Origin of the sequence: Pseudidiomarina tainanensis (assembly GCF_900115255.1) — a bacterium.
Classification (GTDB): domain Bacteria; phylum Pseudomonadota; class Gammaproteobacteria; order Enterobacterales; family Alteromonadaceae; genus Pseudidiomarina; species Pseudidiomarina tainanensis.
On the sequence record NZ_FOYU01000001.1, the window covers coordinates 230,294 to 460,979 of the forward strand.

A 230,686-nucleotide genomic window follows, 5' to 3' on the forward strand; every position below is an offset into this window, starting at 1 on the left:
TATCGCAAATGTTGAGCGTGAAAACGCAGATGTTGCTCGATGAAACTGGCGATAAAGTAGTAGCTGTGATCATATCCTTGATGACGTTCAATTTGTGCTGTGATTCCGGTTTTTTGAATCGCTGCATCTAGATCATCAGGACGTAATTGTTCAGCTAAAAAGTTATCCGCTTCACCTTGAGATACCAACATTGGTGGTGCACTCTTTAACTTAAGTAACAGCTCGGTTGCGTCATATTCGAGCCATTCAGAGCGATCATCACCGAGGTAGCCGCTAAATGCTTTATGTCCCCATGGGCATGCTGTTGGATGACAAATGGGTGCAAATGCGGACACACTAGCGTACAGGTTCTGATTGCGCAGTGCCATGACGAGCGCACCATGTCCGCCCATGGAATGGCCGCTGATACTGCGGTTGTGATTGAGCGGTAAATGTTGCTCAACGAGTTCGCGCAATTCGGTCACCACATAGTCGTACATGTGGTAATGCTTCGCCCAGGGTTGTTGCGTTGCATTGACATAAAATCCTGCGCCAAGGCCGAAGTCATAGGCTTGTTCCGAATCATCAGGAACATCGTCGCCACGCGGACTTGTATCCGGAATAATGAGCGCAATACCGAGTTCAGCAGCGATGCGTTGAGCGCCCGCTTTACTGCTAAAGTTTTCGTCGGTACAGGTTAATCCAGAAAGCCAATAAAGCGCCGGAACCGATTGATGTTCTGCTTGTGGCGGAAGATAAACACTAAACTGCATGGTGCAGTTTAGTGTTGTTGATTGATGTTCAAAGCGAATTTGACGGCCGCCAAATGCTTTCGTTTCGCTAACTTTATTTATCATAGTGAATCACCGAGCGAATCGACTTACCCTCATGCATCAAATCAAATGCTTTATTGATATCTTCTAGACCCATGGTATGGGTGATAAAGGTACTTAGTTCAAACTCACCATTTAAGTAGCGTTGCACATAGTCAGGTAATTGGCTGCGACCTTTAACTCCACCAAATGCGCTACCACGCCAAACGCGGCCCGTTACCAATTGGAATGGTCGTGTTGAAATTTCTTCACCGGCACCAGCAACGCCGATAATCACTGACTCGCCCCAGCCTTTGTGACAGCACTCTAGAGCTGAGCGCATCACTTTCACATTACCAATACATTCAAATGAGAAATCGACACCGCCGTCCGTCATTTCTACAATGACTTCTTGAATTGGTTTATCGTAATCATTTGGATTAATGCAATCAGTAGCACCAAGTTTCTTTGCGATATCAAATTTTGACTCGTTAATATCAATCACAATAATCCGGCTTGCTTTGGCCATCACCGCACCAATAATCACCGATAAGCCAATACCACCTAAGCCGAATACGGCAACGGTGTCACCTGGTTGAACTTTGGCGGTGTTCATTACGGCGCCCATTCCTGTGGTGACGCCACAGCCTAGTAAACAAACTTCTTCAAGAGGCGCTTCTTTACTGACTTTTGCCAGCGCAATTTCTGGCACAACGGTGTACTCTGAAAACGTTGACGTGCCCATGTAGTGGTAAATTGGCTTACCGTCTTTGGAGAAACGGGTGGTGCCATCTGGCATCAAACCTTTACCTTGCGTCGTGCGAATAGCTTGGCACAGGTTCGTTTTGCCTGATTTACAAAATTTACACTCACCGCACTCTGGGGTGTACAAAGGAATAACATGATCACCTACTTCAACTGAAGTAACACCTTCGCCCACTGCTTCAACAATACCGCCACCTTCGTGACCTAGAATAGCTGGGAATACGCCCTCTGGGTCAGCGCCTGATAGTGTGTAGGCATCGGTATGACAAACACCGGTGGCAACGATACGCACAAGAACTTCACCTTTTTGTGGTGGCATTAAATCAACTTCTTCAATTGAAAGTGGTTCGCCTGGAGCCCAAGCAACAGCCGCACGAGTCTTGATCATTTCCATAGTTACATCCCTTATGGTTTAAAGTTGAGTGATTAGTGTAACCGCTACGGAAAAAAATTGGAAAAAGCTCAAAAAAAAAGGCCGCTCCGAAGAGCGGCCAACACTTACATGCAGAATGAAGTTACTACAGCGCGTTACCGTCGCTATCCAGCATGGTAACTTCGCCAAGGTTCAATGAACGAACTTGCTCAGCGATTTGGCTCGCATCACCAACAATAACCCAAGTTAAGGCGTCAGTGTCGATGAGTGTGCGCGCATTACTTTGTACGTCTTCGACTGTAATTGCGTTCACTCGTTCACCGTAATTTTCCAACCACGCCATGTCTTTACCTTTATCCAAGGTATCAACAATCGCACGTAACAGCGCACCTTTAGTTTCATAGGCACCTGGTAACTTAGCGGTTTTGTTCATTTGAACTTTTTCAAGCTCTTCCGCTGTTGCTGGTTTACTTGTTTGATACTGGTTCAATTCTTTCAAAATTTCTTGAATTGATTCTTTGGTTTTGTCTGTTTGCACAGGCGCCAAAGTGAAGAATAAACCGGCTTCATCGTATGCAGACCAAATGGTACGTGAACCGTAAGACCAACCTTTGTCTTCACGAAGGTTCATGTTGACGCGACTGGTGAAGCTACCACCCAAAATAGTATTGGCAACGTCGAGCACTTCAGCATTCGGCGTATCATCTGCAGGTGCTAAATGACCGGCAAAGATTGTCGATTGCGGGGTGCCCGGCTGATCAATAATGTACACGCGCGGTTTCGTTTGCATCGCTACATCAGTGAATTGCTTGGTAGGCTTCGCTGTTGCTGGAGCTTCCCAATCGGCAAGTGCACTTTCAAGTAGCGGCTTAATTTCGGCTTCAGTTGTTGCGCCAACAATCACCAGACGTGCATTGTCAGGACGTAGCCAGGTATTACGGTAGTTAATCAAGTCATCACGATTTAAAGATGTGATAGATTGCTCAGTACCTGAACCTGTTAACGGCACGCCATAAGCATGGTTATCGCCGAAAATCAGGCCTGGGAGAATACGTAAGGCTTGGCTGTTCGGGCTCGCTTTTTCACGCTTAATGTTTTCTAACCAGTTAGCACGCTTACGCTCAATTTCATCTTCGCTAAAAGACGCATTTTCTAGAATATCTGCAAGAATGTTCAAACTTGGCTCTAAGTTAGTTACCAAGCTATCCATAGAAACGCTTGAGGTATCAATGCTTGCGCCGGTGTAAAGGTTGGTACCGAGGGTTTCGAGTTCCTTCGCAATTTCTTGTGAGGTACGTGATTCAGTACCTTCGCGTAACATACTCATCGCGAAGCTAGCAGTACCAACTTTGTTACCGAAATCTGATGCATAGCCGCTATCAAAGGTTAACGACATTTGGACTGTCGGCACGTCATGACGTTCAGCTAATGCAACTTCCAAACCATTTGATAAGGTAAAGGTTGTTACTTCAGGCAGTTCAAGTTCTGGTAAATCACCAACCTCTGGTAATTTGGAGCGGTCAGCCTGAGCTTCAGCGGTGGTGAATTTAGGTTGTGGTACAACGTTCAGTACGAACGCACCATCGGTTAACCAACGTTTTGCAGCGGCTTGAATATCTGCTGGTGTCGCGTTACGAAGCTGTTCCATTTCCTTATTAAAGAACCCAGGGTTGCCATGATAAACTTCGCCTGCAGCTAACAAGTCTGATTTACCACCGAAGCCGCCGATACGCTCTGCACCGCGAACAAAGTTAGCAACGTCTGAGAATTTCACTCGAGCTAGCTCTTCAGCGGTTGGACCTTCAGCGATAATTTTTGCAAGTTCTTCGTCGATAATTGCTTCAATTCGCTCAAGCTCAACACCTGGTTTGGCGTCTGCGATAACGAAGAACTGACCGGCTAAAATACGCTCATACTGGAAGCCAGAGACCATGCTAGCGATTTGTTCTTCGTGAACTAAGCGCTGATACAAACGCGAGTTCTTTCCACTGGCTAAAATGCTGGTTAGCAAATTCAAATAAGTAGAATCTACGGTACCCATTTCAGCGGTATTCCAAAGCTTGTAGACACGTGCGGCTGGCACGTTATCTTCCATTGTTGCACGTTTGGTACCGGTGCTTTTTGCAATCCAGCTATCCAATTTTTGTAATGGCTTACCTGGTGCAATGTGACCAAAGTACTTTTGCATTTTTTCTTTTGCAGTAGCAACGTCGATATCACCGGCTAAAACTACAACGGCATTCGCTGCGCCATAGTAGTCGTTAAACCACTGATGAACGTCGTCTAAAGATGCTGCATTCAAATCTTCCATTGAACCGATAACTGACCACGAATATGGGTGGCCTTCAGGGAAGGTCTGCTCAGCTAAGAAACCAAACACGCGGCCGTACGGTTGCGCTTCGCCTTGACGTTTTTCGTTCTGAACAACGCCGCGTTGCTCGTCTAATTTCTCTTGAGTTACGGCACCTAACAAATGACCCATACGGTCAGATTCCATCCACAACGCCATATCGAGGGCAGGAGTAGGGACGTTTTGGAAGTAGTTAGTACGGTCATTGTTGGTGGTACCGTTCATGTCGGTAGCGCCGGCACGTTCAAATGGACCAAAATACTCATCATCGTAGTTTTCAGTACCGTTGAACATTAAGTGCTCGAACAAGTGTGCAAAACCAGTTTGGCCTACTTTTTCATCCTTCGAACCAACGGCATACCAAACGTTGACAGCAACGATAGGGGCTTTGCGATCTTCATGAACAACGACGCGAAGGCCATTATCAAGCGTGAAGCTTTCGTAATTGATATCAACAGCTGGAAACTGTTGTGCTGCAGCAACTTGTTTGGTTGATGATTGCTCTGCTGTCGTCTGACAACCAGTAAGCAAGACTGACGCAACGGCAACTGCCGTTAGGGTTTGACGAAATAACATAGTAATGTTCCCGTTTTTTATGACGTTATGAAATTGTAAGTAATGGCATCATACCGAAGCTTACGGACAGGGAACACGAATTGATCGTGTCAAAATGTAACAAAATCAGTCGAACTGTCACAATGCTTCCATTTGGAAGCCTTATCGACGATAATTGCCGGCTGTTGTCGGGCAAATGAAAGAAGTTACGCGTGGGAAAAACAACCATCATCGCCATTGCTGGCGCTTCCGCATCAGGGAAAAGTCTATTCGCTTCAACTGTTTATCAAGAGCTTGTTGCTGAGCTCGGAGGGCAGGGTATCGCGATATTGGCCGAAGATGCGTATTATCGTGACCAAAGCCACTTGAGCTTTGAGCAGCGTCAATTAACGAATTACGATCACCCATCGGCTTTTGAGCATGAGTTGTTAGTGCAACACCTCGAACAGCTTCGCGAGGGTGATTCAGTTGCGATGCCGCAATACAGTTATAAAACCCACACGCGATTGCCAGAGACAATTAAAATTAATCCAGGGAAGGTCATTATGGTTGAAGGTATTCTTCTGCTCAACGACCCAAACCTGCGTAAATTATTCGATATTTCAGTATTTATGGACACGCCGTTAGACGTCTGTTTACTGCGCCGAATGATTCGCGATGTTGAAGAACGTGGTCGTACTATTCAATCTGTCGCTGAGCAATATCAAGAGACAGTGCGTCCGGCCTTCTTTGAGTTTATTTTGCCGTCCAAGCAGTTTGCCGATTTGGTGGTCACTCGTGGTGGCCAAAATGAGATTGCAATAGACTTGATAAAATCTAAAATTCGTCAATTATTGGCGGAATAACAAAAACAAAAAACGGCTTTTATACTATGAATAGTTTTCTTGGCATTGCCATTATCTTATTGGTTGCTTACGCATTCTCATCACACCGTAAACATATTCGCTGGCGTACAGTAGGTGGTGCGTTCGCCTTCCAAGTCGCACTCGGTGCCTTCGTTTTATATGTTCCATTCGGGCAAGATGTTCTGTTTGCAGTAGCTTCTGGCGTCGCCAAAGTCATCGCCTTTACCAATGCCGGCATCCAGTTTATGTTCGGCGGCCTCGCATCTGCAGATTTCGGTTTTGTTTTTGCTATTCAAGTGCTTAGCGTTATCGTTTTCTTCTCGTCATTAATTTCTGTGCTTTATTATCTTGGCATTATGAAATGGATTATCCGCATTTTAGGCGGCACCTTGCAGAGAATTATTGGCAGTAGCCGACCTGAGTCGATGTCGGCTGCAGCAAACGTTTTTGTAGGGCAAACCGAAGCGCCAATGATGGTGCGTCCGTTTATTGCTAGCATGACCCGCTCGGAATTATTTGCTGTCATGGTGGGTGGTATGGCGTCAGTATCGGGCTCAGTACTGGCGGGTTATGCCGGGGTTGGAGTTGAACTGAAATATTTAATCGCAGCGAGTTTCATGGCGGCACCAGCAGGTTTGCTGATGGCGAAAATGATTATTCCTGAAACTGAAAAGCCGCGTGAAGATATCGAGAATATTATCTCTGGCAAAACCGGTGATGCGAGTGATAGCGTTGAAGTTGAAGACCGCTCAGTTAACGTTATTGATGCTGCGGCAGCGGGTGCATCGAGCGGTGTGCAATTGGCTATTAACGTTGGCGCCATGTTGATTGCATTTGTCGCCTTAATTGCGCTGATTAATGGTTTATTTGGCTGGGTTGGTGGCTGGTTTGGCTACCCAGATTTGTCGTTGCAGCAATTATTTGGTTATGTTTTTCAGCCTGTTGCTTATGTCCTTGGCGTAAGCTGGGATGAAGCGCAACTAGCGGGTAGCTTTATCGGACAAAAATTGGTGATTAATGAATTCGTGGCCTACTTGGATTTCGTTAATTACAAAGACCAATTGAGCATGCACAGCCAAGTGATAATCACCTTCGTACTGTGCGGCTTTGCCAACTTTTCATCGATTGCGATTCTTCTCGGTGGGTTAGGCGGGATGGCGCCAAGTCGCCGTCATGACATCGCGCGTTTAGGTATCAAAGCATTGTTAGCGGCAACGCTCGCGAACATGATGAGTGCGGCGATTGCTGGTTTCTTCTTTTCGCTCGGGTAATCTAGATTAGTTAGCTAGCAAAAAGGCGCCAAACCGGCGCCTTTTTTGTTATTTGCGATCGTGCTTGCGCACCACACCTTCTTGCATGGTTGATGCAACCAAGGAGCCATCGCGAGTATAGATTTGACCTCGAACTAAACCCCGTGCGCCGGTAGCAACCGGGCTATCGATGGCATATAGCAACCAATCGTCCATACGAAAATCTTTATGGAACCACATCGAGTGGTCAATCGTCGCCATTTGAATATTCGGTTGTGCAAAGCTATAGCCATGAGGCTGCAGTGCTGTCGGTAAAAAATTGAAGTCTGATGCGTACGCTAATAAATATTTATGTACTCGTGAATCGTCAGGCATGGGGCCATTTGCTCGTAGCCAAACATAGCGTCGAGGCTCATCAATGCTTGGTTTGAATGGATTGTTGGCCGTCACAAAGCGCATCTCAATTGGTTTTTCTGAGATAAACTTGTTGCGGATAACTTCAGGTATAAGCTCGGCATGTTCACGATAAATATCGATATCGGAAACCAGTCCTTCCGGGCCGGGCACATCCGGCATCGTGTCTTGATGCTCAAAACCAGGCTCTTCAATTTGAAATGACGCCGTCATGTAAAAAATGGGCTTACCATATTGGATGGCCTGCACACGCCGAGTGGAAAAGCTTTTACCATCACGGATATTTTCGACATCGTAAATAATCGGTTTATGAGCATCGCCGGGGCGTAAAAAGTAGGTATGGAGTGAGTGAACTTTGCGATCTTCAGGCAAGGTTTCTTTGGCTGCCGAGAGCGCTTGACCGATAACTTGACCACCAAATACTGCACCAAAGCCTAAGTCTTGACTTTGACCGCGATAAATACCTTGCTCAATTGTTTCTAATTTCAATAAGTTAAGAAGATCATCCAATACTTGGCTCATTCGTATTCCTTTAACAATAAACAACTGGTCTAATCAGTTTATTATACGGGCTCAATATTGTGGAACAAGCACTCACTTGTCGTCGGCCGCCACTTTAATGCGGTTATCTGTCATTAATTTTGCTTGATACATCGCATTATCGGCTTTTAGTAGCAGTTGCTCAAGTTCACGGCCACAATCTTTTGAAAGTGCGATACCGATACTAATCCCGACGTTAAATGGTTGGCCTGCATTAACTTCTATTGGATTTTGAAAGGCATGGACGATTTTTTCTGCGATATGCTTGGCATCAGTAACCGATTGAATGCGCTCAAGAAGCACCACAAATTCGTCGCCGCCGATGCGCGCGACCATGTCGTTTGTGCGTAAACTTTCGGTGATGCGCTGCGCCGCGACTTTTAAAACTCGATCGCCAATAGCGTGACCGAACGAGTCGTTAATTTCTTTAAACTTATTAAGGTCGAGATAAAGGAGTGCAACCTCACTACGACGTTGCAAAACCTGCAACGCCCGCTGGTAAAAGTAGGCTCGATTCGGTAATTCCGTAAGCGGATCATAAAGCGCCTGCTGTTCGAGTCGTTGCAAAAGCTGTAAACGTTCACTCTCTGCTTGGCGTTGCTCGGTGACGTCACGAGCAACGGCGATACGAAAGTCGTCTTCTTTTGAATAACGTGCCGACCATAGTATGTGAGCAACATCACCATTTTTGCGAATATACCGATTTTCGACGTTAATTTTCGCAATCCCTTGCATGATCTCGGCGACCACAGCCCGAGTTTTGTCATGATCTTCAGGATGCATAAATTTAAACATCGAGTGACCAATCATTTCCTCCGGCTTATAGCCAAACACACGCTCGCCACCGCCACTCACGTATATAAACTCACCATTGGAATTCACCACGCATATAGCGTCAAGTAACAGGTCGAGATACTGTCCAAGGGCTTTGAACTGTGCGAGTTTGGGATGCGGCATTGTGTTGTTAATTCCATTCGGAGTTATCTTTCATTTATAGCATGCTCTGCGGTGAAGCAAAATAACTGGCGACTTACGCGCATCAATATTTATCAATGTAACGCATATTCAATACGTTAGCTGGTTGATCTTTGTGTTCATTGTACCCATAGTGAATATAGATAAACGCTATGGCTGAACCACAGATTTGTGTCTAAGCTTAAGGGATGCATCGTTTAAAGAAGGAGTAAGCCATGTCGAGCAACGACAGCTTGAAAACGTTAAGTACGTTAGAAGTAAACGGTAAGACCTATCATTATCACAGTTTGCCGAAAGCGGCAGAAAAGCTCGCCAACATTGCCGATGTCAAGAAATTACCGACATCCATGAAAGTCTTGTTAGAAAACTTATTACGCAATGAAGATGGTGATACGGTTACCTCTGAAGACATTGAAGCTATTGCAAAATGGTTAGATAAACGCAGTTCCGACCGCGAAATTCAGTATCGTCCGGCGCGTGTATTGATGCAAGATTTCACTGGCGTGCCAGCGGTTGTTGATCTCGCCGCCATGCGTGATGCTGTTGCTAAGGCAGGACAAGATCCAGACCAAATTAATCCATTGTCGGCTGTCGATCTGGTCATCGACCACTCGGTAATGGTTGATAAATATGCGTCTGCAGAAGCTTTTAAAGAAAACGTCCGGATTGAAATGGAACGCAATTTTGAGCGTTACCAATTTTTGCGTTGGGGCCAGAATGCCTTTGAAAACTTCCGTGTGGTTCCGCCGGGAACAGGTATTTGTCACCAAGTAAATTTGGAGTATTTAGCCAAGGTTGCGTGGACCAAAGAGCAAGATGGCAAAACGTACGTGATGCCCGATACCTTGGTCGGCACAGATTCACACACCACAATGATCAACGGTCTTGGTGTGCTTGGCTGGGGCGTGGGTGGTATCGAAGCGGAAGCTGCGATGCTCGGACAACCCGTTTCCATGTTGATTCCTGAGGTAGTTGGGTTCCGCATGACCGGTAAGCTTCCAGAAGGGGTCACCGCGACTGACTTGGTTTTAACCGTCACCCAAATGCTACGCAAGCACGGTGTGGTCGGCAAGTTTGTTGAATTTTACGGTCCAGGCTTAGATCACTTGCCACTCGCGGATCGTGCAACGATTGGTAATATGGCGCCGGAATACGGCGCTACCTGCGGATTTTTCCCAGTTGATCAAGAAACCTTACGCTATCTCGAATTATCTGGTCGTGATGACGATACCATTGCCTTGGTTGAAGCCTATGCGAAAGCTCAAGGCATGTGGCGCGAGTCTGGCCAAGAGCCAGTATTTACCGATTCACTAGAACTGGATCTAAGTACTGTTGAAGCGTCGTTGGCAGGGCCGAAACGTCCACAAGATCGCGTCGGTATGCCGCAACTGGGTTCAGCATTTGACCTATTTTTAGAAACCAACGGTCAGTCTGGTGAAACTGATAAATCTATTCCGGTGAAAGGTAAGGATTACAGCTTATCGCACGGTGATGTGGTGATTGCCGCGATTACGTCGTGCACAAACACCTCAAACCCAAGTGTGATGATGGCGGCAGGTTTAGTCGCGAAGAAAGCTTTGGAAAAAGGTATTCAACGTAAGCCATGGGTGAAGTCATCGCTTGCACCAGGGTCAAAAGTTGTGACCGATTATCTCGCCAAAGCCGGATTAACAGAATATTTAGACAAGCTTGGCTTTAACCTTGTCGGTTACGGTTGTACCACCTGTATCGGCAACTCGGGACCATTACCCGATGAGATTACCGATGCCATTCGTGAAGGTAACTTGACAGTTTCGTCGGTACTCTCGGGTAACCGTAACTTCGAAGGGCGTATTCACCAAGATGTGAAAGCAAACTGGCTGGCTTCACCGCCGTTGGTTGTGGCTTATGCACTTGCGGGCACAACTCGCATTGATTTAAGTAGCGACCCAATTGCTGAAGATAGCTCGGGTAATCCGGTTTATCTTAAAGATATCTGGCCAAGTAGTGCCGAAATTGCTGAAGCTGTACGTTTGGTTGATGGCGAAATGTTTAGCAAAGAATATGGCGAAGTATTTAAAGGTGATGACGAGTGGCGCGCCATTCCAATTGGTGAGGGTAAAACCTACAATTGGAGCGATGATTCGACTTATGTAAAAAATCCGCCGTACTTTGTCGGCATCGATAAACCTTTGGCGCCTCTTGCTGATGTGAAAGATGCAAGTGTGCTGGCGGTGTTCGCTGACTCCATCACGACGGACCATATTTCACCCGCAGGCTCAATTAAGCCGGACTCACCAGCAGGTAAATACTTGCAAGAAAACGGTGTGGCAGTGAAGGATTTCAACTCATATGGTTCGCGACGCGGTAACCATGAAGTAATGATGCGCGGTACTTTTGCCAATATCCGTATCAAGAACCAAATGCTCGATGGTGTCGAAGGTGGCTTTACTCGCCATGTTCCAAGCGGTAAGCAGATGCCGATCTACGATGCAGCCATGCAATATCAACAAGAGGGCACGCCTCTGGTAGTGCTGGCAGGTAAAGAGTATGGTACTGGCTCAAGTCGTGATTGGGCGGCAAAAGGTACTACTTTGCTTGGCGTGAAAGCCGTTATTGCTGAGAGTTTCGAGCGTATTCACCGCTCTAACTTGGTTGGTATGGGCGTGTTGCCGCTGCAATTTGTGGACGGTGAGGGCGTTCAAGCTCACGGTTTGACTGGCGATGAACAAATCAGCATCGTTGGTATAAACGATGATTTGAAACCAGGTCAAATGTTACAAGTGAAAGCGAAAAAAGCGGATGGCTCCAGCGTTGAGTTTCAGGTGAAATGCCGCATCGACACCGGTAATGAACTGCAGTACTACCGAAGTGGCGGCATCTTACATTACGTGTTGAGGCAAATGCTGGCTGCTTAAATCGTTAAAGCACGACCGCCATCGACTTTGATGGATTCGCCGGTGATAAACGGGTTGTCGCGTAAAAACCGCACCGCATTTATCATCGGCTCTAATCCACCTTCAAGGTTAAGTGGTGTTTCAGCGAGTACTTTTTGACGATGCTGACTATCGTGCTCTGGCAAAAATAATATTGGCCCTGGCTGGATGGCGTTTACGCGCACAGCTGGGGCCAATTTTTTTGCGAATGCTTGGGTCAAACTTGCCAAGCCAGCTTTAGCCGCACAGTACGCGACGTAATCTGTCGACGGGCTATCAACGTAAATATCGGTAATATTAATCACACTGCCTTCGGCATCGCGCAGCTGGTGTTGTAAGTTATTAATCAGTAGATAGGGGGCTGCCGTGTGAACGTTTAACACTGCCTCTAAATTAGCATCGCTTTCATCAACGCGTGCGTTATCGAAAAAGCAAGAAGCGTTATTCACTAATAGGTGTAATTTCGCACAATGCTGTTGGACAGCATGAATCAATTGGTGAACCTCGTTTAACTGCGCTAAGTTTGCTTGCAAACCAATTGCGCCGCGTTGTTCAAGCTCTTCTATACCATCCTTTGACGTATTGTAATGAGCTAGTACTTGATAGCCCTCGTCTATCAACGCATGTGCCAAAGCTAAGCCAAAACGACGACCAGCACCGGTCACAAGTGCATATTTTTTAGCGTTATCCATATCATGCCCCTTGGGTTTGAATAAGTTGGTCGGCAATTGGTTTTAGACTTTGCACAACATCGTCAAGATAGGTTGGCACCTCTTGCCAAACATCATCAACGCTGAGTTCACCGAGAATATCGATATCCATAGGACGGTCTTTTTTACTACTCATTGGATCGCTGCGGTCCCGACCCAGGCTTATTTCAATCGCATTAAAACGAGACTTTAACGCGTCGCTATCAAGCGGCGAAACAAGCAGAAATAGAGCGTTGAGGAAGTCATTGTCGCTGTGCATATTGACGGGTTGGGTATAAATAGCACGCGAGTAATAAGCTTTACCGAGTTCTGAAATTAACTCACGAGCTGCCGCAAAGTTGTTCTCTGGGGCAATGTTCGCGCCCATGCTACATAAATAAATCGGATGCATATCTTTCCCTAAACGACAATTGTTGTGAGCATACCCTAAGTTGAAATGATTTTCCTCACTTGGTAGCCTAGGAACAAAGGGCTACAGGAAGGAATTGTGCCAGACCGCGCAAGGTTCGTTATACACATTGCATTGTTGTTACTCATCACGCTGCTTGCGCGACCCGCTTCTGCCTACGTTTTATCCCCAAACGTTGTTCAATCCAATACTGCTGTGCCGCAACTCTCTGCACCGGCTCAAAGCCGCGAAGGTTACTTTGTATTGCGTCTGTCAGAAGCCCCCACACAAAATCTCATGGTCGAATATTCAACCGATGAAAGCTTTCAGAAAGTTGAGCGACGCTATCCTTGGTTTGGCGATTTTCAAAGTATGACACTCACCGGATTCGGGGATGGTAATCATTATTTCCGTCTTATAACGGGCAGTAATGAAACAGCCGCAGGCTCCGAACAACACACTCAGCTAAGTAACGTGGTGCTGGTTCAGGTGGATCACTACAGCTTGACACATGCGCTGATATTATTCGGCTTTGGTGGTGTGCTGTTTGTCATTCTGGTGGTCATTATTTTGCAGCAACACCGACGGAGCCAGGAGCATGACTGAAACAACAGACTTTGCGTTAGACAGCTCTTTAGGGCTCAGCTTAGTTGTTATCTTTGGGCTGTTGTGGATAGTCTTTGGCTGGTATTTAGGCCGTTCAAACAAGACCCACGAAGACTTTGCTCTGGCGGGTCGTAACGTAGGCTTTGCGCTTGCTGCTGCGACCGCAATGGCAACCTGGGTAACCAGTAACACGACACTTGTTGCCCCACAACTGACCTATCAATTCGGTATTTGGGGCATGGTTGGCTATTCGTTTGCGGCGCTCGGATTGATTTTATTTGCCCCACTTGCCGCCCGCATTAAACGACTAATGCCTCACGGCTATACATCAGGAGACTTCATCCGGTTGCGCTTTGGACGAGGTGCATGGTGGGTCTTCATGGTCATCTCCGTGGTGTATGCATTTGGTTGGCTGGTCAGTCTTGGCATGGCAGGCGGTATTTTACTCGAAGCACTTAGTGGTCTCGATTATCACATTGGTATGACAGCGATTTTGATTATATGCGTGGGATATACTCTTTTTGGTGGATTACGCGCCGTTATTGCGACCGATTTTATTCAAGCATTAATCATCATTATAGGTGTCGTCGCCATTGCATGGTTCCTGATTGATACCGTGAGCCTTGAGAGCATTCATACTGAGCTAACCCTGAATCATCCGCGTTTACTCGATTTGATGTTTCCAGCGGCCATAATGTTCTTATTCAACAATATATTTTTTGGTCTTGGTGAAATTTTTCATTCGAATGTCTGGTGGTCGCGAGCGTTAGCATTTAAAGGAAAGGTCGCCTTTCGAGCATTTTTACTCGGTGGATTGCTGTGGTTGCCGATTCCTATTGTGACTGGATTTATCGCCTTAGCAGCACCGCAACTCGGAATATTTCCGCCAAGCGCAGACATGGTGGGCCCCATGGTTGCCGCAGAAGTACTCGGTAAGATGGGTGCTGTCGTCGTATTTATTGTGGTTTTTTCTGCGTTAGCGTCTAGTCTTGATTCATTACTTGCGGCGACATCTGATCTTGTGACTCGTGATTTTTATCACAAGAAATTACGACCGCAAGCAACCGACCAACAATTATTTAAGTTCAATCGTTACTGTATTGCCGGTATCGGCTTGTTAACGTGGTTATTGTGTTTACCACAGGTAGCCACGTTAGGCGCACTGTTGAATTTTGCCGGTGCTTTTGTCGCCAGTACGATTTTCCCAATCGTATTAGGGCTTTATCAGAAAAGATTAGCGGGCAAATTCGCTGCCGCAGCCATGGCAAGTGGGACTTTGCTGGGGCTGGTGAGTTATTTCGTCATCGGTTTCTATGTTGCCGCGCTAACCGCCTGCGCGGTATCTGCTGTGGTTTGCGCAATTGGATTACTGCGCTCGAAACATGATTTCGATTGGGAACAATTACAGGAGTCGTCGTGATGCTCGGTTTAACCGGATTTAGCGCACTGGTGATGATTTGTCTGGTTTTTGCTGCCATGGCGCCGCTGATCTTAGTCGCGCTGTGGTTAAAAGATTTCATTTCTAAACAACTTTGGTAACACACTATGAATGTGAACGATGTCTCATTTGAACGTGAGCGGCCTGATGTTTATGGCGATGCACACCCGAAAGCGTTACTTCGGGCAATTCAAGAAGAAGGTGACTATTTAGTTAAGTTAGCGAATCAACATATTGTGTCGGGTGATCAATTTGACCAAGACACCATGAAACAGTTGTTTCGTCTGGCGGCTAAAATTGAGAGTAATCCGAAGCGATTCAGCTCGCCGCTACAAAATAAAATATTAATTAGTGCGTTTTACGAACCAAGTACGCGTACGCGACTCTCATTTGAGAGCGCATGGCATCGCTTAGGCGGCGATATTATGTCGATTACCGATCGTTCAACAACCGGCATAGCAAAAGGCGAGTGCTTGGCCGATGTCGCTGAAATGTTTAATAACTACGGCGATTGCGTGGTATTGCGAGATAACAATGAAAGCTCGCTATTTGAAATGATGGATTCCCTGCGTATTCCAATCATTAATGCGGGTAACGGCGTTGATGAACATCCGACGCAAGCGCTAGCTGATATGTATGCCATTTTTAAATGGCGTCCGCAGCTTATTGATGCTGAGAACAAAACAAAGATTCGCATTGGCGTTATCGGGGTGCCGAATAAGATGCGCACGGTGCGCAGCTTTTTAAAGTGTCTATCGGTATTTCCGCATGCTGTCGATGAACTGGTGATCATTCATGATGAAGCAAGTTCAGCGCAGTTGTTTGGTGCTGGTCAACGTGAAGAACTCGAAGCCCGTGGAATTAAAATCGCCACGACAACCGAATTAGATGACGTGTTACCGAGCTTAGATGTGGTGTATATCAATGCCATCTCTTGGGAAGGCGACACCTTTAATACCTATGGTAGTGCCTTTCACTTAACCGCTAATTCACCACTCAAAGAAGATGCCATTATTTTGCATCCTCTTGCACGTGGTGAAGAGTTATCAACCGATCTCGATCACACTGCGCACAACTGGTACTTCAGTCAGGCGCGTGGTGCGGTATTTTTACGCATGGCCCTTTTGACATGCATGGTAGAACGTGCTGAGCGTGTCATAGACGTCGTATAAAAGAGGACCGAGTAAGTATGTGTGGAATAGCAGGAATATTTAATCGTGATGCCAATCAAGCGCCCGATGCGCAGACCTTGGTGAATATGGCGGCCATCATGCACCATCGTGGCCCCGATGGCTTTGGTTATCAGATTCTCGATAACACAGGCGTTGGCTTTAGCCATGCGCGGTTATCGATTATCGATTTAAACGAAGATCGTGCGCGGCAACCATTCGTGAGTGATAGCGGTGAACTGTTATTGGCTCACAACGGTGAATTTTATGATTTTAAACGTATTCGCGCCGATTTAACGGCACAAGGTGCTCGCTTTCGTAGCAAAAGTGATTCAGAAATCGTTTTGCATCTATTCGCTCGCGAAGGTCTCGACGAGACACTAACGCACCTGCGCGGTGAGTTTGCTTTTGGTTTATATGATCGTAACGAAGATGCGATGTATCTGGTGCGCGATCGGTTTGGAATTAAGCCGCTGTATTACACAGAAACTTCTGACGGTGTGGTATTTGGTTCAGAACTCAAAGTGTTGTTTGCTCACCCAGCAGTAAAACGAGAGTTCTCGAGTGAAGGGCTCTATCATCAGTTGATTCAGGTTATGGTACCCGGTACGACAGCTTTTGCAGGTGTGAAACAAGTGGCACCAGGCCATGTGGTTAAAGTTACGCGACGTAACGGTAAGCTTGAGCTCAGCGAAAGCAAGTATTGGGATGTCAATTTTCCACTGGCGCAAGACTATCCTGGCGACGATGTTGATGAGCAAGAATATATCGATGGTGTTCGCAAGCATTTGTTGGAAGCGGTTCAGCATCGTTTAACCGCTGATGTGCCGGTCGGTTGTTATCTATCCGGGGGGATTGATTCGTGTGCCATCTTGGGGCTTTCGGCTGCCGCTACCCAAACCTCAGTTAAAGCATTTACGATTGGTTTTGACTCCGATGATTATGATGAAACGCCGATTGCTCAAGAAATGGCGGAAGCAACCGGTGCCGATCACCATATTATGCGACTCAAAGCAGATGATCTTTATGATCATTTTGTGAAAACCATTTGGCATACGGAGCGTACGATTTACAACACGCTGGGCGTAGCTAAGTACCTCATGAGCCAACAGGTGAACGAAGTAGGGTACAAGGTAGTACTCACCGGCGAAGGCTCCGATGAACTATTTGCTGGTTACCCAGCGTTTCGTAAAGACATGTTTTTGCATGGTTTAGACCATTTACCGGACAGTGAGCGCAAAGCTTGGCAAGAGTTGTTAGAAAAGAACAATAAGCTGTTCAAAGGTGCCATGTTAGCGCGTGAGGAATTTGTTAGCGCAGCGTTTAACGCCAAAATGGGCTTTACGCCGAGTTGCGTGCAACCGTGGCTTTCATGTGGTGACGTTGCATTGCCATTGATTGCTGCTGAGCGCCGCCAAAATCTAGAAAATTACGATGCCGGTAAAGCGATTGCTGAAACGTTAGACGAGACGATGCTGAAGGGCCGCCATCCGCTTGACCGTGCACAATATGTATGGATAAAAACCATGCTCGAAGGGCAAATTCTAACGTGGGGGGGGGACCGCGTTGATATGGCGAATTCGATGGAAGCACGCCCTGCGTTTTTAGATCATCATTTAGCAGAGTATGCGTTTACGGTGCCGCCACACCTGCGTATTAAAGGTAATAAAGAAAAGTATGTGTTGCGCGAGGCAATGAAAGGTCTATTGCCCGAAACGTTGTATAAGCGTGAAAAGTTCGCATTTATGGCACCACCAGCACATACCGACCCGAAAAAATGGCAAGCGGTACTTAAGCTTGCTGAACAGTTCTTATCTGAAGAAGCGATAAAAGAGGCTGGATTACTCGACTTTGCTGAGGTTCAACGCACGTTTGAACGGCATGAATCAGATGAGGTACCGATTGATGAGAAAGTGCAGCTTGATGCGGTGATTAACCATATGCTGGGCGTGCAAATTCTCCATCATCATTTTGTTAAAGCCGACGTGCCGAAGCTAGCGCAACAGCGCGCTAACGAATTGGGCTGGTGCGCTTAACGCACCAGCCTCAATAAGGCTTTGGCGATATCGGTATTGTCAATGTAGCCACGGAAGGCTTCAGCACCTGGACCACTCGCCATGACAGGCACATCAACTGCGGTATGGCCTGAAGTAGTCCAACCGGTACGGGTGTGTTCGCTGATAATCTGAACCAAAACCTGATGGACAGATTTGAGTTTATCTCGACCTTTTAAGCTCTCATCAATGGTTACAGATTCAAGCTGTTGCCATTGAGCGTCTGATAACGGCAGATTTAGTACTGGCGTTAAATAATCTCGCCACTCTGATTTTGGACGTTTGACCAATTCCGTCGCCATAACTTCTAGTGATTTTTGAATACCCATGACTTTTTCTGAATACCACGCATATTCGCCACCTTGGCCTAGCGTTAAACCACCAGTTGAATGGTCTGCGGTAATGACCAGTAAAGTATTGGGGTTCTCACTCATATAATTGCGAACAACCTCGACAGCAGCAGCGAAATCAGTCATTTCGTGTACTGCACAGGCGATATCGTTGGCATGGCCACACCAATCAATCATGCTACCTTCAACCATTAAAGCAAATGGCTTACCCGTGGTTGCAGAGCGCTGTTCAAGTAAACGCAGTGCATGCGTAGTCATTTCGGCAAGACGCCCAGGTCGATCATCAATGGCAAACGGCAGCGCTTTGTCGGCGAGTAACCCCAAAACCGGAGCATTTGAAACGTTGTTGAGTTGCTCGATTGTTGTGACGACTTGCAGACCTTGTTGTTCAAGCTGCGGTAACCAATTTTTCTCTTCGCGTTGGAAGTAGCTGTGTCCGCCACCCAATAAAACATCAAAACTCCAGCCGCCGTTAGTTACCTGCTGAGCATATGAATCGGCGATTTCATTGTATAAGTTACGCGACGGATGGTGCGTGAAAAAGCTCGCTGGCGTGGCATGGTTTACTTGTACCGTGGCAACAGCACCAGTCGACCAACCGTTCTCACGTGCTAATTCCATCAAGGTTTGTTTCGGATTTTTGTCCACATCAATACCAATGGCACCGTTATAGCTTTTAACACCAGTGGCTAGCGCTGTAGCGCCAGCAGCTGAATCAGTGACCCAGGTATCGTCATCAGGGTAGGTGGTTGCTGCGCCGACAAGAAGATCATCAAAGGGTGTTGGAGCGAGTTTCCCTGCACCGCGTTCGCTCATGGCGTAACGATAAGCAGAAATGAATTCAAAGCCCATACCATCGCCAATCATAAAAATGATATTGGGTGCTTGCTGATTGGAAGTATGGGTATCTGTCGTTGAATTGTTTGTTGTGCTCGAACAGCTAGCTAATACCAACGCTGTCGCTGCAGTCACTGCAAATAGAGCTCTTGAAGCCATGACCTTTATCCTACATCGGTTTAATTTCGGGTGAGTTTAACACGAACGCATGACAACAAAATGACGAATCAGTCTAATTGACAGGTTTGATCGGTTACTTTCCAAACAACCGGTTCCCAGTAACCATCATTAAAGCGTTGATAGCGCTTGTCACGAATAAATTTTGCGGCAATATGATAGGTTTTGTTTGGCTCAATAGTCAGTTCAAGCACTTTCTCTGGTGCACTACCACCACCGCGGCGCAACGATGGCTCATCAATAAGCTCATGAATGCCGATTTGATACTTATTCAACGCTAATTTGAACGACGGATTCTTAATGCGAACATTGTCTCCATCAATCGTATTAATAAATGCGGGGTATAGATCTGCTGTGACAGGTGGGGTAAAAAATACACTGATACGGCCGCACGCTTTTTCGTTAGACTTCGTTGTCATTAAGCCCGTGTGTGAGCCTTCTTCGAGTGTATTATTTACTTCGAGTCGCCAACCTGGAATAACCGTTGCGCGAGCAACACCTTTCAGCTCAAGTGCTTGTTGTTGGCGCAATACACCTACAGAAAATGCCTGATTATGCTCAAGCGATGCCAAAGTGGTCAGGGCTTTATCTAGGTTTTGTGGATCAACTGGCTGTTGATTAATGTGTTGAATGACATCACCGACTTGTAATGTCATTGTTGCAGCAACACTGCCTTTGCGAACACTTACTACTTCAGCTTTTTCATTCATAATTGCGCCCCACTCGAAGTAGCTGCGCGCTGGTTCTTCAAGAATAACCTGCTGTTTTGAACCTTGTGCCTTGCTTGCTGCAATTGCCGCTGCACGAGCGTAATCACGCGCTTGTTGTTCTTGTGCAACAACTGACGTGCACAGCACACTGGTGATGAGAAACGTAGCAATTGATTTAACCATGGTTACTTCTCCTAGTTGGTCAGCGCTTGGTGTTGTTGCCACAATTGCGCTAATTCAACTTCTGATGCGCCCTGCAAGTATGCTTGTTGGATACGTCGTTCTAGCGCATCTAAACGATAATTAGACGCCAGTAACATCGGTTGTGAACTGTCAGTCGGTACTCGTGAGTCATCAACAACGCTGCTGTCATCCACCGTCGGTACTGGCAAAAAGGACAACCACCATGTAATACCAATTGTCATCACTAAAGCCGCAGCACTCAGCCACATTGGTTTGATCTGTGTTTTTAAGCGATGTGGCGATTGATTCTGCTGCGGTGCGTAAAAAGTAATGTCGACATGTTCCGCTTCAGCGGCAACATATTGCTGCCACTTTTGTTGCAGTTGTTGCTCTTGCTTAGTGGTCATGAAGTACCTCGTTATTAGTCAAAAAATCGTGAAGCTTAGCTAGTGCGCGCTGATATCGTTTACGCACTGTTGCGGCTTGCTCATCAAGTAGTTCAGCAATTTCTTCGTGGTTATAACCTTCACCTAGGTAGAGCCATACCGTGAGACGCTCTTGATTGTTGAGCTGCGCAATGAGTGTTTCAATGTCACGCAATTGAATCAGCCAATCGGCTTGTGTGGACCATTGCTCGCTTTCAATTGTATCTTCTTGAAAGGTATCGCTAACGGGTGGTTGAGCTCGAAAGTAGCTCAACGCTGTACGTATAGTGAGTTGCTTTAACCATCCACCAAAAGCGCGGTAATTGCGAACCTGATGAAGTTTCGAAAAAGCTTGTAAAAAGGCATCTTGGGCAAGATCTCGAGCAAGATCACGATCATGACACAAACCAATTAAGGTTCGGAGCACTGCATTTTTATAGCGCTCGAAAATAATCTTTTGCGCACGTAATTGTCCGCTAGCCGCAGCAGCGAGTGTCATCTCATCGGTAACTTGACCAAATCCAGAGTTTTCCTTACTCACTATCACGGCCTTTGTTGCATCAGTTCGAGTACTAAGATGCAACAAAAGCGCAGGATGTGACAAGTTTTGATCAATTTAATTGTTAGAATTGAATGTCGGCAAAAACAGGGTCGTGATCAGACGCGCGATATGGCAGCGGGGCATACCACTGTTCATTTATCTCGGCATTGTTATATTGCAATAGCGTGGGTTCATCAGCATTGATTGACCATATAGCTTGGTTCACCACGCGAGCCGTTAACTGACTCGACACTAGTAAATGATCCAAGCTACCTGCCTGCGCATCATACACATAACTGTAAGCATACGGATTAAACGCATCAATTCGGTTGTAATAACCGCGCTTGAGAAGGGTTTGAATTGGATCTTCTTGTGCATAGGCATTGAAATCACCCATCAATACGCGCAACGGGAACCGCTTTAAATCATTGTGGTTATCCATGAAGTCAGCTAAAAGGTTCGCAGATTGAACGCGAGCCTCATTCCAACAAGCTTGCCCATCGTTTTGATTGGCGTTGGGGTTGCTACTGTCTTTTGGACAGCCACCTTTAGATTTGAAGTGATTGACAGCTACCACCAAGTTTTCAACTGTGTTTTGTGGCGAAAAGCGTTGAATAAGAGGTAATCGACTGCGCTCGCCAAATGGCGCTTGCGTAATGGTTAAGGGGTCGCCTTGTGGCGTCACTTTATCACTGCGGTAAATCAGACCATTGGTGATGTCATCGGTACCAAAGCGACCTGAGGCCGCTTGAATAAAACGCCAAGGTTGTCCGGTCACTTGACTCAGTGCATTTGTCAGTTCAACGATAGCACTGTGTTTGTCATAACCATCGTTTTCAAGTTCTAGCAGGCCAATAATATCAGCATTTAACTGGCTCAATGCCGCTACGATTTTGGCGTGCTGACGCTGAAACTCAGCTTGAGTTTTCGCGCCACGCTCAGTTGGAAACTGTTTGTTTTTCCCTTCACCATTAAAGTAATTTAAGACGTTGAAGGCTGCTACTCGCACGGTATTTGTCGCCGGCGACTCAGGTGCCGCAGGGCGCGGGTTGCTGTGAATCACTTCGACAGTTGAGGTCGGTTGCAAGCGGTAGCTATCGCGAAAGTTACTCAGAATGCCTTGAATCGGCGCAAGCTTATCGCCGCTACGCACAGTGTTCGTTGCGGTAATCGTTTGGATAGGTTGTGCTGGCGCCTTTGGGTTAGGCGCCAAGTTGTCGTCAATAACGAGCCTCGCCAAAGCATTGGCAGTCGCTTGTGCCTGCGCTTCGGCTCCTGGTTGTACGTGTTGAGTGGGGGTAAACAAACGCTCGTGAGCAACATCAAATTGACCGTGACGTAGTAATTGATAATGACCGTTGATAATGAGATTTTGCGCAATGCTAACAGGCATCCCCTCTAGCGCTTCAAAATTTCCAAGCGTTTCGACAGGAAGAGTCAATGGCGTGGGTTTAACTGCATAGCCCGAGTCGCAGACAGCGACATGAGCAATGTCGTTTAATTGCGTTAAATTATTGGATTCTTCAACCGTTCCAGTGAGGTAAACCAAGTCGCCTTGTTTCAGCTCTGGCACATTCTGTTGATGCTGAATAAAAAGACCTTCTGAAGTCAGACTGTTGTTATCTTGATCATCCTCATGACTTACAATAAAAAAGCCGCCCAATTGATCCGAGTTTTGCCACTTGGCAGTCACAATGCCTCGCGTCGTCTCTTGCTGGCCAAGCAATGGCGATTCAAAACTTGCCCCCTGAATTGCGTGAATAGGGGTAATGTCACTAGAACAAATTTCTGGCTGCGAAACTTGGGCGCAACTCGCTAGTAATAACAGCGAAAAACTAGTCAGACTAATGCGAGCGATATTTTTTTTGTTCATAGGTTCCTACTTCAAGTACGTCGGCAGCATCGAGTTTTTCTGCATCCATCATCGCAGCAATACGCTGCATTCCTGCCACGAGTTGTGATTGTTCCCAATCAGCTAAGGATTGAAATTTGTGAATAAAATCTTCTTGCAATGGGCGTGGTGCCTCGGCAAGACGCTGTTTGCCATTAGTAGTCAATGACAAGACTACACGTCGGCGATCTTCGGTACTGCGCTCGCGATGGATAAGCTCACGGTGCTCGAGCCGGTCGATAACATTACTGACTGTTGCTGGACTTAACGTGATATTTTGTGCAACTGAGCTTGCAGTGATGCCATCTGGAGCAGCCGCAATCTCTCTTAGAATTAATAATTGTGGTGCCGTTAAGCCAGTGCGTTTATTCAGTTGCTTGGAGTACAAGTCTGTTGCGCGAATGACTTTTCTCAGCGCCAGCAGCAATTCTTCGTACTTTTCCATAGCATTTCCTGTGCTTTCATTTGATGACTTTGTTAGCGACGAGCGGATAAATCAGTACGTCTAATCTGCACCACTAAACCTAAGTTCGGATGGTCAAAGTAATGTGTTTCGTGGCTAATGACCCGACGTAATTGATCAAGCCGATAGCTACGTAAAAATCGTGAATTTGAACGATTGGTCTGTAACGCTTGCTCAACTTGTGCGGCTAACTCACGTTGATTAAACTGCACTTGTTGTGGACTGCGCAACTCAAGATCGCTATCAATGTGCAAATAGTTACCGACTAAGTAGATATGTAGCGTACCGTCAAGCTCCCACACTGGCTCTGCACGTTGTGAGCGCTCGCGATCGGGAAGTAACGGTGGTGGATTCGGTGTGCCGTGATCGCGATAACTTAATTTAATTTGTTGCTGATTAATTTGAGATAACAACAATTCTAGCTCTTCGAATAGCTGAGGTTGCTGCTCTGTGTCAATGGCGGCGGTTTCAACCAGGCTAAAGGGCGGTTGTTCATAGCCGCTTGGTAGAAATTCATTACCGAAGTTACGGCCGCCGAAAAGCCGCACAGTATAGCCTTCGCTACGTGAGAAGACGGGTGTGCGATAGGTCACATGTAAAAGTGGTGTGCCGACGTTACGTCGTACCAACTGCTCGCGAAAATCATTAAATAAATGAGTTTCTGCTGGCATCAAGTAAGGCCCTTGACTGGTGAGCATATCCCCACCAAGACCATCAATCACCTGTTGCGGCGCTTGCGCGAAGCCGCTGAGAATTCGACTAGGCTGGTACCATGGCGTCGCAAACGGATCTACTTCGTCAGCTTGTGCACAAAACACCGGACGCATCGAAATGCTCTCTTCATCATTTGGACACAGTGGGAGATCGTTCAGTAACGCAAAAAAGTTTGGGGCGTAATAACCTGAAAGTGGATCGTGGCGTGCATCAACTTGTCGGGGCGCATGCCACGGGAATGCCTCCGCATCGCTATTTGGTGCTTGCTTAAATGCCAACACTTCAACTTCAAACCAACGCCAATCGGCCGGCGTCTCTTGCGCAATGGCAACCGGCGTTGAGCTAAGTCCAAGTGTAATTAGAGCGGTGCGCAACCAAACAGTCATAGTTATCCTCGAGCAAATTCGTCTAGTAGTGACTCTACCAGTTTCAACCGTGCTTGAGTATCTTCAATTTTACGAAGAATACGTAAACGCGTTGGCCCTTCCAACCGATATTCTTGTGGCTGTTGTTGAATCAACTGGATGAGAATTTGTGGTGAAACTTTTGTATCAGCAGCAAACTCCACATTGATTCCGTTCGGACCACCATCAATTTTACGAATACCGAGCTGTTGTGCACGACTTCGTAGTTCGGCCACACGAACGAGGTTTTTAACGGCATCGGGTAGTAGGCCAAATCGGTCAATCAACTCCACTTGTACTTCGTGTAAAGCTTGCAGATTGTCACTGCTGGCAATCCGCTTGTATAGGCTCAAACGGGTATTTACATCGGCGATGTAGGTTTCAGGTAACAGTGCTGGTACACGTAAATCGATTTCTGTCTGTGCTTGCAACAACTGGTCGAGCGCAGGTTGCTTCCCATCGCGTAAGGCTTTAACGGCTTGCTCGAGCATCTCCATATACAGCGTAAAACCAATGGTTTCAATTTGTCCGCTTTGTTCATCGCCGAGCAATTCACCGGCGCCGCGAATTTCTAAATCGTGTGTTGCCAACATAAAACCAGCACCCAAATCTTCAAGTTGCGAAATTGCTTCCAAGCGCTTTAGTGCATCCTTGGTCATGCGCTTCGGATGCGGTGTTAACAAATAGGCGTAAGCTTGATGATGAGAACGGCCAACACGCCCGCGTAGTTGATGCATTTGCGCAAGCCCTAAATGATCGGCTCTGTCCATGATAATTGTGTTTGCAGTGGGCACGTCGATACCGGTTTCGACGATGGTTGTACACACCAGAACGTTATAGCGCTGATGATAGAAATCCGACATGATTCGCTCGAGCTCACGTTCACGCATTTGACCATGTGCAACTGTAATACGAGCTTCCGGTACCAATTGAGCTAACGTTTCAGCGGTTTTTTCAATGGTTTCGACATTGTTATGCAGGAAATAGACTTGCCCACCGCGTAAAATTTCCCGTAACACAGCTTCACGAATCGTCGGTTCATCATACTCGCGGACAAAGGTTTTTACTGCTAAACGCTTGGCCGGCGGTGTTGCAATAATTGATAAATCGCGAACCCCGTGCATGGCCATATTAAGTGTACGTGGGATGGGGGTTGCCGTTAATGTCAGAATATCGACGTCGGCGCGCAGGCGTTTGATCGCCTCTTTCTGGCGAACGCCAAAGCGGTGTTCCTCATCGACAATCAGCAAGCCGAGATCGTGAAATTTGACATCGCTGCTGAGTAATTTATGGGTGCCGATCACCATATCGACTTTGCCTTCAGCAAGGTCTTCGAGAACTTTCTGAGTTTGCTTTGCGGTTTTGAAGCGAGATAAGACTTCCACGCGAATCGGCCAATCAGCAAAACGGTCTTTAAAGTTTTCGTAGTGTTGCTGCGCTAACAACGTGGTCGGTACCAAGACTGCCACTTGCTTATTGTCATTCACGGCAACAAAAGCGGCGCGCATGGCGACTTCGGTTTTACCAAAACCGACATCACCGCAAACTAAACGGTCCATCGCTCGTGGTGCTTGCATGTCGGCCAGAACGCCCGCAATTGCAGCCAATTGGTCATCGGTTTCTTCAAACGGGAAACTACCTGCAAACCGTTGATATTCATCCTGATCGAGTTTAAATGGATATCCCGGTTTTGCTTCGCGTCGCGCATACACATCCAATAACTCAGCGGCAACATCGCGAATTTTCTCGGCGGCTTTACGTTTTGCCTTTTCCCACTGGTCATTACCAAGCTTATGCAACGGCGCAGAAGCCTCTTCACCACCACTGTAACGACTAAGCACGTGCAATGCTGCCACCGGCACGTACAGTTTGCTGTTGTTAGCATATTCAATCGTGACAAATTCGGTGGTGACACCACCGGTATCCAGCGTTTGCAAACCTTGGTAACGTCCGACACCGTGATCGATATGCACAACCGGCTGACCGATGCGTAACTCGGCTAAATTTCGCACCATGTTTTCGGCACTGACCGTTGCCTTTTGGTCGCGGCGTCGGCGTTGCGCTATGCGTTGTCCAAGTAATTCGGTCTCGGTAATGACAAGTATCTGTTCGGTATCAAGAACAAACGAGTTTGCAACAGGGCTGACACTGATGGCGTACTTCGCGTCACTTTCGACGAACTCATGAAATTGCTCGATCTCATCTAGACCGAGTTGCAATGGCGCAAGCAATTCCCGCAGGGTTTCACGTCGACCAGCCGACTCAACAAGGAAAATCGCACGTTGCTGTGTCGCTTGTTTTAAGCGAATGCTTAATTTCTCAAGTGGGTTTTTGAGTTGGTGGTTCACCGCAATTTCGCCAATTGGCGACGTTTTAAATGTTTTTGGCCCCGGTTGTGGTTTGTCACCCGGTACCAAGGCACGAATGCGCGGCATCGCTTTGAATGCCCCATGAATTTGGTCGACAGTCAGAAACAATTGCTGTGGTGTCAATAGTGGGCGCAATGGGTCATAGCGACGCTGTTCATAGCGTTGATTAATATCGTGCCAAAGGTGCTCTAAGCTACCCTGTAAGTCACCAAATGTGACCAATAGGGTGTTATCCGGTAAGTAATCAAAGATGCTGGCAGTATGCTCAAAAAATAGTGGTAAATAATATTCAACACCTCCCGGGAACTGTTGATTCGAGACTTGCATATACACCGAATCGCGAGCGTTCGAAGCGTCAAATTGGTCGCGATATTGCGCGCGAAATAACTCGATAGCACTTGGATTAGTTGGAAATTCGTGTGCCGGTAATAAGTCAATCGCATCAATTTCGCCAGCTGACAGTTGTGTATCCGGATCAAATAGCCGAATCGAATCTACTTCATCATCAAAGAAGTCGATACGATAGGGTTGACTGCTTCCCATCGGGAACAAATCGAGTAACGAGCCGCGCACACAAAACTCGCCATGCTCCATCACTTGCGCGACATGTCGATAACCTGCGCGTTCTAAGCGTTGGCGTAATCCATGGATATCAAGTTTTTGTCCTTTGTTAACTTGTACCGCTTGCCCAGCAACGTAGTCAGTCGGGGCAATTCGATGCATCAGCGTATTTAACGAGACGATTAATGCGCCTCGCTGCATGTCGGGTAGCTGCGCTAATACACTGAGTCGTTCAGAAATAATATCTTGATGTGGCGAAAAGCTATCATATGGCAGGGTTTCCCAGTCTGGAAATACCATTACTTGCTCACGCCAAGTGGATGCGAAATACTGAACTTCTTGCTCTAAACGATGAGCCTGTGGCGCATCGGGTGTGACCACCAATACAGGGCCATCGTGTTGCTCAATAAGTTGCCCGAGCGCAAGCGCGATGCTACTTCCAGCAAGGTTTTGCCAAGTAATGTCTTGCCGCGCTGAGGATGGTTTCGGTGGCTTAAATGCAGACGCTGTGGTCATGAGTTGTGCGTTTCTCTACTGCTAAAAACAAATTGCTTAGGAGTATACCGTAACTTGACGCTTGGATCAGTGCCGAGTTTTCTTTATGCTTGCTGCGCAAAGTTATTTAGGAATCAACATGTTTAAGCCTGCAGCCTTTTTTCTAGGATTACGATACAGTCGCGCACGCCACGGTAACCGTTTTACGCGGTTCATCAATCGATTTGCGTTAGCGGGTATTTTAATTGGTGTGGCTGCGTTAATTATCGTTAGCTCGGTAATGAATGGTTTCGAACAGCAACTTAAACAACGCATTTTGGGTGTTGTACCGCAACTTACGGTGGCTGAAACGAGTAATCAAATGGTGAGTGACTGGCAACAGCTTGCTCAGCATATTCCGCCGTTAAATGAGCAGATTGGAGTGGTTCCGCAAGTCAGCAGTGCGGGTGTTGTGCAAAGCAGCGGACAACTTCGACCAGTGATAATCCAAGGGTTATTTCCTGATGTTACGGATGCCGATGTGCAATGGCAGCCGCTGCGCGAGCATTTGGTATACGGCAATATCTCCGCACTAACACCTGGTAGCTATCACGTGATCATAGGCCAGGCGTTGGCACAACAGCTGGATGTGTGGCCTGGTGACACAATTCGAGTGATTGCGGCAGCAGGCGGCGTCTATACACCGCTTGGTTTAATGCCGGCACAACGTCAGTTTAAGGTCGCAGCGATTGTCGCAATGCAATCTGAAGCAGATAGTCATTTGCTGGTCATGCATGGGGTTGATGCCGCACGTTTATTGAGGCTACCCCCTAACCATGTTTCTGCGTTACGCTTCTATTTCGCCGACCCATTCGCAGCACTTGGAGCTGAACAAGAGATTCAAGAGATACTTGGCGATACGGTGACAACGCAAACGTGGCGCGAGCAATACGGTGAATTATTCGATGCTGTGAGTATGGAAAAACGTATGGTTGGGTTGATGCTAAGCCTCATCATTGCCGTTGCTGCATTCAACGTGGTGTCGGCTTTAATGATGGTGATTCAAGACAAACGTTCGGATATTGCGATTTTACAGACCATGGGATTGAGACGTAGCCATTTGTACATCATGTTCATGGTGCAAGGCGCCACCAGTGGTGTTATCGGTAGTGTGATCGGTTTGTTACTCGGTATTGGAGTTGCTGCGAACCTCAACGAGTTAATGGCGCTACTACAAATTGATTTAAGCTTCACCGGGCAAGCAGGGCTTCCGGTGTTAATGGAGGCAACGCAGATTAGTTTAATCGTTGTTGCCGCTATGGTGCTAACTCTATTAGCAACACTTTATCCAGCTTGGCGAGCGAGCCAAGTACTACCAGCACAGGCATTGCGCTATGAATAATAATCAAGAAGGATTGTCCGCCATGTTGATGGAATGCCGCCAGTTGTCTCGTGTTTACCAAGACGGTGATCGCCAGTTACAGGTGTTAAAGGACGTTAATATTGCCATTCATCCGGGCGAAATGTTGGCGATTGTTGGTAGTTCAGGATCAGGTAAAAGTACGTTATTACATTGTCTGGGAGGTTTGGATAAACCAACTGCAGGCGAAGTTCTGTTTGCTGGGCGCGCTATTCAAGATTGGTCGGCGAATCAACTTGCCGATTGGCGCAACAAAGAACTTGGTTTTATCTACCAGTTTCACCATTTGTTGCCTGAGTTTACCGCACTTGAAAACGTTGCCATGCCACAGCTTATCGCTGGAGTAGCAACCGGTGATGCCAAAATAAGAGCCGAACAGTTATTAACCCGTGTTGGGCTGGCTGAGCGCTTACAACACCGTCCAGCGGAATTATCGGGTGGGGAGCGTCAGCGGGTGGCAATTGCAAGAGCATTAGCAAATTCACCTCGCCTAGTACTTGCTGATGAGCCGACTGGTAATCTAGATGATACGACCGCTGAACAAGTCTTTGAGTTGTTATTAGAACTTAATCAAGAGCTTGATACGGCCTTTGTGATTGTTACCCATGACAATGCCTTGGCCGCTAAACTGCCGCGAACTCTCTCATTGCATCATGGTGTTTTAGACCACAAGGAGTTAATCGCATGATGCAACGTCTGCACCTGACGTGGCAATTGGCACGGCGATTTCGCAAGCGCCGTGAGCGCAGTGGTTTTGTCTCATTTATTTCAGCCTCATCGACCCTCGGAATCGCCCTGGGTTGCATGGTTTTTATTGCTGGTTTGAGCGTGATGAATGGCTTTGAGAAGGTTTTGCAAGATCGCTTTCTAAGTCTGATTCCGCATGTTGAATTCACGGCTGTAAATGAACGCCTTGCCAATGAGCAACAGATCATCGATGTGGGTTTAGCGCACCCAGGTGTCATTAGCGCAAAACCAGTGATTCGAACGCAAGGTATGGTGCAGCAAGGGGCCCAGTTTACTGGTGTGCAAGTACAGGGCATTGATACCAATCAAGTGCAAGCGATTCAAGAATATATGTCGAAAGACGTATGGCAAGCATTGCGCACGGAGCCAAATGCTGTGGTGCTTGGGAGTGAGTTGGCAGAGAAGTTAAACGTCACATCCGGCGATACGGTGATATTACTCGTGGCACAAAATGCCAATTTCCGTGAGCCCAAGCGTATTCGATTAAACGTGCAGGGAACATTTGAATTTGGCGGACAAGTGGATCATCAATTTGCTTATGTTTCGCTTACAACCGCGCGCGAAATGGTTGGTATTGAGAGCGGCGCAACAGCGGTTGAGATGACACTTGCCGATGTCATGCAGGCGCAACAAGTGGCCAATGAGATAGGTTACAGTATTAAAGACTATGTGTACTTAGATCATTGGATGCGTTCGCAGGGGCACTTGTATCGCGATATTCAACTTGTTCGTATGGTCATGTATTTAGTGTTGATTCTTGTTCTAGCGGTTGCTTGCTTTAACATTATTTCGACGCTAATTATGACCGTACAGGAGAAGCAGCGGCACATCGGCATTCTGCGCACCATGGGGCTACGCGGTAAGCAGGTGATGCAAGTGTTTGTTTGGCAAGGCTTGCAAAATGGTCTTATCGGAACGGTATTAGGCACCATTGCCGGAGTGATTTTAACGTTAGTACTGCCTGATTTGATGAGTTGGTTGCAGTGGTTAAGTGGTGAAAGTCTATTAGCCAGCGATGTTTATTTTATTAATCAGATTCCAGTGCATCTACAATTAGCTGACGTGGTGTTAGTTGCGGTTGTTGCTTTATTAATGAGTACGTTGGCTACCTTATATCCAGCTTGGCGTGCCGCGAAACTCGAAATTGTTCAAGCCATTAGTCATTAGCATCATGTTTAGCGCGTTGCTTTGCTTTTTCCAGCATTTTTTGCGCGCGCTGACGCCATGCACTGACAACAGACTGGCGCCAAAGTAAGCTAATTGTGAAATAACCAACCACACTACTGACCACTGCCATAATCAAGCAACCCAATAAAAACGCGGGGCCGATAGTGGCAATACTTTGTGCTAACCAATGCCAGGACAGCTCAAAGGTAAAGGCCTGTGCCGGTTCACCAATGATCCAGTTGCCTAATAGATAACAAAAATAGAAGAGGACTGGCATAGTGATCGGGTTAGAGACCCAAACTAACGCCACTGAAAGGGGGAGATTGACTCGAAATGGGATTGCAGCCGCAGCGGCTAGCACCATTTGAAATGGCACTGGAATAAATGCAAAAAATAGGCCGACTGCGAATCCACCAGCGGCAGATCTGCGATTAAGATGCCATAAATTGGCATCGTGCAACAACTTGCCGAAGACTTTTAGGCTTTTGCTGTTTCTCACAGTTTCATGCTTGGGCATGATGCGCTGAATAAACTTGCGTGGCATCTCTAATCCGTCTTCATTTTGACTGAAATTATTTGCAAAACAGGTACAACGTCCATGGATAGGTGGTTGTGCGCAGCGCTTGTTGGCTTTGCTGTGACCTTTACTTTTAGCAAGCCGATGCCGATTTCACAATGGTTACTGCTTGCTACTTTAGTCGCGATATGCGCTTGGCGTAGCGCTTTTATTCGACGCTATGCCGTCGTACTTGGGTGTGTATTGTGCGGTATAGGGTGGGGTAGTGGCAATGCTTATTTGCATCAAATGACGCTTATTTCTGATGAGAATTTCGGGACAACCTCAACTTTACTGATGAAGGTCACAGAAATCACCCAAGTTAAACCTGATTTTTGGCGTGTACAGGGCAAAGTGACCAGTATTAACCGTAACATCTTGGCACGTCCGGCAACTGTCCGATTAAGTTGGTACGAGCCACCGCAGCAAATGATACCGCCACAGGCGGGAACGACTTGGCAATTTCAAGCACGACTTAAAGCTGCGCAAGGTGTGCGTAATGATGGAGGCTTTCTTTATCATCGTTACCTTGTTGGACAGCAAATTCATGCACTTGGCAGTATCCGTAGCGGCGCTTATGTAGTGGGGCAAGCGAATTACCGACAGCGTGTGTCTAATCGATTGGCGGAATTTGCAGATGAATTGCAACAGTTTGGGATTCTTCAGGCACTAACACTCGGTGAGCGACAAGCGTTAACTGCGGAGCAATGGCGAATTTATCAGCGTACGGGCCTTGCTCATTTAATCGCTATTTCTGGTTTGCATCTGACACTTGTCGCGGCCGGGGTGCTGTGGATAGCACGTCATGTTTTGCGCTACCGAGCGCGTAGTCGTCAACGTCGAGAAATCAATAATAGCTGGCTGTGGGCAACGTTTATTGCGCTGAGTATAACATGTTGTTACGCCGCTTTGGCTGGCTTTGCCACGGCAACGGTGCGAGCATTTGTCATGTTTGCGGTGGTCATTCTCCATAAATATTATGCGTTACACACACCGCCAAGTCGGGTGTTGTTACGAGCTGTTTTCGTCGTGCTCATAGCGCATCCGTTGGCGCCGTTGCAAAGTGGGTTTTGGCTATCAGTAGTAGCGGTTGCGACAATTTTATGGATGCATTGGCGTTGGCCGATTATTCGCGGGCGCTGGCGAGGGCTACGCGCACTTTGGCGACTTGAATTGACGTTAACGTTAGCAATGTGGCCGTTGACTGCATTATGGTTTGATGGCTTACCCGTTCTAGCGCCGCTAACCAATCTTGTGGTGGTGCCGATGGTTACATTTTGGGTTCTCCCATTGAGCTTGATTAGCCTCGTTCTCGTTATACTTGGTGCCTCGACAAGTGCGCTGTGGCTATTCACCCTTGCCGAAGTACCTCTGAATACACTTGAACCGCTATTGCGATATCTTGCGGATGCCCCGTGGCAGTGGCTGTCAGCATCGCTAACCGGCGCCGCTAGTAATCTCCTTTGGTTATTGTTGGCATGGTTTTTTCCATGGCGTTGGTGGTGGAAGGTAGCGAGTACAGCGTTGTTTTGTTTCGTGCTTTTGGTATCTGACGAATTGCATCAGCAAGATACACAGATTCAATTTCACGTTCTTGATGTCGACCAGGGTAGTGCCATGGTGATTGCCCATGCCGATGAGGCGATTATCATTGATACTGGTGCGAATTGGGAATTAGGCGGAAACATGGCGGAGCGCGTTATTTTGCCTTTTTTAAAACATCATCAGCTCACCCCGGTTCTCGGCTTTGTAAGTCATACCGATAATGACCATCAAGGAGGCGTTGCAGCACTTACTGACCAATTTCCGCGCATGCGTTGGTTTGGTAGTGGCCATGGTTTGCCATGTGTTGCTGGGCAAACAGGAACATGGAAGCAAATTTCATGGCAAGTTTTATATCCGCGCCGCGTAACTAATAACGACCATAATGACGACTCATGCGTACTAAAATTTATGATCAACGGGACTTCAATATTGATTCCCGGCGATATCACCAAACGTGGTGAGAGAGCTTTGTTGGCGCATGTTGCGCCTATTCGAGCAGATGTTTTAGTGCTAGCTCACCACGGTAGTAATAGTTCGAGCGAAGGTTATTTTTTACAGGCAGTAGGGCCTAAGCTAGCAATCGCAAGTCGCGGCAGGAATAATGCCTACGGAATGGTCGCCGAGTCGGTAAAGCAGCGGCTTAGCCAACTCAATATTCCGCTACTAGATACCGCCATTGGTGGACAAATTTCAATGACTTTTACGCCGCAGCAGTGGTGGGTAGAACAACCTTGGACGGGCGCGAATCGAGCATGGTTTGACGCGGATAACTAGCCAGCCACCGGTGAAAGCGGTTAGAATGCGGATATTGTTGAACTTTATAAGAATTGCATGAGCGCTGAAAATATTCTTGAAAACATGACCGAAGCCCAGAAGAAACGGACGTTTCGACGCTTGTTGAGCTATATAAAGCCCTATCGCGCGGCCTTTATTTTCTCGGTTATTGCCATGATCGGCTATGCCGCTGTCGATACTTTTTTCTTTTCTCAAATTGAAACCCTCATTGATGAAGGTTTAACGGAACAAGATTCAAAAATCCTGATTTACGGCGCGATTTTTGTGCCATTGGTGTTTGTCGCGCGAGGCACGTTCAATTTTATTTCAACCTATCTGCTTAATTGGGTTGGCTTTCGCGTGATTACCACACTGCGACAGCAATTATTTGATCATATGATGAAGTTGCCAGTGTCGTTTCACGACCGTCATTCTACCGGCGATTTACTATCAAAAATTACCTACACCACACAGCAAGTAGCAGAGGCGAGCTCGCGCGCGATATTAATTTTGATTCGTGAAGGTGCTTTTGTGATTGGCTTGCTGAGCCTGATGTTTTACATCAGCTGGCAGTTATCTCTGGTATTTCTGGTTGTCGGGCCGCTTATCGCAAAAGTTGTGTCAGTGGTATCAAAGCGCTTTCGCCAGGTATCACGCCGCATTCAAACGGCTATGGGGAATGTCACAACCACCGCTGAGCAAATGCTCAATGGTCATAAAGTGGTGGTGATGTACGAGGGACAGAAACGCGAGTCTAAGCGCTTTCAAGACATCAACAATGTCACGCGCAATCAGAATATGAAGTTGATTAATGCGCAGACGGTGAGTACGTCGGTGATTCAGCTTATCGCATCATTTAGCTTGTCGATGGTGCTGGTACTGGCGAGTTATCCTGAGATGTTGGAACAACTTTCGGCCGGTGCATTCACCACGCTGCTAACCTCAATGATTATGTTACTGCGTCCGTTAAAGCAGCTGACCACCGTTAATAGCGACTTCCAGCGCGGTATTGCTGCAGCGCAAAGCATTTTTGAAGTATTGGATGAAAAAGCTGAACCGAATGCCGGCACCCATGTGGTTGAACGTGCCCAAGGTCATATTCGATTCGAGAATGTCACCTTTACCTACGATGAAGCGGAATCGCCGGCACTCGATAAAGTTAGTTTTGATGTGCAGCCGGGTAAAACCTTGGCTTTAGTGGGACGCTCGGGTAGCGGTAAGTCAACGATTTCGAATTTGTTGACGCGGTTTTATGCACCTCAAAGTGGCAATATTTATCTCGACGACGTGGATATTTACGACTACAAACTCAAATGCTTGCGTCGTCAGTTTGCATTGGTTTCGCAACATGTCACCTTATTTAATGACACTATCGCTAATAATATCGCTTATGGCGCGCGTGGCGATGTTTCCGCAGAACGTATTCGCGAAGTGGCCGAGCAAGCGTTCATCACCGAGTTTACTGACAACTTGCCATTAGGGCTGAATACCATGGTGGGAGAGAACGGGGTGATGCTCTCGGGGGGGCAGCGCCAACGTATTGCGATTGCCCGGGCTCTTTTGCGGGATGCGCCAATTCTGATTCTCGATGAAGCGACGTCCGCACTGGATACCGAATCAGAACGACATATTCAAAAAGCCCTGAGCCGATTACAGCAAAATCGCACCTCGATTGTGATTGCCCACCGTCTTTCAACGATTGAAAGCGCGGATGAAATCTTAGTGATGGAGGAGGGCAAGGTGTTGGAGCGTGGCGATCATCAGACCTTGCTCGATAAGCAGGGTGCATACTATCAATTGTATAGCTTGCAGTTTAGCGGGGGCGAATAGCCATGTTTTGGCAGCGGGCTTGGTATCGTGCGGGCCTCCATCCATTGTTGCTATTACTGTTGCCGTTACACCTGTTATTTGTTGGGTTAAGTACCGTACGGCGCTGGATGTTTAACAAGGGCTTGCTTGGGATCTACCGAGCGCCGGTACCGGTTATCGTCGTTGGCAATATCAGCGTTGGTGGCACCGGCAAAACTCCCGTCACAGAAGCTCTCGTGCAATGGCTTAAACAGCAGGGTTATGAGCCTGCGATTATCTCTCGCGGCTATGGAGCCAAAGGACCATTCCCGCAATTAGTTACTGCCTCGTCATTAGCATCTAAAGTTGGTGATGAACCGCGTTTACTTGCTACTCGAACTGAAGTGCCGTTGGCTGTTGGGCCGAATCGACAACAGGCCATCGAGCTACTGTTACAAGCTTTTCCGGCAACCAATATTATAATTAGCGATGATGGTTTGCAGCATTACCGATTGGCGCGGGATATCGAAATTGCTGTGATTGATGGTAGTCGCGGTCTCGGTAACGGGTGGCGTTTACCCCTCGGGCCTTTGCGTGAATCGAAACAACGCCTGCAGCAAGTCGATATTGTTGCGCAAAACGGTGACACAGAAAAAAAATTGGGGTGGGTGTTTCGTCTGCAGCCGCAAGGCTGGAAGCGTGTAAAAGATTCACAGGATGTGCCAGCACCTGCCGGCGAATGCGTCGCGATAGCAGGTATTGGTAACCCGCAACGATTTTTTGCAACGCTGAGGCAGCAACCGGTGGTACTTAAGCAATGCATTGAGTTTGCTGACCACCATCCGTTTTCAATTGCAGATTTTACGCAATTTGATAAGACACTTAATGTACTGATGACGGAAAAAGATGCGGCAAAATGCCAGTTATTTGCCCGTGATAACTGGCTATATTTGCCAGTTTCAGCAGAATTTGAACAAGGGTTTTGGCTGCAGTTAGAGCAGCGTTTACAAGAGATAGCACCCAAGGAGTGAGTATGGCGGTTGATGAAAAGACATTGGCTATTTTGGCGTGTCCTTTATGCAAGGGAAAGTTGATTTGGGTTGCCGCAAAAAGTGAGTTGGTGTGTCGTGGAGACCGACTTGCGTACCCAGTCCGAAACGACATACCAATGCTATTAAGTCATGAAGCTCGCGAACTGAGTCGCGACGAACTGGAGCAGTTACCATCATGAGTTTTACTGTCATAATTCCAGCGCGTTACGCCTCATCGCGCTTGCCGGGTAAGCCGCTGGCCATGATCGGCAACAAAACCATGATTCAACGGGTTTATGAGCGCGCCGCTGCAGCTGGTGCCGCAGAAGTCATTGTGGCGACCGATGATCAGCGTATTATTGATGCAGTGGAAGCTTTTGGTGGACGCGCCATGATGACTGCATCACACCATAATTCGGGAACTGAGCGAATCGCTGAAGTTATCGATTATTTAGCGATAGCTGATGATCAAGTGGTGGTGAATGTGCAGGGTGACGAACCCTTTATTCCGCCGGAAATTATTCGCCAAGTAGCGGATAATCTCGCCAACCAAAAAATTGCGCAAATGGCCACGTTGGCTGTACCAATTGCTTCGCTGGAAGAGGTACAGAGTCCACATGCGGTGAAAGTCGTGACCGATGTGAATGGGTATGCGCTGTATTTTAGTCGCGCACCGATTCCATATGAACGCGACGGCTTAACGCAAAATCGTTTAGGCGAACTTGCAGACTACCGTCGTCACATTGGCATCTACGCGTATCGCGCTGGTTTCGTCTGGCGCTACGTTGAGTGGGAACCGAGTCCGTTAGAGCAAATCGAATCTTTAGAGCAATTGCGCGTACTTTGGTACGGCGAACGCATTCATGTGGCTGAAGCGATTGCCTTACCGCCGGCTGGCATTGATACGCCAGCCGACTTAGCTCGTGCTAACCAGGTAGTAACTGATTAACTTTTGCTTGTGCGTGCTGGCATAAACGTTGCCAGCGCGCCCGCATGCCAATCAGGCGAGCGTAAGCATAAGGTACAAGAAATAAACTGGTTATGGTTGAGAACACCAAACCGCCAATAATCGCAATGGCCATTGGCGCATAAGGCGGGCCATCGCCACCTATTTGGGTGGTGCCAAAAGCCAGTGGTAACAAGCCTAACACGGTAGTTGAAACGGTCATCAAGATCGGGCGTAAACGACTCACGCTACCCTCAATAATCGCATCTTTTAACGATGCACCGGTATCAAGCAAATGATTGATACGGTCGACCAAAACAATACCGTTATTAACCACAATCCCCATCAAAATCAGGATGCCAATCATCGCCATCACGGAAATTGACTGACCGGTGATGAGCAACGCCCAAAATACACCGACAATTGAGAATAATAGTGAGGTGATAACCGCCGTCGGCAGTAATAGCGATTCGAATAATGCGGCCATGACAATATAGATTAATGCTACCGCAAGTAACGTGTTTACGAGCATGACGCTTTCGTTTTCACGCTGCCGTTCAAAGCTGCCATCGAGACTCCACAAGTAGCCTTGTGGAAGTTGCAACTGCTCTAACGCAGCGGTAATTTTGTCACGCGCTTCGTTCGTTGTGAGCTCATTCAAATTCGCATCAATATTCAATGACGTGCGTCGGTCGGTGCGTCGAATCTGACCTAATCGAGGTTGCTTCACTAAACTGGCAATGTCTTGTAAGGCAATAATCTTTTGGCCCACCTGCAAAATAGGTAGGTTATAGAGGGCAGGTAACGAGTTTTCGAGTTCTTTATCAAACGCGACACGCAGATCTATCTCACCATTTGGGTCACCACGATAAGAACGCAGGCGCTGGCCTCGTAAGGCTGTAGCTACGGTCTTAGCTACGTCAGCTGAACTGAGTCCAAGGTTGTGAACGCGTTCGCGATCGATGGTGATGACGAGTTCAAATTGACCAGTTTCTAGTTCGGTTTGAACATCGGTAAGTCCTTCTATTGCACTTAACTTGGGTACAACGTCGGCAGCTAAGCGTTGCAGCACCTCAGTTGACTGTCCACTTAAGGTCACTCGAACACCATCTCGGCCACCGCCAAAACCAAACTTCGGATCGCTACGCAATAATTTAGGCATGTCTTTACGAATACGCTCCATGAGGTCAGCCAGTTTTTCGTCTCGGTTTTCTTTTAATAACAAAGTCGAAATGGCGTAGTCGGGCGTGTAATAACTGTATACCGCATTGATATCGAAACTATCTTTGTTGGCATACAGATAAGTCTCAAGCTGAGTTACTTCGTCTTCAACTTCGGCAAGACTGTATTGCGTGTGCAAATTGTAGTTAATAAACAAGCGGTCATTGAAGCCTTGTGGACCTTCATCGCCGCTTACCGCAGCAAATGGAATCACGATACTTGCGAGCAACAATATGGCAAAGAAGCCTGTCCAAATTGGATGATGCCAGCTCCACTCCAGTGCTTTGCGATAGCGGCGCGGTGGCTTTTGTGGCTTCACTTTGTTATTGCTGAAACGGCGAAGTTTAGTGATCAGTAACGGTACCAGCGTTTGTGACAACAACAACGATGCCAACAGCGATAAACAGATTGCGATAGCCGTGTGCTCTAAAAAGATAGTGATATCGGTTTTTTTACCAAAAATATTCGGCAAAAAGACAATTGCTGTCGTTAAGGTACCGGCGACAACAGCCAGTGACACTTGCCCGACACCCTCTACCGTTGCTTGCTCTGCAGCTGCACCTTGTTCGCGCTCGTGCTGAATACTTTCGGTAATTACCACCGCATTATCAACCAACATGCCCACCGCTAACATTAATCCCATCAGCGAGAGTACATTCAGCGAGTAGCCCAGAAAATACATACCGCCAAGTGCAATACAGATAGCGATAGGAACACTCAAAACCACCACTAACGTAGTAGTAAGGTTGCGAAGAAACGCATAGAGCACTAGAAACGATAGAAACGCACCCAGCAAACCAGCACTGACCAAATCACTCAACGATGTTGTTACGCCTTTGGCGGTGTCATCCATCACGAACAAATTAATCCCGTTAAATTGCGGATCTTGTTTGATTTCGTCGATGAGTTTCATTACGCGAGCGGAGACATCAACGAGGTTAGCGTTTGACTCTTTGAATACTTCCATGCCGATAGCATAACTTTGATCAAGATGGCGGCCATCAACTTTGCGGGGCATTTCCCGACCTATCTCGGCGATATCTCGCAGCTTTAAACCCGGGCGAATAGGGAAGTTGCCAATCTCGTACTCGCTTTGGAATTCACCAACAGGGTTAACAAGAATTCGCTCATGCTCATTCTCAATAAAGCCTGCGGTCAGTGAGAAATTAGCGCGCTGCAACGCAGCAGTTATTTCTGCTGGGGACAATTGATGAGCTAACAGCGACGCCTGATTGAGTCGAATGACAATTTGCTGTGGCTCGACGCCGTATAACGTGACGCGAGAGACACCATCGACGCGTTCAATCGGCTTACGCAGACTTCGGTCCAATAAGTCATAGGCATTGGTTAAATCTCGTTGGCTACTAATGCGCAATTGAAATACCGGCATGTCTTCCGTATTAAATTGAAATACTACGACACGGTCGACATCGTCTGGTAATAAATGCTTGATGGCATCTACCTTTTCTCGCGCTTCAATGCTTTTGGTTCGAATGTCTTGGCCCCATTCAAACTGCAAGAGTACTTGTGCATTATCTGATGTTGACGTTGAGCGCATCCGACTCACATTACTCAGCGTCGCTAGGGCTTCCTCAAGTGGCCGAGTGATTAATCGTTCGACTTCTGCCGGGGTGGAATTAGGGTAGGCGACCTGAACCACAACTTCGGGAATCTCTATTCCTGGAAACTTCTCAAGCGGTAACAATCTTGAGCTGATAGCGCCAAGCAACAGCATGGATAAGAAAATCATACAGGTGGTCACTGGACGACGAAGCGCCCAGCGAGCCAGAGCTGATCCTATTTGCGCAGCATTCATACCTGTGCCTCCTTGCTTTTGGCATTGCGATCAACCAGCAGATACAAGCAAGGGATGAATAACAGCGTGAGTAACGTTGAGAACAACAGACCTGCGATGACACTGATCGCCATCGGCGCTCGAATTTCAGCACCTTCACCGAGGCCAATTGCCAGTGGCAACAAACCTAACACGGTCGTTAGCATGGTCATGAGGATTGGACGCAAACGTTGCTGTGCAGCGGTATAAACTGCCTGATACCGATCGACACCTTCGGCTCGTAATTGGTTGATGCGATCGACGAGTACAATGGCATTATTCACCACAATACCAGCCAACATAATGAGCCCGATAAAAACGATAATACTGAGCTCAGTGCCTACTAAATACAGTCCTAAAACCGAACCAGCGCCGGCTAGCGGAACAGTGAACAAGATAAATAGCGGATGTAACAGCGATTCAAACTGTGAGGCCATTACCAAGTAGACCAAAAACACCGCCAACACGAGAGCGAACTGTAATGACGTGAATGATCGCTGCATATCTTCATTTTGACCAGCGACACGGGCAGTCACAGTCGGCGGTAATGGTGTTGCCTCGAGTAATTGCTCAGCGTTATTAACGGCACTACCGAGGTCACCAAAGTTTAAATTTGCTTCAACTAAAGCTGTGCGTTGCTGGCCGATACGGGTAATTTCGCTGGGGCCGACCACAGGAACGACTTCCGCCACTGCTTGCAACGTGATTTCTCGATTTGCACCAGGGTTGATGATGACTTGCTCTAGGTCACGCAATGAATTGCGATCGGTGGACTGGCTGCGAACAAGAATATCTATTTTACGGTCATCTAAACTAAATTGGCTTGCGACGCGTCCGCCAATTTTGGTCGCTAGTAGCTCCGATACTTCAGCACTAGTCAGCCCATATTGGCTGAGTTTCGCGTGGTCAAAATAGACGGCAAGCTCTGGTTGTCCGTCCGTCATATTCACGCGGATATCGGTGAATTGCGGGTGTTGCTCGAGAGTTGCACCGAATTGTTGTGCTGCTTGTTGTAACAAGTCGAGATCATAACCAACAAACTCAATCGTAATTGGGCTCGCAAAGCTGAATAGCTCCGGCGTACCAAACTTGGCCATCACCCCAGGCATGGCTTGCACTTGCTGGCGTAACTGGTCTTGCACGCGTGCTGTCGCGACAGCGTCTTGTTCATTCATGACGACGTTGAGTCGACCCCATTGATTACCACTTTGTCCCGGCGCTGCATTTAGTAAGCTACCGGTACCTGCGATAGTGTAGTAGCGAGCAACTGAGTCGTTTAGCTCTTCAGAATTAGCAATGACTTGCCCTAGTTGAGCTAAAACAGCATCAGTTTCATAAATCGTTGCGCCTGGTTGTAGTTCCACTTCCACATAAAACTCACCCTGCGCCATGCTCGGTAATAAGGCAACCGGTAATCGCGGTAATAGGGTATAGCATGCGGCTGCGCTAAGCAGAATAACACTTAAGGTAATACCAGCACGCTTGAGTGCAAGGTTTAGCAAACTTTGATAGCTGGTTTCTAACGTCGAATACATCGCATTAAAAAGTTTTAATACGGGGGTTGTAAGCAGCGTAAATAGCTTGGCGAATAGGCGCGTAATGCCAACGAAGATGCTGATCAGCAAGAATGGGATCCAACGAAACACGAGGTAAATTGGTGTTTTTACCCAAAACCGCCATCCTGTTGCGTACTCAAACGGTGCTACGGCAGCGGCATTGCCTTGGCGCTGACGACTCGATAACATCGGGATAAGCGTTAGTGCAACGATAAGCGACGCAGCAAGTGAAAAGGTGACGGTTAACGCTTGGTCGCGAAAGAGTTGCCCCGCAATACCTTCAACAAAAACGAGCGGGAAAAACACGGCCATCGTGGTTAAGGTGGAGGCGACGATAGCTCCAGCAACTTCGCGAGTACCAGTTTCTGCAGCTGTTTCGACGTCAGACGTTTGTTGATGGCGGGCAATATTTTCAAGTACCACGATGGCGCTATCAACCAGCATACCCACCGCGAGCGCAATACCACCCAACGACATCATGTTCAGCGATACTTGATAACCATAAAGTAGATTAAAGGTCGCAATAATCGAGATGGGAATCGCTAAACTAATGACTATGGTCGGCCAGACGCGTTGCAAAAATAGATAGATAATCACCATAGCGAGGAGACCACCGACTATGGCTGCATCGCGAACTTCGGCAATTGCCGCGCTGATAAACACCGCTTGGTCATAGATTGGTTTAATCGCATATTGTTCCGGCAGTAGTTTGGCTTCTTTCAGTTGCTGCAAATGCGACTGAATAGCTTTTGAAACCTGCACAGTATTGGCATCGCCTTCTTTGTAAAGCGATACTTCGACGGCTTCCATGCCGCCAACACGACTAATTGCATCGCGTTCTTTGTAACTGTTTTCAATGACCGCAATGTCTTTTAGTAAAATTGGACGGTTATTGCGGGTGGTTAGATAAATTGAACGAATATCATCAAGATCTTTAAATTGATTAAGGGTGCGAACCAAATATTCTGCGTGATCCGCTTCAATACGACCGCCTGATAAGTTGATATTCTCTTCGCGCAGCCGCTGTGTGATTAAGGTCATTGGAATCTGCAATGCGGCAGCTTGGCGCTCGTTAACAAGAACTTGTATCTCATCTTCGAGACCGCCACCGAGACGCACTGAGGCGACGCCTTCAATACTCTCTAGTTGACGTTTTAAATCTTCTTCAGCATAGGTGCGTAATTGTTTTAGTGCGGAAATCGATTGCTCATTGTTGGTTAAGCTTAACGCTAATCGATAAACCGGTTCTTCGCTTGGGTTAAAACGTAGTAAAACGGGTTTATCCAAATCGAGTGGTAACTCAACCCAGTCGAGTTTCTCGCGTACATCAAGGCTAGCCATTTCCATGTCCGTGCCCCAACTAAATTCAAGTAGAACATCACTTTGACCAGCGCGCGAAATTGATTCGATACGACGAATTCCTTTCACTGTACCGAGTGTTTCTTCAATGGGTTTACTCACTAGCTGCTCAACTTCACCTGGCGCGCCGCCAGGATAGTCGGTGCGCACAGTTAAAGTTGGGTAGGCTAAATCGGGTAGGAGAGTCACCGGAATTCGACCCAGTGAAACAAAGCCGAATAACATCACGGCGAGCGTCAGCATTGCAATGGTGACGGGGCGTTTGACCGCAAGTTTAACAATACTCATGATTGTTGCTCGCTCCGAATCACTTCAACTAAAGCGGCATCTTTTAGATTAGCTTGGCCGCTAACGACAATCGCATCACCAATTTGTAAGCCGTGCGTGATTTCGAGATGGGTTTCATCTTCAAAACCAATCTTTACGTCAACTTTGTGTGCGATTCCGTCGGCATCCACGGTAAACACACTGTGTTGATTATCGAGACTTTGCACAGCATAACGCGGCACGGTCACGGTATTTTGACGGGTTGCATAATTCAGATTCACGTGTGCAAACATGCCTGGTTTAAGCTGGTTATCTTGATTGTCAACGTGCAAAACCGCTTTAAATGTGCCTGATTGAGTGTCCACAACCGGACTGATTCGAGCCACGGTGGCGGTAACTGTTTGATTATTCAAAGCCGTTAATTGCATTTGTGCGGTTTGTCCAACTTTAACGCGTTGTAGTTCGCGCTCAGGCAAGTAGACATTACTTTGCAAAACATCTGATGCCACAATGTGGAAGAGCTTTTGCTGTTCATACTGACGTACAAGATTGCCAGGTTTAACGTAGCGATACGCAACGTAGCCACTGATTGGCGCGCGGATTTCAGTTTCGGCAAGATTTAGTGCTGCCATGTCGTATTTAGCTTGCAGCATATCTGCTTGAAAACGTAATTTATCGTAGGCATCGGCACTAATCATTTCGCGTTCGGCCATGTCTTTCACACGTTTTAATTCTTGCTTGATGGAATTTAACTCGGCGTTTGCTTGCGCTACTTGAATGCGATATTCATCGTCGCGCATGTGGGCAAGAATTTGGCCGGCTTTTACGTAATCGCCTTCTTCGACCAAGATTTCCTCGATAATACCGGTCGCCTTGCTCGTCACATCCGCTTCATCACGTGCTTCTAGGGTTGCCGTTGTCTTGAAACTTGAAGTGATCTCACCCGCTTTAACGGTTTGGGTAGCGACTGGAATACGGGCGACTTGAGCTTGCTCTTGCGCCGCTGTTGTTTCGTCATTCGCTCCAGCATCGCTGCAAGCCGCAGTACTGAGGGCCAGAAGTGATGTGAGAGTTAAAACGGCAAAGCGATTGATGTACGTGTTCATTTTCTTATCCCGATTTAGTTCGTTAATCGTTATGGGTTATTCGTTATTCGTAGCTCCGGGTTCTGCGCCGGCGCCTGTCTGTTAAGACTTGGTATCGATATACATGCATAGAACGTGCCAATAATTAAGGTGATGTATTAAAAAGTTGGTTAACCCTTTGTTTTAAAGGCGTTCTAAGAAGGTGTTGGTGTTTTAGATGAGGCGTAACATGGAATGGTTTACGGGCAAGAGAAATAAAAAAAGCACTCCGAAGAGTGCTTTTCACTAACAAGTGGTGAATTTCACCGATTGCTTAGCGCTTGAGTGGCTTAAAATCGCGCTTCGCTTCGCCAGTGTATAACTGACGCGGACGACCAATCTTCTGATTTTCTTCGCCCATCATTTCATGCCAGTGTGAAATCCAGCCAACGGTACGTGATAATGCGAAGATTACTGTGAACATATTGGTTGGAATGCCGATTGCTTTCAAGATAATACCTGAATAGAAATCAACGTTCGGATACAGTTTCTTCTCAACGAAGTAAGGGTCTTCAAGCGCAATGCGCTCAAGCTCCATCGCGACATCTAACAACGGATCGTTGATGTTGAGCTCTTTCAAAACTTCGTGAGCACTTTCGCGCATCACTGTTGCACGTGGGTCGAAGTTTTTATAAACACGGTGACCAAAGCCCATGAGACGGAACGGATCGTTCTTGTCTTTTGCTTTATCAATGTATTTAGGAATGTTTTCGACACTGCCGATTTCTTTCAACATACGCAAACACGCTTCGTTTGCGCCGCCGTGAGCAGGCCCCCACAGTGATGCAACACCTGCTGCAATACACGCATATGGGTTAGCGCCAGAAGAACCAGCCAGACGAACAGTTGAAGTTGATGCGTTTTGTTCGTGGTCTGCATGCAATGTGAAGATACGGTCCATCGCCTTCGCGATAGTCGGACTAATTTTGTAGTCTTCTGCTGGCACTGAGAACATCATGTTCAGGAAGTTCTCTGAATAGCTTAAATCGTTGCGTGGATAGACGAATGGCTGACCAATACTGAATTTGTATGCCATGGCAGCAATCGTTGGCATTTTCGCAATTAAGCGATAAGCGCTACGTAAACGTTGCTTTTCGTCATGAATATCCAAATCGTCGTGATAAAACGATGACAGGGCACCGGTTACTGCACACAGCATCGCCATTGGATGCGCATCGCGACGGAAGCCGTTAAAGAAGTTGTGCAAACCTTGATGAACCATCGTGTGCTTGGTAATGGTTTGCTTAAATTTTGCATACTCTTCTTCGTTCGGTGCTTCACCGTGTAGCAGCATATAACATACTTCGAGATAATCCGCTTGAGTCGCAAGCTGATCAATTGGATATCCGCGATGCAGAAGAATGCCGTTTTCACCGTCGATGTAGGTGATTTTTGATTCACACGAACCGGTTGCTAAAAAGCCTGGGTCGAAGGTGAAAAAACCATGTTTGCCGAGAGTACGCACGTCAATTACATCATAGCCGGCTGTACCAGATAGAACTGGCAATTCAATGGATTGGCCGTCAATCTGCAGGGTGGCTTTACGATCAGCCATAAGGAAATCTCCTTGTTTAAGTCTGCTTCATCACTAAAAGGGCGATAGAATTTACTTGATCTTAACCGTGAATGTCAATTCAAACGACCGTTTAAACCGAATAAATCTGCTGATTCAGGTCAAGTAAAAGCCCGGAAATTTGAGCGAAAGCTCCAATACTGGGTGCTAGTTTAACACGCCATTGTTACGCTACAATGTGACAGTCGGATGACAATCACCTGAAAAAAAATTGAGCCTGAACGTTATACGCCGATCTGCGAAGCGGTTGTATGCGACTAAGGTAGAATTGTCATCGAGTGCTGGATTTTATTGGCTTGATCTATTGATAAATAATTTACGTTTTTAAGCGAAAGACGTCGCTAAGGAATTGTAATTCATAAGCATGGCTTATATACTTTGGCGGCGATCTCACAGGGTCCTCTCTACCATTTCTACGGGACGAGGATGTTTGAAGTTCCGAGCATGTTAACAATGCTTTTCGTAAAGGCACAACAATCGTGAAAAAACAAAGACCTGTAAATTTAGACTTAAACACTATCAGCTTCCCGGCTGCAGCCATTAGTTCCATTCTCCATCGTATCTCTGGCGTGATTATGCTGGTGGGCGTTGGTTTTCTGGTTTGGGCTTTGGCAACCTCACTTCAATCCGCAGAAGGTTTTGACATGGTGCACGGTTTACTGACCGGCTTCATTGCCAAGTTTATCGCTTGGGGCATCATGACCGCGTTGGGTTATCACTTACTTGCTGGCGTTCGCCACATGTTCATGGACATGGGCTATTTTGAAGAACTCGATTCTGGTCGAGTGAGCGCACAGATCGTTTTCGTGTTAGCTATCGTACTTTCAGTACTAGCAGGAGTTTGGTTATGGTAAAAGCAGCTTCAACATTCGGCCGCACCGGTAGCCATGATTTCATCTTGCTCCGTGCGTCAGCCATCATCATGGCGTTGTACACCATCTTCATGGTGAGCTTCCTAGTTTCAGCAGAAGCGATTACGTACGCTACTTGGACCAATTTATTCGCGCACTTGGGTATGAAGATCTTCACCATGTTAGCGCTAACTGCCGTATTGATTCACGGTTGGATTGGTATCTTCCAAGTGTTGACTGACTACGTTAAAAACACGGGCTTACGAGCTTTTCTTCAATACGCAGTATGTGTCGCATTAATCGTATACTGGTTAGCCGGTTTATTGGTTGTGTGGCCAGTGGAGGGTGTCTAAGTGAGCGTACAAACACTCGAATTTGATGCCGTAGTAATCGGCGCTGGCGGCGCAGGTATGCGCGCTGCCTTACAAATTTCGCAATCAGGCATGACTTGTGCCTTGATGTCGAAAGTATTTCCAACTCGTTCTCACACAGTTTCTGCCCAAGGCGGTATCACCGTAGCGCTAGGTAACGCGCACGAAGATAACTGGCAATGGCACATGTTTGATACCGTAAAAGGTTCAGATTACATCGGTGACCAAGACGCCATCGAATATATGTGTAAGACGGGTCCTGAAGCTATTCTAGAGCTTGAAAATATGGGCTTGCCATTCTCACGTTTTGAGAACGGTAAAGTTTATCAACGTCCGTTTGGTGGCCAATCAAAAGAATTCGGTGGCGAACAAGCAGCACGTACTGCTGCAGCAGCTGACCGTACAGGCCATGCGTTGTTGCACTTGTTGTATCAACAGAACGTGAAAAATAAAACTACCGTTTTCTCTGAGTGGTATGCATTAGATTTAGTCAAAAATGACGAGGGTGCGATTGTTGGTGTGACTACACTGAACATCGAAACCGGCGAAATTTTTTACGTCAAAGCTAAAGCCGTTGTGCTAGCGACGGGTGGTGCAGGGCGTATCTATGCATCGACCACGAACGCGCACATCAATACCGGTGACGGTGTTGGTATGGCACTGCGAGCTGGTGTACCAGTTCAAGATATGGAAATGTGGCAGTTCCACCCAACCGGTATCGCCGGAGCGGGTACCTTGGTAACTGAAGGTTGCCGTGGTGAAGGTGGTTACCTCTTGAATAAAGATGGTGAGCGCTTCATGGAACGCTATGCACCAAATGCTAAAGACTTGGCTTCGCGTGACGTTGTTGCACGTTCAATGATGACCGAAATTCGTGAAGGTCGTGGCTGCGATGGTCCACTTGGTCCGCACTTGAAGCTGAAGCTCGACCATTTAGGCCGTGATGTTTTAGAAAGTCGCTTACCTGGCGTTTGTGATCTAGCGAAAACCTTTGCGCACGTCGACCCAGCTGAAGAGCCAATTCCGGTTATCCCAACCTGTCACTATATGATGGGTGGTATTCCCACTGACGTAAACGGTCAGGCGTTACAGATCGATGAGAACGGTAACGCAACGCCAATTCATGGCTTATTTGCTTGTGGTGAAATCGCTTGCGTATCAGTACACGGCGCTAACCGCTTAGGTGGTAACTCGTTGCTAGACTTGGTGGTATTTGGTCGTGCGACTGGTCTGCATCTTGCTGACGCGATGAAATCACTTGGTGATGCGAAAGAAGCATCAGAAGAGCAAGTTGAAGCCGCACTGGCACGTGTTCGTCGTTGGGAAAACAACAAAGATGGCGAAGACCCAGTACAAATTAAGAAAGACTTGCAGAAGTGTATGCAGCTGAATTTCTCGGTATTCCGTGAAGGTAAAGCGATGGCTGAAGGTCTAGAAGAGCTGAAGAAAATCCGTGAACGTTTGCAGAATGCACGTTTGGATGACACCAGTAAAGAATTTAACACGCAGCGTATTGAATGCTTAGAGTTAGATAACTTGATGGAAACAGCTTATTCAACAGCAGTTGCTGCAAACTTCCGTACTGAAAGCCGTGGTGCTCACAGCCGTGCCGACTATCCAGATCGTGATGACGAAAACTGGTTAGTGCACACAGTATATCGTCCACAGGACGAGTCGATTGTGAAGCGCGAAGTGAATATGCAGCCAAAACTGCGTGAAGCATTCCCGCCGAAAGCGCGGACTTACTAAGGTTAGGTGACAACGATGAAGAAGTTGAATATTTCAGTTTATCGTTACAACCCAGACGTTGATAACGCACCATACATGAAAGAGTACACCATTGAGGTGGAGAAAAACCGTGACATGATGGTGCTCGACTTGCTGTTGTTGTTGAAAGAGCAAGATCCAACGTTGGCGTTCCGTCGCTCATGCCGTGAAGGTGTGTGTGGTTCTGACGGTCTGAACATGAACGGCAAGAACGGCCTCGCATGTATCACGCCATTGTCAGCGCTTAAAGGCGGTGACAAGAAGATTGTGATTCGTCCATTACCAGGTCTTCCGGTTATCCGTGACTTGATTGTCGACATGAGTCAGTTCTATACGCAGTACGAAAAAATCAAACCGTATCTGATTAACGATGACAAAACCCCACCTGCGCGTGAGCGTTTGCAATCGGTAGAAGATCGGGCGAAGTTGGATGGTTTGTACGAATGTATTTTATGTGCATGCTGCTCAACGTCATGTCCTTCGTTTTGGTGGAACCCAGACAAATTTATTGGACCAGCAGGTTTGTTAAACGCCTATCGCTTCTTGATTGATAGCCGTGATACGGCGACAGAAGAGCGTTTAAACGACCTTGATGATGCGTTCAGCGTATTCCGTTGTCACGGTATCATGAACTGCGTCAACGTGTGTCCAAAAGGGCTCAACCCAACGAAGGCTATTGGTAACATCAAATCCATGCTATTGAATCGCGCAATTTAATTTAATTGCGCAGATTTGCTATAGTAGTGGCCGAGCTGTATCGAAATAGCCATCCAGCTTGGGTGGCTATTTTTTTATAAAACGAGTGTGAAGGAACAGCGATGCAAGATGGCGTAATGCAGGCCTGGCTAGAATCCTCCCACCTGGCTGGTGGTAATATGGCCTATGTCGAGGAGTTGTTCGAGTTGTATCTCGACGATCCGACGGCGGTTAGTGATGAGTGGCGCAAATTCTTTGATCAATTGCCGCGTGAAGGCGCAGGTGTTGATACAAAGCATAGTGCGGTTCGTGAACAATTCCGTTCGCTTGCGAAAAATAAGCTCAAGCAAGCCGGCACGGTGACAGCGGGCGCTCCCGATCAGAAGCAAGTTAAAGTCTTGCAGTTGATCAACGCTTATCGTTTCCGCGGTCATCAGCACGCGAACCTTGATCCACTCGATTTATGGAAGCAAGAGTCAGTTGCAGACCTAGCGCTAGAACACCACGATCTATCGAAAGATGATTTCGATAAAGAATTTAACGTGGGTTCGTTAGCTGTTGGTCAAGAGACCATGAAGCTGGGCGAAATCTATGAGGTCTTAAACAATATCTACTGTGGCTCAATTGGTGCCGAGTACATGCATATTGTCTCGACTGAAGAGAAACGCTGGATTCAGCAACGTCTTGAAGGCGTTCGTGGTCGTCCAGAGTTTGCTAAAGAGCAGCAACAACGCATTCTAAAAGAGCTTGTCGCAGCCGATGGCCTCGAGAAATATCTCGGCTCAAAATTCCCGGGTGCGAAACGCTTCTCACTAGAAGGTGGCGATAGCCTCATTCCAATGCTGAAAGCGCTGATCAGCCGCGCTGGTGAGCAAGGCAGTAAAGAAGTCGTTATTGGTATGGCACACCGTGGCCGTTTGAACGTGCTCGTAAACGTTCTCGGTAAAAAGCCACAAGATTTGTTTGATGAATTTGCTGGTAAGCATTCGAATAACAAGGGCTCAGGTGATGTGAAGTATCACTCGGGCTTCTCGTCTGATTTTGCAACACCAGGTGGCGATGTTCACCTTGCCTTGGCATTTAACCCTTCACACCTTGAAATCGTTAACCCAGTGGTTATGGGCTCAGTGCGAGCGCGTATGGATCGTTTGGGTGATAAAACGGGTGCGAAAGTATTACCAATAACCATTCACGGGGATTCGGCGATTGCGGGTCAAGGTATCGTGCAAGAAACCTTCAACATGTCGCAAACTCGTGCGTATCAAGTGGGTGGTTCAATTCGTATCGTGGTGAACAACCAAGTTGGCTTTACCACGTCAAAACGTGAAGATACTCGTTCAACGCAATATTGTACTGATATTGCAAAAATGGTTCAGGCTCCGATTTTCCATGTGAATGCCGATGACCCAGAAGCCGTTGTGTTTGTGACTCAGCTTGCGCTTGACTTCCGTAACACGTTTAAACGTGATGTGATGATTGACTTGGTTTGTTATCGTCGTCACGGTCATAACGAAGCAGACGAGCCAAGTGCAACACAGCCAGTGATGTATACGAAGGTGAAAAAGCATCCTGTTGCTCGCGCTATCTATGCAGAGCGTCTTGAAAAGTCTGGCGTTATTAATGGCGATACGAGTGAAAGTCTGGTTAGCGATTATCGTGATGCGCTGGATAAAGGCGAAATTGTCGTCGACGAATGGCGTGAAATGAAGAGCCACTCATCAGATTGGTCTCCGTATATAGGCCAAGAATGGGATGTTGAATACGACGCGAAAATGAGTAAGCAACAAGTTGAAAAGCTTGGTAAAGCGATGAGCACTGTGCCGAAAGAGCATAAGTTGCATTCGCGCGTGCAGAAAGTTTACGAAGAACGCATGAAAATGGCGAAAGGTGAAAAACCAGCTGACTGGGGCTTTGCCGAGAATCTTGCGTATGCAAGTTTAGTTGACGAAGGCGTGCATATTCGTCTAACTGGTCAAGACAGCGGTCGTGGTACGTTCTTCCATCGTCATGCGGTATTGCATAATCAAAAAGATGCAAGCACCTACATGCCACTGAACAATATTCGTGACGGCCAAGGCCAAATTGAAATTTATGACTCAGTACTATCAGAGGCAGCCGTAGTTGCTTTTGAATACGGCTACGCAACCGCAGAGCCAAAATCAATGGTGATGTGGGAAGCGCAGTTTGGTGATTTCGCCAACGGAGCACAGGTCGTTATTGACCAGTTCTTGAGCTCAGGTGAGCAGAAGTGGGGTCGTTTGTGTGGTCTGACGTTGTTGCTGCCACACGGCTATGAAGGTCAAGGCCCGGAGCACAGCTCGGCGCGTCTTGAGCGCTTCTTACAGTTGTCTGCAGACCATAACTGGTCAGTGTGCGTACCTACTACACCAGCTCAGGTGTTTCATATGATTCGTCGCCAGCATTTACGTCCGGTTCGCCGTCCGTTGATTGTGATGACGCCAAAATCATTGCTTCGTCATCCGTTAGCGGTATCTGAGTTAGATGAATTAACAACAGGTGTTTTCCAGAATGCGATTGGTGAAATCGATTCTTTGACACCGAAAAAAGTAAAACGCGTGGTAATCTGTTCGGGTAAAGTCTACTTCGATTTACTCCAAGAGCGCCGCAAGCGTGAGCAAGAAGACGTTGCAATTATTCGTATCGAACAATTGTATCCGTTCCCTGCTGAAGAAGTCGCTGAAATCATGAAAGATTATCAGCATGTGAAAGATTTTGTTTGGTGTCAGGAAGAACCGCAAAACCAAGGTGCTTGGTATAGCAGTCAGCACAACTTCCGTGCGGCAATTCCGAAGGGCGCAGAATTAACTTACGCAGGTCGCGAAGCTTCGGCTGCACCAGCAGTAGGTTATTTGTCTGAGCATAACAAACAGCAACAAAAATTAGTCGATGACGCGCTAACCATTAAATAGGTGACAATTGACCATGGCTATTGATATTAAAGTTCCACAACTCCCTGAATCTGTTGCTGACGCAACAGTTGCTACTTGGCACGTGAAGCCAGGTGACAAAGTATCGCGCGATCAGAATCTGGTCGATATCGAAACCGACAAAGTGGTGTTGGAAGTGGTTGCACCTGCTGATGGCGTAATCGGTGAAATCATTGCTGAAGAAGGCGCTACTGTTGGTGCTGAAGAAGTTATTGGTAAGCTTGAAGAAGGTGACGGCGCAGCAGCTGAAAAATCTGAAACCAAGGCCGATGACAAAAAAGCAGAGAAAAAAGCGGATAAGCCAGCTGAGAAGAAAGCTTCTGGTTCAGGCGAAAAGCTTGAAGTTAAAGTTCCTCAGTTACCGGAATCTGTCGCTGACGCAACGATTGCGACTTGGCACGTGAAAGCAGGTGAAGCCGTGACTCGCGACCAAAACTTGGTCGATATCGAAACGGATAAAGTTGTTCTTGAAGTTGTTGCTCCGGCAGACGGTGTGTTAGCTGAGATTAAGCAAGAAGAAGGCGCAACTGTTGGTGCTGATGACGTCATCGGCATTGTTGAAGCCGGTGCTTCAGCAGATTCAAGTGATTCAGCCAAAGAATCTTCAAATGCTAGTAAAGAAGAATCTGCTGATGACGGTGATAGCGAAGTTGCAGGCCCTGCGGTACGCCGTATGTTGGCTGAAAATAACCTGAAAGTGTCTGACGTCAAAGGCACTGGTAAAGGTGGCCGTGTCACGAAAGAAGATGTTGAGAAGCATCTGAAAGACGGTGCGTCGAAGAAATCTGAGCCGGCTAAGACTGCTAGTGCTCCCGCACCAGTAGCTGGTGACCGTGACCAGAAACGTGTGCCAATGACTCGTTTACGTAAAACAATTGCGAAGCGTTTGCTTGAAGCGAAAAACGCAACTGCAATGTTGACGACTTTTAACGAAGTGAACATGAAGCCAATCATGGACTTGCGTTCGAAGTACAAAGACGAATTCGAAAAACGTCATGATACACGTTTAGGTTTCATGGGCTTTTACGTGAAAGCTGTAACCGAAGCGCTCAAGCGTTTCCCTGAAGTGAACGCGTCAATTGACGGCGACGATATTGTTTACCACAACTACTTTGATATCAGTATCGCAGTGTCAACGCCACGTGGTCTGGTAACGCCGGTATTACGTGACACCGATAAGATGAGCATTGCAGAAATCGAAAATGGTATTCGTGACCTCGCAATCAAAGGTCGTGATGGCAAGTTGACTATGGAAGATATGCAAGGCGGAAACTTCACCATTACCAACGGTGGTGTATTCGGTTCACTGTTGTCGACGCCAATTCTCAACCCACCGCAAAGCGCAATCTTGGGCATGCACAAAATTCAAGATCGCCCGATGGCGGTTGACGGTAAAGTGGAAATTTTACCGATGATGTATTTGGCATTGTCTTATGACCACCGCATCATTGACGGTAAAGAATCTGTTGGTTTCTTAGTGACCATCAAAGATTTGTTAGAAGATCCACAGCGTTTGTTGTTGGACCTATAACATAATACACAGCCGCTGTGTTGCAATTGCATGTCAATTCGAACAGCGGCTGTATTTTTTCCGCGCGAAACTGTAAAATACGCGCGAATTTTCGGGTAAGCAGCATGACGCTGCTTTTGTTGTTCAAACGAATCGGAAGATCATCATGAACTTGCATGAGTATCAGGCTAAACAACTCTTCAAAGAGTTTGGTTTGCCAGTATCTGAAGGCTTTGCAGTAGACACTGCAGACGAAGCCGTTGAAGCTGCCAAAAAAATCGGCGGTGATCGTTGGGTTGTTAAAGCTCAAGTACACGCAGGCGGCCGCGGTAAAGCCGGCGGTGTTAAATTAGTATCTAGCCTTGACGAAGTGCACGCATTTGCGAGCAACTGGTTAGGTAAAAACTTAGTGACTTACCAAACAGACGCAAACGGTCAGCCGGTTGCTAAAATCTTGGTAGAGAGCTTGACTGATATCGCTTCAGAACTGTACTTAGGCGCAGTTGTTGACCGTGCGACACGTAAAATCGTGTTCATGGCGTCAACCGAAGGTGGTGTTGAAATCGAGAAAGTTGCTGAAGAAACGCCAGAAAAAATCTTGAAAGCGGTGATTGACCCAACTGTTGGCGCACAGCCATACCAAGGTCGTGAGCTTGGCTTCAAATTAGGCCTAAACCCAGAGCAAGTGAAGCAGTTCACTAAAATCTTCTTGGGCCTAGCAAAAATGTTCGAGCAGTATGATTTCGCTTTGTTGGAAATCAACCCGTTGGTTATCACTGAGCAAGGCAATCTGCACTGCTTAGACGGTAAAATCAATATCGACAGCAACGCACTGTATCGTCAGCCTAAAATCCGCGAAATGCACGACCCGTCACAAGAAGACGAGCGCGAAGCACAAGCGGCTAAGTGGGAACTGAACTACGTTGCCCTAGACGGTAACATCGGTTGTATGGTTAACGGTGCTGGTTTGGCAATGGGTACCATGGACATCGTTAAGCTTGCTGGTGGCCAACCTGCAAACTTCTTGGATGTTGGTGGCGGCGCAACCAAAGAGCGCGTAACCGAAGCATTCAAAATTATCCTGTCTGATAGCGCTGTTAAAGCCGTATTGGTTAACATTTTCGGCGGTATCGTTCGTTGTGACATGATTGCTGAAGGCATCATGGGCGCAGTTGAAGAAGTTGGCGTGAAAGTTCCAGTTGTTGTTCGTCTTGAAGGTAACAACGCAGAACTAGGTCGTCAAAAATTAGCAGAAAGTGGCCTGAACATCATCGCAGCAGAGAGCTTGTCTGATGCTGCTGATAAAGTGGTTGCTGCGGCAGGAGGTCAATAATGTCTATCTTGATCGATAAAAACACCAAAGTTATCTGCCAGGGTTTCACTGGTGGTCAGGGTACTTTCCACTCTGAGCAAGCAATTGCTTACGGTACGCAAATGGTTGGCGGTGTAACTCCAGGTAAAGGCGGTCAAACGCACCTTGGTTTACCAGTGTTCAATACTGTACGTGAAGCGGTAGAAGCAACTGGTGCAACAGCATCTGTTATCTATGTACCAGCACCATTCTGTAAAGATTCAATTATTGAAGCTGCAGACGCAGGTATCGAGCTGATCGTTTGTATCACTGAAGGTATCCCAACACTGGATATGCTTTACGTGAAAGAATACTTGACGCACAAAGGCGTGCGTATGATTGGTCCTAACTGCCCAGGCGTTATCACTCCTGATCAGTGTAAGATCGGCATCATGCCTGGCCATATCCACAAGGCCGGTAAAGTAGGTATCGTATCGCGCTCTGGTACGTTGACTTATGAAGCAGTGAAGCAAACGACTGACGAAGGTTTCGGTCAATCGACCTGTGTTGGTATCGGTGGTGACCCAATTCCTGGTTCAAACTTCATCGATATTCTTGAAATGTTCGAGAAAGATCCTGCGACTGAAGCAATCGTTATGATTGGTGAGATTGGCGGTACTGCAGAAGAAGAAGCTGCGGAATACATCAAGCACAATGTTACTAAGCCAGTTGTTTCTTACATTGCTGGTGTTACTGCTCCTCCAGGTAAGCGCATGGGACATGCTGGTGCAATTATCTCTGGTGGTAAAGGTACTGCAGACGAAAAATTCGCTGCGCTTGAAGCTGCTGGTGTTAAAACCGTACGTAGCTTGGCCGACATCGGTAAAGCATTGCGCGAAAAAACTGGTTGGTAATTACTTCCAGTTCAGTCATGCTAAAAGCCGCTCAATTGAGCGGCTTTTTTGTTTTTAACAATCGACTTTGAAAATTGAGCGCAAACAATGAAAACAACCATGCTCTTTCTTGTTGCCCTGCTAGCATTTGCGGGTAACTCGATTATTGCTCGTTACGCTTTGCTAGATAATAGTATTGATCCCGCATCATTTATTTGGTTACGCATTGTTAGTGGTGCGCTAGCGCTATGGTTGCTGGTAGCAATTGTAGACCGATCATCATCTGCTAAGGCGTTGCAAACAAGAAAGGGTAATTGGTGGGGCGCACTAACCTTGTCGATATACGCAATTGCATTTTCGTTCGCTTATGTCGTGCTTGAAACAGGTTTTGGCGCATTAGTTTTATTTGCCGCAGTACAGTTATCAATGTTTGGTATTAATCTCGTACAGGGCGCCTCTGTGCGCGTTCGAGAGTGGCTGGGCAGTGCCATTGCGTTTGCTGGGCTGGCTTACTTAGTAGCACCGAGTTTGCAACTGCCGGAATCATGGTTATCGGTAGTGCTAATGATTATTGCTGGCACTGCGTGGGGTTTTTATTCAATTCATGGTCGCGGCAGTGCCACCCCATTAATCGATACAACCTATAACTTTAATCGCGCGATAGTCGTGGTTACCGTTGCCTTGATGTGGTTTCTACCCGATCTACATGTGACAAGCAAAGGTGTCGGACTTGCACTGTTGTCTGGTGCGGTGACGTCGGGTTTAGGCTATGCCGTTTGGTATTTGGTGCTACCACGTCTTCATGTGAGCACTGCAGCAATCGGGCAGCTGAGTGTTCCGCTAATCGCAACGGTTGGTGGAATTATCGTCGCCGATGAGACGATTACATCAAGACTTTTAATTGCCGCATTATTAATTATTGGCGGCATTCTCATTAACGTCCTTAAATTCCGCACTTGAAGCTTTACCTAATGATATAAGAGCGCCGTTAAATATTAAAAAATGGGTATTATTTTTATAAAATTGTAATATATGAATTTATTGTCTAAGATAAATCCATAACAAATGTGGTGTGATTGTTATTAACCCTGTTGTTAATGGGGAACGCCTCATGAAAAAAATAATATTAATTTGTGCGCTAATTCTTGCTATTTGGAATTACTTCGAAGAACAAAAACCTACGCCGGAAAACCGCAGTGGGCTCTTGAGCTATTTTGTACAGTCGGTAAAAGGTACGGTGGTTCAAAAGAAACCTGAGTTTCACTGTGATGGTCGCGTATATTGTGCGCAAATGAAATCTCGCGCAGAAGCTGAGTTCTTTTTAGAGTTCTGCCCAGGCACTTATCTAGATGACAATAATAATGGTATTCCGTGTGAAAACGATTCACGTTTTTGAATGCATCAAGTAGCTCAAGGAACTCGCTAAATAATGCTCGTTGCCCTGAAAAATATCATTCTTAAGCACTGGCGTGGCGATTATTCCCTTGGCTTCGCTTACTGGATTATTGGCGTCGGGCTGACGGTTGCGGTGTCGATTGGTGTCGCAATAACCAATGAGTTTGTCAGTTCCTATGCCGTAAGCTCAAGCCTGTTTGGGTCAATTCTGGTTCTTCTTTGCAGTCTCATTGTGCCGCTAACCATTTGGCAGCTCGTGGGAATTTGGCGTTCGGCAAAATACCATACTTCAGAAGGCGGTCGACTGCTTTGGGCTAATACAGCCAAAGTCATGGTGGTTCTTGCAGCTATCCGCGCTGTATTAGATTTCACCGCAATCGGGATCCCGCAGTTTAAAGAGGGGGTCGATTTAATGTCGAATGGCGATATGGTTGGGGATTTTGAGTTGCGAGTGCTGAATCAAGGCACCGAACTCGAACTCATTGGAAGCATGCCGTTTGGTACCACTGAGAGTGTTCGTGAAGTTGTGAAGCAGTATCCGTCGGTACAGGTCATTCATTTAAATTCAAAAGGTGGCCGAGTCAGTGAAGCGGTCAAGTTATACGAGTTTATTCAACAGCAACAATTCGATACCTATGTGGCGAGTGAATGCTCAAGTGCTTGTACGTTGGCATTCATGGGCGGGAATAAACGTTATTTAAGCAAACGGGGCATCTTGGGATTCCATAGCGCTTCGCTACCTACCCAGTCGAGTGAAAACCTCGCTCAATTAAATGATGAATTTAAACGTATTTATCGTCGCCATGGGGTTTCTGAGCAATTTATTCGTCATGCGGTTGGGGTGGATGGCGCGAGTATGTGGTATCCCGGACACATCGAGTTGATAGCATCGCGAGTTGTTGATGAGATTGTTGAGAGCGAACGATTTGCAAGTAGTAATGCGACGCCACAACTACAGAAATCGTGGCAACCTGAACATTTGCAGCAAGCGCCGGATGATGCATTAGTTAGATATTGGCAAAGCGTGGTGGATAATCTTAATTATTTAAACTTCACTAATTCACAGCAATGCGTTCAGTATTTATTTCCAGAATGGTTTGATTCTGCCTTAGCGTTGGAAACCGTATTACCTACAAATTTATACGCAACCCATCGTCGCGCTATTGAGCAGGTTATTGAAACCACTGATTTACAAGCCGATTATAAAGCGGTGTTTGGCAGTACGCCGGTGTTAGCGAATAATATGTTAGACAATATCTCGCGCGATAATCCGAATTATCGAAACATTATCGCTGATTCAGAGTCGTATCGCGCACAACCCAAACTGCTGTGTACCGCATGGATAACCTTGTATGAATCAGCATTACGACAAGAAACGATTGCTCAGCAAGCCGCCGTGCTTCGTTACTTGGCATACGACGAGTAATGGAGAAGTAAAAAAAAGCGCACCAAGGGTGGTGCGCTAATCACGACCAATCGGGGGAGGTCGTCGAACCGTCACTCAAATCTTAATTACAGTTCCGCTACCGCTTCTTCAGCAGCTGCTAATGCTTGTTGGCGGGGCTCGTCGCCTAAGTTAACACCCTCTGCACGAACCACGTGCACATCGGTAATACCAATGAAAGCTAATGCATTGCGTAGATAGCTCTCTTGATGGTCAAGTGCCGCCGCGTCGCCTTTGCTGTAGATACCGCCACGACCAGAGGCAATATATGCCGTTTTGCCCTTGAGCAGACCTTCAGGACCTTGCTCGGTATATTTGAAGGTGACACCGGCTTTCAATACGCGATCCAACCACGCTTTCAATTGCGTCGGAATCGTAAAGTTATACATCGGGGCACCAATCACTAACACATCGGCGGCCTGCAATTCGGCAATCAATTCGTCACTCAGCGGGTTTTCAGTTGCCAGTAATGTTTCGGCATCCAAATGTGGAATCGGATTCAAGACGACATCGCGATGGACGACTTCTGCTGGTTGTTGTGCTGTTAGATGCGTCACGATATCGCGACTAATTTTACGGCTAACAGATTGCTCAACAAAAATACCTGAATCAATATGTAAAATTTTCATAGAAACCTCTCTAATCATGTGCGCTGTGGTTTTTATTCAATGACGCTAGTTTAATGATGTTCCATTTATGATGGTAGTTAGCTATATTGGGAATTATCGTTCCATAAATGGAACACTTGCTTGGGGCAGCAATACAATGGCGATACCTGATTTAACGAACTACCTTATTTTTGCGCGCGTAGTGGCAACTGGCAGTATTAGTGCCGGCGCACGCGAGCTCAATATGCCGAAATCAACAGTCAGCCGGCGCCTTACTGAATTGGAAGAGGAACAGGGCGTTCGACTATTACACCGCAGCACGCGAGGTCTCAAGTTAACGGAGATTGGCCAAGCATTTTTGGTACATTGCGAAACACTCGTGGCGGCAGCTGAAGCAGCCCAGCAAGTGACACAGATGGTGCAAGAAACACCGCGCGGTGAAATCCATGTCAGCTCACCCTATGCCATCAGCCAAAGTATGTTAGTTACGCTATTGCCTGAGTTTTTAGCATTGTATCCAGAAGTTCGTATTAATCTGATGGTAACTAATCGGCCAGTTAACCTGATCGATGAAGGAGTTGATGTGGCATTGCGAGTACGCCCATTCATAGAGGATTCGTCACTTATTGCAAGGCCTCTTGCCGATTCCCCGAGTACACTGTTTCGTAGCCCTAATCGCGGTGATGTTGCGCGCATCGATAAACCATTGCGGCATCCTCTTGACCTTGTTCATTATCCGCATTTGAGTTTGCACTATACCAGTGGCCGTTATCGTTATGATTTAACCGCTCAAAGTGGCGAGAAGTTGACTGTCAGTTTCCGCCCGCGGCTAATTACTGATGACATGATTGTACTGCGCGAAGCAGCTATTGAAGGGTTGGGTATTGTGTCATTACCGAACTATTTAGGTGAACAAGCGGTGCAAGATGGCTTGCTTGAGCCGATATTGCCGGACTGGTCACTACCAGTGGGCATCATGCACATGGTTTATCCATACCGACGCGGACTATTACCAGCTGTACGCGTATTTATTGATTTTCTGGCAGAGCGGCTACCGGCTACGGCACAACGATCATTAAACACGACATAAAGACTTTTAATTTTTCGCTGACTCACTACAATCATTCAAACAGTCGTTTAAATAATAATGAATTTTCTGGACAGCAGGGTAGCCCTATGGACTTTACGCCAAGCAAAAAGACTCTTGAGTATCGCAAGCGTTTGATAGCGTTTATGCAAGAGCATATAGAACCCATCGAAGCCAATTATCATAAAGAAAATCGTCGCCTTAACCCTGATTCAAACTGGCGCCATTGGCAGGTGGCGCCAATCGTTAGGGAATTAAAAGCGAAAGCTAAGCAAGCAGGATTGTGGAACCTATTTCTACCTGATGAAAAATTAGGCGCTGGATTAACTACGCTTGAGTACGCACCCTTGGCCGAAGTTATGGGACACAGTCTATTAGCTCCCGAAGTTTTCAACTGCAACGCGCCTGATACCGGCAATATGGAAGTGCTCTATCACTTCGGTAGCGAAGCACAACAGCAACGGTGGTTAACCCCCTTGTTGAACGGCGAAATTCGTTCCGTATTTTGCATGACCGAACCTGATGTGGCCTCGTCAGATGCGACCAATATGCAGGCGAGTATTGTGGCTGATGGCGATGATGTGGTTATCAACGGTCGCAAATGGTGGTCTACCGGACTTGGACATCCACAGGCTAAATTTGCCATTGTCATGGGTTTAACCGATGCGGATGCGCCAAAGCATCAACGACATTCAATGATATTGGTGCCATTGGATAGCGCCGGGGTAACCGTTGAGCGTATGTTGCCGGCATTTGGTGAGTACGACGCACCCTATGGTCACGGTGAAGTGCTGTTTGATAATGTGCGGGTACCTAAAGAAAACGTGATTGGTGAACTTGGCGATGGCTTCAAGATTGCGCAAGGGCGACTTGGGCCGGGTCGTATTCACCACTGCATGCGTGCGTTAGGAGCAGCAGAGAAAGCGTTACAGTTGTTTATTCGGCGTGGACAGGAGCGCATTGGCTTTGGCAAGCCGCTGTTACAGTTAAATGGCAATCTCGAGCGCGTTGCAGATATGCGCATCGCGATCGATCAAGCTCGGCTATTAACCTTTTATGCCGCATGGAAGATTGATCAAGTTGGCGCCATGAAAGCACTCGCAGAGATTTCTGCGATAAAAGTGGCTGCGCCAAATGTACTCCAGCAGGTTGTTGACGAGGCCATACAAATTTATGGTGGCGCCGGCATGAGCCACGATACACCGTTAACCGCGTTATTCGCGATGGCACGTGCGTTGCGTATTGCTGATGGTCCCGATGCTGTGCATCGAACAACTATCGCTAAAGTTGAATTAGCGAAATATCGGGAGGCGTAGGTGCATAGCGATAAACTTGAAGACCAAGCCAGCGCCGTACGTAGCGGTGAAGAATTACCTGAAACAGTATTAGCTGACTGGTTACGTATGCAACTACCAGACTTGTCCGGTGAGATGCGAGTCACTCAATACAGTGGTGGCGCATCAAACTGGACGTATCGTTTGCAGTTCGATAATGCCGATTTGATTCTGCGCCGCCCACCGGCAGGTACAAAAGCAAAATCTGCTCACAATATGGGGCGTGAATATCGGCTTCAAAAAGCATTAAAACCAGTGTTTTCTTATGTTCCTGAGGTGCGTTTGTACACCGACGACAATAGCATTATAGGGGATGAGTTTTACGTCATGGACCGCGTTGCTGGCATCATTCCGCGCAAAAATATGCCACGGGATCTGGAGCTGAACGAAGCACAAACTCGCCAACTTTGTTTGAACGCGCTAGACGTTCTCATTGAATTGCATCAAGTCGACATAAACGCCGCTGGGTTGAGTGATTTGGCAAAAGGCGCTGGTTATACCGAACGTCAGGTTCGCGGTTGGAGCGAGCGTTACACCAAAGCAAAAACGTGGAATGTCCCCTCGGGCAAAAAGATTATGCATTGGCTGAATGCGAATATGCCAACGCATGAAACGATTTGTATGACACACAATGATTTTCGCTTCGATAATTTAGTGTTAGATACGAGTGACCCCACCAAGATTATTGGCGTACTTGATTGGGAGCTGGCCACTTTAGGTAATCCACTCATGGATCTTGGCAATAGTTTAGCTTACTGGATTCAGGCTGATGACGATCGAATTGCGCGTTCAACTAGACGCCAACCCACACATTTGCCGGGCATGCTAACACGCCAACAAGTAATTGAATATTACTGTGAAAAAATGGGTGTTAATGTCAAAGATTTTCGCTTTTATGAAGTGTTTGGTTTGTTTCGACTTAGCGTGATTGCACAACAAATTTATTTTCGTTACCACCACAAACAAACACGCAATCCAGCGTTCAAAAACTTCTGGTTCTTAGTGCATTACTTGCATTGGCGAGCTCGTAAACTGATAAAACAAGGATAATTAATGCGCAAAACAATTTTGATAACCGGTGCTAGCTCAGGTTTGGGTGAGGGGATGGCGCGTGAGTTTGCCAAGTATGGCCGTAATTTGGCTTTGTGCGCACGGCGTACTGAACGGCTTGATGCCTTAAAGCAAGAACTAGAGAAAGCCTACCCAGAAATTAAGGTTAGTGTGAAGGCTTTAGATGTGAACCAGCACGATGATGTGTTTGCGGTGTTTAAAGCCTTCAAAGAAGAGTTTGGCAGTATAGACCGAGTGATCGTTAATGCTGGAATGGGCAAGGGTGCATCACTTGGCACAGGGTATTTTTATGCGAATGTGCAAACCGCTCAAACCAATTTTGTTGCCGCTCTGGCCCAGTGTGAAGCTGCGCTTGAAATTTTCCGCGAGCAAAATAGTGGTCACTTGGTCACTATTAGTTCTATTAGTGCGCTACGCGGTATGCCGCGCGCAATGACTGTTTATGCGGCAACAAAGGCTGGATTGCTGGCACTTACAGAAGGTATCCGAGCCGATTTAATCAAGTCACGCTCGCCAATAAAAGTCAGTGCCATTCTTCCGGGTTATATTCGCTCAGAGATTAACGAGAAAGTTAAAAATACGCCATTTATGATTGATACTGAAACCGGTTGCCGGAAGCTCGTACAAGCAATTGAGAAAGAACCTGTGCAAGCTTATGTGCCAACTTGGCCGTGGGCATTTATCGGCTTCTTGATGAAGCGCTTACCACTGAAATGGGTGATGAAGCTTGGTTAAAGCGGACACTCTTTTTCTTCACGTTGAGTCGTGACGCTGATGGTTGCAGGTCGACCGTTGGCGTCATTGTAAATCACCGAGGCTTTCGCAATATTGAGATCGCCGCGGCTGTGACCGTGGTGGATAATCAATTCACCTTGGCGTTGCCACGATACTGTTAAACATGGCCCTTGCTCGGCTGTCGCAATACGTAGCCACTCATTAACTTTTGGTTCATAGAGCCATACTTCGAAGCTTTGCCAGTTGTTATTTGTACTGCCACGCTGACACTCATAGACATGAATTTCGGCGGCGCTATCGGTAGTTGTAATTAGCTGTAACGACTGGCAATTTGCAACCACAGGTGGATCCGGTTCAAACACCGTCAGTTTATAAATGAGAACCGCCGTAAACAACACCGCAAGTGTGATTCCCGCAGCGAGAAACCATAGTCCGAGTCGACGTGTGGCTCTACTGACAAAACGAACGAGTCCCATGACTAACCTTTTTTGGCATGATAATGTTCAACCGTACCAAACCGCTCATGCTTGGCGTCCCAATCTTGCTGTGCTTGCTCGACTCGTTGCTGTGAGGCACTGACAAAGTTCCACCACATTTTTACCGGTTGCTCAAATGTCTCACCACCCAATAAAAGCACTTGAGTGTCTGCCGCAAACTCGAGAACAAGTTTCTGACGATTACTGCCAAGGCTCAATAATTGATGCGTGCGCACGGTTTTATCGAGTGTTTCGAGTTGCCCGCTAATCACATACAGTCCGTACTCAAAGTCACGCTCTAGGTGCAGCTCAATGGCCGTTGTGCGCGGTGTTTGCAACAGCATTGCGATACTTGGGCTAAAGCTTAAAGCAGGACTATTCCAACGGCGTTGTGACGTTGCGTAACTACCGCAAATTAGCGTTGCGGTACAATCGCCCAGACTAAACTTTGGAACTTCTTGATAATGGTCAAAACGCGGTTCGGTTTGCTCATGTTCAGGTGGTAGCGCACGCCATAACTGCAAGCCGTGTAGCGGTTGGTCTGGATCATGGTCGGCGACTTCTGCGTGGGTAATGCCGCGACCTGCTGTCATTAAGTTCAGTTGACCACGGCGTAGTGGTTGTTCGTAGCCTAAACTATCTTGGTGTAATAGTTGTCCGGATAGCAACCAAGTGATGGTTTGCAGACCAATATGCGGGTGTGGTGGCACATCGAATTGGCGGTAGTTGGTAGGTGCAACGGGGCCGAAATGATCAAGAAAGCACCATGGTCCAAGCATTCGAATAGCTTTTTGCGGCAAAATCCGGTGCACGGCCAAATAGGGCGTTAATTGACGTTGTACCGATGCATAAATTGTTGCGTCATGTTGCAAGTGCTCGGATTCGCATGTTTCAAGTTGCGTTTCTTGTGCGGCTCGGGTCATAGCTGCCTCGTGGCTGATGTTAGTATTCCCATAAAAACTAGCATAAAAATCTCTCACGGCAGTATGGCACTCGCCCCGACAATAGTCGAATATAATGATTGAAGCCTTTCACGATGCTGAAGATTTAAGTAAGGTGTAGGTTCAAATAAGGAGATTGCGATGATTTATCCTCTCATCATAGCGGTTGTAGGTTTTGCTGCCATGCTCAGCGGTATTTGGGAGCAAACCTTAAGTACCATCATTGTCGGTATCATCATGCAATTAGTCGGTTGGATATGGTTCTTCTTAGTTTGGCGAAAAGAAAAACAAAAAGGGCAAACATAAGCTTATGAAAACAACTACTACAACACGAATTAGCGCACTCGCAATTATCGTTCTTGGTATACTGCTTGCAGTACTAGCACCAGCCGGAGAGGCAACGTCAAGTTACCGTCAATTAGGCGTTGTATTATTAGTGATTGGTGTGGTGTGGTTACTTCGCCAAAAACGGCCAGAACCTGCTACCGAAGAACGAGTAGAGCCTTATCAGCGGCCTGTTTTAAAGTGGTACCAATCACCTATTTTGTGGGTTCCGGTAGTTGCTGCAGTTATTGCAATCTTGTCCTGGATATTCATCTAGACCAACTGATATAGGAAAAAATGATGTCATTAACCACGCGATTAGTGATTTTAGCAGGCTTGGTAGGTCTGATGTTTTATAATGCCAGTGAACAACAATTGTGGGCCGCAATTATTGATTGGCAATTGGGGTGGTATAAATTAGGGGTGCCGATTGCGTGGGGGATTATTCTTGGCGCATTAGTGAATTTGTTAGGCGGTACCGTGCTATTGAAGTGGCTCGAGCCAATTACTTTGGTAGCAGCCTCACTGATTACACTCGGATTAACCGGCGCCGCAGCTGTGTACGGTGCTCACCAAATTGGTGGGTTAACCTTAGCACCATTATTTATTACCAGTGTCGGTGTCGGCGTGTATCTATTTGCCTATAGTTATGCGCGGTTTACTGGCGCGCGCAGTCAAAAGTCAGAGGATTCGGTTGATAAGCAGTGATAATCAAACTTAATTGTGACATGGGAGAAAGTTTTGCCGCATGGCAGATGGGCGATGATGATGCGGTTATGCCGCATATTGATATGGCCAATATTGCTTGTGGGTTTCATGCTGGTGGGCCAGCCATTATGGCGCAAACCATTCAACTGGCGCTTCAACATCAGGTCGAAATAGGAGCGCATCCAGCTTACCCTGACTTGGCCGGTTTCGGCCGTCGGACATTGCATTTTCCGCCAGCTGAACTAAAGGCGATATTGCATTATCAAATTGGCGCCATGCGCGCTTTGTGTAATCAAGCGGGCGCCGATTTGAGTTACGTCAAGCCGCACGGCGCTTTGTATAATGACATGCAACGCGATCAAGAACTGTTTGAACTGGTTTGTCGTGTGGTTGCTGAACAAAACCAGATGTATCCCGAGCAACCATCGTTATATTTATTAACACTGGCTACAGCGAATAACTCAATCCAGCAACGTATTGCGGAGCAAACGCAAGTGACCCTTTGTTTCGAAGCATTTGCAGATAGACGCTACGAAGCCGATGGGACCTTGCGATCGCGCCAATATTCAGACGCTGTGCTAACGGATCGCAATGCGATTTTGGCGCAAGCACGTGCGTTTGCGAACGGCGAGCCAATCATAGCCAGCGATGGTTCGCAGCTGCAGCTTGTCCCACAAACACTATGTGTGCATGGCGACAACGCTGAATCTATCGCAACTGTCGTTGCCATTCGTCAAGCCTTGAATGGCGTCTAGTATGCAGGTTTCGATAGAAGTTGCCGGTATTGATTCGGCCATGGTCGTTTTTGAACCTAAAGTTAATAAGCAATTGAATCACCAGGTTCATATTTTGCGCGATATGATCATTCGGGCACAGCCAAGCTGGTTGATCGATGTTGTCGCTGCTTACCATAGTTTAATGATTGTTTATGATATCCAAACGACTGATTTTGATCGCGTAGAGCAGTGGCTCAAGAACCAGTTGAATCAATTACAACAGCATAAAGTTGATGGGCATCAGGCTAACATTCACGAGTTTTTTGTGTGTTTCGATGCTGAGTTTGCGTTGGATATGGAACGTGTATGCGAACACTCTTGCTTGAGTTCAAGCGAAGTTATCGAGCGTTACAGCGCAGAAACGTATCATGTTTATACCATTGGTTTTGCTCCCGGATTTGCCTATCTTGGTGATGTTCCAGAGCCCTTGCAGGTGCCGCGCGTTGACACACCGCGTACCAAAGTGCCAGCGGGTAGTGTTGCCATTGCTAATCAACAAACCGCAATTTATCCACGTACTTCACCTGGCGGTTGGAATATTATCGGTCGCGTAGCAGGCTGGCGCACGCAGTCAGGGTTACAATTACGAGCCGGTGACCAAATTCGCTTTATCGCTGTCTCGAAACAACGCTTTATTGAGATAGAAGCAACTGCCAACGTACGTTTTGAGGGTTCTGCGGGTTCTACAGAGGGGCAGTCATGAGCGGTCGTAGTCAATACGCAGCCCTTCGCATCGAACAGCCCGGGCTACTGACAACCTTGCAGGATTGGGGTCGATTTGGGCATTTATCGCAGGGAATCACGCACGGCGGGCCAATCGATGAGCGTGCATTTCTATGGGCGAACAAGCTATTAGGTAATAAAGCAACAGCCGCACAATTAGAGGTCACACTGGGTGGTTTGAGCGTCACTGCGTTATCTGACAGCTTTTGGGTGGTCTGCGGTGCACCGGTGCGGCTGACTAAAAACCAACAACCGATATCAACGTGGGAAGTCTTTTCGGTACAAGCCGGTGATACAGTGCGTATCGATGCACCAGAGCGAGGCTTGCGTAGCTATCTTGCGGTAGCAGGGGGACTTAAGGCCACACCAAGCTTTGGCTCAGTGGCCACGGTGATGCGCGATGGATTGGGAGGCTTGCACGGTGACGGTTTACCATTGCGTGGCGGAGATGAATTAAATGCCGGCGCATACAATGCCAGTGGTGTGGTTCCGTTTCGACGTCCTCAGCATCAATTCGTACCACGTATTTCGAGTACGTCAGAGTTATGTTTACCTATTATTGCAACAGCGCAATATGAGCAGTTTGAGGCGCGAGCTCGGCAACTCCTGGTGCAACAAACCATGCAGGTAACCGCCAAACAAGATCGTATGGGAGTGAGACTGCAGGCGTCGGAGCCGATTTTATGGGCGCAGCCACAGATTATCTCAGAGCCACTGCCGCTTGGCACTATTCAAATTCCGCCGGATGGGCAGCCTATCATCATGTTAAACGACTGCCAAACACTGGGTGGCTACCCGAAAATTGGTGTGGTGAGTTGGTCAGGCCGGATGGCTCTAGCACAGGCAACGGCCGGCACATCACTGCGTTTTCAACTCATCTCGTTGGCACAGGCTCAAGCTGAGGTAAAACAGGCTTATCGTTTCTTTAACCTCACTCTATAGGTCTTGCGTAGGTGTCGATAAACTGCGATCATAACGCTCATTTTTTTGAATTAGCATCGGAGTAGAATAATTCATGGCCGCAGATATGGCAGCAAACGCGCCCCGCAGTAATTTTATCCGCCAAATTATTGACCAAGATCTGGCTTCAGGGAAGCATCAGAGCGTCCACACGCGTTTCCCACCAGAGCCGAATGGTTTCCTTCACATTGGTCATGCTAAATCGATCGTGTTGAACTTTGGCATTGCGGAAGATTATCAGGGCAGCTGTAACCTGCGCTTTGACGATACTAATCCACTGAAAGAAAAAGTGGATTACGTCAATTCTATTCAGGCCGATGTGCAATGGCTCGGTTATACCTGGGAAGGTAAGCCACGCTATTCATCAGACTATTTTGACCGTTTACATGGCTACGCAATTGAACTGATTGAAAAAGGCTTAGCGTACTGTGATTTTTCGTCGCAGGAGCAAATGCGAGAAATGCGCGGTACCTTGAAAGAGCCAGGTACCAATAGCCCGTATCGCGACACTGCCGTTGACGACAATCTGAAGATTTTTGCCGATATGACCGCCGGTAAATATCAAGAAGGCGAAGTGTGTTTGCGCGCCAAAATTGATATGAGCTCGCCATTTATGTGTATGCGCGATCCGGTAATTTATCGGGTGCGTTTTGCCCATCACCACCAAACTGGTGACAAGTGGTGCGTTTATCCAATGTACGATTTTACCCATTGTATTTCGGATGCAATCGAAGGTATTACACACTCATTATGTACACTGGAGTTCCAAGATAATCGCCGTTTGTATGATTGGGTATTGGACAACATCAGTATTGATTGTCACCCACAGCAAATCGAGTTTTCGCGCTTAAATCTGCAATACACGGTGATGAGTAAGCGTAAGCTGAACTTACTGGTGGAAGAGGGTAAGGTAAGCGGCTGGGACGATCCACGCATGCCAACCATTGCCGGCATGCGCCGTCGTGGTTATACACCAGGCTCGATTCGCGAGTTCTGTCATCGCATCGGGGTTACCAAAATGGATAACCAAGTTGAGATGAGCATGCTCGAAGCCTGTATTCGTGACGAATTAAACCAAAATGCACCACGTGCGATGGCGGTGATTGATCCGGTTCGTTTGGTCATTGAAAACTACCCAGAAACTCACGAAGAACAACTGAATGCGCCAAATCACCCGAATGATGAAAGTATGGGGACGCGTCAGGTTCCGTTTGCACGTGAAATTCTAATTGAGCGCGAAGATTTTCGTGAAGAGGCGAACAAGAAATATAAGCGTCTGGTATTAGGAAAAGAAGTTCGTTTGCGTAACGCTTACGTAATTAAAGCAGAGCGCGTAGAAAAGGACGCCGAAGGCAATATTACGACCATTTATTGCACATATGATCCAGACACCTTGGGTCAAGATCCTGCGGATGGTCGTAAAGTGAAAGGGGTGATTCATTGGGTAGCTGCCGCTCACGCACTGCCGTGCGAATTCCGCTTGTATGATCGTTTGTTCCAAGTGCCAAACCCTGGTGCGGAAGAAGACTTTTTTAGCACCTTAAACCCAGAGTCGTTGGTGGTAAAACACGGCTTTGTTGAGCCTAGTTTGGCTGTTGCTAGTGCTGAGCAAGCTTACCAGTTTGAACGTATTGGCTATTTTTGTGCTGACAGTAAAGATAGCGAAGAAGGCAAGCTAGTATTCAACCAAACGGTTGGTTTACGCGATACTTGGAGCGATAGCGAATAAATTGCTGCCCAATAGATAACGCAAAAACGAAAAACGCGACAAGATGTCGCGTTTTTTATGTCAATCTGATGGCTGGCTTAATTAGTCCATATCAGCGTTTTGATTGTTCACACATGTGTCTGGTGCTTTGCACTCACCATATAGATATAAACTGTGATTGGTTAGCTTAATATTATTAGCTTCAGCAACTTGCAGCTGACGTTGCTCAATCACGTCGTCCTCGAATTCGAAGACATGACCACAAGTTAAACACACCAAATGGTCGTGATGATCTTTCGCGCTCAACTCAAACACTGAGCGGCCACCTTCAAAGTGGTGACGACTTACAATACCGGCATCGTCAAATTGATTGAGCACACGGTAAACCGTGGCCAAGCCAATTTCTTCGTTTTTCTCGAGTAATATCTTATACACATCTTCAGCGCTAATGTGCTGATTATTTGGATCTTTTAAAATCTCTAAGATTTTGACTCGGGGAGACGTGACCTTAAGGCCAGCTTTTTTTAATTGTAATTCGTCTTTGTTGCTCATGATTTCTTCGCTACTCGAGTTCGATTCGCTAATAATGCTTAGCCCAATTGATCTAAGCCCATTTCGTCACGAATTTGTGCACACCATTTTTGCACGCGCTCTTTCGTGAGCTCAGGTTGACGGTCTTCGTCAATGCCTAAACCGACAAAGTGATCATCATCAACTAATGCCCGCGATGCTTCAAATTCATAACCATCTGTTGCCCAGTGACCAATGATGATGCCGCCGCGAGCCTCCACGATATCACGAATAGTACCCATCGCATCTAAAAAGTATTCAGCGTAGTCTTCTTGATCACCACAGCCAAAGATCGCGATCAGCTTGTTGTTGAAGTCAATTTCTTCCAATTCAGGGAAAAAATCGTCCCAATCACACTGGGCTTCACCGTAATACCAAGTTGGAATGCCAAACATGAGCAAATCGTATGATGCGATGTCTTCTTTGCTTGATTTTGCGATATCAAAAACATCGATCAAGTTTTTGCCCAATTCTTTTTGGATCATTTGCGCAACAGCTTCAGTGTTTCCAGTGTCGCTACCGAAAAATATACCTACACTTGCCATAGAGTCTTACTACCTGCTGTAAAAATTAAAGACCTGCTTCCCAGAATGCTTGAATAATGCCTTTCGCAATAAAGCCAGCGCACCCTAAAAATAATACCAACCAAACAAACCAACGACCAAATTTTGGCACATCACCTTTTTTCAGAACATCTTGAATAGCTAATCCAATGAGTACAAACAAAAACGCAATGGCGAAATTAGTACCTAAGGTTTCAATCAATTCATAATGTTCTGACAGCATAACAGTAACACCTGATTCTTGGTTATTTGGATCATTTCAAAAAGAACGCAGAGTATAGCACGAACGCCACTTAGGTGCGAGAATGATTCTCAATAAACGCCCGTACCAGCCGATTGAAAATGCGTGGTTTTTCTGCGTGTAACCAATGTCCAGTACCCTCTATTATTTTCACTTCAACCTGACTAAAGCGAGCCTTAATTTCGTCGGCATGGTCATTCATTAAGTAGTTGGAATCACCGCCTTTAATAAACAAAATTGGGCCATCATAGCTACCATCACGCACAGCACCTGAAATTTCTTCATAGCAGCTATCTAATGTCTCGAGATTAATGCGCCAGTGATAACCATTGTCGTCGCGTCGTAAATTTTTTAACAAGAACTGACGTACGCCTTTGGTATCGATATGCTGGGCGAGTTGCTTGTCGGCATCAGTACGACTATTTACTTGGTTCAGATCGAGTGCTTTCAAAGCTTCGAGTATATGTCGATGCTTTGGGTCATAAGCAACGGGAGAAATATCTGCGGCAATGACGCTTCGCACGCGTTCTGGGTAGGTCAGTGCAAATTCCATAGCGATTTTACCACCCATCGAGTGACCAACGATATGCGCCGAATCAATCTTGAGTTCGTCGAGCGTTGCGGCTAGGTCCTTTGCCATATCCGCATAGTTCATATGGTCGCTGTGAAAAGAGTCGCCATGATTTCGGGCATCAACCAGAATGACCTGATAGTCTTCGCTTAAATCGCGACCGAGGCCTTTTAGATTGTCTAAATCGCCGAATAGACCGTGAAGTAAAACCACGGGTTCGCCGCTACCTATCACTTCATAATTAAGAATCTGTGCTGTGCTCATGTTGAATTCCTGTACCCTAGCCGATGCTTGGGTATAATAGCGTGCAGAAGACGTGCCTTAAAGCACCATCCATAATTAATATAGCTAACGAGAAGCGATCGGGTAATGACCAAACGCATTGAAATTGATGATGAATTATACCGCTATATTGCCAGCCATACTCAACATATTGGCGAGAGCGCATCGGCAATCTTACGTCGTTTACTTGGCCTAGGCCCAGCTGAGCAGGTAACCGGACAACCGGTTATTGCCATGCCCGAAGTCGATGACGCAGCTGCAGTAGCAGCGGATAATAGCGAAGGCCTAGGCCGACGCACCATTTTTGATGTGATGACGCGCGCCGATCTGGCTGGTCAACGGAGTATTGTCGCTCGTTTTTTATATATCTTGAGCATGCTTTATAAATGCCATAGCAAAAAGTTTGATGCGGTGTTGCAGATTAGTGGCCGTGATCGGCAGTATTTTGCAAAAACTGAGGCAGAACTCGAGGCCTCGGGAACGAGTACGAATCCCAAACAAATTCCGGATGCCCCTTATTATGTGGTAACCAACAATAACACCACGCGTAAGAAATCAATGCTAACCCAAGTTGCACTCGAATTGGGTTACTCACAGGAACATGCAGAAAAAATTAGGGACTTTTTATAATGGCTTTGCATCCTCGCGCCGGACAACCGGCAGCAGCTGAAGATTTAACCAATATTGCCCAACTGGTTAGTGCCTATTTTGTTAACGAAGTTGACCCACGAAACCCACAACAGCAAGTTAAATTTGGTACCTCAGGGCACCGCGGTTGCGCACTCACTAGTTCATTTAATGAAGCTCACATTCTCGCAATAAGCCAGGCTTTAGTTGCTTATCGCGAAGAGCAGGGTATTACCGGACCTTTGTTACTTGGTCGCGATACTCATGCATTGTCAGAAGCAGCGTACATGACTGCACTAGAAGTATTTATTGGTAATGGTATTGAAGTACATATTCAAACGGATGATGGTTACACGCCAACACCAGTGATTAGCCACGCGATTTTGCGATACAACCGTGGGCGTAGCAAAGATTTATGTGATGGGGTGGTGATTACTCCATCGCATAACCCACCAACCGATGGCGGTTTTAAATACAACCCGCCGCATGGTGGGCCTGCTGATACAGATGCTACTAAAACCATCGAAAAATATGCCAACGCGTTGTTATCTTCGGAGTTGATGGGCGTGAACGCTGTTTCTTATGCAGAAGCACGTGCAAGTAAAAAGTTGAAGCAAGTAGACTGGCGTAAAAACTATATTGAGAGTTTGCATGAAGTGATTGATATGCAAGCCATTGTGGACGCAAAATTGCGAATTGGTGTTGATGCGATGGGTGGTGCAGGTGCCGCTTATTGGGCTCTCATTGCTGAGCACTATGGCCTAAATATCGAGGTTCATCATGCCGACGTCGATGCGAGCTTCCGCTTTATGAGCCTAGATAAGGACGGCAAAATCCGTATGGATTGCTCATCGCCCTATGCCATGGCCAGCTTACTTAAGCTTAAAGACCAATACGATATTGCTGTGGGTAATGACCCAGATTATGACCGCCATGGGATTGTCACGCCAACACACGGTTTGATGAATCCAAATCACTATCTTGCCGTTGCTATTGATTATTTGTGCAAGCACCGTAACTGGAAACCTGAGCTCGCTATCGGAAAAACGCTCGTCTCAAGCGCTATGATTGATCGTGTTGTGGCGCAGAATCAGCGTGAGTTGCGAGAAATGCCAGTTGGTTTCAAATGGTTTGCCCAAGAGCTATTCGCAGAAACAACGGCCTTTGGCGGTGAAGAAAGCGCTGGTGCCAGTTTTCTTGACCGCGAGGGGCGAGCATGGTCAACCGATAAAGATGGCATTATCTTAGCCTTGTTGGCGGCAGAAATTTGCGCCGTTACCGGGAAAAACCCGAGTCAATATTATGATGGACTCTGCGCCGAACATGGTACGGCGTATTACAAACGTATTGATGTGGCGTCATCGGCTGAGATGAATGCTGGTTTTAGCGGTATTCGTGCCTACAAGCTCAAGGTAGCTGAGTTGGCTGGTGATGAAGTCATGGCTATCACCACCAAAGCTCCGGCAAATGATGCATTAATTGGTGGAGTTAAAGTGACCACTGCAAATGGTTGGTTTGCAGCTCGACCATCGGGTACCGAACCAGTTTATAAAATTTATTGTGAGAGTTTTGTCAGTGCCGAGCACTTAGATGCCCTGGCTGAACAAGCTCAGCAACTCGTCACCAGTTGGGTGCAAGCCTAAACGCTTGCACCACCGGAAGGGCGCTGATCATCTTGTGATTCAGCGTCTAACTGGGCTTCCTGATACTCTTCATCCAACAGTTCTTGCTCATTCGCTAACGTTGTTAAAAGCTCATCAGATGTTTGTGTGGGTGCCAACATTGCATACGCGCTATGCGATTGATCGCCAGCTTTCGCTCGTTTGGTAACGCGATATAACGAGTAACCGCAAACAATACTGGTGAGTACCATGATTAATAAGAAGAAGTAATTCACTGCGCCAAATTGCATGAGGGCGGCGACCGAAGGGGCGCCGATAATCGAACCGATACCACCGACTTTGATGATAGCGCCAGTTGCGCCAACCATCTGGTCCTTTTCAAGAAAATCATTGGTATGTGCCATACCGAGAGAATAAAGCGGTAACGCGCACGCGCCAAAGAGGCCAACGCATAAGTAAATGAGCCAAGCGACCGATGCATCTAGTTGCGATAAGATAAACGCCATGATGGCCGCCGTACCTGCACAGAACGACATGACGATGCGTCGATCGATACGATCTGAGAGCAGACCGATTGGCGCTTGGGCAAGCATGCCGCCGAGTATAAAAGACGCCATAAATAGTGATACTTGCGCCACTGATAAGCCAATGTAGGTGGCATACATTGGCCCGATACCGTAAAACATTGCATAACATGCTTGCATGATGAAAGCATTCACCATTCCGAGCGGCACTACTTTTAGTAGGCTACTGATAGCAACTTTGCGCGGTTCATGCGTTGTTGGTTCAACGGTAACGGAGATTAAAATTGGAATGAGCGACAAGTTAATTAACAACGCAACCAACGCAAAGGCAATAAACCCAGCTGGGTCGGTGATACCAAGAATGAGCTGGCCAGCGACTAATCCACCATAAATCAGCACCAAGTAAACAGAAAGCAAGGTGCCGCGATTCTTGTTATCGGCCATAGTGTTCAGCCAACTTTCAACGATCACGAAGATAGCTGAAATCGCAAAGCCAGTTAGAAAGCGCATGACAAACCATACGATAGGGTCAATCCATATTGCTTGAATGAGGATAGAGGCTGCCGCTAGCGCAGCAAGGCCGCCAAAGGCTCGAATATATCCCACTCGACGAATATCTTTGGGGGCGCGCGTGGTACCGAACAAGAAGCCAATAAAATAGGCTGACATGATGATACCGGTGGTGAGGGTACCGAAGTTTTCAATCGTGGCGCGTAAACTCAACAATGTACTGGTCATGCCGGTGCAAATACCAATAAGCGTAATACTTGTCAGTAAAGAGCTTATAGCGCGCAATTGTTGCTTAAGCATGAGACGATCCTTGAGTTTGTCACGATGAATTTATTGAGCGAGTTTATCACGTTGGTAAATTTTCGGAAACGTCAAGAGGTTATCCACAGCTTGTTACTTGCGAGCAAGCATAGGGCTGTTTATGATGAGCACAAGATGTTGTGATGAGGTAGCTATGCGAACCCTAAAAATCGCTGTAATTGGATTATTTATAATCGCTCTTAATTTGCTCGCGCCTTTGCAAACAGGGCATGCAGCCGTTGAAGTGAAACAGCTTTATCAAGCTCGTGTGGCAGTAACCAGCCAAGCCACCAGCGAACGTAATGAAGCATTGCGCACAGCTTTAACAAACACGCTGTTGAAAGTTTCTGGCGACGATGCAGTTCTAGAGCATGAATCTGTGCAATTAGCATTGCAAAATGTGCGTAATTTTGTGGTTCAGTATGGTTATCAACAAGCTGCTGACGAACTGTTATTGTGGGTGCAGTTTGACCAACCTCAGATTGACCGGGTCATTCAACAAGCGGATTCTGGTGTTTGGAGTAGTCGTCGCCCAGAATTATTGTTTTGGGTAGTTGCTGAGGATGAAAACTTACAACGGCAAATTCTGGGGGGCGGTGAAGACTGGCCGGTCATCAATGAATTACGAAAAGCTGCGCAAACACGTGGCTTACCGGTGAAATTGCCGTTGCTAGATTTAAATGACTCCATGAGTATTTCAGTGGTTGATTTGTGGGCTCGTTTTGAAGATAGGATTACGTTTGCAAGCAGTCGATATGATGCTGATGGGGTGGTTGTCGCACGACTATATCAAGCCGATAGTGCAATAACGAGCGATGAATGGATGCTGGATTGGACATTGGAACTCGGCGGAATGCGCTGGCGCGGCGAAGTGAGTGCCATGCAACCTGAGTTACTTGGCGGTATGTTAGTAGCTGACGTCACACAACAATTGTCGCAGCGGTTTCGAATCGGTACTAATGCAGACATGGCAGGAACTTGGCGGATAAAGGTAAATGATTTGAGCCAGTTTATGGATGTATTACGGGCTGAAAAGTTACTTCTCGAGTTGCCGTCAGTGAATCGTGTCCAACTTATGCAGTATGGCGAGCACGAAGCTGAATTTGAGTTGTATATTCAAACCGACCCGGCACAAATTATGCAGGCGATTGATTTGAGTCGCACGTTCATTCCGATCAATCCAGAACGTCGGTCTGAGTTCGAAATGCCAGTTTATCGCTGGAGTCAGTCTTGAGTGCAATAGCGCAATTACCTTTAGCCGTTCAACTTCCCGATGACGAAACGTTTGCGACCTTTGTGCGAGGCGCGAACCAGGAGTTAATCCAGGTATTACAGCAGCTTCCTGATGGTTTAACTTATCTTTGGGGCGCCGAAGGCGTGGGTAAAACGCACCTCCTACATGCTTTGTGTGCGAATACTGAAGAAGCAGTAATGTACGTACCGCTGGCTGAATTACATGACCAAGTGCAGCCACAGATTTTACAGGGTCTTGAGCATTATTCTTTGATTTGCTTAGACGACATTGATGCCATCAGTGCCAATGAAAATTGGTGTTTTGAGCTATTTGCGTTGCTAAACCGGGTGAAGGATGCTGGGCGGGGTTGTATTGTCATCACCGCAAAACATGCACCGAGTCACTTACAGGTAGCAATAGCTGATGTCCATTCGCGTTTGCAGTGGGGATTGAGTATGCACGTTCATGCGCTCACCGATGAAGACAAGGCGCGAGCTTTGCAAGTTCGCGCAAAAGCGCTGGGTTTACATTTAGCTGACGACGCAGCCCAGTTTATGGTGCAACGACTTGGGCGAAATATGCGAAGTTTATTGGTATGTTTAGCCCGATTAGATCGGGCATCCATAGCAGCGAAACGGCGTTTAACCATTCCTTTTATCAAGGACGTTCTCGCTATTTAGAGCTATCTTTTAGCTTCTTTAAGCCTAAGCCTAAAGCCTTACCTTGACGTCGCGCATACCAAGTGCACCCGACAAAAGCCGCGCTGGTTAGCACGAGCTCAGCGATAGCGAAGCCTCTTTGTTCTGGCGCGACATAGAGCATGGTAAGACTATGCAGAAAGTACCACATTAAAATGAAATTCGCCCAAGCATAGGTGTATGGTTTACCTCTCAGCATACCTGGTAATGCGAATAGCAACGGCACTATCCAGAGTCCAATCCGAAATACCACACTAAACTCGCTGTCACGTTGACACCAAACTTGCCAGATAATCATTAAGGCGAGTAAACCGAGATAGCTTGCCAGTGCAAGAAATCGAATTTGTCGAGTTTTTTCATCTAGGATCATAGCGTACCTTGCTCTCGTGCTGTTTTTAAAGCTTCTGCAACGACTGTGACGCGTTTACCAAGAGCGACCGCTGCTTGATATTCGTGATCAGTTAATTGCTTGCCATGGCCATGTTCAACGTGACTTGCGCCATAGGGCGATGCCCCTGAGACGGTTTGTTGAATGGCTGGTTCGGTATATGGAATGCCGCACAGTACCATGCCGTGGTGAAGGAGTGGCACGCCCATCGCGAGAAGAGTTGATTCTTGACCGCTGTGCATACTGCTTCCAGAGGTAAACACTGCCGCGGGTTTACCTTCGAGTTCACCTTTAAGCCAACTGATGCTGGTTTGTTCCCAAAACTGTTGTAATGCACTTGCCATGTGGCCGAAGCGCACTGGGCTGCCGAGTATTAACCCGTCACATTGCTTTAATTCATCTTTATTAATCGTTAGATCGCGCTGGCTGGCTGGGTCACCAGCGCCAGTTACCGTGCGCAACAGCGGCTCGCCGCCAGCTTTCAAGATCCCCTCAGCAAGGGCATCCGCCAATGCTTGGGTTGCACCGTGACGACTGTAATAAAGAATAATAATGTTGACACTCATGCAGGTAATATCTCAAGCACTGCTTCTGGAGGACGGCCTAAACGCGCTTGATTGCCCACCACCACAATCGGGCGTTCAATCAGTTTTGGGTGTTCGGCCATTGCCTGAATCAATTTTGATTCGTCGTGTTGATTGGCCAAATCGAGCGCTTTATACGTATCTTCTTTTGAGCGCATCAATTCACGCGCTGAAATAAAACCGAGTTGTTGTATCAAGGTTTGTATTTCTGTCACACTAGGTGGTGTTTTTAGATACTCAACAATCTGCGGTTCAATATGATGTTGTTCGAGTAATTGTAGGGTTTGGCGGCTCTTTGAGCAGCGTGGGTTGTGATAAATCGTTACCTGTGCCATTGCTGTGAATCCTCGATTAAATAATGCTTTAGCTTAAGGGAAACTCTATGCGTTGTCGATTTTTGCCAGCAGTGACGTTGGCTTCATTAGTTTTTTTAAGCGGCTGTCAGCCGGCCGCAGATTTTTCCACTGATACTGATGGTAGCTATAGCTGGCAACAGCTTGAAGGTGGTTATGTGGTCGTGAATTATTTTGCTGAATGGTGCGCGCCATGCTTGCGGGAATTGCCCGAACTCAATGAGTTTCATGAACTTTACGGCGATCAGGTGAAATTACTTGGCGTGAGTTTTGATGGGCTAAATAACGAAGAGTTAGCGGCATTGCGGGCTGAATATAATATTCAGTTTCCATTAATTCAAAATGAACCGTTGCCGATGTTGCCATTTGCTCAACCCAACGCCTTACCGGCAACGTATATCGTGACCCCGAGTGGGGAAATCAAAGGGCCGCTATTAGGTGAGCAAACCCTGGAAACTTTGGCGAAAGCAACGGATTTGGAAGTGCCGCCGGGGCATTAGTTTTATGAACTAAGCTTCTGCAACAACTGCTTTTGTTCCATGAGCTGCTCAATGCGAGCCTGCAAGCGTCGCTTTTCAATCTCTAGACCGCTTTGTTTGTGCGCTTTATGCAAGTGATCAATGGCTTGATCAAAGGCGCCATATAAAGCGGCCAGTTCAGCTTGGGTTTCATGCATTGAACTGCTGTTACCATTTAACCGGTAAGCAGTAGCTAATAAGTCGAGTGCTAATACATTATTTTCGTGACGCTGCAGGAATTCGCGAAGCAAAGCGATAGCTAAGTCATATTGTTTAGCTTCTACGGCCACATTGGCGAAGTTGAGCGTAATCGTTTGTTCATTTGGTTGCCGCATATAGGCATTTTCAAGCGTTTTCAACGCATCATCATTACGATTTTGAGCCAACAAAATATCGCTTTGAACATCGATAAAAAATGTGTTCATTGGGTCCCGTTTCAGAAGCGGGGCTAACACGTCTTCAGCTTCTTGGGCTCTACGGTTATCCAACAACACAATCGCCAACGCGTAAGTTGCCGCTGTTTTAATGTGCTCAGAAGGCGCAGACTCTATTTGGCGACGGAGTTCGGCCTCGCTAAACTGCCTTAAGTGACGAGCTTGAATTCGATATTTTGCTAACAAAAATGCTTGTGCGTCACGAACTTCGGGGCGCCGCATTGATTCAGCTCGGGCTCGCATATCGGCAAGTCGATTCTCGCTGTATGGGTGCGTTAATAAAATTTCTGGTGGACGCGATGTATAGCGATATTTTTCACTCAAACGACCAAAGAAATCCGGCGAACCCATCGGGTCAAAACCAGAATTAACTAAAATGGACAAACCAACGCGGTCCGCTTCTTGCTCAAATTGGCGGGTATAATTAATTTGCATTTGCTGCGATACGCCCATGGTGCCGGTCAATGCGGCCATACCAAGTTGCGGATTGATGACCGCTAGAATGACCGACCCTAACATGGCTGCCATTGTAGTTGGTGAGGCGTTGGACATGCGTTCCATATTACGAACGATATGGCGTTGAGAAACGTGGGCAATTTCGTGTGCCAAAACGGCAGCTAGTTCACTCTCGGTTTGAGCCTCAGAAATTAATCCTGTATGAACACCAATATAGCCACCAAAGAAGGCGAAGGCGTTAATGTCTTTTTGGTTTACCCAAAAGAAGCTAAACGGGAACCGAACGCCATCTGCTTCTCTTACCATTCGTGAACCAAGGTCACGTAAGTATTCATCGAGGACAGGGTCACCGACCAATGGTGCTTGTGCGCGCAACTGCCGCATGTACATATCGCCGTAGATACGTTCACGATCGATAGTCATGACCGAAGCACCAGCAGTACCGATTTCGGGTAAGCGATCTTGTGCCTGCGTGCTGTTCGCACTCAATGCGATTATAAGTCCAAGCGAGACTGCTGTGATGGTTGCAATATACTGCTTCATTTAATACGCCTAATTAACCTGCTGCTTCGAGTATAAAATTGTGAAAAGGTTCCCGTTTTCAGCATGCAGCTCTGTTACTCTGGTACGTTCAAAGCTATGATGTGGTATCTATGGGTGGCATGCAATATCTTTACCCGAAATTTTGGAGCTGCAGCAAATGTTTGATTACTTAAAGCAATGGTACAACCGCAAGTTTTCAGATCCTGATGCGGTGACCTTGTTTTTACTGTTATTGACTACGTTTGCGCTGATTATTTTGTTCAGCGATATCTTAGCGCCGATTTTGGTGGCGCTGGTACTCGCCTATTTATTGGAGTGGCCAGTACAACGTTTAGAGCGAGCGGGGATGCCGCGACTGAGTGCGGTGGGTATCGTGTTTTTAAGTTTTGTCGCGCTGAACGTCGTGTTATTGCTGTTCCTCGCTCCAGTTATTTGGCAACAATCCGTTGCATTAATTGGCGAATTGCCGCAAATGTTTGGGCAAGTTAAGGTCCTTCTTAACCGGCTGCCCGAAATGTTTCCTGAATATATTAGTCAAGCCAATATAAATACGTTTATCGAGACAACAACGTCACGCGCTCTATTGTTTGGTGAAACGATATTGGGCGAATCTTTATCACGAATTGTCGGCATCATGGCGTTGCTAATTTATCTGATTGTGGTGCCGTTGCTCGTGTTCTTTATGTTGAAAGATAAGCATCAATTATTGCGCCACGTAAGTCGTATTTTACCGAGCAACCGTCGACTCATCGCTCAGGTAAGCGATGAAATGAACATGCAGATTATGAATTATATTCGTGGTAAGGCAGTCGAAGTTGTTGTCGTTGGGGTGTTTACCTATTTGTGCTTTGCCTTTTTTGACTTGCGGTATGCGGTATTGCTCGCGGTACTGGTCGGCTTCTCAGTATTGATTCCTTACATTGGCGCTGCTGTTGTGACATTGCCCGTATTTTTGGTTGCACTGTTTCAATTTGGTTGGACCGGAATGTTTGCTTGGGTCATGATTGTATATCTCATTATCCAAGCGCTGGATGGTAACTTACTCGTGCCATTGCTGTTCTCAGAAGTGGTGAACTTAAATCCGGTCTATATTATTGCGGCAGTGCTGGTGTTTGGTGGGCTCTGGGGTTTTTGGGGCGTATTTTTTGCAATTCCATTGGCAAGCTTGGTAAAAGCAGTGATTACTGCGTTATCTTCCAAGCCAGAGCCAACGGAATTAAGTCATGACAAAGCTTAAGCGTCGGCTAAATAATCCAATACGACTTGATGATGATCTTTCGTTTTGAAGTTATCAAAAACGTGAGCAATCTGGCCGTCTTGATTAATTAAAAAGCTAATACGATGCAAACCATCATATTCACGACCCATGAACTTTTTCAGGCCCCAGACGCCAAAAGCTTCAGCGACTTGGTGGTCGACGTCGCTAAGCAGCGTGAAGTTAAGCTGATCGCGTTCGGTGAATTTAGCGAGCCGTTTCGGTTCATCGGTGCTGATACCGACAACTTGCACATTGTGCTCTTGAAGTTGTTGTTGATGGTCACGAAGTTGTTGGGCTTGCACCGTACAACCTGGCGTCATCGCTTTCGGGTAAAAATAAACAAGAACACGACCTTGCTTGAGTAGGTCAGCAAGTGCTACGGACTGCTCATTCGCATCAAGTAAGGTAAATTGAGGTGCTTTATCGCCTGCTTTTAAAGTATTCATAATCGCTCCGTTCCATCGCGTGTGAATATTTATATACGAGGCAAACATGATAAAAGATGCATGGGATTGAAGCAAAGCCTGTGCCAGCCTTGTCATTAGCCAGCGGTAAAAGTACCATGAGCTACACATAAAATATTGGGGGCAATATGCTAACAGGTAGTATCGTCGCGCTCGTGACGCCGTTTACTCAGCAAGGTAACGTTGATTTTAACGCTCTTGAAGGGCTCGTTAACTGGCACTGTGAAGCGGGAACTGACGCGATTGTGGCGATGGGAACAACGGGTGAGTCTGCCACCATGAGCCACGAAGAACACATTATGGTGGTTGCTGCGGTGGCGGAAATTGCGGATGGCCGTATTTCGGTGATTGCAGGTAATGGTTCGAACGCGACGGCTGAAGCAGTCATGTTGACCGAACGTATGAGTAGTTTCCCAATCCAAGGCTTCTTAAACGTTAACCCATATTATAATAAACCCTCACAACGGGGCTTATTGGCGCATTATAAAGCATGTGCTGAAGCTTCAGATTTACCGCAATTGTTATATAACGTGCCGGGGCGCACAGCCTCTGACATACTGCCAGAACAAGTTGCTGAGCTGGCACAAATTCCCAATATTGTGGGTATTAAAGAGGCCACAGGTGATATTACGCGGGTCGAACAACTGCGCAAACTTTGCGGTGAAGATTTTATTTTGTTAAGCGGTGATGACCCAACTGGTTGTGAATTCATGCTACTTGGTGGTCAAGGCGTGATTAGCGTTACCGCCAATATTGCCCCAGAAAAAATGAAAGCGATGGTAGTCGCAGCAACGGCAGGCGATGCCGCCACAGCAAAGGCAATTGATGCTGAATTGGCGAGTCTTCATGAAATGCTATTTGTTCAAGCAAACCCGATTCCAGTGAAGTGGGCACTCGCACAAATGGGTAAATTAGACGCGAATTACCGCTTACCTATGACCGAGCCGGAACTTCCGCAGCAACAACATATCGAACAAACATTAAAACAAGCAGGTTTAATCTAAAGCGGAGTAATAATGAGAGTTAATTTATTGGTACTAGCAGGGGCTGCCACTGTACTTGCTAGTGCATGTACGTTTACCCCAAAACAACAAGCTGAAGGCAAGTTTGAGTACACTGACCTGACTGCCGAGAGTGCTATTCAACCTGCACCGAATAAGCAATTACCAGAGCCAACCAATCGTTATACGGTGCCGGATGTGCAAGGTTCAGGGCCCATCGGTACAGCAGTGCCGATTTTAGCCCCGAAACTAGTTTGGCCAGTCGCCGACGGCAGTCGAGTTGAAGAGGCTGAAGATCAAGTTCGCGTGTATTTTGATGAACTCGATGGCATGTCTGATATTGAACAATATGTATGGCAGGGGGCATTACAAGCTTTGCGAATGCGCAATATTGCAGTAACTGAGCAAGTTGACCGAAAGCTTATTCAAACCGATTGGGTTACTGAAACTTTTGTTTACGGTGAAGATGAAGAAGAAGTAAACATTCGTCGCCGCTTCGAGCTCAAGTTCGACACCGCCGAGCATGGCCGAACAACTGCAGTAAGTAGTGCTGTTGTTGAACGAGACTTGAGCGCGGTCGATACCGTTGAAATTGAAAATAGTTATCTTCAGTTCCGTGACCGTGATGCCGCCACGTCGGTGTTAAATATGGTTGTGAGTGAAATTGCAATGACCCAACAAACTGGCGTTGCTGACCTTGATGATGAAGGTGCCGTGCTTGTTGACATGGGCTTTGATGAAGATGGCTATGCAAGTTTCATCATGGGTGCGAGCTTCAGCTATACATGGGCGCTAATGCAGGATGTTTTGCCTGAGCTAGGCTTTGAAGTTGATGACTTTAACCGTGAAAATGGCCGTTATTATGTCACTTATGAATTTGAGGAATCGTTCTGGGGTGGTAGCTCTGAAGGTAAATTAGACTTATCTGAAGGGGCTTATGAAGTGAAGGTAACCGGTGATGCAAAACGCACTTCAATTACTATCTTCCGTGATAGAACACCACTAAGTGCTGATGAGGTGATGCAAATTTTTGCACCATTTGCTGCTGAAATTCGCACCCAAAGTGGCATATAATATCGCCAATTTAAATCGCTAACTGTTCGGAGATATAGCTGCTCATGGAAAAACGTACTGAATTATATCGGGGTAAGGCCAAAACCGTATTTACGACGGACAACCCCGAGCGGTTAATTCTTCAGTTCCGCAACGACACCTCAGCCTTTGATGGTGAGAAAGTTGAGCAGCTGGATCGCAAAGGTATGGTGAATAACAAGTTTAACAACTTCATCATGGCAAAACTTGAAGCGTCAGGTATTCCTACGCAGTTAGATAAAGTACTGAGCGATACGGAAACGCTGGTTAAAAAGCTAGCGATGATTCCAGTTGAATGTGTCATTCGTAACTACGCCGCAGGTTCGTTAGTGCGCCGTTTAGGTGTCACTGAAGGTCAAGAATTGAATCCACCGACATTCGAGCAATTTTTGAAAAATGATGCGCTACATGATCCGATGATCAACGAATCATTAGCAATCAGCTTCGGTTGGGCAACTGCTGAACAACTAGCACAAATGAAAGAACTAACGTTCAAAGTAAACGACGTTCTGAAAAAGCTATTCGACGATGCTGGTATGCTCTTGGTTGATTTTAAACTCGAGTTTGGTGTGGACGGCGACGGTAACATTGTTTTGGGCGACGAATTTAGCCCAGATGGTTGCCGCTTATGGGATAAAGAAACCCGTAAAAAGTTAGATAAAGACCGTTTCCGTCAAGGTTTGGGCGGCGTTGTTGAAGCCTACGAAGAAGTCGCGGCGCGCTTGGGCGTTCCGCTTTAATCATCGCGCCAATCATCGTCCTCTAAGTCATCTTGATGCCGTTGCTGTTTATCTTTCAGCGACGGCATTTTTATATGAGCTGTGTGTTTGAGCAACATTAAATTACCCACGATAATGCCCACGGCAAGTAAAATCATTAACCAAACCATATGTCACCTGAAGTGATATCTGCATTGCAGATGCTGTCAATATAACGGTGTTTAATTTCGGCCAACTGTTCCATGACGTAATCGCTTCCTGCTACCTCATGACGAATGAGAACTTCAGCTAACTGATTTACGTTTACTTCGGCGTGTGCCTGATTCGCTAAATGTTGGTGACTTAAATGCCATGGTTCCACTGCGACGCCACCTTGATAGCGTGCATACGGGAAGAAAAAACCGAAGTCGCGAGCATGTTTTAGCAACCATTGATGTAATGCATAACAAGGTCCGGTCTCTTGATACTCGGAAGGGATGAGTTGGAGTTGACGTTCGCCACTGCTAAATGGGGTCGGGTCATAAATGTCAAAATCGGTACCCCAATGATGGCGAGATGCGCCTGGCAATGCCGACCAAGTCAGTATTGCTTCAATTTTTTCCCCAATTGATAGCTGTGTCGAATCGAGTTGCTCGCCGCGATCGTTATAAAGCGGTGCTTCACCGTTAAATTTACGGTTCCAAATCTGCCGCTGGCGCTCGAAATCGCGAAATGCAGAAGCAATTGCTATATTGATTCCATCATTCAGCGCTGCAGAACGCATCGCGATATAGGCCTGGGCGACAGGCTCTTGCAATCGCACACCGTTGCGCTCACCTGAAACGTGACTGGTGTGACTGTCGTGAATGCCGTAGAGCTGCTCAATAGTTAGCATAAGAGGTTCTCAAGGATTTTTTCATACACGCGGGTCAAGGTTTCTAAATCGTCTTCTGCAACGCATTCATTGACTTTATGTATGGTTGCATTGACTGGGCCTAACTCGATAACTTGAGCCCCAGTTGGCGCAATAAAGCGACCATCTGAGGTCCCTCCAGCAGTTGATAACTCAGGAAGTCGACCGGTAAACTCAGCAATCGCCTTTACTGTCGCATCAACCAACTCGCCAGAATCCGTTAAAAACGGCTCGCCATTTAACTTCCAAGTCAACGAGTAGTCAAGTTCATGCTGTTCGACAATATCGATGACACGTTGTTTCAGTTGCTCGGAGGTCGATTCAGTGCTGAAGCGGAAGTTAAACTGTACATGCATTTCGCCGGGGATGACGTTACCAGCTCCGGTGCCTGCATGAATATTTGAAACCTGAAAGCTCGTCGGTGGAAATGAACTATTGCCATTATCCCAATGCGATTGCGCTAATGCTGCAAGAGCAGGGGCCGCCAAATGAATCGGATTCTCCGCTAAATGCGGGTAAGCAACATGGCCTTGAATACCAAAAACGGTTAAGTCGCCCGTTAAACTGCCGCGCCGACCGTTTTTAACGACATCACCGAGTTCTGCGGTACTTGACGGCTCTCCGACTAAGCACCAAGTTATTTTTTCCTCACGAGCCTCCAACGTTTCAATCACTTTTGGAGTGCCGTTGATAAATGGGCCTTCCTCGTCGCTGGTGATTAAAAACGCAATACTGCCTTGATGATCTGGGTGGTTAGCTACGAACCGCTCCGTTGCAACGACCATAGCAGCTAAGCTACCTTTCATGTCAGCGGCACCGCGGCCATAGATATAACCATCTTTTCGAGTGGCTGAAAACGGCGGGTAAACCCACGCGTGTTCTGCTCCTGCCGGCACCACATCCGTATGACCAGCGAAACAAAAAACCGGGCCTTCAGAGCCGCGACGTGCCCATAGATTCGTTGTGTCCTCGAATACCATCGACTCAAGTTGAAATCCGAGCCGCGCTAAACGTTCGCCAATCAATTCTTGGCAGCCTTCATCATTCGGCGTGACCGATGCGCGTTTAATTAGTTCACACGTTAGTGCAATAGTATCCACTACGCTTGCTCCAAGGCAGCTTGCCACTGTTTATCATTAAAGCCCGCACATAAAGTGCCATGACAATCTAGAAGTGGTCGCTTCATCAAGGTGGGGTGTTGTTGTAATAATTTGATAGCATCGGCATTGCTGGCAATATGCTGTTGCGCTGCACTAAGTTCGCGCCACGCTGTACTGCGCTTATTAATTACTTTTTCGACACCCAACTGTTCAAGCCACGCCTGAATAATAGTTGGTTGAACCGGTTCAGCACGGACATCATGAAAATCAAATGGTACAGACTGTTGTTCCAGCCATTTGCGCGCCTTGCGAACGGTATCGCAATTGGGAATACCATAAACTTTTATACTCATTAGCTGATTATCTCTCGCGGTTGTTACATCTGTAACTGCATTGTGACAAAGCCGCTGTGAATTCTCCACAATTTATGTGGATAACTCTGTGAGTTAGCTGCATTGAAGTTTGTAAGTGTATGAATATTAAGGTATTGACGTGGTGATTGAATTCCGTACAGTTAGCGTGAAAAGAAACTGGATATTAGCTATTGGATATTAGATATTAGAAAGGAAACTTCGAATGACGATTAACGATTAACGCTCTTATGAATTTATTTAAGTTACTGAAAGATGGTCAACACTACGCCAGCATTTGGCCTCGCCATGCAGTTGTTGCGGCGATGACCGAAACTCGTGTCGTGCCGGCGGTACAATTTGCAGCACGCTGGATGCCAGCGCTTGCGGTGATAAACCTGGCTGTACAGTGGCAGTGGCAAGGACAATTATTGGTTCCACAGGCGTTAGTCACTTCATTGTTTTTATTATCGTTACCGTTTCAAGGATGGTATTGGCTTGGGCGGCGCGCTAATACGAAATTAGATCCGCGTTTGCGGCATTGGTATGGTGATTTGGCGAAAAAGCTGAAAGTGCAACCGCATGCGCAACCCACGTATATGCACTTAGCTAAAATCTTAAGAAAAGCATTGCAAGAATTGCCGCCTGACGAACATTAATCGACGCCTGGCGGCAAGCATTCTTTAGATTGAGAACGAGCTCCATATCGGAGCATGGTCTGAAGGTTTTTCGATACCGCGCAATTCATAATCGATGCCGACATCGTTACAAACCGCGGCTAGTTTTTGTGTCGCTAAAATCAGGTCGATGCGCAGGCCGCGATTATCATCAAAGCCGCGTGAGCGATAATCAAACCAGCTATATTGATCGGTCACGTCTGGGTTTATTTGACGATAAGTATCAATTAAGCCCCAATCCAGTAGGGTATTCAGCCAAACGCGTTCTTCTGGTAAAAAGCTACATTTGCCGGTGCGCAACCAACGCTTGGCGTTATCTTCACCAATGCCGATGTCGCAGTCTTGATGCGAGATGTTCATGTCTCCCATGACAATCACAGCTTGTTCGCTATCTAATTCATTGTTCAAGTAAGCCATTAAATCACTATAGAACTTTTCTTTGGCTGGAAACTTTAACGGATGGTCACGACTTTCCCCTTGCGGAAAGTAACCATTTAATACCCGCACGCGCTCACCGTTATCAGTTATGTAGTCACCCATAATCATTCGGCGTTGCGCCTCTTCGCCATCGTTGGGGAAGCCGAAAGTTGGATTTTCCAACGGCTTTTTACTTAGCAGTGCAACCCCATAATGGCCTTTTTGACCATGATAAATTACGTGATAACCCAGTGCTTCAACATCTGCGAGAGGAAATTGTTCATCGTGAACTTTAGTTTCTTGTAGTCCAATGACATCTGGTTGGTGCTTTTGAATGAGCGCTTCGAGCTGATGTAAGCGAGCGCGAATACCATTAATGTTGAATGAAATGACTTTCATTTTTTCTCTCTTGTCTTCATTTGGAACAATATTAACAACGAAAGTTAGGCCAGAGCGGCAAGCATATCAGATTGCCACAATCGAGGCGACAATAGCTGTTTCATACCTGCTTTTTCGATATACTCAGGTCTTATAAAACGTTGTACGAAAAAGGAATACAGACATCATGACCACCGATTGGTTAACCATTAAAGCGGGACGCGACGCTTGGTTGCAGATTCAAGATAACGGCCTTAAAGCCGATGATATCGGCTTATTGCTAGGTGCCTCTGGTGGTCCGAAGTGGTTTGTATTACAGGGGATTGATCGCTATTTATTTGGTGAGTTTTTCCAACAACGGTCAAAGCCTCTCGACATGTTGGGCACGTCGGCAGGGGCATGGCGCTTTGCCAGTCTTGGGCAAACCGATCCGATTGCCGCGAGTGACTTGTTTTGCCAACTTTACCGGCAGCAGACTTATAGTGAAAAGCCTGATGTTCGTGAAATCACTGATGAAGCGATTAAGCTACTTCATGAGTATGTACCCGATGCTGCGGTGAATGATATTTTGCAACAGTCGCAATATCGACATCACTGGATAGTGACGCGTTGCCGCGGTTTTAGTGGCACTAATGGTCGCCGACAAATTGCTGGCTTACTGGGCTCGGCCGCGGCCAATGCGATTAGTCGAAAGCACCTTGGTCGATTTTATGATCGCGTCATCATGCATCATCCGCTATCAACTGTCGAATTTGCTCAGAAATGGCAGGATATTCCAACCTTTACGGTACCGCTTAGCACTGAAAACTTTAAGCAGGCGTTATTGGCGACAGGATCAATTCCAATGGTACTTGAAGGTGTAAAAGATATTCATGGTGCCCCACCAGGGATGTATCGTGATGGTGGGATTACCGACTATCACTTTGATCTTGATCTCAGTGCGGTCGATGGTTTGGTGCTATATCCGCATTTTTATCACCAAGTTGTTCCTGGATGGTTTGATAAAAGTTTGAAATGGCGTCGAACTCAAGGCAAACAGTGGCCGAATGTGATCCTAATGTCACCATCACCCGAATTCATTGCATCGTTACCGTACGGTAAGATTCCAGATCGAACTGATTTTGCGAAATTGAGTGTTGAAGAGCGGTTTAAATATTGGCAGCAGGCTGTTGAACACGGACATCGTATGGCCGATCAACTGCGCGAGTGGATTGAGTCAGGTAAAATTCGCCAAAAAATACAGTTGTGGACTTAAGCTCGTCAAATAAGATATCGACGCTTAGTTATATCAATGGAGTAGCAACAATGCGTTATCAAGGTAGTCCAAAGTTTAGTCATGCCCAGACCGATAAAATTGGTGTGCTTATTACCAATTTAGGCACCCCAGATGAGCCAACGACGCCGGCGTTACGTCGCTATTTGCGTGAGTTTTTGTCCGACCCAAGAGTAGTTGAAGTACCACGATTGCTGTGGTGGTTGATACTTAACGGTATTATTTTACGAATTCGTCCGCGGCGTTCGGCAGCGGCCTACAAAACAGTATGGACCGAACGGGGTTCACCGTTAATGTTCCATACGCAAGACCAGCAGCAGGCATTACAGCAAAAGCTCGCAGAGCGATACGGGGACGACGTTGTGGTGGAATATGCCATGCGCTATGGCAACCCGTCGATTGCCTCTGGATTACAAAGGCTCTTTGATGCTGGCGCTCGTAAACTGGTTGTATTACCACTTTATCCGCAGTATTCAGCGGCCACCACGGGGTCTACGTTCGATGCGGTTAGCCATGATTTTTCACGCCGCCGTTGGTTACCTGACTTTCGTTTTGTTGGACATTATCACGACGAACCAAAGTATATTGCTGCCGTTGTTGCCAGTATTCAAAAGTTTTGGGAAACCCATGGTAAACCAGAAAAGCTGATTTTGAGCTATCACGGGGTACCGTTGAGATACTTGCATGAAGGTGACCCGTATCATTGTGAATGCCATAAAACCTCGCGGTTAATCGCTGAGCAACTTGGGCTTGAAAAGCACGAATATATGACCACTTTTCAGTCACGTTTCGGTCGTGAAGAGTGGCTACAACCGTATACAGATGCTACTTTAAAAGCATTACCAGAACAGGGTATTAAACGCATTCACGTGGTTTGTCCTGGTTTTAGCGCAGACTGTTTAGAAACTATTGAAGAAATTGGCGAAGAAAACCGCGAGTATTTCATGGAAGCGGGTGGTAAGGAGTATGCCTACATTCCTGCGTTAAATGCAGAACCCGCGCATATTGATGCGCTAGCGGAAATCGTTGAGAAGCAGTTACACGGCTGGCAGTTAACGCACGATGAAGCGCAACGCGCTGAACGTGCTAAGCAACTGGAGGTGAAGCATGAATGAGCAAAAAGATACAGTCGATGCTGACCAGAATGAAAACCAGAGCCATGTCAAAACCGAAGAAGAGCACGAGCGTGAGCGCGTTTTTCAAATTTCGGCAAATCGCGGTCGCTCGCGACACAAACTGCGCTATGTAGAGAGCTCAGTTAGTGATACCGGCGACTGTCGTTTGTGTGTTGGTGCGTTGAGTCCAGAACAGGAAGAAAACGATAAATCATGACCGAGGCGCCAGCTGGTCGATTCGCCGCAGCGATAAGTCCGTTATTAGCCAAGCATCCAAATCAAAGTGGCGTATTACCGCTGGTTAAAGCTCGCGAAGCATTTGCGGCTCGGGTGGTATTAGCTCGCCACGCACAATTTTCCCTAGATATTCAATATTATATTTGGCGCAACGACCGCACTGGAACCTTATTATTTGAGGCGCTTCATGAAGCCGCTGATCGTGGCGTCAAAGTGCGTCTGCTGCTTGATGATCACAATACAGCTGGACTAGATGCGGTACTCATTGGTCTGCAGAGCCATCCAAATATTGAAGTTCGCCTGTATAACCCACTGAAATTACGCCGCCCCAGATTCTTAAATTATCTATTCGATTTTATGCGGGTGAACCGCCGCATGCACAACAAGGCCTTTATTGCAGATCAGCAGATATTAATAAGCGGTGGTCGCAATATTGGCGATGAATATTTCGCCGCGCATGATGATGTCGTGTTTGCTGATCTTGATGCGGTGATGGTGGGGCCGGTTGTGCAACAAGCTCAGCAAGAGTTTGAGAAATATTGGGGGAGCGTTTCAGCCGTGCCTTTGGCGCACTTGTTTGCCCTTGCTAAACCACAAAGTTTATCCTCATTAGAGCGACGTGCGAGCGTTATTGAAGCTGATCCAAATGCTCGACAATACATCGATGCCATCAAAGCATTACCTTTTGTACAAGACTTTTTAACCCAGAAGCTTGAGTTTGTATGGGCGCATGTCAGTTTGATGTCAGATAGTCCAACCAAGACGCTTGGTTTGGCTAAGCAGCAGCACTTGCTCGCGTTTCAGCTTCAACAGGCTATCGGTCATCCCAAGCAATGTGTACGATTGGTTTCACCTTATTTTGTACCAACCAAAACCGGTGTAGAGCAACTGAGTCAATTAGCTGCCGATGGCGTTGATATTACGATATTAACCAATGCCCTAGAAGCGACAGACGTAGCCGTTGTGCATGCCGGGTATGCGAAGTGGCGTAAAGCACTAATTTCGGCTGGAATAAAATTGTATGAAGTGCAAAAGGTATCGCCGTTGGCGCGCAAACAAGAGCGTAAACTCAGGCGTCAGCGCTTGAAGGGGAAAGAGCGTTTTGGTAGTTCCGCATCGAGTTTGCATGCGAAAACCTTTAGTGTTGATCAAGAGCGGGTCTTTTTGGGCTCGTTCAACTTTGATCCGCGCTCGATTGCACTCAACACCGAACTAGGGTTTATTATTCATAGCCCTGCGCTGGCAGAAAAAATTGATAAAGCTTTTCGTGATACGGTACCTAATTATGCGTATCGCGTTGATCTTGATGATCAAGGTAAGCTGTTTTGGGAAGAACGACTAGGGCCACGTGTTACCCGCTATAACAACGAGCCTGGAGTATCGTGGTGGCGACGCTTAGGTATGAGAACTTTGGCGTTATTACCAATCGATTGGTTATTGTAAGAGTGACAAGTGATTCACTTGGCATATGAGTTAGCAAACAGGAGTCGTCTATGCATTTAACCTTTCTTGGTGGTTGTGAAACGGTTACTGGTTCAAAGTATTTACTTGAAACAGACACCACTCGCGTGTTGGTCGACTGTGGTATGTACCAAGGCTACAAGTGGCTACGTCGTCGTAATTGGCAACCATTACCAATGGGTATTCAAGATGTTGATGCGATAGTGTTGACACATGCTCACCTTGATCATTCTGGGTTTATTCCGGTGCTGTACAAACATGGCTATCGTGGCCCCGTATTCACCCACCATGCAACCGCAAGATTATGCGGATTACTCTGGCCGGATAGTGGCAAAATTCAAGAAGAAGACGCAAAGTTTTATGGTCGCCATAAATTGAGTCGACATGAGAATCCTGAACCTCTGTATGACGAAGCAACGGCTGAGGCAGCATTGAATTTACTTCAGCCAATTGATTTTAAACAACAGTTTGCGGTGGGGGACATTGAATTTTCGTTGCATCCGATGGGACATATTCTTGGCGCTGCCAGCATTGTAGCTGAGCATCAAGGTAAACGTATCGGCTTTAGCGGAGATATCGGTCGTCCACATGATATTTTAATGAAAGCGCCCGAGCCGATGCCACCGGTTGATATTCTATTAGTCGAATCAACCTATGGTGATCGTCGTCACGAAACCGGTGACCCATGGCAACAACTTGCCGATGTGGTGAATGAGACGGCTGCCAGCGGTGGAGTGCTGCTGATTCCAAGTTTTGCAGTTGGTCGTGCACAATTATTGCAACACATGTTGGTGACTTTAATGGCAGAACGCAAAATACCGCGCATGCCAATATTTCTAGATAGTCCAATGGCAATAAAAGCGTCAGATATTTATGGCGACTTTCATCAATTTCATCGGTTAACAGCAGCGCAATGCCAAGCCGCAGAGCAACAGATCATTTATACGCCTCATGTTGAAGATTCCAAGGCTATCGCGAAACAAACTGGACCGCATATCATTATTGCTGGCAGCGGCATGGCCACTGGTGGACGTATATTGCACCATTTCAAACATTGGTTGGCTGATCATCGAGCGACGGTACTGTTTTCGGGGCACCAAGCAGGTGGAACGCGTGGTGCAAAAATGGAGCAGGGCGTAGAGCGCATTAAAGTTCACGGCGAGTGGCTGCAGGTAAAAGCAAGAATTCGCCGACTTGATGGGTTGTCTGGTCACGCAGATTATGAGGAAATTGGTGATTGGTTACACAGCTCGCCACTACCGCCGGATTTGCAAGTGTACTTGGTTCACGGCGAACCTGATTCTTTAGAGGCCATGTCCGATTATCTCAAACAAACGACGTCTTATGACGTGAATATTGCCGATTATATGGGTGTTATTCATTTTTAAATGAACAACACCCATGTGAACTAAACCAACAGGACCACAACGGCGGTGGTAATCACCGCCATAATCACGTTTAACACCATACCTTCGCGCACCATCATTTTGATAGTGAGACGCTCTGATGCAAATACAATGGAGTTTGGTGGTGTCGCTACGGGTAAGCAGAAGGCGCAACTGCAAGCAATAGCAGCAGGTATCATGAGTAACTCAGGTGGTAGATTTAACGCCCCGGCAGCCGCTGCCAACACTGGCATTAATAACGTCGCCGTAGCGGTGTTTGAGGTAACTTCGGTAAGAAAACTGACCGAAATGGCAAGTAAAAACACCAATAACCAAGTCGGTACGCCCGTAAAGCCAATCAAGCTATCGCCAATAATTTGACTTAAGCCACTGCTAACGAAGCCTTGCGCTAATGCAATACCACCAGCGAATAGCAACAATATGCCCCAAGGAATCGACACAGCATCGCGCCATTCCAGTAACGGCACGCCTTCTTTATCGTGCCAAATGAACAATGCCAGAACGCCCATGAATGCCACAGTTGCATCTCCCATGCCGCCTAGCCCTAGTGTTTCAGTCCAACCACCAAACGGTGCAGTTCGAGTCATCCATAAAATAATCACAACACCAAAAATTAACAGCACACGTTTTTCGGCACTTCGCATGGGGCCACTTTCGGCAATCACGAGATGAGCCGAAGATGTTAAGCCGCGGGTTAACCACCACGCCATGACTGGAATGCCAATAATGACCAACGGTAAACCGATTTGCATCCAACGCATAAAGCCGAAACTTGTTCCCGTGTAACTCTCATAAACCGATGCGAAAATTAGATTCGGTGGTGTGCCGATCAGGGTCGCGATACCGCCAACTGAGGCAGAGTAGGCGAGCCCCAGTAGCAGCGCGCGCTGAAATTTGTGGTCAGGACTCGCGTCGGCTAGCGCGAGTGCGACCGGTAACAAAGCAAGCACGGCTGCGGTATTTGAGATCCACATCGATAAAAAAGCAGTAGCTATCATAAAGGCAAAAATCATGCGGCGGGCACTGCGGTTACCGAATTTACGCACTAAACCTAGTGCGATTCGTTTGTGTACACCGCTTAATTCAACAGCTTTGGCGAGCATAAACGCTGCCATAAACAACAAAATAATTGGATTACCAAGCGCCGCCGATACTTCGTTTACGTTGGCTATTCCGCCAAGAGGTAACAATACGAATGGCAGTAATGAAGTAACCGGTAGCGACACGGTTTCAGTAATCCACCACCACGCAACCCACACCGTGGTTGCCAGTGTCCATGCTGCGGCACTTGGCATGTCGAACATAAAATGTGTGAGTGAATAGGACAACACTGCGGCAGCAGGTCCTGCAATACGATGCAACATAGAGAATAGCGCTCCAGAGATTTTCAAAATAGGCTATCAGAGTTGTGGCAAATTTGAAATTTTTCCTCTGAACGCATAGGGTTAAATAACAAAAGCAAAAGGAGTTAGTGCGCATGTCTACGAAAAAGGCGAAATGGAACTCTGCAATTTTAGTACCGGTATTTGTACCAGCTGTAGCCGTTATTGCATTGTTAGTGATTGGTACGTTGAGTAGCCCAGAACTTGCCGGAGAACTTTTTAGCGACGTCTTAGCATGGATAACCACCGATTTCGGTTGGTTCTACATGTTAGCGGTTGCGATCTTTCTGGTATTTATTGTGGTGGTCGCAATATCGAAATGGGGGCGCATTAAGTTAGGCCCTGACCACGCTGAGCCCGAATACAGCTTTCCAGCTTGGTTCGCGATGTTATTTTCTGCTGGTTACGGTATCGCATTACTGTTTTTTGGGGTGGCTGAGCCGGTGCTTCATTATGCAAGCCCGCCTGTTGGCGCTGCGCAAACGGTTGATTCTGCCAAACAAGCGATGCAGATTGCCTATTTCCACTGGGGTTTCCACATTTGGGCTATTTATGGCTTAGTAGGTCTCGTGCTTGCCTATTTCTCGTTTCGACATGGTTTGCCATTGTCGATGCGCTCAACACTCTATCCAATGATTGGTGAGAAAATTCACGGCCCAGCAGGACACGCCGTTGATACCTTTGCCATTTTGGGAACAATGTTCGGTATCGCAACCACGCTCGGATTATCAGTCATTCAAATCAACGCTGGATTGAATTATCTATGGCCGGAAATTCCAATCAGTACTGCGGTGCAGCTTATCGCTATTACCGTCATCACCGTCTTTGCGATTATGTCAGTAGTAGCCGGCTTGGATAAGGGCGTGAAGCGCCTGTCATACGTCAACATGGTGTTGGTGCTATTTATTTTGCTGTTTGTGTTTTTTGCCGGACCGACGGTACATATTCTCGAGACATACTTACAGAACACCGGTTCTTATCTGAACAATATTGTGGAGCGGACTTTTAATCTTCAAGCTTATTCACGCAGTGACTGGATTGGCAATTGGACGCTCTTTATATTTGGATGGACAATCGCATGGGCGCCGTTTGTCGGGCTCTTTATTGCGAAAATTAGTCGTGGCCGCACGATTCGCCAGTTCGTGTTTGGCGTGATGTTTGTGCCGACCATGTTTACCTTTTTCTGGTTTAGTGTGTTTGGTGATACCGCTCTCAATATGATTATGAACGAGGGCTACACAACACTCATTAGCGAAGTTCAAAACGACGAAGCCATTGCGCTGTTTAAGCTTTATGAGCGCCTGCCATGGACGAATATCCTGTCGTTTGCGACTGTTATTTTAATCGTAACGTTTTTCGTGACCTCATCTGACTCTGGCTCATTGGTCATAGATTCTCTCGCTTCCGGTGGCATTGCTGAAACGCCAGTTTGGCAACGCGTTTTTTGGGCAAGTGCAGAGGGCGTTGTAGCGGGCGTATTATTATTAGCCGGCGGTCTTGGTGCACTGCAAACCGCATCAATAGCTAGTGCCTTACCATTCGCGGTGATCATATTAATTGCTGCCTTTGGTATGTGGCGCGCGCTGGTTATTGAGGGGCACCAATATGCAAGTTTAAAAACAGCCATGCGTACGCATCGACGCGGTGTTCATGCAGGTCCTACATATTGGAAAAAGCGTTTAGCCGGAGTTGTTGATTTTCCACGCCAAACCGAAGTACGTGAATTTGTTGAGCACACGGTTATGGAGTGTCTTGGCGATGTCGCGAGAGAGCTTGGCGATAAACAATGGGTGACCGAGACTTCATTCGATGCCGATCACGTACGCGCTATTTTGACGATTCGTCGCCAAGATGAAGTCGATTTTAGCTACGAAGTGCGTATGCGCGCATACCAGCGTCCGCAGTTTGCTATGTCAGATAAACGAGACAAACGAGAAACAGAATATTATCGTGCTGAGGTGTTTTTGCGCCAAGGTGGGCAAGCTTATGACTTATATGGATATGAGCCGAATGACATTATCAATGACGTGATCAATCAGTTCGAGAACTATTTGCAGTTTATGCATATCTCTCCGGGAAGTCTGCCGTGGGATCTCGAACAGCATGACGATGACCTGAAATAGTTAAATCAGGTCACTGTTCTGCAGAAAAATTAATAAATCGGTCAGTGGCATTGGGCGGGCAAAGTAATAGCCTTGCCCATAGCCACAGCCAAATTGTTTTAAGATGGCAATCTGCTCTTTTGTTTCAACACCTTCAGCTATCACTTCAAGGCCTACCTGAGAGGCCATATTGATGATGCCTTGCGTAATAACCTGATCGCTTAAAGAATGGTCGAGCTCTTTAATGAATGCGCGGTCAATTTTCAGCTTGGTCACCGGTAAGGTTTTCAAGTAACTGAGCCCAGAAAACCCAGTACCAAAGTCATCAATTGCAACACGAACGCCACGCTCACGTAAACGCTCGAGTACATTAATTGCATTATCGGTATTTTCCATCAGAATGCTTTCCGTGAGTTCCAGCTCGAGCATATCTGGTGGTGTTTGCGTGTCGTTTAAAACCTTCTCAATTTGCTCAAAAAAGTTGGCGCGATGGAACTGTAATGCCGATAAGTTCACAGCTACTCGCTGAACACCGGCCTGCTGAAGCTTATGCAAATCCGTACAAGCTTGCTTCAAGGCCCATGCGCCGGCAGGAATAATTTGCCCTGTGGCTTCCGCCAGCGGAATGAACTCAACTGGTGAAATGGCTGTGCCATCGTTCAATGTCCAGCGCATCAGTGCCTCTACCGAGACAATTTTGCCTGTACTGAAGTCAATAATAGGCTGGTAATACAATTGCAAGGCTTCGTTATCAATCGCTTGTTGTAACTGACTTCGCAGAATAATGTCAGAAGCGGACATCGATTTACGCTGTTTATTATAAAACTGCCAGTGATTTCGCCCTTGTTGTTTTGCCTGAGACATGGCGACATCGGCTTGTTGAATCAAACTTAGCGCGTCTTTATCAGTCGATTTATAAACGGTAACACCGATACTTGCCGTCAGATATATTTTTTGTTTACCGACGGTGTAGGGCTCATCGATAAAGTTCATTATTTCAGCTACAACAGCTTCAAGCTGAGCCATCGAATGGCAACGATTGGTTGCCAACACAAATTCATCACCACCGAAGCGAGCCAGAATATCGGGCTGTTTGACGTGATGTTGCAATCGTGCAGCAACTTGCTGCAGAATTTCATCACCAACTTGCAAGCCAAGACTATCATTCACTGGCTTAAATCCATCTAAGTCGATAAATAACACAGCCAATATCTGTTCCGATGGTTTTCTCTGTTGTTGGTGAACGAATTGAGTTAAGCAGCTCTCGAACGCGGCGCGATTATACAGGCCGGTTAGTCCGTCATGTCGAGCTTGATAATTCAGTTGTTCTTCTTGTTCTTTTATTTGGGTAATGTCGCGGCCGATACCGAACGTACCTAATACTTTGCCACCGATAATGATCGGCAAATTAGTGATATCAAAAATTTTTCTTAGTTTGTTTTGATACGTAATGACTTCAGCCTCATAGCGTTGGCTTTGCCCGGTTTGAATAATTTCAGTGAATATCGGAAGAATTCGAGCAAACTCATTGTCGTCTAGAAATGCATTGAAATGCATATTGAGTAGTTGTTCTCGACTCACTTCAACTTGTTGGCAAAACGCGTCATTTACATGGGTAAATTTACCCTCACAGTCGAGCGAGAAAACTGGATCTGGATGCTGACTAAATAAGCTACGATAACGTTGCTCATTGACGGTGAGTTCTTGGCGTTGTTTGCGCAAATGTTTTTGAGTGAGCGCAATTCTACTGCTGTGATGACGAAGTGCTCGGTTTTGTTCGAACATCAGCACAAATGCAAGACTAAATAACAATCCTAAACTGACAATAGCCGTACGCATATTGGCGGCATAGGAAAGGTCTTTAAAGTCATATAACGTTGCGTGGAGTTTTAATTCAGGCCCAAAAGGTATCGATAGAATGGTGGAGGCGAGCGCGAGCTCATTTTCATGAGTGTGTTTATCTGCTTCGAAGCTACGTTCGGCCTGATCAGAGAGTCTGGTATAGACCTTAATACTTTCGTTCGTGAGCCGCGTAGCAGGGTTCATCATTTGGTTTAAGTTGAATACCGCTAATAAATAGCGCATATCATCAACAACATCGGCAATCGGTAAAATCATCAAGGCGACAGCAGGGGACTCAGCCTGCATAAACTGTAGTTCAGGAATTATGAAATTAATTTCAACATGATGTTCAACTAACCAATGCTGTACTTCGGGGATTGCCATAACCTCTAAACTGGGCATATGACTATCCGGACGATCCTCCGTCCACAACGTACGTTTATTCGAATCAAGCGCAGATAAACTCAATAAGTGAGGAATATCGCGAAGATATGCCTGCACGTCAGACCGGCGATCAAATTGAAATCCGTTGCCAGCCGCTTTTTCCCACCGTTCGGTCATCCGTTGCATTAACTGCACATTCACCATTGCCATGGTGGTGCGAGCATTCGCTAAGCGCACAACTTCGCGTTCAGCTTGTTGTTGAATTTCTTTTAGGCTGGAATAGCCCATGAAATACCAAGCTGCGCTGGTGAAGCAAACTGCGACAAAACCAATCGCCATGGCCTGTTTACCCGGCAATGATGAACTAAAACGCTCTTGCCGCGACAGTAAGTTGTAGCCGACACCGATAAACAGCAAGAGTACGGCAGCTACGCTGGTGATATCGGGATGAGGCCCGAGCAACATAAAACCATTTGGGTCAACATGTAGGACTAACATGATTGCTGCGGCAATTGTTACCACAGTTGACGTCACGCGCATCCAAATGCGTTGTACGGGGTGCTTCGGGTTCATCCCCAGCATGACGCCAAGGACTATGAACAGAAGTATCATGGGTGAATACAGCGCGGCTTCGTATTCAGCAAGCCAAGACATAAACAAAATGTCATGTAGGCTGGTGTTCACTAATAAACTATGAAGAGCAGCAAGGATAATAATGCCAGCTCCGAACCATTGGATGAATCGACGTTTGAAGAGTAAGCCTGCGGTGGCAAGGCTGATCGCGATGCAGATCAGTGAGGAATTATTCGACAACATGCGTTCAAACAAGCTTTGCGGCTCGACGATCGCATTCATGACGAGGCCGAGCGCACCAATTGTGAAGGTCGCTACGAGGGTTGTGAATAATGTTGCCGAAACAACAAATGGATTGATCCGAATTTTCGACAAAGGACTTCGTGCCTTAAATTTTTTGATTAATTATTATGAAGTCACTATATGAAAGAATTAATCGTACCGTCAACAGGCTTTCATCTGCATGAATAGACGGTGTTGCCCTGGTCCCATAAAATCGTTGATTTGTTTGATTTTTTCGAAACCTAGCTGATGATACAAATGAACCGCACCATGGTTATTCGGTGAAACCGTGAGTGCTATTTTGGAAAATGAATTGGGCTGATTGCCAACGTTTGTAAGTAATGCCTTCATTAATTTCGACCCTACGCCTTCACCACGCGCCGATTCAGCGACTAATAGCGACATGACCCACAATGAATTGTCGGCACCTGGAGCTGCTAAGACATAACCGACGATGACATCATCCCTTGCGGCGATAAGCAGCCACTGCGGCCATTGCGCAAGCGCTTGGTAGAATAACGGGGCGGGATAGCCCTCGTCAGCATATGTACTGCTTTCGAGGGCAGCTAATGACTCAATATCGGCGGCAATGGCCGGGCGAATATGAATGGTCATTATTGTGTGAATTGCACACTAAAGGTAACAGGTACGCTGTAATCGATGCGCGATAGACCAGCAATTTCACGCAGTTTATCGACACCGGCAACGAGACTAAAAGCTTTTGTATCAATAATCACAGGTTGCGTGGTCGTTGCTAAAAAGCGATCGGTAGCAAGACGAGTTAATTGCAGATAAGCACTTAACGTTTCACTCTCACCGGCGATGTACACATCAAGTTCAACGGCAAGCGGTACCGATTCGCCCACAGCCATGGCCATTAACACATCATCTTCCAATGTTGCGGTTGCGGTCACGACAGAATACTCGCTGGATTGGAATACATGTTCGAGCATGCGTTCGTTGCGAATTGGAATTTGCGTGTCGAGGCTTACGACAGGTATTTCGATGCTGACGCGGTTGTCGTTCCATGTCCCCTGTAAATCGGTAAACCGATGCGTTTCAGCCACATGATTATTTTTTACAGAGACAAAATTGAGAACGGAGTTGTCGCTGTCGAGTTGCCATGTGTCGGCATTGACCGAAGTGGTAAATAATGCGGCTGTACACATGCTTGCAAACAAAATATTTTTAATAGACATACAGTTACTCCTCCTGTTGGGCTATAAAAGATAGCATATACATCATTTTTACTCGAGATGCAGACGGAATATTTACGAAACTGGTGTAAGATATCCGTCATAAAAAATAAAAACTAATTAGGTATGTTATGTATACGGATACATTGACAAATTTGTTTAACGAATTTCAGTTTTCGGAACAATTATTGCGGCCGGTTATCGCCACCTTGATACTGGTGACAGCGATAGTCATTATCCGTGCGATCTTGTCAAAATTCATTCGTAAGAGCGTTCGCTCGACCGATTTGCGCCGTCGTTGGTTTGTTCAAACTCGTAATGCGTTATTACTACTCATGGTTGTCGGGCTGATGCTCATTTGGGCCGAAGAACTACGTACGCTCGCATTAGGAATTGTTGCCATCGCCGTAGCTTTTGTGGTGGCGACCAAAGAGCTCATTATGTGTTTGACCGGGAGCTTAGTAAAATCGGGCGGTAGCGCTTTTAGCATTGGCGATAGAATTCAAATCAAAGATTTTCGCGGTGATGTGATTGACCAAAATTTGTTAACGACAACTATTTTAGAGGTAGGGCCGGGCAAATTTTCGCATCAGCGTACGGGACGTATGATAGCCATTCCAAACTCGTTGTTTGTCTCTGAGCCGGTCGTGAACGAGAGTTACACGCATGATTTTGTGCTGCATGTTTTTACCGTACCGTTTAAACGCGAAGATAATTGGCATGCGGCACAGCAAGCGCTGCTTGAATCTGCTAATCGCCATTGTGCCGACTATGTTGAGCAAGCTCGACGGTATATGCAACGCATGAGTGATCACCGTGGCATTGATGTTCCATCAGCTGATCCACGTGTAACCATCTCGGTTCCAGCGGCAGGCGAAATTCACCTTATCGTTCGGTTCCCATGCAAGTCCGGAATGCGTAGCTTCATGGAACAATCTATTCTCAATGATGTGTTTCAGCACAATGACTTTACTCCGAGCACCAAGCAACTCAAATCGGAAGTACCGACGCAGTAGGGATCCCTCCACCAGATAAATCAAGCGAATTAGCGAATGTTATATTGCCTTTCGCTGCAGAGCTTTCTATTCTATTCAAAGTCAATCGACATATTTAAATGTTTTTTAAATGTTATCTATCTCCCGATAGATACTTCAGGGAAAGGTGGTCAGGAAGGGATTCCTTTTATATGAGTTGCATGTGAAGGGGTAGGTTTGAACACCATTCGTTGTGTTATTTTAAGTGGCAGCTGCTGTTTAATGGCAGGATGCAGTGATCTTAGTCCTTCATGTGATGCGGCGTTAGCGAAACGCGAAATCCGTCAGTTTGTTATGACCCAATTGCCTGGACACGTTGAGTTTAAATCGATGGGGATCACCACATTGCGAACCAACTTCGCAACTGGCGAAGTGTTGTGTTCAGCGAAGGTGACCTTACAAGATGCTTATTTGAATAACGAAGTGAGTCGTGCAGTCGGGTATACCGTAAAATATGATAAACAACACCAATTTAAGATTACGGTGTTCTAACATGTTTAAATGCTTGATTGAACTCATTTACAGAAACGGGGCGGCCGAATAAATAACCTTGATAGATGTAACAACCCAATTGGGTTAAAAATTGACGTTGTTCAGGTTCTTCAACACCCTCAGCAATGACCGAGAGTTTTAAGCTTTGTGCCAATTGTATGATGGCCTGAACAATCGTCGCTGTTGATTTCTGATGAAGCATATCGCGTACGAACTGCACATCAATCTTGAGTGTCTCAAATGGTAATTCCGCCAAATATAAGAGTGACGAGTAACCCGTACCGAAATCATCGATAGCGAATTGCACGCCAAATTTTGTAAGCTGACGCATTTTTTCTGCGACAATTTCAATATCATGCAGCATCAGGCTCTCTGTGATCTCAAGTTTGAGACGCGATGCATCAATGGCATTACGTTGTAATGCTTGATTGAGTTTGTCGACAAAATCAGGCTGTTGAAATTGTCGACCACTGACATTAATGGCGAGTGTGATGGATGCTGTCTCTGGGGATTTGCTCCAGGATTGTAAAATCACGCAGGCTTGTTGAATAATCCAATCACCGATTTCGATGATTAGACCTGACTCTTCAGCGATTGGAATGAATTCAGCCGGGGAGACCCAACCTTGTTCGGGATGATGCCAACGCAACAAAGCTTCAGCGCCGACGATGTCCTCATGCTGATTTACCTGAGGTTGCACGAACAGCTGCAACTCATTCCGTGTCAGAGCACTGCGTAAATCTTTTTCGAGCTTCGCTCGTTGCTTTGCTTGTTCAGCCATGTTTGCATGGAAAACCTCAACACCACTGTGATGATGATTCAACTTCGCATACGCCAAGGCTAAGCCGGCCTCGCCAAGAATAGAGTCGGGTAAACTCTGTTTGTCGAAACGGGTGATTCCAACGGATACTGTGAGCAGATGAGTAAAATGCCCCAACTTGTATGGTTGCTCAAGTCGCGACTGGATGGCTTTGATGAGTGCGAATGTCTCAACTTTTGAACGATGATCATCAGCGTGCATCGAGCACGGTAGCACGACAGCAAATTCATTTCCGGCTAAGCGAGCAATGAAAGTTTTTTTATCGGTCAATTGACTCAAATGTTGCTGTAATCGATCGGCGACTTCTTGCAATACCAAATCACCATTACTTGCTCCAAAGTTATTGTTAAGCGCTTTGAACTTGTCGAGATCGAAAATTGCTAGCGCATACGTGGCATGATCAATGGTTTCTAATTGCTCAATCAGCATTTGCCGATTGGCCAGACCGGTTAAACTATCGCGTGTTGCGAGATTATGAATGATTGAACGCGCTTCTTTTTGCGATTTAGCTTGGGCGTACAAACGTTTATCGACAAAGGTACCAAATACAGCAACTAGAATGGCGACGACCGCGCAAATTCCAATGAAATAAGCGAGCCAATGGTCGTGCTGATGTTGACCATTGACGTCAACAACACCATAAAATCGTGCTGCAAACATCGCAGTGTAATGCATCCCGCTAATTGCGAGAGCGATTAAGGCGGCAGATACGATGCGACTTAACAAACGCGATACGGGCGTTTTTCGTGACCAGCGATTCATCACTCGGTATGCCAGCATGGCAATGACACCAAGGCCCAACGCGACCGCTATTGAAACAACAAACCATCCCTGATCATAAAGTAACGTGCCATTAAACTGCATTGCCGCCATGCCAACATAATGCATAGTGCCAATGCCTAACCCCAAAACCATACCGGCAACCACTGTTAATGAAAGTGGTGCCGTATAAGGGGCTTTTTCAGCAACTTGCGTTTTCAGCGCAAACCAATTGGCGATAATTGCTGGAATGACCGACAACAAAGTTAAGTCGACCTGATGAGAAATTTCTAACGGTATTTCGAATGCCAGCATGCCAATAAAATGCATACTCCAAACAGCCAAGCCAGCAATCACGGCGCTGACAATGAGCCACACATGACGAAAGGTGGTTTGTTTGTAAGAACCAGCGCGAGTCAGTGTTAATAAAGACGTGTAGGCGCCGAGCAGGGCAACAGCATAAGATAAAAAGACGAGAAATAAATTATGACGGCCGAAAATAATAGGTTGTGTCGCCTGCCCAAAATCGAAGAATAATTCCATATTTTTCTTGTTGCTCTTTTTATTATCGATTTCTCGTAGGTATTGTCGTTTGTATCAACATACTACGGGAAAATATAGCAGACCGTTCAAAAAAATAAATTGTCGACAATAAGTTTTGTGTTCCACTTGGAATTGGCTGTTAATGAGCGTATCATTCGTTCAACTCATAAAATATGTCGACAATCATGACCGATTCACCACAAAGTCCATTATGGCGCTCGCCTGTCACTTCATCCGATCGACTCTTACTCGAGATGCAGCGGACGATAGTTGAAGGCGAAATAGCATCAGGCAGTAAGATTAGCGAGCCAGAATTGGCGCGTAAATTCAACGTGAGTCGAGCCCCATTGCGCGAAGCCATGGCGCGACTTGAGCGCTGTCACTTGATCGAACGTATCCCGAACGCTGGTGCACGCGTGGTGAAATTATCTACGGAAGGGTTACGTGCGTTGTATCAAATTCGGGAGGAACTCGAAGGGCTCGCATGTCGACTCGCGGCAGAAAATATGGATGAGCAAGAAATTGAACAGTTACGCGGTTTGCTTGACCAACATTTAAACACTCAGCGGGTTCGCGAAGGCGAAAGCTACTATCAAGAAGCCGGCGATTTAGATTTTCATTACCGCATCATTATCGGCAGTAAAAATCCATATTTGATTAATATGCTGTGCGATGAGCTCTATTTTCTTGTGCGTATGTACCGCGTGCAGTTGGGGATGAATGGCCCGCGTGTTTCACGTGCCTTTGATGAGCATAAAGCTATTATTAACGCCATTGCCAATCGCGATGGCGAGTTGGCGGATCTTTTGATGCGTCGTCACATTGCCGCCTCGCGCGGCAACATCGAATTGAAACTGCAACAATTGGGGAAGTAACATGACACAAACTCACAGTGCGGGCGCAAAATTCCGCCAAGCGATTACCGACAATAAACCATTACAAATTGTTGGTACCATTAATGCGTATACGGCAATGATGGCGGAGCGTGTTGGCCACCAAGCGCTATACTTGTCGGGTGCAGGCGTTGCCAACGCATCGTTTGGCTTGCCAGATTTAGGCATGACGTCACTGAACGACGTGTGCGAAGATATTCGCCGTATTACGGGCGCAACCGATGTGCCGCTACTAGTGGATGCAGACACCGGCTGGGGCGGGGCGTTCAATATTGCTCGTACCGTTAAAGAAATGACGCGTGCTGGCGCTGCAGGCTTCCATATTGAGGACCAAGTTGCGCAGAAACGCTGTGGACACCGTCCGAACAAAGAAATTGTCTCGCAGGCAGAAATGGTTGATCGCGTAAAAGCAGCCGTTGATGCGCGTATTGACGATCAATTCTTCATTATGGCGCGTACCGATGCCTTCCAACAAGAAGGTTTGGAGGCTGCTATTGAACGTGCACAAGCGTGTGTGGAAGCTGGCGCTGATGCTATTTTTGCTGAAGCGGTCCATACGCTTGAGCACTACCAAGCGTTCACCAAGGCGCTAGATGTACCAGTACTTGCGAATATTACCGAGTTTGGTGCCACGCCATTATTTAGCAAAGACGAATTAGCGGAAGTTGGCATCGAGTTAGTGTTGTATCCGCTGAGCGCTTTCCGTGCCATGAATAAAGCAGCACTCAATGTCTACGAGAGTATTTTGGCAAACGGCCATCAGAAAGATGTTGTCGATAGCATGCAAACGCGCGCGGAGTTGTATGACTTCTTAAATTATCATGCGTTCGAAGACAAGCTCGATCAGTTATTCAAAAAATAAAAACCAAAGCGCTATTAGATAATAGATATTGGATATTAGAAAACACGGGACACTAATATCTAATATCCAATTGCTAATATCGCCTTAGATTTTCAAAATAAGGAGTGAGAGATGGTTGATAAGAAATTGACGGGCGCGGGTTTGCGCGGACAAGTAGCAGGCGAAACAGCACTATGTACCGTTGGCAAAAGCGGTTCAGGCCTAACCTATTATGGCTATGACATTAAAGAATTAGCTGACAAAGTGAGCTTTGAAGAAGTGGCTTACTTACTATCACAGGGCGAGTTGCCAACCAAAGAACAACTGGCTGAATACAAAGCTCGCCTGAAGAAGCAGCGTGGCTTGCCACAAGAGCTTAAAGATGTGCTTGAGCGTATTCCAGCTGACGCACACCCGATGGATGTTATGCGCACTGGTTGTTCATTCTTAGGTAACATTGAGCCAGAAGAAGACTTCAACCAAGCGGACGCAAAGATTGAGCGCATGTTGGCGGCTTTCCCAAGCATTTTGCTGTACTGGTATCGTTTTAGCCATGAAGGCAAGCGTATTGAAACGCAAACAGATGACGATTCAATTGGCGCGCATTTCTTGCACTTATTACATGACAAGGCGCCGTCGAAACTGCACACCGACGTGATGAATACCTCATTGATTCTGTATGCAGAACACGAGTTTAATGCATCAACCTTCACAGCACGTGTTTGTGCGTCAACCTTGTCAGATATTTTCTCATGTGTCACAGGCGCCATTGGTTCACTGCGTGGCCCATTGCATGGTGGTGCGAACGAAGCAGCCATGGAATTGATTGAGAACATGAAAGACGCTGACGATGCTGAAAAGACTCTGATGGGCATGCTTGAGCGTAAAGAAAAGATTATGGGCTTTGGTCACGCCATTTATCGTGAGTTCGACCCACGTAACGACATCATCAAAGAATGGTCTGAGAAACTCTCGAAAGAGTTTGGTGACAGCCGTTTGTACGATGTATCGGTTCGTTGTGAAGAAGTCATGTGGCGCGAGAAAAAATTATTCCCGAACGCTGACTTTTTCCACGCTTCGGCTTATCACTACATGGGCATTCCAACGAAGTTATTCACGCCAATTTTCGTTATGTCACGCGTAACCGGCTGGACTGCGCACGTGAAAGAGCAACGCGCGAATAACCGTATTATTCGTCCGAGTGCCGACTATACTGGCCCAGCGCCACGTCCAGTATCTGCTTTGGAAGACCGCTAAGCAGATGAAAAAGAGGCACTTCGGTGCCTCTTTTTGGCTTTCCGAATGAAAACACTGATGTTAATGAAGGGGCATAGCCATGAATACCGAATTTCGTAAACCGCTCCCGGGCACTACGCTACAGTATTACGATACACGTGCCGCGGTAGAAGCGATTAAGCCAGGCGCTTATGACGGCCTGCCATACACCTCAAAAATTTTAGCTGAACAGTTAGTGCGTCGCTGCAATCCGGAAGATTTGACAGCTTGTTTAACGCAAATTGTTGAGCGCAAACGCGATTTAGACTTTCCATGGTACCCAGCTCGCGTCGTTTGTCATGACATTCTTGGTCAAACAGCATTAGTTGATTTGGCTGGTTTACGTGATGCCATTGCTGCGAAAGGCGGCGACCCGGCCAAAGTAAACCCAGTAGTGCCAACTCAGTTGATTGTGGACCACTCGTTAGCGGTTGAGCATGCAGGCTTTGAAAAAGATGCATTTGAGAAGAACCGTGAAATTGAAGACCGTCGTAACGACGACCGTTTCCATTTCATCAATTGGACCAAGACTGCATTCAAAAACGTGGATGTGATTCCGCCGGGTAACGGCATCATGCATCAAATCAACCTCGAGAAAATGTCTCCGGTGGTGCAAGTACGTGACAACGTCGCATTCCCTGATACCTGTGTAGGTACCGATAGTCATACCCCAATGGTTGATGCGCTGGGCGTTATCTCTGTCGGTGTTGGCGGTTTGGAAGCTGAAAGCGTGATGCTTGGCCGCGCCTCATATATGCGTCTGCCAGATATTATTGGTGTTGAATTAACTGGTAAATTAAAACCGGGCATAACCGGTACTGATTTAGTCCTAGCGATTACGCATTTCTTGCGTAAAGAGCGCGTGGTCGGTGCTTATTTAGAGTTTTATGGTGAGGGCGCCGATGCTCTATCAGTTGGTGACCGTGCAACGATTTCAAATATGACACCAGAATACGGCGCAACCGCGGCGATGTTCTATATTGATTCGCAAACCACGGATTACCTGAAACTCACAGGTCGCGATGACAAACAAGTTGAGCTTGTTGAGAAATTTGCGAAGCACACCGGGTTGTGGGCTGACAGCATGAAAGGTGCTCAATATGAGCGCGTATTGACGTTTGATTTGTCAAAAGTTGAACGTAACTTAGCTGGACCTTCAAATCCGCACGCGTTATTACCAGCGGCTGAACTGAGCTCGCGAGGCATTGCAAAGCATATTGAGCAACCAGAGAACGGTCTCATGCCAGACGGTGCAGTGATCATTGCAGCTATCACCAGCTGTACTAACACCAGTAACCCGCGCAACATGATTGCAGCTGGTTTGATTGCCCGTAACGCGAATAAACTCGGTTTAACCCGTAAGCCGTGGGTGAAAACCTCGCTGGCGCCGGGCTCGAAGACGGTGAAAATGTATCTTGAAGATGCCAATTTGCTACCTGAGCTAGAAAATTTGGGCTTTGGTGTGGTTGGTTTTGCGTGTACCACCTGTAACGGGATGAGTGGCGCGTTAGACCCGAAAATCCAGAAAGAAATTATTGAACGTGATCTGTTCTCGACGGCAGTACTCTCGGGTAACCGTAACTTCGATGGTCGGATTCATCCGTATGCGAAACAAGCATTCTTGGCATCACCGCCGTTGGTAGTTGCGTACGCCATCGCAGGTACTATTCGTTTTGATATCGAAAAAGACGTGTTGGGCTTTGACCATGACGGTAACCCAGTCACATTAAAAGATATCTGGCCAAGCGATGAAGAAATCGATGCGATTGTGAAGCAAGCGGTGAAACCGGAGCAATTCCGCACGGTGTATGACCCGATGTTTAGTATCGATGTTGATTACGGCGAGAAAACCGATCCGTTATATAACTGGCGTCCGCAGAGTACCTATATTCGTCGTCCACCCTATTGGGAAGGCTCATTCGCTTCAGCAAATAGCTTGAAGGGGTTGCGTCCGTTAGCGGTGCTTGGTGACAACATCACCACCGATCACCTGTCGCCGTCGAACGCGATTTTGGCCGACAGCGCCGCTGGTGAATATCTGGCGAAAATGGGCTTACCAGAAGAGGATTTCAACAGCTATGCGACACACCGTGGTGATCATTTGACCGCGCAACGTGCGACCTTTGCCAACCCGAAACTGTTCAACGAAATGGTATTGGATGATAACGGTGAGGTGATTCAAGGTTCTTTGGCTCGTGTTGAGCCAGAAGGCAAAGTCATGCGCATGTGGGAAGCAATTGAAACCTACATGGAGCGTAAGCAGCCGTTGATTATTGTTGCTGGTGCAGACTATGGCCAAGGGTCATCGCGAGACTGGGCAGCCAAAGGTGTTCGTCTCGCGGGTGTTGAATGCATTGTCGCTGAAGGTTTCGAGCGCATTCACCGTACCAACTTGATTGGTATGGGCGTATTACCTCTTGAATTTGAAGCAGGTACCACGCGTAAAACCTTGAATATTGATGGTACCGAAACCTTTGATGTTGAGGGTGATGTGAAGCCCGGTGCTGTGATGACTCTAGTGATTCATCGCGCCAACGGTGACACCGTGAAAGTGCCAACCAAGTGTCGTTTAGATACCGCAGAAGAAGTGTCGATATACTCTGCCGGCGGTGTATTACAACGCTTTGCACAAGACTTCTTAGCGGGAGAGGTGTAAACACATGGCATTTCCTCCACAGTTAAAAATTGCCGCCACGTATATGCGTGGCGGCACCTCGAAAGGGGTGTTTTTTAAGCTCGACGATTTGCCTTTAGCGGCACAGACGCCAGGCCCGGCTCGCGATAAGCTTCTGTTACGAGTCATTGGTAGCCCTGATCCGTATGGTAAACACACTGATGGCATGGGCGGCGCGACATCAAGCACCAGTAAAACTGTGATCTTGTCGCGTAGTTCTCGTGCTGATCACGATGTTGATTATTTGTTCGGCCAAGTATCAATTGATAAGCCATTTATTGATTGGAGCGGTAACTGCGGCAACTTAACAGCGGCGGTAGGCTCATTTGCAATCAGCAATGGCTTGGTCGATGCTTCGCGGATTCCAGACAACGGCACATGCGTCGTGCGCATTTGGCAAGCCAATATTCAGAAAACCATTATTGCACACGTACCAATTACCAACGGTGAAGTGCAAGAAACCGGCGACTTCGAGCTTGACGGTGTGACGTTTCCTGCGGCTGAGGTACAAGTTGAATTTATGGACCCAGCGTCGGATGAAGACGCTCAAGAGAACGGAAAGGGTGGCTCTATGTTCCCAACCGGAAACGTGGTCGATGAATTTGAAGTTCCTGGCTTTGGTAGGTTACAAGCCACTTTCATTAATGCCGGTATTCCGACTATTTTTGTAAATGCAGCGGATATTGGCTACACCGGTACCGAGCTTCAGGGCGCGATAAATGAAAATGCCGATGCGCTATTGAAGTTTGAAACTCTGCGAGCGCATGGTGCGCTGAAAATGGGCTTGATTTCATCTATTGATGAAGCAGCGTCACGCCAGCATACGCCGAAAATCGCATTTGTTGCGCCTCCAGCGGACTATGTCTCATCAAGCGGCAAAGCCATTAATGCGAGCGACATTGATGTGTTAGTCCGCGCGATGTCGATGGGCAAATTACACCACGCGATGATGGGCACAGCAGCGGTGGCAATCGCTACGGCGGCAGCGGTTCCCGGCACTTTGGTCAACTTAGCCGCTGGCGGCGGTGATCGTAACCAAGTGGTATTTGGTCATCCATCCGGCACTTTGCGCGTTGGCGCTGAAGCCAAGCAAGTGAACAGTGAATGGACGGTTACGAAGGCGATTATGAGCCGCAGTGCCCGTGTACTCATGGAAGGTTGGGTGCGCGTTCCACAAGACTAGAGCCACGTTTCTAAATCTTGACCGCCAAGGATGGCGATGATTTCTACTATCGTTCCATTATCCTTCGATTCGTTGATGCGGTAATAGATGCTATCAACACCACATACGCCGCGCCGATAACCCTGACGAACTTCATTAACAGCCGGAAACTGAAAAGGAATCTCGGCGATACGTTCGAAGGTCTCGAAAAATTTATAGAAATAATCATCGGCAGCTTGTTCACCAAAAGTTGACAGGCCATATGCGTAAATTCGCCGTAGATCTTCTTTGGCCGCATTGGATAGCTTGTATGAAGCCATCCGCTATTTTCTCAGTGCCTGCTTAAACTCATTTAAAATTTCATCTGCCGATTGCTCGGTAAATCCGCTTGTTTCGGCTTGTTGAAGTTTATAATTAATCGCTTCCGCTCGACGCGCACGACGAATTAAATCGTTAATTAATTCACTCTTACTCGCATATTCGCCGGTTACATCAACGTGTTCGCGCAGCCATTGATCGTTTTGCTCAGTTAACGTAATACTTTGTCGGGTCATTTTTAAGGACTCTCTTTAATGCTGGCTGTGGTGTAAATATACACCATGAGAGTGAAAATGCTAGCGACCAATATCGTCTTTTGTTTCATGATTTGTCTTACATTCTGATAAACTGCGCAGGTAAATTCAGTCTATCAAGGTGATTTTAAAGCCATGCAGCCAAACCAACCTCAGCAACGCGAAGCCGTTCGCCTGAACAAGTTCATTAGCGAAAGCGGCATGTGTTCGCGTCGTGAAGCGGATCGATTCATTGAGCAAGGGCAAGTCACTTTGAATGGCCGCAGAGCGGTGGTTGGCGATAAAGTTGGTGCTGGCGACGAAGTTCGAGTCAATGGACGTTTGGTAGCAGCGCAGAATAAAGAAAAGTTTGTGTTTATTGCACTGAATAAGCCGGTCGGTGTGGTGAGTACAACAGATTCAGCCGAGCGTAACAACATTCAGAAGTTTGTTGGTCATAAAGAACGGATTTTCCCGATCGGGCGTCTAGATAAAGACTCACAAGGTCTGATTTTCTTAACCAGCAATGGCGATTTGGTGAATAAGATTTTACGTGCTGGTAATAAGCACGAGAAAGAGTATGTGGTCACGGTTCACCGTCCTATTACATCTGATTTTATTCGTGGCATGGCTAGTGGCGTTCCGATTCTTGGCACCATGACGAAGCGTTGTAAAGTAGAGCAACTGTCGACATTCGTATTTCGTTTAACGCTCATTGAAGGTATGAATCGTCAGATTCGTCGGATGTGCGAGCACTTTGGTTATGAAGTTCGAAAGCTAGAACGCACGCGGATCATGAATGTTCGCTTAGGTGCTTTGCAGGTAGGGCAGTGGCGTAACTTAACCGAGCGCGAGCTCGCTGAACTCATGGCCTCGATTCAGCATTCTAGTGGCTTGGCTCCGGAAGGGCATAAGAGCCGTCGACCGAAACCGCAACGACCGCCGAGTGTGGGTGGCGAGCAACGACCCAACGCACGGGGACAGCGATCAGGCTCTCGTTCAAGGCATAAACCATCGAACGTGAGTAGCACGCATAAAAAAGGGTGGCCGTATGAATAAGCCACTCGGTAAAAAGTGCCCATGCGGCGGCGGAAAGTACGCCAAGTGTTGCGAACGGTTTCATTTAGGGAAGTCGTTACCACGCACACCTGAAGAGCTGATGCGTTCACGTTATAGCGCATATGCGCGCGGTTTAGCCTATTACGTCGCAGCAAGCTGGCACCCAAGTACCTTACCACCGGGATTTTCGTTAGACGACAATCCACAATGGTTACAGCTACAATTAATTGCCACGGGTACACACGGTAACCGCGGTTATGTGCATTTCAAAGCCTACTTTCAAATTGATGACGATATTGGCGTGATGGAAGAACAGTCGCATTTCATCCGCGAAAATAATCGTTGGTATTACTTAGATGGTGAAGTGCAGGAATAGCCTGCACTTCAAGGTCTAATCGTTTTAGACGTACATCGGACGATTTGCACTCAAAGCATTTAAGCCTTTTATGGCGCGGTAGATATACCAAACAGCCACCGCCAGAAGTATTAAGATACCGATACCAACCATCGTTAAAATTCCGCCAATAATAGTCCACAGTAAAACAAACCAAAACGTGCGGATTTGCCAGCGGAAATGCGATTCAAGAAAAGTGCCACGTACCTCACTCAATTTCACATAGTTCATCACTACACCAATAATTGACGTGATCCCGAATATCAAAGATACCAGCTGCAAGATATAGATAATTTGGGTGTATTGTTTGTTGGCTGCAAGTTGCGCTACAGCAACGTTATTCACTGACGATGATTCGTGATTGAAGTCTGACATAGGTTAAAATCCTTTATTGTTATTTTTGCATCCCTGTTAACTATATTGAATTGTTTCTAAACTTACCAATAAATTAGGGCTTAAGTGCCACAAAACGTTTGCGTGATCGCTTGTTCGGATTTAGCTGGTTCAAACCAGTCCTTAAACTCAGTGCGTTCAGTGAAGGGGTCGGCAAGCATGCGTTGTAAGCGGTTGAAAATGGTTAAGTCACCGTCATTGGCTGCTGCTTGAATGGCTAATTCTATTAAGTGATTACGCGGGATATATGCCGGATTCACTTGGTGGATATCGCTGCGGTCAGCATGTGCTTGCCAGTCATTAAACCAGATCTGCCATGAATCGCTATTTTCGAATAATTGTTGTGCGCGCTCAGGCGTGGCATCACCCAAGAAGCGAAACGCTTGGGTAAAGTCGACTTGCTGTGCTTGCATCAGGTTCAAATAGCGTTCGACAAGAGGTTTTGCGATGGTTGGGTCGTTCACGCCGATCTTACGGCTCATTTCTTTCCAATAATAGTCTTCGTAGGTGGTTTGAAATGTTTCAATCGTCGCGGTAGCTTGCGCGACCGCTTTGTCAGGATCGTCATCTATTAGCGGCAGTAATGTTTCTGCAAATCGAGCGATATTCCACAAGCCAATTGCAGGTTGGTTGTGGTAGGCATACCGACCGCGTTTATCAATGAAGCTAAATTTAGTTGCCGGATCATAGGCTTCCATGAACGCACATGGGCCGTAATCGATGGTTTCGCCGCTTAGTGTCATATTGTCGGTGTTCATCACGCCGTGGATAAAACCAAGGCTCATCCACTTGGCGATGAGTTGTGCTTGTTTGTTTTGCACGTGTTCAAGTAAATCTAAATAGGGTGTCGCAGCATCTTTTAGCGCTGGATAATGACGGTCAATCACGTAATCAGCAAAGCTTTTGAGTAAGTTGTAGTCTCTCAGATGCAGCACATACTGCGCCGTGCCAACTCGCAGGTGACTTTTGGCAACGCGTGTGAGAATGGCACCAGGTTGTGCCGTGTCGCGTTGCACCCACTCGCCGGTTGCTACTGCTGCCAATGCACGGGTCGTCGGTACGTTGAGCTTATGCATGGCTTCGCTCACTAAATATTCGCGGATGACCGGGCCCATCGGCGAGCGACCGTCACCACCGCGAGAATAAGGCGTTCGGCCTGATCCCTTAAGCTGAATATCGTAACGTTGCTGGTTATTGGCTATCACTTCAGTGAGCAGTAAGGCTCGGCCATCGCCAAGTTGTGGCACAAAGTTGGCAAACTGATGGCCAGCGTAGGCCAGCGCCGCAGGAGTTGCCCATTCGGGTGTTTGATTACCGGAAAATATTTGCAAGCCCTTTTCCGTCGCCCATAACTCTTGAGGTATTTGCAACTGCTTCGCTAACTCTTCATTAAATGCGAGCCATTGCGGTGCTTGCACAGATGTAGCTTTGCATGGAGCAAATAACTGTTCAGATAAATCTTGATAGCTGTGCTCAGGACGAAATGGCATGCCGTAAACCTTTATAGCGAGTTACTGCGTTCAGTTTAACATGGGGGAGAGGTGGGGTGCAGTCCTTGGACTGCACCCCACTTATTCCGGGCGAAGATCGCCATGCAGGAACTTACATACAAATACAACTTTGCCGTATTTTTTGAACGACCATTTTATACAGGCTTGTATGGCTTCCATCACGTCATCGTAATCACCAAACACTTGAGTGCTTAGCGTATTGGTAAGAATATGCAGATTAGGATATTTCGCTAATTCATCGATAAATTCACGAATTGGATCTTTGTAATTTTCAGCTAATGGGTATTTGCTGATATCAATCGTCAGTTTCATATAGTTTTTCTCCGGTAATTTTTTCTGATTATACAGAAAAGAGGGGGGCAGTCCTAGGTGTGCACCCCTCCTCATACCACCTTGGTGGTATTTGTTTGGTGTGCAAATACCCCTGATTTTCTTGTGGTTACATTTATTGATCGCGATCAATTTATTCCAGCAGTGACCTTATAAAATGTGCGGAAATTACTAAGGAGAGCTGTATGAAAAAGTCATTATTAGTTTGTAGTTTACTTGCGGCCGTGGCCGGTGCGCCTGCTTATGCAGATACCTTTAGCGTGAACGTTGGCGCAATCGGTGTGATGCCAAATGATAGTAGCTCAAACCTGCCAGTGGTGGAGTCCATTGCTGGATTTGAGAATGGAAGTACTGGGGTAACCGTTGATAACAACACCCAACTTGGTATCACCATTGACTACAAAATGACAGATAACTGGACGTTGGAATTAGTTGCAGCAACACCGTTTAGCCATGAAATTCATGGCACTGGTGTGCTTGCGGGAATGAAAATTGGTGAAACGAAGCACTTGCCACCAACGTTGTTAGCACAGTACCACTTTGATATCGGTTCTGACAATGTGAAGCCGTTCGTTGGTCTAGGTTTGAACTACACCACGTTCTTTGAAGACAAGGTATCAAACCAGTTGGTTTCTACTCTAGGTGCGTTGGGCGTTGCAACCGCTGATGACCACGTTGATCTCGCGTTGTCTGATAGCTTCGGTTATGCATTGCAAGCTGGCGTGAACTGGAAATTGACTGACAAGTGGGGCGTACACTTTATGGTATCGAAAATGGATATCGATACCGATGCAGACGTACGTTTGAATGGGACAACGATTGAAACTGTCGCTGTAGAAATTGATCCGACTGTCGCAATGGTTGGTGTGCGCTACACCTTCTAATTGCTCCCGAAAGAGTGACGAAAGAGGAGGGGTGCAGTCCAAGGACTGCACCCCTCTTTTTTATAGTTTTGCAGCGAGCTTTTCGCTGATCGCGCGAATGCGTTGACCGCCAATAAAAACTAAAAATCCGGCAATTGGCCACGCGATATAGAATGCGGTAAACCAACGGCCCCAGAAACCTGAATCAAATCCAGTATTAATCCAGGTGATTAAACAGGTCATCAACAATGCCATGTAGCAGCTCATTAGGGCTGGAAAAATCAACTTCTTCATCGCAGGTTACACCATAATTTAGTAACTACTTAAATAAAATCGATGCAGAGTTTATAAGATTTGTAGGTAAAGTCAAAGAGAAGAAGGAGAAGTGATCGGGAGGAGTCAACATGGCGTATAATTCAGGAACTCATAAACCACAAAAAGAGGTGCCCGTGGCCACAAAACTGACTCTTTTTTACGATGGTGGTTGCCCGCTGTGCGTGAAAGAAATGAAGCACTTAAAGGCGAAAGACAAACAGCGCAAGCTCAAATTTGAGAATATATGGGCAGTCGATTTCGCCGAGCGCTATCCGCACATTGAGGTGGCTGAAGCGAATCGCATTTTGCATGGACAAAAAGCCAACGGCGAAATGATTTATGGCTTGGATGTCACTCATGCTGCATGGTCAGCGGTAGGGCGAGGCTGGATGACAGCCACGTTACGTTGGCCCATCGTGAAATGGTTTGCAGACAAAGGGTATCTGTTCTTTGCCCGCAACCGCAATGGTATCTCGAAGCTAATTACGGGGCAGGAGCGCTGCCTGCAGTGCTCCCTCGACGAATAACCAATAACGAATAACGAATAACCAGCAACGCTCTTAAAGATGTTGATTTAGCCACTGCACCAACTGCGCCGGCCCCATCGCACCGGCTTGGCGTGCAACCTCTTGTCCGTTTTTAACCACCATCAATGTCGGAATGCTCCGAATCATAAAATGCTGAGCCAAGTGAGGCTCCGATTCGGTACTTACTTTTACGAAACGCGCCTTCTCAGCATACTGCTGCGCAACCTGTTCGAATATCGGCGCAAACTGCTTACACGGCCCGCACCAACTCGCCCAGAAGTCCACCACTAATGGTAAATCACTGTCGCGATGTACGCGAAACTCATCGGCGTTAACCGCAAATGCTTTCCCGGGAAATAACGAAGCCTTGCATACACCGCACTTAGCTTCGCTACGAGGCTTATCGGTAACAACACGATTTTTTTTATGACAGCTAGGGCATGCCACGATGATATTGTCAGCCATACGCGTCCTCTCTAAGAAAATTTAATACCGAGTATATGGGCTCTAACCTAAATTAATTCAAGGAAATAAAATGTAGTGGGTTTTAAAGGGGGAAATAAAGATAAGGATTCATTTGTTGATGCAATATTCGAACAATTAGAACGGCAGAACCTGAATTATCATTTGTAACGATACGATAAAAGACCGCATGGTGGTTATGGTTAAAACGTCGAACTCCTCAGCGGCGAGCGAAGAAAGTTTATAAGCCATGCTTTTGCTTCACTTGATTAGCTATATCGCGAAGTGACAAATCACTTACGCCACTAGCATCGCCGTCTGAAACAGCGTTTCGAAGCATATTAAGTTGGCGCTCTTGGGTTTCGAGTAAACGTAGCGCTGAGCGCACAACCTCGCTGGTGGAACCATAACGACCTGACTCAATGAGCTCGTTCACGAATTCATCGAGTTGAGTACCAATGGTAATACTTGTTGTGCGAGCCATCGTTAATCCAAGAATGTGTATGAATAATTAACACAATGATAGTCTGTTATTTAAAAGAAGCAAATTCAAGACATAAAAAAAGGAGCTCAACAGAGCTCCTCATTATCAAGCGATACTATCGGCGATTAAAGCGCAACGATGTTTTCAGCTTGTGGGCCTTTAGGACCTTGAGTGATCGAGAACGATACACGTTGGCCTTCGGCTAAGGTTTTGAAACCGGTGCTAGCAATTGCGCTAAAGTGAGCAAATACGTCTGCGCCACCTTGTTGCTCAATAAAACCAAAACCTTTTGCTTCGTTCAACCATTTTACAACGCCAGTTACTGTAGTAGACATATTATTAATCCTGAAAATTTAAAAATTTAATTGCCGTGGCGAAAACCACTGACAACGTCATGCGGGGTAAAAAAAGGAAATTTAAAGCTGCAGGACGAAGAATAATGCTAGTAATACGAAGTAGAGGAGATTTAACTTACTGTTTCTAACCAACGCGACGTACGCTACGCTGATTGTTCAACAAGTCAAACGTTATTTTAGTAACAGCTAAAAACAAGTGCCGATCGTGGTTTACCCACCTGAAGGTATACCACGGTCAAACTACTTAGTGACTTGCTTTTCGACCGCCGTCGCGCCGCTTGAAACGGTTTGAAGGCTTGTTATTTCCATTGCTAGCTTGTGATTTCCGCGGCGGTCGCGGTGCACGTTGGCCTTGCTTCGGTGCTGGAGTTTTACCAGTTAATTGCACCTCAGCAAAGCCTTCTAAAGTGTGACGTTCAATTGGCTGACCAATGAGCTTTTCAATCGCTTTGAGGGTTTTAAACTCTTCGTCCATGACCAATGAAATGGCGTGCCCAACTTGTCCAGCGCGACCGGTACGGCCAATTCGATGCACGTAATCTTCAGCAACTTGTGGCAAATCAAAGTTGATGACATACGGTAATTTTTCGATATCGAGTCCGCGAGCGGCAATATCCGTAGCAACTAACACGTTGACTTTGCCCGATTTAAAATCGGCTAACGCTTTGATTCGGGCGCCTTGGCTCTTGTTGCCGTGAATCGCTGCAGCTAAAAAACCGTCTTGATCAAGCTGCTTCACCAAGCGGTTCGCGCCATGTTTGGTACGAGAAAACACAATCACTTGCGGCAAATTCAAATTTCGCAGTATTTGCATGAGCATGCGTGGTTTTTTGTTTTTCTCAGCGGCATACATGATCTGGTCAATGCGCTCAGCAGTCGAGTTAGGCGGCGCGACCGAGATTTCGACTGGGTTTTTCACCAACGTTTTCGCCAACGTGCGAATGTCGTTTGAGAATGTCGCCGAGAACATCAGCGTTTGGCGTTTGGCTGGTAGTAACTTAATGATTTTCTTAATGTCGTGAATAAATCCCATGTCGAGCATGCGATCAGCTTCATCAAGCACTAACACTTCTAACTTCGGAAATCGGATCGCATTTTGCTGATAGAGATCGAGCAGACGACCTGGCGTTGCAACTAAAATGTCGACGCCTTTGCGCAACTTCATCATTTGTGGATTAATTTTCACACCACCAAACACTACGGCATAGTTGAGTGGTAAACCGCGTCCATAGGTTGCGACACTTTCACCAACTTGCGCTGCAAGTTCACGTGTTGGCGTTAAAATGAGAACGCGCGCGGTATTTGCTTTGGCACGTTCATTGCCCTTGAGCATTTCTAAAATCGGCAGGGTGAACCCCGCAGTTTTGCCGGTGCCGGTTTGGGCGGCCGCCATCACATCGTGACCAGCAAGTACCGCTGGTATTGCCTGTGCTTGAATGGGGGTTGGTTCGGTATAACCTTGGCGGGTTAGGGCGTCGAGAATTTCAGGGCAAAGTCCGAGTTCAGAAAAAGTCATGTATAAATGTGCAACTCAATTGTGATTAGGGCCGCTATTCTAACCTATACCGACGGTCGGTGCAGTCTATTTAGCTCAAGAGGTTAGCTCAACATGTGCGAATCAGCTTTTTGCGTTCGTTAAGCTAATTCCGTATAATCCGCGCCTTCTTACATTGGGTAAGAACAAGCACGGAGAGTTGTTGGTTTGTTTAACCTTACGCCACCCTAGCGTTCATAATTTCTATTAACGTTGCGTTTATACTCTGACTACCAGAGCCGAAAACGCGGCGCATTTCTGTATTTCTATTGTTTGAATTTTAACGAAAAAGTGAAACTTAACCTATGTTCAAAACCATACAAAACCAGTGGTTTTCGAATATCCGTGGCGATCTGCTCGCGGGTATTGTCGTTGCCCTAGCGCTCATTCCTGAGGCCATTGCCTTCTCCATCATTGCTGGTGTTGACCCCAAAATCGGATTGTACGCATCCTTTTGTATCGCGGTGATTATCGCATTCACTGGTGGGCGACCGGGTATGATTTCGGCAGCAACCGGCGCGATGGCGTTGCTGATGGTGACCTTGGTGCGCGAACACGGCCTTCAGTACTTGCTAGCTGCGACGTTACTTACTGGCGTACTACAAATCGGTGCTGGTTACTTAAAGCTCGGTTCATTAATGCGTTTCGTGTCGCGCTCAGTAGTAACCGGTTTTGTGAATGCATTGGCGATATTGATATTCATGGCTCAATTACCTGAGCTAACCAATGTGACTTGGCATGTGTACGCGATGACGGCAGCTGGTTTAGGGATTATTTACTTATTCCCGTACGTTCCAGTTATCGGTAAGCTCTTACCGTCGCCATTGGTGTGTATTATTTCTTTAACGATTGTGGCGATTTTCTGGAACATCGACATCCGTACCGTGGGTGACATGGGGCAATTACCCGATACCTTACCGATTTTCTTATGGCCAGATGTGCCGCTGAACCTCGAAACATTAGCGATTATCTTCCCATATTCTGCCGGTTTGGCTGTGGTTGGTTTGCTTGAATCATTGATGACAGCAACGATTGTTGATGACCTGACGGATACGCCGAGCGACAAGAATCGTGAGTGTAAAGGGCAAGGTATCGCGAATATTGGTGCTGGTTTGATGGGCGGTATGGCTGGTTGTGCCATGATTGGACAGTCGGTGATTAACGTGAAATCAGGTGGTCGTACACGCTTATCAACCTTAACGGCCGGTATTTTCTTGATGGTTCTTATATTAGTTCTCGATGAATGGTTGAAACAGATCCCGATGGCAGCGCTGGTTGCTGTGATGATTATGGTATCCATTGGTACCTTTAGTTGGGATTCCATTCGTAACCTGAAAAAGCATCCGTTATCAACCAATATCGTGATGGTGACCACGGTTGTTGTCGTTGTTGCCACGCATAACCTAGCAATCGGCGTTGGGGTTGGCGTGTTGCTTGCCGCCATGTTCTTTGCGAACAAAATTGGCCACTTTATGAGTGTGACATCAACGATTGATGAATCCGGAAGCGAACGACGTTATCAGGTGATCGGCCAGGTGTTTTTCTCTTCTGCCGATAAGTTTGTTGACTCGTTTGACTTTAAAGAAGCGCTCGATAAGGTCATTATTGATCTTACAAAAGCACATTTCTGGGACATTACCGCGGTAGGAGCACTTGATAAAGTGGTGATTAAGTTCCGCCGTGAGGGCGCAGAAGTGGAAGTGCGCGGCTTAAATGAAGCGAGTGCTACGATTGTTGACCGCTTTGGTGTTCATGATAAACCCGACGCTGCCGACAGTATTATGGGCGGCCATTAGAATAATAAGGGGAAATTATGTCTTATGTAATTAGCTGTATCGATGGTGCATCGCGCAACACTGCGGTGTGCGATTACTCCGCATGGGCCGCGAAGCAATTGTCGGCGCCGGTGATGTTATTGCATGTTTTAGATGAATTAAAAACGCAAACTGAGAGTGAGCTTTCTGGAAATATTGGTTTAGGTACGCGCGAACATTTGCTTGAACAACTGGCTGAGCTTGATGCTCAGCGCGCTAAATTAGCGTTAGAACACGGACATGTACTGTTGAAACTGGCGGACGAGAAATTGCGTAAGTTGGGTGTTAAAGATGTGACCCAACGTCAGCGGCACGGCGAACTTGCTGAGAACTTGTTAGCGCTTGAAAGCGATGTGCGCCTTGCAGTGCTAGGCCTCCATGGGGAAGCATCTGCAAACCAATTGCATCAAGTAGGAAGCCAGCTGGAAACCGTAATTCGCACCGTCCATCGACCGTTATTACTGACTCCAGATACGTTCAGTGAACCGCGCTCAGCAATGTTAGCCTTCGACGGTAGCAAAACTACTGAAAAAGGCGTCGAAATGTTGGCGAAAAGCCCGTTGTTTAAAGGCATGCCGATACATGTGGTGATGGTTGACGCCGACACTGCGAACAATTGGGAAAAGCTCAATTGGGCTGAGAAAGTGTTAAGCGACGGCGGTCACGAAGTTAGTGTGGCGCTTCGTGCAGGTGATGTAGAAGCCACCTTGCACCAGTATCAATCTGAACACGACATTGACCTCATGGTAATGGGGGCATTTGGCCATTCACGCATTCGCCAATTTTTGGTTGGTAGCACCACCATGGCGATGCTAAAAGCAAGCCGCACCCCAACCCTAGTACTGCGATAAAGGAGAGGTGCAGTCCTTGGACTGCACCTCACTTAGTGAGTGATCCCTTCGCAATCTCAGCACGTTTTAAAACTTAGATATTTCTTTTAACGTGCACTTCATGAATCTTCAAGTTGTCTGGTTTAAACGCGATTTACGAACAATTGATAACCAAGCATTGGCTGCAGCAAGCAAGGCTGGGCCTGTGCTGTGCGTTTACGTACTTGAGTCCGAATACTGGCAGTTGCCGGATACCAGCAATCGACAATGGCAGTTTGTGCGTGAATCACTAGTTGATTTACAGGAGCAACTCCATAAGCTTGGCGGTGCCTTGTGGATAACGCAGGGCGATGTGGTTGAAACGCTGACAAGATTAAAGCATCGGTTTGGAGCATTCACGTTACATAGCCATGAAGAACAAGGTAATGCTTGGACGTTTGCACGGGATAGGGCGGTAAAACGTTGGTGCGTAGCAAACCAAGTTAGATGGCATGAATATGCTCAGTTTGGCGTTGTACGCCCGGTAAAACAACGGGAAGGGCAGTTTCATGAACACTGGTTTACTTACATGTCGGAGCCACAGGCTGAGTTGCCTCGTGAAATCAATTTCGTCACCTTCGAAGTGCCATCAATCTACTTACCTTTCGATGTCACACAAGATGAATACCCCTGTTTAAAGCGCCAGAGCGGTGGTCGTACTCAGGCATTGGCCACTTTAACGAGCTTTTTGACTCGCCGTAGTGAGCGCTATCGAGGTTCAATTAGTTCGCCGTTGACCGCGCCGGCAGCATGTTCTCGCTTAAGCCCTTACTTGGCGTATGGCTGTATTAGCCTCAAAGAGTTGGTCCAACAAACCAATGCCGCGCAAGAGCGCACCGTCAATAGCTACTGGCGAAGAAGTTTAAATGATTTTGCGAAACGACTGTGGTGGCATTGTTATTTCATGCAGCGTTTTGAAAGCCATTGTTATATGGAAAACCGACCGCTAGTGCCGCAAATGGCGCAACTTGAACCAGAATTCGATGCCATAAAGTTTGACGCATGGAAACACGGGCGCACTGGTTGGCCCATGGTTGATGCGTGTATGCGCTACTTGCATCACCATGGCTGGATTAATTTTCGGATGCGCGCGATGTTGGTTTCGGCTGCGACGTACTCACTCGGGTTACCATGGCAGCCTGTTGCACAATGGTTAGCGAAGTTATTTGTTGATTACGAGCCAGGTATTCATTACCCACAAGTTCAAATGCAAAGCGGACAAGCCAGTAATTCGATACTGCGAATATACAACCCGGTGCATCAAGCGCAGCGATTGGATCCCGATGGTCTTTTTGTAAAGCGTTGGATACCTGAATTGCAGCATATTGAAGGGGCTTGGCTATTTGAACCATGGCAAATGCCGAATAATTTAAGACGTCAAGCTGGCTGGAATGAGCAATACTTTTATCCAACGCCGTTGGTGGATTTTGAACAATCTCACCGCCAAATCAAAGCCGCCATTGCTGAACTTCGCCAGCGCTATAACTTACATCCCGCCGACCGCAACAAAGAGCGCCGCCGGCTACCAGCATCACGCAAAAAACACCGTACAAAGTCGCAATTGGCTGACAACCAATTAAGTTTGTTTTAAATCGACTATTCGCGAATACTCAGAAACAAGATGGTCCTTGTTTCCGAAGTAAATTAGACGATTTTTTAACTTGGTGCTACATTGTACATAATTTGTAACACATGCGGTGATTGATATGAGCGATGCAACATTTACGTTCCGAGTTAACGATGAGTTGAAAAGTGAATTTTCAAAAGCAGCGCGTTCACGCGATCGAAGCAGTGCACAGTTGTTGCGTGACTTCATGCGTGAATATGTGCACCAACAGCAGCGATTGGCTGAACACGAAAGCTGGTTTAAGGAGCAAGTAAATCAAGGGCTTGATTCTGCTAACGCTGGGGATTTGGTGCCAGCGAATGACGTTGAGGCTAAGTTTTCGGCACGCAGAGCGTTAACTCAGCGTAACACCGATAAGTAGCGATGATAGTGCAATGGACTCCTGAAGCCATTCAGGACCGTGAACAAATTTATGATTTTATCGAAGGTAACAACCCATTAGCTGCGCCTCAATTAGATAACCTAATTTCCTCAAGCGTTGCAAATTTATCTGAATATCCAGAAATGGGTCGTGAAGGACGAGTTCTCGGAACTCGAGAGTTTGTTGTACATGCAAATTACGTCATCGTGTACGATGTCCGTGATAACGCTATACGAATATTGCGGATTTTACATTCAGCAATGAAATGGCCGGGATAGACTTAGTACCAAGAGCTTTGAAACTTTAAGAAGATGGTGCGTCCGAGTAGACTCGAACTACCGACCCCTACCATGTCAAGGTAGTCTGGGGTAATTTTTATCTTTACACCTTAATGTACATTGCTTTACAACCCTTGCTACATAAGGGGTTCAGCTATCCATCACCTCAGCGTCGCTTAAAATCCATTAAGGTAAATTAGCATGGACACCGCCAACTTGGTCACATGGTCTTGGCATGAAATCATGCTATTTTGAGCGGCAAAAAAGCATGATTTCATGCTATTTGGGATTTTGGTGTGTGCATAGATATGCATTGTAGTGAGTTTTTAGAGGGCGTTTGGTTCGTTGTGAAGTGCTATAATTAGCGCAAGCCTAAGCGATGATAAGGAGGATTTTGTCATGTTTAGTTGGTTGCTAAAACCGAGGACAACTTATAATTCGAACCTGTCAGAATTCGTGCGAAATGCAAAATCGCGCGAGAAGAAGCGTGTGTATGCTCGGGTAATTGATAAAGCAATTGAGGCACAGAACGAAGTCATTGAACGCCAAAAGGCAACGTCATAGAGCTTCACGAAGTGAATTTAATGAAAACGGAGGCGATTGTGCCTCCGTTTTTTATTAGGCGGCCTGTGCCGAACTTACGAGTTGTCCGGGCGCTGGAAACGACACGCCTTGTCGCAGAATATCGGCGGCGGGCGATCCAAGGTTTTCATAATCCAAACTTAAACACTTATTCAAAGCGTCAATCTGTGCTGCGGTGAACACATAGGGCGTTACCGTTTTAGCAATGTGTGCGCGTCGTTGTTCTGGCAGCGTAAAGGATACATTCGATGGATGCGGATTCAATTCACCTGATTTCACATGGGTATAAATATCGTCGGTGATTTCCCACGCGTCCCATTGCTCACAAATAATATCGGGGTTAAGGCCCGCCAGTTCGTGAGAGTAGGTGGCATCAAACTCAAATCGATAATGCTTGGTGCCGTTTAACGATGTCTTGATGATGTCTGGCTCCATGTAAAACTTGTACCAAATATCCAAACAAACATCACTATCTTGGCAAGCTTGAGGAATAAGCTGCATGCCAGGGCCAAGAGCTGCAAGCGCAGTTAGATACAACCGGTGGTAGCCATAACCCTTTTTCTCGGCGGCAGTGGCTAAGGTTTCGACTTGTGCGTATTTATCGTCGCGTAGCTCGAACTGAAGGGCACCTAAAATTTGCTGGTGGTTGTCGACCAATGCAATCAGTTGATGCTGCATATCAAACAGGCATTCGGTATGTTCAGCATGCGCAAACGCTTTATCGAAAACGGTTTTTGAGTGGTGCATCGTTGTGGCTCCTTGTTGGTTGAAATAACTAATGCGTAACCACGCTAGCATGTTTCGAATTTGGCGCTACTGATTGGCAGAGCATGAAAATAGGGTGCTTCAGGGCTTTTAATCAAATGGGTTATGTGAGTCAAATGAGCTGAATGAGTCGTTATGGATACTACTGTTAAAGATATCGTCACCGCTCATACTGCCGGTGAATATGTCGTCATCGAATACTGAATGAATATTTGCTGGATTTAACGGCGAGAGCAGATTAGTTGGGTCGAGTAATTTGTCGTGCAGCATTGAGTGGTGACATGAGTAGTGACTTGAGAAGTGAAAAGTACGGTGGTTTGCCCAACAAAACTGGCAAAGGTGCGATGTTGGCTCATCATCGCTATCGTGTAAACCTCGCAGCTCAGCGCTTAAGGGGCGTGTGTTCGTATCTTTAATCTGCTCACTAAATTTTTTGATAGGCTCAGGAGCCAGTAAGTCTGGTGAGCGTTTTGCAGCAACGTCGCCCTTACCAAGTAGATAGCCAATAACCATGACAGCAAACGCCACCGAGATGATAATTCCCATGTGATTTCTCCATTTGAAACTCAGTTAATTTAGTCTTAAAAATGATGCTATGGTTAACATGAGTAACATATTTTGAAATTGACGCTACAATCTTGCAGAAGGTAGGTTGAGGGATTTAAATGAACACTGAATCAACGGAAGAAAACGCAAGTGCATACTGCAAAAGATAACCATATGATTGTCTTACAGGACAACAGAGAGGGCTCTATGACAACAACCCAAGCAATTATTATGACAATCACACCAGTACTATTTGTAGCCATTGGTTTGGCAATGATTTATTGGCCTAAGAAAGATAAATAGGCTAGTAAATTTTCAATTTGAAAGGTTGCATATAGGGTGGGGGGATTTGAATAAGCGCCCATTTAGGCGCCTATTCGGTGATTAATAGTTTGACGGGCTATTAATCGAAACGTTCTTAATCCGTACTTGGTTATTCTTACTGGAAATCGACTCAAATGCAAGGAAACATCTGAAGGGATATTCATGTTAGCGATTTACACAGCAATACAAGAGAAACTCAGGGCTATTTAGAAATGTTGCGGATATTGCTGTTAGTCAGCTATGAGCGAAAACCAGTCATTGGTAGTTCGAGCAATTTTACTTCGTATTGATATACTAATGTCATGATTAAAGTTGATTTTGTGGTTAGACGATGAAAACAATAGGCAAGTTGGCTAAAGAACTTGGTTTAGGCGTAGAAACTATACGCTTTTATGAGCGAGAAGGCTTGATAAAACAACCTCAAAAACCTCAAAATGGTTATCGTGTGTATGACGACTCAATCACCAAACAATTACAATTCATTTGTAGGGCCAAAGCACTTGGCTTCACTCTAAAAGAAGTGGCTTCATTAATGTCAATGGATGGCGATTGTGCCAAAGTTGAATCTCTAGGTTTGCAGAAACTGAGCTTAATTCAAAGTAAGATAGCTGACCTTCAACGCTTAGAAGTCGTCATAAAAGAAATGACTAATTCATGCCGCAACAATAACGACCAATCTCACTGCCCAATAATCGATTCGATAAAGTAGTATTGACTCCGTACTTACCTACGGAGTTTACACTCAAATCATTCAAATAATGTTAGGCGTTAAAAATGATTAATAAGATTTTAGATAAAGTTGGCTCAGGTGGTGTTTGGCTTGCAGCCCTCAGTTGTACGGGGTGTTTCCCTGCTCTCGGTTCATTAGCATCAGCATTGGGATTAGGCTTTCTCTCTCACTTTGAGGGGATTGCTGTAAATACCTTGTTACCTATATTTGCTACTCTGGCGTTGTTGGTAAATTTGTATAACTGGTATAAAAACCAAAATCATACGAGAGGTACTCTTGGAGTTATTGGGCCTATAGCTGTTTTGTTAACCCTCTATCCACTATGGCAATATGACTGGAGCACTTATTTGTTCTATGTAGGTATTTGTTTGATGATTGTAATGTCCGTATTGGACATTGTTAAACCTTTGAAGGAGCAAACATGCGAGGTATAGAGTTAAATTCTACCATTACTTGCCCTGAGTGCGGTTTCAGTAAAACCGAAGAAATGTCAACCAACGCTTGCCAGTGGTATTATGAATGTGAATCTTGCAAAGTTCTCCTAAAGCCTTTGAAGGGCGATTGTTGTGTATACTGCTCTTATGGAACAGTGAAATGCCCACCAATTCAAGAAGGCCAAAGTTGTTGTAAGAGCTAAGTGAATGTCTCTCAATGGCACACAGCGGACATAGCTTCGTCGAATTTTAACTATTAAGTTTTTATCCTACACAATATTACGTTTGCCACTTTTACCAACTAACCATACTCTTCAAACCTCGTGTCAACGCACAGGTTGTTAACTGCAGTTGACAAACCCCGGGATAGTTACATACACACAACACCTCGATAATGACGAAGCCATTCAAGCATATTTGGATGCATGCGTGGAGGAATCTGATGGAGATCCGACATTTTCAACTATCGCTAAGGTGGCATCTGCACTTGGTTTAACGTTAACCTTGCAGCCTAAATCAACGAGCACATACTAAGCTAACTTTATCCGTAATCTTTTTCCTACAGCCAATGTGTAATCCCCCCGAAAAATCGGGGGGATTACACGATGAAGCACAACGTTTATTGAATGAGTTACCTAAGCATCTGCGGTTGATGGCTCAATTTTCACTGGCTACAGGTTTGCGTCAGTCGAATGTGAGTTATCTACGGTGGGATCAAGTGGACTTAGAACGTGGTTTTGCGTGGATTCATCCTGATCAATCAAAATCAGGAAAGGCGATAAACGTGCCACTCAATAACGATGCTTTATCGGTGTTGCAAGAAGTGCAGGGCGACGATGTTCACTATTGTTTTGTGTATCAAGGCAAACCAGTTGAGCGCACATCAACCAAAGCATGGCATGCAGCGTTAAAACGAGCGGGTATTGAAAATTTTCGTTGGCACGATTTACGCCATACATGGGCAAGCTGGCATGTTCAACGCGGCACAAGCTTACAAGAGTTGCAGGAGCTTGGCGGTTGGTCATCGTATGAGATGGTACTGCGGTACGCTCACCTTGCGAGTCATCATTTGAAACGGGTGGCGGGCAATGTGGATGGTACAACTGGTACAAATCTGGTACAAAGCCAGAAAAAGAAAAGCCCCGCTATTTCTAGCGAGGCCTTATCAATAATGGTGCGGAGGCGGAATCGATAAGATCTAATAACTTATTGTTTTATAGTGGATAAAAAATATTAAGATTCAAGCGTGTTACTTACCTTGTTACTAAAACTTCAGCTTTAGTTTTTTGATTGAAAGCTTTTTCACAAATGAATCTTTTAACTTTTTGGCTATGCCCAATACTCGCTTAACACGTTGAACATAGCTATAGTGGTCTGCAACTTGTGAACGTGTAGTGGCAAATAAATTCGTGCTTCTGATCAGAGATGAAAAGCTATACTTGTTGCTTTGGTTAAAGTGAATTAGCTATTTATCAACATTTTTCCATGGGCCGAACGCTATAAAGTAAAGAAGAATGATATTTGCGATAGGGATAACAATCAGAAGACCCAATGGACCAGGGTAGCCAACTCGTTGGCAGATACGCCATGCGGGAACAATAAAAATAGCTCCCACAATCAGCATCCATAGAAAGCCCATACCTGCGAACATTTCGTGATTCATCATTATTATTTGACATGCGCTAAAATGACGTTAGACTGAAATTTATTAAGTTGCAAAAAGCAAGGTGCTCGTGCAGGTTCGAATTCTGTTAGTGATGGCAGTGCTATTAGTGTCGATGTCGTTTTCGCAAACGGCAGACGCTCACGCGTGTCATGATGATGGGCAGATGCAGCACAGCATGATGCAGGAAGCAGACGCAAGCGGTTGTGAGCATGAAGAGCAAAAGCACAATTCGTGCTGTGCCGATATGACCATTCGACATTGCTCCGGTGGCTCAGTTTTATTTGTCGGACAGCCTTCCTCGGTTAATGCTGCTGCAGTTAACTTCTCTACTAAAGTCGATGCGCCCATTGACACCTCCATTCGTGCTAAACACGCGTCTAATTTATTCCGCCCCCCCAATAATTATCGCTTAATAAGTTACTAAAAATTTAGCACACGCTCGGCGTGTTCCTTTAAAACTTATTTGTCGGTGAATAATTATGTCTATCAAACGCAATATCGCTGTTTTAGCGATGCTGTTTTCCGTGTCTGTGTCTGCAACAGGTTCAGAGGAGCGGAAGCTAACCGTTCTAAAAGATCCGAACTGCGGTTGCTGTGAACAGTGGTTAAGAGCTTTACCGGATAGCTTTAGTGTTTCTGTACAACATCCGAACAACCTGACCCAACGAAAACGTGACTCCGGTATTAGTGCCGAGGCCCAATCCTGTCATACCGCTATTTCTAGTAATGGTTATGTCTTTGAGGGGCACGTTCCTCCTACATTGGTTTCTCATTATTTAGCTGGGAAAAAGTCAGAAAATGGCATTGGATTAACTGTTCCTGGCATGCCGGTAGGGTCTGTTGGTATGGAAATGGGTACTCGGTTTCAGCCGTATACGGTCTATGAAATCAAAAAGGACGGCTCAATTACACCTTATCAGCAGATAGCAAGTTTAGAGCAGCAGCAAGCACTCTCAAATGGAGGGATTTAGCTATGGGATTTGGCGGCATGAGTATGGTTCAGTTAGGAGTTTTACTGGTTATTGTCATTCTTCTTTTTGGTAGCAAAAAGCTACGAACCCTGGGCTCCGATCTTGGTAGTGCGATTAAAGGGTTTAAATCATCGATTACTGATGAAACGTCTGATAAGGAAAAGGAAATTCAATGTCATCAAAATTTAACCTCAAAAGAGGAGCGTCATAATGAGCAATGAGTTTAACAAAGGGCGTCGAAAGTTTATTAAATCTGCATTCACTGTGGCGTCTGCTTTAGCAATCGCCAAAGTAGCCCCGACTTGGGCTGTTCCTCAGGGGCGCAGTTTTAAGGATCAGGTTCTGACAAACGATGAGATTGATCTCACCATTGCAAAGTCCCCACTGCTCGTGGGAAATAAGGTAGGAACACCGATAACCATCAACGGCCAAATGCCGGGTCCTTTGATTCGTTTAAAAGAAGGGCAGCGAGCAAAGTTAAACGTGACTAACCGGTTGTCGGAAGACACGTCAATTCACTGGCACGGAATTATATTGCCCGAGAACATGGATGGTGTGCCAGGCGTATCTTTCGAAGGGATAAAGCCAGGACGAACGTTCAAGTACCGCTACGATGTCGAGCAAAACGGAACTTATTGGTATCACAGCCATTCCGGTTTGCAGGAGCAATTGGGACACCTAGGGCCGTTAGTGATTGAACCCAAGGACGGAGACATTGGTGCTGATCGAGAACATACCATTATTCTCAGCGACTGGACATTCGAAGATCCAGATGAGGTTTTTCGTAACTTGAAAGTTGCGGAGGGGTACTATAACTATCAAAAACGTACGATATTTGAGACCTTCGAGGACGTGCGACAGCAAGGGTTAGAGAAAACCTGGAAGCAACGAGAAATGTGGGGGCAAATGCGAATGAGCCCCCGTGATATTGCGGATGTGACGGGCAGTACTTATACCTACCTGATGAATGGCCGCGATTCACAGATGAACTGGTCAGCATTGTTTAAGCCTGGTGAAAAAGTGCGCCTTCGTATCATTAACGGTTCGGCAATGAGTTTCTTCGACGTGAGAATCCCTGGGTTGGAGATGACGGTTGTGGCCGCTGACGGGCAGCCTGTGAAGCCGGTGCCAGTTGACGAGTTCCGCATTGGTGTGGCGGAAACCTATGATGTAATTGTCCAGCCTAAGCAAAACAAGCCGTACACTATTTATGCTGAGAGCTTTGATCGAAGTGGTTATGTCAGAGGTACGTTAACGCCGGAACTTGGTCTTGAGGCTGAAGTGCCTGAACTACGGCAAGTTCCTGAGCGAGGCATGGCCGCTATGGGCATGGGAGCGATGGCGATGTCCGGTGATATGAAAGGCAATAGCATGAATATGAAGCATATGGGCGGCAATAACAGTCATATGACGCATAAAATGACACATAAAAAAGAGCTCCCGGTCGAAAACATTAAAATCAAACACCGTGAGTCCGGACATGGCGCCGGGGCGGCTATGATTGCTACAAACCCGGTAAGCCGTTTGCATGAACCCGGGATTGGATTGGAAGACGTTGATCATAAAGTCTTAGTGTATACCGACTTGGTCGGCGCGCATGAATGGCCGGATACGCGGGATCCCGAACGACAGATAGAGCTGCACTTAACGGGTAATATGGAGCGTTACATGTGGTCTTTTGATGGTCAGAAGTTTACCGAAGTGGATGGCCCGGTTCAGTTTCATCATGGAGAACGACTGAGGTTGGTGATGGTAAACGATACGATGATGGACCACCCCATACACCTACACGGTATGTGGATGGAACTTGAAAACGGACAGTATCCACGCCCACGCAAACATACGATTAGCCTGAAGCCGAGCGAAAAAGTGTCGTTATTGATAACGGCAGACGCGCCGGGTAGTTGGGCGTTCCACTGTCACCTGTTGTATCACATGAAAGCGGGTATGTTCCGTGTGGTTAATGTCGCATAAGGAGGACAATTATGTACGGTAAATCATTATTAGTGGGTGCGGCGTTGTTGCCAGGTTTAGCAGTCGCCGGACATGCGAAAGAGGACTGGCCTGAACCCGTCAAAGAATATTACACCGGGCAAGTACTGTTCGATCGGTTGGAGTTAACGCGAACCAACGAGGAGGAGAATCTTGCTGTCTGGGACGTGATGGCTTGGTATGGCGGAGATTATCACCGGGTTGTCTTCAAAAGTGAAGGTGAAAACGTTCAAGATGACGGTGAGCCAACTGACCTTGAAAGTGCAGAACTGCTGTATGGATACTTGGTGTCTCCATTTTGGTCGTTTCAGGCCGGTGTTGGTACGCGAGGCTCCTTATCGTCTAATGCCTCTATGGAAAATTATGCCGTTGTTAGCTTCATGGGGCTGGCTCCGTATTGGTTTGAAATGGACAACTCGTTGATGGTGAACGAAGAAGGTGATGTCCAGTTTGTCAGCGAAACTGAGTACGAGTGGCAGCTCACACAAACATCGTACTTACAGCCTCGCATTGAGTTTACAGCCAACCTGACAGATTCAGACAAATATGAACGGCAAAGTGGCTTGAGCAACTTGCGTGTGGGGTTGCGTTATCGTCACGAAATCAGTCGTGAGTTTGCACCCTACATTGGTGTTTATTGGAACGGCGCGTTAGGCAACACGGCAGATGAAATGAAACGAATGGGAGAGGACACCACAGAAACAGGCGTGGTCCTTGGGGCCAGAGTTTGGTTTTAATTGATATTAAACAAAGAGGAAACAACATGAAAAACATACTTAAGTTAGCCTTCGGTACCACGTTATTTTTTAGTGCATGGGCCAGCGCTCACGTCGGCCTAACATCCAGTAGCCCGGAGGACGGTGCGACTTTGTCCGAGTCACCAACGGAAATTACGATGAATTTTTCCGGTGATGTTCGTCTGGCTAAAATTATGCTGCACTCAGATGACGGTAAAATGCATCCGCTGGACTTTTCGATGAGCATGACTCCCAAAGCAGCGTACGAAATTGCTGTTAAAAACAATTTGGCGTCAGGTGGTTATACGGTTTATTGGACGGCAATGGGTGGGGACAGTCATAAAATATCGGGTGATTTTAGCTTTGAGGTGAAATGATGACCCTTTGGAGTGTGGCCAGCGTTTTAACGTTGGCCTTTATATTCTGGCTTAACGCGGTGATGACCGCCTCGCCTTATATCGTTTATTTGTCCGGTTTAAAAAAACAGTCTGAACGAAAGAATAGCCTTGTTGCGTGGCTTCTATTACTGGCAAGCCTTCTGTATTTTTTTCTGAAAGTCGGTAGTTTTGCTGCTGAAGGCTTTGCCGGCATGATTGACAAGACCTACATGCAGTTTATATGGACCGGCCCTGTTGGGTTGTTCATCCAACTTCAGATAGCGGTTGCTATTGCTTGGATTGTTTACTCCGTTGTTAAGCTAAAACGTATAAAGTGGGTGCTATATGTTGTCGCCATTGGACTCATGGGATGGAGCTTTTTAAGTATTGGTCACGGCAGTGACGCTGTCTGGTGGGGAAAGCTAGCGCTTTTAACACACTTGTTAGTCGCTTGGGTTTGGTTCGGCAGTCTTAACTCATTGCGAAAGCTGGCAACGTCGGTACCGCTTGCTAAAGCGAAAGCCATTATGGAGCGTTTTGGTGTGCATATGTCTGCAGCGGTTCCAATACTCCTTATTGCGGGCTTGGTTATGTATCGTAGTGCAACAGGGCGATGGATGCCAGAGCTGCCGCTTACGTCGTATGACACGGTACTACTAGCGAAACTTGTGTTTGTGGCGCTGATTCTCCTTGTTGCCGCATTGCATAAATTAAAGTTCGTACCGCAATTAAATGATAACGCGGCCGCCAAGCGACTCAAAAACTCCATAACGGCGGAAATGGTATTGGCTGTCACTATTTTTACCCTGGCCTCTGCGCTAAGCAGCGCGTTTTCCCCTAGTTAATGTAAGGAATAATAAGAATGAAATTATTCATGAGTGTTTTTATGGTTTCGGTGCTGTTTATTTCAGCGCCCAGTAGCGCCGAAAAACTATCTGAGCCGACCGCAGTGCTTGATGCATTTCGAACTGCTTTAACTGAAGGTGACACGGAGGTCGTTAAAGACGTGCTTTCCGATGATGTGCTTATCTTTGAAGGTGGTGGCGTTGAACGATCCTTGGCCGAGTACAGTGCTCATCACCTTAAGTCAGATATTAAGTTTAGCCAGGCGGTTCCTTCACAGTTGCTTGAAAGGACAGTACAAGCAGCCGATGGCCTTGCTGTGATCACTTCTCGGTATAGCGTTTCCGGGGAGTATAACGGGCGTGAGGTTGATTTAACGATGAATGAAACCGTAACCGTATCAAATTCGACTGAGTCTGGCTGGAAAATTATCCGGATCCATTGGTCCAACTGAGTTCAATCACAGGAGCTGATTATGGCAGAACACGATCATGAACACGGACATCAGGATTATCAGAAAAGCAGCCTGAGTCTTTGGGGGGCGGTGTCGCTGGGGACTGGTGTGATGATTGGCGCTGGTATTTTTGCACTGACCGGACAAGTTGCTCAGCTGGCAAGAGAGTGGTTTGTCCTGGCGTTTGTGTGCGGCGGTATCATTGCCGGCTTTAGCGCTTACTCTTACGTTAAGTTGGCGAAAGCCTATCCGTCAGCGGGCGGTATTGCGATGTTCCTCAGTAAAGCTTATGGAAAAGGAAGTGTGACGGCGATATTCGCACTCTTGATGTACTTTTCTATGGTGATTAATGAAAGTTTAGTCGCTCGGACATTTGCGTCTTATACCAGCCAGTTAATTTCTTTTGAAGCGCAGTGGCTTATCCCTTTGTTGGCGGTGGGTTTGCTGGTCTTTGCGTTTTTTATCAATATTTTGAGTAATCAGTTTATTCAAACGTTCTCGTTTTTTATGGCCTTTGTTAAGACTTTAGGGTTGGTCATTTTAGCGGCTGGTGGTTTGTGGGCCTCAGGCATTCAGTTTGAATCGATATCGGCTATTCCAGAAGAAGCTACGGGTGGCGGTATTTTAGCGGGGATTGCTTTAAGCATACTTGCGTACAAAGGGTTTACAACAATAACCAATAGTGGCGGTGAAATTGTTGAGCCTAAGAGAAATGTCGGGCGTGCCATTATTATTTCGCTGATTATCTGCGCGTTAATATACGTTCTGGTCACTCTGGCGGTTGGCTCGAGCCTGTCCATAGATGAGATTGTGAAAGCGAAAGACTATGCGCTTGCTGAGGCAGCGAGACCCGTCTACGGTGAAACTGGACTCTGGATTACGGTTGGGTTTGCGATTGTCGCCACAGTGTCCGGTGTGATTGCCAGCGCGTTCGCCGTTTCAAGAATGTTAGCTATGTTGACCAATATGAAGCTTGTGCCACACAGTCATTTCGGTATGCCAGGTTCCATTCAGAAGCACACGCTAGTTTACACCATTGTTATGGCTATGATCTTAGCTGCTTTTTTCGATTTGAGCCGAATCGCTTCGCTTGGTGCTATTTTTTATATCGTTATGGACATTGCGATCCACTGGGGGGTATTGCGACATCTTAGACAAAAAGTGAATGCGAATATTTACATACTTGTCAGCGCAATCACGCTAGATGTCATCGTTTTAGCCGCTTTTATATGGGTGAAATGGACAAGCGATCCGCTGGTTATTTGGGCGTCTCTTATCAGTATGGCATTGATTGCCGCTGGTGAGATTTTGTTTTTACGTAAAAAGCGTTAAGAAAAAGAACGCATAGCGCTCCTTTCCTAGTTCATTGTAAAAAACATCCAGATAGCCATAGCGACCATCATGAGGTTTTCAGTGAGCGAAATGAAGCCTAACGGCACATTACTGGAGCCACCGACACAGGCACATTTTAGCTCGCGTTTGTCGACATAAACGGCTTTAAACACGGAGACAGAACCCACGATGCCTATGAATAACGCAATAGGGATGGAAATGACATGAGCAAATTCCGCTGCCATTAACAGACCCGCCAAGCCTTCGGCGTAGGGGTAAATACGGCCATAAGGCACCCATTTCTTGGCGAGAAGATCGTAATTGAGAAACATGGTAGAGAATTTCTCTACGTCCTGGAGTTTGAGCAAGGCCAGAACCACCATAGAGAAACTGATGAACCACTCGATGGTTTGTACGGTAAATACGCGACCAAAAGACAACCACGACGTGGCTACAGAGAGGAGTGCCGTCATAATAAATAATGCAATAACGGGCCGGTAACTGGTTGCGTCAGGGTCAGGAAGAGGCTTTCCAAGAAAGGCTCGAACCTCCTCGTACCCACCGATACGTTTATCACCAATAAACACTTGTGGAGTGGTATCGACGTCGTGCTTTTTCTTGAATTTGTCGGTTTCTTCTCGGCTTTCCAACAGGTTGTCGTCCACATCGTAACCGTTGGCTTTAAGTAAGTGCCTGGTTTTTAAACCAAAAGGGCATTGGTGGTCAGGTGTCGACATTCTGTAAAGCGTGGCTTTTTGAGTTGATTGACTCATAGTGACGTCTCCTTACTTAAAAATGGTACATCTATATACGCATTATAGTCGCTGGAGGATTAGCATCTCTAATTGTGAGATTAAAAATTCATAAAAATTGAAAATATATTTTAAATTTTGAAAAACTGGACAACTTTTTTTGATGGCTTTTTAACCGTTTATAAGAGCTGATTTTAAAAGAGTTAGGATATTTAAGGGGGGTAAAAGTTGAAATTGCGGCAGGTGAAGGATGTTGTCGGGAAGTTCGGTCATGGTGTTGTATAGGCGTAGGTGTCAGTCAGATCCATCCGACTCGGCATTGGTGTTTGCTTTTTTACCCAACAAGCTGCTGGAAACGAAAAGTAAGGCACCGAGGACAATTGCAATATCAGCCAGGTTGAAGGCCGGCCAATGCCAGTCTCGCCAATAGAAATCAAAGGAATCCACAACATAGCCGCGAAAGACCCGGTCAATCAGGTTGCCCATGGCGCCACCGAGGATAAGACTGTAAGCGATGGCTTCTCCTTTATGACGATTTTCAAGGATCAGCTTGATCAGAAAAATCGAGACCACTACCGCGATTCCGATAAAAAAGTAGCGCTGCCAGCCTCCACCATTCGCAAAAAGACTGAATGCGGCACCGGTGTTCCATAGGTGCACCCAGTTAAAGAACGGGGTCACCGAAACATACTCGCCATAGGCCATTGATTGCTGCACCAGCCACTTTACAGCCTGATCAGACGCTGCCAGCAGGCCCGATATGGACAATAGGGCATACGGCGAGAGCTTTTTGCCAATAATGAGCATTATTTAACCCTTCAACGCCAAAATGCGTCTGGCACCGTTAAGTACAATGCCCCCCGCGATGGTGCCGATAATCAGATCCGGATAATTGGAACCGGTCCACGCGACCAAGGCGCCGGCGGTGATGACCCCCAGGTTGATCACCACGTCGTTGGCCGAGAATATCCAGCTTGCCTTCATGTGCGCCCCGCCTTCCCGATGTTTGGATATGAGCAGCAGACAACTGGTATTGGCAATCAATGCGACGAATGCGATAGCCATCATCACCAGCGATTCAGGCTCACTACCGAATACAAAGCGTCTCACCACCTCTACGAGCACGCCCACAGCCAAGATCAGTTGCAGTACACCAGCAAGATGCGCGGCACGTACCTGCATTTTCACGCTATGTCCAACCGCATAAAGGGCAAGCCCGTACACCGCCGCATCGGCAAAATTGTCCAGGGATTCTCCAATCAGGCCGGTGGACTGGGCGATCAGACCGGCAGTCATTTCCACCACGAACAGAAGTGCATTGATGCCGAGCAACCAGCGCAGGGTCCCGGATTCTTGCTTAGCAGAAGCTGCCGAAAACTCGGCGGCCTTGATGGTCTCCGGATTTGCAGCGACGGTTTCCTGAAGCGAGGCGCCTAGCCCCAAGGTCTTCAGTTTCGAGGTGACGGGCTCGACCTCGCCGTCATGCACGACCTTCAGCCGGCGGTTCGACAAGTCGAAGGACAGCGCCCGAATCTCCTCAAAGCCGTTCAGGGCTAGGCGAATCATTCGTTCTTCTGATGGACAGTCCATCTTCGGCACGGCATAAACACTGACCCATCTCCCTGGCGCCTCGGAGGAGGCCTGTATATCGGTATCCGCTGCGGACGTTGCATCTCCGCCACAGGCGCCACCACAGGATTTGCTCATGATACGACTCCACTTGAACAATGTTGTGGTACCATTTTAAACTATAAAGCTACTATAAGGTCAATAGAGTAAAGAATCCGTTGGGGAGGAGGCTGATGCGCATTGGTCAGTTGGCGCAGTTGGTAGGGGTCGAAACACAGACGATCCGCTTCTATGAACAGCAGGGCTTGTTGCCGCCGCCTGATCGGCAGGACAACGGTTACCGTGTCTATACCGAGAAACACGTTGAGGGGCTGGCCTTCATCCGTCGCTGCAGAATCCTGGGCCTGTCACTGGCTGAGATTCACGAACTACAGAGCTATCAGGACGACCCTCATCAGCCTTGTACCGCCGTCAACGCCTTGCTCGATGATCACATCTCTCATGTGCGGTCGCAGATAACCGCTCTGCAAGCGCTTGAGAAACAACTCGTTTCACTGAGAGCGAGTTGTAACGATGACCGGGAAGTTGAGGCGTGTGGGGTTCTTGCTGGAATTAGCGAAGGAAACATGCACCAGCAGTAGGTGAAGCATCAACCAGATAATCCGATGAGATGCCGGTCTGTCTCACTCTCATGCAAAGGTAAGATCAACCATTTAATCCGCTTACCCCAAATTATGAAGTAAAGTTACATAATGAGGGGGTTAGTGATATAGCTTTAACACTCGATTCAAAGCGTCAACTGACTCCATCCATTATGGAGCTTACCTTTGTGAGTTCAGAGCCCGTTAATTATGAAGCCGGGCAGTTTATGCAGTTTCGTATTCCACACTTAAACGAAATATTGTCACGACATTACTCTGTTGCTACGCGGCCTCACCCGACTCGATTTGTGTTTAACATAAGGCAGCTGCCATCGCCAAGCGAAGGGGTACCGCCGGGGGTGGGATCAAATTACTTATGTAATTTAGAAGCTGGCGCTCGTGTCGATGCCGTTGGGCCATTTGGAGATTTCCAACTGGCAAAGCAAAACTCTCATACACAAGTCTTCATCGGGGGCGGCGCGGGTATTGCACCGTTGAGAGCGTTAATACAAAGTGAATTAGCAGCAGGCTCTCCTCGTCGCTGTATCTTTTTTTACGGCGCACGATATGAAAAAGAGCTCTGTTATAGGGATGAGTTCGAAAGAGATGAGCGGTTAAATTATATACCGGTACTTTCAGAGGTTGCTAAATCAGATGAGTGGGCCGGGCACACTGGCTTTGTGCACGAAACCGCAATGAAATGGTTGGCAGATGAAAACAAAAACACATTGGACGTTTACGTGTGTGGTCCTCCACCAATGCTGAAAGCAACGTTAAAGTCTCTTGCTGACTTTGGCGTTCCGCGAGAACAAGTAAGGTTCGATGACTTTGGTATTTAGAGCTTGAAAGCGCCTGAGTTAGCAATAAATCTGGGTGGTGATGTAGAAGTCGTATCACCATCTGGGTTGACTACCTCGTTATGGGTACTTCCTTTAATTGATTGATCTTTATCAGCCAAAAGAGATACAATGCAAGCATGTTTTTATAGTGAAGCTTCGCATGTATCGTTTAATCATTGCCCTACTGCTATTGGCAGTAACAACAATGTCATTTTCACAAACTATCAGTACGGAAGAGGCATGTATGCACGATTCTACTGAGCAGGTTTGTGATCTTGCTGATTGCGAAGTGTCGCACTCTCTTACCGATAATTGTTGCTCTGATTCAATGATGCGACATTGTTACAGTCCGTCAATTACTGTCGTTTATTCTGAGCAATCCACCGTTCCTCCTGTTGAGAAGCTGCTTTTTAACGCTTCCTCATTCTTAGATACGAATATTAAAGAAAAGCATTCTCTCTCGCTTTTTCGCCCCCCAATCTACTCTTAAAAAGTACTAAATTTCTCGCTCCTGGCGCGTTTATCGTCCAGGTAAAAGCACAGCTATAAGCTTTGGTTCGGTCATTGTCGTTACGACGTCGTTCGTCGTCCTCGTTACGGTCCGACTCATAACTTGGTCTGTGTTTAATTTAAAAATTCACAGTTTTTGAGAGTAACAATATGAAACTTTTAAGAAGAATGGCTTATTTAAGTGTTCTGACTGTAGTGGTGCCAAATGTCGTTAATGCACAAGAGCCGCTTTTGAATTTGCAAGAAGCAGTGAGTATCGCTGTACAAGAAGATCCTTGGTTAACGGCAAGTAAGCAAACCCAAGAAGCATTCGCGAGTGAAGCAATAGCCTCTTCCAGTTTGCCTGACCCTCAAATATCGCTCACGGCTGCCAGTTTCCCGGTTGACAGTTTTAGTTCAAGACAGGAAGGAATGACCCAGTTAGTCGTCGGTGTTTCACAAGCATTTCCCAGAGGAGACACATTATCGTTGTCTCGTAAGCAGAAAAACCAATTAGCTCAAAAACAACCGTTTTTGAGAGCGGATCGTATTGCAAAGGTCAAAACAACGGTCACGAAGTTGTGGTTAGATGTTTTTTTCTCTCAGCAAAGTATTCGCTTGATTGAATCGGATAGAGCGCTTTTTGAACAGTTAGTGTCGACGGCTAAGGCGAGTTATACCAGTACCGAGGGAAAAGCACGGCAGCAAGATGTTATTAGAGCCCAACTTGAGCTTACACGCCTGGATGATAGGTTGACGTCACTGCGACAAAAAGAGGAGCAACTTCAAAGCGAATTGTCGGAATGGATAGGTGTTATAGCGAAATCAACGTTACCGGATGACCTTCCGAGTCTTACGCTGAAGAAGACATTGCTATCACCTTCGACAATACCGAATCAAGCCTTGTACGAATTGATAAAAGAACACCCGGTTTTGCAAGCGACCGATCAAGACATTTTGGCGTCGGAGACGTCTGTCGAGCTCGCTCAGCAAGGTTATAAACCGCAATGGTCAGCCAATCTGAAATATGGCCATAGAAACGACGATCCAAGCGGCAATGACCGTGCCGACTTGCTGTCAGTCGGGGTTACGTTCGATGTCCCTTTATTTACTGATAACAAACAGGATAAGCAGGTACGCTCAGCAAAGTTTAAAACGGAAGCAAAAAAAACTGAGAAGTTATTGGTTGCCAGGCAGTTAATAGCCAATTTACGCAGTACGTTTTTACAACTGAACCGTTTGAATGAACGTGCTGCCCTATATCACGAAGAGCTACTTCCACAAATGTCCGCCCAGTCTGAAGCCGCATTGACTGCCTACAACAATGATGATGGCGACTTTGCCGAGGCGGTACGGTCACAGATTGCGGAAATCGACGCAAAAATTGATGCATTAGCAATCGCCATCAACCGCCAAAAATTGATTGCCGAAGCAAACTACTTATTACTTTCAGGAGTGTAAAATGAAAACAGTCACCAAATCTCTTATAAGTTTAGCTGTAGGCTTTGCAGTTGGCGCTGGCGCTATTGGCTATGTAATGCAATCGACTGAAGTGTCTGATCGTTCATCGGGCAATGCAGAAAAAGAGCCGTTATATTGGGTGGCTCCGATGGATCCCAATTATCGTCGAGACAAACCAGGAAAGTCTCCAATGGGGATGGACCTTATTCCTTACTATGGCGATGATGCAGAAGAGAGTTCACCTGGTACGGTGAGAATTGATCCCGACGTTATTAATAACCTTGGGGTTACAACTGCAACCGTCACGTCCTCGAGACTCAACCTAGATATCGAAACAGTTGGCTATGTTCAGTTTGATGAGGACCGAGTATTAACAGTAAGTCCTCGTGTTGAAGGCTGGATTGAGAAGCTTTTCGTAAAAGCGGTTGGTAACTCGGTTAAAGCCGGCGAGCCTTTATACAGTATTTACTCTCCTGAAATGGTTAATGCGCAAGAGGAGCTTGTATTGGCCTCGCAAAGAGGTAATCAGGTGCTAATTGATGCCGCTGAAGAACGCTTAAGAGCTCTGCAAGTCTCTGAATCTGAGATTAAAAAGTTAAAAGAAACTCGTAAAATTCAGAAAACAATCACGGTAAAAGCAAAGCAGTCCGGGGTATTGGATAGACTGACTGTGCGTGAAGGTGCGTTTGTAACGCCGAGTATGAATTTAATGACCATTGCTCAACTGGATAAAATTTGGGTTATTGCAGAAGTCTTTGAGCGGCAATTGAACCAGGTTGAGGTAGGCAATGACGTTCAAATGAACCTTGAGTATGCTCCAGGTAAAGAGTGGCAAGGAAAGGTTGATTATGTCTATCCGTCACTTAACCCTAAAACTCGGACGGGACAAGTTCGAATTCACTTCGACAACCCAGATGGTTTTTTAAAACCGGGCATGTTTGCGAATCTTAACATTAAGGCTGGTTTAGGCGACAAAAACTTAATCATCCCTAAAGAAGCGCTTATCCGAATGGGTGGTTCGAACCGAGTTGTACTGGCACTGGGTGATGGGAAATTTAAAACAGTTAATGTTGACGTTGGGCGGTTAGGGAGCTCGCGAGTTGAAATTTTATCGGGTCTTATGGCAGGTGATGACATCGTTACTTCAGCTCAGTTTTTGATTGATTCTGAGTCCAGTAAATCCTCTGACTTTAAGCGCATGCAACATGACACTGATGCTGATAACGAGAGCCATGGCAGCATGTCAAGTGACGCAGCAGCTCAAGCTGTCTGGGTTGAAGCAACCGTTAAAAATGTTATGCCTCAGCACTCGATGGTTACGCTGGAGCACGGTGAGATTTCTGAATGGGACTGGCCTGCAATGACGATGGACTTCGATGTTGCTTCGGATGTTGAACTTTCTCAGCTTAGCACGGGGTTATCCTTGCATGCGGAAATAACGCAAGTCGGGAAGCAACAGTACCAGCTCACATCGATTCATATTCCTGAGCAAAAACAAGTGACAGAGCAGGAGCATAACCATGATTAAGTCAGTCATTCGATGGTCAGTGAGTAACCGTTTTTTCGTTCTTCTGGCGACATTAATCCTCGTGGGTGTTGGTGCTTTTGCGGTTAAGAATACGCCCGTAGACGCACTGCCGGACTTGTCGGATGTCCAGGTGATCATTAAAACCAGCTATCCGGGTCAAGCGCCGCAGGTGGTAGAAGATCAAGTAACCTATCCATTAACAACCGCTATGCTGTCTGTCCCCGGCGCTAAAACCGTCCGTGGATATTCGTTTTTCGGCGACTCCTATGTGTATGTCATTTTTGACGAAGATACAGACGCTTACTGGGCGCGTTCGCGAGTACTGGAATATTTGTCTCAGGTTGCTCCGACACTGCCTTCTAATGCAAGACCGCAATTAGGCCCTGATGCAACAGGGGTTGGTTGGGTGTATTTGTATGCCTTGGTTGATCGTACGGGTAACCACAATTTGAGTGAGTTACGCAGTATGCAGGATTGGTTTTTAAAGTATGAACTGCAAACGGTCGAGGGGGTTTCGGAAGTTGCCGCCCTCGGCGGGATGGTAAAGCAGTACCAGGTGAAAGTGGATCCGGAGAAGCTGCGCGCATTCAATATTCCTCTTGCTCACATACAAAATGCTATCCAGCGAGGTAATCAGGAAGTGGGGGCGTCGGTGGTTGAAATGGCGGAAGCTGAGTATATGGTCCGGGCCTCAGGCTATATTGATGGTGTGTCAGACTTAGAGAGTATCCCGCTTGGCGTTGATGAAAATGGCACGCCATTATTGCTTAAAGACGTTGCTGATGTGGGTGTGGGCCCCCAAATGAGACGCGGTATCGCCGAACTCAACGGTGAGGGAGAAGCCGTGGGTGGTATTGTGGTAATGCGTTTCGGAGAAAATGCCCAAAAAACGATTGATGGCGTTAAACAAAAGTTGGAAGAATTAAAGTCTGGGCTACCAGAAGGTGTCGATATAGTCACTGTCTATGATCGTTCGGGGCTTATCTCGGATGCCGTGGAAAGTCTCTGGAAAAGTTTAATAGAAGAACTCGCTATTGTCGCGTTTATCTGTGTGATATTTCTCTTCCATGTCCGCTCCTCGCTGGTTGCCGTTATCAGCTTGCCTTTGGGTATTTTAACCGCGTTTATTGTCATGTATTGGCAAGGAATTAACGCGAATATTATGTCACTTGGAGGGATCGCAATCGCTATTGGCGCTATGCTCGATGGTGCCATCGTCATGATTGAGAATATGCATAAGCATATGGAAAAAACGCCACTGACAGCAGAGAACCGCTGGCGGGTGGTTGCCGCCTCTGCTTCAGAGGTGGGCCCTGCTCTTTTCTTTAGCTTGCTCATTATTACCGTCAGCTTTATGCCGGTATTTACCTTAGAAGCCCAGGAAGGGCGGATGTTTTCTCCGCTTGCTTTCACGAAAACTTACGCAATGGCAGCCAGTGCAGCCTTAGCGATTACCGTTATCCCCGTGTTGATGGGATATTTTATCAGAGGAAAGGTAACACCTGAGGGGAAAAACCCGCTTAATCGGTTATTGATCGCCGGGTATAAACCGCTTTTAAAAGGCATTTTGAAATACCCCAAGACAGCAGTTGTCGGAGCGCTTGTTATCCTGGCCGTTGGTGTCTGGCCGATTGACAAAATTGGTAGTGAATTTATTCCAGATTTGGATGAGGGCGATTTGATGTATATGCCCACTACCTATCCCGGATTATCAATTGGTAAAGCAAGGGAGCTGTTGCAGCAAACCGACAAGCTCATAAAAACGGTACCGGAAGTGAAGACGGTTTTTGGCAAAATTGGTCGAGCGGATACCGCCACTGATCCGGCACCCCTAACGATGATTGAAACCTTTATTCAACTGAAACCGAAAGATCAGTGGAGAGACGGTATGACCACTGAGAAGTTGAAAAAAGAACTGGATGCGCTTGTAAAGTTTCCGGGGCTGACCAATGCGTGGGTTTACCCCATTAAAACTCGCATTGATATGTTATCGACAGGTATAAAAACGCCGGTAGGTATAAAAGTTGCCGGAGCTGATCTTAATGAAATTCAGAAGATCGGGCAGCAGCTTGAAACGATACTTGATGATGTCGATGGTACGGCTTCTGTTTATTCAGAGCGAGTGGCTGGTGGACGCTATGTCAAAGTCGACATAAAAAGAGAGCAGGCTGCACGTTATGGCTTGAACATTGAGGATGTTCAGCAGGTTGTTGCCACGGCTATTGGCGGAATGAATGTTTCAGAGACCATTGAAGGGCTTGAACGTTACCCAATAAACTTGCGCTACCCTCAAGATTACCGTGATTCGCCGGAAGAATTAAAGAAGCTACCTTTAGTTACGCCAAACGGGCAGCGTATTAGTTTGGCGGATGTGGCTGATGTCTACGTTGAACTTGGACCGCCGGCAATTAAAAGCGAAAACGCAAGACTTAATGGCTGGACTTTTGTCGACATTGAGGGAGTTGATGTCGGCACTTATGTTGAAAAAGCAATGAAGGTTGTAGAACAAGAACTCGAGTTGCCAGCAGGGTATTCAGTTACCTGGTCCGGGCAGTACGAATATATGGAAAGGGCAAAGGAAAAACTGACTTACGTGATTCCGTTAACGCTCGCGATTATTATCGTTCTTTTATATATGAACTTTCGAAACGCTACAGAAATAGCCATTATATTGGGAACTTTGCCTCTCGCATTGGTGGGGGCAATCTGGCTAATGTATCTTTTAGATTATAATTTCTCAGTTGCTGTAGCGGTTGGCTTTATAGCACTAGCGGGGGTTACCGTAGAAATAGGGATATTAATGCTGACTTATCTTAATCAGTCCTATAACGAATACGAACAACGCCAACTAGAGCAAGGTAAAGCTTTGACTAAAGACGGTGTTTCTCGCGCTGTAATGGAAGGGGCTGGGCTTCGTGTTCGTCCTGTCATGATGACGGCGGTTTCTACAATTGCTGGTCTATTGCCTATCATGTTCAGTACAGGAACTGGTGCTGAAGTGGTTAGCCGAATAGCCGCCCCGATGGTTGGAGGAATGATCAGCGCTGTTATTCTAACCTTGCTCGTGTTACCCGCTGTTTACTACTTGTGGCGAAAGAAAAACGTTAAGGTTAGATGATACCTTACTCTGTAAATATCACCTGCGCATCTTTGATCTCGATCAATGATGTGCAGGGGGTAGTATGCTAATTCATAGTATGGCAATAGGAGCGCACATATGTTTCAAGCAAAATTTTTAGTTGTGCTTATGTTAGGAATAGTGATACAGCTATCCTTCCCAGCCGCTCCTCCTTATAACAATGCTTCCAATGTACAGCACGAAAAAAGTGTTAGCCATATGGATGTTAGCAACGAAAGCAAAGATAACTTTCATTGCGATGAAAGTGAGCAATCTATCATTGACGACTGTTATTGCTGCGTAGCTGATAAATGCTCTATGGATGAAGAGTGTAACTCTGCGAACTCACCTCTAGTATTTATTCAATTCGACACCTCGATAAACTCTCCTAGCAACTCGCCACATCCCTTGTCTTATAAAGGTGATGTGAAGTAAATACTCTTCGATATTTACTACCCTCCGAAATAGCACTACTAAATTACAACTCTAGATTTTCTCGAAATTTAAGTAACTAGACTAAACACAGTCCATAAGCTATATGTTTTAGGGCTTTTAGGGGGGTATATGAACCTATCTAAAATTACCGCTATTTTTGATCAACTTCGACAAGACTCAGTGGAAGAGGCTCTCATCGGCCGTGGCGTTAGCGGCTTTACGCTGTTTCCTGTGCGAGGACGGGGTTACTACTTCGATAGCTATAACGATGATCACTTAGTTGATCACGTACAGCTTGAAGTTTATGTGAACAGTGATGATGCGCGTGATGTTGCCCTCTTGGTAGTTGAAGCGGCCCATACTGGGGTATCTAACGAGGGATTATTTTCTATCTCGCCAATCGATGAATTGTTCTGGGTTCACGATAAACGAGCAGCCACTAATAAAGAGCTTTCGTTACAAAGTTAACACCGAGCAAATGTTGCCTGAAACGTATTGGTAGTTTTAATTAACAGGACAGTATTGATGTCAAATAACGATCATAGAGCCGGAGTGCGGGAAATTAACTTAGTCAATCGCACATTAAAGCTAAACACTGAGAGTGTGAAAAAAGTTCGCGAAGCGATTAACGAAATCGATCGCTTGGTTGGTCTCGATAGCGTTGCCTATGACTCTGAGCGTAACTTGTTATTGGTAGCTTATGATGCCTCTAAAGTGGATCTCAATGTTATAGAGGAAAAGCTCAGGAAGTTTGGTGTTGAAATAAATAGTGGGTGGTGGACTCATCTGAAAGAAGAGTACTACAAGTTTATTGACCAAAATATTAAAGATAATTCGGAACATACACCGTGGAGTTGTCACAGAAGTCCGCCAGTTAACAAAAGCAAACGAAAGTAACGATTAATTATAGGTAAGGAATAAAAAATGCAAATAGAAACAATCAAAGATGTGCTGAGTTGGACCGTTGATTTCCACAAAAACCTGAAGGAGTGTGTTACTCACTGCTCTAAACAAAACCAAGATGAACGAGCTCGGATGATTCTAAACTACGTGTCGGGTCATGAGGCTAGCTTAGAGCTAATGGTCGAAGGTTTTTTGAGTACAGCAAACCGAAATGCATTAGACACTTGGTGTTATGACTATATTGGGAAACATCCCATCGTTGAGCATGGACACTGTGATTCGCCTTTTAAAGAGTTAGATACTGATCACATTATGGAGAACATTGTAAACCATCATGAGCAAGTCATTGAGTTGTATGAACACCTATATTCCCGTGTTGGTATAGACAGCGCAAAAGAGCTGTTAGAAACAGTAAAAAACGTTGAAGAAAATGAAATTAAACGAATGGTGCACACTGCGAATCGATTTTCGGATATGTAGTGAGTGACGGTTTTATCGTTGGTACTTTACGGGAAATAGCTTGTAACTATCCTATTGAAATTAGCTGGCAAAGACGCGGAGTCGGTTTACCGGGCGCTGTTAAAAATATTTAAGCAGATGCCGGCAGAATACCGGAAATCGCTCACCTGGGATCGCGGTATGGAACTGGCTAAGCATGCTGATCTAACAAAAGAAATTGGTATACCCGTTTACTTTTGCGACCCCCAATCACCATGGCAACGAGGCACAAACGAAAATACTAATAGTTTGGTTCGGCAATACTTCCCAAGAAAAACTGATTTATCTGTTCATTCACAGGAAGTTCTTAACAACGTAGCGACCCAATTAAACGAGAGACCGAGAAAAACATTGAGCTTTATGACACCGTCACACATGATTGATAAGGGTGTTGCGTTGATGACTTGAATCTACATCAGCCTTCTTCGCGAAAGAAATAAAGTAAAGTTTGAATTCATCAAGGTCGAATCTGGCAACTACCCAATCAGGGCTCTGTGTCGGGTTATGAAGGTCAGCAAGTCGGCTTACTATGACTGGTGCAAGCGCCCGGGCAAGCTGATTGGCGCTCAAGAGCTGCAGCTTCGCCGCCGGATCAAGGAACTGTTCAAAGCGAGCAGATCCAGCTTGGGCAGCCGGAAAATGATGAAGGCACTTCGCGCGGAAGGCTTTGAAATTGGCCGATACCGGGTTCGCCGGCTTATGGATCAAATGGGCTTGAAGGTGACGCAGCGCGTGGCTTACAAAGTAACCACCAAGCGCAAACACAGCGACAGCGTAGCGGGCAATTTGCTGAATCAGAATTTCAACCCAGTGGGCCCGAATCAGATCTGGGCGGGCGATGTGACCTACTGCCGCACCGGCGAAGGCTGGATGTATCTGGTGGTTGTGATGGACCTGTATTCGCGGCGCATCGTGGGCTGGGCAATTGATAAAACGATGACCACCAGTTTGGTGCTGCGGGCTCTGATTACGGCTTACAACCTGCGCAGGCCGAGCAAGGGGCTGGTGTTCCATAGCGACCGCGGGTCGCAGTACACCAGCAAGCGGTACCGGAAGCAGCTTCAGCGTTTTGGTATGCGAGCGAGTATGGGCGACGTTGGCGCCTGCTGGGACAACGCAGTTGTTGAACGATTTTTTGGCAGCCTGAAACATGATTGGCTCTTTAAAGTGTCACAACCGACACGTGAACATATGAAAAGGGATGTGGCCGCTTACATCCGTTACTACCACCTGGAGCGACTACATTCGGCCAACGGCGGCAGGTCGCCAGTTAACCATGAATTATTGTTTAAAAATGTGTCCGGATTTAGTTGACCAGTACATCCAATGGGTTAAAGTGGTGCTGAAAAGAAGTAAATGTATGCCGTCATGAGGCTATACGCACGCATATACGGAATTTGGCACATACCTCGAGAGGATTAGTTGTTATGAGGCAGAATCAATCAGAACATCCACACCACGTGGATCCGTCGCACACAGATGCGCCGCTCTCAGATCCCGTGTGCGGCATGCGAGTTACAGAGAATTCATCCCATCACATGGAGCATGAGGGTAAGTCTTTCTATTTTTGCAGCACCAAGTGTTTGGGTAGATTCCGTGATGACCCGGAAAAGTACCTCGATCCCACCAAGTCGGAGGAACATACAACGCCGCATGAGCCCGGCACGACGTACACTTGCCCTATGCATCCGGAGATCCTGCAAGATCACCCGGGAACCTGTCCAAAGTGTGGCATGGCTCTTGAGCCATTGATGCCCAGTCTGGATGATGATAACAATCCAGAGTTGAAAGATTTTTCACGCAGGTTCTGGTGGACGCTGCCGTTTACTGTCATCGTGACAATACTTGCTATGTTCGGCCCGCAGCTTGGCTGGTTCAGCATGAGCGTGCAAACATGGATCGAACTCGTTCTTTCAATACCGGTAGTGTTGTGGGCAGGGCAGCCATTTTTTGTACGGGGCTGGCAATCAGTAGTGAACCGCAGCCCGAACATGTGGACGCTGATAGGCCTTGGTACTGGAGCGGCGTTTATCTATAGCACTATCGCGACGATAGCACCGGGCATATTCCCTGAAACTTTCATGTCGATGGGCCGCGTTTCAGTCTATTTTGAAGCAGCAGTTGTCATTATTTCGCTGACATTGTTGGGTCAGATGCTTGAGTTGAGGGCACGCTCGAAAACATCAGCTGCCATCAAGTCCTTGCTCGGTCTGGCGCCTAAGACAGCACGGCGGATCAACAAGGATGGCACTGAGGAAGATGTGCCTTTGAATCACGTACATGAAGGTGATCGCTTGCGCGTTCGCCCTGGTGAAAAAGTCCCGGTTGACGGCACGGTAGAGGAAGGTAATAGCTCATTGGATGAGTCGATGTTGACCGGAGAGCCACTCCCCGTAAGCAAGCGGCCCGGAGACAAGGTGATTGGCGCGACGATGAATACTTCAGGCGCTCTTGTGATTCGGGCAGAGAAAGTGGGTTCTGCCACAGTGCTCTCTCAGATTGTGCAGCTCGTAGCGCAGGCGCAGCGTTCGCGCGCTCCCATGCAGCGCATGGCTGACTTGGTTGCCGGTTACTTCGTTATGGCTGTAGTGGTCATCGCCATAACAACTCTGTTCGTTTGGGGATTCTTCGGTCCGCAACCGAGCTGGGTGTACGGTTTGATAAATGCTGTTGCGGTGCTGATTATCGCTTGCCCGTGTGCGTTGGGGCTGGCCACACCCATGTCCATCATGGTGGCAACCGGCAAAGCCGCTACGCAAGGCGTGCTGTTTCGCGATGCCGCCGCGATTGAGAACTTCCGCAAAGTCGATACTCTGATTGTTGATAAAACCGGCACATTGACTGAAGGACGTCCGGCTTTTGAACAAGCAATTCCGGCAGGTGACATAACTGCCGATGAAGTACTACGTCTTGCAGCGAGCCTCGATCAAGGCAGTGAACATCCACTTGCCGACGCTATTGTGAACGCGGCGCGCGAGCGCGGCCTCACACTCAGTGCAGTCGACGATTTTGAATCAGGTAGCGGCATCGGCGTTCGTGGCCAAGTCGATAGTAAGTCGCTGGTCCTGGGCAATACAGCTCTGATGCAGCAAGACGGGATTGATGTTACCCACCTGACAAACATCGCCGACTCATTGCGCGAAAAAGGTGCGAGTGTCATGTATCTCGCCTCGGATGGCCAACTTGCAGGCCTGTTGGCTGTCTCCGACCCGATCAAACAGAGCACGCTGGAAGCAGTGCGAGATCTCCAGCAAGCGGGGATTCGTATCATCATGGCAACCGGCGATGGTATTGCAACGGCTAACGCTGTTGCCAAGGAATTGGGAATCGACGAAGTGCACGGCGAAGTCAAACCTGCTGACAAGCTTGACCTCGTCACACAGCTTCAAGCTGAAGGTTGTATTGTAGCTATGGCTGGGGACGGGATTAACGATGCCCCGGCTCTCGCAAAGGCTAACGTAGGTATCGCCATGGGGACGGGTACAGACGTTGCCATGAACAGCGCTCAGGTAACCCTGGTCAAAGGCGACTTGCGTGGAATCTCCACCGCACGGCACCTTTCCGATAGTACCGTCGCTAATATGAAGCAAAATCTGGGTTTCGCGTTTATCTACAATGCGCTTGGCGTCCCGATCGCAGCCGGTGTGTTGTATCCCCTCACGGGTATTCTGCTCTCACCCATGTTCGCCGCACTCGCAATGAGTCTCAGCTCGGCATCGGTGGTTTTCAACGCTCTCCGGCTTCGTGGCTCACGCGATTGAATGGGGCGATAACCCACGGAATGATGCTCTGATAACACAAGCTGCTGAAGAACAGATGTTTCAGCAGCTTGTGCCCCCTCATCCACCATCCGTTGATTAACGAGGCCTTAATCGATGCTGTTTCACCAGCGTATAGAATACCGGGATGACAATGAGTGTGAGGATAGTGGAAGAAATGTAAATACCCCATTTCTAACACAGTCATCTCGTAGAGTATTTATGCCGCATTTCGGTACTCAAATGGCGTCATGTCATTGAGTGAATCGTGCGGTCGTTCGTTGTTGTATAGCTCAATCCAATCTTCGGTTATTTGCTTCACTTCGTTCAGGTTGTTGAAGATGTAGCAATCGAGTACATCATCACGATAAGTTCGGTTAAATCGTTCAATGTAGGCGTTTTGATATGGGCAACCAGGTTTAATGTAATCAATCATAATGTCATGTGCTTTTGCCCAATTTACAAACACTTCCGAGGTAAATTCGCTGCCATTATCAACCCGAATTTTCTCAGGGTAACCATGCCACTCAGCAAGTTGGTCAAGATAGCGTATGACGCGCAACGACGGCATGCTGGTCGCAATATCGATACCTAAAACTTCGCGATTAAAGTCATCAATGACATTAAATGTGCGAAACCTGACTTTGTTGTGCAAGCTGTCACTCATAAAGTCCATTGACCAGGACTTACCCAATGCATTCGGTGCAGCCAATGGCTCTGGGTTGCGGTTGGGTAATCGCTTTTTGCCTTTGCGTCGCAGGTTCAGTTTTAGCTCAGTATAAACGCGATAAACACGCTTGTGGTTCCATCGATGGCCTAGCTTTCGAAGGCGTTGAAAGCACTTCGGGAACCCCCCACCGATGGTGCTTGTCGATTAAAGCATTCAAGGCATCAATGATTTCGTCATCATCGGTCAATTTTGGCTCGTAATAGTAAGCGGTACGGCTAATGCCAACTACATCACAGCACTTTACAACGCTCGCGTTATACTGCACCTGCAACTCGCGTGCCCAGGTTTTCCGTTCTGCCACAGGTGCTATTGCGTGGCAAAACCAAACTATGGCTGATAACCAGTGATAGTGATTTTGCTACAAAACATGAAAAATCCTTGTTTCTAAATGCTTTTCTAATGCAAGAAATCAAAGCGTTACCAAATTCGCCGCAGATTTTCGTATTTGATGAAACATTAGGTGGTATTCGAGATTTTGCTGAGGTTAACGGTATTGATCTAGATATCGAGCTTTCACGTGAAGAAATAGATGAAATTAATTTAGAAGAGCAGCAACTTATTCTTTCCGATAGACTGCGAGATTACTTCCAATTATATGGTACGGGAATAGCTGGTTCTGTCGCTAACCAGTTAGCAGCCCTCGAGGCTAACCCTAGTTTTCAAAGCATGCTAGAGGCTCAAAAATATTGGAACAGTGATATTTTAAAGACAGCGGCACAGATGGCTAGTTTAGAGAGTAACCCTTCAATGAGGGCATTTCGCGAATCTCAAAGTGGCTTGGTCGGTCAAGCACAAAAATTTGCGGCAGAAATAAATAAGGCCGGCAACGGGATGTTGCGTAATGCAAAGGCTCGACAGAACAATGACTCCGAAGACAATCAAGCCCGTGATGACTCAGAGAGCTCAAGATCTGATTCAAAAGAATAAGTAAATCATTCAAACTAGGTAGCTTTGAATAATTATTCACTTGTTACCATCTAAACGATGTGTTTCAGAACTCAGGTTCTACACTTAATGCTTTTATATTAAAAATCGACCATGGTCACCGTTTGGTCACCATTTGGTCACAAGCTCCAAAATGGTCACAAAAACGCACAAAGCATCAAGCCAACTAATACGGCTGCAAGTCAATAAATTCAAAGGGTTTGGAACTTTAGAAAGATGGTGCGTCCGAGTAGACTCGAACTACCGACCCCTACCATGTCAAGGTAGTGCTCTAACCAACTGAGCTACGGACGCACATTGTATTGCTGACGCTCATGAACATGAACGGGCGCTATATTAGTCATTCCCTAACGGCGGTGCAAGTGGTTTTTGCACCGCCGTGGTTCAATTGCATAACTTTCAACCAAGTTCCACTCAGTATCACGATAACTACCGTAATTGGTGTTTAAGAACTTTACCATTAGCATTGTGCGGAAGCTCGTCCATGAAAGCATAGACGCGCGGGCGTTTGTAATCAGCTAGGCGTTCAGCTACATGACCACGTAGTTCGCTTTCTTCTATCGGTTCGCGCAATACCACACAGGCCTTAACAGTCTCACCCCATTCCTCATGAGGCACACCAATAACCGCAGCTTCAAGCACGGCTGGGTGGCTCGCTAAAGCATCTTCAACTTCGCGCGGGTAGACGTTTACACCACCACTAATAATCAAATCTTTAATGCGGTCTTTCACCCAATAAAAGCCATCGGCGTCGCGCACGCCAATATCGCCGGTGCGGATCCAACCATCTTCGGTAAAAATTTCAGCGGTTGCTTTTGGATTACGCCAGTATTCGCGCATCACACCTTCACCGCCAATGTGAATTTCGCCCGGTTCATTCACTTCGGCGAGTTTGCCATCAATGTTTACCACGCGGATCTCAGTGAATGCGGCCGCACGTTGACCGACTGATCCCGCTTTTGTAGCGTGCTCTTCGGGTAATAATAAGCTACCGGTTGGCCCGGCTTCGGTCAGGCCGTATACGCAATAAAACTGGTCGCTCCTGAAAGCTTGTTGAACGCGGCGAGCGTGGTCGCCGGCGAGTGGACCGCCACCATATATCCAATGAGTCATGCTACTGAAGTCAGCTTGTGCGATATTAGGGTGCTGTGCGGTAAGCAAGTAGGCAACTGGTGCGCCAAAGAAATGCGTGGTTTGTTCTTTTTGCACAAGGTTAAGGAGTAAGTCGGGTGTAAAGGTTGGCGCAATAACGTGTGTGCTACCGACCAAAGTGCCGCCAATGAGGGATAAATTCAAAGGTGCTGAGTGCGTAAATGGCATCAGCGATAATAAACGACTTTGCGGACCATAATGCATTTCGGTGGCAAACATCATGCCAACGAACAGTAGGGCTTTATGATCAAATAGCACGCCTTTCGGACGGCCGGTGGTGCCGGACGTATACAGTAGGGTCGCTGGTTCATAGATAGCCTGTTCGGGCAACCTCTCGAATTCTGACACATGACGATTGGCGTCGGTAAAAACCGGCATATCGTTCACCACTAAATACGTCAGTTTGATTTCCGCACAGGCTTTTAGCGCTTGGCTACTCGTCATGTCACAGGTAATCACCAGTTTGGCTTCGGCGTCTTCAAAAATATAAGCCAGTTCGCTGGCGGTGAGTTTGACGTTAATCGGTGCGACGATAGCGCCGAGGCGTTGAATCGCGAAATGCGCAACGATAAATGCATAATTGTTTGGGAGCACAAGGCAGACTCGGTCGCCAGCTTTTATATCATGCTGTTGTGCGAGAATTCCGGCAAATAGATTGACGTGTTGGTCGAGCTGTTGCCAAGAGACGCGCAAGTTGCCGTCAATGACAGCCTCTTGGCTTGGATATTTGCGCGCATTGCGAGCAACGTATGCTGGAATAATCATTTTTTGTTCCTTGTTGTTCTTTAGACTAAAATACTCACGACGCTTTGTGTCTATAGCGCTCGCTGGATGATCGCCCGTACGTCGAGAGCAGTTGGCAGGCAGCCGTAGTTGGCGCTCGTGCGTGGGCTTAAGCGAGAGGCGCAGAAAGCATCGGCGATATATGCCGGTGCATGCTGGAGTAATAGCGCGCCTTGCAACGCTAGTGCCATATGATCAGCAAAATATCGGGCTTGATATTGCCACTGTTCTTTTGGCGTGGAGCTAAAGTCCGCTTTTAATTTAGAGACAAAGAAATCGAAGCGTTTGTCAGTGCCAACAGCGCGTTGAAGCTCATTGAAATAGGCTTCGAGTACTTCCGGTTCTTTCTGAATTGCGCGCAAGATATCAAGACATTGAACGTTACCGCTACCTTCCCAAATCGCATTAACCGGTGATTCGCGAAATAGCCGTGGCATGATCGTATTTTCCATAACGCCCATACCACCAATAACTTCCATCGCTTCATAGGCATGATTGGGTGTCCGTTTGCAGATCCAATATTTGCCGATGGGTGTCGCAATTCGCGCTAACAAGCGTTCGTGTTCGTTGTCTTGTTGGTCCATTGCCCGAGCCATACGTAGGGTTAACGTCATGGCAGCCTCGCTTTCCAATGCTAGGTCAGCCAAAACATTTTGCATCAACGGCTGATCAACGAGCGTGGCGCCAAAAGCGCTGCGATGTTGCGCGTGATGAATTGCTTGAACGGTCGCTTGGCGCATACCAGATGATGAGCCTATCATGCAATCGTAGCGGGTCATGGCAACCATCTCGATGATGGTACGCACGCCGCGGCCTTCCTCACCAACCATCCAAGCGAGGGCACCGCGTAATTCGCATTCACTCGAGGCGTTCGCGACGTTCCCCATTTTGTTCTTCAGTTGCTGAATATGCAGTGCATTCTTAGTACCGTCTGGTCGCCAGCGCGGCAATAGAAAACAAGATAGGCCTTTCTCAGTTTGCGCAAGCACCAAAAACGCATCGCACATGGGCGCAGATATAAACCATTTATGGCCAACTAATTCATAGGCTTTCCCCGGGCCTTCTGCGCCAATTGCATAGGCTTTGGTGGTGTTGGTTCTGACGTCTGATCCGCCTTGCTTTTCGGTCATTGCCATACCAATTGTCATGCCATGTTTCATGGTGTCTGGAACATTACGTCCGTCATATTCTGGCGCCATAATTTTGGGCCCGAATTTTGCCAGTAGGTCGGGTTGGTGGTGCAGGGCAGGTATGGCAGCAAAGGTCATTGTTATCGGACATCCATGTGCGGCTTCAACTTGTGTATGCAAATAATATTTTGCGGCGCGGGCTACGTGCGCTCCGGGCTTTGGATTGGCCCATGGGCTGGCGTGCAGACCTTCGCTAATTGCGATATCCATCAGTTGGTGGTAACTCGGATGGAAGTCAATTTGATCGATTCGATGGCCAAAACGGTCGTGTGTCAGTAACTGGGGTTTATTGGCATTTGCGGCAAAACCTAAGGCAATGCGCTCGGGCAATCCACACTCCGCACCGAAACGCAGCAAGTTTTGTTCAGACCAAGCAGCGCCTTCACGCTTGACCGCTTCCTGTAAGGCTTGATCTTCAGCAAAAAGATTGTAGTCCTCAAGGGCTGGTGGTTGATTTTCAACGGTATGAGTTTGAGAAAGAAAACGGTCGGTGGTATTCATCATGGTTGTCCCTGGTTATACATGAGGGTAATTTTTCGCAGTAATCGCTTGTAAACAAAAGCGCACGCTATCGGTAATTGCTTGGTTTGGGTCAAATTCGGTTTTGTGGGCAAGCGGTCCAACTAATGCTTCGGCAATCGCTCCAACTAATGCGCGACTACTTAGCGCACTGTCTTGTGGCGGCAACGTATTTTCACGAATGCCTTGCTCAATGGCTTGTGCGAACAAACCAGCATACCGTTCGCGGTAGCGTAAGCGAGCCGCAACAACGGCTGGTTCTACGGGCTCTGCAATCAACGCCCATGCGGTAATTGGGGCGCGTAAAGCACGTTTAGCAAACGCCGTTAAAGCGGCGGCAATACGTTCAGCAGCACTGAGTTCGGCTGTTTCTAGGTGTTGCTGCACTTGCGCGACTTCTATTTCAGTTGCGTGTTCAAAAACGGCTGTACACAAATCTTCTTTGGATGGGAAATAGCGATACAGTGTTCCGGTCGCTATGGTAGAACGTTGGGCAAGGGTCGCCATTTGCAAACCAGCAAAACCGACTTCGTTAAGCAAAATCAGTGCATTGGTTAAAATGTTTTTGCGAGTGGCTAGCTTGCGTTCTCGCACTCGCAATGTTTCTCGATAGGCCATAGGCTTCTTGGTATTTAGAACAACATACCAAGAAGTGAATCATGATTCAGTTTTTAGATCAATGATTAAATTTTGCCCAAATCGTTTGATAGCCACCTCGGGGCGGTAACGCACGTTCGAAAGCGTTATCACCGAGTTGAATTGTACTGAACTTATTCAGCAAACAGCGTGTGAGTAACCCAAGTTCAAGTTGGGCGAGTGGTCTACCGGGACAAACATGGACTCCGGCGCCGTAGAGTAAATTCAAATGTGGATCGCGATCCCATTTAAATTGCTGCGGTTCGGCAAAGACCGCAGAATCGGTGTTGGCGGCACGCCAATCGATGGTTACTATTGTCTCAACATCATAAGACTCATTGCCCAGCTGCATGGGACAAGTAGTCCGGCGGCGATTGGTCAATAACGGCGCATCAATACGAAGTATTTCATCAATGGCGTGATCAATATGCATCGGTGCCTCGCGCAATTGTTTTTGCACGACAGGATTCTGCGCCAGAAAACCAACAATGGAGCCAACGGCTGCTGCAATAGTGCCAAGCTCGCCAACGGTCCAATTGCGCACAATACTAACTAAGTATTCATCAGGTAAAGGCTCACCACGCAAACTCAATTGTGTTAACTGAGCTGTAACCGAGTCGAGGTCACCCTCACCACGCCGAGCATGGTCGAATTGCGCAATGACAATATCGCTAAAGTCTTCAGCTAAGGCTCGTAGAGCAGGGCGGTCTTGCGCCAACGTTGCTGAGTTCTGTGCAGCCATCCAGTCAATTAACCGTTGCTCTAGCGCGACGGGCCACCCCATAAACGCACACTGGGCACGTAATGCAAATGGATGAGCAAGCGTTGCCATAACTTCCACATCCTCAAGGGCATCGAGATTGTCTAGCAGTTTGTCAATCACGACCTGTAATTTAGGTTGAAACTGTGTGAGTACAACGTCGCTGAAGAATGGCTCAATGAGCGCTCGATAGGCTTGATGTTCGTCACCGTCCATGCCATTCGGCACGTTTAAATGTGAGGAAACTTGATTACTAAATTGCTCAGGCGCATGAAGCGCAGCGAGAATATCATGATGACAGGTTAAAGCGGCCGCCATGATCACCTCCACAACTGAAATGAATGTGAGTGTCAGTATATAAACCTAACGAAAAAATTCTTTGCGTTTGGTCAAACCAATTGTCCAATATTGACTTATTTGCAAATTTAACTAGGTCACTTATGCTTAAGTTCGCAATGAAAATTGCGACATCGCACAAAAAACATAATAAAAAAACAAGGATAAATCCATGGAACAATCCAACATGTCATCTGCTAACACTGCAACGGCACCGTATATCAATAACGAACACACAAGTACTGGCAATTGGTTTCTTTCTATTTTTTTAGCGGGAATACCACTTGTTGGGCTAATTTTGTTGATCGTTTGGGCATTCAGTCATTCAACACCGCTAAGCAAACGTAATTGGGCTCGCGCAATGTTGATATGGATGGTGGTCGCTTTAATTATGTTCACCTTAGTTGCATTAGTGGGCGGCATTGGTCTCGCCACAATGGAAGGCTACTAGAACAACGGTTAGCGCAGCGGTTGTCCTAAATGGTGCTGCGCTATTAATCGCACCACGTAAGACAGTTTGAATAAACCTGCCAGCAGTATTTGTAAGAAGTGCAGTACGGCAATCACCATCAATGGAAATTCTGCCTCTAACCCCCATGCTAAATAGGCGACAACTAAGAATAAGACTAAGAAAATCACCATAGCTAAGTTAGCGCCCTTGAGTAATTTATGACCGGAATTTTGCTGACTCATAAAATACATCTCCAATGCATGTTTATATAAAATGTATTATGAATGCATGTTTGATGGAGATCAAGGTTTGCTATACTATAATGCCTCGAAAATGTACCTTTTTGGACAATCTATGCAGCTAAAAAAATATACAGACTATGGCTTGCGCATTTTGATGTATTTGGCGAGCTTTGAAGCAGATAAAAACTGCACTGAACCGAAGCTGGCCACAATTCGTGAAATTTGCGAAACCTTTAGTCTGTCAGCCAATCATGTCAATAAAGTAGTGCATCATTTGGGACGATTGGAGTTGATAGAAACACGCCGTGGCAAAAACGGTGGGTTTTTATTGGCGAAGAAGCCGGAGGATATCTCGCTGGCGTTTGTGATTCGCCAACTCGAGGGTGATGAAAAGTGGATTGAGTGTGAAAATCCATACTGCGTGGCGCTACCAGCGTGCGAGCTGAAAGGCATTGTCGCACGTGGGAAAGAGTTGTTTTATGACTATCTAAGCCAGTATTCGCTTAAGAGCTTGATGGTGAAGGCGCCGCAGCTGCGACAGATTTTTTCAACAGCGTCGTAATGGCAGCGCTAATGCCGTCTAGAGTCAGCGGGTACATGCGTTGGCTCATCAACTGCTGTATGAGATCAATCGATTGATAATAACGCCAGTGGCTGGTTGGCTGCGGATTTAACCACACCGCATCGGTGAAATGATTTAATAGACGTTGCATCCACACCGCACCTGACTCTTCATTCCAGTGCTCGACGCTGCCGCCAGGGTAGGCTATTTCATACGGTCCCATAGTGGCATCGCCAACAAATATCAGTTTGTAATCACGCCCATAGCGATTAATCAGCTCTAATAGCGGCAATTTCTCGTCATAGCGCCGATTGTTGTCCTTCCAGACATGCTCGTATACGCAATTGTGAAAATAGAAAAACTCAAGGTGCTTAAATTCGTTGCGAGCAGCAGAAAATAGCTGTTCGCACTCGTAAATATAGTCATCCATTGAGCCGCCAACATCAAATAGCAGCAAGACTTTCACGGCGTTATGCCGCTCTGGCTGCCATTGTAGGTCAAGCAGACCGCCTTTTTGCGAGGTGGCACGAATAGTCGCGTTTAAATCGAGTTCGTCAGCGGCGCCGGTGCGCGCAAATTTGCGCAATTTACGCAGTGCCAGTTGCAGGTTACGGTTGGCAAGCTCTGCGTCGCCATCAAGATCACGAAACTCGCGTTTATCCCAAACCTTTGCTGCACGTCGTGCGTTGCTGCCGTCTTGGCCAATTCGAATTCCTTCGGGGTGGTAACCATAAGCGCCAAACGGTGAGGTGCCGCCGGTACCAATCCACTTGTTGCCGCCAGCGTGACGCTTTTGTTGTTCTGCTAAGCGCTCGCGAAAAGTCTTTAGCAACTCATCAAGGCCGCCAAGTGATTGCAGTTTGGCTTTATCTTCGTCGCTGAGCTGCCGTTGCAAGCTGCGTTCAAGCCAATCCGCAGGAATTGCTGACGCGAGGTCTACTTGTTCAACGCCTTCGAAGTACTCGGCAAACGCACGGTCAAAACGGTCATATTGGCTTTCGTCTTTCACCAACACCAAGCGGGCGAGGGTATAGAAGTCATCAACATTGCCAAATACCACGCCGCGCTCCAGCGCACCGAGCAAATCTAACAGCTCGGTGAGGCTGGTTTTGAGGCCGTGCTTGCGCAGGCAAAGGAAAAACTCAATAAGCATGCAGTTAAGACGATTGACGACGTGCCATAAACGCTAATTTTTCAACTAGTTGCACGTCTTGTTCGTTTTTCAATAGGGCGCCAAACATAGGCATAAGACCATTGCTCTTAGTAAGCTCCGCAGGCTTAATATCTTCAGCCAATAATAGCTTCAACCAATCAATTAATTCTGATGTTGATGGTTTCTTTTTCAAACTCGGTACTTGCCGTAAATCAAAGAATACCTCGAGGGCTGAACTGAGTAAGTCTTTACGAATATCAGGGTAGTGTACTTGGACAATTTTCGCCAAGATATGCGCATCTGGGAATTTGATGTAATGAAAGAAACAGCGGCGTAGAAACGCGTCAGGCAATTCTTTCTCATTATTCGAAGTAATGATAACAATCGGACGATGTTCGGCGCGCACTTGCTCGCCGGTTTCGTAAACGTGAAATTCCATCTGATCAAGCTCGTGGAGCAAATCATTTGGAAATTCGATGTCAGCCTTATCTATCTCATCAATGAGCAGAACGGGGCGCTCAGGTGCAGTGAAAGCTTGCCACAATTTGCCAGGTTTGATGTAGTTGGCAATATCATGCACTTTGTCACTACCAAGCTGACTGTCACGCAAGCGTGACACCGCGTCATACTCGTAAAGACCTTGTTGTGCTTTAGTCGTCGACTTGATTTGCCAACGAATCAGCGGCACGCCTAAGCTAGCGGCAAGTTCTTCCGCTAACCGGGTTTTACCTGTACCGGGCTCGCCCTTTAGTAATAAAGGCTTTTCAAGGGTTACGGCTGCGTTGACTGCTAGGCCAAGATCATCGGCGACAATATAACTATCGGTACTCGCAAAACTCATTATTTATACGCTCGGCCAGCTTCAACAAGTTTGTTAGAAGATTCGAGGTATCTCGCCCCGTTTTTCTTCACACGGTCAAGTTCCATGCGTTCCGAACCGAGATGTACTTCTTCCAGTACATCTTTCATTTCATCGATTTCGTCATCTAATCGCTCAAGCGCACGCTCAAGCGTGTATGTAAGCTGATGAATTTCTGCCATTTTTTGTGGGGTTAATTCACCACTTAATTCAGTATTTAGTAACTTATTGTATTCACGTAGATTGTTTAAAGCTTGAGTTAAGTTTTCAGATGGTTTGCCTTTGTAATGATCTGGTCGCTCTTGCTCATCGTGTTTATGGTCTTTTTTACCATGGTCATGCGCGATTACTGGCGAGGTCAAAACAGCCAGAGACAGCGCGACAGCGCTAGCGATTGGTAGAAGTTTCATGCGTGCTCCTTACAAGCGAGAGTTTTTTACATCTTTAATGAGAATAATTATCAAAAAAGTATCATTTTTTGTTGAGTTAGCCAACTCTGGTAAGAGCATTTAAGCTCCCGGAGAAAATTCACAATCGGCAAAAAATTGCTGCCAATACTCAACGTGGTTACGTGTTTCTGCAATCAGTTGATCATCTAGCGCGGCAATATGTCGCAAGTAATCGTTCCAAGCTTTTAAGTTTGGCTGCTCGACAATTATCTCTGGTGTTGCGCGTAAAGACGGAATAAATGCTTCAATTTGTTGAGCCTGTCGCGTTAAGCCACTAATGTGTTGCTGCACTGGACCGCTAAAACGAGCAATAAATATCTGTCTTAAAATACGGGCACGCTCAGGCACCCCTTTGCTTAAACAACCCGCATCGGCACTCAGCATGCTGACCAATGGCTGTAACTGCAATAAATAAAAACGATGATCATTTAAACTGCGCCACAATTGACCGATATATGGACTTTTATCGACGATTTCGAGTGCTTGTTCAAGTTGCTTCTGCGAGGGTAGCTCAGCGTTGTTGTTGATTGCAGTAAGAACCACATTGAACGCTTGCAGTACCGGAGCGAGTTGTGCGCCGTCCACAACCGGTAACGCGCGATCAGCAGGGCGTAGCGATGCGCGAATACTATCATCGGCGATAATCGCTTGCATTCTTAACAGCGGCATGACGGCTTGTTTTGCATTTGCCTGCTCGCGAACTCGTTCGGATAGCTCTGGTTCAATGTGTTCAAGCTGGCTTGCGCAGTCTTTTAGTGCCATCAATAACTGGCGGTCGTGATAGTAGCGCAGTACACCCTCACGCAGGCGTCCTAGTGCACTGTTACGTTCGGCAATCAGGGCTCCGGCAGGGCAAGCGTCGAGACGTATCGAGTCGAGTAAGGATATTTGCAATCGTGGAATGCTCAAACGCAAGTCGCGAGATGCTGGAATTTGTGGAGGGAACTTTGGCGTATAGGCTATCGGCTCTCGTGACAAGGTGTTGGCGATACGCTGTTGGTAGTCATGTAATTGTGTCAGACCGGTTGGCGCTGGACTGCAAGCCGGCAACGCAAAGGTAACCACTGTCGCAATAGCCATTGCTATAGCGTAGCCAATCAATTGTTTTAGCGTTACAATCTGTGCCATTCCTCAGCCTTTTAAGAGACATCATGTTCACTGGAATTGTACAAACTCAAGCGACCGTTGCCCAGTTGCACGATCGTGACAACTTTCGGCAGTTGATCGTTGAAGTTTCACCTGAGCATTTGCACAACGTAGCGCTTGGCGCGAGTATCGCGATTAATGGTTGTTGCTTAACGGTCGTCGCATTTACTGAAACCTCAGTAAATTTCGATATTATTGATGAAACCCTACGGCTAACCAACCTAGGTGGATTAACTGTTGGTGATACCGTCAATTTTGAACGTTCACTGAAAGTGGGCGACGAAATGGGCGGGCATTACGTTTCGGGTCATATTCACTGTACCGGTAGCGTGGTAAAGCGAGAGCAAAGCTCTGATAATTTGGCTTTGTGGATTGAGTTTCCTGAACAGTTTAAACCGTATGTGCTTGCCAAAGGCTTTATTAGCGTTAACGGTGCCAGTTTGACGATTGGGCAGGTCGAAAGTAACCGTTTTAGCTTACATTTAATTCCAGAAACCTTGCGTTTAACGAATTTGGAACAGGCTAACCGCGTTAATCTAGAATTCGATCAGCAAACCATGACCATTGTCGAAACGGTTGAACGGGTGTTGGCGCAACGCAATTACTCAGCCAACTAATAAAAATTCTCGTCGTCACTCGCAACGCGAACAAAAATCTTATCGTTAACCTCATCGAGTTTGACCAGTAAATGAATGTCGGCGCCGCAGGCGCGGCATTCATCTTGGTAATCTTGATCGCCTGCTGAGGCGTCAATACTGACGTGAACGTGGTGCCCGCAGTAGGGGCAGCGTAGGCCGGCGTCATAAAGTTTGTCGGCGTTCATGTTTACCTCCAAGTGCTATTCAATAACTACCTTTCAGTATGGCTTAGAATGAAAGATTTGCTTGAAAGTTCACCCGAAATTAACGCAATTGTGCGTACTAAAAACCTAACTTATTGAATTCCAAATAACAGTGCGATACCACTGACGGCAATGAGTGCACCGACAATGCTTCGTGCGGATAATGGTTGGCCACGCAACCACTGAATGGGGATCAGCCATAACGGGGCGGTAGCAAGCAAGGTTTGCGCAAGCCCGGGGTTGATATAGGCAATTGCGGTTTGCTGCAGCCAAATGGCCAAAAAGGTACCCATGACAATGGCTACCAGCAGCCACGGAATAGATGTATGGCGCAGCGCCGAACGGGTGGACTGAATCAAACTCGGTTTTAAAAGCAGCAAGGCTATGGTCAGTGCGAAAGTGCCCGCAAGTAAACGCAGCAGCGCGGCATTGAGAGGGCTCATTTCGAACTCTTGCAGTGCGTGAAATGACATCACAAGGCCTAAAGCTTGACAAAGCGCAGCACCAATACCGGCTGCGATGCCGCTGAGGTTAATTTGCACGCGCTCGGCACTTTTCGGTTTTTCACTGATGACCACGAAAATTCCGCCAATAATCACTAGCGCAGCCATCACTTCAAACCAGCGCATGCCTTGTGCCAACAGCATCCACGCTAGTAATGCCGCAAACGGTGGTGCTAGGTATTCAAGTAGCATGGTGTGCCACGGGCCTAAACGGCGTAAAGCAGCGAAGTATAGGGTATCACCCAGAGTTATCCCGATAACGCCACTGGCGAGCAATAGGTAGGTTGCGAGATTTCCCTCAATCGCCAATAACTGACCAGTAAACCAACCAGCGAGTACCAATAATGGGCAAGCGACGATGCCTTTCACCAAATTAAGCTGGGCGGCAGACAAATAACTACCCGCTTGGCTATATAAAAGAGTTGCTAACGCCCAAAAAAGCGCAGCGGTTAATGCGGCCAGAGGACCAATGATTGTGGCGGTTAGGGTTTCCATGGCGGGCATCATACGCTATAGTGTGGCCTTTAAAAATAACAAGTGACACTTGGTAGGTGCCACCACTGTAAGAAAGGACAGAAAATAATGCCTGTAGTAACGCTCCCCGACGGAAGTAAACGTTCATTCGACAAGCCTGTTTCTATTCTCGACGTAGCTCAAGATATCGGTCCTGGTTTAGCCAAAGCGACCGTGGCTGGGCGCATTAACGGCGAATTAGCCGATGCTTGTGACCTCATTACCGATGACGCAACCGTTCAGATCATCACGCCGAAAGATGATGATGGTCTGCATATTATTCGCCATAGTTGTGCGCACTTGCTTGGCCATGCGTTAAAGCAAATGTTCCCTGATGTAAAAATGGCGATTGGTCCGGTTATCGATAACGGTTTTTACTATGACGTTGATATGGAGCACACGTTAACTGCAGACGATTTGCAAGCGCTTGAAAAGCGTATGCTTGAACTGGCAAAAACTGAATACGACGTGGTGAAGAAGAAAGTGAGCTGGGCTGAAGCTCGGGAAACTTTTGTTGGTCGTCACGAACCTTACAAGATCGAGATTCTAGACGATGATATTAGCCGTGACGATCGTCCGGGTTTGTATCATCACGAAGAATACGTGGATATGTGCCGTGGGCCACACGTACCCAACATGCGTTTCTGCCAACATTTCAAAATTATGAAAGTGGCTGGTGCTTATTGGCGTGGTAAGTCTGACAATAAAATGTTGCAGCGCATTTATGGCACCGCATGGGCTGATAAGAAGCAACTGAAAGCGTATTTGCAACGGCTGGAAGAAGCAGAAAAACGCGACCACCGAAAAATTGGTAAAACCCAAGACTTATTCCATTGGCAAGAAGAAGCACCAGGCATGGTGTTCTGGCACAACAATGGTTGGACTGTGTTCTTAGAGCTTGAGCGTTTTATTCGTGAAAAGTTACGTGAGTATCAGTATCAGGAAGTAAAAGGTCCATTAATGATGGATCGCGTGTTGTGGGAACGTTCGGGTCACTGGGAGAAATTCTCAGACCTTATGTTTACCACCGCATCGGAAAACCGAGAGTATGCGATTAAACCGATGAACTGCCCAGGTCATGTGCAGATTTTCAATCAAGGATTGAAATCGTATCGTGATTTGCCATTGCGTATGGCCGAATTTGGTTCGTGTCACCGTAATGAACCATCTGGTGCGTTACATGGATTGATGCGTGTACGCGGCTTTACCCAAGACGATGCGCATATCTTCTGTACGGATGCACAGGTGCAAGAAGAAGTCAGTGGTTGTATCAAGATGGTGTACGAAACCTACAAAACATTCGGTTTCGATAACATCGTGGTGAAGCTATCGACTCGCCCAGAGAAGCGTTTAGGTGATGACGCGACTTGGGATCACGCAGAGCAAGCGTTAGCCGATGCCCTTAAGAGTAACGGCATTGAATTTGAGTATCTGCCGGGTGAGGGCGCATTTTATGGTCCGAAAATTGAATTTACCTTGCATGACTGTTTAGGTCGTGCATGGCAGTGCGGTACGGTACAGCTCGATTTCGCGTTACCGGGCCGTTTAGGTGCCACTTATGTGGGCGAAGATAACGAGCGTCATACACCGGTGATGATCCACCGTGCCATTTTGGGCTCGCTTGAGCGCTTCATGGGTATCATCATTGAAGAATATGCGGGATATTTCCCGACTTGGTTGGCACCAACGCAGGTTGTGGTGATGAATATTACCGATAATCAGCGCGATTATGCCATTCAAACCGTAAAAGAATTGAATAAACTTGGATTTAGAGCCATTGCTGACTTGAGAAATGAGAAAATAGGCTTTAAAATCCGCGAGCACACTCTTAAACGTGTTCCATACTTATTGGTTGTCGGCGATAAAGAAGTCGAAAACCAGGCGGTTGCGGTGCGTACTCGTCGTGGTGAAGACCATGGTGTTAAAGGGCTACAGCAATTTATCACTGAGCTCAGCGACGAAGTAAACAGCCGCAAAATTAGTTAATTGACTGGAGGAATGACCCATTAAAGGCGGAAAAAGAACTCAGAAAGCTGGTGACAAAAATCGGATCAACGAAGAAATTCGCGTCAATGAAGTGCGACTCATTGGTGTTGAAGGTGAACAGATTGGTGTCGTAGGTATTCAAGAAGCTCTTACTGCAGCCGAAGAGGCTGGTGTTGATCTGGTGGAAATTAGCCCAAATGCGGAGCCACCGGTTTGTCGTCTGATGGATTATGGTAAGTTCCTCTACGAGAAAGCTAAGAACGCGAAAGAGCAGAAGAAAAACCAGAAACAGATTCAGGTGAAGGAAGTTAAATTCCGTCCTGGAACTGACGAGGGCGATTATCAGGTAAAACTGCGCAACCTGACTCGCTTTCTGGAGGGAGGTGACAAAACGAAAGTCACTATCCGTTTCCGTGGCCGGGAAATGGCACATCAAGAGTTGGGTGTCGAACTGCTAGAGCGCATTAAGAATGACCTAGCCGAAATCTCAACTTGCGAATCGTTCCCAAGACGTGCTGAGGGTCGCCAGATGATTATGGTTCTGGCCCCTGCTAAGAAGTAACTGTGGTTCACAAGTAGGGCGGTTGTTGGCAACAACACCAAACTCACCCTGTTACACTTTTAATTAACAATGCGGAGTAATTTTCATGCCGAAAATGAAATCCAAGAAAGGCGCATCTAAGCGCTTTAAGAAAACCGCTTCAGGCGGCTTTAAATGTAAACAGTCTCATTTGCGTCACATCCTGACCAAAAAGAGCTCAAAGCGGAAGCGTCACCTACGTGCTAAGAGCATGGTGCACGAGTCTGATGTTGGCTTAGTTCAGCGTATGTTACCATTCGCGTAAGGGAAGGAGATAGCAAATGGCACGAGTAAAACGTGGTGTGATCGCGCGTGCGCGTCACAAGAAAGTCCTGAAGCAGGCGAAAGGTTATTATGGTGCTCGTTCACGCGTTTATCGCGTAGCGAAGCAAGCAGTTATTAAAGCAGGTCAGTACGCATACCGCGACCGCCGTGCGAAGAAACGTCAATTCCGTCAATTGTGGATTGTTCGTATCAACGCTGCAGCGCGTCAAAACGGTTTGTCTTACAGCCGCTTTATCAATGGCTTGAAAAAAGCATCTGTAGAAATCGATCGTAAAATCCTTGCTGACATCGCAGTTCACGACCAAAACGGTTTTGCTGCCTTGGTAGAGAAAGCGAAAGGCTCTCTGTAAGCAGGTTGAATAATTGAAAAAGGGGGCGTAACTGCTCCCTTTTTTTGTGCTTTTTCGGTATCATTGAGCACTTTATCTCGTATTGAAAAATCATCGTGAAACCGCACGGGTCATAACTGAGGACGATCATGGCGTTATCTGACATTGTTGCTGCCGCTGAAGCAGCCGTTGCACAAGCAACGACCCCGCAAGAACTCGACGCTGTTCGAGTAGAATATATGGGCAAAAAAGGGCAATTAACCGAGCAATTAAAAAGCTTAGGTAAGCTAAGCCCTGAAGAGCGTCCTGCGGCAGGACAAGCCATTAACGAAGCCAAGCAACGTGTGCAAGAATTGATCAATGCACGCAATAACGAATTGAAACAAGCTGAGCTTGCGCAGAAATTGGCCGCCGAACGCATAGATGTTAGCTTGCCAGGTCGTCGTGCTCAGGTGGGCGGATTCCACCCAGTTACAAAAACGATTCAACGTATTGAAGCGTTTTTTGGTGATTTAGGGTTTCGTACCGTTGAAGGTCCCGAAGTTGAAGATGACTTCCACAATTTTGATGCACTGAATATTCCAGCGAATCATCCAGCACGAGCAGATCACGATACGTTTTATTTTACTCCGACCACAATGTTGCGTACGCAAACCTCAGGCGTACAGATTCGGACTATGGAGCATGAACAGCCACCACTTCGAATTATTTCACCGGGCCGCGTATATCGGAACGATTACGATCAAACCCACACGCCAATGTTCCATCAGGTGGAAGGCTTGATGGTGGACACCGACGTGAGCTTCACGCAATTAAAGGGCATTTTGGAAGACTTCTTGGTCAACTTTTTTGAAGAAGAGCTCGAAGTACGATTCCGTCCGTCGTATTTCCCGTTTACTGAGCCTTCAGCAGAGGTTGATGTGCGCCGTAAAGATGGCAAATGGTTGGAAGTATTAGGGTGTGGCATGGTTCACCCGAGTGTCTTACAGGCCGTTGGCATCGATAGTGAAAAATACACTGGTTTTGCCTTCGGTATGGGCGTTGAGCGTTTAACGATGCTCCGCTATGGCGTTAATGACTTGCGCGCATTTTTCGAAAATGACGTGCGTTTCTTGAAACAATTCAATTAATTAGCCGGGTAAGCAGATGAAATTTAGTGAACAGTGGTTACGTACCTGGGTGAATCCGGCGTTAGACAGCGTCGCGTTATCTGAACAGTTAAGCATGGCTGGCCTTGAAGTAGATGGTATTGAGCCAGTAGCTGAGGCGTTTTCTGGCGTGGTTGTTGGTGAAGTTGTGAAATGCTGGCAGCATCCAGACGCGGACAAGTTGCAAGTGACCGAGGTCAATGTTGGTACCGATGAGTTAGCAACCATCGTTTGTGGTGCACCAAACTGCCGCCAAGGTTTGAAAGTTGCTGTTGCAACAGTCGGTGCCGTGTTACCAGGCGACTTTAAAATTAAGAAAGCCAAACTACGTGGACAACCGTCACACGGTATGCTTTGTTCAAGCTCAGAGTTGGGCTTGAGTGATGACCACGACGGTATTATCGAATTGCCGTTAGATGCGCCGGTTGGCATGGATTATCGCGAATATCTAGACCTCAATGATGTGGTTTTAGACGTTGATTTAACCCCAAACCGTGCTGATTGCTTAGGTTTGCGTGGTATTGCGCGCGAAGTCGGCGTATTAAATCGTTTGGAAGTGACTGAACCAGAAATCAAAGAAGTACCTGCGGTTCATGACGAAGACCGCGCTGTGGTTCTTGATGCTCCAGCCGCTTGTCCACGTTATCTTGGCCGAGTTATTCGCAACGTTAATGTGAGTGTAAGCTCGCCATTATGGTTACAAGAGCGTCTACGTCGCAGTGGTATTCGTAGCATCGACCCCGTGGTTGATATCACCAACTACGTATTACTAGAGCTGGGTCATCCAATGCACGCCTTTGATAATGATAAGCTAGAAGGCGCTGTGCATGTGCGGATGGCGAAACCAGAAGAAAAGCTGACGTTACTTGACGGTAATGAAGTCACGCTGCAAAACGATGTATTGGTGATTGCTGATGAGCAAAAGCCACTCGCAATGGCCGGAGTTTTCGGCGGCGAGGGCAGCGGTGTGACTGAAAACACCACGAACGTATTTCTAGAGAGTGCGTTCTTCAGTCCTGATGCAATTGCTGGGCGTGCACGCCGTTTCGGTTTGCATACTGATGCATCCCATCGCTATGAGCGCGGTGTTGATCCTGAACTACAACGTACCGCCATGGAACGTGCAACGGCATTGCTACTGGAAATTTGTGGCGGTGAAGCTGGTCCAATTGTTGAGGCTGTAAGTGTTGAGCATTTACCTGAGGCAGCGCACGTTACCTTGCGTGCTGAGCGTTTAGAGCGCGTTCTTGGTATTAGCATCGCCACAGAAGAAGTCACTGAAATTCTGCAACGTTTAGGGTTTGTGGTTATCACCACTGACTCTGGCTGGAATGTGACTGTACCGACGTTCCGTTTCGATATCAGTATTGAAGAAGACTTAATTGAAGAAGTTGCTCGTATCTACGGCTACCACCGCATTCAAGCGGCGGCACCCGCGGCGCAATTGCGGATGATTCCACGCCAGGAAGCTCAGTTGACTGCAACTGGTATGAAGCGCACCTTGATTGATCGTGGTTATCAAGAAGCGATCACCTACAGCTTTGTCGATCCGAAACATCAAGCCATGTTGTTTGATGAAACAGCTGCATTAACGTTACCGTTTCCGATTTCGGTTGAGATGTCTTCCATGCGTGTCAGCTTATGGCCGGGCTTGATTGGTGCAGTGGCACACAACCAGAAGCGCCAGCAACAAAGCTTAGCGTTCTGTGAAACAGGTCTTCGCTTTTTACCTGACGAGACAGCTGAGAATGGCGTGGTCCAGCAACCGATGATCGCGGGTGTTCGTGCAGGTAAAGCTTACCCAGAACATTGGAGCGACGGTGAACGTGCCGTTGATTTTTATGATATCAAAGGCGATGTTGAAGCATTATTGGCATTGACCGGCGCGGCTCACGAGTTCCGCTTTGTGGCAGACCAGCATCCTGCGTTGCACCCCGGTCAGTCGGCAGCTATTTTCCGTGGCGATAAGCGAGTCGGTTACATAGGCGCAGTTCATCCGCAGTTTGAGAAGAAACTCGGTTTGAATGGACGTACATTTGTGTTCGAACTTGAACAAAATGCTATTGCTAAGCGCACTGTTCCTCAAGCTCAGCCGATTTCAAAATATCCATCGATTCGTCGTGACTTAGCAATTGTGGTGAAAGACTCTATTGCGGCCGGCGAAATTTTTGCGGCAATTGAAAATATTGGCGTAAATCATTTAGTTGACCTAAACTTATTCGATGTATATCAAGGGACTGGAATGGCAGAAGGCCATCGCAGTTTAGCGTTATCGTTGACATTGCAACATGCGGAGCGCACTCTTGAAGACAATGAAATCAATGCAGCCGTGAAGACGGTTGTGGAGATGCTAACATCTGAATTCGGGGCAACCCTAAGGGAGTAAGCTATGGCGCTGACCAAAGCAGAAATGGCCGAGCATTTGTTTGAGAAATTTGGATTAAACAAAAGCGATGCAAAAGATCTGGTCGAAAACTTCTTTGAGGAAATTAGACGTGCGTTGGAAAGTGGTGAAGAAGTGAAATTATCAGGATTCGGTAATTTTGAACTTCGCACGAAAAACCAACGACCGGGACGGAACCCGAAAACCGGTGAAGATATTCCTATTTCTGCGCGACGGGTTGTTACTTTCCGCCCCGGTCAGAAGCTGAAACAACGCGTGAGTAACGCTAAAAAATAACGTGTTCGACACATTAAAAAAGGCCGCTATTATAGCGGCCTTTTTGTTAATAACGCTGTTTAACTTATTTAAAAAATAAGCTACTAAAAGGATTCAATAAACGACTCAGACCAGTCGTGAAATACAACGGCCCTTCGAGCGCAGCAATAGTTAAACAGTCATGGTCTTGTGTCGCTGGTGAATGCTTATGCTGTTCATCCAGCAGCATAAAATCACCGTCACGATACTCGTTGTTTTCATCGTTAAACACGCCATTAACCACTATCGTAACTTCGTTACCTTTGTGGGTGTGTTCAGGAAGCGATGCGTGCTTATCCATATAGATGAAGTTCAACATTTCTTCGCCGCCGACACGAACCGGCGCACGCCACAACTTACCAGGTAAACGACTCCACTCACCGATGCGGTGTGAGTTACGAGCCAGCGTTGGCGGCAGGGCGAAGCGATGACCTTCTAAGAAGAGGCTATCGTTTGCCGCAGCTGTATTATTGACAGCTGGTTGCTGCGAATCAAAGATTGCTTGCAGCATCGCTTGCTCATCAAAACCATGAACAATGTTTGCTGTTTCCGATTCACCAAATAGTTTGGCGGCCATGTGTTGCTCGATATCTTGTACATGCGCTTGGCACTTCGGACACATGTCAACGTGGGTTCCAACCATCATTAACATGGCGGGGCTGAGTTCACCAGCGGCATAGAGCACCAAGTGCTGTTCTGAAGGGTGGAATTTAATCATCGTGCTGTATCAACTCTTTCAATTTCTGTAGTGCTAACCGGGTGCGTGACTTGACGGTACCCAACGGAATCTCCAAGGCATCAGCGACTTCTTGCTGCGATTTACCTTCGATATAAATAAGCTCAATTACCGTACGTTGTGCTTTTGGTAACTGTTCACAATAAACGGCCAGTTGTTGCATCAACAAGTCGTTATCTAACGCATAATCGTCATCAAGTGAATCATTTGTTTCCGCAAGTACCGGCCACAAATCATCCGCACTTAAATCGTTTTGGCGATGCTTATTTTTACGCAACAAATCAAAGCGAATGTTACGTGCGATGGTGAATATCCAAGTAGCCGCTGAACCACGATCGGGCTTAAACAAATGGGCTTTATGCCAAACATTTGTCATGGTTTCTTGAACCAAATCCATAGCGGTTTGTTCGTTACCAAATTGGCGCGTGGCATAGGCTTGAAGACGTGGGGCGAAGTAGCGAAATAATTCACTAAATGCGGCCCGCGATTGCTCTGCAGCTATTTTCGCGAGTAATTCGGCAGCGTGTTCGGGGTTATCCGGCTGCGCAGAAGACATAGTTTTCCGTTGTGTTAGTCTATGAGTTGCTGTCTGCATAGTAGTTTATACCCACCGGGATATTCAACATATTGTCTGATTTAAACGTAATTAATTATTTCTTGGATCACTGCACTGATTAAATCTTAACCAGCCGCTTGCTGGTTACTCTCCATAACCAAATTACGAAGAAAGTCTAATGCCGCATCTGCGGTGTCTTCGTGCAATAACTCCTGCTTCGTTTTTGCTGATACGGGTAGCAATTCTAACCAACGCAAACACACCCAATCCGCGTGTTGAAGTTGCGAGTCATCGTAGGCAATGGCCATTTCTGGATAGGTGTTATATATCTCAATCAGCTGTTCTGCTAAAAATTTATCATTGGGTACAAGTTGTTGCTGCGGCCATTCTTGCACGCGTTCGGTTCGCCCAACACGTAAACCGTCTTCATCTACTTTTACATCAGTAATACGAAATAGATGATGTCCAGCAACAGTAATACCAAGCAAACCATCGGGTAGTTGTTCAAAATCGACGATGGTTGCTGCGGTACCAAGCGGATGAATGTGGGTATTTGTTTGACGGTCACCGTCATCGTTCAGCATACACATACCAATTGGACGACAGTCGCGTCCGTTGCACGCTTCTTTGACCATACGAATGTAGCGAGGCTCAAAAATGCGCAGGCGCATTGTGCCGCCTGGTAACACGTGCCCCGAAAGCGGAAATAAAGGCATTGTTTGGTGCGCATCAGTCATTGTTGCTAACCTCATAAATAACAGATACAGCAACTACGCAGGGAATTTTGTTTTGGATTAATTTGCAATGAACTTTTATAGCTATTTTTCGTAATTTTCTTCAGTCTAAGTAAAACGCTATAAATTTAGCGCTTTTATAGAGCAGTAATGCAACCGAAAAGGAGTGTCACGGTGGCGATTAAAGTAGGTATTAGTGCTTGTTTGCTGGGCGATCAAGTTAGATTTGATGGTGGTCATAAAAGATCAGATTTCTGCGCCAACGAATTGCAACGTCATGTTGAGTTCGTCAAATTGTGTCCAGAAGTCGGAATTGGTATGTCGGTGCCGCGTCCGACAATTCGTTTAGAGCAACATGCTCATGGTGTGCGCGCCGTAGTACCGAAAACCGGCGAAGACGTGACCGAACGGTTAAGTAATTTTGCTGATAAGGCACAGCCACATTTGCAACAGCTCAGTGGTTATGTGCTGTGTGCCAAATCACCCAGCTGCGGCATGGAGCGCGTCAAACTTTACGACCCAGATACAGGCTATGCGCGCAAGGAAGCTGAAGGCATTTTCGTTAAACGTCTGCGCGAATTACATCCAGCACTTCCACTTGAAGAAGACGGCCGTTTAAATGATGCACCGTTGCGGGAAAATTTTGTCATGCGAGTTTTTGTTTACCATGCATGGCAACAATTACCAAAACCATTGCGCAAGGCAGATTTACTGAACTTCCATACCGAACTGAAACTGCTGTTATTAGCGCACAATCAAGCTGAATACCGGCGCTTAGGACGACTCGTTGCTGAACAACAAGAAATTGATGCAGCGTTCGCGAGACAGTACATCGAAGCGATTATGGCTGCACTTGGTAAGCCAGCAACGCGGGCGAACCACACCAATGTATTGCAGCATATTCAAGGCTATTTCGGACAGCATTTATCAAAAGATCAGAAAGCTGAACTCAGCGGACTCATTCTTGATTATCACGATGGCGTGCAGCCGTTATTAGCGCCGCTGACTTTGTTGCGCCATTACTTGCGCGAGTATCCAAATGATTATTTGCAAGGCCAGCGATATCTCAATCCATATCCTGCCGATTTAAAATTGAGGTATGCACTATGAGTTATGCCGGTGTGTGGTTTCGCGGTGACGTTCGATTAACTGCCAACCCAGCTGTCAGTGCAGCAAGTAAAGTGAACGGTAGCGAACAGGCAATCCCAGCATTACTACTCATATGCCCACAACAAATGAAAAACCACGATTGGGCGCCAATCAAGTGGGACTTGTTACGCCGGCACTTAGAGGTATTTGCCAAAGACGCTGCGCAGCAAGGAATTCTATTATCTATTGAAATGATTGAGTCTTGGTCGATGGCGGCAAAAGCTGTAAAACGCTTTGCACAGCACCATGAGTTGACTGAACTGCACTTTAATACGGAATATCCGGTTCATGAACAACGTCGTGATCGCGCTGTAACTGCCGTATTAGAAGAGCAGCACATTAAGGTGCAGCAGCATCACGGTAGTCTTGTGGTACCGCCTGTGCTAACGACTCAGGCAGGCAAGATGTATCAAAAGTTTACGCCGTTTGCCAAAGCGTGGCGTGAGTATGTGGCACAAAATGGTTTACCGGTAGTTGAGGCTTTGCCCAAACGTGAGTCGGTAGCGCCAGCGAAAGTGCCAGTTGTTGATTACCCAGTGCGGGATTCGAGTGCATGGCCCGTTGGCGAAGCAGCGGTTCGTGAATTGCTGACAAACTATGTGAATAAAACTGTTTGTGGTTACGCAGATGAACGAGATATCCCTGGTCTTGATAGCACTTCGCGGTTATCCCCATACTGGGAACTCGGCATTCTTTCGCCGTGGCAAGCTGTGCATTTATTGGCGCAACAAAGTGCTCAGTTCCCATCAGGTTTAGACAAAGGAGCCGACACGTGGTTAAACGAGCTCATATGGCGCGAGTTTTATTTGCACCTAATGAAACATGTGCCACGCTTGAGTTATGGCAAAGCATTTTTGCCGCATACCGACGCCATGCAGTGGCGAAATAATGAGACTGAGTTTGATGCCTGGTGCCGCGGCGAAACAGGCTATCCTATTGTAGACGCTGGTATGCGCCAATTAGCAGCCGAAGGCTGGATGCATAATCGTGTGCGCATGATAGTGGCTCACTTTTTAGTGAAAGATTTAATGATTGATTGGCGCTGGGGCGAGCAGTTTTTTATGCAACACCTCATTGATGGCAGTTTCGCAGCAAATAACGGCGGCTGGCAGTGGAGTGCTTCAACGGGAACAGATGCAGCGCCGTATTTTCGCGTATTTAATCCGACCTTACAGAGCGAAAAAGTTGATCCCGATGGTACCTATATTCGTAAATGGGTCAAACAATTAGAAGATTGCCCGGCTAAGCAAATTCATGCTCCTGCGGCATGGTTAAAGCAACGCGGTCGAGACGACTATCCAGCTGCTATCGTGAATCACAAACAAGCAAGGGAGCGATTCTTAGCAGCATTTAAAGCCTTATAAAACGTGTTGAACAACAGGGGGATTCATGACTAGTGTAGCAAATATCGTAGAACAGCTTGAGCAGCTCTATGACAATCTAAATGAAGAAAGTATAGCTGCACTCGATACATTGTATTGTGACGATGTAACGTTTGTTGACCCGATTCACCATGTGCAAGGCTTAGATAGTCTCAAAACGTATTTTCGCAATACCATTAAAGGAATTGAATACTGCCATTTCGCGTTTGCTGAGCGAGCGCGACAGGGTGATGACGTGTTCGTATCATGGCAAATGCGATTAAAGCATCCTAAATTGGCGCAAGGGCGTGAGATCTTAGTGCCGGGCACTAGTCATTTAAAACTAGAAAACGACAAAATTTTATCGCAAACCGATTATTACGATGCCGGTGCGATGCTGTATGAACATATTCCAGTGATTGGTTATGTCATTGAGAAAATCAAAACGCGGGTAAAATCGTCATGAATATTTTAATCACCGGCGCAACTTCAGGCATCGGCAAACAGGTTGCAATGGACTATGCGAGTGAAGGCCATACTGTCATTGCCTGCGGTCGCAATACGGACGTACTTGCTGAGCTTGAACAGCGATTCCCCGATAACATTGCGGCGCAACGACTCGATGTGAGCGATGCAGACCAAACTCAGCAGGCATTAGCGGCCTACACCGATGTTGACGTCGTTATCTTGTCCGCGGGGGTGTGTGAATACGTTGATATTGAGAATTTTGAAGCTGCAATGTTTGAGCGCGTCTTTGAAGTAAATGTATTTGGCATGATGCGTTGCGTTGAAGCCTTATTACCGAACATGAAAGCGGGGAGTAAGTTGGTTTTGGTTGGTAGTACTGCGCGCCTATTACCATTTACTCGAGCCGAAGCGTATGGCGGTTCAAAAGCAGCTATTCAGTACATTGCGCGAAGCTTACAAGTTGACCTCGAAAGAAAGGGCATCAAGGTGTTGACGGTATCTCCCGGTTTTGTCGAAACGCCAATGACCGATGCCAACGATTTTGAAATGCCAATGCGAGTATCCGTTGAGTTTGCCTCTGATCGAATCCGACAGGGCATTCGTAAAAATAAGACTGATATCACCTTCCCAACAATATTTGGAATGTTTTTAAAATTAATGTCGCGATTGCCGCAAGCATGGCAGGTGGCGTTGTCTAAACGTATGTCCTAAGTGGCGGCGTAGCGAACAGTTCATCCAATGGAGTAGTACTTGCATGAAGATTGCCATAATCGGCTCGGGGATTGCGGGCTTAACATCAGCCTACCTTCTAAACAAACAGCATGATGTTGAAGTCTTTGAAAAAAATGATTATATCGGTGGCCATACGCATACCGTTCCGGTTCATGTTCATGGCAAAGACTATGCGATTGATACCGGTTTTATCGTTTTTAACGATCGCACGTATCCACACTTTAGAAAATTAATGCGAGAACTCAATGTGTCTTGGCAAGACACCGAGATGAGTTTCAGCGTACGTGATCCTGACACTGGTTTAGAGTATAACGGTCACAACCTCAATACCTTATTTGCTCAACGTGGTAATTTGTTTTCGCCGAAATTCTATCGTTTAATCAACGGGATATTACGTTTCAATAAGGCAGCAAAAGCAGCGTATGAAAGCGGTGATAACTTAGATGAAGTCACACTAGGCGAATTTCTTAAGCGCCAATCTATTTCGAACGAAGTGAGTGAACTGTACTTACTACCGATGGTTGCGGCTATTTGGAGTGCGAGCTTAAAAGAAGCGGAAGCATTTCCATTAGGCTTCTTTTTGCGATTTTTCTCGAATCATGGGCTACTTAACGTTGCCGACAGACCACAGTGGCATACGATTATTGGTGGCTCTAGCGCGTACATCAAACCGTTAACAGCTAGCTTTGCTGACAAAATCACCCTGAATGCCAACATAGTCGCGGTGCATCGGGCACTATCAGATCGTGAAAGCCCGGTCACGTTAGAGTTCGCTGACGGAACCATGCAAGATTTTGATGAAGTTGTGTTTGCTTGTCATAGTGATGAAGCCTTGGCACTGCTGGCACAACCAACAGCAGCCGAGCAGCAAGTACTTGGTAACATTCCGTATCAAATGAATGAAGTCGTATTGCACACAGATGTTCGTTTATTGCCTCGCAATAAGCGAGCATGGGCGAGTTGGAACTATTTATTGCATAACGATGATGACGCTCGCACCAGACCAAGTTCTGTGAGCTACAATATGAATATCCTGCAGCGTATTTCTGCGCCCGAGGTATTTTGTGTGACATTAAATAATACTGCCGCGATTCACCCGGAGAAAATCTTGGGTACTTATCATTATGCTCATCCCGTTTACAGCGTTGAGTCGATGCAAGCGCGCACGCAACGAAATAGTATCTGTGGCCATAACCACTGTCATTTTACCGGCGCATACTGGTACAACGGTTTCCATGAAGATGGTGTGCGTAGCGCGGTGGATGTAGCGAAGCGCTTAGGAGTTGAGTGGCATGCTGGCTAGCGCCATTTTGAAGGGGCGAGTGCATCATGCACGGTATCGTCCCACGCAACATCAATTCAGTTATAGCATCGCCCAGTGGTGGCTTGCGCTTGATGAATTAGATCAGGTCGCGGCGCAAAGCCGCTGGTTTTCAACGCAGGGTTTTGCGCCGTTGCGATTTCGTCGTGAAGACTATCTGCGTGGTAGTCATGGTGATTTAGCGCAAGCCGTGCGCGATAAGCTTAGCGAGCTTACTGGACAGAAAATTTCAGGGCGTGTGTTTTTCTTAGGAGCAGTGCGTACATTTGGATTGTACTTTAGCCCACTGAACTGTTATTTCGTCCAACCTGAAGGGCACAGTGACTATAGCCATATGCTCGCCGAAGTAAGCAATACGCCTTGGAATGAGCGCCATTACTACGCCTTAGATTTGTCTCAAGCATTAGTGCATGACAAAACGTTTCATGTTTCACCGTTTAATCCCATTGATATGCGCTATCACTGGCAATTGATTCCACCGCAGCCGACAGTTGATCACCATGCCATGGTGCATCTCGACGTACACGCTAAAAAGCGCGATTTTAGTGCAACAGTAAAATTAACTCGCGTTGAATTGAACTCGAAATCTATTCGTAACGTATTACTAAGATATCCGATAAACACGTTGGGCACAGTAAGTGCTATTTATTGGCAGGCGTTACGGTTGTGGTTAAAACGTACACCTGTGTACACGCATCCCAACACCGATAAGTCTAAATAAGGGTTTGTTTTAATGTACAAAGAGAACGCATTGACGGTTATGCAAAACGATTTAGGTAGCATTGATAAGATTTTGCGAAAGACGGTATTGAGCTTGCTCAACCGTCTGAGTGAAGGTTATTTAGTGGTGAAGGAGCGCGGTCAAGTTGTTGGTCGTTTCGGCAAAGAAGCCAGTTCGCTTAAAGCTGAAATCGATATTCAAAAGCCGGGTTTCTATCGTCGCTTTCTATTTGGCGGCAGTATCGGTGCTGCTGAATTGTTTATGGATGAGAGTTGGACGACGCCGAACTTGACTCACGTTATTCAAGTGTTCGCACGTAATTTGCCAGCACTTGATGCAGCTGAAGCGAAACTGAGTTGGATTCTATTGCCAATTCAGAAGTTTCAGCACTGGCGCCGCAATAACAGCAAGCGTCAGGCAAAAGAAAATATTTCTGCACACTATGATTTAGGCAATGATCTGTATCAGGCGTTCTTAGACCCAGCATTGCAATATTCTAGCGCGGTTTACCCACACGATGATGCAACGCTTGCCGAAGCGCAACAGCACAAGCTAAAGCGTTTGTGCGACAGCCTCGAATTAACTGCGGCTGATCATCTGCTAGAAATCGGTACAGGGTGGGGCGGTCTTGCCGTCTTTGCAGCGAAGAATTATGGCTGTAAGGTCACCACGACAACGATTTCAGAAGAACAGTACAGCTATACCAAAGAACTCATTGAACGCGAAAACTTAGGGCATTTGATCACGCTGCTCAAAGAAGATTATCGTGATTTGACCGGTACTTACGATAAGTTGGTATCAGTGGAAATGATTGAAGCAGTAGGGCGTAAATATATGCCAACGTTCTTCAAAACCTGTAATCGTTTGTTAAAGCCAAACGGCAAGATGGCGTTGCAAGCAATTACGATTGCCGACCAACGCATGAAGAGCTACGCTAACTCAGTGGATTTTATCCAAAAATATATTTTCCCAGGTGGCTTTTTACCGTCATTAACGATGATGGCAGAAATGTTTACTGACCAAACCGACATGGTGATTCGTCATATTGATGATATCGGTTATGATTACGCCCAAACGCTTGCAGATTGGCGTGTGCAGTTTAATCATGCGCATCCGCAACTGATGCAACATGGCTATGATGAGCGCTTTGGGCGCATGTGGAATTATTATCTTTGTTACTGCGAAGGTGGTTTCCGTGAACGTACTGTATCAGCGGTGCAGCTCGTGGCAACCAAACCACAGTGTCGTTAAACGAAAAATCTCGCCAGGTCGCTCGCACATGGCTTCCTAAACTAGCTGGACTATTTCTGTTTGATCTAGTCTGGCTCAGTGCCGTTGCAGGCCGCTCAGACTGGTTAGTTGCTACCGTCATTCTAGTAGCACTGCAGGTAGCTTTAGCTATTCGTAGCAGCGACTTTCATTGGACACTCTATACTGTCCTTGTGTTATTAGGTTTAGCGCTTGAAGCGACCGTGGTTGGCGTTGGTATTCTTACCTTTACTGGCGGCTTTTTACCAGTTTGGTTGATTTTACTTTGGCTCGGCTTTGTCGGCATGCTGATGAACACCCTGAGTGGATTGGCTGGCCGGCCGTTATGGGCTGCTTTGCTGGGTATTGCCTCAGGTCCTTTAACCTATGCTATTGGGATTCGTTTAGGCGCCGCTGAACTACAATCACCTGAATGGCAGCTTTGGGTAATCTATGCGGCGCTTTGGGCCGTATATATGGTGATATTTGCTTGGTTAATGCCACGCGTTGTCAAAGTGGCAAGCTAACCAATCGGGAGGTTCATCATGACAAAATCATTTCGTTTGTACATTCACAAAGGCTTGGTTGCATCACTTGCGCTAGTTCTTGGTGGCTTCAACTTTGTCGCTGCCGCGAAGCAATGCACAGTCGATGCTTTCGAAAATTTACAAAAAGTCGGTGAAACACGCTTAAGCGTTTGGTTTTGGGATGTTTATGACGCTGAGTTGCGCACTGATACCGGCGCATTTGAAAATGCCGAGCAACGAGCACTGCAGCTGAGTTACTTACGTGATATTCAAGCAAAGGACTTGGTTGAGACGACGGCAGAGGAATGGCAACGACTTGGTATAACGCTAAGTGCCGATCATGAGCAATGGCTCCAAGAGCTACGCGAGATGTGGCCGAATGTAACTGAAGGCGATTGCATCACGTTATTAGAAACCGAACAAGGGCATGCAAAGTTCTATGGCCCTAAAGGAGAGCTTGGCGAAATCGCTTCAGCACAATTTACAGACGATTTCCTAGCCATTTGGCTTGATGAAAATTCTCGCTTTAAAAAAGAGCGCAACCAATTAATAGGAGTGCAGCAATGAAATTCTTAAAAATGTTAGCCGCAGTCAGTGCGTTAAGTTTTTTGGTTGGTTGCTCGGCGAATATCGAAGACTATCAAAACGAACAGCCGCAATTGAAATTGGAACAGTTCTTTAATGGCGAACTTGTCGCTCATGGCATGGTTCAAGATTATAGCGGTAAGGTTATTCAACGCTTCCGAGCTGATTTAAAAGGCACCTGGGATGGTAATGAAGGGGTGCTGGATGAACAGTTTTATTATGCTGATGGAAGCGAGCAAGAACGTATTTGGTACATTACCAAAACCGGTGAGAATAGCTATGAAGGGCGTGCCAGTGATGTCGAAGGTGTCGCCAAAGGAACCACTGCTGGCAACGTATTAAATTGGAGTTACACACTGATCATTGAGCGCGACGGCGAACCGTTTGCAGTCAAGCTTGATGATTGGCTTTACCTTGTGGATGAAGACAACATGATTAACCGTACGCAGATGTATAAATTTGGTCTGCCAGTTGGTGAAATCACGCTCTACATTGGTAAAAAAGACCAGTAATTTCGAGTTCAAGTTTTTAGCCAGCGCTCCGCCACGTCGCGCGCGTGTTGCAAGTTGCGGCAATAAGTGAGTTGGCTTGATTGTTTCTCGATACCGGCGCGGCTGAGTTTGACCACCATTCGCGCTGGTAAACCCACCAAAATAACTTTGATACGCTGACGTTGCATTTCATCAACGAGCGAACGCAACGCATTGATAGCGGTACCGTCAATACTCGGCACATCCTGCATATCTAATATGAGAATATTGACCTCGCCCGGAACGCGTTCGAGCGCGCTCAATGCTTTTTCAGCAACGCCAAAAAATAGCGGACCATTGACATCATAAACGATAACCGATGGTGGTAGTCCTTGTGTTGCAGGGTGCGCTTCGTTATGCCGCGTTTGTGAGCTGGTCAGGTTCGCCATGCGCTGAATAAAAAGGGCGCCGGCTAAACCGATACCAACAGCGACGGCAAGCACCATATCGAATAATACAGTTAACCCGAAACAAACCAATAAAATTGCGACATCGCCGCCAGGAGCAGTCCGAATCGTTCTGACAAAGTGCCGTGCTTCACTCATATTCCAAGCAATAATAAACAGTAACGCTGCCAATGCAGCCATAGGTACAAGGCCTAACAAGCCAGCTAACGCCACAACTGCAAGTAAAACCACCAGCGAATGGACTACAGCGGCAATAGGGGAGCGAGCACCGCTACGGATGTTTGTGGCGGTTCGAGCCAGCGCTGCTGTGGCCGTGATACCACCGAATAACGGTGCGGCAATATTGCCAAGCCCCTGACCAATCAGTTCGGCGTTTGGATCATGTTTGGTCTTTGTCAGGCCATCCGCAACAACGGCACACAACAACGATTCGATCGCACCAAGCATTGCAATCGCAAACGCTGGGCCAGCAAGGTTTACAATCAAATCAAAAGATATTTCCAATGGTTTGCCATCAGCGCCTGGTAGATTCCAAGGTGCAACAAAAGTCGGCGGAATTGGCGGAATACCCTGGCCGGTTTCGTCATTGGCTGTCCAGCTAAAGCGCGACGCAATAGTCTCGATAAACTGACTGCCATCGGACAACAGATAATGATTCATCAAGTAAGCTAAAAATGCAGCGGCGATTAAACCCACCAAGGCCGCTGGTATAGGAAGCTTGAACTTCGGCCAAATTAACAACAAAGCTAGCGTAAATATGCCAACACTTAACTCAGCACTATTGACCGTTGGCATCGCTCGAATAATGGCGGTCAAGTTAGTGATGAAATGTTCACCCATTTTGTCGGTCGTTAAACCGAAAAAGTCAGGTAACTGTAAAACGGCGATGACTACGGCTATTCCTGCGGTAAATCCCAGAATGACAGGATAGGGCACAAACTGAATCAGGCGACCCATGCGGGCAATACCAAGCGCAATTAATATTACCCCCGCCATCATGGTTGCGATGAGCAAACCACCCAGCCCATATTGTTGAACAATGGGGAATAGAATAACGACAAACGCTGCCGTCGGTCCTGAAACGTTGTAGCGCGAACCGCCGGTAATAGCGATGATCGCGCCAGCGATAATTGCTGTATATAGGCCATGTTGTGGCGGTACGCCGGTAGCGATAGCCAATGCCATGGACAAGGGTAAGGCGACCGTACCGATAGTAATTCCGGCGAGAATGTCTTGGCGCAAATCAGCTAGCGAATAGCCAGCCAACCAAGCTGCCTTAAGACCACTAAAGAGTTGCGGTAGAGTGACAATGCGTTGCGGTTTCGCCATGGGAAGTTACCTTTGCCAAACAACAAGATAAGTTCACAAAGTATACGCCAGTTATCGGTGTTTTGATGCGCTGATGATCAAAAAAGCCGACAGTCATGTCGGCTTTTGTTTACAGCGTGTATTGGATGATTAATTAATCATACCCACGAGGCAAGCGTGATAACGTATTGTCTTGCTCAAGACGCTGACGCCATAGTTCTTTCGCGGTTAGGCCGCCTGTGGCTGATTTCGCCACTTTAGCGCCTTTTGAATCAGATTTGGCTGCCGCTTTTGGTGCTGTTTTGCTTGGCGTTTTCTTAGCTGGCGCTGCTTTTTTAGCTGGCTCAGCTTTTTTGTCCGTTTTCTTTTCCGCTTTTGCTGCTGGCTTTTTAGTTGCGCCACCAGCCAAGCTTTCAGCTTCTTCCGCAAGTTGTGCAAGACGCACGTTTTTGCCGCCATCAACGCTATACCAGCCGCCTTTTGCTTCAATTTTCGGTTTTTTACCGTGAGCTTGCTGGTATGCTGCAGTAAAATCAGCAAGCACTTGGTCTTTATCAAGTTTGCTCATGGATATTATCCTATAGCTATATAATGTATGTGTGCGTCATTTTTATACCGTTTTTTAAGCATATTGTCTAATGTCTGACTTATTTGTCGAAAATATATGCTAAAAACACACCGTATGACTCAATTTTCAACAGAAACGAGGACATCGTGCAACGTTCTGAACTCCAGCATTATCTCAATGAATTATTACAAGTTGACCGTATTCGGGATTATTGTCCAAATGGTTTGCAGGTGGAAGGCCGGCAATCGATTCGCAAGATTGTCACCGGGGTTACAGCCAGCCAAGCACTCATTGACGCGGCGATAGCGCAGGGGGCTGATGCTATTTTTGTTCATCACGGTTACTTTTGGAAAAGCGAACCAGCGGTGATTACTGGCATGAAGAAACGTCGGATTCAAGCTTTGTTACGGGCCGATATCAATTTGTTTGGTTATCACTTGCCGTTAGACGTTCATCCAGAGTTGGGGAACAATGCGCAACTGGCGCAACTCTTTGGTTGGCCGAAGCCAGAACCGTTATCGAGCGTTGAACCCACGGGGGTGGTGATGGGCTGCACGTTGCCGCAACCGGTGACATCGCAAAAACTTGGTGAACATATCGGACGCTGCTTAAAACGGCCATTGACCGTACGGATTGATTCGAGCCAGCCGATTTCACGGATTGCTTGGTGTACCGGTGGTGGGCAAGGCTACATTGATCATGCGGCAGTCGCTGGTTTTGATGCGTTCTTAAGTGGTGAAATATCTGAACAAACCACGCACAGCGCGCAGGAACAAGGCTTAGCCTATTTCGCGGCTGGTCATCATGCAACCGAGCGTTATGGTATCCGTGCTTTGGGCGAGCATCTCGCCGAGGAGTTTGGTCTTGAGCATGTGTTTATCGACATTGAGAATCCAGCCTAATGGCCAAACGCGATCAAAGCTTTGAGGGCATCACACAGAAGTTCTCGCGCAATATCTATGCAACCAACAAAGGTAAGATACGCTTAGCTGTGCTAGAACGGGATTTACAAGCTTGGTTGCCAACCTCCGCTGAGGCGGCCAATATGCGAGTACTCGATGTAGGCGGCGGGCTCGGTCAGTTGTCTATGATGTTCGCACAGGCCGGCTGTGATGTGACGCACACTGATATTTCTGGGGAAATAGTTGCCGAGGCACAAGCGTTACATAGCCAGCATGGATTACAACAACGCTACCAATACCACGTCGCACCACTACAGCAGCTACCTGAATTACTTCAGCAATCTTATGATATCGTGCTGTGCCATGCCGTTCTCGAGTGGCTCGTTGATCCACAACAAGCATTAGTAACACTTAAGCAGCTAATGCGACCGAATGGTCGCTTATCACTGATGTTTTATAATCGTGACGCCAAAATACTTGCCAATATTATTTTTGGTAACTTTGATTACGTGCAAGCTGATTTAATGGTTAAAAAGACAGTTCGTATGAGCCCACAACAACCACTGGCACCCATGGATATGCGTGATTGGCTTGAACAGTTGCAATTGAAAGTGACTCAACGCACTGGTGTACGATGTTTTCATGATTATTTGCGTAATCGCGATGATCAAAAGCGTTACGAGGAGTTACTCGCACTAGAGCTGCGCTATAACCAGCAATCACCCTTTGTTGATATTGGTCGTTACTTGCATTGGCAAATTGAACATGCCTGAACCCACGATGAACGATCAACCGATCGTGATTTATTACAATCAGTTAAGCCGACGCGCACGCCGCTTGGCGCAACGCTATGAAACGTTCTTCACTCGGCATTTGCAGGTTGTGACGCTAGTTCCGAGTACAGCAAGTGCAGTGCACGATACCCAGCAACTCACTCAAGTCTGCTCAACAGCACATGAATGCGTTGTTATAGGTGGGGATGGGAGTATTAATATCGTCGTCAATGCACTTATTCAAGCATCTTTGCAGCATCAGGTTTTGCTAACAGTGATCCCTGTTGGTACCGGAAACGATTTTGCACGTGATCACGGGCTTCATCGTTGGAACTGGCGTATGACCAACAACAGTGTTACTCAAGCAGAGGCCGTTGGTGTGGCGCAAGGCGCCACACAAAGCCGCTATTTTGTGAACCACGTCGGAACCGGGTTAAGTGTCGATTTAATGCGGCTTCAACCACAATGGTTGAAACAAAGTGCAGGCCATTTAAGTTATTTAATAGCCTTAGCGCGTTATGTGTTGGGATCGCTGTCGCGACGTTCACGTATTCGTCGAGACAAATCATGGGATGACGGTCAATTTGTCGCGCTAGGGCGTTATATCGGTGGTGGCTTTTTAGTGCATCCAAAAGCCGATAGAACGACTGCGATATTGGCTCGTATTCGTATTCCGGCAATGCCGCGTATCCGTCAAATCAAGGCGTTGTTAAATGTTCTTAAGGGCCGCATTGAAGCAACTGCTGCGATTGAGTTTGAGCGAGGCCGGCAATTTTCGCTCGGTGATACTGAGCATGTACTTGAGCTTGACGGCGATATTTATTTTCAAGGGCCTGCTACCGTCACTATCGCCGCGACAACAATTTTGGTATTGGTGCCACATTATGATTGAGCAAACTAAAGGGGAGAATTCATGAGTACCAACTGTGCATTTATTGGTCTTGGCGTGATGGGATATCCGATGGCTGGGCACCTTCATCAGGCCGGCTTCACAACGACAGTCTATAATCGTACCACTGCAAAAGCTCAGAAGTGGGCACAAGCTTATCACGGCGATTATGCCGAAACACCGGCTATGGCAGCTGCGAGCGCGACTTTCGTGATGCTGTGTGTAGGCAATGATGATGATGTGCGTAGTGTCGTTTATGGTGACGATGGCGTTTTAGCATCAATGAAAGCTGGCACGGTATTGATTGACCATACAACGGCTTCGGCTGAGCTTGCAAAAGATCTTGCTCAAGCTTGTCACGAGCGTGGCATCGGCTTTTTAGATGCGCCAGTGTCTGGCGGACAGCAAGGCGCTGAGAATGGTGTATTAACAGCGATGATTGGTGGTGATAAAGACGCTTTCGATCAGGTTGATGAAGCCTTAGCTTGTTATGCAAAAACCCGCGAATATATGGGGCCAGCAGGGCATGGTCAACTCGCGAAAATGGTGAATCAAATATGTATCGCAGGGGTGGTGCAAGGTTTAGCTGAAGGCTTGCAATTGGCACGCAAAGTTGGCCTTGATCCGGATACGTTAATTAATGCGATTAGCCAGGGTGCAGCCGGCTCATGGCAAATGAAAAATCGTTATAAAACCATGTGGGACCAACATTATGAACATGGCTTCGCGGTAGATTGGATGCGTAAAGATTTGAAAATTGCGCTTAGCGAAGCAGAACGGCAGGGTTTGAGTATGCCTTTGACCGCTTTAGTTGACCAGTTCTACGCCGAAGTTCAAAAGATGGGTGGTGCTCGTTGGGATACGTCGAGTTTACTTGCTCGTCTCGAAAAATAATTTATCTCAGACAAATAAAAACCCCAGCTCGAAGCTGGGGTTTTTTAATTAATTCAATACGAAGAGCTTAACGAATACCCATACGGCGCAATGCACCAGTAGAGAAATCACCACGAACTGGCTCGATATCGAAGTTCATGTATTCACTTTCTTCGTTCGCCAGACCCAGCAGAATGTAACGACCTGAGTTGAGGTCATATAATGCTTCTGCTGCCATCCACGGCGTATCGTGATAGTAGAATTGAGTATTGTATGCTTCCGCTACACGCCACAGCTCACCACGGCCATCATAATGATCAATAACTGACGCTGTCCATGTATCTTCGTCGATAAACATGTGACGAGTTGCATAAATGTGACGCTCACCATCTTTCAGCGTACCTTTCACTTCCCATACACGGTGCTTCTCATAACGCACGTAGTCTTGGTTCATGTGGCCTGGGCCGATGATGTCGTCGTACGACAATTCAGTATCCATCAACTTGTAGTTGTTGTATGGAATTAACATTTCTTTCTTGCCAACAAGTTCCCAGTTGTACTTATCTGGTGCACCGTTGAACATATCTAAACCGTCAGAAGTACGCAGACCGTCAGAAGCAGTACCTGGACCATCATATGCTACCGATGGTGCTTTACGTACACGACGCTGACCGGCATTGTACAACCAGGCACGGCGAGCTTCTTTTACCTGATCGATAGTTTCGTGAACGAGCAACACAGTACCAGTCATACGAGCTGGTGCTAATACTTCTTGCAAGAAGTAGAACAAAACGTTGTCGTCATCTGCTTCACGGCCAGTTTTCAGATATTCAGGGAATACCAGTGATTCACGTAACAGTACTGGAACAAAGTCACCATTCTCGAGTACTGGGAACTGGTTCACCAAACGCTGAACGGCACCGCCACGATAACGGGTGATGTGGTTCCAAATGATTTCCAAGCCATTTGCTGGGATAGGGAAAGGCACGTGCTTATCAAAGTTAGCCAAACCATTACCGCCAGCAACCAATTCAGCGTTTGCCGCATTTTTCGCAATCACGTCATATACGTCTTGCGGGTATGCTGCAGTACGATGCGTTGGGTAGACATGCATTTTGTACTCGGGGTACTTGTTGAACATTGCGATTTGACCGGCTGAGAGCAAATCTTTGTATTGATCAACGTTGGCGGCAGTAATGGTGTAAAGTGGTTGTTCGTCAGCGAACGGATCAGCTGGACGCTCTGGTGCTTCACCTTCAGCGCTCTTACTGTAACCGCCAGTCCAAGCTGGAATAGAGCCGTCAGCATTACCTGCTTTAACAGCACCTACAGGCGTTAAATCGTTCCCCAAACGTGCCGCTTCTTCTGGGCTAACTTTTGCCATGACCGTAGCGGACACAACAGATAGCGCAAAAATACCGGCTTTGAGCATCATTTTATTCATTGTGCTTTTCCTTGTTGTTCTTGATATGCTTGCTTTACCGCAATAAAGCTACATCAAAACTTAACAAATTTAAATGGCCAACTGATACTAGCGTTAAAACAGCGTTCGTTGTAAGGTATCAGCTGGTTTGACCTCTAGTTATTTTTCCATAGCATGTATCGCGAAATGGAAATTTGCAACTATTAACAAGATATAAGACTCAGAATTTTTACGAGGGTTCCATGATAAAAGCGACAGCTTATGCTGGTGCAGCAGTAATTGCAGCCTTATATGGCGCGCCCAATTCTGCTTTTGCGGACACAATTACTGATTATGAAGTGATTAATGCACCGGCAATGAAGGCCGCCAAAGCGCCACGTACGGTGCTAACCGAGATTACTCAAACGGAAAAATATACCGTTGCTGTTGGCGATTATGGTGTAGTGCTGTTCCGTGAGCCTAGCCAGAGCGAATGGCAGCAGGCCGAAGTGCCAACTAGTGTATTGTTTTCTGCAGTTGATTTTGCTGATGTGGATCACGGTTGGGCTGTCGGCCATCATGGAGTTATTGCAGCAACGACCGATGGCGGTCAAAGCTGGCAAGTACAACTGGACGGATTCGAGTTTATTGCACTGCAACAGCAGCACTTTCAAAAAATAGTGGATGATTTAACTGCGGAACTCGATAGCCTTGATGGCACCGATCCAGATGCTGAAGATGAACTGGCCTTTGCGTTAGATAATGCTTCGTTTTTATTAGAAATGGCTCTGGCAGCAGACGCTGAAGGCCCAACGAAACCGTTTCTCGATGTTCACGCTGTTAACCCGAACGTTATATTTGCTGTCGGAGCTTACGGTACTTTAGTGCGCTCGCGTGATGGTGGAGTCAGCTGGGAGATTCTTGATGATCGTATCGAGAACCCTGATGGTTATCATTTAAATGCTCTGAGTTCAGATGATCAATATGTTTATGTCGCTGGTGAAGCTGGCCAAATTTTTCGCAGTGCGGATTTAGGTGATACATGGGAGTCACTCGATTCACCATATTATGGTTCATTCTTTGGCCTCCACAAAGATAGTAAAAATCGGTTATGGGTTGTTGGATTGCGTGGCAATATTTTTGTCAGTAACGACCAAGGTGATAGTTTCGACCAAATTAAATTACCCGACAACGTTAACATTAACTCGGTTGTCGATGCGCCTAACGGCGGTGTTTACTTAGTTGGTAATGCAGGTGTGATCGGTTGGGTTGATGCTGCTGGTAATATTAAGCAAATGACCCATAGTTCGGGCGCCGCGTTAACTGATCTTGTTGCTCACGACGATGGTCGATTGACAGTTGTTGGGCAGCGTGGCGTTCTCGAAATCGGTGATTTCGCCTCTGAATCTTCAGCACAAACCCAAGAATAATAAAGGAACAATAGCAGCATGTCTGAACAGTCTATTGAGTCAAAAAGCGTGTGGTTAGAGCGTGCGCTCTTCAACTTTCGTCCATTGTGGTTTGTGATTTTCGCAGTGTTAACTGCGTTTTTAGCATGGCATGCAAGTCAGGTTCGCCCTGAAGCCAGTTTCACTAAAATGATTCCAACCCAGCACGAATTTATACAAAACTATTTTAAACATCAGGAAGACCTTGCCAGCTTAGGCAACGTGGTACGGATTGCTGTTGAAACCACAGAGGGCGATATCTTTACCCCCGAGTTCCAAAAGACACTTCAAGAGATTACCGATGAGGTATTTTTTATCCCTGGCGTTAACCGCAGCGGGTTAAAAAGTATTTGGACGCCTAACGTACGCTGGAGTGAGGTTACAGAAGAAGGTTTTGTCGGTGGGCCGGTTATTCCAGATAATTGGGATGCGTCAGAGCGTGCGTTAGATCAGCTCCGTACGAATGTGTTGCGTTCTGGAGAAGTGGGTAACTTAGTTGCGAATAACTTTAAATCAGCGTTGATTCTCGTACCGTTGAATGAGGTGAACCCAGATACCGGCGAAGCGCTTGATTATCAGCAGTTTTCACAGCAACTTGAAGAACGCATTCGGGATAAATATCAAAACGACACAGTAAAAATTCATATTACTGGTTTTGCCAAAGTTATAGGCGATTTGATTGAAGGCGCTTACCAAGTCGGTTTGTTCTTTGTGATTGCGATTGTCATCACCTTGCTCATGCTGTTCTGGTATAGCCGCTGCTGGCGCAGCGCGTTTGCAGTACTATCGTGCTCGATTATCGCTGTGGTTTGGCAATTGGGTATCATTGAATTGATTGGCTCTGGCATTAATCCTTACTCGATGCTGGTACCGTTTTTGGTTTTCGCAATCGGGGTAAGTCATGGCGTGCAGATTATTAACGCGATTAGTAATAATCGCGTTGACGGACATGACAAGTTTATAGCCAGCCGATTAGCTTTCCGTTCGCTCTACATTGCAGGTTTAACGGCGCTAGTTTCAGATGCGATTGGTTTTACCACGTTAATGGTTATCGATATCGAAGTGATTCAAGAGCTTGCTATTGCTGCAAGTATTGGTGTGGCGGTTGTGGTACTGACTAACCTCGGCCTATTGCCGATTATCATGTCGTATACGGGCGTGTCACCGAAGGGGGTTGAATATGTTCGTTCAACCCGCGAGGAACAGCATCCAGTGCTTGCTTTCTTTGGGCGCTTTTCGCAGCCGAAATGGGCTTATAGCGCTTTAGTTGTTGCGCTCATTGGCCTCACTTGGGGTCTTGTGTATAGCCAGCAAATGAAGATTGGTGACTTAGACGCCGGTGCGCCAGAATTACGCCCAGATAGCCGTTACAACCTTGATAACCAATTTATTGTTGATAATTACAGCTCGAGTACGGATATTTTTGTGGTGATGGCGGAAACAGCGCCAAGCCAATGTATTGCGTACGACAATCTTGAGTTGATGGACCGCTTTAGCTGGCATATGGAGAATACGCCAGGCGTACAAGACGTAAAATCAGTTGTATACGTGGCGAAAATGGGGTCATTCGGTCTCAATGAAGGGAACTTGAAATGGTTCAGCCTAAACCGTAATCAATATGTGTTGAATGCAAATACGGGCCGAACGCCGCCTGGATTAATCAACCCTGATTGTTCAATGGCACCAATTATTATTTATTTGAATGATCACAAAGCAGAAACCCTGCAAACGGTTGTTGCATCGGTGAATTCGTTCAATCAGCAATACCAACAAGAAGGTTTAGAATTGTTGATGGCTGCCGGTAACTCAGGTATCGAAGCGGCAACAAATTCAGTCATTGAATCAGCTCAAACCAAAATGCTGTTATGGGTTTACGGTGTTGTTATTGTGCTGTGCTTGATTACGTTCCGTAGTATTCGCACCGTAACGTGTATTGTATTGCCATTGATGCTGACCACCATTATGAGTCAAGGCCTCATGGCTGTGCTCGGTATTGGAGTGAAAGTTGCGACCTTGCCCGTGATTGCTCTGGGTGTCGGTATTGGTGTCGATTACGGTATTTATATCTATACCAAAATCCGAGAAGGCTTGGCGCAGGGTATGCATCTCAATGATAGTTATAAATATGCCCTTGATAGCACAGGTAAAGCAGTTGGATTCACGGGCTTAACGTTAGCGATTGGCGTGGCAACTTGGATTTTCTCGCCGATTAAGTTCCAAGCGGATATGGGAATTTTGCTGACCTTTATGTTCCTCTGGAACATGTTAGGTGCGTTAATTCTCATACCAGCCTTAGCGCGCTTCTTCGCGCGCTTTGGCAAGCAAGTTCACTAGTTAATTTAATGGTTATCAGATTCGGCGTCGGCCAATATAAAGTCGGCGCCGATATCTGCAATCACCATGGTTGGTGCATTGGTATTGCCGCTGACCACTGTTGGCATAATTGACGCATCAATCACACGTAAGCTTCTCACACCATTCACACGTAGTTTCGGATCAACCACAGCATGGTTGTCATTGCCCATTCGGCAGGTACTGGTTGGGTGATAAATCAAGCCTATGTTAGCCGTAATTCGTTTAAGTAATTCATCATCCGAAGTAACTTCGCCTGGCCAAACTTCGCCACCGTTATGCGCAGCCAAAGGAGCTTGGTTCATGACATGGCGTACCTGCTTTACGCCTGACAGCAGGGCATTTTTATCTTCTTCGTTATCTAGAAAATTATAACTAAACGTTGGCGCTTGTGTAGGGTCAGAGCTAGCTAGACGCAGTTCACCACGCGCTTTGGGGCGCAATACGCAAACGTGACAGGCGTAACCGTGCGTGAAAGCGGGCCACAAATCCCAACCACTGTCGTTGAATCGCGTTGAGACAAAATGCAGTTGCAGGTCAGGAACATCAAGTTGCGGCTGACTTTTTATAAAGCCACCCACTTCTGCCGGTGAAACGGCAAGTGGACCGGTTTTATGCCGCTGATACTGCCACCACGCGGCAGCCATCTTGAGTAACCCGCGCGGTGTAATGCTAATACCGTCTTTGCGCTTATTACGGTAATGAATCATCACATCGACATGATCTTGTAGATTTTTACCGACCTCTGGGCTGTCGACAATAATTGGAATGCCGTGTTGTTCTAATTCGGTTTTCGGACCGATACCTGAAAGCAGTAACAATTGCGGCGAGTTAATGGCACCGCCGGCGATGATGACTTCTCGATGGGCAGAAGCCACGTAAGTCTTACCACGCTGTTTAAACTGAATACCATTCGCACGCTTGCTATCAGCAGTGCCCTCTACGGTAATCCGTCCAACTAAGCTGTGGGTAAAAATGGTCAAATTAGATCGTGTGCGCGCGGGTTCCAAGAACGCTTTACGTGCACTGAAACGTGCGTTTTCGAATATCGTAAATTGATACGGACCAACACCGAACAATTGTTCACCGTTAAAATCTGGATTAAAGGGGATACCGGCGGCCACGCCAGCTTCAACAAATTGTTTCGCCGCACTGAAATACACCGGAACATCACTCACTTTCAATGGACCATGAGCGCCATGAAAGGTATCTTCACCACGTTGATTACATTCAAGTTTACGGAACCGTTGAAGTATTTTGTCCCAAGCCCAATCAGGTGAACTCACGGCTGCCCAATGCTCGTAATCGCTGGCTACACCGCGGGTATAAATCATCGCATTAATTAGACTGCTGCCGCCGAGCCCTTTGCCACGTGGTGTGTAGAGACCTTTGCCGTTGCGCAAGGGCGCTTTATCTGAACTGCGATACAACCAGTTAAAGGCTTTGCTATGCATAAATCGAATCACGCCACCGGGCATATCGCTAAACGGTGATTTACCCTCGCCACCAGCTTCAAATAGCGCAACACGGTACTTGCCACTGGCTGTTAGCCGTTCTGCCAATACACACCCAGCAGTGCCGCCTCCGACAATAATATAATCAAAATGCAATGCCGGCTTGTTCATTGGGTTATCTCTTCAATAAGTTGACGTTAGAGGCTTTGAACATAGCGATATAAATCGTGTAGTAAGCGCATATGTTTTGCCGAATCGGCATATTGAACCGATGCTTGCTCTAGTTCATGCATAAATTGCTCGGCACTAAGTGCACGCCCAGGTGGCGTCATTAACTGTTGTTGACAGAATGAACGCCAACGTTGTAGTTCAGCGTCGTTCAACGTTCTCGGAAAGTTACGAGCGCGATAACGAAATAACATTTCAGGTAATCGACTGTCGGCAAAATTCAGTTCAAGCCCTGCAAGTTGGTCAGGATCAGCGGCGCGAATAATAGCCATGTTGGAACGATCTTGGTCACTAAAAAACGCGCCGCTGTAGAGCATGAGATCTGGATCGGAAGTCGTTTCAAATTCGCGTGTAAAACAGCATGCAGCAACGATCTTTTCACGCAATTCTGAGTTACCAATTAAGAACTGTCGGCGTTGCTCAAATTCGTTTAAATCAATTTGCCAACGCGTCTGTGCTGTTTGATCAATAACTTTAAGTGGCGCTATAAACGGGCACTTATTGAGCGCAAACTGGCCGCCACCAAAAGGACTTAAATTTTGCTCTTGAAGTACGGCGCGACGGGTAAAACGACGCTCAATCATGTCAGCTTCGCTCATCTGGAGCAGTTGCTGTGGGTCGCAGCGCAAATCCCAATAGATCACTGAATTAGGCTGATCAGGATGGTAAGCCAACGGCATAATCACACTTAAATAGCCATGATGAGCGCCATAAAATCCGCTGACATGGGCTAGCGCTGTAAACGTGGTTAATTGCACCAAGTCTTTTACGGCTTGCTTACGACGCATGCTATAGGCGTAATCGAACAGGCGTGGTTGTGCATGTTTTACTTTTTGTGCCATTGCAATGGTGGCATAGACATCCGCCATTGCATCGTGCGCTTGGCCATGTTCGATGTTATTAACTCGGGTCAAATCTTCAAGTTTCATGCTCACGCGCCCATCATCGTGATAGGGCCACTCGATACCTTCAGGGCGCAACGCATAGCAGGCACGCATGAGATCAATCAGATCCCACCGTGAATTGTTATCCTGCCAGGTGTGGGCATAGGGATCGATAAAGTTGCGATAGAACAGATGTCGTGTAACTTCATCATCAAAAGCGATATTGTTGTAGCCAATAATCGTCGTATCCGGCTCACTCATTTGTGCCGCGATTTTTTCTGCAAATGCGGCTTCATTCATGCCTTGCGCCAAGGCATGTTGCGGTGTAATACCGGTAATCATAACTGCTTGCGGATGCGGCAAAAAATCTGGCGTTGGCTGACAATAAATCGTCATTGGTCGACCAACCGGTTCAAAATCTAACGTTGTGCGTAGGCCAGCAAACTGCGCGGGTCGGTCGGTTTGTGGGTTTGCTCCCCAAGTTTCATAGTCATGCCAATAGAATGTCGGCTGAGTCATCGCTGATCCATCATGTTTTTTTAAATACTTGCGCTCAGATTAACTGAATAAACGAGCAGAGCAAAGGCGTTATTCGTTATTGGTTATTCGTTATTCGGAAGAGATAAAAGCGGTAAAACGAGAAGCACAAGCGTCAGAACAACTGTATTCCAAGTTCCCAACTCTGCTAGTATCGGTAAACTAATAACCAATAACGATAATCGAATAACGATCAACGAGGTTCTTATGAAACGTATCGCTCTTATTGCTGCTATGGGTTTATTTGGCGTTGCAGCCAATACTGCGTTAGCAGATAACCATGGTCATAAAGCGGCTGACGAAACCTTCGCCATCGCCATTCATGGCGGTGCCGGCACCATCACACGCGAAAGCATGACGCCAGAACGCGAACGTGCCTATAAAGAGAAATTAACTGAAGCGATTAATGCCGGTCATGCCGTTTTAGCACAAGGCGGTACGAGTATGGACGCAGTGATCGCGGCCGTCCAGATTATGGAAGCTTCACCGCTATTTAATGCGGGTCGCGGTGCGGTTTATAACTGGAACGGTGAACACGAGCTCGATGCCTCCATTATGGATGGTAAAACGCGTGAAGCGGGCGCAGTTGCTAGTGTTAAAACAGTAAAGAGCCCAATCGCTCTGGCTCGTAAGGTTATGGAAGAATCTGTGCATGTCATGTTAAGCGGTGAGGGTGCTGAGCAATTTTCTCGCGAGCAGGGCTTAGAACAGGTTGATAATAGCTATTTTAATACTGACGCGCGCTATAAAGCGTTGCAACGCATGAAAGAGCAAGTTGGTAACCCGCAAGATAAGCAAGCTTGGGTGACCATGGATGATAACTTTAAGTACGGTACGGTTGGCGCTGTTGCTCGAGATAAACATGGCAACCTTGCCGCGGCAACATCAACCGGTGGTATGACCGGTAAACGCTATGGCCGAGTGGGTGACTCACCAATTATTGGCGCCGGAACTTGGGCTGATAACGATAGTTGTGCGGTTTCTGCAACTGGCCACGGCGAATACTTTATTCGTTACCACGTTGCTGCAGATATTTGTTCGCGAATGAAGTATCAGCAAGTTGATATGGTGACTGCAGGTGACACGGTGATCCATGATGTGTTGCTTCCGCAAGGCGGTACCGGTGGTGTGATTATTGTCGATAAAGACGGCAATGTGCATATGCCATTTAATACCGAGGGGATGTATCGCGCGAAACGAATCGGTAATAGTCCAGTTGAGGTTGCCATCTACAACGATTGACTATACTGAATGCATGGTAACTTGAAGTTCGACAAACGAGGTGCGCCATGCATTCATTAAAAGTGGTTGATTATATGAATCGACATCCGGTGAGTTTCTCACCGTCGATGTCGATTGAAGCAGCAGTTTCAGTACTAATTCAAAGCAACCAGCGCGGCGGGCCGGTGGTTGATGCGCAGCATAAGCTGGTTGGTTTCTTATCTGAGCAAGACTGTCTGGCGACGATGTTACGTGATACCTACCATAACGAACAAAGCGCTACCGTCAGCGACTGTATGTATCGGGGTGAGGTGGTGACGGTCGATGCCGATACCTCAGTCACTGACTTAGCGCAGCAAATGACCGCCAATAAACCTAAGTTGTATCCAGTGATTGATGCTGAGCGTCAACTCATTGGGGTTATTTCACGAAGTGATGTGTTACGAGCAATCGATTTACATTTACGTGAAGGATACTCTCGCCGTTAACATCAAAGGCTGACGCTGGTAAACTAGCGTCAGCTTTTTAAAATCAATTAGGATTGACGTGCGCGCTATTCAATTTCCCGCTGACTTACCTGTCGTACAAGAAAAATCGTCTATTCAGGCGGCCATCAAAAAACACCAAGTTGTTATTGTTGCCGGCGAGACAGGTTCAGGTAAAACGACTCAGTTACCCAAAATGTTGCTCGAAATGGGCTACGGTGATGCTGAGCAAGGGCGCATGATTGGGCATACGCAGCCGCGTCGATTGGCGGCTCGAAGCGTAGCTACCCGTATTGCACAGGAACTGCAGAGCGAGCTTGGCTCAATCGTTGGTTTTAAAGTTCGATTTCAAGACGAAACAGCACCTGGCACTCGGATTAAGTTAGTCACCGATGGTATGTTGCTGGCTGAACTACAAACGGACCGACTGTTGTCCAAATACGACGCAATTATTATTGATGAAGCGCATGAGCGCAGTCTAAATATCGATTTCTTATTGGGTGTATTGGCTACATTGTTGCCAAAGCGTCCAGAGCTGAAGCTCATTATCACCTCGGCAACGATTGAAACGGAACGTTTTTCCAAGCACTTTAATGCCGCGCCGATTATTACTGTTAGCGGGCGGACCTATCCCGTTGAAACACGCTATCGACCGTTGCAAGACGCAGATACCAATGATGATGATTTGGACGTGGTGCAAGGGGTTTGTGATGCCCTTCATGAGCTGCAACGCGAAGCACCTGGAGACGTGTTGATATTTGCCAGTGGCGAACGTGAAATTCGTGACTTTGCTGAAGCGATTGGCGAACTGAAATTATCAAATACTGAGGTGTTACCCCTATTTGCGCGCCTTTCTGCAGCTGAGCAGAACCGAATTTTTCAACCGCACAGCATGCGCCGCGTGGTGATTGCAACCAACGTGGCGGAAACATCGCTCACGGTTCCAGGTATTCGTTATGTGATTGATCCAGGCACAGCCCGAATCAGCCGTTATAGTTATCGCACTAAGGTGCAGCGGTTGCCGATAGAGAAAATATCGCAAGCCAGCGCTAATCAGCGTGCTGGTCGCTGCGGTCGCGTTGCGCCGGGCATTTGTATTCGGTTGTATAGCGAAGAAGATTTTCTTGCTCGCCCGCAATACACGGATCCAGAAATTTTACGTACCAACCTTGCTGCGGTTATTTTGCAGATGACGTCGGCGAAGTTGGGCGATATTCGTAAATTCCCATTTATCGAGCGCCCCGATGAGCGTTATATAAACGATGGTGTGAACTTGCTGCAGGAGTTGCATGCCATAGCTCCAAGTGGTCGTCGTAATCGACGGCAGAGAGGAAATGGCTATCAAGGGCCTCGATTGACTTCCGTCGGGCGGCAACTCGCTCAATTACCATTAGATCCGCGCCTGGCGCGTATGGTTTTAGCGGCCAACGAGTATGGTTGTATGCAGGAAGTGATGGTGATTGTGGCTGCGTTGAGTATTCAAGACCCGCGTGAGCGTCCGCAACAGGCTGCCCAGAAAGTTGATGAGTTACATCAACGTTTTCACGATAAAGATTCCGACTTTATGGGGTTCTTGAAACTCTGGCATTATTTATCAGAATTGCAACATGAGTTATCAAAAACGCAATTTAGAAAGCGTTTGAAGCAAGAGTTCTTGCACTTTCTGCGTGTGCGTGAATGGCAGGACGTTTATACCCAGGTGCGGCAAACAGTGCGTGGCTTAGGCTTTCGGATTAACCAAGAGCCAGCCTCTTACGAGGCTGTGCATCGGGCGCTACTCACAGGCATGTTATCGCAACTTGGCCAGAAACAAGAAGGCCATGAATATCTCGGTGCGCGTAATCGAAAGTTCTATATATTTCCGGGATCGGGTCTGTTTAAGAAATCCCCCAAGTGGGTGATGGCGGCTGAGCTGGTCGAAACCTCGCGGTTATTTGCGCGCATGAATGCCCGAATTGAGCCCGAATGGATTGAACCTGCGGCAACGCACTTGGTGAAACGCAATTATTTTGAGCCTCACTTCTCGAAGAAGCAGGGGTCGGTTATTGCCGATGAACAGGTTACTTTGTTCGGCTTAATTATTGTGCCTCGGCGCAAAGTACAATATGGACCAATTGACGCAAGTGCGGCACGCGAAATTTTTATACGTGAAGCGCTAGTGCAGGGTGAGTTGAAGCGTGAATTACCGTTTATCGCCCATAATCGAGCACTGATTGATGACGTACGAAAGCTTGAAGAAAAGTCACGTCGCCGTGATATTTTAATTGATGATGAAGCGCTATTCGAGGCCTATGATCGCGAGCTACCTGCGGGGATCTATAACGAGCAGCTGTTAAGTGGCTGGTGGCACAAGGCCGTTAAACAACAACCTCAATTATTGCGCTTTGAACGTGATGATTTGATGGCTCAGGACGCTTCGCATGTTACCGAACTAGATTATCCAGAAGCCTGGCAGCAAGGCAATTTACGTCTAAAACTGCGTTATGTTTTTGATCCGAAAGCAGAAGACGACGGCGTGACCGTGGAAATTCCGCTGGCGCTATTGAATCAGGTGACTAATCATGGTTTCGATTGGTTAATTCCGGCTTTTCGTCATGATGTTGTGGTGGCTTGGATTAAATCCTTACCTAAAACATTACGGCGTAACTTTGTGCCCGCACCAAATTATGCTCAGGCATTTTTAGCTGATTGTACCGGTGAATTAATTTCCAACACATCATTGTTAGATGCACTGGCGGCCAAATTAAGGCGCATGACCGGCGTTACCATTCCGTCCGATGCATGGGATGCATCACAATTGTCGCCGCACTTGCGGATGAATTATGCGGTTGTGAACGAACGCGGTGAAACGTTACGCATGGCCCGAGATTTAGAAGTGCTACAGCAAGCCATGCAAGGTCAGGTACAACATGCGTTGAAACGCGCTGTACAGAAGTCTGAGACAGAACAGCCAATGCGGGCAACCGAGTGGGTATTTGGCGCACTTCCAGATACTTTGGAACAGCAACAACAAGGGTATGCGATAAAAGCTTATCCTGCGTTGGTCCCAGACGGCGAGGGCGTTCGTCAGGAACTGTTTGATACGCCAATGCAAGCGCAATATGCGCACCGACGTGGTTTGCGTCAACTGCTGCTGGTACAGCTTCCTTCACCGGTACGTTATCTGCAACAGTCGCTGTCTAACAAAGCGAAACTGGCGATGTATTATAATCCTTGGGGTAAAGTCGATGACTTGATTCATGACTGCATTATAGCGGCGCTCGACGAACTCATTGATGGCAATACAGCTCGTGACGCTGCGTCTTTTAGCCAACTGTTTGAGCAAGCGCGCGGAGAAATTAATGAGAGAGTTACAGCGATTGCCAATATGGTGGAGCCGTGTTTGATATTGAGTCAGACCATACGTAAGCGCTTAAAAGGCAAAGTAAGTTTAGATCAGATTCAAGCACACGGTGACATCAAAGATCAGCTTGATCACTTGGTTTATCGGGGCTTTGTTAGCGATGTCGGTGCTGCGAGATTAGCCGATATTTGGAGATATTTACAGGCGATAGAGCGGCGCCTAGAGAAACTTCCGGTTGATCCAAACAAAGACCGCTTACATACGCTTACAATTACCAGCTTACAGCAGGATTATCAGGCGTTGCTGGCAAAATATCAGCAGCGTCAGGAAATACCGAAAGCGGTTAAAGATATTCGTTGGATGATTGAAGAACTGCGGGTAAGTTTGTTTGCGCAAACATTAGGCACCCGTTTCCCTATCTCTGAAAAACGGGTGCGACAAGCATTAACTAGCGTATAAGCCTAAGTTGGCACGTGAATACGCTTCGAAATCATCGCAACCACCAATGTGCTGCTCATCAATAAAGATTTGTGGCACGGTGAGTACTGGTTTACCGACCGTTTTTTCTAAGTCAGCTTTGCTGATACCTTCGGCATGCATATCGATGTAACGGAATTCAAAATCGTCACGATCCTCAGCTAATTTTTCAGCAATCTGTTTTGCGCGGACGCAAAATGGGCAACCAGGGCGACCAAAAATCACAGTAAACATTCGCTACTCCTGTTTTTAAAAGCGATAATTGCTCAGTATTTTCCTACAAACAAGGCCGAGATGCCAATGGGTTTCGTTGATTTAGATTATAGATTTTGTCGATTTATTGATTAATTTCGAGGTCGGTTTTTGCTGTACAGCAACAGGCGAGACAATCACCGGGGCGAATAAAGGCAAGTGGATCATTCACATAATCAACTTCACCGCTGACCAGCTGGACACGACAAGCACCGCAGAAGCCATTACGGCAGTGATAGTGCGGTTCTAAGCCGGCTTGCTCCATCACCTCAAGCAGAGTTGTACCTTGTGAAGCATCAACGGTCAGCTCGTGCTGACCGTTGACTTTAACCTTATAAAGCTGGCTCATGGGGGATTAAAGTTCGAAGTCTCCCAAATCGGCGGCACTTACTTCGCTATCGATTTGGCCCACTAAGTAAGAGGTGATTTCAGCTTCTTGTGGCGCGACTTGAACGTTGTCAGAAACAAGATACTTGTTCATCCACGGTAATGGGTTACTGCGTTGTTTGAATGGCGCATCAAAGCCAATGGCTTCCATACGCATATTGGCAATGTATTCCACGTATTGGCATAACATTTCTTCGTTCAAACCAATCATTGACCCATTACGGAACAAATAATGCGCCCATTGCTTCTCTTGTTCGACCGCTTTCATGAAAATCGCCAGCGCTTCTTCACGCAGTTCTTCGGCGATTTCTTTCATTTCAGGGTCATCTTTGCCGTATTGCCAAAGGTTCAAGATTTGCTGAGTTGAAACCAAGTGCAGGTTTTCATCACGAGCAATCAAACGAATGATCTTTGAGTTACCTTCCATTAAGTCGCGCTCAGCAAAGGCAAAGGTGCAAGCGAAACTTACATAGAAACGAATAGCCTCAAGAGCATTCACGGAATTGATACACAAGAATAATTTCTTTTTGAGCTCCCGCATGTTTACGGTGTGCTCTTCGCCATCAACTTCCCAGACACCTTCGCCGTGTGTTTGCCAAAGCTGCGTGTAGAAAATCAAATCATCATAGTACTGAGAGATATCGTTCGCGCGCTTTTGGATTTCTTCGTTGATCACGATATCTTCAAATACTTCACTCGGGTCGGTAAAAAGATTACGCAAAATATGCGTATATGAGCGTGAGTGAATGGTTTCAAAGAACGACCAAGTTTCAATCCAAGTTTCAAGTTCAGGAATCGATACAATTGGGAGTAGGGCAATGTTTGGACTACGACCTTGCACTGAATCGAGCAACGTTTGATATTTCAGGTTTGAAATAAAAATATGCTTTTCACTTTCAGTAAGTGCCTGAAAGTCCACGCGATCGCGACTCACGTCAACTTCTTCTGGACGCCAAAAGAAGCTGATTTGTTTCTCGATGAGCTTTTCAAAAATACTATGTTTTTGTTGGTCATAACGCGCTACGTTGACCGAGTTACCGAAAAACATCGGTTCGTGTAGCGGGTTAATCTGATTTTTATTAAACGTCGAATAACTCATAGTTTAGCGCACCTTAATTGTTGGCCGTACCACGTTATTAAATTTTGCAAGCACCACCGGCACAATCATCGTCTTCTTCAACGACCGCCACAGTTGCTTGTTGATTTTCTTCTTCACGTGTTTTGGCTTCAACTTTATCGCGGAGATCCACCTGGTTGTCAGATGCACCGTCACGCGTGTTGTGGTAATACAATGTTTTGACACCAAGTTTGTAGGCATACAGCAAGTCTTGTAGCAATTGCTTCATAGGTACTTTGCCGGCTTCGAACTTGTTCGGGTCGTAATTGGTATTCGCTGAAATCGTCTGATCGACAAATTTCTGCATAATACCAACCAGCTCTAAATAACCTTTGTTACTTGGAATCTGCCACAGAAGTTCATACGCTTGCTTCAAGGTCTCGTACTCTGGAACAACCTGTTTGGTAATCCCGTCTTTCGATGCTTTGACGCTGATATGTCCGCGTGGCGGCTCAATACCATTGGTTGCATTTGAGATTTGCGACGACGTCTCAGATGGCATCAATGCTGACAAGGTTGAGTTACGCATGCCGTACTTCATAACATCTTCGCGCAGGCTATCCCAATCGTAATGCAATGGTTCGCTACAAACGGTATCGAGATCTTTCTTATAGGTATCAATCGGCATGATGCCTTTTGAGTATGTTGTTTCGTTAAACTTCGGACACGCACCCATTTCTTTCGCCAGGTTCATCGAGGCCTTCATGAGGTAGTACTGAATTGCCTCGAAAGTACGGTGCGTTAGGCCATTGGCCGAGCCATCAGAATAGCGCACGCCATTTTTCGCTAAGTAATATGCGTAGTTGATTACACCGATACCTAAGGTACGGCGCCCCATGGTGGCATTACGCGCTGCCGGCACTGGATATTCTTGGTAGTCGAGGAGGCTATCAAGCGCGCGCACGGCTAATTCAGCCATCTCTTCCAAGTCGTCCAGTGATTTGATCGCGCCTAAGTTAAAGGCGGACAGCGTGCATAGGGCAATTTCACCTTCTTCATCGTTCACGTGCGCCAACGGTTTCGTTGGCAGCGCGATTTCCAGACACAAGTTGCTCTGGCGAATCGGCGCCACTTTCGGATCAAATGGGCTATGGGTGTTGCAATGGTCAACGTTTTGCAAATAAATACGGCCAGTGCTGGCACGCTCTTGCATAAACAGACTAAACAATTCGATTGCTTTGATGCGCTTCTTACGAATTGATTCATCGGCTTCATACTGTTTGTATAAACGCTCAAATTCGTCTTGATCAGCAAAGAATGCATCGTATAAACCAGGTACGTCAGACGGGCTAAATAATGTGATGTAGTCGTCTTTAATCAAACGCTGATACATAACTCGGTTAAATTGCACGCCATAATCGAGGTGGCGTACACGGTTCTCTTCAACACCTCGGTTGTTCTTAAGCACCAACAAGCTCTCTACTTCTAAATGCCAAAGCGGATAGAAGAGGGTAGCTGCGCCGCCACGAACGCCACCTTGCGAACAGCTTTTTACAGCTGTTTGGAAGTATTTATAGAACGGGATACAACCGGTGTGGAACGCTTCACCGCCGCGAATTGGGCTACCGAGTGCACGAATACGACCTGCATTGATACCAATACCAGCGCGTTGCGATACGTATTTCACAATAGCGCTTGCGGTTGCGTTGATAGAATCGAGGCTGTCACCTGCTTCAATTAATACGCACGAACTAAACTGACGCGTTGGCGTACGCACGCCCGCCATAATTGGCGTTGGTAGCGAGATTTTGAACTGTGACGTCGCATCGTAGAAGCGTTTGACATAATCTAATCGTGTATCTTTCGGATAGTTGGCAAATAAACAAGCCGCTACCAGAACATATAAAAATTGAGCACTTTCATAGATGTCGCCGGTAACACGGTTCTGAACGAGATACTTACCTTCCAGTTGTTTTACTGCAGCATACGAGAAGTTCAAATCACGTGAATGATCAATAAAATCATTCATTTGTTCGAACTCTTCTTTGCTGTAATCGGTTAACAAGTGCTTATCGTAACGACCTGACTCAACCATTTTGGTGACTTGATCATACAAATGCGGTGGCTCGAACTGCCCGTATGCCAACTTGCGCAAATGGAAAATCGCTAAGCGAGCGGCCATGTACTGATAATCAGGCGCTTCTTCAGAGATTAAGTCCGCTGCAGCTTTAATAATGGTTTCATGAATGTCTTCAGTTTTAATGCCATCATAAAACTGAATGTGTGATTTGATCTCAACTTGTGACACTGAAACGTCGTTCAGGCCTTCGGCGGCCCAGCTAATAACGCGGTGGATTTTGTCCAAGTTCAAAGGTTCACGTTCGCCGCTACGCTTAGTTACGAAGAGCTGTTGATTCATGAGGCGCATCCATAGTCATTGTTGTTATGTGTTTTTTATGTAGCCACAAGATATGGTGCAACAGGACGTCGCTCGTGCGTTTTTTACACAATATCTTGGGTTAGCTGAATGACCTGTATCCTAGCACTTATCGTACGCTGATCAAGTGAATTTACGGTGAAAAAATGGCGAGAATTGCATGGCGAAGTAGGAGCTTTCGCTAAAACGCTTGCCAATAAAGCGACTTAGGAAAATCAAGCCAGAAAAAAAATTTTCTTATTATTTTTTTGTCTGTTAAATGCAATGTTCAGATAACAAATTTATAAGCCACGTTTAACAAGGCTTTTACAAGATCTTGATGGGTGAGTCGGCTCACCCACAAGATGTAGTGTTAAACAATTAATTTGACCACAATCGGACTAATTCTAGCGGGTGGGTAATTTGCGCATTTGCGCCCCAACTTTGGATGTTATCATTGGTGCTGATGTAACCATATTCGGCCAGCACAGTGAACATGTTAGCGCGCCGACCAGCTTCTATATCACGTTCGGCATCTCCCACATACCAGCAGTGCTGGGCTTCAATACCAAGATGGCTTGCAGCATGCAGCAACGGCGCAGGATCAGGCTTTGCTACCGGCAGCGTATCGCCACTGACTACCACCTCAATTGTCGCCAACTGTGGGTAGTGCGGCACTAACTGTTGCGTCAGTGCTTGTGGTTTGTTCGTGACAATTGCCACCGCGATGTGTTGCTGATGCAATTGCTCGAGCAAGCCTGCAACGCCATCAAATAATTGCGTGTGTACGGCAATTTGGGCGGCATAGGCATCTAAAAAAGCGCTGCGTAGTTCATCGCTACGTTGCTCAAACTCATCACCGTAGGCGTAGCGTAACAGCCCAGCAGATCCATGCGACGCTAGCGGCGTGTATTCTGCAGGACTGACTAAGGGACGCTGCTCGGCGGCAAGTACCGTATTCAAGGCCGCGCCGAGATCTGGCGCGGTATCTAACAAGGTCCCGTCGAGATCAAACAAGACCGCTTGCGGTGGTGCTAACTTGGCTTGTGTAGACATACGATGTAATTCACATCCACATTCGAATTATCAAGATAAAAACCACGCCACGGTAAATAGTGCATACCGGTCATGGCTTGCGCGTCAAGGCCTGCTGCATCAGTCATGCGCAGTAGTTCGGCTGGCTGAATAAATTTTTGATGCTGGTGTGTTCCTTTTGGCACCCAGCCCAATACATATTCAGCGGCAACAATACCTAATAGCCATGATTTGACGTTTCGGTTTAACGTGGAGAAAAATACATAACCACCTGGCTTCACAGCATTGGCAGCGGCTTGGACAATGGCGCCGGGATCAGGCACGTGTTCAAGCATTTCTAAACAAGTGACCACGTCGAATTGCGCTGCGTGCTCCTGCGCAAATTGCTCAGCGGGAATACACTGATAATCAATTGAAAGTTGGCTTTCAAGGGCATGCAGACGCGCAACTTGCAGCGATTGTTCTGCCATGTCGATACCAGTAACTGTTGCACCAGCTTTTGCTAAACCTTCAGCCAAGAGGCCGCCGCCACAGCCAATGTCTAAAATCTTTTGTCCAAAGACACCGTCGCAGTGACGCAAAATATAATCAAGGCGCAACGGATTAATGAGGTGAAGTGGTTTAAATTCACCTTCGGGGTCCCACCAACGGGAGGCAATGGCGCTAAATTTTTCAATTTCTGCTGGATCTACATTCGAATTTGCGGTCATAGGGCTTCTGCTACGGCTTAAAAGTCGGTACAGTGTACTCAACCTACAGGGATAAAAAAAGATGCGATAGCGGCTCGCTACGGGTACAATGCGCTATCGTACGAATTATAAGAAAGACAGAGCGTTTAGGGATATAACTACTATGAGTGATCTCGCCAGAGAAGTCGTTCCGGTCAATATTGAAGACGAACTGAAAAGTTCATACCTCGATTATGCGATGAGCGTAATTGTAGGACGGGCATTGCCGGATGTACGTGATGGTCTCAAGCCGGTTCACCGTCGCGTATTGTTTGCGATGAATGAACTACGCAATGATTTCAATAAGCCATATAAAAAGTCAGCACGTATTGTTGGTGACGTTATCGGTAAGTATCACCCACACGGTGATATCGCTGTGTACGATACCATTGTACGTATGGCACAACCATTCTCACTACGCTATATGCTGGTGGATGGCCAGGGTAACTTTGGTTCCGTTGACGGTGACTCCGCAGCTGCCATGCGTTACACCGAAATCAGAATGGCAAAAATTGCCAGCGAATTACTCTCCGACCTCGACAAAGAAACCGTCGATTTTGTGCCAAACTACGATGGCACTGAACAAATTCCTGAAGTCTTACCAACTCGCGTACCGAACCTTCTGGTAAACGGTTCATCAGGTATTGCTGTAGGTATGGCGACCAATATTCCGCCACACAACTTAACCGAAGTGGTTAATGGTTGCTTGGCAATGATTGATAATCCAGATATTCAAATTGATGAATTGATGGAATATATCCCAGGCCCTGACTTCCCAACGGCGGCAAGCATTTCTGGTCGTGCAGGCATCATTGAAGCCTACAAAACTGGACGTGGTCGGATTCACCTGCGCGCTAAAGCCGAGGTTGAAACGGATAGCAACGGTCGCGAAGCGATTATTGTTACCGAAATACCTTATCAGGTGAACAAGGCGAAGCTGATTGAGAAAATAGCTGAGCTAGTGAAAGAAAAGCGCCTAGAAGGTATCAGTGGTCTGCGCGATGAATCAGATAAAGATGGCATGCGTATTGTCATTGAAATCAAGCGCGGTGAAGTTTCTGAAGTTATCCTGAACCATTTATATGCCAACACTCAAATGCAAGTTGTGTTTGGTATTAACATGGTTGCGCTTGATAAGAACCAACCACGTTTGTTCAATCTGCGTGACATGCTGGAGTGCTTCATTTTACACCGCCGCGAAGTGGTGACACGGCGCTCAGTATATGAGTTGCGCAAAGCACGTGAACGCGCGCACATCTTAGAAGGTTTAGCGATTGCGTTGGCGAATATTGACGAAATTATTGAGTTAATTCGCCGCTCACAAACTGCCGCGGATGCGAAAGCTGGTTTAACGAGTCGTGCATGGCAGTTGGGTGATGTTGCTGCGATGCTTGAGCGCGCTGGTGTTGATGCTGCGCGTCCAGACCATCTCAGCCCTGAATTCGGTATACGCGATGGCCAATACTATTTAACGGAAGAACAAGCCCAAGCAATTTTGGACTTGCGCTTACACAAGTTAACTGGTCTTGAGCACGAAAAAATCCTCGAAGAGTATAAAAACCTTCTACAAATCATTGAAGAATTGCTACACATTCTGAATAGCGCTGAGCGCTTAATGGAAGTGATTCGTGAAGAGCTAGAAAAAGTGAAAGCAGAGTATGGCGATGCGCGCCGTACTGAAATCACTGCGGCTGCGCACGATATCAGCATGGAAGATCTGATCAATGAAGAAGACGTTGTGGTAACACTTTCGCATCATGGTTATGTGAAGTATCAACCATTGACGGAATATGAAGCGCAACGTCGTGGCGGTAAGGGTAAATCTGCCACCAAGATGAAAGATGAAGACTTTATTGAGCGGTTATGGGTTGCCAATACGCACGATACGATTTTGTGCTTCTCAACTCGCGGCCGTATTTACTGGATGAAGGTTTACAACCTACCGTTGGCGACGCGTACTGCGCGCGGTCGACCTATTGTAAACTTGTTACCACTCGAAGAGGGCGAGCGTATTACCGCCATCTTGCCAACGCGTGACTATCCAGAAGATAAGTACATTGTTATGGCGACCCGTAACGGTACAGTCAAGAAAACCCCAATGGAAGCGTATTCGCGTCCACGCAGCGGCGGTATCATTGCCTTGAACCTCAACGATGGTGATGAATTGATTGGTGTTGACGTCACTACCGCTGGCGATGAGATCATGCTGTTCTCTGACGGCGGTAAAGTGGTCCGTTTCAGTGAAGATCAAGTGCGTTCTATGGGACGTACCGCAACCGGTGTTCGTGGTATTCGACTCGCTGACGGTCAGAAAGTCGTGTCATTGATTGTGCCACGAACTATCGAAGAAGAGGTGCCGTGCATCTTGACGGTAACCGAAAATGGTTACGGTAAACGTACTCCAATTACTGATTATCCAGCGAAGAGCCGCGCAACCAAAGGCGTTGTTTCAATCAAGGTAAGCGAGCGAAATGGCGAAGTGGTTGGCGCCATGGAAGTGGTTGAAGCGAACCAAATCATGCTTATTAGTAACAAAGGAACGCTGGTGCGTACCCGTGTTAGCGAAGTATCGATTGTTGGCCGTAACACTCAAGGTGTGCGTTTGATTCGTACCGGTGCCGATGAGCAAGTGGTCGGTATGCAGCGGATTGATGAAGTTGATGAAGATGATGAAACCGACGCGCTGTTGAACGAGCCGGTAGAAGGCGAAGATAACAGTGAGCCTTTAGATGACGATGCGGATGATGACGCAGCGGCTGATGATGTCAGTGAGGAATAATTGCATGAGCGCCCCGTTTAACTTTTCTGCGGGGCCGGCAATGCTGCCGGCAGAGGTTATGAAACAAGCCCAAGAAGAGTTCCTTAATTGGAACAACTTGGGCATTTCAGTGATGGAAATTAGTCATCGTGATCCGATTTTTATTCGGATGGCCGAGCAAGCCGAGCAAGACTTGCGCGATTTGATGGCAATTCCTGACAACTACCAAGTGCTGTTCATGCACGGCGGTGGTCGTGGTCAATTTAGTGCGGTGCCGCAGAATATTGCGGGACCAAACGCCACGGTTGATTATTTGAACTGTGGCATTTGGTCTGACTTTGCAATTCGCGAAGCACAAAAATACGTACAGCATGTGAATGTTGTTGGTGCGTCAGTGCAAACCGAGCAAGGCAAAGCATTAGCGCCACGTGAAAGCTGGAAATTGTCAGATAACGCTGCTTACTTCCATTATTGCCCGAATGAGACAGTCGATGGTATTGCGTTGCACGATATTCCTGATGTGAACGCTCCCATCGTTGCGGATATGTCCTCGAATATTCTCTCCGAGCCGCTCGATGTCAGTCGTTTTGGTGTAATTTACGCCGGCGCTCAAAAGAATATTGGTCCATCTGGTTTCGCCATTGCCATTGTCCGTGATGATCTGCTTGGTCATGCTCAAGGGAATACCTCGACCATCATGGACTACACCGTTCAGGCGAAAGAACGTTCCATGTACAACACCCCAAATACCTTCGCTTGGTATTTGTCGGCGTTAGTTTTCCAATGGTTAAAACGCCAAGGCGGTGTCGCAGCCATGGGACAACAAAACCACGCCAAGGCGAGCAAACTGTATCAATATATTGACAGTTCAAGCTTCTACAGTAATCCAGTTCACCCTAACTATCGTTCAATTATGAACGTACCATTTCTACTCGCTGATGAACGCCTCGACGGTGACTTCCTCAAGCAAGCAGAGCGAGCTGGTCTGTTGGGGCTTAAAGGACACCGTTTTGTCGGCGGTATGCGCGCAAGTATTTACAATGCGATGCCGATGGCCGGAGTGGATGCGTTAGTTGAGTTTATGCGCGAATTCGAGCGCAAAGCCTAAAACATAAAACACAAAAGCGTTGTTCGGTTTTCGTCCGTTCACTTTGTTCACTGTTCGTACGTGCTACGCACTGTTCGAATAGCGAAGCGGACGAATAGCGAAGCGTACGAACAACGAAGTGTACGAACAACGAGAAATTTATGACTGAATTTAATGCGAAAGAACTTGCGAACCCAGGCGTTCGTAACTTGAGTCCTTATCAAGCTGGCAAGCCCATTGAAGAAGTGGAGCGTGAGCTTGGAATTAAAAACATCGTGAAGCTCGCTTCAAACGAGAACCCGTTGGGATTGAGTACACAGGTAAAAGCGGCATTACAAGACGCGTTAAATGGATTAGCGCGTTATCCGGACGCCAATGGCTTTTATTTGAAAAGTAAATTGGCAAGCAAATTTGGCGTAAATACGAATCAAATCACCTTGGGGAATGGTTCGAATGATGTGCTGGAGTTATTGGCTCGCACGTTCGTTGATGCCAGCCATGAGGTCATTTTTGCCCAGCACGCATTTGTGGTCTACCCGCTGGTAACCCAAGCGATTGGTGCAACAGGTGTCGCTGTGCCAGCGAAAGATTATGGCCACGATCTACCAGCCATGTTAAAAGCGATTACGCCAAAAACTCGCATGATTTTCATCGCCAATCCGAACAATCCAACCGGTACTTTTTTAACAACCGAAGCGTTGGCTGAGTTTATTGCGCAAGTGCCAAGCAATGTCTTGGTGGTACTTGATGAAGCTTACTACGAGTATGTTGACGAAGCTGAACGTGCACCTTCCGTTGAGTGGGTCGCGAAGTACCCGAATTTGATTGTCAGCCGCACTTTTTCAAAAGCCTATGGCCTAGCTGGTTTACGTGCCGGCTATGCGATTTCACATCCTGAAATTGCCGATTTGATGAACCGTATTCGTCAGCCGTTTAATATGAATAGTTTAAGTCTTCGCGCCGCAGAAGTAGTGCTGGATGATGAAGCGTATTTGGCGGAATCAATTCGTGTGAACAAACAAGGCATGCAACAGCTTGTCGCGTTCTGTGAGGAGCATGGCTTGAACTATATTCCTTCGCACGGCAACTTCCTCACCATTGAAGTGGGCCCAGAAGCTGGTGAAATGTATCAAAAATTACTGCGATCAGGCGTGATCGTGCGCCCGGTTGCAGGATATCAGCTGCCCAATCATCTGCGCGTCAGTATTGGTTTGCCAAGCGAAAACCAAACCTTCATTGATGCGATGAAAACTATTTTGTAGCTCCTTACATGACCTCAGGCTCCCCATCAATAACGCTCAAAAACTTGCAGCAGTGTCGCGGCGACGTGACACTGCCGGGTTCGAAAAGTATTGCCAACCGTGCGCTATTGATGGCTGCACTTTGTGTGGACGGTCAAAAAACCACGTTAACTAACGTATTGCGTAGCGACGACACTGAACGAATGCTTGAAGCATTGAGTGAGCTTGGCGTTATTATTGATGTTGCGTCTGACAGCGAGACGACCATGACTGTTACCGGTTGTGGCGGCCATTGGCCAAAGCAACCACAGGTGCTTGACTTGGGTAATGCTGGCACCGCAATGCGCCCGTTACTTGCCGTATTGAGCGCGACATTGCACGATACAGCGTGTGTGTTAACGGGTGATGCACGAATGCAAGAGCGACCGGTGCAGGCATTGGTGGATGCCTTGCGCGCTGGCGGCACACAACTCAACTGCTTACAGCACGAGGGCTATCCGCCAATAGAAGTGCAGGGCGGTCTACAGGGCGGTATGCTCAGTATTGATGGTAGTGCGTCGAGTCAATATATATCAGCCATGCTGATGGCGTTGCCACTATTAACACAGGACAGTGTGCTGCAACTTACCGGTACCGTGGTTTCATGGCCGTATATTGAGTTAACACTGGCGATGTTAAAGCGCTTCGGCATTGAAGTGCATCGTATTTGTCGGCAGGAATTTTTAATTCCAGGGCAGCAAACATATCAAAGTCCAGGTGAATACTGGGTTGAAGGTGATGCAAGCGCGGCATCTTATTGGCTTGCCGCAGCAGCGCTTGGTGGTGGCCCCTTAACGGTGCATGGTGTCGGCAGTGAAAGTATTCAAGGTGATGTTAAATTTGCTGATTACCTAGCTGATATGGGCGCTGAAGTAATAATTGAGGCACATTCGATTACTGTCAAACGCGGTGAGCTACGCGCTTTAGACGCTGATCTTAATGCCATCCCAGATGCTGCCATGACGTTCGCCACACTGGCCTTGTTTGCAAGCGGCACCACTCATATCCGCAACATCGCAAACTGGCGTATTAAAGAAACGGATCGTCTGGAGGCCATGGCAACTGAGCTACGCAAAGTTGGTGCTCATGTGGTTGAAACCGAAGATGCGATTGCGGTGACTCCGCCAGACGAAATTAATCACGCCGAGATAGCAACTTACAACGATCATCGCATGGCCATGAGCTTTGCGTTGTTGGGTTTTAGTCGTACTGGTGTGACCATTCTGGACCCAAAATGTTGTTCAAAAACCTACCCATCGTTCTTTGATGAGTTTTGTGCGATCACGCAATCTTCATAGAGATATCATGGAACGTTCACCAATTTAGGGTGCAATTTCCTGCCAGATCCGTATAATTGCGGCGCTTTTATTTGGTAGAGGATCGCATGACCAAAAACACACCTGTTATCACGATTGATGGCCCAAGCGGCTCGGGTAAAGGAACCGTTAGTCGAATTCTTGCCGACCAACTGGGCTGGCATTTACTCGACAGTGGCGCTATTTACCGCGTACTTGCGCTCGCAGCGTTGCATCATGGATTTGCCGCTGACGATGAAGAAAGCTTGGTAGCGTTAGCTGGTTCTTTGGATGTGAAGTTTGATGTCGAAGAAGATCCAGAGCTGACCCATATCATCTTGGAAGGCGAAGATGTGACGATGACGATTCGGACACAAGATGTCGCCAATATGGCATCAAAAGTCGCAGCATTGCCGCGTGTTCGCGAGGCGTTATTACGCCGCCAACGGGCTTTTAAAGAACTGCCAGGCTTAGTTGCCGACGGTCGCGATATGGGCACGGTCGTTTTTCCTGATGCTGCAGCGAAAATATTTTTAACGGCGAGCCCTGAAGAGCGCGCTCGTCGTCGCTTTGAGCAATTGCAGGAAAAGGGAATCGATGCTAAAATCGACCAATTAATCACCGAAATTCGTGAGCGCGATGATCGGGATACCAACCGCTCGGTTGCGCCACTGCGTGCTGCTGAGGGTTCGTTATTTATAGATTCAACGAATTTGAGCATCACGGAAGTGGTTGATCAAATTTTACAGTTTGCCCACGGCAAACTAACTCAATCTGAGACCGGTAGCTAATCGAGCTACCAGCTTAGGGGTCTGTAGCAAGGAAAGCTAACAGATCAAATTTAACAACCCCGCCATTCGGGAATGCTTGGTGGACGTACTTAACTAAAAGTAGTTAACACATATGTCAGAAAATTTTGCACAACTGTTTGAAGAAAGCCTCAAAGAGGTTGAAACTCGCCCAGGTTCTATCGTTAAAGGCACCATCGTAGCTATCAACCGTGACGTTGTTCTTGTTGACGCCGGTCTGAAATCTGAAAGTGCTATCCCAGTTGAACAATTCCGTAACGCTGAAGGCGTTGTTGAAGTTCAAGTCGGCGACGAAATCGACGTTGCTCTGGACGCGGTTGAAGACGGGTTTGGTGAAACTATCCTGTCTCGCGAGAAAGCGAAGCGCTACGAAGCTTGGTTGCAGCTTGAGAAAGCATACGAAGACCAAGAAACTGTTACTGGCTTAATCAGCGGTAAAGTTAAAGGCGGCTTCACAGTTGATTTGGGTGGCGTACGTGCGTTCTTGCCAGGTTCATTGGTAGACGTTCGTCCGGTTCGTGAAACCACACACCTCGAAAACAAAGAATTAGAGTTCAAAGTTATCAAGCTTGACCAGAAGCGCAACAACGTTGTTGTTTCACGTCGTGCGGTTATTGAAACTGAGAACAGTGCAGAGCGCGATGAGTTGCTTGAGAACCTACAAGAAGGCCAAGAAGTTAAAGGTATCGTTAAGAACCTGACTGATTACGGCGCATTCGTAGACTTAGGCGGCGTAGACGGCTTGTTGCACATCACCGACATGGCTTGGAAACGCGTGAAGCACCCAAGCGAAGTTGTGAACGTTGGTGACGAAATCAACGTGAAAGTATTGAAGTTTGATCGTGACCGTACTCGCGTATCGTTGGGTCTGAAGCAGTTAGGTGCTGATCCATGGGCTGATATCGCAGCACGTTACCCAGAAGGTCATCGTTTGACTGGTCGCGTAACCAACTTAACTGACTATGGTTGCTTCGTTGAAATCGAAGAAGGCGTTGAAGGTTTGGTTCACGTTTCTGAAATGGATTGGACCAACAAGAACGTACATCCTTCTAAAGTTGTTAACTTGGATGACGTTGTTGAAGTTATGGTTCTTGAAATCGACGAAGAACGTCGTCGTATTTCACTTGGCCTGAAACAGTGTAAAGCTAACCCATGGGAAGAGTTCGCGAAGAACTTCAACAAGGGCGATAAAGTGTCAGGTAAGATCAAGTCAATCACTGATTTCGGTATCTTCATCGGTCTTGATGGCGGCATCGACGGTTTGGTTCACTTGTCAGACATTAGCTGGAACGCAACTGGTGAAGAAGCGGTTCGTGACTTCAAGAAAGGCGAAGAAGTTACTGCTGTGGTATTACAAGTTGATGCTGAGCGTGAGCGTATTTCTTTGGGTATCAAACAACTTGAAGAAGATCCGTTTAACAATTACCTAGCAGCTAACAAAAAAGGTGCTATTGTTAAAGGTAAGGTCATCGAAGTTGATGCTAAAGGCGCTAAAGTTGAGCTAGCTGATAGTGTTGAAGGTTACATTCGCGTAGCTGACATTTCACGTGATCGCGTTGAAGACGCTACCACTGAATTGAAAGTAGGCGACGAAGTTGAAGCTCGTTTCATGGGCGTAGACCGTAAAAACCGTACCTTGAGCCTGTCAATTCGCGCGAAAGACGAAGTTGAAGAGAAAGAAGCTCTTGAGTCTGTGAACAAGCAACAAGACGAAGCTGACTTCACAAACGCAATGGCTGAAGCCTTCAAAGCGGCTAAGAGCGACGACTAAAATAAGCTGAACGTGGGCTTGATGCATTGACGCATTTGTAGAGGAGCATGTGATGACAAAATCGGAACTGATTACCCAGTTAACGAAGTTGTACCCAGAGCTTTCTCCGCGTCAGGTTGAAGATGCGGTGAAAGAACTAATCGAACAGATGGCGCAATATATGGCCTCTGGTGGACGTATTGAAATACGTGGCTTCGGTAGTTTTTCACTGCATTATCGAGCTCCACGTGAAGGGCGAAATCCGAAAACCGGTGAAAAAGTGCAGCTTGAAGCTAAACATGTACCGCACTTCAAACCGGGTAAAGAGCTGCGAGAGCGGGTTGATAATCTCGGATAATTTAACGTCGAGTTAACGAAAACGGCATGCTATAGTAAGCATGCCGTTTTTTTATATGCGCAAGACAGGAAAGAATATGATTCGATTCATTTTTGTTAGCCTTCCTTTAATAGTTTTATTCCTGATAGCCGTTGCTTTTGGTGCATTGAATAAGCAAGTGATTGCGGTTGATTTTATTGTCGCGCAACAACAAATCAGTGTGGCTACATTAACTGCGGTATTTTTAGCGGTAGGCTTCATCATTGGCCTGTTAAGTATGCTGGGCGCGCAATGGATGCTACGTCGCGATGTGCGCAAATTGAAAAAACAATTGGTGAATTCTAAGAGCTCGGCTTAATGTTAGAATTACTGTTTCTGTTACTTCCGGTTGCTGCTGCCTATGGCTGGTTCATGGGGCGTAACAGTGTTCGTAACGAAAATCGGCAAGAACAAGAACAGTTTTCTCGTCAATACGTTACCGGTTTGCACTTATTGCTTTCCGATCAACCCGACAAAGCGGTTGATCTATTTATAGAATTACTCGACGTCGATTCCGATACGCTAGAAACGCACTGGGCACTAGGTAAACTCTTCCGCCGTCGTGGTGAACTCGATCGGGCAATTAAAATCCACCAAAACCTTACTTCACGACCAACGATTAGCGAGCAAGATAGACGCCAAGCGATGTTCGAGTTAGGGCTCGACTATCTGGCTGCTGGCATTTATGACCGTGCCGAAGAAATGTTATTGGCATTGCACAACGATAAGCAGTTTCGTGAAGCCTGCCAGCGACATTTACTGGAATTATATGAATCGACCCATGAATGGGACAAGGCAATCAAAGTCGCTTTGAAGTTAATGCGTTATGATCGCAGTGCGGAACTGTTGGTCGCACAATTGTACTGTGAGCTAGCTGAGCGTCAAAACGAAACGGAGCAAACTGAAAAGTACTATTTAAAGGCGCGCCAGCATGATCCGGATTGTGTGCGCGCAGCTCTTGCATTGGGACGCATGTGGTATAACCAAGGGTTATATCGTAAAGCACAAAAGATATTGGTTGGGATTCTTGACGAAGACGCCGAGTTTATCAGCGAAGCGTTACCACTTATAAAGGCCTGTTTTGATGAATTACAGGATATTGGTGGACTGATTCAATTCTTGCATCAGTGCGTCAAATCTGCGCACTCAACCTCGGCGGCCGTGATGTTGTCAGAAATGATTGCCCGTGAAAATGGCGTTGAAGCAGCGGAGCAGTTTGTTCAAAACACCTTATTAGAAAATCCGACCATGAAAGGCTTCCATAAGTTGATGGATTTTCATATCCGAGCTGCCGATGTTGGTAAAGCACGTGACAGCCTCAAAATGTTGCAACGAATGGTGCAACAACAAATGCAACAGCGGCCGAAATATCGTTGCCGTCATTGTGGTTTTTCTGGAAGTACCCTGTATTGGCATTGTCCGTCATGCCGCACGTGGGGTGAAATTAAGCCTATTATTGGGTTGGATGGAGAATAGATGACTCAGCAATCACTCATATTTGTCGCTCTAGATTACGCAGATGCAAAATCAGCATGGCCGTTGATTAATCAATTATCACCAGAGCAGTGTGGTCTCAAAGTTGGCAAAGAACTGTTTACCAGTGCCGGGCCTGATTTTGTTCGAGAGCTTGTTAAACGTGGCTTTAAGGTCTTTCTCGATCTTAAGTTTCACGATATTCCGACGACAGTGAATAAAGCCGTTCGTGCTGCAGCAGAATTAGGTGTATGGATGGTCAACGTTCATGCAAGCGGCGGGCGGCGTATGCTTGAGGCTGCGCGTGATGCCGTAGCTAATATGCCCAATCGTCCCTATGTTATTGCCGTAACGGTATTAACCAGTATGACGGCAGAGGATTTACGTGAAGTTGGCATTGATACCTCGCCGGCTGAGCATGTGATTAAACTCGCGCAATTAACCAAATCAGCAGGTCTTGATGGCGTTGTATGTTCAGCATGGGAAGCTGAGGCGATTGCTGCAGCGTGCGGAAAAGGCTTCTTGAGAGTGACACCTGGCATTCGGCCGGTGGGAGCCGAACAAGGTGATCAACGTCGCATCATGACCCCGCCGGAAGCCGCCGCTTTGGGCATTGAAGTGTTAGTCATTGGTCGTCCAATTACGCAAGCGACGGATCCGGTGGCCGCATTAAAGCAAATACAGTTATCGCTGACAGCTTAATCCGCTTTAATTCGTCGCGCTCGTTAGCGACTCCTTCTAAACTCTCTCATATGTCCCCAGACGCGCTCTGGGGATGCTTTAGGTACCGGTAAACACGGGTGCCAATGAACTTAAATTACTGAGGAGAGTTTATGTTACGGAAAACACTGATTTTCACATCAATGCTTGCGCCTCTGGTGATGCTCTCACCATTGCATGCAGCTCCGGTTGTGGCGCCTCTGCAAGCAGCAAGCCAGAGCGCTTCAATTAATATTAATACGGCCGATGCAGAGCAATTAGCCTATGCATTGACGGGCGTAGGTATTAAGCGGGCTAAAGATATCGTCAAACTTCGTGAAGAATTGGGGCAATTTAGTGATATTAATCAGTTGATGCAGGTGAAAGGCATTGGGCCGCGTATGCTGGAGCTGAATAAAGATCGCATTGTGCTTTAAGAGCAAGAGCGATATTAGATATTAGCTATTAGATATTAATGGTTAGCGGGTGGTCTCGGTTACGCGGTGAGCGAGGCCAAACGCTTTCGGTGAAGGCGCCACGCGATAATGCCGCCCGCAAGCCCAGCTAGATGTATATAACCATAGTCGCTGCCAGCACTAAGTAATATTGCACTGTGCATTGCCCCCATCATTTCTAATAAAACCTTCAATACGAGTAAACCAATGACAAGCGGCGACAACCAGTCGGTTCGAGCGTAATTCTGTTGCGACCATTCAAGTAATAAGCTCGTAAGCAATAAACCATGGATAAGTGCGGATAAACCAACAAAACGCTCGGGTGTGCCAAGTAGCCATACAACCGTGGTACAAATAACCATAATAACAATCACGGCGTTGAACCAAGTGCGCACGGTGTAGTGGTGCGCAAAGAAAACCGTCACGATAACCAAAGCGATAGCATTGGTAACCGCATGAGTCGTGTCAAGGTGGAATATATGGGCCGTAAAAAAGCGCCATGGTTCTTGCCAAATAACCTGAGCATAATAGTCATATTGGTCGAGAAGCGAACTCGTTTCAGCTTGATAAAACGGCAACCAGATGGCAATGACGGCAATAATTATTGCGCAAATGATAACTTGAATTCGCTCCGACATATGCGACCTTTTTATGATTGTTCTGAACGGTTTGAACCCGTATGATAAGTTGTTATTCGCGTGGCTGTAAACCGAAAGCAGCCGAGATTTCGCTTAATTAGGATAATAACCATGCGCTATTTGATGTTGTTCGCTGCCGTCGCTATTTCAGCGTGTAGCGATGTTGCCCCGACTAACGTCGACAAAACCACCGCCCTTGACCCCGAAGCTTCGACTGGATTTGTTGAAAAATCAGGAGTGAGTGCTTCGAACTATATGGTCGCAGCCGCCACCCCGGCCGCTGCGAAAGCAGGTGAAACCGTGTTAGCTGCAGGTGGCAGTGCGATTGATGCCGCGGTAGCCGTGCAAGCGATGCTGACTTTAACTGAGCCCCAATCATCTGGCCTTGGTGGTGGTGGCTTTATGCTTTATTGGGATGCCGACGAGCAAAAGCTTTATACGATTGATGCGCGTGAAACGGCGCCACTTGCTGCGACACCAGAGCTATTTTTAGATGCTCAAGGTAAACCACCGAAACAATTTATGGATGCGGTGACGGGCGGGCGCTCGGTCGGAACACCGGGGATATTACGTGGCTTGGAAATGGCGCATCAACGCTGGGGCAACTTAGCTTGGCCTGAGTTATTTACGGAAACTATCGAGCGTGCAGAGCAGGGTTTTGTGGTAGGTGAACGGTTACAACGATTACTGGAATTAAAGCTCAGTCCAGGCTTATTAGAAATGGCGCCAGGCAATGCCTATTTCTACCCAAATGGACAAGCGTTACAAGCAGGTTCGCTTAAGCAAAACCCAGAGTACGCGCAAACTTTAAGAGTAATTGCTGAACAAGGTGCTGATGCCTTTTATCGCGGTGATATTGCGAAGGAGATTGTGTCAGCAGTACAAAACTCAGACATTAATCCCGGAAAATTAGCATTGGATGATCTCGCAAATTATGACGCAATCATTCGTGAGCCAGTGTGTGCTGAATATCGGGTTTATGAAGTGTGCGGTATGGGACCACCAAGTTCCGGTGGCCTCACTGTATTGCAAATATTAGGTATTCTTGAAAACTTTCCAGTTAGCGAGTGGGAAGTTAATTCGGAGAATGCTGTTCATCATTTCACTCAAGCCTCGCGATTAGCGTTCGCCGATCGTAATCGTTACATTGCAGATAGCGACTTTGTTGATGTGCCGGTAACGGAACTGTTAAACAAAAATTATTTGCGTGAACGTGCAGCACTGATTCAAGCTCGTGATATGGGTAAAGCGCAACCGGGCGTATTTGCGCAGTATAGTTATGCGAACGACCAATCTCCGGAATTCCCAAATACCACACATGTAAGTATTGTCGATGCTGAAGGTAACGTATTTTCGATGACTTCCAGTATCGAAATGGGCTTTGGCTCAGGTGTGATGGCTGCGGGCTTCTTATTGAATAACCAATTAACCGACTTCTCAATCGTCCCTGAGGTGAACGGAGAACTGGTTGCTAACCGTGTTGAAGCCGGCAAACGTCCACGTAGCTCAATGTCACCAATGATGATTTTCAATGCCGCTGGAAAACCTATCCATGCGGTTGGTTCGCCAGGTGGTGCTCGTATTATTAATTATGTTGCACAAACGCTTGTCGGTTTGCTCGATTGGAATCTTGATATGCAAGCCGCTATCGATCTGCCACATGTGACAAACCTGAACGGTGTGACGAGTTTAGAACGGGGCACAGCCATCGAGCAACTCGCAGAGACATTGCGTCAACGCGGTCATGAAGTGAAAGTTCAAGACTTAAATAGTGGCTTACATGGCATTAGTTTGTTGAGCGACGGGACCCTTTATGGAGGCGCAGATCCACGTCGTGAGGGTATTGCAGTAGGGCATTAATTGTGAACAACGGTGACTAGGTAATAAATTTTACCCAGTCGCCGTATCCGCGCTTTTCCATTTCTTCCAACGGAATGAATTCCACCGCAGCGGAGTTAACGCAGTGCCGTGTACCGAGCGGTAAAGGTCCGTCGTTAAAGACATGACCCAAATGCGAGTCAGCGTTCGTACTTCTAATTTCTGTGCGAACCATACCGAACTTTAAATCCTGATGTTCAGTAACCGCTTGTTCGGTAATGGTTTTTGTGAAGCTTGGCCAGCCGCAGCTGGAATCAAACTTATCTGCTGAGGAGTAGAGAGGCTCGCCGCTGACAATATCAACGTATATACCGCGGCGCTTTTCATTCCAATAGGCATTCTGAAAGGGGGGCTCAGTGCCATCTTCTTGCGTCACGTAGTACTGCATCTCAGAAAGGCGCTGCTTAAGCTCTTCTGGTGATGGTTTGTTTGACGATCCCATACTATTTAGCCAACTTGTTTGGGACGATTATTGGCAAAAGGCGGCCAGCCCATTGTCACGCCTGCAAGCAAATGCAAGTGAATATGATAAACCGATTGACCGCCATCTTCGTTGCAGTTCATTACCACGCGATAACCGTCTTTCGCAAAGCCAAACTGCTGTGCTAAACGCGCAGCAACCACATATAGATGCCCAACTAACTCACGGTCTGATTCTTCAATATCGTTAATGGTGGCAATTTGCTTTTTGGGAATAATTAACACGTGCACTGGGGCTTGCGGATTAATATCTTTGAAGGCCAAACTGAGCTCGTCTTCGTAGACAATTTCTGCAGGTATTTCCTTGGCAATAATCTTGTCAAAAATAGTTGTACTCATGCCATCCACCTCAACTTCATCGAATGAATAAATAAGCCATTTGTTTCATAACTCATTACTTAAACTTATAGTAACGAACTCAACCGCGAAGTACCAATCCCTTCAAATACAATGATTCGGGGAAGTTTGTTCGCACTGGGTGATCGGCGCCTTGATATAAACGCTCAATAATATGCAAAGGTCGCTTTGCATCTAATGCAGCATCGGCAACAACCTTTTGGAATAATTCGCCAGAGAGTAACCCGGAGCAAGAAAATGTCAGGAGAGTACCACCTGGTTTCAAAATCATACAAGCAAGACGGTTTATATCTTTATAACCACGACATGCACGCATGAGGTTTGCTTTACTATCAACAAACTTTGGTGGATCGAGCACGATCACATCGAAACGCTCGCCACTTTGATAAAACTTGCGTAACGCTTCAAAGACATCTTCTTGTTGATTATTCAGCCGAGTTGTCGCCAAGTGGTTTCGTTCGTGATTACGAATCGCTTGGTCAAGTGCGGGTGCCGAAACATCGAGGTTAACGACTTCTGCTGCTCCAGCTGCGGCGGCATACAAACCGAAACCGCCGGTATAACTGAACGCATTGAGTACACGTTTACCTGCGACATATTTCTGAATTGCTGCGCGACTATCTCGTTGATCAAGGTAATAACCGGTTTTGTGACCCGTTTGGATATCAACCCCGAGTTCAAGGCCGTTTTCTTCTATCCAAACTGTCCCTGGTGGCAATTCGCCATCATGGCTATAAAGCAGCTGTACGATAGGTGCCAAGCCTTCTTTTTGTCGTACATCGACATCTGAGCGTTCAAAAATATTGCATTCAGGGAACAACTCGCGGAGTGCATTAACAATGGCATCACGCCAAAAATCGGCACCGGTGCTTAAGAGCTGACAAACCAGCCAGTTATCATATTTATCAATCGTGATGCCGGGTAATTGATCGGCCTCAGCAGCAACTAAGCGATAAGCATTACTACGAATGCTTAAACCGTCACGTAAATGCTTTGCCGCGGCAATACGCGCTTTAAAAAAGTCGGCGTTGATCACTTCATTTTGCTGAAAGCTCCAGACGCGCGCACGAATTTGCGACTGTGGCGACCATGCAGCATAACCAAGCCAATCGCCATCGGCGCTATGCACTGACACCGTTTCACCTGCTTTGGGTGTACCTTTCACTCGCGCAATAGCGCCGCTGAACACCCAAGGATGTAAACGGCGTAATGATTTTTCCTTACCTGCCAGCAGGTGTACAGTTGCCACCATTATTTCACACGCATCCCAGGCTTCGCGCCATCATGAGGATTGAGGATGAAGAGTTCTTCGCCACCTGGGCCTGCAGCTAACACCATACCTTCTGACATACCAAAACGCATTTTACGCGGTGCTAAATTTGCCACCATCACGGTATGTTGACCAATCAGTTTTTCCGGCGCATAGGCTGACTTAATTCCAGCAAAAACTTGACGTGTCTCACCACCTAAATCGAGTGTTAGTTTCAATAACTTATCGGCGCCTTCAACATGTTCGGCATTAGCAATCAAAGCCACGCGCAAATCGACTTTAGCAAAGTCGTCATAATTGATTTCTGCGCTAATCGGATCGCGAACCAATTCGCCGTTGCTCTTCGTCGCTGTTGCATTAGCTTCGTTTTGTGCTTTTGAATCGTCAATCATGGCTTCAACTTTTTCCATTTCAATTCGTTGTAATAGGGCTTTAAACGGGGTAATGGCGTGATCTTTTAAGATAACTTGGTGGCTCGCCCATTCAAATTTATCATTTAAGAACGCTTGCACGCGCTCCGCTAATGCTGGCACAACCGGTGTGAGATAGATCATCAATAGACGGAAAAGATTAATCCCAATCGAGCAAATCTCATGCACTTCTTGTGCTTTGGCTGGGTCTTTAATTAATTGCCACGGCTCTTTCTCAGCAATATAGAAATTGGCTTTATCGGCAAGCGCCATAATGTCACGCATTGCCTTTGAAAATTCACGCTTTTCATAGGCTTGTGCAATGCCTTCAGCAGCCGCTTGGAATTCATCGATCAAGCTTGTATCGCTAATCGCCGAAGCTAATTTACCGTCGAATTTCTTACTGATAAACCCAGCGCAACGACTCGCGATATT

Annotated in this window: 226 protein-coding genes, 1 tRNA gene and 3 pseudogenes (2 of these 230 cut by a window edge); 138 read left to right on the forward strand and 92 right to left on the reverse strand. The window is 46.8% G+C overall.

What is annotated here, in order from left to right:
* The 3 genes from fghA to BM292_RS01075 form a co-directional block, all read right to left on the reverse strand.
* Positions 1-836, reverse strand: the 5' portion of a protein-coding gene (fghA, locus tag BM292_RS01065) for an S-formylglutathione hydrolase (RefSeq protein ID WP_092854439.1). 1 nt of this gene lie to the left of the window's left edge; only the first 836 of its 837 coding nucleotides appear in the window; it begins with the start codon at positions 834-836; its stop codon straddles the left edge of the window (only 2 of its three bases are visible, at positions 1-2).
* Positions 826-1,950 carry an S-(hydroxymethyl)glutathione dehydrogenase/class III alcohol dehydrogenase gene (locus BM292_RS01070; protein ID WP_092854441.1) on the reverse strand — a complete coding sequence of 375 codons (1,125 nt, stop codon included), beginning with the start codon at positions 1,948-1,950 and terminating at the stop codon, positions 826-828. The genes fghA and BM292_RS01070 overlap by 11 nt, the downstream gene beginning before the upstream one ends.
* A 124-nt stretch (positions 1,951-2,074) precedes the next feature.
* Positions 2,075-4,855 carry a M16 family metallopeptidase gene (locus tag BM292_RS01075; protein ID WP_092854443.1) on the reverse strand — a complete coding sequence of 927 codons (2,781 nt, stop codon included), beginning with the start codon at positions 4,853-4,855 and terminating at the stop codon, positions 2,075-2,077.
* Between the two features lie 191 nt (positions 4,856-5,046).
* On the opposite strand from BM292_RS01075, the gene udk reads away from it, so the two are divergent.
* Positions 5,047-5,679 carry a uridine kinase gene (gene udk / locus BM292_RS01080; RefSeq protein WP_092854445.1) on the forward strand — a complete coding sequence of 211 codons (633 nt, stop codon included), beginning with the start codon at positions 5,047-5,049 and terminating at the stop codon, positions 5,677-5,679.
* Positions 5,680-5,705: 26 nt separating this feature from the next.
* Complete coding sequence (locus tag BM292_RS01085) at positions 5,706-6,950, forward strand: NupC/NupG family nucleoside CNT transporter (RefSeq protein ID WP_092854447.1); 1,245 nt, start codon at positions 5,706-5,708, stop codon at positions 6,948-6,950.
* Positions 6,951-6,998: 48 nt separating this feature from the next.
* Here BM292_RS01085 and tesB read toward each other — a convergent pair whose 3' ends face one another.
* On the reverse strand, positions 6,999-7,865 hold the full coding sequence (gene tesB / locus BM292_RS01090; protein WP_092854449.1) for an acyl-CoA thioesterase II: 867 nt from the start codon (positions 7,863-7,865) through the stop codon (positions 6,999-7,001).
* A 72-nt stretch (positions 7,866-7,937) separates the two neighbouring features.
* Positions 7,938-8,840 (reverse strand): sensor domain-containing diguanylate cyclase, encoded by a 903-nt coding sequence (locus tag BM292_RS01095; RefSeq protein WP_092854451.1) that lies wholly within the window; start codon positions 8,838-8,840, stop codon positions 7,938-7,940.
* 233 nt (positions 8,841-9,073) lie between these two features.
* On the opposite strand from BM292_RS01095, the gene acnA reads away from it, so the two are divergent.
* Entirely contained in the window at positions 9,074-11,755 is a 2,682-nt protein-coding gene (gene acnA, locus BM292_RS01100) for an aconitate hydratase AcnA (RefSeq protein ID WP_092854453.1), read from the forward strand.
* On the opposite strand, the gene BM292_RS01105 is transcribed toward acnA, so the two are convergent.
* Entirely contained in the window at positions 11,752-12,465 is a 714-nt protein-coding gene (locus BM292_RS01105; RefSeq protein WP_092854455.1) for an SDR family oxidoreductase, read from the reverse strand. The genes acnA and BM292_RS01105 overlap by 4 nt on opposite strands.
* A 1-nt stretch (position 12,466) precedes the next feature.
* A complete protein-coding gene (locus BM292_RS01110) occupies positions 12,467-12,874 on the reverse strand; it encodes a 2-amino-4-hydroxy-6-hydroxymethyldihydropteridine diphosphokinase (RefSeq protein ID WP_092854457.1) in 408 nt (135 codons plus the stop codon).
* 96 nt (positions 12,875-12,970) lie between these two features.
* Here BM292_RS01110 and BM292_RS01115 point away from each other — a divergent pair, with 96 nt between their 5' ends.
* The 4 genes from BM292_RS01115 (at position 12,971) to asnB (ending at position 18,120) form a co-directional block, all read left to right on the forward strand.
* Positions 12,971-13,477, forward strand: a complete 507-nt coding sequence (locus BM292_RS01115) for a hypothetical protein (protein WP_092854458.1) — start codon at positions 12,971-12,973, stop codon at positions 13,475-13,477.
* On the forward strand, positions 13,470-14,897 hold the full coding sequence (locus tag BM292_RS01120; protein WP_092854460.1) for a sodium:solute symporter family protein: 1,428 nt from the start codon (positions 13,470-13,472) through the stop codon (positions 14,895-14,897). The genes BM292_RS01115 and BM292_RS01120 overlap by 8 nt, the downstream gene beginning before the upstream one ends.
* 125 nt (positions 14,898-15,022) lie before the next feature.
* Entirely contained in the window at positions 15,023-16,087 is a 1,065-nt protein-coding gene (locus BM292_RS01125; protein WP_092854462.1) for an aspartate/ornithine carbamoyltransferase family protein, read from the forward strand.
* A 17-nt stretch (positions 16,088-16,104) separates the two neighbouring features.
* Positions 16,105-18,120, forward strand: coding sequence for an asparagine synthase (glutamine-hydrolyzing) (gene asnB, locus BM292_RS01130; RefSeq protein ID WP_092854464.1), 2,016 nt, complete (start codon positions 16,105-16,107; stop codon positions 18,118-18,120).
* Here asnB and BM292_RS01135 read toward each other — a convergent pair.
* The 8 genes from BM292_RS01135 to mfd form a co-directional block, all read right to left on the reverse strand.
* A complete protein-coding gene (locus BM292_RS01135; protein WP_092854466.1) occupies positions 18,117-19,484 on the reverse strand; it encodes an alkaline phosphatase in 1,368 nt (455 codons plus the stop codon). The two genes, asnB and BM292_RS01135, sit on opposite strands and share 4 nt — an antisense overlap.
* 68 nt (positions 19,485-19,552) lie before the next feature.
* The gene (locus tag BM292_RS01140; protein WP_092854468.1) at positions 19,553-20,395 is read right to left on the reverse strand and encodes a serine protease family protein; all 843 of its coding nucleotides are present in this window, start codon (positions 20,393-20,395) and stop codon (positions 19,553-19,555) included.
* Positions 20,396-20,406: 11 nt separating this feature from the next.
* A complete protein-coding gene (locus BM292_RS01145) occupies positions 20,407-20,802 on the reverse strand; it encodes a hypothetical protein (protein ID WP_092854470.1) in 396 nt (131 codons plus the stop codon).
* The gene (locus BM292_RS01150; protein ID WP_143434058.1) at positions 20,792-21,361 is read right to left on the reverse strand and encodes an RNA polymerase sigma factor; all 570 of its coding nucleotides are present in this window, start codon (positions 21,359-21,361) and stop codon (positions 20,792-20,794) included. The genes BM292_RS01145 and BM292_RS01150 overlap by 11 nt, the downstream gene beginning before the upstream one ends.
* 82 nt (positions 21,362-21,443) lie before the next feature.
* On the reverse strand, positions 21,444-23,234 hold the full coding sequence (locus BM292_RS01155; protein WP_092854475.1) for an ExeM/NucH family extracellular endonuclease: 1,791 nt from the start codon (positions 23,232-23,234) through the stop codon (positions 21,444-21,446).
* On the reverse strand, positions 23,206-23,697 hold the full coding sequence (locus BM292_RS01160; protein ID WP_092854477.1) for a MarR family winged helix-turn-helix transcriptional regulator: 492 nt from the start codon (positions 23,695-23,697) through the stop codon (positions 23,206-23,208). Before BM292_RS01160 ends, BM292_RS01155 begins: the two co-directional genes overlap by 29 nt.
* 32 nt (positions 23,698-23,729) lie before the next feature.
* Positions 23,730-24,815 (reverse strand): CsiV family protein, encoded by a 1,086-nt coding sequence (locus BM292_RS01165; RefSeq protein WP_092854479.1) that lies wholly within the window; start codon positions 24,813-24,815, stop codon positions 23,730-23,732.
* Positions 24,816-24,817: 2 nt separating this feature from the next.
* On the reverse strand, positions 24,818-28,279 hold the full coding sequence (gene mfd, locus BM292_RS01170; protein ID WP_092854481.1) for a transcription-repair coupling factor: 3,462 nt from the start codon (positions 28,277-28,279) through the stop codon (positions 24,818-24,820).
* Between the two features lie 118 nt (positions 28,280-28,397).
* Here mfd and BM292_RS01175 point away from each other — a divergent pair, with 118 nt between their 5' ends.
* Genes BM292_RS01175 through BM292_RS01185 form a run of 3 tightly spaced genes read left to right on the forward strand, consistent with a single transcriptional unit; the run spans position 28,398 to position 31,571 of the window.
* Positions 28,398-29,639, forward strand: a complete 1,242-nt coding sequence (locus BM292_RS01175; protein ID WP_092856813.1) for a lipoprotein-releasing ABC transporter permease subunit — start codon at positions 28,398-28,400, stop codon at positions 29,637-29,639.
* Between the two features lie 13 nt (positions 29,640-29,652).
* A complete protein-coding gene (gene lolD, locus BM292_RS01180; RefSeq protein ID WP_177203802.1) occupies positions 29,653-30,345 on the forward strand; it encodes a lipoprotein-releasing ABC transporter ATP-binding protein LolD in 693 nt (230 codons plus the stop codon).
* On the forward strand, positions 30,342-31,571 hold the full coding sequence (locus tag BM292_RS01185) for a lipoprotein-releasing ABC transporter permease subunit (RefSeq protein ID WP_245751788.1): 1,230 nt from the start codon (positions 30,342-30,344) through the stop codon (positions 31,569-31,571). The genes lolD and BM292_RS01185 overlap by 4 nt, the downstream gene beginning before the upstream one ends.
* On the opposite strand, the gene BM292_RS01190 is transcribed toward BM292_RS01185, so the two are convergent.
* Positions 31,561-32,115: a DUF2062 domain-containing protein gene (locus BM292_RS01190; protein ID WP_092854486.1), complete on the reverse strand. Its 555-nt coding sequence runs from the start codon at positions 32,113-32,115 to the stop codon at positions 31,561-31,563. The two genes, BM292_RS01185 and BM292_RS01190, sit on opposite strands and share 11 nt — an antisense overlap.
* A gap of 54 nt (positions 32,116-32,169) precedes the next feature.
* Here BM292_RS01190 and BM292_RS01195 point away from each other — a divergent pair, with 54 nt between their 5' ends.
* The 5 genes from BM292_RS01195 (at position 32,170) to kdsB (ending at position 38,214) form a co-directional block, all read left to right on the forward strand.
* Complete coding sequence (locus BM292_RS01195) at positions 32,170-34,446, forward strand: DNA internalization-related competence protein ComEC/Rec2 (protein ID WP_092854488.1); 2,277 nt, start codon at positions 32,170-32,172, stop codon at positions 34,444-34,446.
* An 84-nt stretch (positions 34,447-34,530) separates the two neighbouring features.
* On the forward strand, positions 34,531-36,276 hold the full coding sequence (gene msbA, locus BM292_RS01200; protein ID WP_092856819.1) for a lipid A export permease/ATP-binding protein MsbA: 1,746 nt from the start codon (positions 34,531-34,533) through the stop codon (positions 36,274-36,276).
* 2 nt (positions 36,277-36,278) lie between these two features.
* Positions 36,279-37,265 carry a tetraacyldisaccharide 4'-kinase gene (gene lpxK / locus BM292_RS01205; protein WP_092854490.1) on the forward strand — a complete coding sequence of 329 codons (987 nt, stop codon included), beginning with the start codon at positions 36,279-36,281 and terminating at the stop codon, positions 37,263-37,265.
* A 2-nt stretch (positions 37,266-37,267) separates the two neighbouring features.
* Positions 37,268-37,465, forward strand: a complete 198-nt coding sequence (locus BM292_RS01210) for a Trm112 family protein (RefSeq protein ID WP_092854492.1) — start codon at positions 37,268-37,270, stop codon at positions 37,463-37,465.
* Positions 37,462-38,214: a 3-deoxy-manno-octulosonate cytidylyltransferase gene (kdsB, locus tag BM292_RS01215; protein WP_092854494.1), complete on the forward strand. Its 753-nt coding sequence runs from the start codon at positions 37,462-37,464 to the stop codon at positions 38,212-38,214. Before BM292_RS01210 ends, kdsB begins: the two co-directional genes overlap by 4 nt.
* Here kdsB and BM292_RS01220 read toward each other — a convergent pair.
* From BM292_RS01220 to BM292_RS01235, 4 genes are all read right to left on the reverse strand, one after another.
* Positions 38,192-41,248, reverse strand: a complete 3,057-nt coding sequence (locus BM292_RS01220; protein ID WP_092854496.1) for an efflux RND transporter permease subunit — start codon at positions 41,246-41,248, stop codon at positions 38,192-38,194. The genes kdsB and BM292_RS01220 overlap by 23 nt on opposite strands.
* Positions 41,245-44,469, reverse strand: coding sequence for an efflux RND transporter permease subunit (locus BM292_RS01225; protein WP_092854498.1), 3,225 nt, complete (start codon positions 44,467-44,469; stop codon positions 41,245-41,247). Before BM292_RS01225 ends, BM292_RS01220 begins: the two co-directional genes overlap by 4 nt.
* Complete coding sequence (locus tag BM292_RS01230) at positions 44,466-45,554, reverse strand: efflux RND transporter periplasmic adaptor subunit (protein WP_092854500.1); 1,089 nt, start codon at positions 45,552-45,554, stop codon at positions 44,466-44,468. The genes BM292_RS01225 and BM292_RS01230 overlap by 4 nt, the downstream gene beginning before the upstream one ends.
* 292 nt (positions 45,555-45,846) lie before the next feature.
* Complete coding sequence (locus BM292_RS01235) at positions 45,847-47,127, reverse strand: citrate synthase (protein WP_092854502.1); 1,281 nt, start codon at positions 47,125-47,127, stop codon at positions 45,847-45,849.
* A 497-nt stretch (positions 47,128-47,624) separates the two neighbouring features.
* On the opposite strand from BM292_RS01235, the gene sdhC reads away from it, so the two are divergent.
* The 11 genes from sdhC to BM292_RS01290 all read left to right on the forward strand — a co-directional run bounded on the left by sdhC (position 47,625) and on the right by BM292_RS01290 (position 60,293).
* Positions 47,625-47,999 carry a succinate dehydrogenase, cytochrome b556 subunit gene (gene sdhC, locus BM292_RS01240; RefSeq protein ID WP_092854504.1) on the forward strand — a complete coding sequence of 125 codons (375 nt, stop codon included), beginning with the start codon at positions 47,625-47,627 and terminating at the stop codon, positions 47,997-47,999.
* The gene (gene sdhD / locus BM292_RS01245) at positions 47,993-48,349 is read left to right on the forward strand and encodes a succinate dehydrogenase, hydrophobic membrane anchor protein (RefSeq protein ID WP_092854506.1); all 357 of its coding nucleotides are present in this window, start codon (positions 47,993-47,995) and stop codon (positions 48,347-48,349) included. The genes sdhC and sdhD overlap by 7 nt, the downstream gene beginning before the upstream one ends.
* Entirely contained in the window at positions 48,350-50,116 is a 1,767-nt protein-coding gene (gene sdhA, locus BM292_RS01250) for a succinate dehydrogenase flavoprotein subunit (RefSeq protein WP_092854508.1), read from the forward strand.
* A gap of 15 nt (positions 50,117-50,131) precedes the next feature.
* A complete protein-coding gene (locus tag BM292_RS01255; RefSeq protein ID WP_092854510.1) occupies positions 50,132-50,851 on the forward strand; it encodes a succinate dehydrogenase iron-sulfur subunit in 720 nt (239 codons plus the stop codon).
* A 101-nt stretch (positions 50,852-50,952) separates the two neighbouring features.
* Entirely contained in the window at positions 50,953-53,760 is a 2,808-nt protein-coding gene (gene sucA, locus BM292_RS01260; RefSeq protein ID WP_092854512.1) for a 2-oxoglutarate dehydrogenase E1 component, read from the forward strand.
* Positions 53,761-53,773: 13 nt separating this feature from the next.
* Complete coding sequence (odhB, locus tag BM292_RS01265) at positions 53,774-55,309, forward strand: 2-oxoglutarate dehydrogenase complex dihydrolipoyllysine-residue succinyltransferase (RefSeq protein ID WP_092854515.1); 1,536 nt, start codon at positions 53,774-53,776, stop codon at positions 55,307-55,309.
* Positions 55,310-55,454: 145 nt separating this feature from the next.
* Positions 55,455-56,621: an ADP-forming succinate--CoA ligase subunit beta gene (gene sucC / locus BM292_RS01270; protein WP_092854517.1), complete on the forward strand. Its 1,167-nt coding sequence runs from the start codon at positions 55,455-55,457 to the stop codon at positions 56,619-56,621.
* Positions 56,621-57,493, forward strand: a complete 873-nt coding sequence (gene sucD, locus BM292_RS01275) for a succinate--CoA ligase subunit alpha (protein ID WP_092854519.1) — start codon at positions 56,621-56,623, stop codon at positions 57,491-57,493. The genes sucC and sucD overlap by 1 nt, the downstream gene beginning before the upstream one ends.
* Before the next feature lie 87 nt (positions 57,494-57,580).
* The gene (locus tag BM292_RS01280) at positions 57,581-58,432 is read left to right on the forward strand and encodes a DMT family transporter (protein ID WP_092854521.1); all 852 of its coding nucleotides are present in this window, start codon (positions 57,581-57,583) and stop codon (positions 58,430-58,432) included.
* Between the two features lie 151 nt (positions 58,433-58,583).
* On the forward strand, positions 58,584-58,868 hold the full coding sequence (locus BM292_RS01285) for an excalibur calcium-binding domain-containing protein (protein ID WP_092854523.1): 285 nt from the start codon (positions 58,584-58,586) through the stop codon (positions 58,866-58,868).
* Positions 58,869-58,901: 33 nt separating this feature from the next.
* On the forward strand, positions 58,902-60,293 hold the full coding sequence (locus BM292_RS01290) for a COG3904 family protein (RefSeq protein ID WP_092854525.1): 1,392 nt from the start codon (positions 58,902-58,904) through the stop codon (positions 60,291-60,293).
* 86 nt (positions 60,294-60,379) lie between these two features.
* Here the strand turns inward: BM292_RS01290 and BM292_RS01295 are convergent, their stop codons facing one another.
* Positions 60,380-60,940 carry an FMN-dependent NADH-azoreductase gene (locus tag BM292_RS01295; RefSeq protein WP_092854527.1) on the reverse strand — a complete coding sequence of 187 codons (561 nt, stop codon included), beginning with the start codon at positions 60,938-60,940 and terminating at the stop codon, positions 60,380-60,382.
* Between the two features lie 136 nt (positions 60,941-61,076).
* Here BM292_RS01295 and BM292_RS01300 point away from each other — a divergent pair, with 136 nt between their 5' ends.
* From BM292_RS01300 to BM292_RS01315, 4 genes are all read left to right on the forward strand, one after another.
* On the forward strand, positions 61,077-62,009 hold the full coding sequence (locus BM292_RS01300) for a LysR family transcriptional regulator (RefSeq protein WP_092854529.1): 933 nt from the start codon (positions 61,077-61,079) through the stop codon (positions 62,007-62,009).
* Positions 62,010-62,095: 86 nt separating this feature from the next.
* Positions 62,096-63,322: an acyl-CoA dehydrogenase family protein gene (locus tag BM292_RS01305; RefSeq protein WP_092854531.1), complete on the forward strand. Its 1,227-nt coding sequence runs from the start codon at positions 62,096-62,098 to the stop codon at positions 63,320-63,322.
* Positions 63,323-64,390 carry a phosphotransferase family protein gene (locus tag BM292_RS01310; protein WP_245751789.1) on the forward strand — a complete coding sequence of 356 codons (1,068 nt, stop codon included), beginning with the start codon at positions 63,323-63,325 and terminating at the stop codon, positions 64,388-64,390.
* Positions 64,391-64,393: 3 nt separating this feature from the next.
* Positions 64,394-65,146, forward strand: coding sequence for an SDR family oxidoreductase (locus BM292_RS01315; protein WP_092854533.1), 753 nt, complete (start codon positions 64,394-64,396; stop codon positions 65,144-65,146).
* Here the strand turns inward: BM292_RS01315 and BM292_RS01320 are convergent.
* Both BM292_RS01320 and BM292_RS01325 read right to left on the reverse strand, forming a co-directional pair.
* Entirely contained in the window at positions 65,143-65,622 is a 480-nt protein-coding gene (locus BM292_RS01320) for a hypothetical protein (protein ID WP_092854535.1), read from the reverse strand. The genes BM292_RS01315 and BM292_RS01320 overlap by 4 nt on opposite strands.
* A gap of 2 nt (positions 65,623-65,624) precedes the next feature.
* Positions 65,625-66,545 (reverse strand): pirin family protein, encoded by a 921-nt coding sequence (locus BM292_RS01325; protein WP_092854537.1) that lies wholly within the window; start codon positions 66,543-66,545, stop codon positions 65,625-65,627.
* Positions 66,546-66,704: 159 nt separating this feature from the next.
* On the opposite strand from BM292_RS01325, the gene BM292_RS11730 reads away from it, so the two are divergent.
* The 7 genes from BM292_RS11730 (at position 66,705) to glnS (ending at position 71,783) form a co-directional block, all read left to right on the forward strand.
* Positions 66,705-66,869, forward strand: coding sequence for a hypothetical protein (locus BM292_RS11730; protein WP_177203770.1), 165 nt, complete (start codon positions 66,705-66,707; stop codon positions 66,867-66,869).
* A gap of 4 nt (positions 66,870-66,873) precedes the next feature.
* Positions 66,874-67,164, forward strand: coding sequence for a hypothetical protein (locus BM292_RS01330; RefSeq protein WP_092854539.1), 291 nt, complete (start codon positions 66,874-66,876; stop codon positions 67,162-67,164).
* Between the two features lie 20 nt (positions 67,165-67,184).
* Complete coding sequence (locus tag BM292_RS01335; protein ID WP_233340210.1) at positions 67,185-67,595, forward strand: hypothetical protein; 411 nt, start codon at positions 67,185-67,187, stop codon at positions 67,593-67,595.
* Positions 67,592-68,350, forward strand: coding sequence for a 5-oxoprolinase subunit PxpA (locus BM292_RS01340; protein ID WP_342742007.1), 759 nt, complete (start codon positions 67,592-67,594; stop codon positions 68,348-68,350). Before BM292_RS01335 ends, BM292_RS01340 begins: the two co-directional genes overlap by 4 nt.
* A gap of 1 nt (position 68,351) precedes the next feature.
* Positions 68,352-69,074, forward strand: a complete 723-nt coding sequence (locus tag BM292_RS01345; protein WP_165383894.1) for a 5-oxoprolinase subunit B family protein — start codon at positions 68,352-68,354, stop codon at positions 69,072-69,074.
* Positions 69,071-70,036 carry a 5-oxoprolinase subunit C family protein gene (locus BM292_RS01350; protein WP_092854548.1) on the forward strand — a complete coding sequence of 322 codons (966 nt, stop codon included), beginning with the start codon at positions 69,071-69,073 and terminating at the stop codon, positions 70,034-70,036. Before BM292_RS01345 ends, BM292_RS01350 begins: the two co-directional genes overlap by 4 nt.
* 85 nt (positions 70,037-70,121) lie before the next feature.
* Entirely contained in the window at positions 70,122-71,783 is a 1,662-nt protein-coding gene (gene glnS / locus BM292_RS01355; protein ID WP_092856825.1) for a glutamine--tRNA ligase, read from the forward strand.
* An 81-nt stretch (positions 71,784-71,864) separates the two neighbouring features.
* On the opposite strand, the gene fur is transcribed toward glnS, so the two are convergent.
* The 4 genes from fur to BM292_RS01375 form a co-directional block, all read right to left on the reverse strand.
* A complete protein-coding gene (fur, locus tag BM292_RS01360; RefSeq protein WP_092854550.1) occupies positions 71,865-72,314 on the reverse strand; it encodes a ferric iron uptake transcriptional regulator in 450 nt (149 codons plus the stop codon).
* Between the two features lie 38 nt (positions 72,315-72,352).
* A complete protein-coding gene (gene fldA / locus BM292_RS01365) occupies positions 72,353-72,877 on the reverse strand; it encodes a flavodoxin FldA (RefSeq protein ID WP_092854552.1) in 525 nt (174 codons plus the stop codon).
* Positions 72,878-72,902: 25 nt separating this feature from the next.
* Entirely contained in the window at positions 72,903-73,118 is a 216-nt protein-coding gene (locus BM292_RS01370) for a DUF2788 domain-containing protein (protein WP_092854554.1), read from the reverse strand.
* A gap of 70 nt (positions 73,119-73,188) precedes the next feature.
* On the reverse strand, positions 73,189-73,971 hold the full coding sequence (locus BM292_RS01375) for an alpha/beta fold hydrolase (RefSeq protein ID WP_092854556.1): 783 nt from the start codon (positions 73,969-73,971) through the stop codon (positions 73,189-73,191).
* Positions 73,972-74,076: 105 nt separating this feature from the next.
* Between BM292_RS01375 and seqA the strand changes: the two genes are divergently transcribed.
* A complete protein-coding gene (gene seqA, locus BM292_RS01380; protein WP_092854558.1) occupies positions 74,077-74,619 on the forward strand; it encodes a replication initiation negative regulator SeqA in 543 nt (180 codons plus the stop codon).
* Positions 74,619-76,259: a phosphoglucomutase (alpha-D-glucose-1,6-bisphosphate-dependent) gene (gene pgm / locus BM292_RS01385; protein ID WP_092854560.1), complete on the forward strand. Its 1,641-nt coding sequence runs from the start codon at positions 74,619-74,621 to the stop codon at positions 76,257-76,259. The genes seqA and pgm overlap by 1 nt, the downstream gene beginning before the upstream one ends.
* On the opposite strand, the gene BM292_RS01390 is transcribed toward pgm, so the two are convergent.
* The gene (locus BM292_RS01390; protein ID WP_092854562.1) at positions 76,256-77,572 is read right to left on the reverse strand and encodes an MFS transporter; all 1,317 of its coding nucleotides are present in this window, start codon (positions 77,570-77,572) and stop codon (positions 76,256-76,258) included. The two genes, pgm and BM292_RS01390, sit on opposite strands and share 4 nt — an antisense overlap.
* 154 nt (positions 77,573-77,726) lie before the next feature.
* Here BM292_RS01390 and BM292_RS01395 point away from each other — a divergent pair, with 154 nt between their 5' ends.
* Together BM292_RS01395 and hda are read left to right on the forward strand one after the other, a co-directional pair.
* Entirely contained in the window at positions 77,727-78,806 is a 1,080-nt protein-coding gene (locus BM292_RS01395; RefSeq protein WP_177203771.1) for a DUF2066 domain-containing protein, read from the forward strand.
* On the forward strand, positions 78,803-79,486 hold the full coding sequence (gene hda, locus BM292_RS01400; RefSeq protein ID WP_233340209.1) for a DnaA regulatory inactivator Hda: 684 nt from the start codon (positions 78,803-78,805) through the stop codon (positions 79,484-79,486). The genes BM292_RS01395 and hda overlap by 4 nt, the downstream gene beginning before the upstream one ends.
* Here the strand turns inward: hda and BM292_RS01405 are convergent.
* The 3 genes from BM292_RS01405 to arsC are packed head-to-tail and all read right to left on the reverse strand — an operon-like array spanning position 79,479 to position 80,811.
* Positions 79,479-79,874 carry a DUF2069 domain-containing protein gene (locus BM292_RS01405; protein ID WP_092854566.1) on the reverse strand — a complete coding sequence of 132 codons (396 nt, stop codon included), beginning with the start codon at positions 79,872-79,874 and terminating at the stop codon, positions 79,479-79,481. The genes hda and BM292_RS01405 overlap by 8 nt on opposite strands.
* Positions 79,871-80,458, reverse strand: a complete 588-nt coding sequence (locus tag BM292_RS01410; RefSeq protein WP_092854568.1) for a flavodoxin family protein — start codon at positions 80,456-80,458, stop codon at positions 79,871-79,873. The genes BM292_RS01405 and BM292_RS01410 overlap by 4 nt, the downstream gene beginning before the upstream one ends.
* Entirely contained in the window at positions 80,455-80,811 is a 357-nt protein-coding gene (gene arsC, locus BM292_RS01415) for an arsenate reductase (glutaredoxin) (protein WP_092854570.1), read from the reverse strand. Before arsC ends, BM292_RS01410 begins: the two co-directional genes overlap by 4 nt.
* Positions 80,812-80,858: 47 nt before the next feature.
* Here arsC and BM292_RS01420 point away from each other — a divergent pair, with 47 nt between their 5' ends.
* Positions 80,859-81,329, forward strand: coding sequence for a TlpA family protein disulfide reductase (locus tag BM292_RS01420; protein WP_092854572.1), 471 nt, complete (start codon positions 80,859-80,861; stop codon positions 81,327-81,329).
* Between the two features lie 2 nt (positions 81,330-81,331).
* On the opposite strand, the gene bepA is transcribed toward BM292_RS01420, so the two are convergent.
* Complete coding sequence (bepA, locus tag BM292_RS01425) at positions 81,332-82,780, reverse strand: beta-barrel assembly-enhancing protease (protein ID WP_092854574.1); 1,449 nt, start codon at positions 82,778-82,780, stop codon at positions 81,332-81,334.
* Between the two features lie 157 nt (positions 82,781-82,937).
* Between bepA and BM292_RS01430 the strand changes: the two genes are divergently transcribed.
* Positions 82,938-84,017: an AI-2E family transporter gene (locus BM292_RS01430; RefSeq protein ID WP_092854576.1), complete on the forward strand. Its 1,080-nt coding sequence runs from the start codon at positions 82,938-82,940 to the stop codon at positions 84,015-84,017.
* Here the strand turns inward: BM292_RS01430 and bcp are convergent.
* Entirely contained in the window at positions 84,014-84,484 is a 471-nt protein-coding gene (bcp, locus tag BM292_RS01435) for a thioredoxin-dependent thiol peroxidase (RefSeq protein ID WP_092854578.1), read from the reverse strand. The genes BM292_RS01430 and bcp overlap by 4 nt on opposite strands.
* A 146-nt stretch (positions 84,485-84,630) precedes the next feature.
* Here bcp and dapA point away from each other — a divergent pair, with 146 nt between their 5' ends.
* The 3 genes from dapA to purC are packed head-to-tail and all read left to right on the forward strand — an operon-like array spanning position 84,631 to position 87,335.
* A complete protein-coding gene (gene dapA, locus BM292_RS01440) occupies positions 84,631-85,506 on the forward strand; it encodes a 4-hydroxy-tetrahydrodipicolinate synthase (RefSeq protein WP_092854580.1) in 876 nt (291 codons plus the stop codon).
* 12 nt (positions 85,507-85,518) lie between these two features.
* Complete coding sequence (bamC, locus tag BM292_RS01445; protein WP_092854582.1) at positions 85,519-86,577, forward strand: NlpB/DapX family lipoprotein; 1,059 nt, start codon at positions 85,519-85,521, stop codon at positions 86,575-86,577.
* 44 nt (positions 86,578-86,621) lie between these two features.
* Complete coding sequence (gene purC / locus BM292_RS01450) at positions 86,622-87,335, forward strand: phosphoribosylaminoimidazolesuccinocarboxamide synthase (RefSeq protein ID WP_092854584.1); 714 nt, start codon at positions 86,622-86,624, stop codon at positions 87,333-87,335.
* Here the strand turns inward: purC and BM292_RS01455 are convergent.
* Genes BM292_RS01455 through BM292_RS01470 form a run of 4 tightly spaced genes read right to left on the reverse strand, consistent with a single transcriptional unit; the run spans position 87,332 to position 89,659 of the window.
* Entirely contained in the window at positions 87,332-87,484 is a 153-nt protein-coding gene (locus BM292_RS01455; RefSeq protein WP_092854586.1) for a DUF2897 family protein, read from the reverse strand. The two genes, purC and BM292_RS01455, sit on opposite strands and share 4 nt — an antisense overlap.
* The gene (locus BM292_RS01460; protein ID WP_092854588.1) at positions 87,472-88,188 is read right to left on the reverse strand and encodes a M15 family metallopeptidase; all 717 of its coding nucleotides are present in this window, start codon (positions 88,186-88,188) and stop codon (positions 87,472-87,474) included. The genes BM292_RS01455 and BM292_RS01460 overlap by 13 nt, the downstream gene beginning before the upstream one ends.
* Positions 88,182-89,306 carry a succinyl-diaminopimelate desuccinylase gene (dapE, locus tag BM292_RS01465; RefSeq protein ID WP_218151665.1) on the reverse strand — a complete coding sequence of 375 codons (1,125 nt, stop codon included), beginning with the start codon at positions 89,304-89,306 and terminating at the stop codon, positions 88,182-88,184. The genes BM292_RS01460 and dapE overlap by 7 nt, the downstream gene beginning before the upstream one ends.
* Positions 89,306-89,659: an arsenate reductase gene (locus tag BM292_RS01470; protein WP_092854592.1), complete on the reverse strand. Its 354-nt coding sequence runs from the start codon at positions 89,657-89,659 to the stop codon at positions 89,306-89,308. Before BM292_RS01470 ends, dapE begins: the two co-directional genes overlap by 1 nt.
* Before the next feature lie 248 nt (positions 89,660-89,907).
* On the opposite strand from BM292_RS01470, the gene yfbV reads away from it, so the two are divergent.
* On the forward strand, positions 89,908-90,315 hold the full coding sequence (gene yfbV, locus BM292_RS01475; protein ID WP_092854594.1) for a terminus macrodomain insulation protein YfbV: 408 nt from the start codon (positions 89,908-89,910) through the stop codon (positions 90,313-90,315).
* 24 nt (positions 90,316-90,339) lie between these two features.
* Here yfbV and xthA read toward each other — a convergent pair whose 3' ends face one another.
* The gene (gene xthA, locus BM292_RS01480) at positions 90,340-91,149 is read right to left on the reverse strand and encodes an exodeoxyribonuclease III (protein ID WP_092854596.1); all 810 of its coding nucleotides are present in this window, start codon (positions 91,147-91,149) and stop codon (positions 90,340-90,342) included.
* A gap of 166 nt (positions 91,150-91,315) precedes the next feature.
* On the opposite strand from xthA, the gene BM292_RS01485 reads away from it, so the two are divergent.
* Genes BM292_RS01485 through BM292_RS01505 form a run of 5 tightly spaced genes read left to right on the forward strand, consistent with a single transcriptional unit; the run spans position 91,316 to position 96,602 of the window.
* Positions 91,316-92,383 carry a patatin-like phospholipase family protein gene (locus BM292_RS01485; RefSeq protein WP_092854598.1) on the forward strand — a complete coding sequence of 356 codons (1,068 nt, stop codon included), beginning with the start codon at positions 91,316-91,318 and terminating at the stop codon, positions 92,381-92,383.
* 50 nt (positions 92,384-92,433) lie between these two features.
* On the forward strand, positions 92,434-93,516 hold the full coding sequence (gene hemH, locus BM292_RS01490; RefSeq protein ID WP_092854600.1) for a ferrochelatase: 1,083 nt from the start codon (positions 92,434-92,436) through the stop codon (positions 93,514-93,516).
* Entirely contained in the window at positions 93,509-93,733 is a 225-nt protein-coding gene (locus BM292_RS01495) for a hypothetical protein (protein WP_092854602.1), read from the forward strand. Before hemH ends, BM292_RS01495 begins: the two co-directional genes overlap by 8 nt.
* Positions 93,730-95,196, forward strand: a complete 1,467-nt coding sequence (locus BM292_RS01500) for a phospholipase D family protein (protein ID WP_092854604.1) — start codon at positions 93,730-93,732, stop codon at positions 95,194-95,196. The genes BM292_RS01495 and BM292_RS01500 overlap by 4 nt, the downstream gene beginning before the upstream one ends.
* A gap of 50 nt (positions 95,197-95,246) precedes the next feature.
* Positions 95,247-96,602, forward strand: coding sequence for an MBL fold metallo-hydrolase RNA specificity domain-containing protein (locus BM292_RS01505; protein WP_092854606.1), 1,356 nt, complete (start codon positions 95,247-95,249; stop codon positions 96,600-96,602).
* Positions 96,603-96,622: 20 nt separating this feature from the next.
* Here BM292_RS01505 and BM292_RS01510 read toward each other — a convergent pair whose 3' ends face one another.
* Complete coding sequence (locus BM292_RS01510; RefSeq protein ID WP_092854608.1) at positions 96,623-97,984, reverse strand: SLC13 family permease; 1,362 nt, start codon at positions 97,982-97,984, stop codon at positions 96,623-96,625.
* Between the two features lie 113 nt (positions 97,985-98,097).
* Here BM292_RS01510 and BM292_RS01515 point away from each other — a divergent pair, with 113 nt between their 5' ends.
* Entirely contained in the window at positions 98,098-100,125 is a 2,028-nt protein-coding gene (locus tag BM292_RS01515; RefSeq protein ID WP_092854610.1) for a BCCT family transporter, read from the forward strand.
* Here BM292_RS01515 and BM292_RS01520 read toward each other — a convergent pair whose 3' ends face one another.
* The 3 genes from BM292_RS01520 to BM292_RS01530 all read right to left on the reverse strand — a co-directional run bounded on the left by BM292_RS01520 (position 100,126) and on the right by BM292_RS01530 (position 104,384).
* A complete protein-coding gene (locus BM292_RS01520) occupies positions 100,126-103,278 on the reverse strand; it encodes a bifunctional diguanylate cyclase/phosphodiesterase (protein WP_092854612.1) in 3,153 nt (1,050 codons plus the stop codon).
* 69 nt (positions 103,279-103,347) lie between these two features.
* Positions 103,348-103,800 carry a GNAT family N-acetyltransferase gene (locus BM292_RS01525; RefSeq protein ID WP_092854614.1) on the reverse strand — a complete coding sequence of 151 codons (453 nt, stop codon included), beginning with the start codon at positions 103,798-103,800 and terminating at the stop codon, positions 103,348-103,350.
* Positions 103,800-104,384, reverse strand: coding sequence for a YceI family protein (locus BM292_RS01530; protein ID WP_092854616.1), 585 nt, complete (start codon positions 104,382-104,384; stop codon positions 103,800-103,802). Before BM292_RS01530 ends, BM292_RS01525 begins: the two co-directional genes overlap by 1 nt.
* 128 nt (positions 104,385-104,512) lie before the next feature.
* Between BM292_RS01530 and BM292_RS01535 the strand changes: the two genes are divergently transcribed.
* Complete coding sequence (locus tag BM292_RS01535) at positions 104,513-105,397, forward strand: mechanosensitive ion channel domain-containing protein (protein ID WP_092854618.1); 885 nt, start codon at positions 104,513-104,515, stop codon at positions 105,395-105,397.
* 240 nt (positions 105,398-105,637) lie between these two features.
* On the forward strand, positions 105,638-105,907 hold the full coding sequence (locus BM292_RS01540; protein ID WP_143434059.1) for a hypothetical protein: 270 nt from the start codon (positions 105,638-105,640) through the stop codon (positions 105,905-105,907).
* Here the strand turns inward: BM292_RS01540 and BM292_RS01545 are convergent.
* Complete coding sequence (locus tag BM292_RS01545) at positions 105,894-108,029, reverse strand: putative bifunctional diguanylate cyclase/phosphodiesterase (protein WP_092854622.1); 2,136 nt, start codon at positions 108,027-108,029, stop codon at positions 105,894-105,896. The genes BM292_RS01540 and BM292_RS01545 overlap by 14 nt on opposite strands.
* A gap of 185 nt (positions 108,030-108,214) precedes the next feature.
* Here BM292_RS01545 and BM292_RS01550 point away from each other — a divergent pair, with 185 nt between their 5' ends.
* The 5 genes from BM292_RS01550 to prpF all read left to right on the forward strand — a co-directional run bounded on the left by BM292_RS01550 (position 108,215) and on the right by prpF (position 114,895).
* Positions 108,215-108,904: a GntR family transcriptional regulator gene (locus tag BM292_RS01550; protein ID WP_092856831.1), complete on the forward strand. Its 690-nt coding sequence runs from the start codon at positions 108,215-108,217 to the stop codon at positions 108,902-108,904.
* A gap of 1 nt (position 108,905) precedes the next feature.
* The gene (prpB, locus tag BM292_RS01555) at positions 108,906-109,784 is read left to right on the forward strand and encodes a methylisocitrate lyase (protein WP_092854624.1); all 879 of its coding nucleotides are present in this window, start codon (positions 108,906-108,908) and stop codon (positions 109,782-109,784) included.
* Positions 109,785-109,895: 111 nt separating this feature from the next.
* Positions 109,896-111,020, forward strand: a complete 1,125-nt coding sequence (prpC, locus tag BM292_RS01560) for a bifunctional 2-methylcitrate synthase/citrate synthase (RefSeq protein ID WP_092854626.1) — start codon at positions 109,896-109,898, stop codon at positions 111,018-111,020.
* A 79-nt stretch (positions 111,021-111,099) separates the two neighbouring features.
* On the forward strand, positions 111,100-113,694 hold the full coding sequence (acnD, locus tag BM292_RS01565) for a Fe/S-dependent 2-methylisocitrate dehydratase AcnD (protein ID WP_092854629.1): 2,595 nt from the start codon (positions 111,100-111,102) through the stop codon (positions 113,692-113,694).
* A gap of 4 nt (positions 113,695-113,698) precedes the next feature.
* A complete protein-coding gene (prpF, locus tag BM292_RS01570) occupies positions 113,699-114,895 on the forward strand; it encodes a 2-methylaconitate cis-trans isomerase PrpF (protein WP_092854631.1) in 1,197 nt (398 codons plus the stop codon).
* On the opposite strand, the gene BM292_RS01575 is transcribed toward prpF, so the two are convergent.
* Together BM292_RS01575 and BM292_RS01580 are read right to left on the reverse strand one after the other, a co-directional pair.
* Positions 114,892-115,194, reverse strand: a complete 303-nt coding sequence (locus BM292_RS01575; RefSeq protein ID WP_092854633.1) for a type II toxin-antitoxin system RelE/ParE family toxin — start codon at positions 115,192-115,194, stop codon at positions 114,892-114,894. The genes prpF and BM292_RS01575 overlap by 4 nt on opposite strands.
* Positions 115,195-115,197: 3 nt before the next feature.
* Positions 115,198-115,428: a ribbon-helix-helix domain-containing protein gene (locus BM292_RS01580; RefSeq protein ID WP_092854635.1), complete on the reverse strand. Its 231-nt coding sequence runs from the start codon at positions 115,426-115,428 to the stop codon at positions 115,198-115,200.
* Between the two features lie 153 nt (positions 115,429-115,581).
* Between BM292_RS01580 and rluF the strand changes: the two genes are divergently transcribed.
* A complete protein-coding gene (rluF, locus tag BM292_RS01585; RefSeq protein ID WP_092854637.1) occupies positions 115,582-116,484 on the forward strand; it encodes a 23S rRNA pseudouridine(2604) synthase RluF in 903 nt (300 codons plus the stop codon).
* Positions 116,477-116,860: a YchJ family protein gene (locus tag BM292_RS01590; protein WP_092854639.1), complete on the forward strand. Its 384-nt coding sequence runs from the start codon at positions 116,477-116,479 to the stop codon at positions 116,858-116,860. The genes rluF and BM292_RS01590 overlap by 8 nt, the downstream gene beginning before the upstream one ends.
* A 24-nt stretch (positions 116,861-116,884) precedes the next feature.
* Here BM292_RS01590 and BM292_RS01595 read toward each other — a convergent pair whose 3' ends face one another.
* The 3 genes from BM292_RS01595 to BM292_RS01605 all read right to left on the reverse strand — a co-directional run bounded on the left by BM292_RS01595 (position 116,885) and on the right by BM292_RS01605 (position 119,094).
* The gene (locus BM292_RS01595; protein WP_233340208.1) at positions 116,885-117,253 is read right to left on the reverse strand and encodes a DUF4870 family protein; all 369 of its coding nucleotides are present in this window, start codon (positions 117,251-117,253) and stop codon (positions 116,885-116,887) included.
* Positions 117,254-117,333: 80 nt separating this feature from the next.
* Positions 117,334-118,761, reverse strand: coding sequence for a protein adenylyltransferase SelO (locus BM292_RS01600; protein ID WP_092854641.1), 1,428 nt, complete (start codon positions 118,759-118,761; stop codon positions 117,334-117,336).
* Positions 118,762-118,842: 81 nt separating this feature from the next.
* Positions 118,843-119,094, reverse strand: a complete 252-nt coding sequence (locus BM292_RS01605; RefSeq protein ID WP_092854643.1) for a hypothetical protein — start codon at positions 119,092-119,094, stop codon at positions 118,843-118,845.
* Positions 119,095-119,297: 203 nt separating this feature from the next.
* Here BM292_RS01605 and BM292_RS01610 point away from each other — a divergent pair, with 203 nt between their 5' ends.
* On the forward strand, positions 119,298-119,996 hold the full coding sequence (locus BM292_RS01610) for an OmpW/AlkL family protein (protein WP_092854645.1): 699 nt from the start codon (positions 119,298-119,300) through the stop codon (positions 119,994-119,996).
* A 60-nt stretch (positions 119,997-120,056) separates the two neighbouring features.
* On the opposite strand, the gene BM292_RS01615 is transcribed toward BM292_RS01610, so the two are convergent.
* Positions 120,057-120,269, reverse strand: coding sequence for a DUF2798 domain-containing protein (locus BM292_RS01615; protein WP_092854647.1), 213 nt, complete (start codon positions 120,267-120,269; stop codon positions 120,057-120,059).
* 110 nt (positions 120,270-120,379) lie between these two features.
* Between BM292_RS01615 and BM292_RS01620 the strand changes: the two genes are divergently transcribed.
* On the forward strand, positions 120,380-120,817 hold the full coding sequence (locus BM292_RS01620) for a thiol-disulfide oxidoreductase DCC family protein (protein WP_092854649.1): 438 nt from the start codon (positions 120,380-120,382) through the stop codon (positions 120,815-120,817).
* A 33-nt stretch (positions 120,818-120,850) separates the two neighbouring features.
* Here the strand turns inward: BM292_RS01620 and trxC are convergent, their stop codons facing one another.
* From trxC to BM292_RS01645, 5 genes and pseudogenes are all read right to left on the reverse strand, one after another.
* On the reverse strand, positions 120,851-121,282 hold the full coding sequence (gene trxC, locus BM292_RS01625; protein WP_092854651.1) for a thioredoxin TrxC: 432 nt from the start codon (positions 121,280-121,282) through the stop codon (positions 120,851-120,853).
* A gap of 82 nt (positions 121,283-121,364) precedes the next feature.
* Positions 121,365-121,487 (reverse strand): annotated as a pseudogene (locus BM292_RS11860) (hypothetical protein); the annotation flags it as partial.
* Positions 121,488-121,520: 33 nt separating this feature from the next.
* Positions 121,521-121,763, reverse strand: coding sequence for a type II toxin-antitoxin system ParD family antitoxin (locus BM292_RS01635; RefSeq protein ID WP_092854653.1), 243 nt, complete (start codon positions 121,761-121,763; stop codon positions 121,521-121,523).
* A 125-nt stretch (positions 121,764-121,888) separates the two neighbouring features.
* Positions 121,889-122,098, reverse strand: coding sequence for a cold-shock protein (locus BM292_RS01640; protein ID WP_092854655.1), 210 nt, complete (start codon positions 122,096-122,098; stop codon positions 121,889-121,891).
* 265 nt (positions 122,099-122,363) lie between these two features.
* Complete coding sequence (locus BM292_RS01645; protein WP_245751790.1) at positions 122,364-123,635, reverse strand: DEAD/DEAH box helicase; 1,272 nt, start codon at positions 123,633-123,635, stop codon at positions 122,364-122,366.
* Between the two features lie 323 nt (positions 123,636-123,958).
* Between BM292_RS01645 and BM292_RS01650 the strand changes: the two genes are divergently transcribed.
* From BM292_RS01650 to BM292_RS11735, 6 genes are all read left to right on the forward strand, one after another.
* Positions 123,959-125,449: a SulP family inorganic anion transporter gene (locus tag BM292_RS01650; protein WP_092854657.1), complete on the forward strand. Its 1,491-nt coding sequence runs from the start codon at positions 123,959-123,961 to the stop codon at positions 125,447-125,449.
* A gap of 17 nt (positions 125,450-125,466) precedes the next feature.
* Entirely contained in the window at positions 125,467-126,318 is an 852-nt protein-coding gene (locus BM292_RS01655) for a universal stress protein (protein WP_092854659.1), read from the forward strand.
* Between the two features lie 100 nt (positions 126,319-126,418).
* A complete protein-coding gene (locus BM292_RS01660; RefSeq protein ID WP_092854661.1) occupies positions 126,419-127,927 on the forward strand; it encodes an FAD-binding domain-containing protein in 1,509 nt (502 codons plus the stop codon).
* A gap of 115 nt (positions 127,928-128,042) precedes the next feature.
* Positions 128,043-128,324 (forward strand): CopG family ribbon-helix-helix protein, encoded by a 282-nt coding sequence (locus BM292_RS01665; protein WP_092854663.1) that lies wholly within the window; start codon positions 128,043-128,045, stop codon positions 128,322-128,324.
* A 2-nt stretch (positions 128,325-128,326) separates the two neighbouring features.
* A complete protein-coding gene (locus BM292_RS01670) occupies positions 128,327-128,602 on the forward strand; it encodes a type II toxin-antitoxin system RelE/ParE family toxin (RefSeq protein WP_092854666.1) in 276 nt (91 codons plus the stop codon).
* 399 nt (positions 128,603-129,001) lie between these two features.
* Positions 129,002-129,166, forward strand: a complete 165-nt coding sequence (locus BM292_RS11735) for a hypothetical protein (protein ID WP_165383892.1) — start codon at positions 129,002-129,004, stop codon at positions 129,164-129,166.
* A gap of 54 nt (positions 129,167-129,220) precedes the next feature.
* Here BM292_RS11735 and BM292_RS01675 read toward each other — a convergent pair whose 3' ends face one another.
* Positions 129,221-129,931 carry a hypothetical protein gene (locus BM292_RS01675; RefSeq protein WP_092854668.1) on the reverse strand — a complete coding sequence of 237 codons (711 nt, stop codon included), beginning with the start codon at positions 129,929-129,931 and terminating at the stop codon, positions 129,221-129,223.
* Positions 129,932-130,039: 108 nt separating this feature from the next.
* Positions 130,040-130,495, reverse strand: coding sequence for a hypothetical protein (locus tag BM292_RS01680; protein ID WP_092854670.1), 456 nt, complete (start codon positions 130,493-130,495; stop codon positions 130,040-130,042).
* Positions 130,496-131,150: 655 nt separating this feature from the next.
* Between BM292_RS01680 and BM292_RS01685 the strand changes: the two genes are divergently transcribed.
* The 14 genes from BM292_RS01685 (at position 131,151) to BM292_RS01750 (ending at position 140,355) form a co-directional block, all read left to right on the forward strand.
* Positions 131,151-131,528, forward strand: coding sequence for a MerR family transcriptional regulator (locus BM292_RS01685; RefSeq protein ID WP_092854672.1), 378 nt, complete (start codon positions 131,151-131,153; stop codon positions 131,526-131,528).
* A 65-nt stretch (positions 131,529-131,593) separates the two neighbouring features.
* Entirely contained in the window at positions 131,594-131,983 is a 390-nt protein-coding gene (merC, locus tag BM292_RS01690; RefSeq protein WP_034823179.1) for an organomercurial transporter MerC, read from the forward strand.
* The gene (locus tag BM292_RS11775) at positions 131,971-132,186 is read left to right on the forward strand and encodes a GDCCVxC domain-containing (seleno)protein (protein ID WP_072243337.1); all 216 of its coding nucleotides are present in this window, start codon (positions 131,971-131,973) and stop codon (positions 132,184-132,186) included. Before merC ends, BM292_RS11775 begins: the two co-directional genes overlap by 13 nt.
* Before the next feature lie 148 nt (positions 132,187-132,334).
* Positions 132,335-132,517: a helix-turn-helix domain-containing protein gene (locus BM292_RS11890; protein ID WP_143434060.1), complete on the forward strand. Its 183-nt coding sequence runs from the start codon at positions 132,335-132,337 to the stop codon at positions 132,515-132,517.
* A 34-nt stretch (positions 132,518-132,551) separates the two neighbouring features.
* A complete protein-coding gene (locus tag BM292_RS01700; protein WP_092854674.1) occupies positions 132,552-133,178 on the forward strand; it encodes a site-specific integrase in 627 nt (208 codons plus the stop codon).
* A 538-nt stretch (positions 133,179-133,716) separates the two neighbouring features.
* Positions 133,717-134,073 (forward strand): hypothetical protein, encoded by a 357-nt coding sequence (locus BM292_RS01710; protein WP_092854676.1) that lies wholly within the window; start codon positions 133,717-133,719, stop codon positions 134,071-134,073.
* Positions 134,074-134,128: 55 nt separating this feature from the next.
* Complete coding sequence (locus BM292_RS01715) at positions 134,129-134,620, forward strand: DUF411 domain-containing protein (RefSeq protein ID WP_092854678.1); 492 nt, start codon at positions 134,129-134,131, stop codon at positions 134,618-134,620.
* Between the two features lie 2 nt (positions 134,621-134,622).
* Positions 134,623-134,841, forward strand: coding sequence for a twin-arginine translocase TatA/TatE family subunit (gene tatA / locus BM292_RS01720; protein ID WP_092854680.1), 219 nt, complete (start codon positions 134,623-134,625; stop codon positions 134,839-134,841).
* The gene (locus tag BM292_RS01725; RefSeq protein ID WP_092854682.1) at positions 134,831-136,594 is read left to right on the forward strand and encodes a copper resistance system multicopper oxidase; all 1,764 of its coding nucleotides are present in this window, start codon (positions 134,831-134,833) and stop codon (positions 136,592-136,594) included. Before tatA ends, BM292_RS01725 begins: the two co-directional genes overlap by 11 nt.
* Positions 136,595-136,605: 11 nt before the next feature.
* Positions 136,606-137,349 carry a copper resistance protein B gene (locus BM292_RS01730; protein ID WP_092854684.1) on the forward strand — a complete coding sequence of 248 codons (744 nt, stop codon included), beginning with the start codon at positions 136,606-136,608 and terminating at the stop codon, positions 137,347-137,349.
* Positions 137,350-137,375: 26 nt separating this feature from the next.
* Positions 137,376-137,726, forward strand: coding sequence for a copper resistance CopC family protein (locus tag BM292_RS01735; RefSeq protein ID WP_011234483.1), 351 nt, complete (start codon positions 137,376-137,378; stop codon positions 137,724-137,726).
* The gene (locus BM292_RS01740; RefSeq protein WP_233340205.1) at positions 137,723-138,571 is read left to right on the forward strand and encodes a CopD family protein; all 849 of its coding nucleotides are present in this window, start codon (positions 137,723-137,725) and stop codon (positions 138,569-138,571) included. Before BM292_RS01735 ends, BM292_RS01740 begins: the two co-directional genes overlap by 4 nt.
* Before the next feature lie 17 nt (positions 138,572-138,588).
* Positions 138,589-139,023, forward strand: coding sequence for a YybH family protein (locus tag BM292_RS01745; protein WP_092854689.1), 435 nt, complete (start codon positions 138,589-138,591; stop codon positions 139,021-139,023).
* Between the two features lie 21 nt (positions 139,024-139,044).
* Positions 139,045-140,355, forward strand: coding sequence for an APC family permease (locus BM292_RS01750; RefSeq protein WP_092854691.1), 1,311 nt, complete (start codon positions 139,045-139,047; stop codon positions 140,353-140,355).
* Between the two features lie 26 nt (positions 140,356-140,381).
* On the opposite strand, the gene BM292_RS01755 is transcribed toward BM292_RS01750, so the two are convergent.
* The 3 genes from BM292_RS01755 to BM292_RS01765 all read right to left on the reverse strand — a co-directional run bounded on the left by BM292_RS01755 (position 140,382) and on the right by BM292_RS01765 (position 142,814).
* On the reverse strand, positions 140,382-141,128 hold the full coding sequence (locus BM292_RS01755) for a MauE/DoxX family redox-associated membrane protein (protein ID WP_055437791.1): 747 nt from the start codon (positions 141,126-141,128) through the stop codon (positions 140,382-140,384).
* Positions 141,129-141,401: 273 nt separating this feature from the next.
* Positions 141,402-141,914, reverse strand: coding sequence for a signal peptidase II (gene lspA, locus BM292_RS01760; RefSeq protein WP_003821921.1), 513 nt, complete (start codon positions 141,912-141,914; stop codon positions 141,402-141,404).
* Positions 141,915-141,917: 3 nt separating this feature from the next.
* Entirely contained in the window at positions 141,918-142,814 is an 897-nt protein-coding gene (locus tag BM292_RS01765) for a cation efflux transmembrane domain-containing protein (RefSeq protein ID WP_004574643.1), read from the reverse strand.
* Between the two features lie 95 nt (positions 142,815-142,909).
* On the opposite strand from BM292_RS01765, the gene cadR reads away from it, so the two are divergent.
* The 12 genes and pseudogenes from cadR (at position 142,910) to BM292_RS01830 (ending at position 156,349) form a co-directional block, all read left to right on the forward strand.
* The gene (gene cadR / locus BM292_RS01770; RefSeq protein ID WP_092593991.1) at positions 142,910-143,317 is read left to right on the forward strand and encodes a Cd(II)/Pb(II)-responsive transcriptional regulator; all 408 of its coding nucleotides are present in this window, start codon (positions 142,910-142,912) and stop codon (positions 143,315-143,317) included.
* Positions 143,318-143,445: 128 nt separating this feature from the next.
* Positions 143,446-144,156 carry an FAD-binding oxidoreductase gene (locus tag BM292_RS01775; protein ID WP_224798370.1) on the forward strand — a complete coding sequence of 237 codons (711 nt, stop codon included), beginning with the start codon at positions 143,446-143,448 and terminating at the stop codon, positions 144,154-144,156.
* 660 nt (positions 144,157-144,816) lie between these two features.
* The gene (locus BM292_RS01785) at positions 144,817-146,106 is read left to right on the forward strand and encodes a TolC family protein (RefSeq protein WP_233340204.1); all 1,290 of its coding nucleotides are present in this window, start codon (positions 144,817-144,819) and stop codon (positions 146,104-146,106) included.
* A 1-nt stretch (position 146,107) separates the two neighbouring features.
* Positions 146,108-147,634: an efflux RND transporter periplasmic adaptor subunit gene (locus tag BM292_RS01790; RefSeq protein WP_092854695.1), complete on the forward strand. Its 1,527-nt coding sequence runs from the start codon at positions 146,108-146,110 to the stop codon at positions 147,632-147,634.
* Positions 147,627-150,752 (forward strand): efflux RND transporter permease subunit, encoded by a 3,126-nt coding sequence (locus BM292_RS01795; protein ID WP_092854697.1) that lies wholly within the window; start codon positions 147,627-147,629, stop codon positions 150,750-150,752. Before BM292_RS01790 ends, BM292_RS01795 begins: the two co-directional genes overlap by 8 nt.
* Before the next feature lie 99 nt (positions 150,753-150,851).
* Entirely contained in the window at positions 150,852-151,187 is a 336-nt protein-coding gene (locus tag BM292_RS01800) for a hypothetical protein (protein ID WP_092854699.1), read from the forward strand.
* 129 nt (positions 151,188-151,316) lie between these two features.
* A complete protein-coding gene (locus BM292_RS01805; RefSeq protein ID WP_092854701.1) occupies positions 151,317-151,655 on the forward strand; it encodes a P-II family nitrogen regulator in 339 nt (112 codons plus the stop codon).
* Positions 151,656-151,712: 57 nt separating this feature from the next.
* The gene (locus BM292_RS01810) at positions 151,713-152,084 is read left to right on the forward strand and encodes a cation transporter (RefSeq protein ID WP_055437796.1); all 372 of its coding nucleotides are present in this window, start codon (positions 151,713-151,715) and stop codon (positions 152,082-152,084) included.
* A 27-nt stretch (positions 152,085-152,111) separates the two neighbouring features.
* Positions 152,112-152,570 carry a hypothetical protein gene (locus BM292_RS01815; protein ID WP_055437797.1) on the forward strand — a complete coding sequence of 153 codons (459 nt, stop codon included), beginning with the start codon at positions 152,112-152,114 and terminating at the stop codon, positions 152,568-152,570.
* A gap of 45 nt (positions 152,571-152,615) precedes the next feature.
* Positions 152,616-152,996 (forward strand): annotated as a pseudogene (locus tag BM292_RS01820) (IS30 family transposase); the annotation flags it as partial.
* A 12-nt stretch (positions 152,997-153,008) separates the two neighbouring features.
* Positions 153,009-153,902, forward strand: a pseudogene (locus tag BM292_RS01825) (IS3 family transposase); the annotation flags it as partial.
* Between the two features lie 113 nt (positions 153,903-154,015).
* Complete coding sequence (locus tag BM292_RS01830) at positions 154,016-156,349, forward strand: heavy metal translocating P-type ATPase (RefSeq protein ID WP_072243341.1); 2,334 nt, start codon at positions 154,016-154,018, stop codon at positions 156,347-156,349.
* A 217-nt stretch (positions 156,350-156,566) separates the two neighbouring features.
* Here the strand turns inward: BM292_RS01830 and BM292_RS01835 are convergent, their stop codons facing one another.
* Both BM292_RS01835 and BM292_RS01840 read right to left on the reverse strand, forming a co-directional pair.
* Positions 156,567-157,208, reverse strand: coding sequence for an IS3 family transposase (locus BM292_RS01835; RefSeq protein ID WP_130202993.1), 642 nt, complete (start codon positions 157,206-157,208; stop codon positions 156,567-156,569).
* Positions 157,120-157,377 (reverse strand): hypothetical protein, encoded by a 258-nt coding sequence (locus tag BM292_RS01840; RefSeq protein WP_092854705.1) that lies wholly within the window; start codon positions 157,375-157,377, stop codon positions 157,120-157,122. The genes BM292_RS01835 and BM292_RS01840 overlap by 89 nt, the downstream gene beginning before the upstream one ends.
* A gap of 8 nt (positions 157,378-157,385) precedes the next feature.
* Between BM292_RS01840 and BM292_RS01845 the strand changes: the two genes are divergently transcribed.
* Positions 157,386-158,003: a hypothetical protein gene (locus tag BM292_RS01845; RefSeq protein ID WP_130202992.1), complete on the forward strand. Its 618-nt coding sequence runs from the start codon at positions 157,386-157,388 to the stop codon at positions 158,001-158,003.
* A gap of 235 nt (positions 158,004-158,238) precedes the next feature.
* Here BM292_RS01845 and BM292_RS01850 read toward each other — a convergent pair.
* The 5 genes from BM292_RS01850 to BM292_RS01870 all read right to left on the reverse strand — a co-directional run bounded on the left by BM292_RS01850 (position 158,239) and on the right by BM292_RS01870 (position 163,379).
* A tRNA-Val gene (locus tag BM292_RS01850) sits at positions 158,239-158,315 on the reverse strand.
* A 135-nt stretch (positions 158,316-158,450) separates the two neighbouring features.
* Positions 158,451-159,938, reverse strand: coding sequence for a class I adenylate-forming enzyme family protein (locus BM292_RS01855; protein WP_092854709.1), 1,488 nt, complete (start codon positions 159,936-159,938; stop codon positions 158,451-158,453).
* Positions 159,939-159,988: 50 nt separating this feature from the next.
* A complete protein-coding gene (locus BM292_RS01860) occupies positions 159,989-161,650 on the reverse strand; it encodes an isovaleryl-CoA dehydrogenase (protein WP_092854711.1) in 1,662 nt (553 codons plus the stop codon).
* A gap of 12 nt (positions 161,651-161,662) precedes the next feature.
* On the reverse strand, positions 161,663-162,283 hold the full coding sequence (locus BM292_RS01865; RefSeq protein WP_092854713.1) for a TetR/AcrR family transcriptional regulator: 621 nt from the start codon (positions 162,281-162,283) through the stop codon (positions 161,663-161,665).
* Positions 162,284-162,341: 58 nt separating this feature from the next.
* Entirely contained in the window at positions 162,342-163,379 is a 1,038-nt protein-coding gene (locus tag BM292_RS01870; RefSeq protein ID WP_092854715.1) for a cytochrome P450, read from the reverse strand.
* Positions 163,380-163,569: 190 nt separating this feature from the next.
* Between BM292_RS01870 and BM292_RS01875 the strand changes: the two genes are divergently transcribed.
* The gene (locus tag BM292_RS01875) at positions 163,570-163,848 is read left to right on the forward strand and encodes a hypothetical protein (RefSeq protein ID WP_199286243.1); all 279 of its coding nucleotides are present in this window, start codon (positions 163,570-163,572) and stop codon (positions 163,846-163,848) included.
* Positions 163,849-163,856: 8 nt separating this feature from the next.
* Here the strand turns inward: BM292_RS01875 and BM292_RS01880 are convergent, their stop codons facing one another.
* Complete coding sequence (locus tag BM292_RS01880; protein ID WP_092854717.1) at positions 163,857-164,090, reverse strand: hypothetical protein; 234 nt, start codon at positions 164,088-164,090, stop codon at positions 163,857-163,859.
* Between the two features lie 112 nt (positions 164,091-164,202).
* Here BM292_RS01880 and BM292_RS01885 point away from each other — a divergent pair, with 112 nt between their 5' ends.
* A complete protein-coding gene (locus BM292_RS01885; protein ID WP_092854719.1) occupies positions 164,203-164,652 on the forward strand; it encodes an RrF2 family transcriptional regulator in 450 nt (149 codons plus the stop codon).
* On the opposite strand, the gene BM292_RS01890 is transcribed toward BM292_RS01885, so the two are convergent.
* From BM292_RS01890 to BM292_RS01905, 4 genes are all read right to left on the reverse strand, one after another.
* Complete coding sequence (locus tag BM292_RS01890) at positions 164,594-165,805, reverse strand: vWA domain-containing protein (RefSeq protein ID WP_092854721.1); 1,212 nt, start codon at positions 165,803-165,805, stop codon at positions 164,594-164,596. The genes BM292_RS01885 and BM292_RS01890 overlap by 59 nt on opposite strands.
* Positions 165,806-165,809: 4 nt before the next feature.
* On the reverse strand, positions 165,810-166,646 hold the full coding sequence (locus BM292_RS01895) for an AAA family ATPase (protein WP_092854723.1): 837 nt from the start codon (positions 166,644-166,646) through the stop codon (positions 165,810-165,812).
* On the reverse strand, positions 166,646-167,074 hold the full coding sequence (locus BM292_RS01900; protein WP_245751792.1) for a DUF6746 family protein: 429 nt from the start codon (positions 167,072-167,074) through the stop codon (positions 166,646-166,648). The genes BM292_RS01895 and BM292_RS01900 overlap by 1 nt, the downstream gene beginning before the upstream one ends.
* Positions 167,075-167,173: 99 nt before the next feature.
* Positions 167,174-168,241, reverse strand: a complete 1,068-nt coding sequence (locus BM292_RS01905; protein ID WP_092854725.1) for a DUF3080 family protein — start codon at positions 168,239-168,241, stop codon at positions 167,174-167,176.
* Between the two features lie 23 nt (positions 168,242-168,264).
* Between BM292_RS01905 and BM292_RS01910 the strand changes: the two genes are divergently transcribed.
* The gene (locus BM292_RS01910; protein ID WP_092854727.1) at positions 168,265-168,876 is read left to right on the forward strand and encodes a riboflavin synthase subunit alpha; all 612 of its coding nucleotides are present in this window, start codon (positions 168,265-168,267) and stop codon (positions 168,874-168,876) included.
* On the opposite strand, the gene BM292_RS01915 is transcribed toward BM292_RS01910, so the two are convergent.
* On the reverse strand, positions 168,873-169,082 hold the full coding sequence (locus BM292_RS01915) for a CPXCG motif-containing cysteine-rich protein (RefSeq protein WP_092854729.1): 210 nt from the start codon (positions 169,080-169,082) through the stop codon (positions 168,873-168,875). The genes BM292_RS01910 and BM292_RS01915 overlap by 4 nt on opposite strands.
* 110 nt (positions 169,083-169,192) lie before the next feature.
* Complete coding sequence (locus BM292_RS01920) at positions 169,193-170,098, reverse strand: DMT family transporter (RefSeq protein WP_092856848.1); 906 nt, start codon at positions 170,096-170,098, stop codon at positions 169,193-169,195.
* Between the two features lie 87 nt (positions 170,099-170,185).
* On the opposite strand from BM292_RS01920, the gene thrS reads away from it, so the two are divergent.
* From thrS to BM292_RS01955, 7 genes are all read left to right on the forward strand, one after another.
* The gene (gene thrS / locus BM292_RS01925) at positions 170,186-172,102 is read left to right on the forward strand and encodes a threonine--tRNA ligase (RefSeq protein ID WP_092854731.1); all 1,917 of its coding nucleotides are present in this window, start codon (positions 170,186-170,188) and stop codon (positions 172,100-172,102) included.
* 19 nt (positions 172,103-172,121) lie between these two features.
* Entirely contained in the window at positions 172,122-172,664 is a 543-nt protein-coding gene (gene infC, locus BM292_RS01930) for a translation initiation factor IF-3 (RefSeq protein WP_092854733.1), read from the forward strand.
* An 85-nt stretch (positions 172,665-172,749) separates the two neighbouring features.
* Positions 172,750-172,947, forward strand: coding sequence for a 50S ribosomal protein L35 (gene rpmI / locus BM292_RS01935; protein ID WP_034729724.1), 198 nt, complete (start codon positions 172,750-172,752; stop codon positions 172,945-172,947).
* Between the two features lie 16 nt (positions 172,948-172,963).
* Complete coding sequence (gene rplT / locus BM292_RS01940; protein WP_055437818.1) at positions 172,964-173,317, forward strand: 50S ribosomal protein L20; 354 nt, start codon at positions 172,964-172,966, stop codon at positions 173,315-173,317.
* A 128-nt stretch (positions 173,318-173,445) separates the two neighbouring features.
* On the forward strand, positions 173,446-174,426 hold the full coding sequence (pheS, locus tag BM292_RS01945) for a phenylalanine--tRNA ligase subunit alpha (protein ID WP_092854735.1): 981 nt from the start codon (positions 173,446-173,448) through the stop codon (positions 174,424-174,426).
* Between the two features lie 16 nt (positions 174,427-174,442).
* The gene (pheT, locus tag BM292_RS01950) at positions 174,443-176,830 is read left to right on the forward strand and encodes a phenylalanine--tRNA ligase subunit beta (protein WP_092854737.1); all 2,388 of its coding nucleotides are present in this window, start codon (positions 174,443-174,445) and stop codon (positions 176,828-176,830) included.
* A gap of 3 nt (positions 176,831-176,833) precedes the next feature.
* On the forward strand, positions 176,834-177,124 hold the full coding sequence (locus tag BM292_RS01955) for an integration host factor subunit alpha (RefSeq protein WP_092854739.1): 291 nt from the start codon (positions 176,834-176,836) through the stop codon (positions 177,122-177,124).
* Positions 177,125-177,188: 64 nt separating this feature from the next.
* Here the strand turns inward: BM292_RS01955 and BM292_RS01960 are convergent, their stop codons facing one another.
* The 3 genes from BM292_RS01960 to BM292_RS01970 form a co-directional block, all read right to left on the reverse strand.
* Positions 177,189-177,860 (reverse strand): ChrR family anti-sigma-E factor, encoded by a 672-nt coding sequence (locus BM292_RS01960; RefSeq protein WP_092854741.1) that lies wholly within the window; start codon positions 177,858-177,860, stop codon positions 177,189-177,191.
* Positions 177,853-178,434, reverse strand: a complete 582-nt coding sequence (locus BM292_RS01965) for a sigma-70 family RNA polymerase sigma factor (RefSeq protein WP_233340201.1) — start codon at positions 178,432-178,434, stop codon at positions 177,853-177,855. Before BM292_RS01965 ends, BM292_RS01960 begins: the two co-directional genes overlap by 8 nt.
* A gap of 125 nt (positions 178,435-178,559) precedes the next feature.
* Complete coding sequence (locus tag BM292_RS01970) at positions 178,560-179,171, reverse strand: LON peptidase substrate-binding domain-containing protein (protein ID WP_092854745.1); 612 nt, start codon at positions 179,169-179,171, stop codon at positions 178,560-178,562.
* Between the two features lie 147 nt (positions 179,172-179,318).
* Between BM292_RS01970 and BM292_RS01975 the strand changes: the two genes are divergently transcribed.
* Genes BM292_RS01975 through BM292_RS02020 form a run of 10 tightly spaced genes read left to right on the forward strand, consistent with a single transcriptional unit; the run spans position 179,319 to position 187,792 of the window.
* Complete coding sequence (locus BM292_RS01975; RefSeq protein WP_092854747.1) at positions 179,319-180,278, forward strand: YbgA family protein; 960 nt, start codon at positions 179,319-179,321, stop codon at positions 180,276-180,278.
* The gene (locus BM292_RS01980) at positions 180,275-181,681 is read left to right on the forward strand and encodes a cryptochrome/photolyase family protein (protein WP_092854749.1); all 1,407 of its coding nucleotides are present in this window, start codon (positions 180,275-180,277) and stop codon (positions 181,679-181,681) included. Before BM292_RS01975 ends, BM292_RS01980 begins: the two co-directional genes overlap by 4 nt.
* 25 nt (positions 181,682-181,706) lie before the next feature.
* On the forward strand, positions 181,707-182,144 hold the full coding sequence (locus BM292_RS01985; RefSeq protein ID WP_092854751.1) for a nuclear transport factor 2 family protein: 438 nt from the start codon (positions 181,707-181,709) through the stop codon (positions 182,142-182,144).
* Complete coding sequence (locus BM292_RS01990) at positions 182,141-182,857, forward strand: SDR family NAD(P)-dependent oxidoreductase (RefSeq protein ID WP_092854753.1); 717 nt, start codon at positions 182,141-182,143, stop codon at positions 182,855-182,857. The genes BM292_RS01985 and BM292_RS01990 overlap by 4 nt, the downstream gene beginning before the upstream one ends.
* Positions 182,858-182,900: 43 nt before the next feature.
* Positions 182,901-184,181 (forward strand): NAD(P)/FAD-dependent oxidoreductase, encoded by a 1,281-nt coding sequence (locus tag BM292_RS01995; RefSeq protein WP_092854755.1) that lies wholly within the window; start codon positions 182,901-182,903, stop codon positions 184,179-184,181.
* Complete coding sequence (locus BM292_RS02000) at positions 184,171-184,920, forward strand: DUF1365 domain-containing protein (protein WP_245751793.1); 750 nt, start codon at positions 184,171-184,173, stop codon at positions 184,918-184,920. Before BM292_RS01995 ends, BM292_RS02000 begins: the two co-directional genes overlap by 11 nt.
* A 12-nt stretch (positions 184,921-184,932) precedes the next feature.
* Positions 184,933-186,171: an SAM-dependent methyltransferase gene (locus tag BM292_RS02005; protein ID WP_092854757.1), complete on the forward strand. Its 1,239-nt coding sequence runs from the start codon at positions 184,933-184,935 to the stop codon at positions 186,169-186,171.
* Entirely contained in the window at positions 186,162-186,695 is a 534-nt protein-coding gene (locus BM292_RS02010; RefSeq protein ID WP_177203772.1) for a DUF2878 domain-containing protein, read from the forward strand. The genes BM292_RS02005 and BM292_RS02010 overlap by 10 nt, the downstream gene beginning before the upstream one ends.
* A gap of 18 nt (positions 186,696-186,713) precedes the next feature.
* Positions 186,714-187,262 carry a chalcone isomerase family protein gene (locus BM292_RS02015; RefSeq protein ID WP_092854761.1) on the forward strand — a complete coding sequence of 183 codons (549 nt, stop codon included), beginning with the start codon at positions 186,714-186,716 and terminating at the stop codon, positions 187,260-187,262.
* Positions 187,259-187,792: a DUF3833 domain-containing protein gene (locus BM292_RS02020; RefSeq protein ID WP_092854763.1), complete on the forward strand. Its 534-nt coding sequence runs from the start codon at positions 187,259-187,261 to the stop codon at positions 187,790-187,792. Before BM292_RS02015 ends, BM292_RS02020 begins: the two co-directional genes overlap by 4 nt.
* A gap of 8 nt (positions 187,793-187,800) precedes the next feature.
* On the opposite strand, the gene dauA is transcribed toward BM292_RS02020, so the two are convergent.
* Both dauA and BM292_RS02030 read right to left on the reverse strand, forming a co-directional pair.
* The gene (dauA, locus tag BM292_RS02025; protein ID WP_092854765.1) at positions 187,801-189,546 is read right to left on the reverse strand and encodes a C4-dicarboxylic acid transporter DauA; all 1,746 of its coding nucleotides are present in this window, start codon (positions 189,544-189,546) and stop codon (positions 187,801-187,803) included.
* 133 nt (positions 189,547-189,679) lie between these two features.
* Positions 189,680-190,093: a hypothetical protein gene (locus BM292_RS02030; protein ID WP_092854767.1), complete on the reverse strand. Its 414-nt coding sequence runs from the start codon at positions 190,091-190,093 to the stop codon at positions 189,680-189,682.
* A gap of 146 nt (positions 190,094-190,239) precedes the next feature.
* Between BM292_RS02030 and BM292_RS02035 the strand changes: the two genes are divergently transcribed.
* Genes BM292_RS02035 through BM292_RS02050 form a run of 4 tightly spaced genes read left to right on the forward strand, consistent with a single transcriptional unit; the run spans position 190,240 to position 193,551 of the window.
* On the forward strand, positions 190,240-190,995 hold the full coding sequence (locus tag BM292_RS02035) for a Nif3-like dinuclear metal center hexameric protein (RefSeq protein WP_092854769.1): 756 nt from the start codon (positions 190,240-190,242) through the stop codon (positions 190,993-190,995).
* Positions 190,995-191,768, forward strand: coding sequence for a methyltransferase domain-containing protein (locus BM292_RS02040; RefSeq protein WP_092854771.1), 774 nt, complete (start codon positions 190,995-190,997; stop codon positions 191,766-191,768). The genes BM292_RS02035 and BM292_RS02040 overlap by 1 nt, the downstream gene beginning before the upstream one ends.
* Before the next feature lie 7 nt (positions 191,769-191,775).
* A complete protein-coding gene (locus tag BM292_RS02045; protein ID WP_177203773.1) occupies positions 191,776-192,660 on the forward strand; it encodes a diacylglycerol/lipid kinase family protein in 885 nt (294 codons plus the stop codon).
* A gap of 21 nt (positions 192,661-192,681) precedes the next feature.
* Positions 192,682-193,551 (forward strand): NAD(P)-dependent oxidoreductase, encoded by an 870-nt coding sequence (locus BM292_RS02050; RefSeq protein WP_092854775.1) that lies wholly within the window; start codon positions 192,682-192,684, stop codon positions 193,549-193,551.
* Between the two features lie 67 nt (positions 193,552-193,618).
* Here BM292_RS02050 and BM292_RS02055 read toward each other — a convergent pair whose 3' ends face one another.
* Positions 193,619-194,974, reverse strand: coding sequence for a DUF1329 domain-containing protein (locus tag BM292_RS02055; RefSeq protein WP_092854777.1), 1,356 nt, complete (start codon positions 194,972-194,974; stop codon positions 193,619-193,621).
* A 221-nt stretch (positions 194,975-195,195) separates the two neighbouring features.
* Between BM292_RS02055 and BM292_RS02060 the strand changes: the two genes are divergently transcribed.
* Together BM292_RS02060 and BM292_RS02065 are read left to right on the forward strand one after the other, a co-directional pair.
* Positions 195,196-196,362, forward strand: coding sequence for a YCF48-related protein (locus BM292_RS02060; protein WP_092854779.1), 1,167 nt, complete (start codon positions 195,196-195,198; stop codon positions 196,360-196,362).
* A gap of 18 nt (positions 196,363-196,380) precedes the next feature.
* Entirely contained in the window at positions 196,381-198,714 is a 2,334-nt protein-coding gene (locus BM292_RS02065; protein WP_092854781.1) for an efflux RND transporter permease subunit, read from the forward strand.
* Between the two features lie 5 nt (positions 198,715-198,719).
* On the opposite strand, the gene BM292_RS02070 is transcribed toward BM292_RS02065, so the two are convergent.
* Positions 198,720-200,357, reverse strand: a complete 1,638-nt coding sequence (locus tag BM292_RS02070; protein ID WP_092854783.1) for a GMC family oxidoreductase — start codon at positions 200,355-200,357, stop codon at positions 198,720-198,722.
* Positions 200,358-200,383: 26 nt separating this feature from the next.
* On the reverse strand, positions 200,384-201,817 hold the full coding sequence (sbcB, locus tag BM292_RS02075; protein ID WP_092854785.1) for an exodeoxyribonuclease I: 1,434 nt from the start codon (positions 201,815-201,817) through the stop codon (positions 200,384-200,386).
* A 225-nt stretch (positions 201,818-202,042) separates the two neighbouring features.
* On the opposite strand from sbcB, the gene BM292_RS02080 reads away from it, so the two are divergent.
* The 3 genes from BM292_RS02080 to hrpA are packed head-to-tail and all read left to right on the forward strand — an operon-like array spanning position 202,043 to position 207,343.
* Entirely contained in the window at positions 202,043-203,077 is a 1,035-nt protein-coding gene (locus BM292_RS02080; RefSeq protein WP_092854787.1) for an isoaspartyl peptidase/L-asparaginase family protein, read from the forward strand.
* A 47-nt stretch (positions 203,078-203,124) separates the two neighbouring features.
* The gene (locus BM292_RS02085; RefSeq protein ID WP_092854789.1) at positions 203,125-203,544 is read left to right on the forward strand and encodes a CBS domain-containing protein; all 420 of its coding nucleotides are present in this window, start codon (positions 203,125-203,127) and stop codon (positions 203,542-203,544) included.
* Positions 203,545-203,602: 58 nt separating this feature from the next.
* Positions 203,603-207,343 carry an ATP-dependent RNA helicase HrpA gene (hrpA, locus tag BM292_RS02090; RefSeq protein WP_245751794.1) on the forward strand — a complete coding sequence of 1,247 codons (3,741 nt, stop codon included), beginning with the start codon at positions 203,603-203,605 and terminating at the stop codon, positions 207,341-207,343.
* Here hrpA and BM292_RS02095 read toward each other — a convergent pair.
* The 6 genes from BM292_RS02095 to ubiG all read right to left on the reverse strand — a co-directional run bounded on the left by BM292_RS02095 (position 207,329) and on the right by ubiG (position 213,218).
* Positions 207,329-207,595 carry a GrxA family glutaredoxin gene (locus BM292_RS02095; protein WP_092854793.1) on the reverse strand — a complete coding sequence of 89 codons (267 nt, stop codon included), beginning with the start codon at positions 207,593-207,595 and terminating at the stop codon, positions 207,329-207,331. The genes hrpA and BM292_RS02095 overlap by 15 nt on opposite strands.
* Before the next feature lie 103 nt (positions 207,596-207,698).
* On the reverse strand, positions 207,699-207,962 hold the full coding sequence (yfaE, locus tag BM292_RS02100; protein ID WP_092854795.1) for a class I ribonucleotide reductase maintenance protein YfaE: 264 nt from the start codon (positions 207,960-207,962) through the stop codon (positions 207,699-207,701).
* Between the two features lie 6 nt (positions 207,963-207,968).
* A complete protein-coding gene (nrdB, locus tag BM292_RS02105) occupies positions 207,969-209,099 on the reverse strand; it encodes a class Ia ribonucleoside-diphosphate reductase subunit beta (protein ID WP_092854797.1) in 1,131 nt (376 codons plus the stop codon).
* Positions 209,100-209,136: 37 nt separating this feature from the next.
* Positions 209,137-211,476, reverse strand: coding sequence for a class 1a ribonucleoside-diphosphate reductase subunit alpha (gene nrdA, locus BM292_RS02110; RefSeq protein WP_092854799.1), 2,340 nt, complete (start codon positions 211,474-211,476; stop codon positions 209,137-209,139).
* Positions 211,477-211,854: 378 nt separating this feature from the next.
* Complete coding sequence (locus BM292_RS02115; RefSeq protein WP_092854801.1) at positions 211,855-212,529, reverse strand: HAD family hydrolase; 675 nt, start codon at positions 212,527-212,529, stop codon at positions 211,855-211,857.
* On the reverse strand, positions 212,508-213,218 hold the full coding sequence (gene ubiG, locus BM292_RS02120; RefSeq protein ID WP_092854803.1) for a bifunctional 2-polyprenyl-6-hydroxyphenol methylase/3-demethylubiquinol 3-O-methyltransferase UbiG: 711 nt from the start codon (positions 213,216-213,218) through the stop codon (positions 212,508-212,510). The genes BM292_RS02115 and ubiG overlap by 22 nt, the downstream gene beginning before the upstream one ends.
* Positions 213,219-213,360: 142 nt before the next feature.
* Between ubiG and gyrA the strand changes: the two genes are divergently transcribed.
* The 11 genes from gyrA (at position 213,361) to BM292_RS02175 (ending at position 225,200) form a co-directional block, all read left to right on the forward strand.
* Entirely contained in the window at positions 213,361-216,015 is a 2,655-nt protein-coding gene (gene gyrA, locus BM292_RS02125) for a DNA topoisomerase (ATP-hydrolyzing) subunit A (RefSeq protein ID WP_092854805.1), read from the forward strand.
* Between the two features lie 4 nt (positions 216,016-216,019).
* Complete coding sequence (gene serC, locus BM292_RS02130) at positions 216,020-217,102, forward strand: 3-phosphoserine/phosphohydroxythreonine transaminase (RefSeq protein WP_092854807.1); 1,083 nt, start codon at positions 216,020-216,022, stop codon at positions 217,100-217,102.
* A gap of 140 nt (positions 217,103-217,242) precedes the next feature.
* Positions 217,243-218,343 carry a histidinol-phosphate transaminase gene (hisC, locus tag BM292_RS02135; RefSeq protein ID WP_092854809.1) on the forward strand — a complete coding sequence of 367 codons (1,101 nt, stop codon included), beginning with the start codon at positions 217,243-217,245 and terminating at the stop codon, positions 218,341-218,343.
* Between the two features lie 8 nt (positions 218,344-218,351).
* Complete coding sequence (gene aroA / locus BM292_RS02140) at positions 218,352-219,659, forward strand: 3-phosphoshikimate 1-carboxyvinyltransferase (protein ID WP_092854811.1); 1,308 nt, start codon at positions 218,352-218,354, stop codon at positions 219,657-219,659.
* A gap of 86 nt (positions 219,660-219,745) precedes the next feature.
* Positions 219,746-220,447, forward strand: coding sequence for a (d)CMP kinase (gene cmk, locus BM292_RS02145; RefSeq protein ID WP_092854813.1), 702 nt, complete (start codon positions 219,746-219,748; stop codon positions 220,445-220,447).
* A 112-nt stretch (positions 220,448-220,559) separates the two neighbouring features.
* Positions 220,560-222,236 (forward strand): 30S ribosomal protein S1, encoded by a 1,677-nt coding sequence (rpsA, locus tag BM292_RS02150; RefSeq protein ID WP_092854815.1) that lies wholly within the window; start codon positions 220,560-220,562, stop codon positions 222,234-222,236.
* A 52-nt stretch (positions 222,237-222,288) separates the two neighbouring features.
* A complete protein-coding gene (locus BM292_RS02155) occupies positions 222,289-222,573 on the forward strand; it encodes an integration host factor subunit beta (RefSeq protein ID WP_092854817.1) in 285 nt (94 codons plus the stop codon).
* A 76-nt stretch (positions 222,574-222,649) separates the two neighbouring features.
* On the forward strand, positions 222,650-222,910 hold the full coding sequence (locus tag BM292_RS02160; RefSeq protein WP_165383888.1) for a lipopolysaccharide assembly protein LapA domain-containing protein: 261 nt from the start codon (positions 222,650-222,652) through the stop codon (positions 222,908-222,910).
* On the forward strand, positions 222,910-224,067 hold the full coding sequence (gene lapB, locus BM292_RS02165; protein WP_092854821.1) for a lipopolysaccharide assembly protein LapB: 1,158 nt from the start codon (positions 222,910-222,912) through the stop codon (positions 224,065-224,067). Before BM292_RS02160 ends, lapB begins: the two co-directional genes overlap by 1 nt.
* Entirely contained in the window at positions 224,068-224,766 is a 699-nt protein-coding gene (gene pyrF, locus BM292_RS02170) for an orotidine-5'-phosphate decarboxylase (RefSeq protein WP_092854823.1), read from the forward strand. It begins immediately after the preceding gene.
* Positions 224,767-224,897: 131 nt separating this feature from the next.
* Complete coding sequence (locus tag BM292_RS02175) at positions 224,898-225,200, forward strand: ComEA family DNA-binding protein (RefSeq protein WP_092854825.1); 303 nt, start codon at positions 224,898-224,900, stop codon at positions 225,198-225,200.
* Positions 225,201-225,259: 59 nt separating this feature from the next.
* Here the strand turns inward: BM292_RS02175 and BM292_RS02180 are convergent, their stop codons facing one another.
* Entirely contained in the window at positions 225,260-225,856 is a 597-nt protein-coding gene (locus BM292_RS02180; protein WP_092854827.1) for a rhomboid family intramembrane serine protease, read from the reverse strand.
* Between the two features lie 111 nt (positions 225,857-225,967).
* Between BM292_RS02180 and ggt the strand changes: the two genes are divergently transcribed.
* Positions 225,968-227,716 carry a gamma-glutamyltransferase gene (ggt, locus tag BM292_RS02185; protein ID WP_092854829.1) on the forward strand — a complete coding sequence of 583 codons (1,749 nt, stop codon included), beginning with the start codon at positions 225,968-225,970 and terminating at the stop codon, positions 227,714-227,716.
* A gap of 16 nt (positions 227,717-227,732) precedes the next feature.
* Here ggt and msrB read toward each other — a convergent pair whose 3' ends face one another.
* From msrB to metG, 4 genes are all read right to left on the reverse strand, one after another.
* Positions 227,733-228,176 (reverse strand): peptide-methionine (R)-S-oxide reductase MsrB, encoded by a 444-nt coding sequence (msrB, locus tag BM292_RS02190; RefSeq protein WP_092854831.1) that lies wholly within the window; start codon positions 228,174-228,176, stop codon positions 227,733-227,735.
* A gap of 5 nt (positions 228,177-228,181) precedes the next feature.
* Positions 228,182-228,553: a histidine triad nucleotide-binding protein gene (locus BM292_RS02195; RefSeq protein ID WP_092854833.1), complete on the reverse strand. Its 372-nt coding sequence runs from the start codon at positions 228,551-228,553 to the stop codon at positions 228,182-228,184.
* Between the two features lie 79 nt (positions 228,554-228,632).
* Positions 228,633-229,823 carry a class I SAM-dependent rRNA methyltransferase gene (locus BM292_RS02200; protein WP_092854835.1) on the reverse strand — a complete coding sequence of 397 codons (1,191 nt, stop codon included), beginning with the start codon at positions 229,821-229,823 and terminating at the stop codon, positions 228,633-228,635.
* Positions 229,823-230,686, reverse strand: the 3' portion of a protein-coding gene (gene metG / locus BM292_RS02205; RefSeq protein ID WP_092856854.1) for a methionine--tRNA ligase. The gene runs 1,170 nt beyond the window's last position; the window shows 864 of its 2,034 coding nt (coding positions 1,171-2,034); its start codon lies beyond the right edge, outside the window; it ends in the stop codon at positions 229,823-229,825. The genes BM292_RS02200 and metG overlap by 1 nt, the downstream gene beginning before the upstream one ends.

Coding starts and splice junctions, on each gene's coding strand:
- BM292_RS02065 (WP_092854781.1), top strand. CDS start 196,381: ATGTCTGAACAGTCTATTGAGTCAAAAAGCGTGTGGTTAGAGCGTGCG.
- BM292_RS01430 (WP_092854576.1), top strand. CDS start 82,938: ATGTTTGATTACTTAAAGCAATGGTACAACCGCAAGTTTTCAGATCCT.
- BM292_RS01915 (WP_092854729.1), bottom strand. CDS start 169,082: ATGAACGCCGACAAACTTTATGACGCCGGCCTACGCTGCCCCTACTGC.
- serC (WP_092854807.1), top strand. CDS start 216,020: ATGAGCGCCCCGTTTAACTTTTCTGCGGGGCCGGCAATGCTGCCGGCA.
- BM292_RS01190 (WP_092854486.1), bottom strand. CDS start 32,115: ATGCCACGCAAGTTTATTCAGCGCATCATGCCCAAGCATGAAACTGTG.
- BM292_RS11735 (WP_165383892.1), top strand. CDS start 129,002: ATGTTTAGTTGGTTGCTAAAACCGAGGACAACTTATAATTCGAACCTG.
- BM292_RS01870 (WP_092854715.1), bottom strand. CDS start 163,379: ATGGCGGCCGCTTTAACCTGTCATCATGATATTCTCGCTGCGCTTCAT.
- BM292_RS01795 (WP_092854697.1), top strand. CDS start 147,627: ATGATTAAGTCAGTCATTCGATGGTCAGTGAGTAACCGTTTTTTCGTT.
- BM292_RS01125 (WP_092854462.1), top strand. CDS start 15,023: ATGAATGTGAACGATGTCTCATTTGAACGTGAGCGGCCTGATGTTTAT.
- glnS (WP_092856825.1), top strand. CDS start 70,122: ATGGCAGCAAACGCGCCCCGCAGTAATTTTATCCGCCAAATTATTGAC.
- kdsB (WP_092854494.1), top strand. CDS start 37,462: ATGAGTTTTACTGTCATAATTCCAGCGCGTTACGCCTCATCGCGCTTG.
- BM292_RS01860 (WP_092854711.1), bottom strand. CDS start 161,650: ATGATGAATACCACCGACCGTTTTCTTTCTCAAACTCATACCGTTGAA.
- BM292_RS01765 (WP_004574643.1), bottom strand. CDS start 142,814: ATGAGCAAATCCTGTGGTGGCGCCTGTGGCGGAGATGCAACGTCCGCA.
- BM292_RS01910 (WP_092854727.1), top strand. CDS start 168,265: ATGTTCACTGGAATTGTACAAACTCAAGCGACCGTTGCCCAGTTGCAC.
- BM292_RS02060 (WP_092854779.1), top strand. CDS start 195,196: ATGATAAAAGCGACAGCTTATGCTGGTGCAGCAGTAATTGCAGCCTTA.
- BM292_RS01740 (WP_233340205.1), top strand. CDS start 137,723: ATGATGACCCTTTGGAGTGTGGCCAGCGTTTTAACGTTGGCCTTTATA.
- bcp (WP_092854578.1), bottom strand. CDS start 84,484: ATGAATACTTTAAAAGCAGGCGATAAAGCACCTCAATTTACCTTACTT.
- BM292_RS01640 (WP_092854655.1), bottom strand. CDS start 122,098: ATGTCTACTACAGTAACTGGCGTTGTAAAATGGTTGAACGAAGCAAAA.
- BM292_RS01390 (WP_092854562.1), bottom strand. CDS start 77,572: ATGCTTAAGCAACAATTGCGCGCTATAAGCTCTTTACTGACAAGTATT.
- BM292_RS01635 (WP_092854653.1), bottom strand. CDS start 121,763: ATGGCTCGCACAACAAGTATTACCATTGGTACTCAACTCGATGAATTC.
- BM292_RS02200 (WP_092854835.1), bottom strand. CDS start 229,823: ATGGTGGCAACTGTACACCTGCTGGCAGGTAAGGAAAAATCATTACGC.
- BM292_RS01645 (WP_245751790.1), bottom strand. CDS start 123,635: ATGACTTTTTCTGAACTCGGACTTTGCCCTGAAATTCTCGACGCCCTA.
- BM292_RS01120 (WP_092854460.1), top strand. CDS start 13,470: ATGACTGAAACAACAGACTTTGCGTTAGACAGCTCTTTAGGGCTCAGC.
- BM292_RS01395 (WP_177203771.1), top strand. CDS start 77,727: ATGCGAACCCTAAAAATCGCTGTAATTGGATTATTTATAATCGCTCTT.
- BM292_RS02005 (WP_092854757.1), top strand. CDS start 184,933: ATGTACAAAGAGAACGCATTGACGGTTATGCAAAACGATTTAGGTAGC.
- mfd (WP_092854481.1), bottom strand. CDS start 28,279: ATGACCACAGCGTCTGCATTTAAGCCACCGAAACCATCCTCAGCGCGG.
- gyrA (WP_092854805.1), top strand. CDS start 213,361: ATGAGTGATCTCGCCAGAGAAGTCGTTCCGGTCAATATTGAAGACGAA.
- BM292_RS01905 (WP_092854725.1), bottom strand. CDS start 168,241: ATGGCACAGATTGTAACGCTAAAACAATTGATTGGCTACGCTATAGCA.
- BM292_RS01605 (WP_092854643.1), bottom strand. CDS start 119,094: ATGAAACTGACGATTGATATCAGCAAATACCCATTAGCTGAAAATTAC.
- BM292_RS01145 (WP_092854470.1), bottom strand. CDS start 20,802: ATGACCACTAAGCAAGAGCAACAACTGCAACAAAAGTGGCAGCAATAT.
- BM292_RS01235 (WP_092854502.1), bottom strand. CDS start 47,127: ATGGCTGATCGTAAAGCCACCCTGCAGATTGACGGCCAATCCATTGAA.
- BM292_RS01210 (WP_092854492.1), top strand. CDS start 37,268: ATGGCGGTTGATGAAAAGACATTGGCTATTTTGGCGTGTCCTTTATGC.
- tatA (WP_092854680.1), top strand. CDS start 134,623: ATGGGATTTGGCGGCATGAGTATGGTTCAGTTAGGAGTTTTACTGGTT.
- odhB (WP_092854515.1), top strand. CDS start 53,774: ATGGCTATTGATATTAAAGTTCCACAACTCCCTGAATCTGTTGCTGAC.
- aroA (WP_092854811.1), top strand. CDS start 218,352: ATGACCTCAGGCTCCCCATCAATAACGCTCAAAAACTTGCAGCAGTGT.
- BM292_RS02050 (WP_092854775.1), top strand. CDS start 192,682: ATGAGTACCAACTGTGCATTTATTGGTCTTGGCGTGATGGGATATCCG.
- BM292_RS01955 (WP_092854739.1), top strand. CDS start 176,834: ATGGCGCTGACCAAAGCAGAAATGGCCGAGCATTTGTTTGAGAAATTT.
- BM292_RS02045 (WP_177203773.1), top strand. CDS start 191,776: ATGAACGATCAACCGATCGTGATTTATTACAATCAGTTAAGCCGACGC.
- rluF (WP_092854637.1), top strand. CDS start 115,582: ATGCAGCCAAACCAACCTCAGCAACGCGAAGCCGTTCGCCTGAACAAG.
- BM292_RS01790 (WP_092854695.1), top strand. CDS start 146,108: ATGAAAACAGTCACCAAATCTCTTATAAGTTTAGCTGTAGGCTTTGCA.
- BM292_RS02040 (WP_092854771.1), top strand. CDS start 190,995: ATGGCCAAACGCGATCAAAGCTTTGAGGGCATCACACAGAAGTTCTCG.
- bepA (WP_092854574.1), bottom strand. CDS start 82,780: ATGAAGCAGTATATTGCAACCATCACAGCAGTCTCGCTTGGACTTATA.
- rplT (WP_055437818.1), top strand. CDS start 172,964: ATGGCACGAGTAAAACGTGGTGTGATCGCGCGTGCGCGTCACAAGAAA.
- BM292_RS01460 (WP_092854588.1), bottom strand. CDS start 88,188: ATGCTAACTATTGAGCAGCTCTACGGCATTCACGACAGTCACACCAGT.
- BM292_RS01500 (WP_092854604.1), top strand. CDS start 93,730: ATGACCGAGGCGCCAGCTGGTCGATTCGCCGCAGCGATAAGTCCGTTA.
- BM292_RS01725 (WP_092854682.1), top strand. CDS start 134,831: ATGAGCAATGAGTTTAACAAAGGGCGTCGAAAGTTTATTAAATCTGCA.
- BM292_RS02180 (WP_092854827.1), bottom strand. CDS start 225,856: ATGTCGGAGCGAATTCAAGTTATCATTTGCGCAATAATTATTGCCGTC.
- BM292_RS02020 (WP_092854763.1), top strand. CDS start 187,259: ATGAAATTCTTAAAAATGTTAGCCGCAGTCAGTGCGTTAAGTTTTTTG.
- BM292_RS01505 (WP_092854606.1), top strand. CDS start 95,247: ATGCATTTAACCTTTCTTGGTGGTTGTGAAACGGTTACTGGTTCAAAG.
- prpF (WP_092854631.1), top strand. CDS start 113,699: ATGGCATTTCCTCCACAGTTAAAAATTGCCGCCACGTATATGCGTGGC.
- BM292_RS01675 (WP_092854668.1), bottom strand. CDS start 129,931: ATGCACCACTCAAAAACCGTTTTCGATAAAGCGTTTGCGCATGCTGAA.
- pheS (WP_092854735.1), top strand. CDS start 173,446: ATGGCGTTATCTGACATTGTTGCTGCCGCTGAAGCAGCCGTTGCACAA.
- BM292_RS02195 (WP_092854833.1), bottom strand. CDS start 228,553: ATGAGTACAACTATTTTTGACAAGATTATTGCCAAGGAAATACCTGCA.
- BM292_RS01155 (WP_092854475.1), bottom strand. CDS start 23,234: ATGAACAAAAAAAATATCGCTCGCATTAGTCTGACTAGTTTTTCGCTG.
- BM292_RS01785 (WP_233340204.1), top strand. CDS start 144,817: ATGAAACTTTTAAGAAGAATGGCTTATTTAAGTGTTCTGACTGTAGTG.
- BM292_RS01615 (WP_092854647.1), bottom strand. CDS start 120,269: ATGAAGAAGTTGATTTTTCCAGCCCTAATGAGCTGCTACATGGCATTG.
- BM292_RS01580 (WP_092854635.1), bottom strand. CDS start 115,428: ATGACCCGACAAAGTATTACGTTAACTGAGCAAAACGATCAATGGCTG.
- BM292_RS01855 (WP_092854709.1), bottom strand. CDS start 159,938: ATGATTATTCCAGCATACGTTGCTCGCAATGCGCGCAAATATCCAAGC.
- BM292_RS01420 (WP_092854572.1), top strand. CDS start 80,859: ATGCGTTGTCGATTTTTGCCAGCAGTGACGTTGGCTTCATTAGTTTTT.
- BM292_RS01810 (WP_055437796.1), top strand. CDS start 151,713: ATGTCAAATAACGATCATAGAGCCGGAGTGCGGGAAATTAACTTAGTC.
- BM292_RS01095 (WP_092854451.1), bottom strand. CDS start 8,840: ATGCCGCATCCCAAACTCGCACAGTTCAAAGCCCTTGGACAGTATCTC.
- BM292_RS01920 (WP_092856848.1), bottom strand. CDS start 170,098: ATGGAAACCCTAACCGCCACAATCATTGGTCCTCTGGCCGCATTAACC.
- BM292_RS01745 (WP_092854689.1), top strand. CDS start 138,589: ATGAAATTATTCATGAGTGTTTTTATGGTTTCGGTGCTGTTTATTTCA.
- xthA (WP_092854596.1), bottom strand. CDS start 91,149: ATGAAAGTCATTTCATTCAACATTAATGGTATTCGCGCTCGCTTACAT.
- sucA (WP_092854512.1), top strand. CDS start 50,953: ATGCAAGATGGCGTAATGCAGGCCTGGCTAGAATCCTCCCACCTGGCT.
- BM292_RS01495 (WP_092854602.1), top strand. CDS start 93,509: ATGAATGAGCAAAAAGATACAGTCGATGCTGACCAGAATGAAAACCAG.
- BM292_RS01345 (WP_165383894.1), top strand. CDS start 68,352: ATGCAGGTTTCGATAGAAGTTGCCGGTATTGATTCGGCCATGGTCGTT.
- BM292_RS01375 (WP_092854556.1), bottom strand. CDS start 73,971: ATGAGCACAGCACAGATTCTTAATTATGAAGTGATAGGTAGCGGCGAA.
- BM292_RS01755 (WP_055437791.1), bottom strand. CDS start 141,128: ATGAGTCAATCAACTCAAAAAGCCACGCTTTACAGAATGTCGACACCT.
- BM292_RS01110 (WP_092854457.1), bottom strand. CDS start 12,874: ATGCATCCGATTTATTTATGTAGCATGGGCGCGAACATTGCCCCAGAG.
- yfbV (WP_092854594.1), top strand. CDS start 89,908: ATGAATTTATTTAAGTTACTGAAAGATGGTCAACACTACGCCAGCATT.
- lapB (WP_092854821.1), top strand. CDS start 222,910: ATGTTAGAATTACTGTTTCTGTTACTTCCGGTTGCTGCTGCCTATGGC.
- BM292_RS01815 (WP_055437797.1), top strand. CDS start 152,112: ATGCAAATAGAAACAATCAAAGATGTGCTGAGTTGGACCGTTGATTTC.
- BM292_RS01290 (WP_092854525.1), top strand. CDS start 58,902: ATGCTCGTTGCCCTGAAAAATATCATTCTTAAGCACTGGCGTGGCGAT.
- acnA (WP_092854453.1), top strand. CDS start 9,074: ATGTCGAGCAACGACAGCTTGAAAACGTTAAGTACGTTAGAAGTAAAC.
- BM292_RS01105 (WP_092854455.1), bottom strand. CDS start 12,465: ATGGATAACGCTAAAAAATATGCACTTGTGACCGGTGCTGGTCGTCGT.
- BM292_RS01830 (WP_072243341.1), top strand. CDS start 154,016: ATGAGGCAGAATCAATCAGAACATCCACACCACGTGGATCCGTCGCAC.
- BM292_RS01410 (WP_092854568.1), bottom strand. CDS start 80,458: ATGAGTGTCAACATTATTATTCTTTATTACAGTCGTCACGGTGCAACC.
- BM292_RS01225 (WP_092854498.1), bottom strand. CDS start 44,469: ATGAGTATTGTTAAACTTGCGGTCAAACGCCCCGTCACCATTGCAATG.
- dauA (WP_092854765.1), bottom strand. CDS start 189,546: ATGGCGAAACCGCAACGCATTGTCACTCTACCGCAACTCTTTAGTGGT.
- BM292_RS01230 (WP_092854500.1), bottom strand. CDS start 45,554: ATGAACACGTACATCAATCGCTTTGCCGTTTTAACTCTCACATCACTT.
- trxC (WP_092854651.1), bottom strand. CDS start 121,282: ATGGCTGACAATATCATCGTGGCATGCCCTAGCTGTCATAAAAAAAAT.
- rpsA (WP_092854815.1), top strand. CDS start 220,560: ATGTCAGAAAATTTTGCACAACTGTTTGAAGAAAGCCTCAAAGAGGTT.
- BM292_RS02085 (WP_092854789.1), top strand. CDS start 203,125: ATGCATTCATTAAAAGTGGTTGATTATATGAATCGACATCCGGTGAGT.
- BM292_RS01965 (WP_233340201.1), bottom strand. CDS start 178,434: ATGTCTTCTGCGCAGCCGGATAACCCCGAACACGCTGCCGAATTACTC.
- hemH (WP_092854600.1), top strand. CDS start 92,434: ATGCGTTATCAAGGTAGTCCAAAGTTTAGTCATGCCCAGACCGATAAA.
- merC (WP_034823179.1), top strand. CDS start 131,594: ATGATTAATAAGATTTTAGATAAAGTTGGCTCAGGTGGTGTTTGGCTT.
- BM292_RS02055 (WP_092854777.1), bottom strand. CDS start 194,974: ATGAATAAAATGATGCTCAAAGCCGGTATTTTTGCGCTATCTGTTGTG.
- thrS (WP_092854731.1), top strand. CDS start 170,186: ATGCCTGTAGTAACGCTCCCCGACGGAAGTAAACGTTCATTCGACAAG.
- tesB (WP_092854449.1), bottom strand. CDS start 7,865: ATGAGCCAAGTATTGGATGATCTTCTTAACTTATTGAAATTAGAAACA.
- BM292_RS01140 (WP_092854468.1), bottom strand. CDS start 20,395: ATGGTTAAATCAATTGCTACGTTTCTCATCACCAGTGTGCTGTGCACG.
- BM292_RS01470 (WP_092854592.1), bottom strand. CDS start 89,659: ATGAGTATAAAAGTTTATGGTATTCCCAATTGCGATACCGTTCGCAAG.
- cadR (WP_092593991.1), top strand. CDS start 142,910: ATGCGCATTGGTCAGTTGGCGCAGTTGGTAGGGGTCGAAACACAGACG.
- BM292_RS01135 (WP_092854466.1), bottom strand. CDS start 19,484: ATGGCTTCAAGAGCTCTATTTGCAGTGACTGCAGCGACAGCGTTGGTA.
- BM292_RS01735 (WP_011234483.1), top strand. CDS start 137,376: ATGAAAAACATACTTAAGTTAGCCTTCGGTACCACGTTATTTTTTAGT.
- BM292_RS01600 (WP_092854641.1), bottom strand. CDS start 118,761: ATGCCATTTCGTCCTGAGCACAGCTATCAAGATTTATCTGAACAGTTA.
- rpmI (WP_034729724.1), top strand. CDS start 172,750: ATGCCGAAAATGAAATCCAAGAAAGGCGCATCTAAGCGCTTTAAGAAA.
- nrdB (WP_092854797.1), bottom strand. CDS start 209,099: ATGAGTTATTCGACGTTTAATAAAAATCAGATTAACCCGCTACACGAA.
- BM292_RS02155 (WP_092854817.1), top strand. CDS start 222,289: ATGACAAAATCGGAACTGATTACCCAGTTAACGAAGTTGTACCCAGAG.
- BM292_RS01075 (WP_092854443.1), bottom strand. CDS start 4,855: ATGTTATTTCGTCAAACCCTAACGGCAGTTGCCGTTGCGTCAGTCTTG.
- BM292_RS02095 (WP_092854793.1), bottom strand. CDS start 207,595: ATGTTTACTGTGATTTTTGGTCGCCCTGGTTGCCCATTTTGCGTCCGC.
- BM292_RS01685 (WP_092854672.1), top strand. CDS start 131,151: ATGAAAACAATAGGCAAGTTGGCTAAAGAACTTGGTTTAGGCGTAGAA.
- BM292_RS01980 (WP_092854749.1), top strand. CDS start 180,275: ATGAGTTATGCCGGTGTGTGGTTTCGCGGTGACGTTCGATTAACTGCC.
- BM292_RS01255 (WP_092854510.1), top strand. CDS start 50,132: ATGAAGAAGTTGAATATTTCAGTTTATCGTTACAACCCAGACGTTGAT.
- pheT (WP_092854737.1), top strand. CDS start 174,443: ATGAAATTTAGTGAACAGTGGTTACGTACCTGGGTGAATCCGGCGTTA.
- BM292_RS01335 (WP_233340210.1), top strand. CDS start 67,185: ATGATGTCATTAACCACGCGATTAGTGATTTTAGCAGGCTTGGTAGGT.
- arsC (WP_092854570.1), bottom strand. CDS start 80,811: ATGGCACAGGTAACGATTTATCACAACCCACGCTGCTCAAAGAGCCGC.
- BM292_RS01545 (WP_092854622.1), bottom strand. CDS start 108,029: ATGGAATTATTCTTCGATTTTGGGCAGGCGACACAACCTATTATTTTC.
- cmk (WP_092854813.1), top strand. CDS start 219,746: ATGACCAAAAACACACCTGTTATCACGATTGATGGCCCAAGCGGCTCG.
- BM292_RS01715 (WP_092854678.1), top strand. CDS start 134,129: ATGTCTATCAAACGCAATATCGCTGTTTTAGCGATGCTGTTTTCCGTG.
- BM292_RS01670 (WP_092854666.1), top strand. CDS start 128,327: ATGATAGTGCAATGGACTCCTGAAGCCATTCAGGACCGTGAACAAATT.
- BM292_RS01300 (WP_092854529.1), top strand. CDS start 61,077: ATGGCGATACCTGATTTAACGAACTACCTTATTTTTGCGCGCGTAGTG.
- BM292_RS02070 (WP_092854783.1), bottom strand. CDS start 200,357: ATGAACAAGCCGGCATTGCATTTTGATTATATTATTGTCGGAGGCGGC.
- BM292_RS01220 (WP_092854496.1), bottom strand. CDS start 41,248: ATGAATGCTGCGCAAATAGGATCAGCTCTGGCTCGCTGGGCGCTTCGT.
- BM292_RS02080 (WP_092854787.1), top strand. CDS start 202,043: ATGAAACGTATCGCTCTTATTGCTGCTATGGGTTTATTTGGCGTTGCA.
- BM292_RS01195 (WP_092854488.1), top strand. CDS start 32,170: ATGGATAGGTGGTTGTGCGCAGCGCTTGTTGGCTTTGCTGTGACCTTT.
- asnB (WP_092854464.1), top strand. CDS start 16,105: ATGTGTGGAATAGCAGGAATATTTAATCGTGATGCCAATCAAGCGCCC.
- BM292_RS01550 (WP_092856831.1), top strand. CDS start 108,215: ATGACCGATTCACCACAAAGTCCATTATGGCGCTCGCCTGTCACTTCA.
- BM292_RS01595 (WP_233340208.1), bottom strand. CDS start 117,253: ATGTCAGACTTCAATCACGAATCATCGTCAGTGAATAACGTTGCTGTA.
- sbcB (WP_092854785.1), bottom strand. CDS start 201,817: ATGACTCAGCCGACATTCTATTGGCATGACTATGAAACTTGGGGAGCA.
- BM292_RS01350 (WP_092854548.1), top strand. CDS start 69,071: ATGAGCGGTCGTAGTCAATACGCAGCCCTTCGCATCGAACAGCCCGGG.
- sucD (WP_092854519.1), top strand. CDS start 56,621: ATGTCTATCTTGATCGATAAAAACACCAAAGTTATCTGCCAGGGTTTC.
- lspA (WP_003821921.1), bottom strand. CDS start 141,914: ATGCTCATTATTGGCAAAAAGCTCTCGCCGTATGCCCTATTGTCCATA.
- BM292_RS01895 (WP_092854723.1), bottom strand. CDS start 166,646: ATGAGTTTTGCGAGTACCGATAGTTATATTGTCGCCGATGATCTTGGC.
- ubiG (WP_092854803.1), bottom strand. CDS start 213,218: ATGACCGCAAATTCGAATGTAGATCCAGCAGAAATTGAAAAATTTAGC.
- BM292_RS01325 (WP_092854537.1), bottom strand. CDS start 66,545: ATGACCCGAGCCGCACAAGAAACGCAACTTGAAACATGCGAATCCGAG.
- yfaE (WP_092854795.1), bottom strand. CDS start 207,962: ATGAGCCAGCTTTATAAGGTTAAAGTCAACGGTCAGCACGAGCTGACC.
- BM292_RS01185 (WP_245751788.1), top strand. CDS start 30,342: ATGATGCAACGTCTGCACCTGACGTGGCAATTGGCACGGCGATTTCGC.
- dapA (WP_092854580.1), top strand. CDS start 84,631: ATGCTAACAGGTAGTATCGTCGCGCTCGTGACGCCGTTTACTCAGCAA.
- acnD (WP_092854629.1), top strand. CDS start 111,100: ATGAATACCGAATTTCGTAAACCGCTCCCGGGCACTACGCTACAGTAT.
- BM292_RS01370 (WP_092854554.1), bottom strand. CDS start 73,118: ATGCTGTCAGAACATTATGAATTGATTGAAACCTTAGGTACTAATTTC.
- prpB (WP_092854624.1), top strand. CDS start 108,906: ATGACACAAACTCACAGTGCGGGCGCAAAATTCCGCCAAGCGATTACC.
- BM292_RS01900 (WP_245751792.1), bottom strand. CDS start 167,074: ATGAAACTTCTACCAATCGCTAGCGCTGTCGCGCTGTCTCTGGCTGTT.
- BM292_RS01890 (WP_092854721.1), bottom strand. CDS start 165,805: ATGCTTATTGAGTTTTTCCTTTGCCTGCGCAAGCACGGCCTCAAAACC.
- BM292_RS01730 (WP_092854684.1), top strand. CDS start 136,606: ATGTACGGTAAATCATTATTAGTGGGTGCGGCGTTGTTGCCAGGTTTA.
- BM292_RS02015 (WP_092854761.1), top strand. CDS start 186,714: ATGACAAAATCATTTCGTTTGTACATTCACAAAGGCTTGGTTGCATCA.
- bamC (WP_092854582.1), top strand. CDS start 85,519: ATGAGAGTTAATTTATTGGTACTAGCAGGGGCTGCCACTGTACTTGCT.
- BM292_RS01535 (WP_092854618.1), top strand. CDS start 104,513: ATGTATACGGATACATTGACAAATTTGTTTAACGAATTTCAGTTTTCG.
- BM292_RS01620 (WP_092854649.1), top strand. CDS start 120,380: ATGGCGTATAATTCAGGAACTCATAAACCACAAAAAGAGGTGCCCGTG.
- BM292_RS01575 (WP_092854633.1), bottom strand. CDS start 115,194: ATGGCTTCATACAAGCTATCCAATGCGGCCAAAGAAGATCTACGGCGA.
- BM292_RS01540 (WP_143434059.1), top strand. CDS start 105,638: ATGGCAGGATGCAGTGATCTTAGTCCTTCATGTGATGCGGCGTTAGCG.
- BM292_RS01655 (WP_092854659.1), top strand. CDS start 125,467: ATGTCTTATGTAATTAGCTGTATCGATGGTGCATCGCGCAACACTGCG.
- BM292_RS01680 (WP_092854670.1), bottom strand. CDS start 130,495: ATGGGAATTATCATCTCGGTGGCGTTTGCTGTCATGGTTATTGGCTAT.
- BM292_RS01315 (WP_092854533.1), top strand. CDS start 64,394: ATGCGCAAAACAATTTTGATAACCGGTGCTAGCTCAGGTTTGGGTGAG.
- BM292_RS01510 (WP_092854608.1), bottom strand. CDS start 97,984: ATGTTGCATCGTATTGCAGGACCTGCTGCCGCAGTGTTGTCCTATTCA.
- lpxK (WP_092854490.1), top strand. CDS start 36,279: ATGTTTTGGCAGCGGGCTTGGTATCGTGCGGGCCTCCATCCATTGTTG.
- msrB (WP_092854831.1), bottom strand. CDS start 228,176: ATGGGATCGTCAAACAAACCATCACCAGAAGAGCTTAAGCAGCGCCTT.
- BM292_RS01530 (WP_092854616.1), bottom strand. CDS start 104,384: ATGTCTATTAAAAATATTTTGTTTGCAAGCATGTGTACAGCCGCATTA.
- seqA (WP_092854558.1), top strand. CDS start 74,077: ATGACCAAACGCATTGAAATTGATGATGAATTATACCGCTATATTGCC.
- BM292_RS11730 (WP_177203770.1), top strand. CDS start 66,705: ATGATTTATCCTCTCATCATAGCGGTTGTAGGTTTTGCTGCCATGCTC.
- BM292_RS01165 (WP_092854479.1), bottom strand. CDS start 24,815: ATGACTGTTTGGTTGCGCACCGCTCTAATTACACTTGGACTTAGCTCA.
- BM292_RS01885 (WP_092854719.1), top strand. CDS start 164,203: ATGCAGCTAAAAAAATATACAGACTATGGCTTGCGCATTTTGATGTAT.
- BM292_RS01995 (WP_092854755.1), top strand. CDS start 182,901: ATGAAGATTGCCATAATCGGCTCGGGGATTGCGGGCTTAACATCAGCC.
- BM292_RS01295 (WP_092854527.1), bottom strand. CDS start 60,940: ATGAAAATTTTACATATTGATTCAGGTATTTTTGTTGAGCAATCTGTT.
- BM292_RS01990 (WP_092854753.1), top strand. CDS start 182,141: ATGAATATTTTAATCACCGGCGCAACTTCAGGCATCGGCAAACAGGTT.
- BM292_RS02115 (WP_092854801.1), bottom strand. CDS start 212,529: ATGTCTACACAAGCCAAGTTAGCACCACCGCAAGCGGTCTTGTTTGAT.
- BM292_RS01970 (WP_092854745.1), bottom strand. CDS start 179,171: ATGACTGATGCGCACCAAACAATGCCTTTATTTCCGCTTTCGGGGCAC.
- BM292_RS01285 (WP_092854523.1), top strand. CDS start 58,584: ATGAAAAAAATAATATTAATTTGTGCGCTAATTCTTGCTATTTGGAAT.
- BM292_RS01305 (WP_092854531.1), top strand. CDS start 62,096: ATGGACTTTACGCCAAGCAAAAAGACTCTTGAGTATCGCAAGCGTTTG.
- BM292_RS01875 (WP_199286243.1), top strand. CDS start 163,570: ATGGAACAATCCAACATGTCATCTGCTAACACTGCAACGGCACCGTAT.
- BM292_RS02000 (WP_245751793.1), top strand. CDS start 184,171: ATGCTGGCTAGCGCCATTTTGAAGGGGCGAGTGCATCATGCACGGTAT.
- fldA (WP_092854552.1), bottom strand. CDS start 72,877: ATGGCAAGTGTAGGTATATTTTTCGGTAGCGACACTGGAAACACTGAA.
- BM292_RS01750 (WP_092854691.1), top strand. CDS start 139,045: ATGGCAGAACACGATCATGAACACGGACATCAGGATTATCAGAAAAGC.
- BM292_RS01085 (WP_092854447.1), top strand. CDS start 5,706: ATGAATAGTTTTCTTGGCATTGCCATTATCTTATTGGTTGCTTACGCA.
- BM292_RS01960 (WP_092854741.1), bottom strand. CDS start 177,860: ATGATTAAATTCCACCCTTCAGAACAGCACTTGGTGCTCTATGCCGCT.
- prpC (WP_092854626.1), top strand. CDS start 109,896: ATGGTTGATAAGAAATTGACGGGCGCGGGTTTGCGCGGACAAGTAGCA.
- BM292_RS01525 (WP_092854614.1), bottom strand. CDS start 103,800: ATGACCATTCATATTCGCCCGGCCATTGCCGCCGATATTGAGTCATTA.
- BM292_RS01485 (WP_092854598.1), top strand. CDS start 91,316: ATGACCACCGATTGGTTAACCATTAAAGCGGGACGCGACGCTTGGTTG.
- BM292_RS01070 (WP_092854441.1), bottom strand. CDS start 1,950: ATGGAAATGATCAAGACTCGTGCGGCTGTTGCTTGGGCTCCAGGCGAA.
- BM292_RS01805 (WP_092854701.1), top strand. CDS start 151,317: ATGAACCTATCTAAAATTACCGCTATTTTTGATCAACTTCGACAAGAC.
- fur (WP_092854550.1), bottom strand. CDS start 72,314: ATGAGCAACAAAGACGAATTACAATTAAAAAAAGCTGGCCTTAAGGTC.
- BM292_RS01160 (WP_092854477.1), bottom strand. CDS start 23,697: ATGGAAAAGTACGAAGAATTGCTGCTGGCGCTGAGAAAAGTCATTCGC.
- BM292_RS01800 (WP_092854699.1), top strand. CDS start 150,852: ATGTTTCAAGCAAAATTTTTAGTTGTGCTTATGTTAGGAATAGTGATA.
- BM292_RS01280 (WP_092854521.1), top strand. CDS start 57,581: ATGAAAACAACCATGCTCTTTCTTGTTGCCCTGCTAGCATTTGCGGGT.
- BM292_RS01515 (WP_092854610.1), top strand. CDS start 98,098: ATGTCTACGAAAAAGGCGAAATGGAACTCTGCAATTTTAGTACCGGTA.
- BM292_RS01880 (WP_092854717.1), bottom strand. CDS start 164,090: ATGAGTCAGCAAAATTCCGGTCATAAATTACTCAAGGGCGCTAACTTA.
- pgm (WP_092854560.1), top strand. CDS start 74,619: ATGGCTTTGCATCCTCGCGCCGGACAACCGGCAGCAGCTGAAGATTTA.
- BM292_RS02175 (WP_092854825.1), top strand. CDS start 224,898: ATGTTACGGAAAACACTGATTTTCACATCAATGCTTGCGCCTCTGGTG.
- BM292_RS01175 (WP_092856813.1), top strand. CDS start 28,398: ATGTTTAAGCCTGCAGCCTTTTTTCTAGGATTACGATACAGTCGCGCA.
- BM292_RS01610 (WP_092854645.1), top strand. CDS start 119,298: ATGAAAAAGTCATTATTAGTTTGTAGTTTACTTGCGGCCGTGGCCGGT.
- BM292_RS01665 (WP_092854663.1), top strand. CDS start 128,043: ATGAGCGATGCAACATTTACGTTCCGAGTTAACGATGAGTTGAAAAGT.
- BM292_RS01700 (WP_092854674.1), top strand. CDS start 132,552: ATGTGTAATCCCCCCGAAAAATCGGGGGGATTACACGATGAAGCACAA.
- BM292_RS01985 (WP_092854751.1), top strand. CDS start 181,707: ATGACTAGTGTAGCAAATATCGTAGAACAGCTTGAGCAGCTCTATGAC.
- BM292_RS01975 (WP_092854747.1), top strand. CDS start 179,319: ATGCAACCGAAAAGGAGTGTCACGGTGGCGATTAAAGTAGGTATTAGT.
- BM292_RS01455 (WP_092854586.1), bottom strand. CDS start 87,484: ATGGTTTGGTTAATGATTTTACTTGCCGTGGGCATTATCGTGGGTAAT.
- pyrF (WP_092854823.1), top strand. CDS start 224,068: ATGACTCAGCAATCACTCATATTTGTCGCTCTAGATTACGCAGATGCA.
- BM292_RS01865 (WP_092854713.1), bottom strand. CDS start 162,283: ATGGCCTATCGAGAAACATTGCGAGTGCGAGAACGCAAGCTAGCCACT.
- BM292_RS01660 (WP_092854661.1), top strand. CDS start 126,419: ATGAATCTTCAAGTTGTCTGGTTTAAACGCGATTTACGAACAATTGAT.
- msbA (WP_092856819.1), top strand. CDS start 34,531: ATGACCGAAGCCCAGAAGAAACGGACGTTTCGACGCTTGTTGAGCTAT.
- BM292_RS01320 (WP_092854535.1), bottom strand. CDS start 65,622: ATGGGACTCGTTCGTTTTGTCAGTAGAGCCACACGTCGACTCGGACTA.
- hisC (WP_092854809.1), top strand. CDS start 217,243: ATGACTGAATTTAATGCGAAAGAACTTGCGAACCCAGGCGTTCGTAAC.
- BM292_RS01650 (WP_092854657.1), top strand. CDS start 123,959: ATGTTCAAAACCATACAAAACCAGTGGTTTTCGAATATCCGTGGCGAT.
- BM292_RS02030 (WP_092854767.1), bottom strand. CDS start 190,093: ATGAGCAAACTTGATAAAGACCAAGTGCTTGCTGATTTTACTGCAGCA.
- BM292_RS01590 (WP_092854639.1), top strand. CDS start 116,477: ATGAATAAGCCACTCGGTAAAAAGTGCCCATGCGGCGGCGGAAAGTAC.
- sdhD (WP_092854506.1), top strand. CDS start 47,993: ATGGTAAAAGCAGCTTCAACATTCGGCCGCACCGGTAGCCATGATTTC.
- purC (WP_092854584.1), top strand. CDS start 86,622: ATGGAAAAACGTACTGAATTATATCGGGGTAAGGCCAAAACCGTATTT.
- ggt (WP_092854829.1), top strand. CDS start 225,968: ATGCGCTATTTGATGTTGTTCGCTGCCGTCGCTATTTCAGCGTGTAGC.
- BM292_RS01330 (WP_092854539.1), top strand. CDS start 66,874: ATGAAAACAACTACTACAACACGAATTAGCGCACTCGCAATTATCGTT.
- BM292_RS02160 (WP_165383888.1), top strand. CDS start 222,650: ATGATTCGATTCATTTTTGTTAGCCTTCCTTTAATAGTTTTATTCCTG.
- BM292_RS11775 (WP_072243337.1), top strand. CDS start 131,971: ATGCGAGGTATAGAGTTAAATTCTACCATTACTTGCCCTGAGTGCGGT.
- nrdA (WP_092854799.1), bottom strand. CDS start 211,476: ATGAATCAACAGCTCTTCGTAACTAAGCGTAGCGGCGAACGTGAACCT.
- sucC (WP_092854517.1), top strand. CDS start 55,455: ATGAACTTGCATGAGTATCAGGCTAAACAACTCTTCAAAGAGTTTGGT.
- BM292_RS01405 (WP_092854566.1), bottom strand. CDS start 79,874: ATGATCCTAGATGAAAAAACTCGACAAATTCGATTTCTTGCACTGGCA.